This is a genomic window from Massilia sp. Soil_C_3, from assembly GCF_057657035.1.
Window position 1 is genome coordinate 1 of record NZ_JBDGJG010000006.1, and the last position, 227,983, is coordinate 227,983.

The 227,983-nt window shown below is 65.1% G+C and carries 204 protein-coding genes, 1 tRNA gene, 2 pseudogenes and 1 riboswitch (1 of these 208 cut by a window edge); of the genes and pseudogenes, 125 read left to right on the plus strand and 82 right to left on the minus strand.

Annotated features, from left to right (window positions below):
* Positions 1–163: 163 nt before the first annotated feature.
* The gene (locus AC3A6F_RS12950) at positions 164–448 is read left to right on the plus strand and encodes a hypothetical protein (RefSeq protein ID WP_487681311.1); all 285 of its coding nucleotides are present in this window, start codon (positions 164–166) and stop codon (positions 446–448) included.
* Between the two features lies 1 nt (position 449).
* On the opposite strand, the gene AC3A6F_RS12955 is transcribed toward AC3A6F_RS12950, so the two are convergent.
* Positions 450–1,892, minus strand: a complete 1,443-nt coding sequence (locus AC3A6F_RS12955) for a DHA2 family efflux MFS transporter permease subunit (RefSeq protein WP_487681313.1) — start codon at positions 1,890–1,892, stop codon at positions 450–452.
* A 117-nt stretch (positions 1,893–2,009) separates the two neighbouring features.
* Complete coding sequence (locus AC3A6F_RS12960) at positions 2,010–2,573, minus strand: acyloxyacyl hydrolase (RefSeq protein ID WP_123069894.1); 564 nt, start codon at positions 2,571–2,573, stop codon at positions 2,010–2,012.
* A 139-nt stretch (positions 2,574–2,712) separates the two neighbouring features.
* On the opposite strand from AC3A6F_RS12960, the gene AC3A6F_RS12965 reads away from it, so the two are divergent.
* On the plus strand, positions 2,713–3,423 hold the full coding sequence (locus AC3A6F_RS12965) for a suppressor of fused domain protein (protein ID WP_487681315.1): 711 nt from the start codon (positions 2,713–2,715) through the stop codon (positions 3,421–3,423).
* A 3-nt stretch (positions 3,424–3,426) separates the two neighbouring features.
* On the opposite strand, the gene AC3A6F_RS12970 is transcribed toward AC3A6F_RS12965, so the two are convergent.
* Complete coding sequence (locus tag AC3A6F_RS12970; RefSeq protein WP_487681317.1) at positions 3,427–4,620, minus strand: M20 aminoacylase family protein; 1,194 nt, start codon at positions 4,618–4,620, stop codon at positions 3,427–3,429.
* 173 nt (positions 4,621–4,793) lie between these two features.
* Between AC3A6F_RS12970 and AC3A6F_RS12975 the strand changes: the two genes are divergently transcribed.
* The 4 genes from AC3A6F_RS12975 to AC3A6F_RS12990 all read left to right on the plus strand — a co-directional run bounded on the left by AC3A6F_RS12975 (position 4,794) and on the right by AC3A6F_RS12990 (position 11,618).
* Entirely contained in the window at positions 4,794–6,896 is a 2,103-nt protein-coding gene (locus tag AC3A6F_RS12975; RefSeq protein ID WP_487681319.1) for a molybdopterin-containing oxidoreductase family protein, read from the plus strand.
* A gap of 25 nt (positions 6,897–6,921) precedes the next feature.
* Positions 6,922–7,998 (plus strand): aminopeptidase, encoded by a 1,077-nt coding sequence (locus AC3A6F_RS12980; protein ID WP_487682083.1) that lies wholly within the window; start codon positions 6,922–6,924, stop codon positions 7,996–7,998.
* 160 nt (positions 7,999–8,158) lie between these two features.
* The gene (locus AC3A6F_RS12985) at positions 8,159–9,850 is read left to right on the plus strand and encodes a long-chain-fatty-acid--CoA ligase (protein ID WP_487681321.1); all 1,692 of its coding nucleotides are present in this window, start codon (positions 8,159–8,161) and stop codon (positions 9,848–9,850) included.
* An 85-nt stretch (positions 9,851–9,935) separates the two neighbouring features.
* Positions 9,936–11,618, plus strand: coding sequence for a long-chain-fatty-acid--CoA ligase (locus tag AC3A6F_RS12990; RefSeq protein WP_487681323.1), 1,683 nt, complete (start codon positions 9,936–9,938; stop codon positions 11,616–11,618).
* A 188-nt stretch (positions 11,619–11,806) separates the two neighbouring features.
* Here the strand turns inward: AC3A6F_RS12990 and AC3A6F_RS12995 are convergent, their stop codons facing one another.
* Positions 11,807–12,262, minus strand: a complete 456-nt coding sequence (locus AC3A6F_RS12995; protein WP_487681325.1) for an acyl-CoA thioesterase — start codon at positions 12,260–12,262, stop codon at positions 11,807–11,809.
* Positions 12,263–12,324: 62 nt separating this feature from the next.
* Here AC3A6F_RS12995 and AC3A6F_RS13000 point away from each other — a divergent pair, with 62 nt between their 5' ends.
* The gene (locus AC3A6F_RS13000; RefSeq protein WP_487681327.1) at positions 12,325–14,172 is read left to right on the plus strand and encodes an ABCB family ABC transporter ATP-binding protein/permease; all 1,848 of its coding nucleotides are present in this window, start codon (positions 12,325–12,327) and stop codon (positions 14,170–14,172) included.
* 142 nt (positions 14,173–14,314) lie between these two features.
* Here the strand turns inward: AC3A6F_RS13000 and AC3A6F_RS13005 are convergent, their stop codons facing one another.
* The 3 genes from AC3A6F_RS13005 to AC3A6F_RS13015 all read right to left on the minus strand — a co-directional run bounded on the left by AC3A6F_RS13005 (position 14,315) and on the right by AC3A6F_RS13015 (position 18,084).
* On the minus strand, positions 14,315–15,349 hold the full coding sequence (locus AC3A6F_RS13005) for a type II asparaginase (protein WP_487682084.1): 1,035 nt from the start codon (positions 15,347–15,349) through the stop codon (positions 14,315–14,317).
* A gap of 89 nt (positions 15,350–15,438) precedes the next feature.
* Positions 15,439–16,722 carry a metal-dependent hydrolase family protein gene (locus AC3A6F_RS13010; protein WP_487681329.1) on the minus strand — a complete coding sequence of 428 codons (1,284 nt, stop codon included), beginning with the start codon at positions 16,720–16,722 and terminating at the stop codon, positions 15,439–15,441.
* A gap of 93 nt (positions 16,723–16,815) precedes the next feature.
* Positions 16,816–18,084 (minus strand): dicarboxylate/amino acid:cation symporter, encoded by a 1,269-nt coding sequence (locus AC3A6F_RS13015; RefSeq protein ID WP_487681331.1) that lies wholly within the window; start codon positions 18,082–18,084, stop codon positions 16,816–16,818.
* Between the two features lie 290 nt (positions 18,085–18,374).
* Here AC3A6F_RS13015 and pyrC point away from each other — a divergent pair, with 290 nt between their 5' ends.
* From pyrC to AC3A6F_RS13035, 4 genes are read left to right on the plus strand one after another with little or no spacing between them, the layout of a single operon-like run.
* On the plus strand, positions 18,375–19,424 hold the full coding sequence (gene pyrC, locus AC3A6F_RS13020) for a dihydroorotase (RefSeq protein ID WP_487681333.1): 1,050 nt from the start codon (positions 18,375–18,377) through the stop codon (positions 19,422–19,424).
* An 8-nt stretch (positions 19,425–19,432) separates the two neighbouring features.
* Positions 19,433–20,224, plus strand: coding sequence for a DUF3025 domain-containing protein (locus tag AC3A6F_RS13025; RefSeq protein ID WP_487681335.1), 792 nt, complete (start codon positions 19,433–19,435; stop codon positions 20,222–20,224).
* A gap of 13 nt (positions 20,225–20,237) precedes the next feature.
* Positions 20,238–21,227 (plus strand): Gfo/Idh/MocA family protein, encoded by a 990-nt coding sequence (locus tag AC3A6F_RS13030; protein ID WP_487681337.1) that lies wholly within the window; start codon positions 20,238–20,240, stop codon positions 21,225–21,227.
* 10 nt (positions 21,228–21,237) lie between these two features.
* Positions 21,238–21,594: a glyoxalase superfamily protein gene (locus AC3A6F_RS13035; protein WP_487681339.1), complete on the plus strand. Its 357-nt coding sequence runs from the start codon at positions 21,238–21,240 to the stop codon at positions 21,592–21,594.
* A gap of 12 nt (positions 21,595–21,606) precedes the next feature.
* Here the strand turns inward: AC3A6F_RS13035 and AC3A6F_RS13040 are convergent, their stop codons facing one another.
* From AC3A6F_RS13040 to recG, 3 genes are all read right to left on the minus strand, one after another.
* The gene (locus tag AC3A6F_RS13040; protein WP_487681341.1) at positions 21,607–22,353 is read right to left on the minus strand and encodes a hypothetical protein; all 747 of its coding nucleotides are present in this window, start codon (positions 22,351–22,353) and stop codon (positions 21,607–21,609) included.
* Between the two features lie 114 nt (positions 22,354–22,467).
* Positions 22,468–22,869, minus strand: a complete 402-nt coding sequence (locus AC3A6F_RS13045; protein ID WP_487681343.1) for a hypothetical protein — start codon at positions 22,867–22,869, stop codon at positions 22,468–22,470.
* 14 nt (positions 22,870–22,883) lie between these two features.
* Positions 22,884–24,944, minus strand: a complete 2,061-nt coding sequence (gene recG, locus AC3A6F_RS13050) for an ATP-dependent DNA helicase RecG (RefSeq protein ID WP_487681345.1) — start codon at positions 24,942–24,944, stop codon at positions 22,884–22,886.
* A 105-nt stretch (positions 24,945–25,049) separates the two neighbouring features.
* Between recG and queA the strand changes: the two genes are divergently transcribed.
* The 5 genes from queA to secF all read left to right on the plus strand — a co-directional run bounded on the left by queA (position 25,050) and on the right by secF (position 30,701).
* On the plus strand, positions 25,050–26,072 hold the full coding sequence (gene queA, locus AC3A6F_RS13055; protein WP_487681347.1) for a tRNA preQ1(34) S-adenosylmethionine ribosyltransferase-isomerase QueA: 1,023 nt from the start codon (positions 25,050–25,052) through the stop codon (positions 26,070–26,072).
* A gap of 9 nt (positions 26,073–26,081) precedes the next feature.
* Positions 26,082–27,221: a tRNA guanosine(34) transglycosylase Tgt gene (gene tgt, locus AC3A6F_RS13060; protein WP_487681349.1), complete on the plus strand. Its 1,140-nt coding sequence runs from the start codon at positions 26,082–26,084 to the stop codon at positions 27,219–27,221.
* A gap of 179 nt (positions 27,222–27,400) precedes the next feature.
* Positions 27,401–27,730 (plus strand): preprotein translocase subunit YajC, encoded by a 330-nt coding sequence (yajC, locus tag AC3A6F_RS13065; RefSeq protein ID WP_487681351.1) that lies wholly within the window; start codon positions 27,401–27,403, stop codon positions 27,728–27,730.
* 58 nt (positions 27,731–27,788) lie between these two features.
* Complete coding sequence (secD, locus tag AC3A6F_RS13070) at positions 27,789–29,663, plus strand: protein translocase subunit SecD (RefSeq protein ID WP_487681353.1); 1,875 nt, start codon at positions 27,789–27,791, stop codon at positions 29,661–29,663.
* Positions 29,664–29,678: 15 nt separating this feature from the next.
* Positions 29,679–30,701 (plus strand): protein translocase subunit SecF, encoded by a 1,023-nt coding sequence (secF, locus tag AC3A6F_RS13075; protein WP_487681355.1) that lies wholly within the window; start codon positions 29,679–29,681, stop codon positions 30,699–30,701.
* A 230-nt stretch (positions 30,702–30,931) separates the two neighbouring features.
* Here the strand turns inward: secF and AC3A6F_RS13080 are convergent, their stop codons facing one another.
* The 7 genes from AC3A6F_RS13080 to AC3A6F_RS13110 form a co-directional block, all read right to left on the minus strand.
* Positions 30,932–33,007: a 2Fe-2S iron-sulfur cluster-binding protein gene (locus tag AC3A6F_RS13080; protein ID WP_487681357.1), complete on the minus strand. Its 2,076-nt coding sequence runs from the start codon at positions 33,005–33,007 to the stop codon at positions 30,932–30,934.
* A gap of 29 nt (positions 33,008–33,036) precedes the next feature.
* Positions 33,037–33,654, minus strand: coding sequence for a glutathione S-transferase family protein (locus tag AC3A6F_RS13085; RefSeq protein ID WP_487681359.1), 618 nt, complete (start codon positions 33,652–33,654; stop codon positions 33,037–33,039).
* Positions 33,655–33,929: 275 nt separating this feature from the next.
* Positions 33,930–35,759, minus strand: a complete 1,830-nt coding sequence (locus tag AC3A6F_RS13090; RefSeq protein ID WP_487681361.1) for a glycoside hydrolase family 15 protein — start codon at positions 35,757–35,759, stop codon at positions 33,930–33,932.
* Complete coding sequence (gene fabG / locus AC3A6F_RS13095) at positions 35,752–36,549, minus strand: 3-oxoacyl-ACP reductase FabG (protein WP_487681363.1); 798 nt, start codon at positions 36,547–36,549, stop codon at positions 35,752–35,754. The genes AC3A6F_RS13090 and fabG overlap by 8 nt, the downstream gene beginning before the upstream one ends.
* Positions 36,550–36,817: 268 nt before the next feature.
* Entirely contained in the window at positions 36,818–37,651 is an 834-nt protein-coding gene (locus AC3A6F_RS13100; protein ID WP_487681365.1) for an HDOD domain-containing protein, read from the minus strand.
* Between the two features lie 87 nt (positions 37,652–37,738).
* Entirely contained in the window at positions 37,739–38,020 is a 282-nt protein-coding gene (locus AC3A6F_RS13105) for a hypothetical protein (RefSeq protein WP_487681367.1), read from the minus strand.
* Positions 38,017–38,523, minus strand: a complete 507-nt coding sequence (locus AC3A6F_RS13110) for a MarR family winged helix-turn-helix transcriptional regulator (protein WP_487681369.1) — start codon at positions 38,521–38,523, stop codon at positions 38,017–38,019. The genes AC3A6F_RS13105 and AC3A6F_RS13110 overlap by 4 nt, the downstream gene beginning before the upstream one ends.
* A gap of 176 nt (positions 38,524–38,699) precedes the next feature.
* Between AC3A6F_RS13110 and AC3A6F_RS13115 the strand changes: the two genes are divergently transcribed.
* The 10 genes from AC3A6F_RS13115 to AC3A6F_RS13160 all read left to right on the plus strand — a co-directional run bounded on the left by AC3A6F_RS13115 (position 38,700) and on the right by AC3A6F_RS13160 (position 54,155).
* The gene (locus tag AC3A6F_RS13115; RefSeq protein ID WP_487681371.1) at positions 38,700–39,638 is read left to right on the plus strand and encodes a GlxA family transcriptional regulator; all 939 of its coding nucleotides are present in this window, start codon (positions 38,700–38,702) and stop codon (positions 39,636–39,638) included.
* A 299-nt stretch (positions 39,639–39,937) separates the two neighbouring features.
* Positions 39,938–41,179, plus strand: a complete 1,242-nt coding sequence (locus tag AC3A6F_RS13120; RefSeq protein ID WP_487681373.1) for an acetylornithine/succinyldiaminopimelate transaminase — start codon at positions 39,938–39,940, stop codon at positions 41,177–41,179.
* A gap of 88 nt (positions 41,180–41,267) precedes the next feature.
* Positions 41,268–42,329: an arginine N-succinyltransferase gene (locus AC3A6F_RS13125; RefSeq protein WP_487681375.1), complete on the plus strand. Its 1,062-nt coding sequence runs from the start codon at positions 41,268–41,270 to the stop codon at positions 42,327–42,329.
* On the plus strand, positions 42,320–43,366 hold the full coding sequence (gene astA, locus AC3A6F_RS13130) for an arginine N-succinyltransferase (protein ID WP_487681377.1): 1,047 nt from the start codon (positions 42,320–42,322) through the stop codon (positions 43,364–43,366). The genes AC3A6F_RS13125 and astA overlap by 10 nt, the downstream gene beginning before the upstream one ends.
* A complete protein-coding gene (gene astD, locus AC3A6F_RS13135; protein WP_487681379.1) occupies positions 43,359–44,843 on the plus strand; it encodes a succinylglutamate-semialdehyde dehydrogenase in 1,485 nt (494 codons plus the stop codon). The genes astA and astD overlap by 8 nt, the downstream gene beginning before the upstream one ends.
* Before the next feature lie 2 nt (positions 44,844–44,845).
* Positions 44,846–46,186, plus strand: a complete 1,341-nt coding sequence (gene astB, locus AC3A6F_RS13140; RefSeq protein ID WP_487681381.1) for an N-succinylarginine dihydrolase — start codon at positions 44,846–44,848, stop codon at positions 46,184–46,186.
* A 100-nt stretch (positions 46,187–46,286) separates the two neighbouring features.
* Positions 46,287–50,978 (plus strand): NAD-glutamate dehydrogenase domain-containing protein, encoded by a 4,692-nt coding sequence (locus AC3A6F_RS13145; protein WP_487681383.1) that lies wholly within the window; start codon positions 46,287–46,289, stop codon positions 50,976–50,978.
* Between the two features lie 3 nt (positions 50,979–50,981).
* Entirely contained in the window at positions 50,982–51,968 is a 987-nt protein-coding gene (locus AC3A6F_RS13150) for a succinylglutamate desuccinylase (RefSeq protein WP_487681385.1), read from the plus strand.
* Between the two features lie 90 nt (positions 51,969–52,058).
* Positions 52,059–53,171, plus strand: a complete 1,113-nt coding sequence (locus AC3A6F_RS13155) for an NADH:flavin oxidoreductase/NADH oxidase (RefSeq protein ID WP_487681387.1) — start codon at positions 52,059–52,061, stop codon at positions 53,169–53,171.
* A 123-nt stretch (positions 53,172–53,294) separates the two neighbouring features.
* On the plus strand, positions 53,295–54,155 hold the full coding sequence (locus AC3A6F_RS13160; RefSeq protein WP_487681389.1) for a head GIN domain-containing protein: 861 nt from the start codon (positions 53,295–53,297) through the stop codon (positions 54,153–54,155).
* Here the strand turns inward: AC3A6F_RS13160 and AC3A6F_RS13165 are convergent.
* Positions 54,152–55,342, minus strand: coding sequence for a globin domain-containing protein (locus tag AC3A6F_RS13165; RefSeq protein ID WP_487681391.1), 1,191 nt, complete (start codon positions 55,340–55,342; stop codon positions 54,152–54,154). The two genes, AC3A6F_RS13160 and AC3A6F_RS13165, sit on opposite strands and share 4 nt — an antisense overlap.
* Before the next feature lie 248 nt (positions 55,343–55,590).
* Here AC3A6F_RS13165 and AC3A6F_RS13170 point away from each other — a divergent pair, with 248 nt between their 5' ends.
* Together AC3A6F_RS13170 and AC3A6F_RS13175 are read left to right on the plus strand one after the other, a co-directional pair.
* Entirely contained in the window at positions 55,591–57,072 is a 1,482-nt protein-coding gene (locus AC3A6F_RS13170) for an APC family permease (RefSeq protein ID WP_487681393.1), read from the plus strand.
* Position 57,073: 1 nt separating this feature from the next.
* On the plus strand, positions 57,074–57,748 hold the full coding sequence (locus AC3A6F_RS13175) for a CatA-like O-acetyltransferase (protein WP_487681395.1): 675 nt from the start codon (positions 57,074–57,076) through the stop codon (positions 57,746–57,748).
* Here the strand turns inward: AC3A6F_RS13175 and AC3A6F_RS13180 are convergent.
* The 4 genes from AC3A6F_RS13180 to AC3A6F_RS13195 form a co-directional block, all read right to left on the minus strand.
* Complete coding sequence (locus AC3A6F_RS13180) at positions 57,711–58,805, minus strand: alpha/beta fold hydrolase (RefSeq protein WP_487681397.1); 1,095 nt, start codon at positions 58,803–58,805, stop codon at positions 57,711–57,713. The genes AC3A6F_RS13175 and AC3A6F_RS13180 overlap by 38 nt on opposite strands.
* Positions 58,806–58,966: 161 nt before the next feature.
* On the minus strand, positions 58,967–61,126 hold the full coding sequence (locus AC3A6F_RS13185; protein WP_487681399.1) for a S46 family peptidase: 2,160 nt from the start codon (positions 61,124–61,126) through the stop codon (positions 58,967–58,969).
* Between the two features lie 132 nt (positions 61,127–61,258).
* The gene (gene cls / locus AC3A6F_RS13190) at positions 61,259–62,524 is read right to left on the minus strand and encodes a cardiolipin synthase (protein WP_487681402.1); all 1,266 of its coding nucleotides are present in this window, start codon (positions 62,522–62,524) and stop codon (positions 61,259–61,261) included.
* 82 nt (positions 62,525–62,606) lie between these two features.
* Positions 62,607–62,876, minus strand: coding sequence for a GlsB/YeaQ/YmgE family stress response membrane protein (locus AC3A6F_RS13195; RefSeq protein ID WP_123067791.1), 270 nt, complete (start codon positions 62,874–62,876; stop codon positions 62,607–62,609).
* A gap of 302 nt (positions 62,877–63,178) precedes the next feature.
* Here AC3A6F_RS13195 and AC3A6F_RS13200 point away from each other — a divergent pair, with 302 nt between their 5' ends.
* Positions 63,179–64,501, plus strand: coding sequence for a hypothetical protein (locus AC3A6F_RS13200; protein ID WP_487681405.1), 1,323 nt, complete (start codon positions 63,179–63,181; stop codon positions 64,499–64,501).
* Positions 64,502–64,661: 160 nt separating this feature from the next.
* Here AC3A6F_RS13200 and AC3A6F_RS13205 read toward each other — a convergent pair whose 3' ends face one another.
* The 3 genes from AC3A6F_RS13205 to AC3A6F_RS13215 are packed head-to-tail and all read right to left on the minus strand — an operon-like array spanning position 64,662 to position 66,368.
* On the minus strand, positions 64,662–65,231 hold the full coding sequence (locus AC3A6F_RS13205) for a YceI family protein (protein ID WP_487681407.1): 570 nt from the start codon (positions 65,229–65,231) through the stop codon (positions 64,662–64,664).
* Positions 65,232–65,268: 37 nt separating this feature from the next.
* Positions 65,269–65,823, minus strand: coding sequence for a YceI family protein (locus AC3A6F_RS13210; protein ID WP_487681409.1), 555 nt, complete (start codon positions 65,821–65,823; stop codon positions 65,269–65,271).
* Entirely contained in the window at positions 65,820–66,368 is a 549-nt protein-coding gene (locus AC3A6F_RS13215; protein ID WP_487681411.1) for a cytochrome b, read from the minus strand. Before AC3A6F_RS13215 ends, AC3A6F_RS13210 begins: the two co-directional genes overlap by 4 nt.
* A 186-nt stretch (positions 66,369–66,554) precedes the next feature.
* Between AC3A6F_RS13215 and AC3A6F_RS13220 the strand changes: the two genes are divergently transcribed.
* The gene (locus AC3A6F_RS13220) at positions 66,555–68,474 is read left to right on the plus strand and encodes a TOL_0244 family TonB-dependent receptor (protein WP_487681413.1); all 1,920 of its coding nucleotides are present in this window, start codon (positions 66,555–66,557) and stop codon (positions 68,472–68,474) included.
* A gap of 180 nt (positions 68,475–68,654) precedes the next feature.
* Here AC3A6F_RS13220 and purB read toward each other — a convergent pair whose 3' ends face one another.
* Positions 68,655–70,034 carry an adenylosuccinate lyase gene (purB, locus tag AC3A6F_RS13225; RefSeq protein ID WP_487681415.1) on the minus strand — a complete coding sequence of 460 codons (1,380 nt, stop codon included), beginning with the start codon at positions 70,032–70,034 and terminating at the stop codon, positions 68,655–68,657.
* Between the two features lie 157 nt (positions 70,035–70,191).
* Here purB and AC3A6F_RS13230 point away from each other — a divergent pair, with 157 nt between their 5' ends.
* The gene (locus AC3A6F_RS13230; RefSeq protein ID WP_487681417.1) at positions 70,192–70,806 is read left to right on the plus strand and encodes a glutathione S-transferase C-terminal domain-containing protein; all 615 of its coding nucleotides are present in this window, start codon (positions 70,192–70,194) and stop codon (positions 70,804–70,806) included.
* A 14-nt stretch (positions 70,807–70,820) separates the two neighbouring features.
* Complete coding sequence (locus AC3A6F_RS13235; protein WP_487681419.1) at positions 70,821–71,747, plus strand: PfkB family carbohydrate kinase; 927 nt, start codon at positions 70,821–70,823, stop codon at positions 71,745–71,747.
* Positions 71,748–71,816: 69 nt separating this feature from the next.
* Here the strand turns inward: AC3A6F_RS13235 and bfr are convergent, their stop codons facing one another.
* A complete protein-coding gene (bfr, locus tag AC3A6F_RS13240) occupies positions 71,817–72,287 on the minus strand; it encodes a bacterioferritin (protein ID WP_320473850.1) in 471 nt (156 codons plus the stop codon).
* A 371-nt stretch (positions 72,288–72,658) separates the two neighbouring features.
* Between bfr and AC3A6F_RS13245 the strand changes: the two genes are divergently transcribed.
* From AC3A6F_RS13245 to AC3A6F_RS13255, 3 genes are read left to right on the plus strand one after another with little or no spacing between them, the layout of a single operon-like run.
* Positions 72,659–73,801 (plus strand): efflux RND transporter periplasmic adaptor subunit, encoded by a 1,143-nt coding sequence (locus tag AC3A6F_RS13245; RefSeq protein ID WP_487681421.1) that lies wholly within the window; start codon positions 72,659–72,661, stop codon positions 73,799–73,801.
* A complete protein-coding gene (locus AC3A6F_RS13250) occupies positions 73,798–76,857 on the plus strand; it encodes an efflux RND transporter permease subunit (RefSeq protein WP_487681423.1) in 3,060 nt (1,019 codons plus the stop codon). The genes AC3A6F_RS13245 and AC3A6F_RS13250 overlap by 4 nt, the downstream gene beginning before the upstream one ends.
* Before the next feature lie 30 nt (positions 76,858–76,887).
* Positions 76,888–77,685: a MipA/OmpV family protein gene (locus AC3A6F_RS13255; RefSeq protein ID WP_487681425.1), complete on the plus strand. Its 798-nt coding sequence runs from the start codon at positions 76,888–76,890 to the stop codon at positions 77,683–77,685.
* Here the strand turns inward: AC3A6F_RS13255 and AC3A6F_RS13260 are convergent.
* From AC3A6F_RS13260 to AC3A6F_RS13270, 3 genes are all read right to left on the minus strand, one after another.
* Positions 77,657–79,027 (minus strand): ATP-binding protein, encoded by a 1,371-nt coding sequence (locus tag AC3A6F_RS13260; protein WP_487681427.1) that lies wholly within the window; start codon positions 79,025–79,027, stop codon positions 77,657–77,659. The genes AC3A6F_RS13255 and AC3A6F_RS13260 overlap by 29 nt on opposite strands.
* On the minus strand, positions 79,024–79,689 hold the full coding sequence (locus AC3A6F_RS13265; protein WP_487681429.1) for a response regulator: 666 nt from the start codon (positions 79,687–79,689) through the stop codon (positions 79,024–79,026). The genes AC3A6F_RS13260 and AC3A6F_RS13265 overlap by 4 nt, the downstream gene beginning before the upstream one ends.
* A 122-nt stretch (positions 79,690–79,811) precedes the next feature.
* The gene (locus AC3A6F_RS13270) at positions 79,812–80,021 is read right to left on the minus strand and encodes a (2Fe-2S)-binding protein (protein ID WP_123071745.1); all 210 of its coding nucleotides are present in this window, start codon (positions 80,019–80,021) and stop codon (positions 79,812–79,814) included.
* Positions 80,022–80,256: 235 nt separating this feature from the next.
* Between AC3A6F_RS13270 and AC3A6F_RS13275 the strand changes: the two genes are divergently transcribed.
* The 6 genes from AC3A6F_RS13275 to AC3A6F_RS13300 all read left to right on the plus strand — a co-directional run bounded on the left by AC3A6F_RS13275 (position 80,257) and on the right by AC3A6F_RS13300 (position 84,621).
* Complete coding sequence (locus AC3A6F_RS13275; protein WP_487681432.1) at positions 80,257–80,511, plus strand: FeoA family protein; 255 nt, start codon at positions 80,257–80,259, stop codon at positions 80,509–80,511.
* A gap of 4 nt (positions 80,512–80,515) precedes the next feature.
* The gene (gene feoB / locus AC3A6F_RS13280) at positions 80,516–82,396 is read left to right on the plus strand and encodes a ferrous iron transporter B (protein ID WP_487681434.1); all 1,881 of its coding nucleotides are present in this window, start codon (positions 80,516–80,518) and stop codon (positions 82,394–82,396) included.
* 3 nt (positions 82,397–82,399) lie between these two features.
* Complete coding sequence (locus tag AC3A6F_RS13285) at positions 82,400–82,651, plus strand: hypothetical protein (protein WP_487681436.1); 252 nt, start codon at positions 82,400–82,402, stop codon at positions 82,649–82,651.
* Between the two features lie 92 nt (positions 82,652–82,743).
* A complete protein-coding gene (locus AC3A6F_RS13290) occupies positions 82,744–83,418 on the plus strand; it encodes a glutathione S-transferase (RefSeq protein ID WP_487681438.1) in 675 nt (224 codons plus the stop codon).
* A 15-nt stretch (positions 83,419–83,433) separates the two neighbouring features.
* Complete coding sequence (locus tag AC3A6F_RS13295) at positions 83,434–84,210, plus strand: 5'-3' exonuclease (protein ID WP_487681440.1); 777 nt, start codon at positions 83,434–83,436, stop codon at positions 84,208–84,210.
* Between the two features lie 15 nt (positions 84,211–84,225).
* Positions 84,226–84,621 (plus strand): response regulator, encoded by a 396-nt coding sequence (locus AC3A6F_RS13300; RefSeq protein ID WP_487681442.1) that lies wholly within the window; start codon positions 84,226–84,228, stop codon positions 84,619–84,621.
* Between the two features lie 4 nt (positions 84,622–84,625).
* Here the strand turns inward: AC3A6F_RS13300 and AC3A6F_RS13305 are convergent, their stop codons facing one another.
* Positions 84,626–85,354, minus strand: coding sequence for a GAF domain-containing protein (locus AC3A6F_RS13305; protein WP_487681444.1), 729 nt, complete (start codon positions 85,352–85,354; stop codon positions 84,626–84,628).
* Positions 85,355–85,525: 171 nt separating this feature from the next.
* Here AC3A6F_RS13305 and AC3A6F_RS13310 point away from each other — a divergent pair, with 171 nt between their 5' ends.
* Positions 85,526–87,304, plus strand: a complete 1,779-nt coding sequence (locus tag AC3A6F_RS13310; RefSeq protein WP_487681446.1) for a sensor domain-containing phosphodiesterase — start codon at positions 85,526–85,528, stop codon at positions 87,302–87,304.
* An 8-nt stretch (positions 87,305–87,312) separates the two neighbouring features.
* On the opposite strand, the gene mnmA is transcribed toward AC3A6F_RS13310, so the two are convergent.
* The gene (mnmA, locus tag AC3A6F_RS13315) at positions 87,313–88,425 is read right to left on the minus strand and encodes a tRNA 2-thiouridine(34) synthase MnmA (RefSeq protein WP_487681449.1); all 1,113 of its coding nucleotides are present in this window, start codon (positions 88,423–88,425) and stop codon (positions 87,313–87,315) included.
* 18 nt (positions 88,426–88,443) lie between these two features.
* Positions 88,444–88,926 carry an NUDIX hydrolase gene (locus tag AC3A6F_RS13320; protein WP_109346027.1) on the minus strand — a complete coding sequence of 161 codons (483 nt, stop codon included), beginning with the start codon at positions 88,924–88,926 and terminating at the stop codon, positions 88,444–88,446.
* A gap of 241 nt (positions 88,927–89,167) precedes the next feature.
* Between AC3A6F_RS13320 and AC3A6F_RS13325 the strand changes: the two genes are divergently transcribed.
* From AC3A6F_RS13325 to AC3A6F_RS13355, 7 genes and pseudogenes are all read left to right on the plus strand, one after another.
* Positions 89,168–90,280, plus strand: coding sequence for a Re/Si-specific NAD(P)(+) transhydrogenase subunit alpha (locus AC3A6F_RS13325; RefSeq protein WP_487681452.1), 1,113 nt, complete (start codon positions 89,168–89,170; stop codon positions 90,278–90,280).
* A gap of 40 nt (positions 90,281–90,320) precedes the next feature.
* Positions 90,321–90,659 (plus strand): proton-translocating transhydrogenase family protein, encoded by a 339-nt coding sequence (locus AC3A6F_RS13330; protein WP_487681454.1) that lies wholly within the window; start codon positions 90,321–90,323, stop codon positions 90,657–90,659.
* Positions 90,656–92,113 carry an NAD(P)(+) transhydrogenase (Re/Si-specific) subunit beta gene (locus AC3A6F_RS13335; RefSeq protein WP_487681456.1) on the plus strand — a complete coding sequence of 486 codons (1,458 nt, stop codon included), beginning with the start codon at positions 90,656–90,658 and terminating at the stop codon, positions 92,111–92,113. Before AC3A6F_RS13330 ends, AC3A6F_RS13335 begins: the two co-directional genes overlap by 4 nt.
* Positions 92,114–92,316: 203 nt before the next feature.
* A complete protein-coding gene (locus AC3A6F_RS13340; protein WP_487681458.1) occupies positions 92,317–92,922 on the plus strand; it encodes a TetR/AcrR family transcriptional regulator in 606 nt (201 codons plus the stop codon).
* 106 nt (positions 92,923–93,028) lie between these two features.
* Positions 93,029–93,718 carry a type 1 glutamine amidotransferase domain-containing protein gene (locus AC3A6F_RS13345; RefSeq protein ID WP_487681460.1) on the plus strand — a complete coding sequence of 230 codons (690 nt, stop codon included), beginning with the start codon at positions 93,029–93,031 and terminating at the stop codon, positions 93,716–93,718.
* 37 nt (positions 93,719–93,755) lie between these two features.
* Complete coding sequence (locus AC3A6F_RS13350; protein WP_487681462.1) at positions 93,756–94,907, plus strand: alkene reductase; 1,152 nt, start codon at positions 93,756–93,758, stop codon at positions 94,905–94,907.
* Between the two features lie 62 nt (positions 94,908–94,969).
* Positions 94,970–95,068: pseudogene (locus AC3A6F_RS13355) on the plus strand (oxidoreductase); the annotation flags it as partial.
* A 199-nt stretch (positions 95,069–95,267) separates the two neighbouring features.
* Here the strand turns inward: AC3A6F_RS13355 and AC3A6F_RS13360 are convergent.
* Genes AC3A6F_RS13360 through AC3A6F_RS13375 form a run of 4 tightly spaced genes read right to left on the minus strand, consistent with a single transcriptional unit; the run spans position 95,268 to position 99,557 of the window.
* A complete protein-coding gene (locus AC3A6F_RS13360) occupies positions 95,268–96,416 on the minus strand; it encodes a UbiH/UbiF/VisC/COQ6 family ubiquinone biosynthesis hydroxylase (protein ID WP_487681464.1) in 1,149 nt (382 codons plus the stop codon).
* The gene (gene pepP / locus AC3A6F_RS13365; protein WP_487681466.1) at positions 96,413–97,759 is read right to left on the minus strand and encodes a Xaa-Pro aminopeptidase; all 1,347 of its coding nucleotides are present in this window, start codon (positions 97,757–97,759) and stop codon (positions 96,413–96,415) included. Before pepP ends, AC3A6F_RS13360 begins: the two co-directional genes overlap by 4 nt.
* On the minus strand, positions 97,756–98,478 hold the full coding sequence (gene murU, locus AC3A6F_RS13370) for an N-acetylmuramate alpha-1-phosphate uridylyltransferase MurU (protein WP_487681468.1): 723 nt from the start codon (positions 98,476–98,478) through the stop codon (positions 97,756–97,758). Before murU ends, pepP begins: the two co-directional genes overlap by 4 nt.
* An 8-nt stretch (positions 98,479–98,486) precedes the next feature.
* Positions 98,487–99,557, minus strand: coding sequence for an aminoglycoside phosphotransferase family protein (locus AC3A6F_RS13375; protein WP_487681470.1), 1,071 nt, complete (start codon positions 99,555–99,557; stop codon positions 98,487–98,489).
* A 114-nt stretch (positions 99,558–99,671) separates the two neighbouring features.
* Between AC3A6F_RS13375 and AC3A6F_RS13380 the strand changes: the two genes are divergently transcribed.
* The 5 genes from AC3A6F_RS13380 (at position 99,672) to AC3A6F_RS13400 (ending at position 105,692) form a co-directional block, all read left to right on the plus strand.
* On the plus strand, positions 99,672–101,930 hold the full coding sequence (locus tag AC3A6F_RS13380; RefSeq protein WP_487681472.1) for an LPS-assembly protein LptD: 2,259 nt from the start codon (positions 99,672–99,674) through the stop codon (positions 101,928–101,930).
* Between the two features lie 68 nt (positions 101,931–101,998).
* Entirely contained in the window at positions 101,999–103,369 is a 1,371-nt protein-coding gene (locus AC3A6F_RS13385) for a peptidylprolyl isomerase (protein ID WP_487681474.1), read from the plus strand.
* Between the two features lie 4 nt (positions 103,370–103,373).
* Positions 103,374–104,492, plus strand: a complete 1,119-nt coding sequence (gene pdxA / locus AC3A6F_RS13390; protein ID WP_487681476.1) for a 4-hydroxythreonine-4-phosphate dehydrogenase PdxA — start codon at positions 103,374–103,376, stop codon at positions 104,490–104,492.
* 10 nt (positions 104,493–104,502) lie between these two features.
* Entirely contained in the window at positions 104,503–105,276 is a 774-nt protein-coding gene (gene rsmA / locus AC3A6F_RS13395; protein ID WP_487681478.1) for a 16S rRNA (adenine(1518)-N(6)/adenine(1519)-N(6))-dimethyltransferase RsmA, read from the plus strand.
* Positions 105,277–105,524: 248 nt separating this feature from the next.
* Complete coding sequence (locus AC3A6F_RS13400) at positions 105,525–105,692, plus strand: hypothetical protein (RefSeq protein WP_487681480.1); 168 nt, start codon at positions 105,525–105,527, stop codon at positions 105,690–105,692.
* 180 nt (positions 105,693–105,872) lie between these two features.
* Here the strand turns inward: AC3A6F_RS13400 and AC3A6F_RS13405 are convergent, their stop codons facing one another.
* Together AC3A6F_RS13405 and AC3A6F_RS13410 are read right to left on the minus strand one after the other, a co-directional pair.
* Positions 105,873–106,514, minus strand: a complete 642-nt coding sequence (locus AC3A6F_RS13405) for a hypothetical protein (RefSeq protein ID WP_487681482.1) — start codon at positions 106,512–106,514, stop codon at positions 105,873–105,875.
* 20 nt (positions 106,515–106,534) lie between these two features.
* Complete coding sequence (locus AC3A6F_RS13410) at positions 106,535–107,119, minus strand: hypothetical protein (RefSeq protein ID WP_487681484.1); 585 nt, start codon at positions 107,117–107,119, stop codon at positions 106,535–106,537.
* A 240-nt stretch (positions 107,120–107,359) separates the two neighbouring features.
* On the opposite strand from AC3A6F_RS13410, the gene AC3A6F_RS13415 reads away from it, so the two are divergent.
* The 3 genes from AC3A6F_RS13415 to AC3A6F_RS13425 all read left to right on the plus strand — a co-directional run bounded on the left by AC3A6F_RS13415 (position 107,360) and on the right by AC3A6F_RS13425 (position 111,562).
* Complete coding sequence (locus tag AC3A6F_RS13415; RefSeq protein ID WP_487681486.1) at positions 107,360–108,061, plus strand: HAD family hydrolase; 702 nt, start codon at positions 107,360–107,362, stop codon at positions 108,059–108,061.
* A gap of 116 nt (positions 108,062–108,177) precedes the next feature.
* A complete protein-coding gene (gene hrcA / locus AC3A6F_RS13420) occupies positions 108,178–109,206 on the plus strand; it encodes a heat-inducible transcriptional repressor HrcA (protein ID WP_487681488.1) in 1,029 nt (342 codons plus the stop codon).
* A gap of 151 nt (positions 109,207–109,357) precedes the next feature.
* A complete protein-coding gene (locus AC3A6F_RS13425) occupies positions 109,358–111,562 on the plus strand; it encodes a TonB-dependent siderophore receptor (protein ID WP_487681490.1) in 2,205 nt (734 codons plus the stop codon).
* 87 nt (positions 111,563–111,649) lie between these two features.
* Here AC3A6F_RS13425 and fur read toward each other — a convergent pair whose 3' ends face one another.
* Positions 111,650–112,081, minus strand: coding sequence for a ferric iron uptake transcriptional regulator (fur, locus tag AC3A6F_RS13430; RefSeq protein ID WP_123071719.1), 432 nt, complete (start codon positions 112,079–112,081; stop codon positions 111,650–111,652).
* A gap of 79 nt (positions 112,082–112,160) precedes the next feature.
* Here fur and AC3A6F_RS13435 point away from each other — a divergent pair, with 79 nt between their 5' ends.
* The 19 genes from AC3A6F_RS13435 to AC3A6F_RS13525 all read left to right on the plus strand — a co-directional run bounded on the left by AC3A6F_RS13435 (position 112,161) and on the right by AC3A6F_RS13525 (position 134,992).
* A complete protein-coding gene (locus AC3A6F_RS13435; protein WP_487681493.1) occupies positions 112,161–112,766 on the plus strand; it encodes an outer membrane protein assembly factor BamE in 606 nt (201 codons plus the stop codon).
* A 10-nt stretch (positions 112,767–112,776) separates the two neighbouring features.
* Positions 112,777–113,586, plus strand: a complete 810-nt coding sequence (gene dapB / locus AC3A6F_RS13440; RefSeq protein WP_487681494.1) for a 4-hydroxy-tetrahydrodipicolinate reductase — start codon at positions 112,777–112,779, stop codon at positions 113,584–113,586.
* Between the two features lie 2 nt (positions 113,587–113,588).
* Positions 113,589–113,915 (plus strand): barstar family protein, encoded by a 327-nt coding sequence (locus AC3A6F_RS13445; protein ID WP_487681496.1) that lies wholly within the window; start codon positions 113,589–113,591, stop codon positions 113,913–113,915.
* 132 nt (positions 113,916–114,047) lie between these two features.
* Positions 114,048–116,690 (plus strand): leucine--tRNA ligase, encoded by a 2,643-nt coding sequence (gene leuS, locus AC3A6F_RS13450; RefSeq protein ID WP_487681498.1) that lies wholly within the window; start codon positions 114,048–114,050, stop codon positions 116,688–116,690.
* A gap of 9 nt (positions 116,691–116,699) precedes the next feature.
* Positions 116,700–117,221 (plus strand): LPS-assembly lipoprotein LptE, encoded by a 522-nt coding sequence (locus AC3A6F_RS13455; RefSeq protein WP_487681499.1) that lies wholly within the window; start codon positions 116,700–116,702, stop codon positions 117,219–117,221.
* A 14-nt stretch (positions 117,222–117,235) separates the two neighbouring features.
* Entirely contained in the window at positions 117,236–118,249 is a 1,014-nt protein-coding gene (holA, locus tag AC3A6F_RS13460) for a DNA polymerase III subunit delta (RefSeq protein WP_487681501.1), read from the plus strand.
* A gap of 136 nt (positions 118,250–118,385) precedes the next feature.
* On the plus strand, positions 118,386–119,651 hold the full coding sequence (locus AC3A6F_RS13465; protein ID WP_487681503.1) for a glutamate-5-semialdehyde dehydrogenase: 1,266 nt from the start codon (positions 118,386–118,388) through the stop codon (positions 119,649–119,651).
* An 18-nt stretch (positions 119,652–119,669) separates the two neighbouring features.
* Positions 119,670–120,083 (plus strand): CopD family protein, encoded by a 414-nt coding sequence (locus AC3A6F_RS13470; RefSeq protein ID WP_123069768.1) that lies wholly within the window; start codon positions 119,670–119,672, stop codon positions 120,081–120,083.
* Between the two features lie 270 nt (positions 120,084–120,353).
* Positions 120,354–121,556, plus strand: a complete 1,203-nt coding sequence (locus tag AC3A6F_RS13475; protein ID WP_487681505.1) for a THUMP domain-containing class I SAM-dependent RNA methyltransferase — start codon at positions 120,354–120,356, stop codon at positions 121,554–121,556.
* Positions 121,557–121,568: 12 nt separating this feature from the next.
* Positions 121,569–122,858, plus strand: coding sequence for a multidrug effflux MFS transporter (locus tag AC3A6F_RS13480; RefSeq protein WP_487681507.1), 1,290 nt, complete (start codon positions 121,569–121,571; stop codon positions 122,856–122,858).
* Positions 122,859–123,174: 316 nt separating this feature from the next.
* Positions 123,175–125,340, plus strand: coding sequence for an HDOD domain-containing protein (locus AC3A6F_RS13485; RefSeq protein ID WP_487681509.1), 2,166 nt, complete (start codon positions 123,175–123,177; stop codon positions 125,338–125,340).
* A gap of 8 nt (positions 125,341–125,348) precedes the next feature.
* The gene (locus tag AC3A6F_RS13490) at positions 125,349–127,562 is read left to right on the plus strand and encodes a putative bifunctional diguanylate cyclase/phosphodiesterase (protein WP_487681511.1); all 2,214 of its coding nucleotides are present in this window, start codon (positions 125,349–125,351) and stop codon (positions 127,560–127,562) included.
* Positions 127,563–127,568: 6 nt separating this feature from the next.
* Complete coding sequence (locus AC3A6F_RS13495) at positions 127,569–129,140, plus strand: tetratricopeptide repeat protein (protein ID WP_487681513.1); 1,572 nt, start codon at positions 127,569–127,571, stop codon at positions 129,138–129,140.
* Between the two features lie 104 nt (positions 129,141–129,244).
* On the plus strand, positions 129,245–130,474 hold the full coding sequence (locus AC3A6F_RS13500) for a putative DNA modification/repair radical SAM protein (protein WP_109346055.1): 1,230 nt from the start codon (positions 129,245–129,247) through the stop codon (positions 130,472–130,474).
* Entirely contained in the window at positions 130,471–132,021 is a 1,551-nt protein-coding gene (locus AC3A6F_RS13505) for a UdgX family uracil-DNA binding protein (RefSeq protein ID WP_487682086.1), read from the plus strand. Before AC3A6F_RS13500 ends, AC3A6F_RS13505 begins: the two co-directional genes overlap by 4 nt.
* A 147-nt stretch (positions 132,022–132,168) precedes the next feature.
* Positions 132,169–133,164, plus strand: coding sequence for a TraB/GumN family protein (locus tag AC3A6F_RS13510; RefSeq protein WP_487681515.1), 996 nt, complete (start codon positions 132,169–132,171; stop codon positions 133,162–133,164).
* 68 nt (positions 133,165–133,232) lie between these two features.
* Positions 133,233–133,306, plus strand: a tRNA-Gly gene (locus AC3A6F_RS13515).
* 91 nt (positions 133,307–133,397) lie between these two features.
* Positions 133,398–134,327 carry an aldo/keto reductase gene (locus AC3A6F_RS13520; RefSeq protein ID WP_487681517.1) on the plus strand — a complete coding sequence of 310 codons (930 nt, stop codon included), beginning with the start codon at positions 133,398–133,400 and terminating at the stop codon, positions 134,325–134,327.
* Positions 134,324–134,992 carry a DUF6064 family protein gene (locus tag AC3A6F_RS13525; RefSeq protein WP_487681519.1) on the plus strand — a complete coding sequence of 223 codons (669 nt, stop codon included), beginning with the start codon at positions 134,324–134,326 and terminating at the stop codon, positions 134,990–134,992. The genes AC3A6F_RS13520 and AC3A6F_RS13525 overlap by 4 nt, the downstream gene beginning before the upstream one ends.
* 8 nt (positions 134,993–135,000) lie before the next feature.
* Here the strand turns inward: AC3A6F_RS13525 and AC3A6F_RS13530 are convergent, their stop codons facing one another.
* A complete protein-coding gene (locus tag AC3A6F_RS13530) occupies positions 135,001–135,597 on the minus strand; it encodes a YqhG/Tai3 family protein (protein ID WP_487681521.1) in 597 nt (198 codons plus the stop codon).
* 302 nt (positions 135,598–135,899) lie between these two features.
* Here AC3A6F_RS13530 and AC3A6F_RS13535 point away from each other — a divergent pair, with 302 nt between their 5' ends.
* Genes AC3A6F_RS13535 through AC3A6F_RS13545 form a run of 3 tightly spaced genes read left to right on the plus strand, consistent with a single transcriptional unit; the run spans position 135,900 to position 138,230 of the window.
* Positions 135,900–136,961, plus strand: coding sequence for an aldo/keto reductase (locus tag AC3A6F_RS13535; protein ID WP_487681523.1), 1,062 nt, complete (start codon positions 135,900–135,902; stop codon positions 136,959–136,961).
* 37 nt (positions 136,962–136,998) lie between these two features.
* The gene (locus AC3A6F_RS13540) at positions 136,999–137,748 is read left to right on the plus strand and encodes an SDR family NAD(P)-dependent oxidoreductase (protein WP_487681524.1); all 750 of its coding nucleotides are present in this window, start codon (positions 136,999–137,001) and stop codon (positions 137,746–137,748) included.
* A gap of 47 nt (positions 137,749–137,795) precedes the next feature.
* The gene (locus AC3A6F_RS13545; RefSeq protein WP_487681526.1) at positions 137,796–138,230 is read left to right on the plus strand and encodes a nuclear transport factor 2 family protein; all 435 of its coding nucleotides are present in this window, start codon (positions 137,796–137,798) and stop codon (positions 138,228–138,230) included.
* Here AC3A6F_RS13545 and AC3A6F_RS13550 read toward each other — a convergent pair.
* Positions 138,207–139,322, minus strand: a complete 1,116-nt coding sequence (locus AC3A6F_RS13550) for a succinylglutamate desuccinylase/aspartoacylase family protein (RefSeq protein ID WP_487681528.1) — start codon at positions 139,320–139,322, stop codon at positions 138,207–138,209. The genes AC3A6F_RS13545 and AC3A6F_RS13550 overlap by 24 nt on opposite strands.
* Positions 139,323–139,493: 171 nt before the next feature.
* Between AC3A6F_RS13550 and trmB the strand changes: the two genes are divergently transcribed.
* From trmB to AC3A6F_RS13565, 3 genes are all read left to right on the plus strand, one after another.
* The gene (gene trmB / locus AC3A6F_RS13555) at positions 139,494–140,174 is read left to right on the plus strand and encodes a tRNA (guanosine(46)-N7)-methyltransferase TrmB (RefSeq protein WP_487681530.1); all 681 of its coding nucleotides are present in this window, start codon (positions 139,494–139,496) and stop codon (positions 140,172–140,174) included.
* A gap of 131 nt (positions 140,175–140,305) precedes the next feature.
* Positions 140,306–141,520, plus strand: coding sequence for a sensor histidine kinase (locus tag AC3A6F_RS13560; protein WP_487681532.1), 1,215 nt, complete (start codon positions 140,306–140,308; stop codon positions 141,518–141,520).
* On the plus strand, positions 141,517–142,266 hold the full coding sequence (locus AC3A6F_RS13565) for a LytR/AlgR family response regulator transcription factor (RefSeq protein ID WP_487681534.1): 750 nt from the start codon (positions 141,517–141,519) through the stop codon (positions 142,264–142,266). The genes AC3A6F_RS13560 and AC3A6F_RS13565 overlap by 4 nt, the downstream gene beginning before the upstream one ends.
* 5 nt (positions 142,267–142,271) lie before the next feature.
* Here AC3A6F_RS13565 and recQ read toward each other — a convergent pair whose 3' ends face one another.
* Positions 142,272–144,104: a DNA helicase RecQ gene (gene recQ / locus AC3A6F_RS13570; protein WP_320473905.1), complete on the minus strand. Its 1,833-nt coding sequence runs from the start codon at positions 144,102–144,104 to the stop codon at positions 142,272–142,274.
* A 42-nt stretch (positions 144,105–144,146) separates the two neighbouring features.
* Complete coding sequence (locus AC3A6F_RS13575) at positions 144,147–144,980, minus strand: undecaprenyl-diphosphate phosphatase (RefSeq protein WP_487681536.1); 834 nt, start codon at positions 144,978–144,980, stop codon at positions 144,147–144,149.
* 239 nt (positions 144,981–145,219) lie between these two features.
* On the opposite strand from AC3A6F_RS13575, the gene AC3A6F_RS13580 reads away from it, so the two are divergent.
* Positions 145,220–145,627, plus strand: a complete 408-nt coding sequence (locus tag AC3A6F_RS13580; protein WP_487681538.1) for a hypothetical protein — start codon at positions 145,220–145,222, stop codon at positions 145,625–145,627.
* 105 nt (positions 145,628–145,732) lie between these two features.
* Here AC3A6F_RS13580 and AC3A6F_RS13585 read toward each other — a convergent pair whose 3' ends face one another.
* Complete coding sequence (locus AC3A6F_RS13585; protein WP_487681540.1) at positions 145,733–145,999, minus strand: YkgJ family cysteine cluster protein; 267 nt, start codon at positions 145,997–145,999, stop codon at positions 145,733–145,735.
* A gap of 204 nt (positions 146,000–146,203) precedes the next feature.
* Here AC3A6F_RS13585 and AC3A6F_RS13590 point away from each other — a divergent pair, with 204 nt between their 5' ends.
* From AC3A6F_RS13590 to AC3A6F_RS13605, 4 genes are all read left to right on the plus strand, one after another.
* Complete coding sequence (locus AC3A6F_RS13590) at positions 146,204–146,845, plus strand: TetR/AcrR family transcriptional regulator (RefSeq protein WP_487681542.1); 642 nt, start codon at positions 146,204–146,206, stop codon at positions 146,843–146,845.
* A 161-nt stretch (positions 146,846–147,006) separates the two neighbouring features.
* A complete protein-coding gene (locus AC3A6F_RS13595) occupies positions 147,007–147,660 on the plus strand; it encodes a protein-L-isoaspartate O-methyltransferase family protein (protein WP_320473909.1) in 654 nt (217 codons plus the stop codon).
* Positions 147,661–147,668: 8 nt separating this feature from the next.
* Positions 147,669–147,992, plus strand: a complete 324-nt coding sequence (locus AC3A6F_RS13600) for a rhodanese-like domain-containing protein (RefSeq protein ID WP_109346086.1) — start codon at positions 147,669–147,671, stop codon at positions 147,990–147,992.
* A gap of 37 nt (positions 147,993–148,029) precedes the next feature.
* Positions 148,030–149,388 (plus strand): TolC family outer membrane protein, encoded by a 1,359-nt coding sequence (locus AC3A6F_RS13605; RefSeq protein ID WP_487681545.1) that lies wholly within the window; start codon positions 148,030–148,032, stop codon positions 149,386–149,388.
* Between the two features lie 91 nt (positions 149,389–149,479).
* Here AC3A6F_RS13605 and ribB read toward each other — a convergent pair whose 3' ends face one another.
* From ribB to AC3A6F_RS13630, 5 genes are all read right to left on the minus strand, one after another.
* The gene (gene ribB / locus AC3A6F_RS13610; RefSeq protein ID WP_487681547.1) at positions 149,480–150,127 is read right to left on the minus strand and encodes a 3,4-dihydroxy-2-butanone-4-phosphate synthase; all 648 of its coding nucleotides are present in this window, start codon (positions 150,125–150,127) and stop codon (positions 149,480–149,482) included.
* Positions 150,128–150,229: 102 nt separating this feature from the next.
* Positions 150,230–150,381: riboswitch (FMN riboswitch) on the minus strand.
* A 215-nt stretch (positions 150,382–150,596) separates the two neighbouring features.
* Entirely contained in the window at positions 150,597–150,947 is a 351-nt protein-coding gene (locus tag AC3A6F_RS13615; protein WP_487681549.1) for a hypothetical protein, read from the minus strand.
* A gap of 204 nt (positions 150,948–151,151) precedes the next feature.
* Positions 151,152–151,565, minus strand: coding sequence for a lactoylglutathione lyase (gene gloA / locus AC3A6F_RS13620; protein ID WP_487681551.1), 414 nt, complete (start codon positions 151,563–151,565; stop codon positions 151,152–151,154).
* A gap of 99 nt (positions 151,566–151,664) precedes the next feature.
* On the minus strand, positions 151,665–152,096 hold the full coding sequence (locus tag AC3A6F_RS13625; RefSeq protein WP_487681553.1) for an OsmC family protein: 432 nt from the start codon (positions 152,094–152,096) through the stop codon (positions 151,665–151,667).
* A 3-nt stretch (positions 152,097–152,099) separates the two neighbouring features.
* Positions 152,100–152,426, minus strand: coding sequence for a hypothetical protein (locus AC3A6F_RS13630; RefSeq protein ID WP_487681555.1), 327 nt, complete (start codon positions 152,424–152,426; stop codon positions 152,100–152,102).
* 143 nt (positions 152,427–152,569) lie between these two features.
* On the opposite strand from AC3A6F_RS13630, the gene AC3A6F_RS13635 reads away from it, so the two are divergent.
* The 10 genes from AC3A6F_RS13635 to AC3A6F_RS13680 all read left to right on the plus strand — a co-directional run bounded on the left by AC3A6F_RS13635 (position 152,570) and on the right by AC3A6F_RS13680 (position 163,797).
* Entirely contained in the window at positions 152,570–153,478 is a 909-nt protein-coding gene (locus AC3A6F_RS13635; protein WP_487681557.1) for a DUF3667 domain-containing protein, read from the plus strand.
* A 289-nt stretch (positions 153,479–153,767) separates the two neighbouring features.
* On the plus strand, positions 153,768–154,670 hold the full coding sequence (locus AC3A6F_RS13640; protein ID WP_487681558.1) for an NAD kinase: 903 nt from the start codon (positions 153,768–153,770) through the stop codon (positions 154,668–154,670).
* Between the two features lie 66 nt (positions 154,671–154,736).
* Positions 154,737–156,401, plus strand: a complete 1,665-nt coding sequence (gene recN / locus AC3A6F_RS13645) for a DNA repair protein RecN (RefSeq protein WP_487681560.1) — start codon at positions 154,737–154,739, stop codon at positions 156,399–156,401.
* A 343-nt stretch (positions 156,402–156,744) separates the two neighbouring features.
* Positions 156,745–157,173 carry an organic hydroperoxide resistance protein gene (locus AC3A6F_RS13650; RefSeq protein ID WP_147935640.1) on the plus strand — a complete coding sequence of 143 codons (429 nt, stop codon included), beginning with the start codon at positions 156,745–156,747 and terminating at the stop codon, positions 157,171–157,173.
* Positions 157,174–157,310: 137 nt separating this feature from the next.
* The gene (hemH, locus tag AC3A6F_RS13655) at positions 157,311–158,414 is read left to right on the plus strand and encodes a ferrochelatase (RefSeq protein ID WP_487681563.1); all 1,104 of its coding nucleotides are present in this window, start codon (positions 157,311–157,313) and stop codon (positions 158,412–158,414) included.
* A 236-nt stretch (positions 158,415–158,650) separates the two neighbouring features.
* Positions 158,651–159,226, plus strand: a complete 576-nt coding sequence (grpE, locus tag AC3A6F_RS13660) for a nucleotide exchange factor GrpE (protein ID WP_123069020.1) — start codon at positions 158,651–158,653, stop codon at positions 159,224–159,226.
* 121 nt (positions 159,227–159,347) lie between these two features.
* Positions 159,348–161,300 (plus strand): molecular chaperone DnaK, encoded by a 1,953-nt coding sequence (gene dnaK / locus AC3A6F_RS13665; RefSeq protein ID WP_487681565.1) that lies wholly within the window; start codon positions 159,348–159,350, stop codon positions 161,298–161,300.
* A 120-nt stretch (positions 161,301–161,420) separates the two neighbouring features.
* On the plus strand, positions 161,421–162,551 hold the full coding sequence (gene dnaJ / locus AC3A6F_RS13670; protein ID WP_487681567.1) for a molecular chaperone DnaJ: 1,131 nt from the start codon (positions 161,421–161,423) through the stop codon (positions 162,549–162,551).
* A gap of 201 nt (positions 162,552–162,752) precedes the next feature.
* Positions 162,753–163,451: a carbonate dehydratase gene (can, locus tag AC3A6F_RS13675; RefSeq protein WP_487681569.1), complete on the plus strand. Its 699-nt coding sequence runs from the start codon at positions 162,753–162,755 to the stop codon at positions 163,449–163,451.
* Complete coding sequence (locus AC3A6F_RS13680) at positions 163,429–163,797, plus strand: nucleotide pyrophosphohydrolase (protein ID WP_487681571.1); 369 nt, start codon at positions 163,429–163,431, stop codon at positions 163,795–163,797. The genes can and AC3A6F_RS13680 overlap by 23 nt, the downstream gene beginning before the upstream one ends.
* 126 nt (positions 163,798–163,923) lie before the next feature.
* On the opposite strand, the gene AC3A6F_RS13685 is transcribed toward AC3A6F_RS13680, so the two are convergent.
* Positions 163,924–164,478: a PEP-CTERM sorting domain-containing protein gene (locus AC3A6F_RS13685; protein ID WP_487681573.1), complete on the minus strand. Its 555-nt coding sequence runs from the start codon at positions 164,476–164,478 to the stop codon at positions 163,924–163,926.
* Between the two features lie 412 nt (positions 164,479–164,890).
* On the opposite strand from AC3A6F_RS13685, the gene AC3A6F_RS13690 reads away from it, so the two are divergent.
* Together AC3A6F_RS13690 and AC3A6F_RS13695 are read left to right on the plus strand one after the other, a co-directional pair.
* A complete protein-coding gene (locus tag AC3A6F_RS13690) occupies positions 164,891–165,670 on the plus strand; it encodes a gamma-glutamyl-gamma-aminobutyrate hydrolase family protein (RefSeq protein ID WP_487681575.1) in 780 nt (259 codons plus the stop codon).
* 80 nt (positions 165,671–165,750) lie between these two features.
* A complete protein-coding gene (locus AC3A6F_RS13695; RefSeq protein ID WP_487681577.1) occupies positions 165,751–167,121 on the plus strand; it encodes a glutamine synthetase family protein in 1,371 nt (456 codons plus the stop codon).
* A 149-nt stretch (positions 167,122–167,270) separates the two neighbouring features.
* On the opposite strand, the gene AC3A6F_RS13700 is transcribed toward AC3A6F_RS13695, so the two are convergent.
* The 3 genes from AC3A6F_RS13700 to AC3A6F_RS13710 form a co-directional block, all read right to left on the minus strand.
* Positions 167,271–168,731: a high affinity choline transporter 1 gene (locus tag AC3A6F_RS13700; RefSeq protein ID WP_487681579.1), complete on the minus strand. Its 1,461-nt coding sequence runs from the start codon at positions 168,729–168,731 to the stop codon at positions 167,271–167,273.
* A gap of 126 nt (positions 168,732–168,857) precedes the next feature.
* Complete coding sequence (locus AC3A6F_RS13705) at positions 168,858–169,610, minus strand: LytR/AlgR family response regulator transcription factor (RefSeq protein ID WP_487681580.1); 753 nt, start codon at positions 169,608–169,610, stop codon at positions 168,858–168,860.
* 3 nt (positions 169,611–169,613) lie between these two features.
* On the minus strand, positions 169,614–170,672 hold the full coding sequence (locus AC3A6F_RS13710; RefSeq protein ID WP_487681582.1) for a sensor histidine kinase: 1,059 nt from the start codon (positions 170,670–170,672) through the stop codon (positions 169,614–169,616).
* Between the two features lie 176 nt (positions 170,673–170,848).
* On the opposite strand from AC3A6F_RS13710, the gene AC3A6F_RS13715 reads away from it, so the two are divergent.
* Together AC3A6F_RS13715 and AC3A6F_RS13720 are read left to right on the plus strand one after the other, a co-directional pair.
* On the plus strand, positions 170,849–171,625 hold the full coding sequence (locus AC3A6F_RS13715) for a DeoR/GlpR family DNA-binding transcription regulator (protein WP_487681583.1): 777 nt from the start codon (positions 170,849–170,851) through the stop codon (positions 171,623–171,625).
* Entirely contained in the window at positions 171,622–172,770 is a 1,149-nt protein-coding gene (locus AC3A6F_RS13720; RefSeq protein ID WP_487681584.1) for an MFS transporter, read from the plus strand. Before AC3A6F_RS13715 ends, AC3A6F_RS13720 begins: the two co-directional genes overlap by 4 nt.
* 317 nt (positions 172,771–173,087) lie before the next feature.
* Here the strand turns inward: AC3A6F_RS13720 and panB are convergent, their stop codons facing one another.
* From panB to hda, 6 genes are all read right to left on the minus strand, one after another.
* Positions 173,088–173,954 carry a 3-methyl-2-oxobutanoate hydroxymethyltransferase gene (gene panB / locus AC3A6F_RS13725; protein WP_487681585.1) on the minus strand — a complete coding sequence of 289 codons (867 nt, stop codon included), beginning with the start codon at positions 173,952–173,954 and terminating at the stop codon, positions 173,088–173,090.
* A 76-nt stretch (positions 173,955–174,030) separates the two neighbouring features.
* Positions 174,031–174,378: a DMT family protein gene (locus AC3A6F_RS13730; RefSeq protein WP_005664942.1), complete on the minus strand. Its 348-nt coding sequence runs from the start codon at positions 174,376–174,378 to the stop codon at positions 174,031–174,033.
* A gap of 13 nt (positions 174,379–174,391) precedes the next feature.
* Positions 174,392–174,865, minus strand: coding sequence for a 2-amino-4-hydroxy-6-hydroxymethyldihydropteridine diphosphokinase (folK, locus tag AC3A6F_RS13735; protein WP_487681587.1), 474 nt, complete (start codon positions 174,863–174,865; stop codon positions 174,392–174,394).
* On the minus strand, positions 174,862–176,247 hold the full coding sequence (gene pcnB, locus AC3A6F_RS13740; protein ID WP_487681589.1) for a polynucleotide adenylyltransferase PcnB: 1,386 nt from the start codon (positions 176,245–176,247) through the stop codon (positions 174,862–174,864). Before pcnB ends, folK begins: the two co-directional genes overlap by 4 nt.
* On the minus strand, positions 176,240–176,914 hold the full coding sequence (locus AC3A6F_RS13745) for an HAD family hydrolase (protein ID WP_487681591.1): 675 nt from the start codon (positions 176,912–176,914) through the stop codon (positions 176,240–176,242). The genes pcnB and AC3A6F_RS13745 overlap by 8 nt, the downstream gene beginning before the upstream one ends.
* Complete coding sequence (gene hda, locus AC3A6F_RS13750) at positions 176,911–177,594, minus strand: DnaA regulatory inactivator Hda (protein ID WP_487681593.1); 684 nt, start codon at positions 177,592–177,594, stop codon at positions 176,911–176,913. Before hda ends, AC3A6F_RS13745 begins: the two co-directional genes overlap by 4 nt.
* A gap of 168 nt (positions 177,595–177,762) precedes the next feature.
* Between hda and purM the strand changes: the two genes are divergently transcribed.
* Both purM and cysC read left to right on the plus strand, forming a co-directional pair.
* Complete coding sequence (gene purM / locus AC3A6F_RS13755; protein WP_487681595.1) at positions 177,763–178,806, plus strand: phosphoribosylformylglycinamidine cyclo-ligase; 1,044 nt, start codon at positions 177,763–177,765, stop codon at positions 178,804–178,806.
* Positions 178,807–178,810: 4 nt separating this feature from the next.
* Positions 178,811–179,407 (plus strand): adenylyl-sulfate kinase, encoded by a 597-nt coding sequence (gene cysC / locus AC3A6F_RS13760; RefSeq protein WP_487681597.1) that lies wholly within the window; start codon positions 178,811–178,813, stop codon positions 179,405–179,407.
* A 12-nt stretch (positions 179,408–179,419) separates the two neighbouring features.
* Here cysC and AC3A6F_RS13765 read toward each other — a convergent pair whose 3' ends face one another.
* Positions 179,420–181,444, minus strand: a complete 2,025-nt coding sequence (locus AC3A6F_RS13765) for a S9 family peptidase (protein ID WP_487681599.1) — start codon at positions 181,442–181,444, stop codon at positions 179,420–179,422.
* A gap of 267 nt (positions 181,445–181,711) precedes the next feature.
* Between AC3A6F_RS13765 and AC3A6F_RS13770 the strand changes: the two genes are divergently transcribed.
* Positions 181,712–182,575 (plus strand): sulfotransferase, encoded by an 864-nt coding sequence (locus tag AC3A6F_RS13770; protein WP_487681601.1) that lies wholly within the window; start codon positions 181,712–181,714, stop codon positions 182,573–182,575.
* Entirely contained in the window at positions 182,572–189,735 is a 7,164-nt protein-coding gene (locus AC3A6F_RS13775; protein WP_487681603.1) for an Ig-like domain-containing protein, read from the plus strand. Before AC3A6F_RS13770 ends, AC3A6F_RS13775 begins: the two co-directional genes overlap by 4 nt.
* Positions 189,736–189,755: 20 nt before the next feature.
* Here the strand turns inward: AC3A6F_RS13775 and AC3A6F_RS13780 are convergent, their stop codons facing one another.
* From AC3A6F_RS13780 to AC3A6F_RS13795, 4 genes are all read right to left on the minus strand, one after another.
* Positions 189,756–190,733 (minus strand): hypothetical protein, encoded by a 978-nt coding sequence (locus AC3A6F_RS13780; protein WP_487681605.1) that lies wholly within the window; start codon positions 190,731–190,733, stop codon positions 189,756–189,758.
* A 3-nt stretch (positions 190,734–190,736) separates the two neighbouring features.
* Positions 190,737–191,408: a phage tail protein gene (locus AC3A6F_RS13785; protein ID WP_487681607.1), complete on the minus strand. Its 672-nt coding sequence runs from the start codon at positions 191,406–191,408 to the stop codon at positions 190,737–190,739.
* Positions 191,409–191,533: 125 nt separating this feature from the next.
* The gene (locus tag AC3A6F_RS13790; RefSeq protein ID WP_487681609.1) at positions 191,534–192,253 is read right to left on the minus strand and encodes an aspartyl/asparaginyl beta-hydroxylase domain-containing protein; all 720 of its coding nucleotides are present in this window, start codon (positions 192,251–192,253) and stop codon (positions 191,534–191,536) included.
* A complete protein-coding gene (locus AC3A6F_RS13795; RefSeq protein ID WP_487681611.1) occupies positions 192,250–192,732 on the minus strand; it encodes a GNAT family N-acetyltransferase in 483 nt (160 codons plus the stop codon). The genes AC3A6F_RS13790 and AC3A6F_RS13795 overlap by 4 nt, the downstream gene beginning before the upstream one ends.
* A gap of 74 nt (positions 192,733–192,806) precedes the next feature.
* Here AC3A6F_RS13795 and AC3A6F_RS13800 point away from each other — a divergent pair, with 74 nt between their 5' ends.
* Entirely contained in the window at positions 192,807–193,109 is a 303-nt protein-coding gene (locus AC3A6F_RS13800) for a DUF6916 family protein (protein WP_487681613.1), read from the plus strand.
* 30 nt (positions 193,110–193,139) lie between these two features.
* Here AC3A6F_RS13800 and AC3A6F_RS13805 read toward each other — a convergent pair whose 3' ends face one another.
* The 4 genes from AC3A6F_RS13805 to AC3A6F_RS13820 are packed head-to-tail and all read right to left on the minus strand — an operon-like array spanning position 193,140 to position 197,776.
* Positions 193,140–195,188, minus strand: a complete 2,049-nt coding sequence (locus tag AC3A6F_RS13805; RefSeq protein ID WP_487681615.1) for a sodium:solute symporter family protein — start codon at positions 195,186–195,188, stop codon at positions 193,140–193,142.
* Positions 195,185–195,502 carry a DUF4212 domain-containing protein gene (locus AC3A6F_RS13810; protein ID WP_487681617.1) on the minus strand — a complete coding sequence of 106 codons (318 nt, stop codon included), beginning with the start codon at positions 195,500–195,502 and terminating at the stop codon, positions 195,185–195,187. The genes AC3A6F_RS13805 and AC3A6F_RS13810 overlap by 4 nt, the downstream gene beginning before the upstream one ends.
* Complete coding sequence (locus tag AC3A6F_RS13815; RefSeq protein ID WP_487681619.1) at positions 195,480–197,045, minus strand: sensor histidine kinase N-terminal domain-containing protein; 1,566 nt, start codon at positions 197,043–197,045, stop codon at positions 195,480–195,482. The genes AC3A6F_RS13810 and AC3A6F_RS13815 overlap by 23 nt, the downstream gene beginning before the upstream one ends.
* Positions 197,042–197,776 (minus strand): response regulator, encoded by a 735-nt coding sequence (locus tag AC3A6F_RS13820; protein ID WP_487681621.1) that lies wholly within the window; start codon positions 197,774–197,776, stop codon positions 197,042–197,044. The genes AC3A6F_RS13815 and AC3A6F_RS13820 overlap by 4 nt, the downstream gene beginning before the upstream one ends.
* 341 nt (positions 197,777–198,117) lie before the next feature.
* Here AC3A6F_RS13820 and recA point away from each other — a divergent pair, with 341 nt between their 5' ends.
* The 6 genes from recA (at position 198,118) to AC3A6F_RS13850 (ending at position 203,818) form a co-directional block, all read left to right on the plus strand.
* Positions 198,118–199,194 (plus strand): recombinase RecA, encoded by a 1,077-nt coding sequence (recA, locus tag AC3A6F_RS13825; protein WP_123069054.1) that lies wholly within the window; start codon positions 198,118–198,120, stop codon positions 199,192–199,194.
* Between the two features lie 87 nt (positions 199,195–199,281).
* Positions 199,282–199,746, plus strand: a complete 465-nt coding sequence (gene recX / locus AC3A6F_RS13830) for a recombination regulator RecX (RefSeq protein ID WP_320473949.1) — start codon at positions 199,282–199,284, stop codon at positions 199,744–199,746.
* A gap of 538 nt (positions 199,747–200,284) precedes the next feature.
* The gene (locus tag AC3A6F_RS13835) at positions 200,285–200,848 is read left to right on the plus strand and encodes a DUF2889 domain-containing protein (RefSeq protein ID WP_005664964.1); all 564 of its coding nucleotides are present in this window, start codon (positions 200,285–200,287) and stop codon (positions 200,846–200,848) included.
* Between the two features lie 68 nt (positions 200,849–200,916).
* The gene (gene sucC / locus AC3A6F_RS13840; RefSeq protein WP_487681623.1) at positions 200,917–202,086 is read left to right on the plus strand and encodes an ADP-forming succinate--CoA ligase subunit beta; all 1,170 of its coding nucleotides are present in this window, start codon (positions 200,917–200,919) and stop codon (positions 202,084–202,086) included.
* 18 nt (positions 202,087–202,104) lie between these two features.
* A complete protein-coding gene (gene sucD, locus AC3A6F_RS13845; protein ID WP_147935614.1) occupies positions 202,105–202,986 on the plus strand; it encodes a succinate--CoA ligase subunit alpha in 882 nt (293 codons plus the stop codon).
* Between the two features lie 307 nt (positions 202,987–203,293).
* On the plus strand, positions 203,294–203,818 hold the full coding sequence (locus tag AC3A6F_RS13850) for a pilin (protein ID WP_487681626.1): 525 nt from the start codon (positions 203,294–203,296) through the stop codon (positions 203,816–203,818).
* A 76-nt stretch (positions 203,819–203,894) separates the two neighbouring features.
* On the opposite strand, the gene AC3A6F_RS13855 is transcribed toward AC3A6F_RS13850, so the two are convergent.
* Both AC3A6F_RS13855 and AC3A6F_RS13860 read right to left on the minus strand, forming a co-directional pair.
* Entirely contained in the window at positions 203,895–205,973 is a 2,079-nt protein-coding gene (locus AC3A6F_RS13855) for a S9 family peptidase (protein ID WP_487681628.1), read from the minus strand.
* A gap of 140 nt (positions 205,974–206,113) precedes the next feature.
* Positions 206,114–206,569, minus strand: a complete 456-nt coding sequence (locus AC3A6F_RS13860; RefSeq protein ID WP_487681630.1) for a fasciclin domain-containing protein — start codon at positions 206,567–206,569, stop codon at positions 206,114–206,116.
* A gap of 304 nt (positions 206,570–206,873) precedes the next feature.
* Here AC3A6F_RS13860 and AC3A6F_RS13865 point away from each other — a divergent pair, with 304 nt between their 5' ends.
* Complete coding sequence (locus AC3A6F_RS13865; protein ID WP_487682089.1) at positions 206,874–207,803, plus strand: MerR family transcriptional regulator; 930 nt, start codon at positions 206,874–206,876, stop codon at positions 207,801–207,803.
* Between the two features lie 83 nt (positions 207,804–207,886).
* Here the strand turns inward: AC3A6F_RS13865 and AC3A6F_RS13870 are convergent, their stop codons facing one another.
* The 7 genes and pseudogenes from AC3A6F_RS13870 to moaC all read right to left on the minus strand — a co-directional run bounded on the left by AC3A6F_RS13870 (position 207,887) and on the right by moaC (position 210,794).
* Entirely contained in the window at positions 207,887–208,282 is a 396-nt protein-coding gene (locus tag AC3A6F_RS13870) for a VOC family protein (RefSeq protein ID WP_487681632.1), read from the minus strand.
* Between the two features lie 37 nt (positions 208,283–208,319).
* Positions 208,320–208,655, minus strand: coding sequence for a hypothetical protein (locus AC3A6F_RS13875; RefSeq protein ID WP_487681634.1), 336 nt, complete (start codon positions 208,653–208,655; stop codon positions 208,320–208,322).
* Positions 208,656–208,779: 124 nt separating this feature from the next.
* A pseudogene (locus AC3A6F_RS13880) lies at positions 208,780–208,896 on the minus strand (cyclic pyranopterin monophosphate synthase MoaC); the annotation flags it as partial.
* A gap of 40 nt (positions 208,897–208,936) precedes the next feature.
* Positions 208,937–209,119, minus strand: a complete 183-nt coding sequence (locus AC3A6F_RS13885; RefSeq protein WP_487681636.1) for a hypothetical protein — start codon at positions 209,117–209,119, stop codon at positions 208,937–208,939.
* Positions 209,116–209,544, minus strand: coding sequence for a hypothetical protein (locus AC3A6F_RS13890; RefSeq protein ID WP_487681638.1), 429 nt, complete (start codon positions 209,542–209,544; stop codon positions 209,116–209,118). The genes AC3A6F_RS13885 and AC3A6F_RS13890 overlap by 4 nt, the downstream gene beginning before the upstream one ends.
* Positions 209,545–209,555: 11 nt before the next feature.
* A complete protein-coding gene (locus AC3A6F_RS13895) occupies positions 209,556–210,047 on the minus strand; it encodes an Hcp family type VI secretion system effector (RefSeq protein ID WP_487681640.1) in 492 nt (163 codons plus the stop codon).
* Between the two features lie 240 nt (positions 210,048–210,287).
* On the minus strand, positions 210,288–210,794 hold the full coding sequence (moaC, locus tag AC3A6F_RS13900; protein ID WP_487681642.1) for a cyclic pyranopterin monophosphate synthase MoaC: 507 nt from the start codon (positions 210,792–210,794) through the stop codon (positions 210,288–210,290).
* 101 nt (positions 210,795–210,895) lie between these two features.
* Here moaC and AC3A6F_RS13905 point away from each other — a divergent pair, with 101 nt between their 5' ends.
* Positions 210,896–212,467: a M48 family metallopeptidase gene (locus AC3A6F_RS13905; protein ID WP_487682091.1), complete on the plus strand. Its 1,572-nt coding sequence runs from the start codon at positions 210,896–210,898 to the stop codon at positions 212,465–212,467.
* Positions 212,468–212,473: 6 nt separating this feature from the next.
* Here the strand turns inward: AC3A6F_RS13905 and AC3A6F_RS13910 are convergent, their stop codons facing one another.
* The 3 genes from AC3A6F_RS13910 to AC3A6F_RS13920 form a co-directional block, all read right to left on the minus strand.
* Positions 212,474–213,061 (minus strand): DUF2946 family protein, encoded by a 588-nt coding sequence (locus AC3A6F_RS13910; protein ID WP_487681643.1) that lies wholly within the window; start codon positions 213,059–213,061, stop codon positions 212,474–212,476.
* Between the two features lie 4 nt (positions 213,062–213,065).
* Entirely contained in the window at positions 213,066–214,049 is a 984-nt protein-coding gene (locus AC3A6F_RS13915) for a YheT family hydrolase (RefSeq protein WP_487681645.1), read from the minus strand.
* 164 nt (positions 214,050–214,213) lie between these two features.
* Positions 214,214–214,408 (minus strand): zinc-finger domain-containing protein, encoded by a 195-nt coding sequence (locus AC3A6F_RS13920; RefSeq protein WP_109346137.1) that lies wholly within the window; start codon positions 214,406–214,408, stop codon positions 214,214–214,216.
* A 268-nt stretch (positions 214,409–214,676) separates the two neighbouring features.
* Between AC3A6F_RS13920 and AC3A6F_RS13925 the strand changes: the two genes are divergently transcribed.
* The 11 genes from AC3A6F_RS13925 (at position 214,677) to AC3A6F_RS13975 (ending at position 226,099) form a co-directional block, all read left to right on the plus strand.
* On the plus strand, positions 214,677–215,429 hold the full coding sequence (locus tag AC3A6F_RS13925; RefSeq protein ID WP_487681647.1) for an AzlC family ABC transporter permease: 753 nt from the start codon (positions 214,677–214,679) through the stop codon (positions 215,427–215,429).
* Positions 215,422–215,766 (plus strand): AzlD domain-containing protein, encoded by a 345-nt coding sequence (locus AC3A6F_RS13930; protein ID WP_487681649.1) that lies wholly within the window; start codon positions 215,422–215,424, stop codon positions 215,764–215,766. Before AC3A6F_RS13925 ends, AC3A6F_RS13930 begins: the two co-directional genes overlap by 8 nt.
* A gap of 161 nt (positions 215,767–215,927) precedes the next feature.
* Positions 215,928–217,127 (plus strand): phosphoglycerate kinase, encoded by a 1,200-nt coding sequence (locus AC3A6F_RS13935; RefSeq protein ID WP_487681651.1) that lies wholly within the window; start codon positions 215,928–215,930, stop codon positions 217,125–217,127.
* Between the two features lie 54 nt (positions 217,128–217,181).
* A complete protein-coding gene (gene pyk / locus AC3A6F_RS13940; protein WP_487681653.1) occupies positions 217,182–218,630 on the plus strand; it encodes a pyruvate kinase in 1,449 nt (482 codons plus the stop codon).
* A 124-nt stretch (positions 218,631–218,754) separates the two neighbouring features.
* Positions 218,755–219,819, plus strand: coding sequence for a class II fructose-bisphosphate aldolase (gene fba / locus AC3A6F_RS13945; protein ID WP_487681655.1), 1,065 nt, complete (start codon positions 218,755–218,757; stop codon positions 219,817–219,819).
* 279 nt (positions 219,820–220,098) lie between these two features.
* Entirely contained in the window at positions 220,099–220,995 is an 897-nt protein-coding gene (locus AC3A6F_RS13950; protein WP_487681657.1) for a phosphoribosylaminoimidazolesuccinocarboxamide synthase, read from the plus strand.
* A 4-nt stretch (positions 220,996–220,999) separates the two neighbouring features.
* Positions 221,000–221,497 carry a 5-(carboxyamino)imidazole ribonucleotide mutase gene (purE, locus tag AC3A6F_RS13955; RefSeq protein ID WP_487681659.1) on the plus strand — a complete coding sequence of 166 codons (498 nt, stop codon included), beginning with the start codon at positions 221,000–221,002 and terminating at the stop codon, positions 221,495–221,497.
* Positions 221,498–221,502: 5 nt separating this feature from the next.
* On the plus strand, positions 221,503–222,699 hold the full coding sequence (locus tag AC3A6F_RS13960) for a 5-(carboxyamino)imidazole ribonucleotide synthase (protein WP_487681661.1): 1,197 nt from the start codon (positions 221,503–221,505) through the stop codon (positions 222,697–222,699).
* A gap of 1 nt (position 222,700) precedes the next feature.
* Positions 222,701–223,732, plus strand: coding sequence for an L-threonylcarbamoyladenylate synthase (locus tag AC3A6F_RS13965; protein ID WP_487681663.1), 1,032 nt, complete (start codon positions 222,701–222,703; stop codon positions 223,730–223,732).
* Positions 223,733–223,991: 259 nt separating this feature from the next.
* Positions 223,992–225,353, plus strand: coding sequence for an SGNH/GDSL hydrolase family protein (locus tag AC3A6F_RS13970; protein ID WP_487681665.1), 1,362 nt, complete (start codon positions 223,992–223,994; stop codon positions 225,351–225,353).
* Positions 225,354–225,415: 62 nt separating this feature from the next.
* A complete protein-coding gene (locus AC3A6F_RS13975) occupies positions 225,416–226,099 on the plus strand; it encodes an OmpW/AlkL family protein (protein WP_487681667.1) in 684 nt (227 codons plus the stop codon).
* A gap of 156 nt (positions 226,100–226,255) precedes the next feature.
* Here AC3A6F_RS13975 and AC3A6F_RS13980 read toward each other — a convergent pair whose 3' ends face one another.
* Positions 226,256–227,983: the 3' portion of a putative bifunctional diguanylate cyclase/phosphodiesterase gene (locus AC3A6F_RS13980; RefSeq protein WP_487681669.1), read on the minus strand. Its footprint extends 372 nt past the window's final position; the window shows 1,728 of its 2,100 coding nt (coding positions 373–2,100); the start codon falls outside the window, past its right edge; it ends in the stop codon at positions 226,256–226,258.

Sequence of the window (227,983 nt, forward strand, 5' to 3'; positions counted from 1 at the left end):
CAGTGTGAAAGTAGGTTATCGTCAGGCTAGTTATATGAAAAACCCCACCAGGTGATCCTGGTGGGGTTTTTTGCTTTGGGAATCTCCACCGCTTGTCCAACATCAGCGTCCAGTTCGCTGCCTCGCGGCAACATGCTCTAGTTTTCACCACTGGAGAAACCCCATGGAACCATCAAGTGAACCAGCCGGCCTGAGCGATAAGCTGATGGGCCCGATCACGGCCATCATCGACAAGCGGCGCGCAGATCTGATGCCGATGCTGCAGGGCGGTCCGGGCCAGGCTGCCCAGGCGGCTCTGCGCGACGACGAATGCGTGCGCAGGGTCGCCACTTTTTGCTACCCCTTGCTGCCGGTGCTGATCCGCCTGGCGGTGAAAGAGCCGACCTTTATCAGCTTCGTCCTCAACAACCGCGAGAAAGTGCTCGGGCGCCTCGCTGCGCCCATCTGAATCACTGCGCCGTCACCGTCACCGGCTCGGCCGTCGGAGCCACGCTCTGCCCGCGGCTGATGCTGTCGCCATCGTTGCGGCGCAGGCGCCAGAACACGGCCGAGGAGAGCAGGGTCAGCACCGCCAGGACGGCGAAGCCATGGTGCAGGGCCTGCGTCACCTGGCCCTGGTTGGTCTGCGACACGCCGCCCAGGAACCAGGCGGTGACGATCGATCCGGCCGCCAGGCCAAAGCTCATCGACAATTGCTGGAACGAGCTGGAAATCGTGCTGGCCATGCTGGTATCGGCCGGCTCAACGTCGGCATAGGCCAGCGTATTCATGCTCGAGAACTGCAGCGAGTTGAAGAAGCCCTGCATCAGGCCGATGCCGACGATCACCGCCAGCGGCGTGCCGGCATCCACCAGCGTGAACATCGCAATGGTCACGCCAATCATGATCGTGTTCACCAGCAGCACCCGGCGATAGCCGAAGCGCGCCAGCAAGCCGGGCGCGAACACCTTCATGCCCATCGCGGCCAGCGCCGCAGGCATCATCAGCAAGCCGGACTGCCAGGCCGGCAGCCCCAGCCCCAGCTGGTACAGCAACGGCAGCAAAAAGGGCAGGCCGCCGACACCGAGACGGGTGACGAAGCCGCCCAGCACCGCGATGCGGAAGGTGCGCACCTTGAGCAAGGTCAGGCGCAGGAGCGGGAACTTGGTGCGGCAGGCATGCCAGGCATACGCGCCCAGCAGGCCGAGCGCCAGCAGGAACAGCAGGCCGGCCGTCATGCCGTCGAGCGTATGCTCGCCAAATACTTCGAGCACCCAGGACAGCAGGGCGGTGCCGCTGCTGAACAGGATCAGGCCGGGCACGTCGAGCGGACGCCGCTGCTCGGCGCGATAGTCAGGCATATGGCGCCAGACAAAATACAGCGCAGCCAGTCCAACCGGAATATTGACGAAGAAGATCACGCGCCACGAGGTCCAGTGGACGATCAGGCCTCCCACCGTCGGCCCCAGCAGCGGCCCGATCAGGGCCGGGATGATGACGAAGTTCATCGCCCCCAGCAGCTCGTTCTTGGGGAAGGTGCGCACGATCGACAGGCGCCCGATCGGGATCATCATGGCGCCTCCCAATCCCTGCAGCAGCCGCGCGCCGGTCATCATGTGGGCGCTCACTGACAGCCCGCACAGCACCGATGCGAAGGTGAACACGGCAATGGCCGTGAAGAACACGCGTCGGGTGCCGAAGCGGTCGGCCATCCAGCCGCTCAAGGGAATGCCGACCGCGAGGCCCAGGATGTAGCTGGTGACAACCGATTTCAGGCTCAGCGGGGTGACGCCGAGGCTGGCGGCAATGCTGGGGATGGCGGTATTGACGATGGTCGCATCGAGCTGCTCCATGAACAGGGCAGTCGCAACGAGCCAGGGAAGGTAGCGCTTGAGGGTGGGCGAAGGGGTCAATCGGGCCTCGGGAAAACGGCAGGCGGCAGTGGCCGCCAGAGGCCCGATTGTGTCACAAACTGCAAGATGGCCGCGCCATGGACCGGCCGTTGCCAGCCCATGCGCGCATCATGGACATCAGAAGCGGTATGCCGCCTTGGCGATGAACCAGTTGGCGCCCGCGTTCGGGCTCTTGATGCTGGCGTTCGAGTAGTGCTGGTACTTCAGGCCGAAATCCCACTTCTGGGTGGTATAGCCGATGCCGATGTGGTCGCCGAACTGGAAGGCGGTCGACAGTTCCTTGTCTTCGTTCTTGTACAGGGTCGAGAACAGGTTGACGCCAATACCGATCTCTCCGTACAGGCCGAGCTTGTTGTCATTCTGGTAGCGGAACACCGGCGTGAAGCCGATCGCCGCCATATTCTTGTTCTGGCCGCGGACGTTCTCATACGAATTCAGGCGCCACAGGGCCAGGTTGCCTTCCCAGTAGCCCGACAGGTGACGGCCGTTGCCGGCGAACCAGCGCTTGTCCCAGTCGGACTGGACCGCGATGCGGTACATGCGCTGCTGCGGGTTGGTGCCGACTTCGAACGAAGCCGAATCGATGTAGCCATTGCCGACGGTGGACTGGGCCGAGGCGAATGGAGCGAACAGCGCGGCGCAGCAAGCCGCCAGGGCGCCGATTTTCTTGGTAGTGAGCATTGTTATCCTTGGAAGGAAAAAGCGTAATTCTTGTTTGATGCGCTATTGTACTAGCGAGAACAATAGCGTGCTGGCGTCTACGCAACCATGTGGCGAAGGTATGATAGCTACCCGCCAAACCCGAACCACATCAATAACAATGGCCGAACCAATCGAACCAAGCGTCGCTCCTCTGTACCCACTCGCCGCCCCCATGGTGCGCCAGCCCGAACCCGCAGTGCTGCCGCACGACCCGGTGGGCGAGCACATCGCAGCCCATCTCGGCAAGCCCGCCCTGTATTTCCACGAGACGCAGACCGGCGGCGTCCAGGTCGACATCCACGTGATCGGGCCGACCGACTCCTATCCCTACGTGCGCCTGGTGACGTCAGGCATGAGCAAGCAGCCGATGAACGTGCCGGAAGGCGCGCCGGCTTATGCCGAGCTCATGATGGCCCTGCCGGCGAACTGGCAACTGGACGAGGCCGCGATGCAGGACGAGCGCTGGTACTGGCCGGTCGCCCTGCTGCGCCACCTGGCGCACTATCCGCATACAGAGCGTACCTGGATTGGCCTCGGCCACTCCCTGCCAAACGGGAACCCGGCCAAGCCGTACATCGCCAGCATCGGCTTTTGCGGCGCCATCGTGCTGCCGCCGGCATCGAGCCCGGAACCGTTCCACTCGGTCACGGTCGACGGCAAGGACGTCTATTTCCACTGCGTCGTGCCGCTGTACAAGGAAGAGCTGAACCTGGCGCGCCGCCGCGGCTTCGCGGCACTGATCGACAAGTTCAACCAGTTCAACGTCACCGACGTGGTCGACCCGGCGCGCAAGAACACGGCCCGGAAAAAATTCCTGGGCCTGTTCTAAGCCTCAGGCCACAGGCAGGCTCATCTCCGCCAGCCTCACCCAGTAGCTGGCGCCGATCGGCAGCAGGTTGTCGTTGAAATCATAGCTGGCATTGTGCAGCTGGCAAGGGCCGAGCCCATGGCCGCCGGCGCGGTGATCGCCTTCGCCATTGCCGAGGAAGACGTAGCAGCCCGGCTTGGCCTGCAGCATGAACGCGAAGTCCTCGGCGCCCATGGTCGGTTCGACATTGGCGTCGACCTGGGCCGGGCCCGCCACCGCGCGCATCGCTTCGATCGCGAACGCGGTCTGTTCCGGATGGTTCACCAGCGGCGGGTAATTGCGCTTGAAACCGAAGTCGATGCTGGCGCCAAAGCCGGCCGCGATGCCATTCGCCATCTCCTGCATGCGGCGCTCGATCAGGTCGAGCACCCCGGTGGTGAAGGTGCGCACCGTGCCCACCAGTTCGGCTTCATCGGGGATGATATTGGTGGCGCTGCCGGCGTGGATCTGCGTGATCGACAGCACCGCGGTGTGCAGCGGGTTCTTCTCGCGCGAGACGATGGTCTGCCAGGCTTGCGCGATCTGCACGGCCACCATCACCGGATCGATGCCGCGATGCGGCTGCGCGGCGTGGGCGCCCTTGCCGCGTACGGTCACGCGGAACTCATTACTCGAGGCCATCATCGGGCCGGAGACGACACCGAAATGCCCTTCAGGGATGCCTGGCCAATTGTGCATGCCATACACGGCGTCCATCGGGAAGCGCTCGAACAGGCCGTCCTCGATCATGCGCTTGGCGCCGCCGCCGCCTTCCTCGGCCGGCTGGAAGATCAGGTACACGGTGCCGTCGAAGTTGCGGTGTTGCGCCAGGTAGTGGGCGGCGCCCAGCAGCATCGCGGTGTGGCCGTCATGGCCGCAGGCGTGCATCTTGCCCGCGTGGGTCGAGGCGTGCGCGAAGCCGTTCAATTCTTGCATCGGCAACGCGTCCATGTCGGCGCGCAGGCCGATCGCGCGGTCCGACGTGCCGTTCTTGATGATGCCGACCACGCCGGTCACGCCCAGGCCGCGCACCACGGGGACGCCCCATGCGCCCAGGCGTTCGGCAACGATTTGGGCGGTGCGGTGTTCTTCGTAGCACAGCTCCGGGTGGGCATGCAGGTCACGTCGGATGGCCTGGATCTCTGCTTGAGACGCCAGGATAGGTTCCACTAGTTTCATCGTGTTCTCCTCGCTGTTTGCGAATGTGTCACCACGCTGTCCAGCCTTTGCATGGCATCGTTTTAACTATTGTAGCGTGCCTCAAACAGACTTGACAGAGGAGGGCGCGAAGCCCGCTGGAATCGTATAAAGTATTGGATTCACGCAGTTTTTCACCGTAGCCTCATAAGAAAATGACCATTACCCACGTCCGTGCGACCTGCCCCCACGATTGTCCCGACACCTGCGCCATCCTCGTCAAAGTCGAAGACGGCGTCGCGACGGAAGTAAAGGGCGATCCGGAGCATCCGACCACGGCCGGGGTGTTGTGCACCAAGGTGTCGCGCTATGTCGACCGCACCTATCACCCGGACCGCGTGCTGTATCCGATGCGCCGCGTGGGCCGCAAGGGAGAGGGAAAATTCAAACGCATCAGCTGGGACGAAGCGCTCGACACCATCGCAGGACGTCTGAAAGACATCGGCGCACGCGACCCGCAAGCCATCCTGCCCTATAGCTACTGCGGCACCATGGGCCTGGTGCAGGGCGAATCGATGTCGCTGCGCTTCTTTAACAAACTGGGCGCCTCGCTGCTCGATCGCACCATCTGCGCCACCGCCGGCGCGACCGGTTATCGCTATACCATCGGCAGTTCGATCGGCACCGACCTCGAGGAGTTCCAGGACGCCAAATTGATCCTGATCTGGGGCGGCAACCCGATCGCCTCCAACCTGCATTTCTGGATGCGCGCGCAGGAAGCCAAGCGCCGCGGAGCGACCCTGATCGCGATCGATCCCTATCGTTCGCTGACGGCCGAGAAGTGCCACCAGCACATCGCCCTGTTGCCAGGCACCGATGCGGCGCTGGCGCTGGGCATGATGCATGTCTTGATCAAGGAAGACCTGCTCGATCACGACTATATCGCGCAATACACGCTCGGCTTCGAACCCCTGAAGGCGCGCGCCCTGGAGTGGACGCCCGAGCGCACCGCGGAAACCTGCGGCATCACGGTCGACGAAGTGGTCAACCTGGCGCGCCTGTACGGACAGACCGCGAAGCGCGGCGAAGCGGCCGCGATCCGTGTCAACTATGGCATCCAGCGCGTGCGCGGCGGCGGTATGGCGGTGCGCAACATCACCTGCCTGCCGGCGCTGGTGGGCGCCTGGCGCTTGCCGGCCGGCGGCATCCAACTGTCGACCTCGGCGTCGTTCCCGGTCAACCGACCGGCCTTGCAGCGCCCGGACTTGCTGGCCGGCCGCGCGCCGCGCACGATCAATATGACCACCATCGGCGACGACCTGCTCAGGCAAGCGTCGCCCGAATTCGGCCCGAAGATCGAGGCCGTCATCGTCTACAACGCCAACCCGCTGGCGATCGCGCCCGACTCGCGCAAGGTGCAGCAGGGCTTCGAGCGCGAAGACCTGTTCACCGTGGTGCTCGAGCACTTTCATACCGATAGCGCCGACTATGCCGACATCCTGCTGCCAGCCACCACCCAGCTCGAGCACGTCGATGCGCACCTGGCCTATGGCCACTTGTACATGATGGCGAATAATGCCGCTATCGCACCCGTCGGCGAATCGAAGCCGAACACCGAATTCTTCCGCCTGCTGGCGGCGCGCATGGGTTACGACGACCCGTGCTTCCAGGAGAGCGACGACGAGATCGCGGCCCAGGCCTTCAACAAGAACGATGCGCGCGCGATCCACTTCGACTGGGATTCGCTCAAGCGCAGCGGCTGGAAAAAGCTGAACATGCCGGCCGCGCCGTTCGCCGAAGGCGGTTTCACGACCCCGTCGGGCAAGTGCGAGTTCTTTTCCGAGAGCATGCTGGCCGATGGGCTCGATCCGGTGCCCACCTATATTCCGCCTTACGAGTCTGTTGCTTCTAACCCTGTATTGGCCGAAAAGTACCCGCTGGCGATGATTTCTCCGCCGGCGCGGAACTTCCTCAACTCCACGTTTGTCAATGTAAAGAGCCTGCGCGCAACTGAGGGCGAACCGCACCTCGACATCCACCCGAACGATGCTGCCGTACGCGGCATCGCCCACGGTGACATGGCGCGCATTTTTAACGACCGCGGTTCGTTCATCGCCCGCGCACGCGTGACCGACAAGGCGCGTGCTGGATTGGTGGTGGGCTTGTCAGTCTGGTGGAAGAAACTCGCCAGCGACGGCAAGAACGCCAATGAAGTCACCAGCCAGCGTTTGACCGACATGGGCCGGGCGCCCACTTTCTACGACACCCTTGTGCAGGTCGAAAGAGCTGCACCCTTGACGCGAGATGAATCCATCTAGATTTTCCCAGGCCTTCAAGCCAGTCATGGTCGCAGCAGCCGCGGCCCTCATGTTGTCAAGCTGCTCATCCCTCTCTTACTACACCCAGGCCGCGCAAGGCCAGCTGCAATTGCTGACCAATGCGCGTCCGATCGACGACTGGATCGCCGATAGCAACACCAACGTCAAGCTGCGCCACCGCCTCGAATCGGCGCGCCAGATCCGCCGCTTCGCCATCCAGGAAATGAAGCTGCCCGACAACGGCAGCTATACCAACTACACCAATCTCGGCCGGCCCTACGTGTTGTGGAACGTGGTCGCCACGCCCGAGCTGTCGCTCAAGCCCATCCAGTGGTGCTTCCCGGTGGCCGGCTGCGTGAGCTATCGCGGCTACTACAGCAAGGCCGAGGCCCAGGCGTATGCCGGGCAACTGCGCGCGCAGGGCAACGACGTCGAGGTCGGAGGCGTGAGCGCCTACTCGACCCTGGGCTGGTTCAGCGATCCCCTGATGTCGACCTTCATCAATTATCCGGACGCCGAGCTGGCGCGCCTGATCTTCCATGAACTGGCGCACCAGGTGGTCTACGTGGCGGGCGACTCGCAGTTCAACGAATCCTTCGCCAGCGCGGTGGAGCAGGCCGGCGTGGAAGCCTGGCTCGAGCGCTTCGGCAATCTTCAGATGAGCGAAGCGTACGAGCGCTATAAAACCCGCAAGAGCGACTTCCTGGCGCTGCTGCTGCGCTATCGCGGCGAGCTGGAGCGTACGTACAAGAGCATGGAGCCCGACGGCGTCAAGCGCGCCGCCAAGGGGCGCCTGTTCCTGGCGCTGCAGGACGACTACCAGGTGCTCAAGGCGAACTGGGGCGGCTACGCGGGTTACGACCGCTTCTTCGCTGAGCCGCTGTCGAACGCCCACCTGGCCTCGGTGGCGACCTATAACGATTTCGTGCCGGCGTTTCGCGTTTTGCTGCGCCGCGAGAAGACGTGGCGCGGCTTCTACAAGGCCGTCAACCAGCTGGCCAGGCTCGACAAGGAAGAGCGTCATCGCGTGCTCAAGCGCCTCGGCGCGACAGCCACGCCGGGCACGCTGGTGGTGCAGCGCACCATGGGAGCGTCCCCGTAGAGGACCGGTTCCAATCGCGGTAAAACCGCTTGCGCACAGGGGCGCTGCCCGATAGCATCACATCAGCGATGGCAAACCTATAAGCCACGTGCGCAGGCGCGCCCGGCAAACACCTCCGGCCGCCCGAACAGAACGATAAAAATCGAGACAGAGGTGAGCGATGGACAAAATTTGGCTGCAGTCGTATCCCCCGGGCGTGCCTGCGGAGATTGATCCGGATCAATACCGCTCCTTGGTGCATTTGCTCGAAGAATCCTTCAGCAAGTTCGCGGACCGCAAAGCCTATGTGTGCATGGACAAGTTCCTCACCTACGGCGAACTCGATGCGTATTCGAAGCGGCTGGCCGCCTGGCTGCAGAGCCGCGGCCTGGCCCCCGGCGCGCGCGTGGCGATCATGATGCCGAACGTGCTGCAGTATCCGGTCGCACTGGCCGCCGTGCTGCGCGCCGGCTACACCGTCGTCAACGTCAATCCTCTGTACACCGCGCGCGAACTCGAACACCAGCTCACCGACTCGGGCAGCGAAGCGATCATCGTGCTGGAAAATTTCGCCCACACCGTGCAGAAGGTGAAGGGCAAGACGCCCGTGCGCCACGTGGTGGTGGCCAGCATGGGCGAGATGCTGGGCGGCGTGAAGGGCATGCTGGTCAATTTCGTGGTCCGCAACGTCAAGAAGATGGTGCCCGAGTTCTCGCTGCCGAACATGGTCACCTTCAAGGACGCGCTGGCCCAGGGCGAACGCATGCCGTTCAAGCCGGCCCAACTCACGATCGACGACGTCGCCTTCCTGCAGTACACCGGCGGCACCACCGGCGTGTCGAAGGGCGCCACGCTCAGTCACCGCAACGTGATCGCCAACGTGCTGCAAAGCGAGGCCTGGTCGCAGCCGGCGCTGGGCGAGGCCGGCGGCGAGCAGGTGACGATCGTGTGTGCGCTACCGCTGTACCACATCTTCGCGCTGACCGCGTGCGCGATGTGGGGCATGCGCATGGGCGCCCTGAACGTCCTGATCGTCAATCCGCGCGACATTCCGGCCTTCGTCAAGGAACTGGCAAAATACCGCTTCAACATGCTGCCGGCGGTGAACACGCTGTATAACGCGCTGGCCAACAATCCCGATTTCGCCCACCTCGATTTCTCGGCGCTGCGGGTGTGCAACGGCGGCGGCATGGCGGTGCAGAAGCCCGTGGCCGACAAGTGGCGCCAGATCACCGGCGTGGCCATCATCGAAGGCTATGGCCTGTCCGAGACTTCGCCGGTGGCCACCTGCAACCGCGCCGACGGCACCGAATTCACCGGCACCATCGGCCTGCCGGTGCCGTCGACCGACATCGCGATCATCGACGACGAAGGCCGCCACCTGGCGCCGGGCGAGATCGGCGAGATCGCCATCCGCGGCCCGCAGGTGATGACCGGCTACTGGAACCGTCCGGACGAAACCGCGAAGGTGATGACCGCCGACGGCTTCTTCCGCTCGGGCGACGTCGGCATCATGGACGCCGCCGGCTTCGTGAAGATCGTCGACCGCAAGAAGGACATGATCCTGGTCTCGGGCTTCAACGTCTATCCGAACGAGCTCGAAGGGGTAATCGCCGGCCATGCGGGCGTGCTCGAATGCGCCGTGGTCGGGGTGCCGGACGAGCATTCGGGCGAGGCGGTCAAGGTATTCGTGGTAAAGAAAGACCCTGGCCTCACGGCCGAACAGCTGATGGGCTACTGCAAGGAGCAGTTCACCGGCTACAAGCGACCGAAGTACATCGAATTCCGCGATGAGCTGCCGAAGACGAACGTCGGCAAGATCCTGAGGCGGGCGCTGAGGGACGAGAAAAAGCAGCCGGAGACGGTGGCATAAGCATTGTGACGGGACTTACCCGGCGAAAGCCGCCCCGTCGGGCGGCTTTCGCGTTTTATTGGAACCAACAAGGAAGGCAGGACAGATGGACAAATTTTGGCTCTCGTCGTACGAGAACGGCGTGGCGACGGAAATCGATCCGACCCAGTACCGCTCGCTGACGCATTTGCTGGAGGAGGCGTTTCGCAAGTACGCCGACCGCAAGGCCTATGCCTGCATGGGCAAGTCCATCACGTTCGCCGAACTCGATGCGATGTCGCAGCGGATGGCGGCCTGGCTGCAGGCGCGCGGCCTTCAAGCCGGCGCGCGCGTGGCGATCATGCTGCCCAACGTGCTGCAGTATCCGGTGGCGCTGGCCGCCGTGCTGCGCGCCGGCTACGTGGTCGTCAACGTCAATCCGCTGTACACCCCGCGCGAGCTGCAGCACCAGCTGGTCGACTCGGGCGCCGAGGCGATCGTGGTGCTCGAGAACTTCGCCCACACGCTTGAGCAGGTGGTGAGCCAAACGGCGGTGAAGCATATTGTCCTGGCCACCATGGGCGACCTCTTGGGCGGCCTGAAAGGCTCGCTGGTCAACCTGGTGGTGCGCAAGGTCAAGAAGATGGTGCCAGCCTATTCGCTGCCGGGCGCGATCGGTTTCAACAAGGTGCTCGCCGACGGCGCGCGCGAAACCCTCAAGGCGGTCACGATCGGCCACGACGACATCGCCTTCCTGCAGTACACGGGCGGCACCACCGGCGTGTCGAAGGGCGCGGTGCTGCTGCACCGCCACGTGATCGCCAACGTGCTGCAGAACGAAGCCTGGTTCGGCCCGACCCTCGGCAAGCTCAAGGCCGGCGAACAGCCGCAGTTCGCCTGCGCGCTGCCGCTGTACCACATCTATGCGCTCACGGTCTGCGCGCTGCTGGGCCTGCGCATCGGCGGCATGAACCTGTTGATCCCGAACCCGCGCGACATCAAGGGCTTCATCAAGGAGCTGGGCGGATACCGCATCAACATCTTCCCGGCCGTGAACACGCTCTATAACGGCCTGCTCAACAACGACGATTTCGCCAAACTCGACTTCTCGGGCCTGCTGGTGTGCCCGGGCGGCGGCATGGCGGTGCAAAAAGCCGTGGCCGACAAGTGGCTCAAGACCACCGGCATCCCGATCGTCGAGGGCTATGGCTTGTCGGAGACCTCGCCGGTGGTAACCGCCAACCGCTGCGACATCCTTGACTTCACCGGCACCATCGGCCTGCCGCTGCCGTCGACCGAGCTGCGCATCCTGGACGAGGCGGGCAACGAAGTCCCGTTCGGCACGGCCGGCGAGATCGCCGTGCGCGGCCCGCAGGTGATGGCCGGCTACTGGCAGCGCGACGACGAGACGGCCAAGGTCATGACCGCGGACGGCTTCTTCAAGACCGGCGACATCGGCATCATGGACGACAAGGGCTATACCCGCATCGTCGACCGCAAGAAGGACATGATCCTGGTCTCGGGTTTCAACGTCTATCCGAACGAAGTGGAGGGCGTGGTGGCCTCGCACCCGGGCGTGCTGGAAGTGGCGTGCGTGGGCGTGCCGGACCAGAACTCGGGCGAGGCCGTGAAGCTGTACGTGGTGAAGAAGGACGCCGATCTGACCACTGAACAGATCAAGGAATTCTGCAAGGAACAGCTGACCGGCTACAAGCGGCCCAAGTTCATCGAATTCCGCGAGACCCTGCCGAAGACGAACGTCGGCAAGATCCTGCGGCGCGAACTGCGCGACGAGAAGAAGACCGCGTGACCGGCTTGCGCGTCAATTTGATCGTTTAACTCAGTACGGCCACGTCGTTCCCGCGCAGGCGGGAACCTAAGTTTGTCAGCGTTATCGATACGCACGCAGTACTTGGGGGGGGACAGTGCCAGTGGCACTGTTCCCGCCTTCGCGGGAACGACGTTTTTACGTCAACAATAACGGAAGCGAGCGGGTTATCAGCGGTGCGCCACCAGCGACTCGAGCGGCGGCAGCTGGCGCGGCTTGCGGTCCGGGCCGGTGGCGACATAGGTCAGCGTCGCCTCGGTCACCTTGACCACCTCGGCCGCCAGGCGGTTGCGTTCTGCGTACACCTCGACGAAGACGGTGATCGAGGTATTGCCGACCTTGGTGATGTCGGCATAGAACGACAGCAGGTCGCCCACGAACACCGGGTTCTTGAACAGGAAGGAGTTGACGGCGATGGTCGCCACGCGGCCATTGGCGCGGCGGGTGGCCGGCAGCGAGCCGGCCAGGTCGACCTGGGCCATGATCCAGCCGCCGAACACGTCGCCGTACACATTGGCGTCGGACGGGGCGGGCATGACGCGCAATTCGGGCATTTTTCCTGCCGGCAGACGTACCGTGGTCGGGACGGTGGCAGGAGCGGTCGGGGTGTTTTCGGGCGTGGTCATCGTGAATTCTCGGTAAAAGCTACAATCGACCCGAATTGAACCATAAATCCAGAAGCCCCGTCATGCGCCGCAACTCAGCTCCACTCCCTCCCGACACCACCGGTGTGCCCCGCAACGACTGGGGCACCCTCAAAACCCTGTTTCCCTACCTGTGGGTCTACAAGTGGCGGGTGATGGCCGCCATGGCTGCGCTGGTCGGCGCCAAGATGGCCAACGTCGGCGTGCCGCTGGTGCTCAAGAAGATCATCGACGGCCTGGCGATCGACCCGGCGCACCCGCATGCGCTGCTGGTGCTGCCGCTCGGCCTACTGGTCGGCTATGGCCTGCTGCGGCTGTCGATGACGGTCTTCACCGAGCTGCGCGAGTTCCTGTTCGCGCGCGTGACCCAGCGCGCGGTGCGCACCATCGCGCTCAAGGTGTTCCGCCACCTGCACGCGCTGTCGCTGCGCTTCCACCTGAACCGCCAGACCGGCGGCATGACGCGCGACATCGAGCGCGGCACGCGCGGCGTCAATTCGCTCATTTCGTATTCGCTGTTTAACATCCTGCCGACCCTGGTCGAGATCACGCTGGTGCTGGTCTACCTGGTGTTCAACTACGATATCTGGTTCACCATCATCACGGCGGTTGCGCTGGCGTCCTACATCACCTTCACGGTGATCGTGACCGAGTGGCGCACCCACTTCCGGCGCACGATGAACGAGCTGGAGTCAAAAGCGTCGACCAAGGCGATCGACTCGCTGCTCAACTACGAGACCGTCAAGTACTTCGGCAACGAAGACTACGAGGCGCGGCGCTACGACGAAGGCCTCAAGAACTACGAGAATGCCGGGGTGCGTTCGCAGACCTCGCTGTCCTTCCTCAACACCGGACAATCGCTGATCATCGCGACCGCTGTCACCTTGATCCTGTGGCGCGCAACCGAGGGCGTCATTGCCGGCACCATGAGTCTGGGCGACCTGGTGCTGGTCAATACCTTCATGATCCAGCTCTACCTGCCGCTCAACTTCCTGGGCGTGATCTACCGCGAGATCAAGCAAAGCCTGGCCGATATGGAACGCCTGTTTGGCCTCTTGGACCAGAACCGCGAAGTGGCCGACAGTCCCAAGGCGCAGCCGCTGGCGACGAAAGGCGCCGAGGTGGCGTTCTCGCACGTCGAGTTCAGTTACGAGACCAAGCGGCAGATCCTGTTCGACGTCGACTTCACGATTCCCGCCGGGACCACCACTGCCGTGGTGGGGCATAGCGGCTCGGGCAAATCGACCCTGTCACGGCTGCTGTTCCGCTTCTACGACGTCAACGGCGGCGCGATCCGCATCGATGGCCAGGACCTGCGCGACATCACCCAGGAATCGCTGCGCGCCGCGATCGGCATCGTGCCGCAGGACACGGTGCTGTTCAACGACACGATCGAATACAACATCGCCTACGGCCGGCCCGGCGCCAGCCGTGAAGACATCGTGGCAGCCGCGCGTGCGGCCTCGATCCACGACTTCATCGAGAGCCTGCCGGACGGTTACGGGAGCATGGTGGGCGAGCGCGGCCTGAAACTGTCGGGTGGCGAAAAGCAGCGGGTGGCAATCGCGCGCACCTTGTTGAAAGATCCGGCGATCCTGATCTTCGACGAGGCCACGTCGGCGCTCGATTCGCGTGCGGAGCAGGCGATCCAGGCCGAGCTGAAGGAGATCGCCAAGAACCGCACGACGCTGGTGATCGCACACCGCCTGTCGACGATCGCCGATGCGCAGCAGATCATCGTGCTCGACCACGGCAGGATCGTCGAACGCGGCACGCACTATTCGCTGCTGGCGGCGCAGGGCCTGTATGCGCAGATGTGGGAACGGCAGCTGGCGCGGCCGGATGAGGATGTGGCGTCGCCGCCGCTGCAGTTGAATGCGCAGCAGGTTTAGCGCGCTGCGTTAGCACGTCGTTCCCGCGCAGGCGGGAACCCAAGTCCGTCGCTTATCGCAACAGCATGCAGTAGTGGTTCACACGCAAACTTGGGTTCCCGCCTCCGCGGGAACGACGTGCCAGATGACCTGTCCGACTCGATCAGTAGGTATAAAACATCCGCTGGATCTCCCTGGTGCCGGTCGTCTTGGTCAACGCCAGCATCAGCAGAATGCGCGCCTTTTGCGGGCTCAGCGTATCGGCCACCACGAAGTCCAGCTCGTCGTCATTGGCTTCGCCATTGCGCGCCACGATGCCCTGGCCGACGCGGCTCGCGCGCACGATCACGACGCCGTCCTTGCGCGCCTTGACCAGCGCCGGCTTCGTCTTTGCCGGCAGGCTGCCGTTGCCCACGCCCGCATGCACCAGCCCCCTGGCGCCGGCCGCGACTAGGGCATTGACGGCGACGTCGCCCACGTTCGCATACGCATAGGCCACGTCGACCTGCGGCAGCGCATCGAGTTTGCTCACGTCGAACTCGGTGTCCAGCGTATGGTTGCGCACCACGTTACGGTAGAAGAACGGCTTGCCGCCCTGGATATAGCCGATCACGCCCAGTTCCGACGTACGGAAGGTGTCGGTCGTGGTGGTGTTGGCCTTGGTGACGTCGCGCGCCGAATGGATCTGGTCGTTCATCGCCACCAGCACGCCGCGGCCGGCCGCCTCGGGCGTGCCGGCCAGGCGCACCGCGTTGTACAGGTTGATCGGGCCGTCGGCCGACAACGCGGTCGACGGCCGCATCGAACCGACCACCACCACCGGCTTTTTGCTCTTGACCGTCAGGTGCAGGAAATACGCCGTCTCTTCCAGCGTGTCGGTGCCGTGGGTGATCACGATGCCGTCCACGTTCGGCTGCGCCAGCAGCACGTTGACGCGCTTGGCCAGTTGCAGCCATTGCGCGTCGCTGATGTTTTCGCTGGCGATCTGGAACACCTGCTCGCCGGTGACGTTGGCTATCCTTGAGATCTCGGGCACCGCAGCGATCAGCGATTGCACGCCCACGGTGGCGGCGGTGTAGCCGACCGTGGTGGTGCTGGTGGCGCCGGTGCCGGCGATGGTGCCGCCGGTGGCGAGGATGGTCACGTTCGGCAGCTTGGCCGTCTGGGCTTGCACGGCGGCGGCCGCGAACATGAACATGAAGCCGCACAGCATGGTGCGTACGGCTTGGGGGAACTGCTTGGACATCGTGTTACTACCTTTCTAAAACTGGCGGGACGCCCTGGAAATCAGGGCTTCTTGTAGACCACGCCATCCTTCATTACAAACTTGACCTCCTCGAGCACTTTCACGTCCTGCAAGGGATCGCCCTCGACCGCGATGATGTCGGCCGCGAAGCCCGCGTCGATCGCGCCCAGGCGCTTCGGCTGGTCGAGCAGGATGGCAGCGTTGACCGTGGCCGAGCGGATCGCATCAAGCGGCGTCATGCCCGCTTCGACCATATAGCCGAATTCCTTGGCATTGTCGCCATGCGGGAACACGCCGGCATCGGTGCCGAAGGCGATCTTCACACCGGCCTTATAGGCGCGGCCGAAGGTGGCTTGCAGCTGAGGACCGATCGCGGCCGCTTTCGGACGCACCAGGGCGGAATAATAATTCGGTTCCTTGGCCTTGTCCGCCACATAGCGGCCGGCCGAGATGGTCGGCACATACCAGCCGCCGCCCTTCTTGAACAGCGCGATGACTTCGTCGTCCATCAGGGTGCCGTGCTCGATCGAATCGACGCCGACGCGCAGCGCGCGCTTCATGCCTTCGGCGCCGTGGGCGTGGGCCGCGACGCGGAAACCGTAGTCCTTCGCGGTGCTCACCACGGCGCGCAGCTCGTCCTCGGTGTACTGCGAATTGTGGCCGCTGGCGGCCTGGCTCAGCACGCCACCGGTGGCGGTGACCTTGATCAGGTCGGCGCCGTCCTTGTAGCGGGTGCGCACCGCCTGGCGCGCCTCCTCGGGGCTGTTGAGCACACCCTCGGTGGGGCCGGGCGTGCCGATCTTCTCGGACAGGAAGTGCGACAGGTTGTTGGTCGGGTCGGCGTGGCCGCCGGTGGTGGCCAGCGATTTGCCGGCGGTGAACATGCGCGGACCCGGCACTTCGCCGGCGGCAATCGCCCGCTTGAGCGAGATGTTCAGGTTGTCGGCGGCGCCCAGGTCGCGCACCGTGGTGAAGCCGGCCATCAGGGTGCGCTCGGCGTACTTCACCGAACGATAGGCCATGTCGGCAGGATTGGCGGCCAGGCGGTCGCGGTAGGCGTCGACCGCCGGCTGGGTTTCGCTGGTCAGGTGCACGTGCATGTCGATCAGGCCCGGCAGGCAGCTGTGGCGCGACAGGTCGATGTTGCCAGGGGCTTGCGTCATGGGGCCGACCGAGACGATGCTGCCGTTTTCGATCACGATGCTGACGCGCTCGCGCCATGCGCCTTTCTGGACGTCCAGCAGCCGGCCGCAGTCGACCGTCTGGGTGGCGGCGTGCGCACTGTTCAGGGCCAGCAGCATGCCGGCGGCAACCATCTGTTTCATCTCTTTCCCCTTGTTGTGATTATCGATGTTGAAAAAACAAAGGCCCTCCATTGCTGGAAGGCCTCGGGTGCTACGGGCAGCCGCTCACCACACCTACTTCAGCGGTGAGATGGCGGGTTCTTTGTTGGGTTCTCCCAGGTCGCCCTCCCACTTGGCGACGACGGCGGTGGCGATGCCATTGCCGATCACGTTGGTGGCCGAGCGCGCCATGTCCAGGAAGTGGTCGATCGCCAGCAGCAGCAAGAGGCCCGCTTCCGGGATGTCGAACTGGTTCAGGGTGGCGGCGATCACGACCAGCGAGGCGCGCGGCACGCCGGCCATGCCTTTCGAGGTCAGCATCAGCACCAGCATCATGGTGATCTGGGTGCCGATCGACAGGTCGATGCCGTAGGCCTGGGCAATGAAGACGGCCGCGAATGTGCAGTACATCATCGAGCCATCCAGGTTGAACGAATAGCCGATCGGCAGCACGAACGAGGCCAGGCGGTTCTTGACGCCGAAGCGCTCCAGGCTTTCCAGGGTTTTCGGGAACGCCGCTTCGGACGAGGCGGTCGAGAAGGCCAGCACGGTCGGGCCGCGCAGCTCCGAGATCAGGCGCAAGATGCGCGGGCCGATCACGGCCATGCCGATGCCGATCAGGACGATCCACAGCAGCGCGATGCCGAAGTAGAACTGGGCCATGAAGATGCCATAGGTCGACAGCACGCCCAGGCCACTCTTGGCGATGATGCCGGCGACTGCCGCGAACACCGCGATCGGGGCGAAGTTCATCACGTAGCCGGTCAGCTTGAGCATGACGTGGGCGACGCCGTCGATGGCATCGATCAGCGGCGTGGCGCGCGCGCCGACGGCGGCGGCGGCGGTGCCGAAGAACAGCGAGAACACCACGATCTGCAGGATCTCGTTCTTGGCCATGCCGTCGACGATCGAGGTCGGGATCAGGTGGGTGATGAAGTCCTTCATCGTCAGGCTGCCGGTGGTGATGCCCGACTGCGCGTCGACCGGCGGCATCATGCCTGCCGCGAACAGCGCGTCGCCCGGACGGAAGATGTTCACCAGGACCAGGCCCAGCGACAGCGAGATGACCGAGGCGATCATGAACCAGCCCAGCGCCTTGACGCCGATGCGGCCGACTTCCTTGGCGTCGCCCATCTTGGCGATGCCGACCACCAGGGTCGCGAACACCAGCGGCGCGATGATCATCTTGATCAGGCGGAGGAACATCGTGGTAATCAGCGACATCGTGTCGGAGAAGCTCGTCGCGCCCGCCGTATCCGTATTGGCGTTGACCAGGTAGCCGACGACGATGCCGACCACCAGGGCGATCATGATGAAGGTAGTCAGGCGATTTCGATTGTTCATAAAGCTTCCTGTCGTGTGGACCTGTGCAGGGCCGGCGGCGGCGGATCGCGCTGTCGCTGGCAGGTTGTTCGGGCAATGACCGGTTTTCGAGGACCGAAGGCCGGTTGGTACTGAAGATTATGGCAAGTTCCGCAGTATCCTAGGCACAGTTAGTGCTGTCAAGCACGCTTACACCGTTGTCGTTACGGTAATCCGACACGCTTTTCCGGCCCGCCGAACGTACCCCGCGCCGCGCGGCGCAGCGCAGGTAAAATACGCCTTTCATACGCCATTCGTTTCCGAGAGCCGCCATGTCCACCATCGAGACCCCAGACACCATCACCATCACCCGCCCAGACGACTGGCACCTGCACCTACGCGACGGCGCGGCGATGGCCAGCGTGCTGCCGCACACCGCCCGCCAGTTCGGCCGCGCGATCGTGATGCCAAACCTGCGCCCGCCCGTGACCACGGCCGCCGCCGCTCTTGAATACCGCGCCCGCATCCTGGCCGCGCTGCCGGAGGGTATGGTCTTCGAGCCCTTGATGACGCTGTACTTGACCGACGCTACCTCCCCGGACGAGATCCGCCGCGCCCAGGACACCGGTTTCATCCACGCGGTCAAGCTGTACCCGGCCGGCGCCACCACCAACTCGGACGCCGGCGTCACCGACCTGAAAAAGTGCTACAAGACGCTGGAAGTGATGCAGGAAGTCGGCATGCCGCTGCTGGTGCATGGCGAAGTGACCGACAACGAGATCGACCTGTTCGATCGCGAAGCCGTGTTCATCGAGCGCGTGATGCGCCCGCTGCGTAAAGACATGCCGGCGCTGAACGTGGTGTTCGAGCACATCACCACCAAGGACGCGGCACAGTACGTGGCCGAGGCCGAAGGCCCGATCGCGGCCACCATCACGGCCCACCACCTGCTGTACAACCGCAACGAGATCTTCCGCGGCGGCATCCGCCCGCACTTCTACTGCCTGCCGGTGTTGAAGCGCGAAGAACACCGCCTGGCGCTGGTCACCGCCGCCACCAGCGGCGACGAACGCTTCTTCCTGGGCACCGACTCGGCCCCGCACGCGGTGCACACCAAGTACGCCGCCTGCGGCTGCGCCGGCTGCTACACCGCGCTGCACGCGATGGAGATGTATACCGAAGCCTTCGCCCAGGCCGGTGCGCTCGACAAACTGGAAGCCTTCGCCAGCTTCAACGGCCCGGCCTTCTACAACCTGCCGAGGAACGTTGGTACGATCACGCTCAAGCGCGAAAGCTGGACCCTGCCGGAATCGGTGCCGATGGGCGAACACCAGCTGGTGCCGCTGAACGCGGGCGAGAGCATCAACTGGAAGATGGTATAAGCGGCACCGTGCTGCCGCCGATCGACTGGGCGCAGCCCTGGTACGACACGGTGCGCCCGGCTTTCGAGCGCGCCGCGCCGCCGCCGGAAGGCTTCATCGACGCCTTCAACGTGGCGGCGCGCGCGCTCGACCTGCGTAATGGTGGCGGCATGCCGCTGTCCTTCGTGCCGCAAGCCGCGCTGCCGGAAGGGACGGCCTATGAAGAATTCATCGGCGCCACCGGCCAGGTGCCGACCCGCGACAACCTGCACGATTTCTTCAATGCGTTGGTGTGGCAGACCTTCCCGGGTATCAAGCGCGCGCTGAACGCGCTGCAGGCGGCGCAGATCGCCGAGGCTGGCGTCGGCAAGTCGCGCGGGCCGGCGCGCGACGCCGCCACCATCTTCGACGAGAACGCGGCCTTGCTGGTGGTGCGCGACGATGACGCCGGGCGTGCGCTGGTCGACGACTTGCGTGCGCACCGCTGGTTAGAGGCCCTGTACGATAAGCGTGACTTGTTCGGCAAGGACGTCGAGGTCTGGCTGTTCGGCCACGCGCTGATGGAAAAGCTGGTGGCGCCGCGCAAGGCGATCACCGCGCATACGCGGGTGGTGTTTGCCGGCGACGATTACTTTGCGCTGGGATTGGACGCGCGTCGTGCATGGCTCGACCGCGAAGTGGCGGCGAGCCTGGCGAACGAAGAACTGACGCCGGGCGGCTTCACGCCCCTGCAAGTGCTGGGCATTCCAGGCTGGTGGCCTGGGCAAGACCCTGATTTTTATCTCGATACGACTGTGTTCCGTCCCAAGCGGACGGCTTGAATGGGAGAAGCCGATGGCTGAAACGGTACGCTGGGGAATTCTCGGCACAGGCAAGATTTCGCGTGCCTTTGCCAATGCATTGAAGGACGTGCCGGGCGCCGTGCTGGCCGCCGTGGGTTCGCGCAGCCAGGACAAGGCGGCGGCCTTCGCCGAGGAATTCGGCGCGCTGGCCAGCTATGGCTCGTGCGAGCTGCTGGCCCAGGCCGAGGGCGTCGACCTGATCTACATCGGCACGCCGCATCCGGAGCATGCCGGCAACGCCCTGATGGCGCTGCGCGCCGGCAAGGGCGTGCTGTGCGAGAAGCCGTTCACTATGAACCTGCGCGAGGCCGAGCAGGTGGTGACGCTGGCGCGTTCGAAACGCCTGTTCCTGATGGAGGCGATGTGGACGCGCTACCTGCCGGCTTACCTGGAAGTGAAACGCATCCTCGCCTCGGGCGAGATCGGTACCCCGCGCCAGATCGTCGCCGACTTCGGCTTCGCTGCCGCCTTCGGTCCCGAGCACCGCGTGTTCAATCCCGAGCTGGGCGGCGGCGCGCTGCTCGACCTGGGCATCTATCCGCTGTCGGTCGCTGCGGGTCTGCTGGGGCCAGTGATCGAAGTCCGTGCGCAAGCCGAGATGGGCCCGACTGGCGTCGACGTGCAGACCGGCTTCACGCTCAAGCATGAAGGCGGCGGCATGTCGGTGTGCAGCTGCTCCTTCCTGGCGCGCACGCCGGCCGAGCTGACCGTGTCGGGCGAGCGCGGCCAGGTGCGGATGAACACCATGTTCCACCGCGCGACCTCGGTCACGGTCAAGCTGGACGACGGCAGCGAGCGCACGATCGAGACCCCGTACCTCGGCAACGGCTATGTGCACGAGGCGATCGAGGCCCAGCGCTGCTGGCAGCAGGGGCTGCTGGAAAGCCCGTCGATGACGCAGGGCGAAACGCTGGCGCTGATGGGGGTGATGGACGAGATCCGGCGCCAGATCGGCCTGCGTTACGCGGCCGACCGCGCATAGGGCCGATGCCATGAAGCTCGGGAGCGTCACGCCGATCCTGCGCATCTTCGACGAGGCCAAGGCCAGGGAGTTCTATGTCGACTACCTCGGCTTCACGGTCGACTGGGACCACCGCTTCGGCCCCGGCATGCCGCTGTACCTGCAGGTCTCGCGCGGCGACTGCGTGCTGCACCTGAGCGAGCATCACGGCGATTGCTGCCCGGGCGCGGCGCTGCGGATCGAGGTCGACGACGTCGATGGCCTGCATGCCGAACTCACCGCCAAGCAATATGGTTACGCACGGCCCGGGATCGAGGACACGCCGTGGGAGACGCGCGAGCTGAGCGTCAAGGATCCGTTCGGGAACAGGCTGACGTTCGCCGGCTAGCGGGCTGGCCTCCTACTTCGGCGCGGTGGCGGCATCGAGCCGCTTGAACAACTCCCGGTGCAGATCTCGCGTATGCTTCTCCATATGCGTGCGCGCATGCCCGATTTCCTTCAGCTCGCGCTGCGCCACTGCCTCCTTGCCGTTGGCGAGCGCCCACAGCGCCAGCTCGACGTGCGCCTCGATGCTGCCGAAGCGTTCGACGACAGCCTCGAACTCAGCGCCTGCGTCGTCTTGCCGGCCGACGGCGGCATAGGCGCGGCCCAGTTCCAGTCCGACTTCGTCGGCGCGAAATTTCGGATGCTTCGACTGCAGCGGCGCCAGCAGCGCAATCGCCGCTGCCGGCTGTCCATGCGCGGCATTGGCGCGCGCGGCGCCCAGGATGACCTCAGGGTCGCCGGCGAACGGCCCATTCAGGCAGGCGTCGAAGTGCCGCACCGCTTCCTCGGATTCGCCGGCTGCGAGCAGGGCGGCGGCCAGGCGCATCTGGTTGTGGGCGGTCGGCGTCAGGTCGAACGCGCACCTGGCCTCGCGCACGTCGCGGCCCGGGTCGAGGCTCTTCTGGAGCGCGCGCCCGGCCATGCGGCCACGTCGCTCGAGACGCGAGGCTGGCAGGTATTCCACGACGAAGTAGGCGAGGCTGCCGAGTAAGGGGAAGGAGAACAGGATCAGCAGCCAGTACATCTGGCGGCGGTTGCGCAGGGCGTGGATCGCGAAGAAGAGGGCGATCAGGAAATGCAGTCCGAGTCCGATGAAGGGCATGGGCGGTTCCGTGTCTGGTGATGAACGAAGGACGCGACATGCCGGGCCGGATATCGCGCTGCAGCAAAGATATCCGTAATCGGGGGGGGACTTTCTAACCGATTGTCACAGTCGCTATTCGACCATAGGCGCATCCACGATATGCCGCACATCGAGCGCGCGAATGCGCGGCTCGACGTAATAGCCGCCCGCTTCCACATAGCTGAGGCAGTAGCGCATGCATACAGTGCATTGCTGGACCGCGCAGCGGTTGTAGGGAAAATAGTGGATGGCGATCGGCGCATCCGGCGACCAGTAATTGGTCCCGTGCGGATGGTATTCGGCGAAGGTCGGTTCGGCATAGGGATCGCCGGCCAGCGTGCCGGCCGGGCGCATCTGCGCCTGCGGGAACGATACCGGCGTACGCGTCCACCCGGGGTAACTCGCGATCTCGCATGCGCAGCTGTTCTTCACCTGGGCCGAGGTCAGGGCGAGGGCACGCAGTTCATCGATATTCAATGCCTGTTCCGTATTCATCGTTCGTCTTTCTATCAGACCTTCAGGAATTCCTCGCGCCCGCCCAGCCAGCGCGCCAGGTGCGCATCGACCACCGCGATCTTCTCGGGCTTTTCGCCATCGAGCAGATACTGCGCCACGTCGCGCGCGCGGTCGACCAGCCAGCCATCGAGCTCCAGGTCGGCGAAGCGCAGCATCGCCTGGCCCGACTGGCGCGCGCCCAAAAACTCTCCCGGCCCGCGGATCTCCAGGTCACGTCGCGCGATCTCGAAGCCATCGGTGGTCTCGCGCATCGTCATCAAACGCTGCTTGGCCACCTGACCTAGCGGCGATTGGTACAGCAGCAGGCACACCGAGGCCGCCGATCCGCGCCCGACGCGCCCGCGCAGCTGGTGCAGCTGCGACAGGCCGAAGCGCTCGGCATGCTCGATCACCATCAGCGAGGCGTTCGGCACGTCGACCCCGACCTCGATCACGGTGGTCGCCACCAGCACGTGCACCTGGCCGGCCGTGAAGGCGTCCATCACTTCCTGTTTTTCGGCCGGCTTCATGCGGCCATGCACCAGCCCCACCTGCAGCTCGGGCAGCGATTCTGCCAGGGTCTCGTAGGTCTCGGTCGCGGTCTGCAATTGCAGGGCCTCGGATTCCTCGATCAGCGGGCAGACCCAGTACGCTTGCCGGCCTTCGAGCGCCGCCGCGTACACGCGCTCGATCACTTCGTCGCGCCGCATCTGGTCGATCGCGCGCGTGACGATCGGACTGCGGCCCGGCGGCAGCTCGTCGATCACCGATACCTCGAGGTCGGCGTAATACGTCATCGCCAGGGTGCGCGGGATCGGCGTTGCCGACATCATGAGTTGGTGCGGCACCAGGCCGTCGCTGCCCTTGTTGCGCAGGGTAAGGCGCTGGCCGACGCCGAAGCGGTGCTGCTCGTCGACGATCACCAGGCCCAGTTTCGCGAACTGCACCGTGTCCTGGATCAGCGCATGGGTGCCGATCACCAGATTCGCCTCGCCCGACTCGATCAACTCGTTCGACGCGGCCTTCTCTTTTTTCTTGAGGCTGCCGGTGAGCCAGGCGACCTTCACGCCGAGCGGCTCCATCCAGGCCGCGATCTTCCTGAAGTGCTGTTCGGCCAGGATCTCGGTCGGCGCCATCAGCGCCGCCTGGTAGCCGCTGTCGATCGCCTGCGCCGCGGCCAGCGCCGAAACCACGGTCTTGCCGCTGCCGACGTCGCCCTGCAGCAGGCGCTGCATCGGATAGCCTTCGCGCAGGTCGGCACGGATCTCTTCGACCACGCGCTGCTGGGCGCCGGTGAGCGCAAACGGCAATCCTTTCAGGAATGCGTCGGACAGCGCACCCACCGCGCGCAAATGCGGCGCGCCTTTTTCGCGCCGCGCACGCTGCGCGCGTTTGAGCGACAGCTGCTGCGCCAGCAGCTCGTCGAACTTCATGCGCTCCCAGGCCGGATGCGATTTTTCGCCCAGCGCGTGTTCGTCGACGTCGGCCGGCGGATAGTGCAGCAGTTTCACGGCCGGCTCGAAGTCGATCAAGCCCATCTTGGCACGGATGCCTGCGGGGACGGTATCGCTCCAGTCGATCCGCTTCATCGCATCGGCGATCGCGCGCCGCAGCACCGTCTGCGACAGGCCTTCGCCGGACGGATACACGGGCGTGAGCGAGGAAGGCAGCGGCGCGCCTTCGTTGACGACCTTGTATTGCGGATGCACCATCTCGGCCCCGAAGAAGCCGTGTTTCAGTTCGCCGCGAGCACGGATGCGCACGCCTTCGGCCATCTGCTTGACCTGGCTGCCGTAGAAATTCATGAAGCGCAGCAGCAAATCGCCCGATTCGTCGGCGATCGTCACCAGGAGCTGGCGCCGCGGCTTGAACGAGATTTCGTTCTTGGTCACCACGCCCTCGACCTGCGAAACGTGGCCGCCGCGCAGGCAGGCCTCGCGAATCGACACGATCTGGGTCTCGTCCTCGTAGCGCATCGGCAGGTGCAATACCAGGTCCATGTCGCTGCGCAGTCCGAGGCGGGCGAGCTTGCTTTCGAGGGTTTTGGGAGGATTTGTGGTCTTGGAGGCGGGCATATCGCGGCAAAATGGCGCTCGCTGGCGTAAAATAGAAGGTTCGCCATCAGCGCTGGAGCCTGTATTGTAAAGCTGGCAGCGCTTATTTTCCCAGAATTGAGAATAATGTACTCGCTTTCCGATTTCGACTTCGAGCTGCCACCCGAGCGCATCGCGCAGCTGCCGCTGCCCGACCGCAGCGCCTCGCGCCTGTTGCAGCTCGACGGTGACCAGATCACCGACCGCCACTTCGCCGACATCGTCGACCAGCTCCAGCCGGGCGACCTGCTGGTGATGAACAATACCCGCGTGCTCAAGGCGCGCTTCTTCGGCGTCAAGGAAACCGGCGGCCAGGTCGAGGTGCTGGTCGAGCGCGTGCTCGACGACCGCACCGTGCTGGCCCAGGTGCGCGCCTCCAAGTCGCCCAAGCCCGGCAACCGCATCCGCCTGGCCGACGCCTTCGACGTCACCACCGGCGAACGCGCCGGCGAATTCTTCACCTTGCACTTCGAAGGTGACGTGTTCGAGCTGATCGAAGCCCACGGCCGCCTGCCGCTGCCGCCCTATATCGAGCACACCGCCGACGAATTCGACGAGCAGCGCTACCAGACCGTGTACTCGAAAGAGCCGGGCGCCGTGGCCGCGCCGACGGCCGGCCTTCACTTCGACCAGCCCCTGCTCGACAAGTTGGCGCAAAAAGGCGTCAAGTTCGCCTACGTCACCCTGCACGTGGGCGCCGGCACCTTCCAGCCGGTGCGGGTCGAGGATTTGAGCGAGCACAAGATGCACACCGAGTGGTACACCATTGCGCAAGAGACGGTGGACGCGGTGCGCGCCGCGAAGGCGGCGGGCCGCGACGTGGTTGCCGTCGGCACCACCAGTTTGCGCGCGCTGGAATCGGCCTCGCAAAGCGGCGCGCTGGTCGCCGGCAGCGCCGACACCGCGCTGTTCATCACGCCCGGCTACACCTTCAAGACGGTCTCGCGCCTGGTCACCAACTTCCACCTGCCCAAGTCGACGCTGCTGATGCTGGTGTCGGCCTTCGCCGGCTATGCCCCGATCCGCAAGGCCTATGCCCACGCGATCGCCAATGAATACCGCTTCTTCAGCTATGGCGACGCCATGCTGCTGACGACTACTTCACGTTAAAGACACACGATGCTCGAATTTACCCTGCTTAAAAAAGACACCAGCGGCCTGTCGCACGCCCGCCGCGGCCGCCTGAAACTGAACCACGGCACTATCGAAACCCCGATCTTCATGCCGGTCGGCACCTATGGTTCGGTCAAGGCGATGGACCCGGTCGAACTCAAGGAAGTCGGCTCGCAAATCATCCTCGGCAACACCTTCCACCTGTGGCTGCGTCCCGGCGTGGACGTGATGAACAAGTTCGGCGGCCTGCACCAGTTCATGGGCTGGGACAAACCGATCCTGACCGACTCCGGCGGCTTCCAGGTGTTTTCGCTGGGCGCCATGCGCAAGATCACGGAAGAGGGCGTCAAGTTCGCCTCGCCGATCGACGGCTCGAAACTATTCCTGTCGCCCGAGATCTCGATGCAGATCCAGCGCGCGCTGAACTCGGACATCGTGATGCAGTTCGACGAATGCACGCCCTACGAGATCGACGGCCGCCCGGCCACCTTTGATGAAGCCGCCAAGTCGATGCGCATGTCGCTGCGCTGGGCCCAGCGCTCGATGAACGAGTTCACCGGCGGCGAAAACCCGAATGCGCTGTTCGGCATCGTCCAGGGCGGCATGTATGAGCACCTGCGCGACGAGTCGCTGGCCGGCCTCGAGGATATTAATTTCCCGGGCCTGGCGATCGGCGGCCTGTCGGTGGGCGAGCCGAAGGAAGACATGAAGCGCATCCTGGCCCACGTCGGCCCGCGCCTGCCCGAGAACAAGCCGCACTACCTGATGGGCGTCGGCACGCCGGAAGACCTGGTCGACGGCGTGGCCAATGGCGTCGATATGTTCGACTGCGTGATGCCGACCCGGAATGCACGCAATGGCTGGCTGTTCACCCGCTTCGGCGACGTCAAGATCAAGAACGCGCGTTACAAGGACGACCAGGCGCCGCTGGACGAGAGCTGCGATTGCTATTGCTGCAAGAATTTCTCGCGCGCCTACCTGCATCACCTGCACCGCTCGAACGAGATCCTGGGCGCCCGCCTGAACACCATCCACAACCTGCATTACTACCTCAAGCTGATGCAGGAAATGCGCGACGCCATCGACGCCGACCGTTTCAACGCGTTCCGCATCGAGTTCAATGCGGGCCGTGCACGAGGCGTGTAAGCGCTTGCTTACTCGCTGAGCGGGGCAGAATCGTATTGACGCTGCTGCCCCGTGCTAAATTTCTAGTTGGCTCTTGCAATACTGAAAAGCAAGATTACCTATTGCCAGATTTGGTTTTCGGTGTCTAGCCGATGCTAGAATACACCGCTTATTTTTTTAACTTCACAATCGGAGTTCTTGTGTTCATTTCCAACGCTTACGCGCAAACCGCCGCCGCTGACCCAGGCATCATGGGCAGCCTGACGACCTTCCTGCCGCTGATCCTGATGTTCGTGGTCATGTATTTCCTGATGATCCGTCCTCAGCAGAAACGCCAGCGCGAGCTGAAAGCGATGATGGAAGCACTGACCAAGGGCGATGAAGTCGTGACCGCTGGCGGCATCGTGGGCCGCGTCTCGAAAGTGACCGACGCCTACGTGTCCCTGGAAATCGCGACCGGCACCGAAATCACCGTGCAGAAGAACGCAGTGACCACCCTGCTGCCGAAGGGCACCCTGAAAGCCCTGTAAGTGCAAGCCTGTGCGGCTCCACCCGGGCCGCACTGCCCAACCTGAACGCCGGAACACTATGAATCGCTATCCCGTCTGGAAATACCTACTGATCGTCTTCGCGCTGTTGCTCGGCGCGTTGTACACGGCGCCTAACTACTTCGGCGAAACGCCGGCGTTGCAGGTGACATCGGGCCGTTCGACCCTGAACATCACCAGCGCCTCGGTTGGCCTGGTCGAGGATGCGCTCAAGCGTGTCGGCGTTCCCTCCACTGGCATCACCCTCGAAGGCACGGGCCACAGCACGTCAGTGCGCGCTCGCTTTGCCGGTACCGAAGAGCAGTTCAAGGCCAAGTTGGCCCTCGAAAAAGAGCTCAACCGCGACCCGGCCAATCCCGATTACATCGTCACCGTCAACCTGGTCAAGAATACGCCTGCCTGGATGGAAAAGATCGGCGCCGGTCCGATGAGCCTGGGCCTCGACTTGCGTGGCGGCGTGCACTTCCTGCTGCAGGTCGACACCAAGGCCGTGATCGACAATAAAGTCAAGGCGCTTCAGTCGAGCGTGCGCAGCAATCTGCGCGACAAGAACGTGCGCCACGCCGGCATCGAACGCGTGGGCAACAACATCGAAGTGCGCTTCCGCGACGCCGCCACCCGCACCGCTGCCCGCGGCGTGCTGAGCGCGCAGTCGAACGAGATCAACTTCGCCGACGCCGCCGACGGCGCCGACCAGAAACTGGTCGTCAGCCTGAAGCCGGACGCAATCAAGCGTTCCATCGAAGACGGTGTCAAGCAGAACATCGTGACCCTGTCCAAGCGTATCAATGAACTGGGCACCACCGAGCCGATCATCCAGCAGCAGGGCGCCGACCGCATCGTGGTCCAGTTGCCGGGCGTGCAGGACGTGGCGCGCGCCAAGGACATCATTGGCCGTACTGCGACTCTCGAACTGCGCATGGTCGATTCGACCGTGACCCCGGGCACCGAGCTGTCGGCCGCCATCCCAATCAATTCCGAACTGTTTACCGAAGGCCGCGGCGCCCCGGTCGTGTTGTCACGCGACATCATCCTGACCGGTGAGTACATCTCGAGCGCCACCGCCAGCTTCGATTCGAACCAGCAGCCGGCTGTCTCTCTTGACCTGAACGGCGACGGCGGCCGCCGCATCCGCCAGGCTACCCGCGATAACGTGGGCAAGCGCATGGCGATCCTGCTCAAGGAGAAGGGCGTGTACAACGTCCTGTCGGCCCCGACCATCCAGAGCGAGCTGGGTTCGTCGTTCCAGATCACCAATATGGGCACCTCGCAGGACGCCAACGAACTGGCCCTGCTGCTGCGTTCGGGCGCGCTGTCGGCGCCGATGGAATTCGTCGAGGAACGCGTGATCGGCCCGCAACTGGGCCAGGAAAACATCGATCGCGGCCTGCACTCCACCGTGTGGGGCTTCGTGGCGATCGCGGTCTTCATGATCGTCTACTACCACCTGTTCGGCGTGTTCTCGGCGCTGGCGCTGGCGGCCAACGTGCTGTTCCTGCTGGCCCTGCTGTCGATTCTGGGTATTACGCTTACCCTGCCGGGCATTGCCGCAATCGCGCTGGCGCTGGGCGTCGCGATCGACTCCAACGTGCTGGTCAACGAGCGCATCCGGGAAGAGCTGCGCGCCGGCGCGCCGCCGCAGGCGGCCATCGCGGCCGGTTCCAAGCACGCCTGGGACACCATCGTCGACTCCAACGTGACCACCCTGATCGTCGGCCTGGCGCTGCTGATCTTCGGTTCCGGTCCGGTGCGCGGCTTCGCCGTGGTGCACTGCCTGGGCATCCTGACCTCGATGTTCTCGGCCGTTGTCGTGGCCCGCGGTTTCGCCAACCTGTGGTACGGCCGCAAGAAGAAGCTGACCAAGATTTCGATCGGCACGGTCTGGCAGCCGGGCATGTCGCCCACCAAGAAGTAAGGACTCGAGACTGACATGGAATTTTTCAAGATCAAACGGGACATCCCGTTCATGCGCCACGCCCTGATCCTCAATGCGATCTCGGTGCTGACCTTCGTGCTCGCGGTGTTCTTCCTGTTCAGCAAAGGGCTGAACTTCTCGGTGGAGTTCACCGGCGGCACCGTGATGGAGCTGCGCTATCCGCATGCGGCCAACCAGGAAAAGATCCGCGACACGTTACGCGGCATGGGCTATTCGCATCCTGAAGTGGCCAGCTTCGGCACTGCCCAGGACATCATGCTGCGCCTGCCAATCCTGGAAGGCGCGGAAGCGGCCGGCACCTCGGCCCGCGTCTTCAATGCCATCTGCGCCGCCGACGGCGGTGCGCCGAAGCAGAGCCAGGTCACGACCGACAAGGGCGAGGTGATCAACCACACCAGCTGCGCCAAGGCGTCCGGCGAGGAACTGATCAGCCTGCAGCGGGTCGAATTCGTCGGCCCGTCGGTCGGCGACGAGCTGGCCCAGAACGGCCTGAACGCGCTGATCATGGTCATCGTCGGCATCATGATCTACCTGGCCATCCGCTTCGAATGGAAATTCGCCGTCGCCGCCGTGGTCGCCAACCTGCACGACGTGGTCATCATCCTGGGCTTCTTCGCCTTCTTCCAGTGGGAATTCTCGCTGACGGTGCTGGCGGCAACGCTGGCGGTGCTGGGCTACTCGGTCAACGAGTCGGTCGTCATCTTCGACCGGATCCGCGAGATGTTCCGCAAGCAGCGCAAGATGTCGACGTCGGAAGTCATCGACCACGCGATCACCAGCACCATCTCGCGTACCATCATCACTCACGGCTCGACCCTGATGATGGTGATGTCGATGCTGTTCTTCGGCGGCTACGCGCTGCACTACTTCGCGATCGCGCTGGCCATCGGCATCCTGTTCGGCGTGTACTCGTCGGTGTTCGTGGCGGCGGCGGTGGCCATGTGGCTGGGCGTCAAGCGCGAAGACCTGATTAAGCCGATCAAGGAGAAGGACGAGACCGACGGCGCGGTGGTCTAAGCTATCCGCCTCGCATGAACAATGCCGCCCCGGCTTGCCGCGGCGGCATTTTGTTTGATGTGACGCTGTTGCGCGACGAATTTCACAGTGTTGTGTGTGGCAGCGCACGGAGTCGCCACCATGGCCCGCCTATAGTGAACCTGTCTCTTTCAGGACATCCCTAGTTTTGGACTTCACCCGCTTCCGCAACGAAGCGGGTTTTTTTTGTCCGGCCATCCCGCGACCGCTCTTTACAGGCCCAGCTGCAGTCCGCCGTCGCCATCAGCCTGCGCCGCCGGGACCGCACAGCAGACCAGCACCTCGTCGTCCGCCACGCTCGCGCCCGGCTCCTTGATATAGGTCACCGCTCCCTTGAGCAGCTTGGTTCGGCAGGTTCCGCACGTGCCTTCGCGGCAGCTGAATTCCGGTTCCAGCCCGCGCGCCTCGGCCAGCTCGAGCAGGGTGCCGCTGCCGGGCGTCCAGCGCGCTTCCTTGAGCGAATCCATGAACATGACCGGCACGGTTGTCGTCGCCGGCGGCAGCCGCGCGGGGGCCGCCACGGCGGCGCAGTCGGGCGTGCGCGCCAGCGAGGCCGGCCCGAAGGCTTCGGCATGGATCCGGCTGTCGGCGATGCCGTAGCCGCGCAGCCCGTCATAGATCGCCTGGCTGAAGGCCGGCGGGCCGCACAGGTAGAATTCGTAGTCGCCAAAGGAGAGATATTGGCCGAGCAGCGCCATGTCGATGCGTCCGGCGGCCTCGTAGTCCTGGCCCTCGCCGGCCTCGCCAGGCTCGCTCAGCACGCGCACCAGCTTGACGGAGCCCTTCGCGGCGGCGACCAGTTCGGCCAGCTCGCCGTCGAAGGCGCGCTCGGCCTGCGAGCGGGCGGCATAGAACAGGGTCGTGGGGCGAACCTTTTGTTTGCGCAATCCTTCGTAGACGATATGGCGCAGCATCGCCAGCATCGGCGTGATGCCGACGCCGCCGGCCAGCAGCACCACCGGCCGGCTGGTCGCCATGTCCAGCGTGAAGTCGCCGGCCGGCGCGCGGGTCTCGAGCACGTCGCCTTCGCGCAGCTGCTCATGCAGGTAGCGCGACACCAGGCTCTCGCGCTTGACGCTGATCCGGTAGCCGCCATCGGAAGGCGCATGCGACAGGGTATAGGTACGGATGAGCGGCTTGTCGGCGCCGGGCAAGGTGACCCGGATCGGCAGGTGCTGCCCCGGCAGGTGAGGCAGCAGCCCGGCGCCGTCGTCCGGCTCCAGGTAGAAGGAGCGGATCGCCGTGCTTTCCTCGACAATGCGCGCCACCTTCAGGCTGCGCCAGCGGTTGGCGAAGTCAAGCGCGCGCAGGCGCTCGCCAGCCTGCTGCCAGTCGCCGGTCATCAGCGAGTTGGCCGACCAGCCGCCGTCCTGGAAGGTCCAGCGCAAGGCCAGGCCGGCGCGCCGGCGCACGATGCGGCGCGCCTTGAACGTCCATAGCCGCTCGGCGCCCTGGAAGGCGGCGATCTCGGGCGAGTCGAACACGACTTCGGCATCGCCGCTCATCTGCAGCATATCGCCACTGGCGAAATCGACGAACAGCAGCCCGGCCTTGCCGTTGACGACGATATTGCCCAGCGTATTGAAGAACAGGTTGCCGTCGAAATCGGGAATCGTGAGCGTGCCGTCGTCGGCGATGCGCACGAAGCCGGCCTTGCCGCCGCGGTGCGAGACGTCGACCTGGCGCCGTTCCGTACGATCGCTCCGGTCGGCATAGGAGGCGACGAAGAAGGCGTCGGCCCTTGCGATCAGCGCGCGCGCTTCCGGGTCGAGCGCGGCCAGGTGTTCGGCCTGGCCGGTGAACGGGGCGCCTGGCTCGCGCTCGAAAGCGAACTCGCGCAGCTGGATGTAGCGCGGACAGTTGCCGAAGCTCTGGTCGACGTCGATATGCAATCCAGCATCCGTGTGCGCTAGGCGTCCGTTCATGCGGTTGCGGCGCCGGGTGTGCATCTCCATGCCCAACAGCCCCACCGGCGCGCCATCGCGCATGCCTTCAGCGGCCGGATCGGCGGGGTGCACACGGGTGGCGAGGTCGAGCGAGGTGCGCGTTGCCGAGGACATGAAGCCAGGCCGGCCTTCAAGAAAAGTTGCCCATGCATCGCCGCTGGCATCCACGCTGCCCAGCACGATGAAGGGCAGCTGGGCATAGAAGTCGCGGTGCTGGTCGGGCATGAAATCCCGCACCACGCGCCGGCCGACGATGTCCATGCGCTCGACCACCCCCAATTTCGCCTGGATGAATTTTTCGCCTTCGTGCCAGGTGGACAGCTTTTCCAGTTGTTCGGCCATGTCGTCTCCTCTCAATGCGTGGGCCGTCGTTACGCTGCCGCAGCCAGGCCGACCGGCGTCTGGACAAACGGCACGAAGCCGGGCAAGGCCTCGATACGGCGCAGGAAGGCCTGCACGGCGGGATAGGCGGACAGGTCGACATTGCCTTCGGGCGCGCGGGCGAGGTAGCTGTACAGCGCGACGTCGGCGATGGTGGGGTGGTCGGCGGCCAGCCAGTCGCCGCCGGCCAGGTGGCTTTCGAGCCGGGCGAGCAGGGCGTGGGCGCGGGCGATGACTTCGTCGGCATGGTATTTGGCGCCGAACACGGTGATCAGGCGCGCCGCCGCCGGACCGTAGGCGACGTCGCCGGCAGCCACCGACAGCCAGCGCTGGACGGCCGCGGCGCCGGCCGCGTCCACGGGGAGCCAGTCGTGACGGCCAGCCTTGGTGGCGAGATAGACCAGGATGGCGTTCGAATCGGCGATGACCGTACCATCGTCTTCCAGCACCGGCACCTGGCCAAACGGGTTCAGCGCGAGAAAGGCGGGCTTCTTGTGGGCGCCGGCCTTGAGATCGACTTCGACCAGTTCGTGCGGCACGCCAAGGAGCGATGCGAACAATACGACGCGGTGGGAATGGCCGGACAGCGGGTGGTGATGGATTTTCATGTTGTTGATCCCTGGTTGGTTGATGGAGCGCGTCGATCGCGAGCCATGGGAGCAGTGTGGGATCAAATGAATGTGATGGGAATGACTCTGTTGGCACATGATTATTTCGCATATCGAAATAATCGTCGATGGCGGACATGTTAAAAAATCATGTCAAAGTGTGAATCAGCGCACCGAGCGTCTGCCTTGCCAACAGTAAGATGAACTCGTCTCTTTCAGGACATCCCTAGTTTTGGACTTCAACCCGCCCCGGCAACGGAGCGGGTTTTTTTTATCTACAGCTGCCACGGGTGCTCGATCTTGCCATCGAGCGCAGCATCGAGATAGGTCGCGGCGCTGATCAGGGCCAGGTGCGTAAAGGCTTGCGGGAAGTTCCCGAGCAGCTCGGCCTTATTGGTGAATTCTTCTGCATACAGGTGGACGTGGTTGCCGTAGGCGAGCAGCTTTTCCATATTGTTGCGGGCCTGGTCGATGCGGCCGGCGCGCGCCAGGCATTCGACGTACCAGAAGGAGCAGGCCGCGAACGCGCCTTCCTGGCCCTCGAGGCCATCGTCGCGGTCGTAGCGCAGCACCAGCGCATCGTCGCCGAGCTGCTCGCCGATCGCGTCCAGCGTGGCCAGCCATTGCGGGTCGGTCGAGCCGACGAAGCGCACCAGCGGCATCATCAGGAGCGCGCCGTCCAGGTCGCGCGAACCCTTGCTGCGCACGAAGTGGCCGAGCTCTTCGTTCCAGAACGTGTCCCAGATATACCGGGAGATTTCGTTGCGCGTCGCGATCCAGCGCTGGAACGGCGCCCGCAGCGAACGCTTGCTGGCCAGGCGCACCGCGCGGTCGACCGCCACCCAGCACATGAGCTGCGAATGCAGGTGTTCACGCGGCTCCTCGCGGCCCTCCCAGATGCCGATGTCGGGCCGCTGCCAGTTGTCGCAGACATAGTTGACCACCTCGCACACGCCCACCCAGTCGGCATGCGAGATCGCCTCGCCATACTTGTTGCTCAGGTAGATGGCGTCGAGCAGGGCGCCGAAAATGTCGAGCTGGAGCTGGGTCGCGGCGGCATTGCCGATGCGTACTGGCCTGGAACCGGCATACCCGGCCAGGTGGTCGAGTTCGATTTCCTCGCCAATCTGGCTGCCGTCGAGCGCATACATGATGCGCAGGTGGCTGTCGGTCGAGTCATGCTTCGGCCGCTCGGCCGCCCAGCGGGTAAATGCCTTGGCCTCGTCGGTGTAGCCGAGCCGCATCAGCGCATACACGGTGAACGAGGCATCGCGGATCCAGGTCGCGCGGTAGTCCCAGTTGCGCGAACCGCCCAATACCTCGGGCAGGCCGAAGGTCGCGGCCGCGACCATCGAGCCGTGGCGGCACGAGGTCATCAGCTTGAGCACCAGCGCCGAACGGTTGACCGCCTCGCGCCAGCGGCCCTTGTAGGTCGAGCGCCTGGTCCAGTCCTGCCAGCGCCGCACGACTTCGGCCAGCAGGGCGTCGCGCGCGCCGGCGTCGAGGCTCGAGTCGCCATCCTCGTCGAGCACGAAATCCATCACGTCGCCATCGTGCAGCACGATGGAGGCGCATGCGCCGCCGTCGGTCGCCACGAATTCCACCGGCGCCGACAGGCGCAGGCGCGGGATGGTGTGGTCGGCGGGGGCCGCGAACAGCGCGTGGTCTTGCCCCACCGTCACTTGGGGCCGCTGGCGCGCATAGTCGAAGCGCGGCTGGCAGTCGACCCGGATGCGGGCCTCGCCGCTGCTGACCCGCACCCTGCGTACCAGGCGCGCCGGGCCGTGGCCGAGTTCCTCGGGGCCGACCATGAAGTCGATGATCTCGACGTTGGCCGTTTCGCCCATCCACTGCGTCAGCAGCACATTGGTGTCGGGCACATAGGTCTGCACCACGCGCATGTCCCCGTCCTCGGGCGCGATGGTGAAGTGGCCGCCCTGTTCGGGGTCGAGCAGGGCGGCGAAGATGCTGGGGCTGTCGAAGTCGGGCCAGCACAAGAAGTCGATGGCGCCATCGAGCGCCACCAGGGCGATCGTGGCCATATTGCCGATGGCGCCGTGCTCGCCAATCGGGCGGGGCGGGCGGGTTACGTTTGGTTCAGCCATTGTCTTCAAATCCTGGGTAGAGCGACATGCCGCCGTCGACATAGACCGTGGTGCCGGTCATGTAGTCGGCCAGGTCGGACGCCATGAACAGCGCCAGGTTGGCCACGTCGTCGGCGTCGCCGATGCGTCCATACGGAATCAGCTCGAGCAGCTTCTTGCCTGCCTCGCCTTCGGTGGCGTCTTCGTTGATCGGGGTGCGGATGGCGCCGGGGGCGATGCCGTTGACGCGGATGCGTTCTTGCGCGACTTCCTGGGCAAGCGAGCGCATGAACATGCCGATGCCGCCCTTGGACGCGGCATAGTTGACGTGGCCGGCCCAGGGGATCGTTTCGTGGACCGAGCTCATGCACAGGATGACGCCGTTGGCGCGCATGCGGCCGCGGTTGCCCTGTTGGCGAAAGCACTTCACTGCGGCGCGGGCGCACAGGAACTGGCCGGTCAGGTTGACGTCGAGCACGGCTTTCCAGTCCTCCAGCGACATCTCGGCGATGCCGGCATCCTTTTGCATGCCGGCATTGGCGACCAGGATGTCGAGGCCGCCGAAGACCTTGTCGATTTGCGCGAACAGGCGCTCGACGTCGGCTTCGCTGGACACGTCGCACTGGACCGCGAGCGCGTGGCCGCCGGCCTGCTCGATCGCTGCCACGACCTCGTCCGCCTTCTCTTTGCTGCTGTTGTAGTTGACCACCACCTTGGCGCCGGCCGCGGCGAAGGCGATGCTGATGGCGCGGCCGATGCCGGAGTCGCCGCCGGTGACGAGCGCCACCTGGTCGTTCAGGCTGATTTTCATGGGAATGTCCTCCAGAGCGTGATTGCACCGGACGCGCTCTGCTGTCGCGTCCTGGCAGAACGACCTTAGCAGAAAGCGCGGAGCGGAAATGCACGGCTGGGCCGGCAATGGCCCGGAGCTGGTGAAGCGAAAAGAGTGGTGGCCAGTGTGCGTGAACGTACGGAGTGCGCTACGCGGCAGGCATAAGATGAAGCTGTCTCTTTCAGGACATCCCTAGTTTTGGACTTGGCCCGCTCCTTACCGAGCGGGCGTTTTTTTTGTGCGTCGCTTACATCAGCGCCGACGTCAGGCTCTTGACTTCCTCGCCCGATTCTTCCAGCACGCCCTTGAGCGTGCCTTCGCCGAACACGAAGTCGATGGTGGCCGCTGCGGCATGGGTGGTGGCGCCGGGCGGCGCGAACAGGGGAGAAGGCAGGGGCGACAGGTCATTGGCCAGCAGCAGGGTGTCGCCCAGGGTTTCCGGCGGCAGCGCGCGCATGCCGACCCACAGCGCTTCGATCGCACTCATGACCGGCGCCGGGACGCCCAGCTTGTGCAGCACGCCGCGGCCGATGGCCGCTTCGCCATGGTCGAGCCAGGCATCGAGGTTGTCGTCCAGCAGGCCGGGCAGGGCTTCGGCGCGCGACAGCAGGTAGAAGCCGCCCACCTCGTGCACGATGCCGGCGAACAGCGCCGTTTCGGGATCGACGAAGGATACGCGGCGCGCGATCACCTGGGCCAGCGCGGCCACATGGGCCGAATGGGCCCACAGCTGGTCGGCCTTGTGGCGCAGGCCCGGATCGCGGATCTCGCTGGCCAGCTGGCGCACGATGACCGAGGTCGCCAGGGCGCCCAGGGTGCGAAAGCCCACCCGCTGGACCGCCGCGCGCACATTGGTGACGTCGTTGCCGCTGCGGTTATAGGCCACCGAGTTGGCGATCGCGACCGTGCGCGCCGCCAGCAGCGGCTCGGCCTGCACCAGGCGGGCGGCGGCGTCGATATGGCAATCGGGTTCGCCCAGCGCCCGTTGCAGGGTCAGCGAGGCGTTGACGCTGGTGGGGAAGGCAAGTTCGCCGCGGCTGGCTTCGGCGGCGATGCTGTCGAGTGCGGAGACTTGGTCCATAGAAAAATTATACCCCTAACACAACACCTTGCTTGCAAAAATATTGCCCCATGGTATCGATTTCAGCGGGCAGTTGCCTCCAAGCTCTTACTCTTCGCTGAAGATGGCGTCGCAGCCTTCCCTCTGTTCTTCGAGGTTTTCCAGCTCGTCGACCAGACCGAGGTCGAGCAGTTCCTCGACCGCGTTCATGTAGCTGTTGAGTTTGGCAGCACCGATGAGGCGATAGATCTCGCCGGCTTCGTTGCGCACGCCGATCAGCATCGGTTCCTCGCGCACTTCTTCCAGTGGAGCGACGTCGAGCAGGATGTTGCCGATGATGTGCTTGTCGAAATGGGGTGGCTTCTTGCCGTCGATGAGAGAGGTTTTCAAGGCGTTTCCTTCAGGTGGAATAGGGAGGGAGTGGGGCAGTCGCCGTCGTCGCTGCCGTCATGCTGGACACCGGCGCCATTGGCGCGGATGCGCTCGCGCAGCAGGCCGAGCGCATCTTCGAGCACTGCGAAGTCGGCATCGCTGTAGGCGGTGAATAATTCTTTTCCACGTGCAATCACTTTCGGGAACACATCGCAGAACACCTGATCGCCGGCAGGCGTCAGGCGCACGAAGAACGATCGCTTGTCGTCGCAGCTGCGCTCGCGCAGCACCAGGCCTTTTTGTTCCAGGCGTTCGATGACACCGGTCAGGGTTCCCTTGGTGATCAGGGTGCGTTCGCCCAGTTCCTTGTAGCTCATGCCGGTGGTATTGCCCAGCGTGGCGATGATATCGAACTGCGCATGCGTCAACCCGTTCTGGCGCACCGCATCGCCCGAGACGCGCTCGAAGCCCTGCATGCACTCGGCCAGCAGCCGGACGCTTTTTAGATATCGTTCCCCCATGGGCGGGGATTATAGCCGTCCGCCGCACCTTACGTTGCCCGCCACGCAAGATTCTGCCAGAGGCATGGTCGGCGCGAAACGCGCCGATTGAACTCCGGTATGATAGACGACCATGTCCTTTCATCACGTCCGTCGCGCGTCCCCTTCTGCAGCCATCGCATCCCTCACCCGCCGCGATGCAGCCTGACCTGTCCCTGCTGGCGCAGGAGCGGCCGCTGCGCATCCTGCTGGTGAACGCCGGCGAGCCCGATGCGCTGACCTGGTCCGGGCTGTACCAGCCGCTTCGCCTGGCGGCCAAGGTGCTGGGGCCGGACCGCCTGCACGTCGACGTGCGCGGTCCCGACAAATTCATGAGCGATCCTGGGCGCCACTGGCACCTGGTGCTGCTGGTGGCCGACGAGGCCGAGGCGGCCTTGCGCCCGGCCAACTTGCGCGCGCTGATCGAGCGTTGCCGCGCCGCGCCGTATTGGGGTGGCGTCGGCGCCGGCGTGCTGTGGCTGGCCGACGCCGGCGTCCTGCATGGCGTGCGCACCGCCTTGCCCTGGGCCCTGTATCCGGACGTGAACGCCCAGGCCGAGCAGGCCCTGCTCACACCCCATTTATACGAGGTCGACGCCAACCGCCTCACCTGCTGCGGCGGCGCGGCCAGCATCGACTTCGCCCTGCGGCTGGTCGAACTGCTGTTCGGCGCCACGGTCCAGGCGCAAGTGAAGGAAACCCTGTGCATCGACCGCGTGCGCGGCCCGGACGAGCGCCAGCGGGTGGCGCTGCAGGCCCGTTTCGGCGCCCTGCAGCCCAAGCTGTCCGAGGCGGTGGCGCTGATGGAGGCGAACATCGAAGAGCCGCTCTCGACCGACGAGATCGCCCAGCTGGCCGGCGTTTCGCGGCGCCAGCTGGAACGCCTGTTCAAGCAATACCTGGGCAGCCTGCCGTCGCGCTACTATCTCGAACTGCGCCTGCGCCGCGCGCGCCAGCTGCTGCTCGATACCAATCATTCGATCGTGCAGGTGGGGTTGATGTGCGGGTTTTCCTCAGGATCGCATTTCTCGACAGCATTTGGGGCGCTGTTCGGTAATACACCAAGGGAAGAGCGTCAGCGAAAGTTAGCGCAGTAACTGCTCACATCCTCGGCCCGCGGCCCAGTCACGTCGTTTCCGCGAAGGCGGGAACCCGAGTGTGCTCGCCCAGAGCCTAAGTTTGCATGTTCTGGCTACGCAAGAAAACTGGGTTCCCGCCTACGCGGGAATGACGTGCTTGGGGCGCGGGCCAAAGACCTGGTTTTCCCCTCCCGTCCAAAAATGAAAATGCCTGTCGCACTTCTAAAAGAAGTTGTCGGGAAGCGTTTCTATAATGGCCCGATCATGCGGTGATTCCATCCCGCGCCACCCACACTGATTGGATGAGGAAAGAAGCCATGAACGCAAAGCTTGATTCGGGTATCGCCACGCTGCCGGTTAGCCGTCAGACTTTTGACGAGGTCCTGGTCCCCACCTACGCCCCGGCCGCGATGGTGCCGGTGCGCGCGTCGGGCCTGGACCTGTGGGACCAGGAAGGCAAGCATTACCTCGACTTCACCTCGGGCATCGCCGTCACCGCCCTGGGCCACGCCAATCCGGAAGTGAACGAAGCGCTGACCAAACAGCTCAACACCCTGTGGCACATCGGCAATGGCTACACCAACGAGCCGGTGCTGCGCCTGGCCTCGGCACTGATAGCCGCCACCTTCGCCGAACGCGCTTTCTTCTGCAACTCGGGCGCCGAAGCCAACGAAGCGGCCCTCAAATTGGCGCGTAAGTACGCGCACGGCAAGTTCGGCCCGCACAAGTCGCGCATCGTGTCCTGCCTGTCGTCGTTCCACGGCCGCACCCTGTTCACCGTCTCGGTCGGCGGCCAGCCGAAGTACACCGAAGGCTTCGAGCCGCTGCCGCAAGACCTCTCCCACATCCCGTACAACGACATCGAAGCGGCGCGCGCCGCCATCACCGACGACGTCGCCGCCGTGATCGTCGAACCGATCCAGGGCGAGGGCGGCGTCATCCCGGGCAATCCCGACTACCTGAAGGCGCTGCGCGAGTTCTGCGACCAGACCGGCGCGCTGCTGGTGTTCGACGAAGTGCAGTCGGGCATGGGCCGCTGCGGCACCCTGTTCGCCTACGAGCAGATGGGCGTGGTGCCGGACGTGCTGACCTCGGCCAAGGCGCTGGGCAACGGCTATCCGATCGGCGCCATGCTGACCACCACCGAGATCGCCCAGTACCTGGCGGTCGGCACCCACGGCACCACCTACGGCGGCAACCCGCTGGCCTCGAGCGTCGGCCTCAAGGTCCTCGAGCTGATCAACCAGCCGGCCTTCCTGGGCCGCGTCAAGGAAGCCAGCGCAAAAGTCATGGCCAATCTGCAGCAACTGGCGGCGGATTATCCGCAGGTGTTCGGCCAGCCGCGCGGCATGGGCCTGCTCATCGGCCTGCCGATGGCCGAAGGCGTCAAGGGCCGTTCGAAGGACTACACCAAGCTGTGCGAGAAGCTGGGTCTGATGCTCCTGATCGCCGGCCCGGACGTCGTGCGCCTGGCGCCGGCACTGGTGGTGTCGGACGAGCAGATCGCCGAAGCCGACCGCCTGATGCGCGCGGCGGTGACGGAATTCACCGGCGCCTGATCGCCCAAATCCGGTCGCGGCCGGCCTGCCCGGGAGGGTGGGCCGGCCGTGGGCATTGTCTCCACTTACGTTTCACCAGGGAGTACACATGTATGTTGTCCGTCCGGTAGATCGCGCGGATATCGGCGCGCTGGAAGCGATGGCGGCCATCTCGATGCCGGGCGTGCACACGCTCCCGCGCACGCGTGAAGGCATTGTCGCCGCGGTCGAGCGCTCGCTCGCCTCGTTCGCGGCCCAGGTCGATATCCCGAGCGAAGAGTCGTATCTGTTCGTGCTGGAAGACCTGCGCTCGCGCGAAGTGGTCGGCACCGCCATCATCCACGCCTCGGCCGGCTCGAACGGCACCTATTTTGCCTTCCGCAACGACGTGATCCAGCAGGTCTCGCGCGACCTGAACATCAGCCACAGCGTGCACGCGCTGACCCTGTGCTCCGAGCTCACCGCCTATTCGCAGCTGTCCGGCTTCTTCCTGCGTCACCGCGACAGCGCCGGCATCGAGGCCGCGCTGCTGTCGCGCGCGCGCCTGCTGTACGCCATGCTGGCGCCGCACCGCTTCGGTGACCGCTTCTTCGTGCCGCTGGCCGGGCGCCTGGACGGCGACGGCCAGTCGCCGTTCTGGAATGCGCTTGGCCGCAAATTCTTCAAGATGGACTTCCTCGAGGCCGAGCGCCTGATCGAGGGCGCCCGCAACCGCACCTTGATCGTCGAGCTGATGCCGCATTATCCGGTCTACGTGCCGCTGCTGCCGGGCGACGCCCAGGCCGCGCTGGGCCAGATCCATCCGGGCGGCCAGATGGCCTTCGACCTGCTGGCGCAAGAAGGTTTTGAAGCCGACGAATACATCGACATCTTCGATGGCGGCCCGATCCTGCAGGCGCACAAGAACGCGCTGCGCTCGTTCTGCGCCTCGCACCGGCTGCGCGTGGGCGCCGGTCCTGCTCATGCACCCGCTCACGCGCCGGACGTGGCGCCCGTCGACTACGCCGTCGCCAGCGTCGACAACGGTTTCCGCGCCGTGACCGTGCGCTGTGCACCGATCGAACATGCGCACAGCATCGACTTGCCGCGCGAGGTCCAGCAGGCGCTGGGCGTCTCGGCCGGCGACGAAGTGGTGTGCGTGCGCATCCAGGGAGAACCAGCATGCTCGTGATCCGTTCTTCCAGACTGTCCGACCTCGACGCCCTGATGGAAATGGCGCGCCAGGCCGGCAGCGGCATGACCACCCTGAAACCCGACACCGAGATGCTGGGCCAGCGCCTGGCGACCTCCGAGGCCTCGTTCGCCCAAACCATCCCGCCCGAGCAGCGCGACTACATGTTCGTGCTGGAGCATACCGAAGACCGCCGCATCGCCGGCGTGTGCGCGATCAAGGGCGCGGTCGGCCTGACCGAGCCGTTCTACAACTACCGCATCGGCACCCTGGTGCACTGCAGCCGCGAGCTGAACGTGTTCACCCGGATGGAGACGCTGTACCTGTCGAACGATCTCACCGGCTCGACCGAACTGTGCTCGCTGTTCCTGCTGCCGCAGTACCGCGCCGGCTTCAACGGCAAGTGGCTGTCCAAGAGCCGCTTCCTGTTCATCGCCCAGTTCCAGCACGTGTTCACCGAAAAAATCATCGCCGAGATGCGCGGCTACCAGGACGAGGCGGGCGATTCTCCGTTCTACGAAGGCCTGGGCCGCCACTTCTTCAAGATGGACTTCAACCACGTCGACGGCCTGACCGCGATCGGCAAGAAATCCTTTATCGCAGAGCTGATGCCGCGCCAGCCGCTGTATGTCGACTACCTGCCCCAGTCGGCGGTCGACGTGATCGGCAAGGTGCACACCTCGACCCAGCCGGCGCGCCGCCTGCTGGAGCAGGAAGGCATGCATTACGAGGGCTACGTCGACATCTTCGATGCCGGTCCGGTGCTGCAGGGCCGCGTGTCCGAACTGCGCGCGGTGCGCGACAGCGTGCTGGCGGTGGCGGCCGAAGGGCTGGCGGACGAGGAAGCGGCGCCGGACACCGAGCATATGCTGGTGTCGAACACGCGCCTCGACGATTTCAGGATGATCCTGACCCGCGCCGTGCCGGGCGCCACCAGCGTGGTCCTGAACCCCGCCGAGCTGGCGCAGCTGCGCTGTCAGGCGGGCGACAACGTGCGTACCCTGACACTCAATACCAGGAAGACTTCCCATGGCTAATCTTTCGAACTACATCAACGGCGAGTGGCTCGCCGGCAGCGGCCGCGAACTGGCGACCATCGATCCGTCGACCGGCAGCCAGACCTGGACCAGCAATGAATCGACGGCCGACGACGTGGCGCGCGCCGCTTCCGCCGCGCATGCCGGCTTCGAAGCCTGGGCCCTGACGTCGCTCGACGAACGCATCGCCATCGCGACGCGCTTTCGCGACCTGCTGAAAACCCACGCCGAGGAACTGGCGGCGACCATCGCCGAGGAAGTCGGCAAACCGCTGTGGGAAGCGCGCACGGAAGTAGCCACCATGGCCAACAAGATCGACATCTCTGTCCTTTCTTACGGCGCGCGCACCGGAGAAAGCCAGGCCAAGGTCGCCGACGGCAATGCCGTGCTGCGCCATCGTCCGCACGGCGTGTTCGCCGTCTACGGCCCCTATAATTTCCCCGGCCACCTCCCGAACGGCCACATCGTGCCGGCGCTGATCGCCGGGAATACCGTCGTGTTCAAGCCGAGCGAATATGCGCCGCGCACGGCGGTGAAAACCGTCGAGCTGTGGGAGAAGGCCGGCCTGCCGAAGGGTGTGCTGAACCTCGTCAACGGCGGCCGCGAGACCGGCATCGCGCTGGGCCAGGAGCCGCTGATCGATGGCGTGCTGTTCACCGGCAGCAGCCAGACCGGCGCGGCCCTGCACAAGCAGTTCGGCGGCCAGCCGGGCAAGATGCTGGCGCTGGAAATGGGCGGCAACAATCCCCTGGTGGTCTGGGACGTGGAAGACATCGACGCCGCCGTTCATCACACCGTGATGTCGGCCTTCATTTCGGCCGGCCAGCGCTGCACCTGCGCGCGCCGCCTGGTCATCCAGGACAACGAGGCGGGGCAGGCCTTCCTGGCACGCCTGGTCGAAGTAGCCGCGCAGTTGCAGGTCGGCCCGTCGAACGCCGAGCCGCAGCCGTTCATGGGACCGGTGGTCTCGAGCGCCGTTGCCGCGCGCCTGGTGCAGGCGCAGGCCGATATGGCGACCAAGGGCGGCAAGATCCTGCTGCAGATGCGCCAGCTCGACACCAATGCCGGCTTCGTCACCGCCGGCATCGTCGACACCACCGATGCGCAAGGCATCCCCGACGAAGAGTGGTTCGGCCCGCTGCTGCAGGTAATCCGCGTGAAAGACTTCGACGACGCCCTGCGTGTAGCCAACGCCACCGAATTCGGCCTGGCTGCCGCGCTGCTGTCGCCGTCGGAAGAACTGTGGAAGCGGTTTGCCGTGCGCGCCCGCGCCGGCATCGTCAACTGGAACCGTCCGACCACGGGCGCGGCCAGCTCGGCGCCGTTCGGCGGCGTCGGCAAGTCGGGCAACCACCGTCCGAGCGCCTATTACGCGGCCGACTACTGCGCCTATCCGGTGGCCTCGATCGAGACAGCGGCACTGGAAATGCCGGCCAAGCTGTCGCCCGGCCTGGCCTTCCCGGCGCAAGGAACCTGACCATGCGCGACGCCCGTGAATTCAACTTCGACGGCCTGGTCGGCCCGTCGCACAACTATGCCGGCCTCTCGTTCGGCAACGTCGCCTCGTTCAACAACGTGCGCTCGGCTTCGAATCCGCGCCAGGCCGCGCTGCAGGGCCTGGCCAAGATGCGCGAGCTGGCCGCGCGCGGCTTCGCCCAGGCGGTGATGCCGCCGCAAGGCCGTCCGAACTTTCGCCTGCTGCGCAGCCTGGGTTTCTCGGGCACCGATGCCGACGTGCTGGGGCGCGCCTGGCGCGAAGCGCCGGTGATCCTGGCCTGCGCCTGGTCGGCCGCGCCGATGTGGACTGCCAACGCCGGCACCGTGAGCCCGTCGGCCGACTCGCTCGACGGCCGCGTGCACTTTACTGCCGCGAACCTGAACAACAAGCTGCACCGCTCCGAAGAGCATCTGCAGGCGACCCGCACCCTGCGCGCGATCTTCGCCGACAGCAATCGCTTCGTGGTGCACGACACCTTGCCGTCGGTGCCGGCCTTCGCCGACGAGGGCGCCGCCAACCACACGCGCTTCGCCGCCAGCCATGGGGCGGCCGGCGTCGAGTTCTTCGTCTATGGCCGGGTGGAGTTCGACCCATCCGCCCCGGCGCCGAAGAAATACCCGGCGCGCCAGACGCTCGAGGCCTCGCAGGCGATCGCGCGCCTGCACGGCCTGGACCCGGCGCGCACCGTATTCGCCGCCCAGAATCCTGACGTGATCGACCAGGGCGTGTTCCACAACGACGTGATCTCGGTCGGCAACGGCAACGTGCTGTTCCATCACGAGCAGGCCTTCGCCGACGAAGCGGGCACCCTGGACGCGCTGCGGCGCGCCCTGGCCGGCGTCGACACCGAGCTGCAATCGGTGCGCGTGGCGAGCAGCCAGGTGCCGGTGGCCGACGCCGTGGCCAGCTACCTGTTCAACAGCCAGCTGCTGTCCAAGCCGGATGGCCGCATGGCGCTGGTGGTGCCGCACGAGTGCCGCGAGAACGCGGCCGTGTCCAACTACCTGGCCGGCCTGGTCGCCAGCGGCGGCCCGATCGACGAACTGGTCGAATTCGACCTGCGCCAGAGCATGCGCAATGGCGGCGGACCGGCCTGCCTGCGCCTGCGCGTGGTGCTGACCGACGAGGAAGCCGCCGCCATGCACCAGGGCGTGATCATGACCGAGGCGCTGTATGCGCGGCTGGTCGCCTGGGTCGAACAATATTACCGCGATCGCGTCGAACCTCAGGATCTGGCCGACCCGCAGCTGGCGCTCGAATGCGCGGCCGCACTGGAAGAACTCACCCGCATCCTCGGACTGCCGGGGCTGTACGACTTGTAACGATGTAGTATTCGGGCGGGAGATCCCTGTCCTGTATAAGCAGGGCCGCGTCGGGCCACGAGCTGTCGACGCACCAGGCACACAACTTTGGAGAAGCAAGATGAAAGACATGCCCAACGATCTGCGCAACCAGACGCTCGCGCTGGTCAACGCCAACCAGTCCGCCGACAGCGCGCAGGTCAATGCCCTGACCGCCGCCTGGATCGGATCGCTCGACGACGAAGACCTGGCCGGCACCGCGCCGCAAAGCCTCGCGCCGGTGCTGGTGGAAGGGTTCTCGCAACTGGCCCAGCGCAGCGGCCCCGGCGCCCAGATCGCCACCATGCGCTACCTGGATGGCCGCGGCGGCACCGCCACCGCACTCTTGATTCTGAACGACGACCGTCCCTACCTGGTCGACTCCTTCGTCATGGCCCTGCGCCGCGAACGCATCACCGCCGCCGGCGTGATGAACGCCGTGCTGCCGGTGCGCCGCGACGCCAATGGCGCCTTCGTCGCCGTCGGCGAAGCCGGCAGCCCGCTCGAATCGGTCGTCCTGTGCCTGCTGAACGATGAACTGCAGTTCGAAGAACTGGACAAGCTGACCGCGCGCCTGCGCATGGTCGCCAACGACGCCGCCACGGTGCAGCGCGACGCCGTCGCCATGGGCGACCGCATGACGGCAGTCGCCGCCGCCGCCGCTGCCGCCGGCACCCCGGAAGGCCAGGAAGTCGCGGCCTTCCTCGAGTGGGCCAAGAACGAGGGCTATGAGCCTTTCGGCTACGCCTACTACGTCGTCAAGCCGGGCGCGCGCGAACTCGAACGCGACATCCCGAGCCGCATCGGCGTGCTGAAGGACACCGCGCACCCGGTCTACGGCACCTGCCTGGCCAGCATTCCGGGCGACTTCGAAACCCTGTCGCTGCGTGCCGAGAACCTGTCGATCGTCAAGGCCGACGTGGCCGGCACCCTGCACCGCGACGCGCCGCTGGACTTCATCGGCGTGCGCGACCTGGATGCGCAAGGCAAGATCCTGGGCGAGCACTGCTTCATCGGCCTGTTCACCCGCGCCGCCACCTCGACCCCGCTGGCGCGCCTGCCGTTCGCGCGCGGCCGCGTGGCGCGCGTGCTGTCCATCGCCGGCGTGCGCCAGGAAGGCTTCCGCGCCGAGAAATTCATCGAGATCCTCGAATCGCTGCCGCGCACCGAAGCGCTGGAAGCCGAGCCGGAATGGCTGGCCGAAGTTTGCGGCGCCGTGGTCTCGCTGTACAAGCAGCCGCGCGCGAAGGTGTTCGCGCGCCGCGACGTCTACCAGCGCCACCTGAACGTGCTGGTCTACCTGCCGCGCGAGCGTTTCAGCGCCGCGGTGGCATCCAGCCTGGCCGCCGCCCTGAAGGAAAGCTCGGGCGCGCGCGACGTCGACGTCCAGACCCTGGTGGCCGATGGCCCGCTGGCGCGCGTCTACCTGACCGCCCACGCCGCGCGCTACCCGCTCGACCTGGAAAGCGATATCCAGCGTCCGCTGCTGGGCGTGCTCGATGGCTGGCATGACCGCTTCGCCGAGTTGATCAACTCGGTCGACGAGAGCCGCCAGCGCAGCCTGATGCGCAAGATCGTGCCGACCCTGCCGGTCAACTTCGTCGCCGCGACCACGCCCGAGACCGCGTTCCGCGACGTGCACGCGCTGTTGACCAAATGCCGTCCGGACCGCGTGACCGCGCGCATCGAGCACGATGACGCCGCCGGCGCCTCGATACGCCTGTATTCGAGCGAGACCGTGCCCTCGCTGTCGCGCATCCTGCCGGCGCTGCAGAACGCCGGCATCGCGGTCGACCGCGAGCAGACCTACCGCCACACCGGTCTGGATGGCGTGCGCCGCTACGTGACGGCGCTGACGGTCGATGCCGAGAGCGCGGCCAAGCTGGCCAAGCCGGGCATCGCCCAGGTGGCCGAAGAACTGTTTTCCGCCCTGTTCAACGACGAGGCCGAAGACGGCCGCATGAACGGCCTGACCATCGAAGGCGGCCTGGCGCTGCGCGAAGTGCAGCTGGTGCGCGCCTACATCAGCTACTGGCGCCAGCTGGGCTCGAAGTTCTCGGTGCGCTATATGGCCGAGACCCTGCGCACCCAGCCGGCCCTGGTGAAGGAATTCGTCGCCGGCTTCATCGGGCGCTTCGACCCGAGCCTGAGCGAGGAGCAGCGCAAGGAAGGCAGCAGCAAGCTGACCACCCTCAAGACCGGCCTGCCGAGCGTGAACCACGCCGACACCGAAGAGATCATGGGCGCGCTGGTCGACCTGGCCTTGGCCACCGTGCGCACCAACTACTTCCAGAACAGCGGCGAGAAGATCATCTTCAAGGTCGACACCAGCAACCTGGCGCTGGCGCCGGAGCCGCGTCCTTACCGCGAGATCTATGTGTTCTCGCGCCGCTTCGAAGGCGTGCACCTGCGTGGCGGCCCGGTCGCCCGTGGCGGCCTGCGCTGGTCGGACCGCATGGAAGACTACCGCACCGAGGTGCTGGGCCTGGTGAAGGCGCAGATGGTCAAGAACGCCGTCATCGTTCCGGCTGGCTCGAAGGGCGGCTTCGTGTGCAAGCAGATGCCGACCGGCGCCCCGCGCGAAGTGGTGGCGGCCGAAGGCGAAGCAGTCTATCGCCTGTTCATCGCCAGCCTGCTGGAAGTGACCGACAACCGCGTGCAGGGCGAGATCGTGCCGCCAGCGGCCACCGCGCGCCATGACGGCGACGACCCTTACCTGGTGGTGGCGGCCGACAAGGGCACCGCGACCTTCTCCGACATCGCCAACAGCATCGCCGTCGAACGCGGCTTCTGGCTGGGCGATGCCTTCGCCTCGGGCGGCTCGAACGGCTACGACCACAAGAAGATGGGCATCACCGCCAAGGGCGCGTTCGAAGCGGTCAAGCGCCACTTCTATGAACTGGGCCACGACCTGGCCAACAACCCGATCACCATGACCGGCGTCGGCGATATGTCGGGCGACGTGTTCGGCAACGGCGTGCTGCTGTCGCGCCAGCTGAAACTGGTGGCGGCCTTCGACCACCGCCACATCTTCCTGGATCCGACCCCGGATGTCGAAGTCTCGTTCAAGGAGCGTGAGCGCATGTTCGCGCTGCCACGCTCGTCGTGGGAAGACTATGACAAGAACCTGATCTCGGCTGGCGGCGGCGTGTATCCGCGCAACGCCCGCTCGATCGAATTGTCGCCGCAGATCCGTGAAGTGCTGGGCATCGAGGAAACCTCGCTGCCACCGCAGGAACTGATGCACCGCATCGTCAAGGCGCCGGTCGACCTGTTCTACAACGGCGGCATCGGCACCTATATCAAGGCCTCGACCGAGACCCACGCCCAGGTCAAGGACCGCGCCAACGATGCGATCCGCGTCAACGGCAGTGAACTGCGCTGCAAGGTCGTGGCCGAGGGCGGCAACCTGGGCGCGACCCAGGCCGGCCGCATCGAGTTCGCGCTGGCCGGCGGCCGCATCTTCACCGATGCGATCGACAACTCGGCCGGCGTGGATTGCTCGGACCATGAAGTCAACGTCAAGATCTGGCTCGACACCGAAGTCAACGCCGGCAAGCTGCCTGAAGCCGACCGTAACCGCATCCTGAACGAGATGACGGGCGAGATCGAGCGCCTGGTCCTGCGCGACAATACGCTGCAGACCCATTTGCTGACGCGCGAGGTGCAGGCGCAGGCCAATGGCGCGGTGGTCGACGGCTACATCACCCTGATCGGCAACCTGGAAGCCGAAGGCGCTGTCTCGCGCGAGCTGGAACAGCTGCCGACGGACGTCGAGCTGCAGCGCCGCAAGTCGCTGGGCCTGGGCCTGACGGCGCCGGAGCTGGCGGTGGTGATCGCCAACGTCAAGAACCGCTTCAAGCGCACCCTGGCCGCGCTCGAGCTGACGGGCGAAGCGTGGGCCGACGCGCTGCTGCGTCCTTACTTCCCGGCCCAGCTGGTGGCGACCCGCGACCCGCTGGACCATCCGCTGGCCAACACCATCCTGGCCACCGTGCTGGCCAACGAAGCGGTCAACCGCTGCGGCCCGCTGATGCTGCGCGACCTGGCGCTGGAGCACCGCATCGACGAGACCGAAGTGGTCAAGGCCTGGGCTCGCGCCTGGGCGGCCCTGCACCTGGCGCCGGTATTCGAGGCGCTCGACCATGACGCGCTGGTGGTGCCGCGCGACGTGTCGGTCTCGGTCGACAACCGCAGCCGCGCCATGCTGCGCGCCACGGTCGAAGGCGTGCTGTCGCTGCCGGCCAATTCGGAAGGCCTGAAGGAACTGTCGACGCTGTTCGCCGAGGCCGACGGGAGCCAGGCGCCGCAGATCCGTTCGGAAGCCGACGGCCACACCGGCCTGCCGGTGCCGTTCGCTGCGGCCTGGAAGGCGGTCGAGATCATCGAATCGCAGGCTTCGTTCCTGTTCGCCGCCGTGTCGGTGCAGCGTCCAGGCGGCATGACCCTGCTGCAGTTCCTGCAGATCGGCACCGTGCTGCGCCAGAAAGTCGGTATCGATACGCTGGAACTGGGCCTGAAGCTGCCGGCGCAGAGCAAGTCGCAGGAACAGCTGCGCAACTACGCGCTGCAGTCGCTGCGCCGCGCCCAGCAGCGCCTGCTGCTGCAGGTGATCGAGCGTGCGGGAAGCAATGGCGATATGGAAGCGGCGGTGGAAGAAGTGATGGCCGCGCGCGGCCTGACCGGCTTTGCCCAGCCGTCCGACCTGGAGCAGGCGATGCTGGACGTGTGGGCCTTGTCCGAAGGCCTGAACCCAGAGCGTTTGGCGGCTTGAGTCGTGAGCGCATTGCCTGAAGCAGTGCGCGCGCTGGCCGAGGCGGATTTCGCCTCGGTCGCGCAGCGCTTCGAAAGCGCCGGCTTTGCCGTCACGCAGCCGGCCTGCGGCGTGCTGACCGTCAAGGCAGCCACGCCGGATGCCGGCCGACCCAGCGTGCTGGTGTCGGTGGGCGTGCATGGCGACGAGACCGGACCGATCGAGATGGTCGCTTACCTGGTCGAGGCCTTGTCGCGCACGCCGGATGCGCTGGCGGTGGACCTGATGCTGTGTGTCGGGAACATCGATGCGATCCGTTCGGCCAAGCGCTTCATCGATGCGGACCTGAACCGGATGTTCCGTCTGGAGCGTGGTTCGCTGGCCGGGACTTTCGAGGCCGGCCGCGCCGACGTGCTGATCGACGTCACCCGCGCCTTCTTCGAAGGCAGCGGACCGCAGCGCTGGCACCTCGACCTGCACACGGCGATCCGGCCTTCGCACTATCCGATGTTCGCGATCGTGCCGGAGCTGATCGAGGACCGGGCCCGCGACACCCTCATCGCATGGATGGGCGAGGCCGGGATCCAGGCCATCATCATGAATCCGGCATCGGCCGGTACCTACAGCTATTTCACGTCCGAGCATCTCGGCGCGGCCGGCACCACGGTCGAGCTGGGGCGGGTCGGCACGCTGGGGCAGAACGACCTGTCGCAGTTCGCCGATGCGTCGAAGGCACTCGATCGGTTGCTGCGCGGCCAGCCGGCCGGGCAAGCGAAAGTGGCGCCGCACGTGTTCGCGACGGCACGCTCGATCATGAAGCTGTCCGATGCGTTCAGCATGCGCGTGGGCCGCGAGACCTGGAACTTCACGCCGATGAAAAGGGGAGAAGTGATCGCATCCGACGGCGACACCGTCTATACGGTCGAGCACGACGAGGAGCTGGTCGTGTTCCCCAACCCCGACGTGCGGGTAGGATTGCGCGCCGGGATCATGGTGGTGCGCATCGATTGACCATAACGGGCTGTGGCCCGTTTTTTTTCGCGCCCTGCACGAATCGGTGGACAGGACTAGACTTGTCCTCCTCGACACGCAGGAGTCACCATGAGCAAGCTGTTTTCCCCGTATTCCCTCGGTGCGCTGGAGCTGTCCAACCGCATCGCCATCGCCCCAATGTGCCAGTACTCGGCCGTCGATGGCCTGGCCACCGACTGGCACATGATCCACCTCGGGAACCTGGCCCTGTCCGGCGCCGCGCTCCTGATCATCGAAGCCACCGCCGTCACCCCCGAAGGCCGCATCTCGCCGGACGACCTGGGCCTGTGGTCCGACGATCACGCCAAGGCCCTCGAACCGGTGATCGCCGCGATCCGCCGTCATTCCCCGATCAAGGTCGCGGTGCAGCTGGCCCATGCCGGCCGCAAGGCGTCGAGCGAAGTGCCATGGCAGGGTGGGGCCAACATCCCGCCCGGCGAGCCGCGCGGCTGGCAGACCGAAGCCCCGTCGGCCGTGCCGCATGCCGACGGCGAGACCGTACCGCTGGCGCTGGATGCCGCGGGTCTCGTGCGCGTGAAGGATGCCTTCGTGGCCGCCGCCCGCCGCGCCCAGGCGCTGGGCCTGGACGCGATCGAGCTGCACGGCGCCCACGGCTACCTGCTGCACCAGTTCCTGTCGCCGCTGGCCAACCGCCGCGACGACGCATATGGCGGTTCGCTCGAGAACCGCATGCGCTATCCGCTCGAAGTACTGGCAGCCGTGCGCGCGGCCGTGCCGGGCATGACGGTGGGGATGCGCATCTCGGCCACCGACTGGGTCGAGGGCGGCTGGGACCTGGAGCAAAGCGTGCGCTTCGCCCACGCGCTCAAGGCCCAGGGCTGCGACTTCATCCACGTCTCGACTGGCGGCGTCTCGCCCTTGCAGCAGATCCCGCTGGGGCCGGGCTACCAGATCGAGTTCGCCGAGCGCATCAAGCGCGAGACGGGCTTGCCGACCATCGGCGTGGGCCTGATCACCGAGGCGAGGCAAGCGGAAGAGATTCTCCAGAACGGGCAGGCCGACGTCATCGGCCTGGCGCGCGCCATGCTGTACGACCCGCGCTGGCCCTGGCATGCGGCGGCCGAGCTGGGCGACCAGGTGATCGCGCCGCCGCAGTACTGGCGTTCGCAGCCGCGCGAGCACAAGGAACTGTTCGGCGATACGCGGCTGGGCCAGCGCTGATCCGTTCGCGCCGGATTTCTGCAGTCCAGCGCGCCGTTACTGCACTTTGTCGCATGCAGATGGTGGCGCAACAGGGCCCTTGCTAGAGTGGCATCACTCGAACAACAACCTGATTGGACTGTCATGCGTACCCTCATCGCCCTCGCTTCCGTTGCCGTTCTTTCCGGCTGCGCCATCATCGTCGCTCCTGGCGATGGCGACACCCGCGTGCACACTGCGTGGAGCAGCGACTCGAAGGAGGGCGACGGCGTGGCCGCGCGCGACCAGCGCGCCATTGGCGCTCTGCCGGCGCTGGATGTGAGCGGTTCGCTGCCGGTCGAGGTGCGCGTCGGCCCGGCGCCGTCGCTGGTGGTAGAGGCGGACAGCAATCTGCTGTCGCTGATCCGCACCGAGACCCAGGGCGACACCCTGCGCATCTATTCCGAGAAGAGCCTGCGCAGCAAGACGCCGCTGCGCATCGTGTACACCACGCCGCGCTTGAGTGAAGTGCGCGCTTCCGGCGCCACCCGCGTCGAGGTGAGCGACTTGAATGGCGCGCCGCTCGACGTGCGCCGGAGCGGTTCGTCCGAAGTGCGCCTCGCGGGCAAGGTGGGTAACCTGAATGCGCGTTCCAGCGGCTCGGGCCTGCTGGACGCTAGCCGCCTGCAGCTAGAGGGCATCGACGCGACCCTGTCGGGATCGAGCCGCATGCGCCTGGGGCAGGTGAAAGGGGATCATGCGCGGATGGAGCTGAGCGGATCGAGCTCGCTCGATGCCAGCGGCGCGGTGCGCTCGCTGAGCGCCCGCGTGAGCGGCTCGGCCAACGTCGACCTGGCCGACCTGAAAACGCAAGACGCCGACCTCGGCGCCAGCGGCGCGGGCGGCATCCGCGCCACCGTGAAGCAGTCGCTGTTCGCCCGCACCTCGGGCTCGGGCGGCATCCGTGTGTACGGCCACCCGGCCCAGCGCAGCATCACTGGCGACCGGGTGCACCTCCTCGATTAAAGCAGGTTGTCCAGCAGGTCCGGACCGAACACCTCGCGGTGCAGGCGCTCGGCCGGGGCGCCGTCTTCCAGCAGCGCATTCCATTGCGCCTGCATGAACGGCAGCGGGCCGCACATATAGACGTTGGTCTCGCTGCGCGGCCACTTCGGCAGGCGCGCCAGGTCCATGAAGCCGGGCAGGGCATCGGGAGCGCTGTCTTGTTCATGGAAGGTCACCACCTGCAGGTTCGGCATGCGCGCCTTAGCGGCGGCGATATCGCGCTGGTGCGGATGATGCTCCGGGCAGCGCGCGGCGTGCGCGAAGATCACGCGGCGCTGCGGATTGACCAGGGCGATGCGGTTCAGCGCGCCGATCATCGGCGTGATGCCCACGCCGGCCGACAGCAGCACCACCGGCTCGTCGGACTCGGTATCCGGCAAGAAGTCGCCGAATGGGTAGCTCACCTGCAGGATGTCGCCCGCTTCCACGTTTCGGTGCAGCCAGTTGGACACTGCGCCGGCCGGGATGTTGTCGTTGCCTTCCTCGCGCTTGACCGAGATGCGCATCGAATCGACGCCGTGCGCATCCGACAGGCTGTACTGGCGCAGCTGGCGGAACCCATCGTCGAAGATCGCTTCCACGCTCACGTACTGGCCGGCCCTGAACGGCGGCAGCGGTTCGCCATCCTGCGGCACGAAGCGGATCGACAGCACGTTCTCGCTTTCCTGCACGACCTCCGTCACGCGCATCGGACGCAGGTAGCCCGCTTCGATGCCGGCATCGGCATACATCTTCGTTTCGGCGTCGATGAAGACCTTGGCCAGCGAGCCATAAGCTTCTTCCCATGCCTTCATCAGCGGGTCGACGGCGGCATCGCCCAGGGTCGACTTGATCGCGCCCAGCAGGTGGAAGCCGACGATCGGGTAGTGGGCGGCGGTCAGGCCAACCGAAACGTGCTTGTGCACGATGCGGCTGACCACCGGGCCGAGGGCGGCGGCGTTGTCGATGTTGGCGGCGTAGGCGAACAGCGCCGAGGCGAGCGACTGCTGCTGCACGCCGCTGGCCTGGTTACCCATATTGAACAGGTTCCGCAGCTCCGGGTGGGCCCTGAACATATTGGCGTAGAAGGTGGTCGTGATGGCCCGACCGTGCTGGCGCAGGACGGGAACCGAGGCGTCGATATAGGGGCGGGAAGCGGCAGAAATCATGGAAGGTCCTTATTAGATGCAATTTAAAAGCATGTTTTAGTGCTGAAAAAAGCCCGCCTGATGGTCTTCGCGTGCGGGCAACGGTAAGTCGACGGAAGAAATTCTATCAAAGATGCCCTGCAAATGCACCTTATTTAAACTATTTATTGCGGGGGAGGCGGACTCCCCTATAATCGCATCTTCGTTTTTGAGACTGTCGAGCTGCGGCCGCCGAGCCGCGATCGCCAAAGTGCATTGAAGGACACGCCGTGAACCAGACCCTGGGCCAGAAGCTGTTACGTACCAAATCGGCAGCACCGCATCATGAGGAAACCGCCAGCGTCGGCGTCGCCGGCGCCTTGCCCGGCCTGCACCGTTCGCTCGGCCTGTTCCCCCTGACCATGATCGGCGTCGGCGCCACCATCGGCACGGGCATCTTCTTCACGATGGTCGAGGCGGTGCCGAAGGCCGGTCCGGCGGTCGTGCTGTCCTTCCTGCTGGCGGCGCTGACCGCCGGCCTGACGGCATTGTGCTACGCCGAACTGGCGGGCCGGGTGCCGGCCTCGGGTTCCTCGTACTCCTTCGCCTACGCCACCGTCGGCGAATTCGCGGCCTTCATCGTCGCCGCCTGCCTGCTGCTCGAGTACGGGCTGGCGGCCAGCGCGACCTCGATCGGCTGGTCCGACTACCTGAACAACTTCCTGCTCAACGCCTTCAACTGGCAGATACCGGAGCAGCTGCGCTCGCCGATGTTCGTCTCGGACCACCATAACGTGACCTTCCATCCGGGGAACATCAACCTGCCGCCGATCATCCTGGTGATCCTGTGCGGTTTCCTGCTGGTGCGTGGGGCCAAGGAGTCGGCCACCACCAACGCCATCATGGTGATCATCAAGCTGGCGATCCTGGTGTTCTTCTCGGCTATCGCCTTCACCGGCTTCAACGCCGACAACTTCCAGCCGTTCTTCAATATGAACGAGGCCTCGGGCTATGCCGGCATGGCCGGCGTGACCGCCGCCGCCGGCACCGTGTTCTTCTCCTTCATCGGCCTGGACACCATCGCCACCGCCGGCGAAGAAGTGAAGGACCCGCGCCGCAACGTGCCGATCGGGATCCTCGCCGCCCTGATCATCGTGACCGTGTTCTACATGCTGGTCGCGGTGGCCGCCATGGGCGCCCAGCCGGCCCATATGTTCGAAGGCCAGCAGGCCGGCCTGTCGGTGATCCTGCAGAACGTGACCGGCCAGGCCTGGCCGGCGCTGGTGCTGTCGGCCGGCGCCGTGGTGTCGGTGTTCTCGGTGACCCTGGTGACGATCTACGGCCAGACCCGCATCCTGTACGCGATCAGCCGCGACGGCCTGATCCCGCAAGTGTTCCAGAAGGTGAGCGCGCGCACCAAGGCGCCGGTGAAGAACACCATGATCGTGTGCGTGGTGGTCGGCCTGGTGGCCGGCAGCGTCGACTCCACCTTCCTGTGGGATATGGTGAGCATGGGCACGCTGACCGCCTTCATGGTGGTCTCGATCGCGGTGCCGGTGATCCGCAAGCGCCAGGGCGCGGACGCGCCGCCGGGCTTCCGCGTGCCGTTCGGACCGTATGCGATCCCGGGCCTGTCGGTGCTGGCCTGCCTGTACATCATGAAGGACCTGTCGCCGGCGACCTTCCGCGTGTTCTTCATCTGGATGGCGGTGGCGGTCGTGGCCTACTTCGGCTACGGCATGCGCAACAGCCGCCTGAACAAGGCAAAGTAAGATGGACAAGTTCGAACAGCGGCGCGACCGTTTCGCACTGTTCGACGGCATGGACAGCCCGTCGGTCAACCTGTGCTTCCCGCTCGAGCTGCCGGACTTCCGGCCCTGGTGCAAGGAACAGGGCTTGGCGCCCTTCCACGTGCTGCTGTGCGCGGTGCTGCGCTCGGTCCTCAAGATCGAGAACTTCCGCTATCGCATCCACGACGACGAAGTGATCCGCATCGAGCGCCTGATCCCGTCGTTCACCGTCAAGAACCAGAACGACGACCTCAATTTCGCGACCTTCGACTGGTCCGACGACCTGCGTGAATTCGTTGCGCGCGGCCGGGCAGCCGGCGTCGAGGCGATGGGCATGACGGGGCTGAACCAGCGTTATGCGACCCTGTCGCCGCGCGACGCCAAGGACCAGGTGTTCGTCACCTGCATTCCCTGGCTCGAGTTCACCTCGATCCAGCATCCGACCACCCGCGTCGGCCGCTCGGATATTCCTTCGCTGGCCTGGGGGCGGTTCCGTGATGGTCCGGACGGCAAGCTCGTGCTGCCGTTCTCGGTGCAGGCCCACCACGGCTTTGTCGATGGCTTCCATATCTACTCGCTGGGCCAGCAGGTCGCGGCCGAACTGGCGGCGCTGATGCGTTCTACTTCGCCAGCGGCCGCACATACTCCAGCAGGCTGACCAGGGTCTTGCCCGGCTCTTCCCACGGCGCCATGTGCGCCGAACGCTCGAACCACACCGCCCGCTTCGACGGCGCCTTCACTTGCGCCAGCCAGGCCTCGGTCGGTGCGGTCGGCGTCGTGTAGTCGTGGCGGCCCAGGAACATCACGACCGGGATCGGGAATTCCTTCACCTTCGAATAGTCGACCTCGACGAATTCCGGCAGCAGCCGGCCCAGCGTGAGCAGGCTGCCGGCGTCGATGGCCTTGACCTGGTCCATCGTGTAGTCGGGCGAGAGCAGCGGGCCCTTGAAGAAATAAGTCGATTCGCTGCGATAGGCTGACAGGCCGCCGTAATGCTGGGGCCACTTGCGCGCAGCCACGATGCGCTCGCGCGTGATCGGCAGGTCACCGGGATAGGGCGCGATCGCCTGCAGCTCCTTCAGCGCGTCCCTGTCGTCATGGATGCGTGCCTGTTCCAGCGCATATTCGAAACTGATGCGCTCGTTCTCGCGCACGCTGATTACCTGGCCGATGCCGACGTAGGCGTCGAACAGGTCGGGACGTTTCAGCGATGCCGCCATCGAGATCACGGTGCCCCAGCTGTGCGCCATCAGCACCAGCTTCTGCTGGCCGTAGCGCCCGCGCAGGTGTTCGGCCACCTCGATCAGGTCGTCGACGTAGCGCCCGATGCGGATCGTCTCGCCCACGACGGCCGGATCGGTCTCGCCAAAAGTCTTGCCGGCGCCGCGCTGGTCGTAGTTGGCGACCGTGAAGAATTCCTCGATCGGGCGCTGGAACTGCCACATGGTCGGCGTGATGGGCGACGCCGGGCCGCCGTGCACGAACAGGATCATCGGGTTGGCGCGGTCCTGGCCGCGCACATTGATCCATTGGTCGATGCCGCCGATGCGGGTTTTATAGGAATCCTGCACGCCATGCGGCGCCACGATGCGCTGCAGGTCTTCGACCGCGGCGCGGGCGCCGGCGAGCCGCTTGGCATCGATACTGTCCTGTGCACAGGCGTCCGCGCACAGCATGCCCAGCGCGGCCAGGCAGCAGATCAGGGTGTTTTTCATTTCGCTCTCCCGACATGATGTGAATCGAGTGTAGCGAGCGACCCGCGACGCGTCACGGCGTACCCGACAGGCGGGCGAAACGACGGAATAAACTGCGCAAAACCCCATGAAAAAAGCCGCGCCCCTTGCGGTGACGCGGCCTTTGAAGGAAGAAAGAACGATTACAGCGCGTTCATCTCTTTCAGCAGATTATCCGCCTTGTCGACTTCCTTCATATTCCACAGCATGTAGCGGGTGTCGACCTGGATCGAGCGGGTCATCTTGTTATTGAAGTCCCAGTCCGAGATGATCGAATCCAGGGTGCCGTCGAAGGCCAGGCCGATCAGCTCTCCCTTGGCGTTCAGCGCGGCCGAACCCGAGTTGCCGCCGGTGATGTCGAGCGTCGCCAGGAAGTTGACCGGCAGGGTCTTCTGCTTCGGATCGGCATACTTGCCGAAGTTCTTCGCCTGGATCGCAGCCAGCTGGTTGTCCGGCGCATCGAACTCGCCTTCGCCGGTGTGCTTGGCGGTTACGCCGCTGACCGTGGTGAAGGCGGTCCAGCCGGTGGTGCCGTCGGCGCCCACGTCGCGGCCGGCGATCTTGCCGAAGGTGACGCGCAGGGTGCTGTTGGCGTCCGGGTAGACGGCCTGGCCCTTGCTGTTCATGTAGGCGATCTTGGCCTTCATGTAGTTGCCATAGGCTTGCTGGATCTTGCCGGCCGATTCCTCGCCTTTTTCCTCGTCCTTGATGTCGGCGTCGTACATCGCGACCGCGGCCTTGATGAAGCTGTCGTTCGAGGCCTTGAAGTCGGCTGGCGACTTCTTGAGCCAGGCGGTGCGCTCTTGTTTGCTGGCCAGCTTGGAGCCGGCATAGATGCGGTCCAGCGCCGACTTCAGTTCGGCTTCGCTCATGCCCGGCTTGATGCCGAGGGCAGCGTCGAACGATGCGTCATGCTCGGCGGCCGGCTGCGCGTTGTATTGCTTGAGGAAGTTCAGCACCAGTGCCTTGTCGACTTTTTCGTCGTAGGTGCGGTCCTGGCCTTCGATGACCGAGGTCAGGCGCGGCAGGTCGCGCTCCTGGTAGCCGGTCTTGCGTTCGGTGTCCGGCTTGGCGCGTTCGTTGGCCAGGCGCACCAGGGTGCGCGCCGAGGTCAGGAACTTCGGCTGGGCGTAGGTCAGGAAGAAGCCCTTCTTGGTGCCGGCGTCGCGCTCGGCGATCAGCTTTTCGGCCGCGTCGATGTCGGCGCCATACTGCGCCTTGCGCGAGGCATCGGCATTCACCCAGGCCTTGAGCGCATTGTGCTCGGCGGTCTTGCGCTGCAAGAAGTCGCTGCTCTGGTAGGAGACCAGCATGCCCTTGCGGTTCTTGTAGTAGTTGTTCACACCGGCGATCTGGCCGGCGTACTTCAGGCGCGCAGCCGGGTCGTTCTTGGTCTCGCGGTCGATGATGGCCAGGGTCTCGCCCGAGGCCTGCACGAAGGCGGGGTAGTTCCAGTCGAAGGTGAAGGCCACTTCGGACGGCAGGCGGTGGCGGTTGGTGCGGCCAGGATAGCCCAGCACCATCACGAAGTCGCCCTCCTTGGCGTGGTCTTGCGCGAGCTTGATAATGTGCTTCGGCTTGTACGGCACGTTGTCCTTCGAGAACTCGGCCGATTTGCCGTCGCGGCTTACGTAGGCGCGGTAGAAGCCGTAGTCGCCGGTGTGGCGCGGCCACATCCAGTTGTCGGTGTCGCCGCCGAACTTGCCGATGCCGTCGGCCGGCGCGTGCACCAGGCGCACGTCGCGGATCTCGAGCTGCTTCAGGCGGTAGAACTCCAGGCCGCCGTAGTAGCTGGCCACGGTGCAGCGGTAGCCGGCATCCTGTTCGCAGGCCGCCACCAGGGTCTTCTGGTTCTTTTCGATGGCGTCGATGCGGGCCTTGCCGGTCAGCTTGGCGACTTCTGGCGTGATGACCTGGTTGCTGACGTTGGTGACCTCGTCGGTCACGAAGATGCGGCTGCCTGGCGAGGCCGGTAGTTCCTCGGCCATGGTCTTGGCCAGGAAGCCGTTCTTGAGCAGGTCGCGCTCCGGGGTCGAGTTGACGGCGATGCTGTTGTAGACGCAGTGGTGGTTGGTGACCACCAGGCCTTGCGGCGACACGAAGGAAGCCGAGCAGCCGCCAAGGCTGACGATGGCGCCCATCGGGAACTCGGTCAGGCGGGTCAGATTGGCCGGATCCAGCTTGAGGCCGGCGGCTTTCAGTTGCTTGGCTACTTGTGGCAGCTGTTGCGGCATCCACATGCCTTCGTCCGCGTGGGCGGCGAAGCTGCTCAGGATGGCGAGCGAGAGAAGGGTCTTTTTCATGCGCGTTTGATCTGGTTGGGAAGGGATACTCATGAACTCTTGGAGCGTTCATGAGTATCGTTATCCGGTATCGGATCGTCAACCTGTATTTCAAACGAGTAAAGCCAACCGTTTGTGCTGCAACAATCGTGCTTATAACTGCTTGTCGATCAACGACACCGCCCAGGTGCTGAAGCGCTGCCACCACGGGCGCTGCGCAAATTTGTGCTCGGTCACCGGCGTGGCGCGTGCCCAGTCCTGTTCGTAGATCTCGCTCATCTGTGCCGCGAAGTCTTCGTCCAGCACGTTCAGGTTGGCCTCGTCGTTGATGCTGAACGAGCGGTTGTCGAAGTTGGTCGAACCGACAGATACCAGGAGTTTGTCGACGATCAGCGTCTTGACGTGGTACATGGTCGGCTTGTATTCCGAGATCTGCACGCCGGCGTCGAGCAGCTCGGGCCAGCGGTCGCGCGAGGCGGCCTTGACCAGGTCGGAATCGATGATCGGACCCGGCGTGATCAGGCGCACCCGCACGCCCCGTTTCGCGGCCGCGATCAGGGTGCGGATGGTCAGCTCGTCCGGCACGAAATAGGCGGCCGACAGGTCGATCGTCTCGCGCGCGGCGGTGATCGACATCAGGTACATCAGGTGCATGCTCTCGCTGCCGCCGGTCGGCGAGCTCGAGAACATCTGGGCCGGCATCGTGCCTTTCGGCTCCAGTGCCGGGAAGTAGTCGGGACCGTCGAGTACTGCGCCGGTGGCCTTGGTCCAATTGTCGTTGAACACCGCCTGGATCTGGCCGACCACCGGGCCTTCGATCCTGAAGTGGCTGTCGCGCCAGTGATTTTCGTCTTCGGCATTGCCGCGCCACTGGTCGGCAATGCCGACCCCGCCGGTAAAGCCGATCTTGCCGTCGATGACCAAGAGCTTGCGGTGGGTGCGGTTGTTCATGCGCGCCAGCTTCCACCAGACCGGCTTGTGATAGCGCTGCACGCGCACGCCGGCCTTCTTCATCTCGTCCACCAGCGCATTGTCCATCTTCATGCTGCCCATGAAATCGAGCATGACGTGGACCTTCACCCCAGCGCGGGCGCGCTCGGACAGCGCTTCGGAAAATTCCTTGCCGATCGATTCCGACCAGTAGATATAGGTTTCCAGGTTGATCGACTTTTCCGCCTGGCGAATCGCGGCCAGCATGGCGGGGAAGATCTGGTCGCCATTGATCAAGGCGTCGACCTTGTTTCCTTCAAGAATAGGGGGACCCAGCAGCACACCCATCGAGCGGCGGAATTGCGGATCGTGGGTGTCGTACTGCCGTGTCAGTTGCCGTTCGATCTGCTTTTCGCTCGGCATGAAATTCAGCGCCAGCACGCCAAGCACCAGCGTCGCGGCGACCGTGATCAACACTGTCCAGAACATTTTTGGGCTCATCAATAAAACCACAGAGGAAAAAAAACCAACGCACATGGCGTTGGTTTTTACAGATTGCGAGTCGTACTCATTAACGAACGCGACCGCGACGCAGCAGATTCACGATGGCCAGCAGGATGACCGCGCCCAGGAACGAGACCAGGAGCGAAGCGACACTGAAGTCGTCCGAGTTGATGGTGCCGGTGCCGAACAGCGGCGACAGCAGCCAGCCGCCCAGGAAGGCGCCAATGATACCTACGACGACATTAAGAATGATGCCTTGCTCTGCGTCGGTTTTCATGACCATGCTGGCAAGCCAGCCCAGAATGCCGCCGACGACGATCCAGATGATGAATAACATAGTTGCTTCCTCCTCAAGTAAAAAGACATACCCCCAGGCCCAACAATTGCCGTGACCATGGGAAAAAGTCTAGAGATACGTCCCAATCAGGTCGGTGCGGCAACTCACGTTAGATAGCGTTTTTGCATCGCTGTTCATGCACCGGTCCGGTCGATCGTGGCCGCGTTGGCCGCATCTCAGCGGGACTGTGTCAACCGTGCGTCATCGAACAGAGCCATGCAGCTCATGGGCATAAGGTGGACGTCCCTGGCAGTGCCGCTTCAACAGCGCCTGGCCACCCCAACTACCAGAAAGGATTTGACATGAGCAGCTACGACACCAATCGTCAGGACCAGAACCAGCGCATGGTCACCGGCTTGTTCCCCGACCGCGCCAGCGCCGAGCGCGCCTATGGCACCGTGTCCGATCGCGGCTATACCCGCGACGACGTCAACCTGATGATGTCCGACACCACCCGCACGACCCACTTCGCCGATAAAGATACGGAACTGGGCAGCAAGGCGGCCGAAGGCGCGGGCATCGGCGCCGGCATCGGCGGCACCATCGGCGCCGTGCTGGCCGGTATCGCGGCGGTCGGCACCACGCTGGTGCTGCCGGGCCTGGGCGTGGTCGTCGCCGGCCCATTGGCGGCGGCCCTGGCCGGCGCCGGCGCGGGCGGCATCACGGGCGGCCTGATCGGCGCGCTGATCGGCGCCGGCATTCCCGAAGAACGCGCCAAGCACTATGAAGAAGGCATCAAGAACGGCGGCATCGTGATGGGCGTGCATACCCGCTCCGACGAAGACGCGGCCCATATCCAGGAATCCTGGACCAAGCAGGGCGGCTCGCACGTAATCGGCGCCGGCCTGGGCATCGCGGGCGGCGCGGCGCTGGGCGCTACCGTCGGCACCGTTGCCGGTCCGATCGGCACCGTGGCCGGCGCCGTGGTCGGCGGCGTGGCGGGCGGCATCGCCGGCAAGGGCGTGGGCGAAGTGGTCAATCCGAAGGCCGGCGACGACCTGGCCGAACACCACCTGGCCAAGGGCGTGGGCGCCGGCACCGGCGCAGCCGCGGGTGCTGCGATCGGCGCCGTCGGTGGTCCGATCGGGATGGCGGCGGGCGCCGTGGTCGGCGGCCTGGCCGGCGGCGCGGCCGGCCGTGGCGCGGGTGAGGTCGTCAATCCGAAGGTCGGCGACGAACTGCATGACCACAACCTGGCGCAGGGCGTGGGCGCCGGCGGCGGCGCGACCGCGGGCGCGATCATCGGCGCTGCGGCCGGCCCACTGGGCGTGGCGGCGGGCGCGGCGATCGGCGGCCTGGCGGGCGGCGCGGCCGGCAAGGGCGTCGGCCACATGGTCAATCCGCACGAGGAAAACGAGTACTGGCGCACCCAGTACCAGACCCAGCCGTACTACACCCCGGGCTACACCTACGACGACTACGCGCCGGCCTATGCGCTGGGCTACAACAGCTATGGCAAGTACGATGGCGGCTATGACGCCAACGAAGGCCACCTGGCCGGCGAGTGGGAACGCTCGAAGGGCAACTCGCGCCTGAAGTGGGACCAGGCCAAGTCGGCGACCCGCGCCGGCTGGCACCGCGTCGAGCGCGCGATTCCGGGTGATTTCGATCGTGACGGGCGTTGATCGGCACCGATAAAAGCTGATCGACCGCGGTACTAAAAACGTCGTCCCCGCGCAGGCGGGGACCCAAGTGTTCCAGCACAGTGCCTGCGTTAAACGCAGTGGGCTGGCAAAGAAACTTGGGTCCCCGCCTTCGCGGGGACGACGTGTTTTGCGCTAACGCTTAACGCTTGACGGCTTCGACCTGGATCGCCAGCTTCACTTCCGGCGAGAAGTTCGGCAGGCCGAAGCTGATGCCGAAGTCGTCGCGCTTGAAGGTGCCGACGACGTCGGCGCCGCAGGCTTCTTTCTTGAGCATCGGGTGCATGATGCACTTGAACTTGTTGATCTGCAGCGTCAGCGGCTTGGTCACGCCGTGCAGGGTCAGTTCACCCTCGACCGAGGTCGGCACGTCGCCGGTGTACTTGATCGACTTCGACTTGAAGGTCGCGGTCGGGTACTTGGCAGCATCAAAAATGTCCGGCTTCTTGGCGTGCTCGTTCATCTTTTCGTGGCCGAAGTCGATGCTGTTGATGTCGACAGTGATGTCCAGCGAGCCGGTCTTGGCCTCGCGGTCCAGGGTCACGCTGCCGCTCGACTTGTTGAACTTGCCGCGCCATACCGACAGGCCCATGTGGTCGGCCTCGAAGCTCGGGTAGGTGTGGTTCGGCTCGATGTCATAGGTGACCGGCGCGGCGAAGGCGGTGCTGGCGGCGAGGGCGGCGGCGGCCGCGATCAGGTGCTTGATCTTCATGTAGTGATGTCCCTTGTGAGTGTGGTGGTGGTAAAACTTACGGCGCTGCGGTGACGCGGAACTTGATGACGACTTCATCGGCGACCATGCTCGTGTCCTTCCACTCGCCTTCGCCAATGTTGAAGGCCAGCCGCTTGATCGGCAGCTGCCCCTCGAATACCTGTTTGCCGCCTTCGGCCTTGACCGCCAGCGGGAAGGTCACGTCAGCGGTTTTCCCCTTCAGGGTCAGCTTGCCCGACACGTTCAGCTTGCCGGCGCCGCTTGGCGCGATGCTGGTGGACACGAAGCTGGCCTTCGGGAATTGCGCCGAATTGAACCATTCCTTCTTGGCGACTTCCTTGTTGTACATCGGGTCGCCGATGTCGAAGCTGGCGGTATTGATCTGGACGTTCGCTTTCGAAGCGGCCGGCTTGGCCGCGTCGTAGTCGATGGCGGCGCTGAAGCTGCGGAACGGCGCTTCCACCGGCACGTTCATCTGCTTGAACACGGCCGAGACGCTGCTCTTGGCCGGATCGGTCTTGAGCGGGACGGCGATGGCAATGGCGCTGGCGCCGACCAGGGTCGCAACCAGCAGAGCCTTGAATGGTTTCATCGTTTTTCCTTCGGGGTAGGGATGGGGAGCATGCGCTGCATCACGCCGTCGCGGTCGACCAGCAGGTGCTTGAACGCGGCCAGCACGTGCAGGGCCACCAGGGCGGCCAGCAGCATATTGAGCCAGTAGTGCACGCCGCGCAGCAGGGCGCGCAGCTCGGGATCGGGCCCGATCAGCACCGGCAGCGGGATCTCGCCGAAATACACGACCGGGAAGCCGGCCGCCAGGCTGAAGAAATACCCCGACAGCGGCACCGCGAACATCAGCACGTACAGCAGCACGTGCAGGCCGTGCGCGGCGCCGCGCTGCCAGGCCGGCATGGCGTCGGCATATTGCGGCGGGTGGTTGAACAGGCGCCACAGGAGGCGCAGCGCGGCCAGGGCGAGCACGGTGACGCCGGCCCATTTGTGCCAGTTGGTGTAGCGCAGCTTGGCCATGGTGATGCCCTGGATATCGGTCATGACCAGACCGAGCGTGAACGTGCCGATGATGGCGATGGCGATCAGCCAGTGCAGCACGATTGCGGGCAGCGTATAGCGGCGCATGTTTGTATTCAGGTAACTAGTACGAGTTAGAACTAACCAACTATAGCAAAAAAGTGGTCACCGTGCTGCAGAGTGTGATTTCTGTTGCAGACACTAGCACGGACTTGTAAAACATGCACCATTCGGCCCGGCTGAATGTAAAATCGGCTCATGAATGTGTTTATCACTTATTGCTGTCGCGACCTTGTGTTGGTCACGGGCGTCGCCGCCTGGCTGGCGCTGCCCGCCATTGCCGCCCCCGTTGGGCAGGCCGACCTGGCCGACCTCTCGATCGAGGAACTGGCCAATATCCAGGTGACCTCGGTCTCGAAGCGGCCCGAGCGCCTGCAGGATGCGCCGGCGGCGGTGTTCGTGATCACGGCCGACGACATCCGCCGCTCCGGGGCCGACACCCTGCCCGAGGCGCTGCGCCTGGCGCCCAATCTGCACGTGGCGCGCGTCAACGGCTACGCCTATTCGATCAGCGCGCGCGGCCAGAACAGCGGCGGCAGCGTGCTGTCGAATAAGCTGCTGGTATTGATCGATGGCCGTTCGGTGTACACGCCGCTGTTCGCGGGCGTGTTCTGGGACGCCCAGGACGTGCTGCTCGAAGACATCGAACGCATTGAAGTGGTGAGCGGGCCGGGCGGTGTCATGTGGGGCCTGAACGCGGTCAACGGCGTCATCAACATCACGACCCGCTCGGCGCGCGACACCCAGGGCGGCATGCTGGCGCTGCAGGGCGTGAATGACGGCAGCGGCGGCGCCGCCTTCCGCCAGGGCGGCACCAGCACGGGCGGCCTGGCCTGGCGCGCCTATGGCAAGTTCACGCGTCGCAGCGACAGCGACCGGGTCGGCGGCGGACGCATCGACGACGCCTACCGCCGCACCCATGCCGGCGTGCGCGCCGAATGGGAGCAGGGCGGCGACCGTTATTCGGTGACCGGCAACGTCTACCAGGGGCGGCTCGACCAGCCGCAACCCGGAGAAATCGCGGTGCCGGGCGGCCCCACCGATCTCGATCGCGTGCGCTCCGACGGCGCCAACCTGACCGCCCGCTGGCAGCGTCAGCTCGCGGATGGCGGCGACGTCGCCGTCCAGGCCTACCTGGATCACACGGTGCGCGAATCGCCGCCCTTGTTCAGCGAGCGCCTGACCACGGCCGACCTGCAATTCCAGCACACACTGCCGGTCGCCGGCCGCCATGGGCTGATGTGGGGCGCCAACTACCGCCAGACGCGCGACCGCGTCGGCAACAGCCAGTACGTCGCCTTCCTGCCGGCCGACATCAACCAACGCTGGGGCAGCCTGTTCGTGCAGGACGAGATCGCGCTTGGCGACGCCTGGCGCCTGACGCTGGGTGGCCGTGCCGAATACAACCATTACACCGGCGTCGAATGGTTGCCGAGCGCGCGCCTGTCGTGGCGCATGTCGCCACAGCACGCCTTCTGGGCCTCGGCGGCGCGCACCGTGCGTGCGCCGGCGCGGCTGGACGCCGATGCCTGGGTGCCGGGGCAGCCGCCGTACATCCTGCGTGGCGGGCCCAGGGTGCGCAGCGAGGTGGCGCGCGTGATCGAGCTGGGATACCGCGGCCAACCGACGGCGGCCTTCTCGTATTCGGTCACGCTGTTCCATAACGACTACGACCACCTGCGCACGCAAGAACTCGACCCCAGTCGCAGTTATCTGCTGTTTGACAACCTGATGGAAGGCCGCGCCAGCGGCATCGAAGCCTGGGGCGGCTGGCAGCCGATGCCGCGCTGGCGGCTGTCGGCCGGCTGGACCGCGCTGCACCAGCGCCTGCAGCTCAAGCCCGGTGGCAACGACGTGGCGGGCCTGCAGGCGACGCGGCGCGACCCATCGCATACGGCGCAGCTACGATCGAGCTACAACATCGACGACGCACGCGAGATCGACGTCACCGTGCGCCGGGTGGGCGAGATGCCGGCGTCACGGGTGGCGTCGTACACGGCGCTCGATGCGCGCTTCGGTTGGCGTGTGCGGCCGGGCGTGGCCCTGTCGGTATATGGCGAGAACCTGAACGGCGGGCATGCGGAGTTTGGCTCCAGCACGTATTGGGTGGAGTTCGAGCGCCGGGTGGGCGTCAGGGTGAGGTGGGATTATTGAGAGCAGCGTAGATCGTAGATGCTGTTCTTTTGTCGGCCCCTGCACGTCGTTCCCGCGGAGGCGGGAACCTTAGTCCTTAGCGCTGCCACAGGGCTTGGCCGTAGTGGCTACGCTAAAGACTTGGGTTCCCGCCTTCGCGGGAACGACGGTTTTCAAGCTAACTTATGCTGCTGTGTCAGTTCAGATCTCGGCAGCCAGTTTCGCCGCCAGGCCCGTATAGTTCGCCGGCGTCATCGCCAGCATCAGGTCCTTGGCTTCCTGCGGCACGGCCAGCGTCTCGATGAACTCGCGCAGCGCTTCGCGGGTGATGCCCTTGCCGCGGGTGAGTTCCTTGAGCTGCTCGTACGGGTTGGCGATGCCGTAGCGGCGCATCACGGTCTGCACCGGTTCGGCCAGCACTTCCCAGTTCGCGTCCAGGTCTTGCTCCAGGCGGGCGGCGTTCACTTCCAGCTTGTTCAGGCCGCGCAGGCAGCTGTCGTAGGCCAGCAGGGCGTAGCCGAAGCCGACGCCGATATTGCGCAGCACCGTCGAATCGGTCAGGTCGCGCTGCATGCGCGAGACCGGCAGCTTGTCGGCCATGTGGCGCAGCACCGAATTGGCCAGACCCAGGTTGCCTTCCGAGTTCTCGAAGTCGATCGGGTTGACCTTGTGCGGCATGGTCGACGAACCGATCTCGCCGGCCTTCAGCTTCTGCTTGAAGTAGCCCAGCGAGACATAGGTCCAGATGTCGCGGTTCAGGTCGAGCAGGATGGTGTTGGTGCGCGCGATGGCGTCGAACATCTCGGCCATGTAGTCGTGCGGCTCGATCTGGATCGTGTACGGATTGAAGGTCAGGCCCAGGCGCTGTTCGATCACGTTCTTCGAGAACGCCGGCCAGTCGAATTCCGGATACGCCGACAGGTGGGCGTTGTAGTTGCCGACCGCGCCATTCATCTTGCCCAGGATCTCGACGTCGGCGATGCGGCGGGCGGCGCGCTGCAGGCGCGCGACCACGTTGGCCATTTCCTTGCCGAGCGTCGTCGGGCTGGCGGTCTGGCCGTGGGTACGCGACAGCATCGGCAGCGCCGCGTTGGTGTGGGCGATCTCGGTCAGCTTGGCGATGATGGCTTGCAGCGCCGGCAGCAGCACGCCGTCGCGCGCGCTTTTCAGCATCATGCCGTGCGAGGTATTGTTGATGTCTTCCGAGGTGCAGGCGAAGTGGATGAATTCGCTGGCCGCGACCAGTTCGGGCACATCCTTGACCTGTTCCTTGAGCCAGTATTCGACCGCCTTGACGTCATGGTTTGTGACCGCCTCGATTTCCTTGATGCGGGCGGCATCCTTTTCACCGAATTCGGCGGCCATCTTGTCGAGGTGAGCGATCGCCTGCGCGGAGAACGGCTGGATCTCGGCAAAGCCGGCCTGCGACAGCGCCTGCAGCCACGCGATCTCGACCTTCACGCGGTGGTGCATGAAACCCGTTTCCGACAGGATCGGGCGCAGCTTGTCGGTTTTCGAAGCGTAACGGCCGTCGAGCGGGGACAGGGCCGACAAGGTAGGGGACAGGGCGGTAGAGGTCATGGCAGCAGTGGCGGTCAAAAACGCGGATTTTACCACCGGACGGGCGGCGAACCCTTGCGCATGCCGCAGTCCTGGGGTGTGTTGGGACGGCGACAGCGCAGGTTTTACGGCAGGGGCCGATGCTATACTGGGTTTCGATTCCCAACTGCGACCTCCCATGAAACTCATCGGTTCTGTTACCAGCCCCTACGTCCGCAAGGTCCGTGTCGTGCTGGCGGATAAAAAGCTCGACTATTCCTTTATCCAGGAGAATGTCTGGGCCGCCGATACGACCATCCAGCAGACGAATCCGCTGGGCAAGGTTCCATGCCTGGTGATGGAAGACGGCAGCACCCTGTACGACTCGCGCGTGATCGCCGAATACCTCGACACGCTCACCCCGGTCTGCAAGCTGCTGCCGCCGAACGGCCGCGACCGGGCCGAGGTCAAGGTATGGGAAGCCCTGGCCGACGGCGTGCTCGACGCCGCCGTGCTGGTGCGCCTTGAAACCACCTTGCGCCCCGAAGCGCAGCAAAGCCCCGAGTGGATAGCCCGCCAGTGGGGCAAGGTCCATGCCGGCCTGCGCGTGATGTCCGAGCGCCTCGGCGATTCAAGCTTCTGCGCCGGCAACCACTATTCGCTGGCCGACGTTGCCGTCGGCTGCGCCCTGGGCTGGATCGCCTTCCGCTTCCCCGACATCGACTGGCGCGGCGACTATCCGAACCTGGCCCGCCTGTTCGACAAGCTGTCCGAACGCCAGTCGTTCAAGGACACCGTTCCCTTCCTCGCATGAACGGCGCGCCGGGCATGTCCACCGCCGTGGTGTTCGGCGAAGCGCTGGTCGACGACTTTCAGTCCGAGCAGGTGGCCGGCGGGGCGCCGTTCAACGTGGCGCGCCACCTGGCCGCCTTCATGGCGCCGGTCCTGGCCATCACCCGCATCGGCGACGACAAGAGCGGCCAGCTGGTGCACGCCGAGTTCGAGCGCTTCGCCATGAGCGAGGCCGGGCTGCAGCGCGACCCGCTGGAAGAAACCGGCCGCGTGCTGGTCGAGCGCGGCGCGCGCGGCCATCGCTTCACGATCCTGCCCAACCAGGCCTATGACTTCATCGACAGCGCCGCGGCCGTGGCAAGCGTGGACGGAGTCACGCCGGGCATCGTCTATTTCGGCATGCTGGCCCAGCGCCACGAGGTGTCGCGCGGCGCGCTCGACGCCATCCTGGATGGCGCCGCCAGCACGGCTGCGCGCTTCCTCGACCTGAACCTGCGCGACGGCCAGTACGACGAGCGCGGCGTCACCCGCTCGCTGCAGGCGGCGAACATCGTCAAGGTCAACGAAGAAGAATTGCAGGCGCTGTTCGGCTGGTACTTCCAGATCAAGCCCGACGATCCGCCGCTGGCGGCCGACGAGGTGCACGCCTCGTGCCAGGCCTTGCTCAAGATGTTCTCGCTCGACGCCCTGATCGTCACCCTGGGCCACCGCGGCTCGGTGTACTTCGACAGCGAGGGCCGGGTCCTGACCCAGCGCGATCATCCGGCCCCGCCGTTCGTGATCGATACGGTGGGGGCGGGCGACGCCTTCGCGGCGATCTTCTTGCTGGGGCGGATGCGTGGCTGGCCGCTGGAAACGGCTTTGTCGCGCGCGAACGAATTCGCCGGCGCGATCTGCGCGATTCCCGGCGCGGTGCCGGCGGATATGGGGTTCTACGACAAGTGGATGACGCGCTGGCGCTGAAGGCCAGGCCGGGTGGCACGCAATGCAAAAGGGCCGGCGCAAGCCGGCCCTCGTTCGATTACTCCGCGATCACGAAGCGATCTGGCTCTGCAGGTAATTCTGGATGCCGACCTTGACGATCAGGTCGAGCTGGGTTTCCAGCCACTCGATGTGCTCTTCGGTGTCTTCCAGGATCATCAGGAACAGGTCGCGCGACACGTAGTCGGCGGCCGCTTCCGAGGCGGCGATGCCTTCCTTGACGGTCACTTGCGCGCCGCGTTCGAGTTTCAGGTCGCATTCCAGCATTTCCTGCGTCGACTCGCCGATCATCAGCTTGTGCAGCGCCTGCAGGTTCGGCAGGCCGTCGAGCATCAGGATGCGGTCAATCAGCTTATCGGCGTGCTTCATTTCGCCGATCGATTCTTCGTATTCCTTTTTACCCAGCTTTTCCAGGCCCCAATGGCGGTACATGCGCGCATGCAGGAAATACTGGTTGATCGCGGTGAGTTCGTTGGTCAGCTGTGCGTTCAGCAGACGCAGAACGTTTTGATCGCCTTTCATTGGAGTGCCCCTGATGATTTTGAATGGCCTCAATGATAGCAAACAAGCCGGCGAAATATGCCCTCAAAAGGGAGAAAATTGGCGAAAAAAGCGCATTAAATCGAAGAAAAAGCCACAAAATGCGGCGTAATAAAAACCGTTCTCACTCCACGTTGATAACGCTTCTCGCTACGGCGAAAATGGAATGAAATGCTTCTTATCTCGGCTTTCATTTCAGCCTTATTTTCAATTGCGCACTGCCATTTTTCGGCATGCATTAAAACCGTTGCATTAAAACCAGATTAATCGCAGCTTGGCATTGTTCGCTTCGCCGTGGTCCGCCGCGGTACGCCCGCCACCCCTGGCCGGCGTCATCCGCCACCGAAGTGTCCATGTCGCCGTTGCCACCCCGCCCCAGCCGCTTCTTCCACACGCCGTCCCGGCGCATCCTCGTCATCGGCGCCGGCGCATCTTGTGCGGCCATCGCCGGCCTGGCCGGCCTCATGCAGCCGGCGCAGGAGCAGCCGCCATCCGCCAGCCGTCCGGCCCTGACCGTCACGCTCGAAACACCGCGGCTGCTGCGCTGGGAACAGGCCATCGTGGCCCACGGCGCGATCGAGCCCTGGCAGGAACTGGTGATCGGCGCGCGCACCGACGGCCTGCCGCTGGCCGAGGTGCGCGTCGAGGTCGGCGACACGGTGCGCCGCGGCGCGCTGCTGGCGCGCTTCGATGCGGCGCTGCCGCGTGCCGAGGCGGCCCAGCTGGCGGCGGCGCTGGCGCAGGCGCAGGCCAATGCGCGCCATGCGGCCGCGGTGCGCGAGCGCATGCGCACGCTCGCGACCAGCGGCGCCGTCAGCCGCCAGGATGTCCAGCAGGCCGAAGCGAATGCCGATACCACCGGGGCGCAGGTGGCGATGGTCCGGGCCCAGCTCGACGCCAAGCGCCTCATACTGGCGTATGCCGACGTGCGCGCGGCCGACGATGGCGTGGTCAGCGCGCGCACGGCCACGCCCGGCGCCGTCGCCAACGCCGGCGATGAACTGTTTCGCATCATCCGCCAGCACCGTCTCGAATGGCGCGGCGAGCTGACCGCGGCGCAGCTGCGCCAGGTGCGCGCCGGCCAGCGGGTGCAGCTTGCGCTGCCGGACGGCGGCGTCGCCCCCGCCGTCGTGCGCCAGGAAGCGCCGCGCCTCGATCCGCGCACGCGCCTGGCGACAGTGTATGCGGACATCCAGCCGCGCAGCGCGTCGCGCGCCGGCATGTATGCCAGCGGACGCATCGCGCTGGGGGCCAGCGAGGCGCTCACGGTCGGGGCCCACAGCGTGGTCGTGCGCGACGGCCGCAGCTGGATCTTCGTCGCCGACGCCAGCGTGGCCCGTGCGCTGCCGGTCACGGTCGGCAGGCGGCAGGATGACCGCAGCGAGATCCTGTCCCCGCTGCCGCAAGGCGTGCGGGTGGTTGGCCAGGGCGCCGCCTTCCTGAAGGATGGCGACCAGCTGCGGGTGATGCCGGCCGAGGGAGGGACGCGCTCATGAACCTCGCCACCTGGTCCCTGCACCGGCCGATTCCGGCGCTGCTGCTGTTCGTGCTGCTGTCGCTCGCCGGCCTGCAGAGCTTCGAGCGGCTGCCGATCCAGAACATGCCGGACATCGAGCAGCCCGAGATCAACATCCTGCTGGTGCAGCCGGGCGCCGCGCCGGCCCAGCTGGAAACCGAGGTCGCGCGCAAGGTCGAGGATGCGCTGGCCAGCCTGGCGGGCCTGAAGCACAGCACCACCACCATCGGCGACGGCATGGTGCATATCCGCGCCGAGTTCGTGCTCGAGAAGCCGGTGTCGGAAGCGCTGATCGAGACCAAGGACGCGGTCGACCGCGTGCGCGCCGACTTGCCGTCCGACCTCGAGCCGCCGTCGGTGAGCGCGGCCAGCGCCAGCAGCGACCCCACCGTCACCTATGCGCTGGCGTCGACCCGCATGGACGACGAAGCCCTGTCCTGGTACGTCGACGACGTCGTCACGCGCGCGCTGCTGGCGGTGCCCGCCGTGGCGCGCGTGGTGCGCCAGGGCGGCGTGGAGCGCGAAGTGCGGGTGGAAGCCGATCCGGTGGCGATGGCCTCGCTCGGCGTGACCGTGACCGACCTGTCGCGCGCGCTCGCCGCCGCCTCCGGCGAAGCGTCCGGCGGCATGAGCCGCCTGGGCGCGGGCGAGCAGGCGGTGCGCACGGTGGCCACCGTGCGCCAGGCGCACGAGCTGGCGGCGCTGGCCATCCCGCTCGGCGACGGCCGGCGCGTGCGCCTCGACCAGGTGGCAACCGTGAGCGACGGCGTGGCCGAGCAGCGCTCCGCCGCGCTGCAGGGTGGCCGCCCGGTGACCGGCTTCGCCGTGTACCGCGCCCGCGGCGCCGACGAGGTCCGCATGGCCGAAGGCGTGACGGCGGCGCTGCATGCCCTCGCCCAGGACGGCATGTCGTTCGACCTGGTCGCGGGCAGCGTCGACTACACGATGGAGCAGTACCGCGGTTCGATGCAGATGCTGGTCGAAGGCGCGCTGCTGGCAGTGCTGGTGGTGTGGTGGTTCCTGCGCGACTGGCGCGCCACGCTGGTGGCCGCCGCGGCCCTGCCGCTGTCGATCCTGCCGACCTTCCTGCTGATGGACTTGCTGGGCTACACGCTCAACACATTGACCCTCCTGGCGATGGCGGTGGTGGTCGGGATCCTGGTCGACGACGCGATCGTCGAAGTCGAGAACATCGCGCGCCACCGCCAGATGGGCAAAACGGTGGAGCGCGCCACCCGGGACGCGGTCGAGGAGATCGCGCTGGCGGTGACCGCCACCACGGCGACGCTGGTGGTGGTGTTCATCCCGACCGCGATGATGAGCGGCGTGCCTGGCCTGTTCTTCCGCCAGTTCGGCTGGAGCACGGTGGTCGCGGTGCTGGCTTCGCTGCTGGTGGCGCGCCTGCTGACGCCGGTGATGGCGGCCCGCTTCATGCGTGGCGCGCCGCGCCACGAGGCCGCCGGCGGCCGCCTGATGGACGCCTACCTGGGCGCGGTGCGCTGGTGCCTGGCGCGCCGCAGCGCCACGGTCACGGCGGCGCTGCTGCTGTTTGCCGGCTCGATCGCGCTGATCCCCTTCATCGATACCGGCCTGATGCCCGCCGCCGATCGCGGCCAGATCGGCGTCGATGTCGAGCTGGCTCCCGGCAGCACCCTGATGGATACCCGCCTGGCCGCCGAGCACGCACGCCTGGCAGTGGCCGGCATCGGTGGCGTGAAATCGGTATTCGCCAGCATCGGTGGCGCCGGCAGCGACCTCGACGCGCCGGTGGGCGGCGGCGTGCGCAATGCGACGCTCACCCTGGGCCTGGAGCCGCGCGGCGAACGGCCGTCGCAACAGGCGATCGAGGAGGCGGTGCGGCGCGCGCTGCAGGACGTGCCCGGCGCCCGCTACGGCGTGGGCGGCGCGATGGGCGAGCAGATCGAACTGATCCTGGCCAGCGCCGACGTGGCGGCGCTGCAAGCCACCGCCGCCGAGCTGGAACGCCAGCTGCGCGGCGTGCCCGGCCTGTCGAACGTGCGCTCCAGCGCCAGCGTCGAACGTCCCGAACTGGTGCTGCGGCCCGATGCCGCCCGCGCCGCCGAGCGCGGCGTGAGCACGCCCGCCATCCACGAGACCATCCGGATCGCCACCGCCGGCGACACCCGGGCGCGGCTGCCGAAGCTGAACCTGGATGCGCGCCAGGTGCCGGTGCGGGTGCAGATGCCGCGCGCTCAGAGCCAGGACCTGGAAGCACTCGGCAACCTGCGGGTGCCGGCCGATGCCGGCCTGGTGCCGCTGGCCAGCGTCGCCGCTCTGGCGTTAGAGAATGGCCCGGTCAGGATCGACCGCTACGACCGCCAGCGCCACGTCACCCTGCGCGCCGACCTGGGCAGCGTATCGCTGGGCCAGGCCCAGGCCGCGGCCATGGCGTTGCCGGCTGCCCAGGCGCTGCCGGCCCGCGTGCAGCTGCTCGAAGGGGGCGACGCCGAGATCGCGGGCGAGTTGATGACGGGCTTCGGCGGCGCCCTGGTCACGGGTGTGCTCTGCATGTACTGCGTGCTGGTGCTGCTGTTCGGCGACTTCCTGCAGCCCTTCACCATCCTGTCCGCCCTGCCGCTGTCGCTGTGCGGGGCCTTCGCCATGCTGCTCGCCACCGGCAGCGAACTCGACGTGCCGTCGATGATCGGCCTGGTGATGCTGATGGGGATCGTCGCCAAGAATTCGATCCTGCTGGTCGAGTACGCGGTGCGCGGCATGCGCGGGCAGGGCCTGGCGCTCGAGGCGGCGGTGCTGGCCGCCTGCCGCCAGCGCGCGCGTCCGATCCTGATGACCAGCCTGGCCATGGTCGCCGGCATGCTGCCGATCGCGCTCGGCCTGGGCGCCGACGCGAGCTTCCGCCAGCCGATGGCGATCGCCGTGATCGGCGGCCTGTTGTCTTCCACCCTACTCAGCCTGCTGGTGGTGCCGGCGGTATTCGTGACCGTGGGCCGCCTGCGCCGGCGCCCGCCGGTCGCGAACACCGCCGTGGCCACCCTCGGCCCCGAGACGTTTTGACCACCCCGCTTTCAACCACAGAGGAAACCGATGAAACAAGCACTTCACCCTACCCGCATCCTGGCCGCGACGGCCGTAATGGCTGCGCTGGCCTGCGCCGCGTCCGCATCCGCCCAGGTCGTGGCGCCCGAGCAGCTCGCCGCCGAAACCTCTCCCAAGACTTCCCAGTGGGGCCTCGGCTTCGGCGTCGGCTTCGATAAAAGCCCGTTGCGCGACTTCGACGACGAAGTCGACCCGCTGCCGCTGGTGCTGTACGAGAGCAAGCATCTGAGCGTGTTCGGCGCGCGCATCGACTACAAGCTGCCCTCGTATGGCCCGCTGCAGTTCCGCCTGCGCGCGCGCTACGCCAACGACGGCTACGAGGCCAAGGATTCGCCCTATCTCGCCGGCATGGAAGAGCGCAAGGGCGGCCTGTGGCTGGGCGGCGCCGCGATCTGGCGCAGCGGGGCCACGAGCGTGGCGGGCGAATTCACCGCCGCCACCGGCGACGCCGAGGGCAAGCGCTTCAAGCTGGAACTGAACCGCGAATTCCGCAGCGGCGCCGTCACCGTCACCCCACGCATTGGAGCCGAGTGGTACGACAAGGACTACGTCGATTACTACTATGGCGTGCGCGCCGGCGAGGCGCGTCTGGACCGTCGCGCCTACAGTGGCGACTCGTCGCAGGCGATCGAGGCCGGCGTGCGCTTCGGCTACGCCTTCCAGCGCCGCCACAACTTCTTCGTCGACGTCAGCGCCAAGTCGCTGGGGAGCGAGATCAAGGACAGCCCGCTGGTAGAGCGCTCCACCGAGAGCAGCATCAAGCTGGGCTATCTGTACGCGTTTTAAAGGAGACCCGCACCGCGAAGCCCCGGCCGGCCAGGCCGCCGCCGGTCTTGACGCGCGCATCGTGCAGGCGAGCGATGGCGGCCACCAGCGACAGGCCGATGCCGCTGCCGCGGCCCTGGTTGCCGGGCAGGCGGTAGAAGCGCTGGAAGATGGCGCCGTGCTCGGCCTCCGGCACGCCGGGGCCATCGTCGGCGACGCTCAGCCACGGTCCATCGGGCCCGACACCGCAGGCCACCTCCACCCGTCCGCCGTCGCGCGCGAAGCGCACCGCATTGTCCAGCAGGTTGCGCAGCAGGGTAGCCAGATCGTCTAGGTTGCCGTCGATCCGGGCCGGCGCCGTCGTGGCGACGAGCGTGCAGCCAAGGCTTTGCGCGTGATAGGCGTATTCGTGCATCACGTGCTCGACCAGCAGGGGCAGGTCGAGCGCTTCAGTGCGCAGTGAGGACGATATCGCGGACGACATCGCGTCGAGCCGCGCCATGTCGAGCAGCTGCTCGGCCATGCGCGCGCTGCGCCGTACGCCTTGCTGCAGCATCGCCAGCGCCTGCTGGCGCTCGGCATCGGTGCGCGCATGCAGGGCGACGTCGGCGTGGGCCTGCAGCACCGACAGCGGCGTGCGCAGTTCATGGGCGGCGTCGCCCAGGAAGCGGCGCTCGTTGGCGACTGCCTTGTCCAGTTGTTCCAGCAGGTGGTTGAACGAGGTCACCAGTGGGCGCAGCTCGACCGGCAGCGCATCCACCGGCAACGGCGTCAGGTCGAAGTCGGCGCGCCGCAGCAGCGCGCGTTCGATGACGGACAGGGGGCGCAGCGAGCGGTCCAGCGCATGCAGCAGCAACAGCGCCACCAGCACCAGCACCGCCGTCATGGCGGCCAGCGCGGCCAGGGTCTCGCCATACATCTCGCGGTCGATCGCGCTTTGCAGGTTGGCGACCTGCACCGAGACCAGGCTGTGGCGGTCCGAGATCGTGTACACGCGCCAGGCTTGGCCCCCCGCCTCCAGCGTGGCGAAGCCGTTGCGAAAGGTCGGCTGGAACGGCGCCGCCGGCGCTGCCGGCGAGCGGATCACCAGCCGGCGATCATTGCTCCAGACCTGGATCGCGAAATTTCCGGGATCGCGCTGCATGTCGGGCGGCAGCTCGAGGCCGGGACCGAACGGGCCGTCGTTGATTTCCTCGGCCGGCAGCGACAGCAGCAGGCGAGTGCCGAAGGCCTGCAGCTTGCCGTCCCACAGACTGTGCTCATTGCTGGCGGTATAGGCGGCGACCACGCTGACGCCGCAGATCCAGCAAAAGGCGAGCGCCAGGGCAAACACCCGGCGCACGCGGGCGCGGATCGAATTCATGCCGGCGCCGATCCCAGGCGGTAGCCCTGGCCGTGCACGGTCTCGATGATCTCGTCGCCGAGCTTGCGCCGCAGCTGGTGGATGAAGACGGCGATCGTATTGCTCTCGACGTCGCCGTCGGCGCCATAGATCAGCGTTTGCAGGTGACTGCGCGCGATGATGTGGCCGGGCCGTTCCATGAAGGCGAGCAGGGTGCGGTATTCATAGGCGCTCAGGGTCACCGGCTGGCTGTCGCAGGTGACCGCCTGGCGCGCCACGTCCAGCACCACGTTGCGGCAGGTGAGCGTCGGCACCGTCTTGCCTTCGCTGCGCCGGGTCACGGCGCGCATGCGCGCCCACAGCTCGCTGAATTCGAAAGGCTTGACGAGGTAGTCGTCGGCGCCGGCGTCCAGGCCGGCGATGCGCTCGGACATCTGGGCGCGCGCGGTCAGGATGATGACCGGCGTCGCGTTGTACGCCGCGCGCAGGCCGCGCAGCAGGGACAGGCCCGATTCGCACGGCAGGCCGAGGTCGAGCAGGATCACCGAATAGACGTTGTCGAGCAAAGCCAGGCGCGCGCTTTCGGCGTCGCCCGCGTGGTCGAGGACCAGGCCTTCTTGGCGCGCGCGCTCGCGGATGGCGGCAGCGAGCATGGCGTCGTCTTCGACGAGCAGGATGTTCATGGGAAGAGGTGGCGAATCCGGGAGCGGGAAGTATAACGCCGCCGGATTAATGACCTTTTAAGACGCACCCGGACAAAAAAAAGCCTCGCGGCTTGGCGAGGCGGGGGAGGCAGTGTCTGGCTTCAGGCCGCTTGCGGGAGGCGGCGCACTTCGGTAATCGTGGTCTTGCTGTCGAGATGGGTATGCAGGACTTCGCGCGCATAGCTGACGCAGGTGCCGCACATGGTGCCGACACCGAGTTCCTTGCGCAATTCGGCGATCGACGAGATGCCCAGATCGACGGCCTGGCGGATTTCACGGTCGGAGATATTGTTGCAGACGCAGACGATCATCGGAGCTACCCTTGCTAATTACACTATAAAAATGCGAATCATTCTCATTTGCGTTGCTATTTTCTGTAAACTCGGCGGCAAACGCAAGCGGATTTTGCGTATCGTGTGCACTTTTTTTGTGCTTTTCGTCCAGGCAATGACAAGCTGCAAATAGTAATAGTTCGCATTTAGGTTTATGATGTCGGCATCATTCCTGTCGCTGTCTCATAAGCGCAACAACCATTTGGAAGCTGCCATGACCCTAGCCCCCACCCTGTCCACTCTCGACTCGCTGAAAGCGGGCCAGAGTGCCACCGTAGTCCAGCTGGCGCCGCATGCGCAGGGCGGCGTCGATGTGCAGCGCCGCCTGATGGAGCTGGGCTTCGTGCCGGGCGAGCGCATCCGCGTGCTCAAGCGCGTGATGAAAGGCCCACTGGCGGTCAAGGTCGGCGAGTCGACGTTCGCCCTGCGCCCGTTCGAAGCGGCGCTGGTCTCGATCAAGGCGGATTGAACGAATGGGAGTCATGGATCGACAAGTCGCGGCCCGTACGCCGCTGGTGGCACTGCTGGGCAACCCGAATTGCGGCAAGACCGCACTCTTCAACCGTCTCACCGGCTCGCGCCAGAAGGTCGCGAACTATGCCGGCGTCACCATCGAACGCAAGGAAGGCAGCTTCAAGTCGCCGGCCGGCCGCGCTTTCCGCGTGCTCGACCTGCCGGGCGCCTACAGCCTGAATGCGCAGACGCCGGACGAAGGCATCACGCGTGACGTGGTGGCCGGCCTGCGCCCGGGCGAAGCCGCGCCGGATGCGGTGCTGTGCGTGGTCAACGCGACCAACCTGCGCCTGAACCTGCGCCTGGTGCTGGAACTGAAGCGCCTCGGCCTGCCGATGGTGCTGACCCTGAACATGGTCGATGTCGCCAAGAAGCGCGGCATCGAGATCGACACCGTGAAGCTGGCGCAGGAACTGGGCATGCCGGTGGTGGAAACCGTCGCCATCCAGTCGGGCGGCGAACAGGCGCTGCTGGCCGAACTCGATCGCATGACGTTCGACGCGCCGGTCAAGGCCAATCCGCTGTCGGCGATCGACGCGGTGCCGGTCGAAGAGACCCAGCGCGAGGTGCGCCGGATCCTGGCCGCCGCCGTCTCCACCGCGAAGGACACCGGCAACCTGACCGAAAAGGTCGACAACGTGGTGCTGCATCCGGTCGCGGGCCCGATCATCCTGGCCGCGCTGATGTTCCTGATCTTCCAGGCCGTGTTCAGCTGGGCCGGCACGCCGATGGACCTGATCGAAGCCGGTGTCGGCGCGCTGGGCAAATTCGTCGGCGACCTGCTCGGCGAAGGCCTGCTGCACAGCCTGATCGTGGACGGCATCATCGCCGGCGTCGGCAGCGTGCTGGTGTTCCTGCCGCAGATCCTGATCCTGTTCTTCTTCATCCTGCTGCTCGAAGACGTGGGCTACCTGCCGCGCGCGGCCTTCCTGCTGGACCGCATCATGGGCAGCGTCGGCCTGTCGGGCCGCGCCTTCCTGCCGCTGCTGTCCTCGTTCGCCTGCGCGATCCCCGGCGTGATGGCGGCGCGCACGATCCAGAACCCGCGCGACCGCCTGGTGACGATCATGATCGCGCCCTTGATGACGTGTTCCGCGCGCCTGCCGGTGTACGCGCTGCTGATCGCGGCCTTCATCCCCGACCAGACCGTGGCGGGCTTGCTCAACCTCAAGGGCGTGGTGCTGTTCATCCTGTACATGGCCGGCATCCTGTCGGCGATGGCGGTGGCCTGGTTCATGCGGCGCCGCAGCGAATTCAAGCAGCAGGCGCTGATGCTCGAACTGCCGGCCTATCACTGGCCGCAAGCGGGCGCACTGGTCTCGGGCCTGTGGGAACGCGCCAAGATCTTCCTGATGCGGGTCGGTACCCTGATCCTGACCATGATGATCCTGCTCTGGCTGCTGTCGAGCTTCCCGGGCGCGCCGGAAGGCGCCACCGAACCGCCGATCTACTACAGCGTGGCCGGCATGATCGGCCGTGCGCTGGAAGTGATCCTGGCGCCGATCGGCTTCAACTGGCAGATCGCGATCGCCCTGGTGCCGGGCATGGCCGCACGCGAAGTGGCCGTCGGCGCGCTGGGCACCGTGTACGCGCTGTCGGGCGGCGACGAAGTCGGCGACCTGCTGGCGCCGATGATCGCCGAATCGTGGTCGCTGGCCACCGGCCTGGCGCTGCTGGCCTGGTACGTCTACGCGCCGCACTGCCTGCCGACCCTGGCCACCGTGGCGCGCGAGACCGGCAGCCGCAAGTACGCCTGGATCATGGCCGGCTACATGTTCGGCCTGGCCTACGTGGCGGCCTTCATCGTCTACCGCGTCACCCTCGCCATCACAGGAGCGTAAATCATGCAGGAACTGGCCGTCGTCATCATCGTCTCGCTGGCCGCGCTGTACCTCGGCGCGAAGTACATGTCGGCCGGCCTGCGTGCGCGCATCGTGCTGCGCCTGACCCGCGGCGGGCGCAGCTCGGCCATCGCGCGCTGGCTCGACAAGACCGGCGGCGGCGGTTGCGGCGGCGGCAGCTGCGGCAGCGGCTGCGCACCCAAGCAACCCGACCCGCCAGGCAAGCACCGCGTGATCAAGCTGCACCAGCGCTGATCCGTCTCCACGGCCCGCGCTCTCGGCGCGGGCTTGTTGGCGCATGCGCAACAGTGCTAAGCTGGCGCCCATCGCCACTTCCCGTATCCGCCATGATCGTCGTCCACCACCTGAACAACTCGCGCTCGCAGCGCATCCTGTGGCTGCTGGAGGAGCTGGGCCTGGACTACGAGATCAAGCGCTACCAGCGCGACCCCAGGACCATGCTGGCGCCGCCCGAACTCAAGGCCGTGCACCCGCTGGGCAAGTCGCCCGTCATCAGCGACGGCGAGCTGGTGGTGGCCGAGTCCGGCGCCATCGTCGACTACCTGGTCGAGCAGTACGGCCAGGGACGCCTGAAACCGGCGGCCGGCACCCCGGCGCGCCTGCGCTATACCCACTTCCTGCACTACGCCGAAGGCTCGGCGATGCCGCCGCTGCTGCTCAAGCTGGTGTTCGACAAGGTCGAGAACAGCCCGATGCCGTTCTTCGTCAAGCCGATCGCGCGCGGCATCGCGCAAAAGGTCAAGGGCAGCTTCGTGCTGCCACAGATCGCGCTGCACCTGGCCTACCTGGAAGGAGAGCTGGGCAAGCACCCCTGGTTCACCGGCGAAGAGTTCACGGCGGCCGACATCCAGCTGAGCTTCCCGCTGGAGGCGGCGGCTTCGCGCGGCGGGCTCGATGGCAAATACCCGAACCTGTCCGATTTCCTCAAGCGCATCCACGCGCGGCCGGCCTATGGGCGCGCGCTCGAGCGTGGCGGCAAGTACGAGATCGGCAAGGCGTAAGAGGATCCATCAAGCATGGCCAAGCTGCTCGCCATCGACGGCCTGAACATCGTACGCCGGGTGTACGAGGCCAGTCCCGAACCGGATTCTGACCTGAAGGCCAGCATCGCGCTGCGCCACGCCTTCTCGTCGTTTCGCAACGTGCTCGAGACGCATGCGCCGACCCACGTGCTGGCGGCGTTCGACCACGGCGGCGATAACTGGCGCCACGCCCTGTACCCGCGCTACCGCGAGGGCCGGGCGGCGATGCCCCGTGAACTGCGCGCTGCGCTGCCCGAGTTCCACGAGCGCCTGCGCGCGGCGGGCCTGCACGTGGTGTCGATCCCCGAGGTCGAGGCCGACGACGTGATCGCCACCGGCGTGATGCGCTGGCTGTCGGAAGGACGCGGGGAGGCCATCGTCGCCACCACCGACAAGGACTTGCATCCGCTGATCGCGCACGGCGCGCTGGTGTGGGACCATTTCAAGAACGAATGGCATGACGACGCCTGGGTGCGACAGCGCTTCGGCGTCGCGCCCGAGCGGCTGCACGACCTGCTGGCGCTGATGGGCGACCCGACCGACGGCGTGCCGGGCGTGTCCAAGATCGGCATGAAGACGGCCGCGCGCCTGCTCAATGCCTACGGCAGCCTCGACGCCGTGGTCCAGGGCGCCGGCATCCTCAAGACGCCGCTCGGCGAACGGCTGCGCGCCGAGCATGAGATACTCGAGATCTCGCGTTGCCTGGTCTCGCTCAAGCTCGACGTGCGCCTGGGCGTGACCTGGAATATGCTGGCTTATGACTCTCACTAAACGGAAAGCGACGCGATGCTCAAGGCGGTAATCGTGGATGGAAACGCGGTCTCGCGGTCGATGCTGGGCACCGTGCTGGCCGACGGCAGCTACGAGGTGGTGGGGGCGACCCACACCAGCGCGCTCGGCTACGGCCTGGCGATCAAGCACCGTCCGCACGTGCTCTGTATCGCGCGCGAGCAGGTCGAGGACGGCAACAACGTGGTCGAACAGCTGCGCGCCGAGCTGCCCAAGACGCTGATCTTCCTGGTCTCGGGCACGCTCGATGCGCAGGCGGTGCAGTCGGCGGCGGCGCGCGGCGTGCACGGCTTCATCGTCAAGCCGTTCAAGGCCGACACCGTGCTCAAGACCATCCGCAATACCGTGATCGCCTTCGTCAAGAAGCAGCAGGCGGCCCCCAAGCCGGAGTGAGCCGCTAGCCGCGGCGCCTGACTTCGTCGGACGCGATGGCGGCCAGTTCGCGCAGCGCGCGCAATTCGCGTTCGCGCAGGCGGCGCGGTTCGCGGTCCAGCACGCACAGCGAACCGAGCGCCAGTCCGTTGGCATCGAGCACCGGATAGCCCGCATAGAAGCGGATGTGCGGCGCGCCTGTTACCAGGGGATTGGCGGCGAAGCGCGGGTCGGCGCCGGCATCTTCCACCACGAATGCCCCGTCCTGCATGATCGTGTGGCTGCAGAAGGCCACCTCGCGCGCCGTCTCGCGCCGCTCGATGCCGATGCGCGACTTGAACCACTGGCGTTGCCCGGACAATAAGGTCAGCAGGGCCATCGGGCATTCGGTCACGTGGCTGGCCAGCCACGTCACGCGGTCGAACACTTCTTCCTCGGCCGAGTCCATCAGCTTCGTCGCGGCCAGCGCCGCCAGGCGCTGCGCTTCGTTGGACGCCACCGGATACGCAGGAGACTGCGTCGGGACGAACTCGCCGGAGAGCCGCTCGGCCTGCGCCATGGGCAGGCTGGCCTCGCGTTGCCGCATCAGCTGGGTCACCGCGCTCAGGCGCACCCGGCGATGGCCGCCGGGGGTCTTCCAGGTCGGCAGCGCGCCGCCTTCCATCCAGACCTGGGCGGTGCTCACCGCCACCCCCAGCAGGCGCGCCGCTTCGCGCGTGGTCAGGATCGGATCGTCGTCGAGTCTCGTCATCATCGTGTGCCGTATTGCTGCAATACATGGATTTTACACCAAGCAACAAAAAATGACGAATATGACGATAGAATTGGCGATAATTGTTGACTGTGGGAATTTTTATTGCAACAATGAATCATAATTCGTCAATTCCGTCATTTCTAGCGCATGTGCGCCAGCCAGGGGCCAACCATGAACTCACCGATCGAACCAGCACTATTGGCCCCGTCCCGCCATGAAGCGGCGCGTCTCGAAGCACTGCACCGCCTCGAATTGCTGGACACCCCGCCGAGCGAGGCCTTCGACCGCATCACGCGAATGGCTGCCCAGCTGTTCAATCTGCCGATCGCGGCGGTGTCGCTGACCGACAGCGACCGCCAGTGGTTCAAATCGAAGGTCGGCGTCGGGCACGATTCGATCCCGCGCCTGCGCGCGCCGTGCGCGGAGGTGGCCGATACCGCCCACGTGCTGGTCGTGCCTGACCTGCTTGAAAACGCCTGCTTTCGCGAAAGCAAGCTGGCGGCGGACGGCATCCGCTTCTACGCCGGTGCACCGCTCATGACCAGCGACGGTTTTGCGCTGGGCGCGATGTGCGTGCTGGGCACCGAACCGCGCCAGGTGACAGAAGCCGAGCGCCAGGTGCTGCAGGACCTGGCGACCATGGTGATGACGCAGATCGAGCTGCAGCATGCACTGGGGCGGATCGACCCGGTCAGCGGCCTGCCTAACCGCAACCAGTTCATCGTCGACTTCAACGACATGGAGCTGGCCGAGCCGGCCGGCGACATGCGCCTGGCTGCCCTGGTCAGCCTGGCCAGCCCGCAAGAGCTGAGCGACGCCCAGCGCGTGATGGGGGCCGGCTACCTGGACGAGATGGTGCGTGACGTGGTGCCGCAGCTGCGCCTGGCCGGCGCCGGCAAGATCTACCACGTCGGCAGCACCCAGTTCGCCTTCTTCGCGCCGCGCGGCGTCACGCTCGAGACCTTCCGCACCCAGATGCAGTCGTGGCTCGACGCGCGCGCCAGCCACGGCCAGGCGCGCTTCATCACCACCGTCACGGTCGGCATCGCGCCGTTCACGGTCGGCCAGGCCGAGGGCCTGGACCTGCTGCGCAATATGCACAGCGCGGCCCAGGACGGCCTGGCCGCCGAGCGCTGCGTGCGCGTGTTTTCGTCCGAGCACGACGCCATCCTGCAGCGCCGCTTCTGGCTGGTGAGCGCCTTCGGCGCTGCGCTCGAGAGCCGCAACCAGCTGCACCTGGTGTACCAGCCCAAGGTCGCCCTGCACGACGGCGCCTGCACCAGCGTCGAGGCGCTGCTGCGCTGGAGCCATCCCGAGATGGGCGCGATCTCGCCGGGTGAATTCATCCCGGTGATCGAAGGCACCTCGCTGGCGCGCGCCACCACCGAATGGGTGCTGGCGGCCGCGATGCGCCAGATGGCCGCATGGCGCCACGAGGGCCTCACCTTGCAGGTGGCGGTGAACGTGTCGGCGGTGAACCTGGAAGAGCCGGACTTCTGCGATCGCGTATTGAAACTCCTGGTGCGCCATGGCCTGCCGGCGTCAAACCTGGCGATCGAGCTCACCGAGAGCGCGCTGATGCGCAACCCGAAGGTGGCGCAGGCCACGCTGGAACGCCTGGCGCACGCCGGCGTGCAGCTGGCGATCGACGATTTCGGCACCGGCTACAGCAGCCTGTCTTACCTGCAAAGCCTGCCGGCCAACGTGGTCAAGATCGACCAGAGCTTCATGTGCAACCTGGTGCACGACGAACGCCGGCGCGCGCTGGTGGGGACGATGATCAAGCTGTCGCACGACTTGGGCCACAAGGTGGTGGCCGAAGGCGTGGAAACGATGGAAGTGGAAGATTTCTTGCGTGCTGCGGGTTGCGACGAGGTGCAGGGCTACCTGCACGCGCGCCCGCTGGCCCCGAACGCGCTGGTCGAGTGGCTGGCCGGGCGCGTTCGCTGAAGGACTGCTCAGGCGGGGCCGGAGCGGGCGTCGATGATGCCGCCGCCCAGGCAGACGTCGCCGTCGTACAGCACGGCCGACTGGCCGGGCGTGACCGCCCATTGCGGGTCGGTGAAATCGAGGGTGAACCTGCCATCGCTCGCAGCCTGCACCTTGCATGCCACGTCGGCCTGGCGATAGCGGGTCTTGGCAGCCAGCTCGCGCGGATTGGGCGCTTCGCCCGCGATCCAGCTGGCCTGGCCGGCTTCCAGGCGGTTCGACAGCAGCCATGGGTGGTCATGGCCCTGCACGATATACAGCTCGTTCTTTTCGATGTCCTTGCGCGCCACGAACCACGGTTCGCTGATGCCGTCGGCGGTCTTGCGGGATTTGAGGCCGCCGATGCCGATGCCCTTGCGCTGGCCCAGCGTGTAGAACGACAGGCCGACGTGTTCGCCGACCTTGCTGCCGTCGTCCAGCCTGATCGGGCCCGGCTTATAGGACAGGTAGCGGTTCAGGAAGTCGCGGAACGGGCGCTCGCCGATGAAGCAGATGCCGGTCGAATCCTTCTTGGCGGCGTTCGGCAGTTTCAGCTTTTCGGCGATCTTGCGCACCTCGGTCTTCGGGATCTCGCCCAGCGGGAACAGCGACTTCGAGAGCTGCGCCTGGTTCAGGCGATGCAGGAAGTAGCTCTGGTCCTTGGTGGCATCGAAGGCCTTGAGCAGCTCGAACTTGCCGCTACCGACGTTTTCGCGCACGCGCGCGTAATGGCCGGTGGCGATCAGGTCGGCGCCCAGCTTCATCGCATGGTCGAGGAAGGCCTTGAACTTGATCTCGGCGTTGCACAGCACGTCCGGGTTGGGCGTGCGGCCGGCCTGGTACTCGCGCAGGAACTCGGCGAACACGCGGTCCTTGTATTCGGAGGCGAAGTTGACCGCCTCGATGTCGACCCCGACCACGTCGGCCACGCTGGCCGCGTCGATCCAGTCCTGGCGCGTCGAGCAGTATTCGGAGTCGTCGTCGTCTTCCCAGTTCTTCATGAACAGGCCGACCACGTCGTAGCCTTGTTCTTTCAGCATCCACGCCGCGACCGAGGAGTCGACTCCGCCCGACATCCCGATCACGACTTTTTTCTTGCTCATGTTACGTCCGTATTGAATTCAGATCCCGCCCTCGAACACCGAGGGATGGGTGTGCAGCAGGGACAGGGGCGTGCTCTGGCCGGCCAGGTAGTCGTCCACGCACTTGAGCACGATCGGGCTGCGGTGGCGGTCGGCGGTGGCGGCGATCTCGTCGCGCGTCATCCACAGGGTGCGCAGGATGCCCTCGTCGAGCGGCTGGTCGAACTTGCGGCCGACGGCCCCGGCGAAGGTGAAGCGCAGGTAGGTGACGTCGGCATTGCGCGACTTGGAGTGGTAGCGCGACATATACATTCCCACCAGCGTGCGCGGTATGAACTCGTGGGCGGTTTCCTCGAGCGCTTCGCGCACGACCGCTTGTTCCAGCGATTCGTGCGGGTCGAGATGACCGGCGGGCTGGTTCAGCTTGACGCCCTCGCTCGTCTCTTCTTCGATCAGCAGGAAACGGCCCTCGTGCTCGATGATCGCAGCCACGGTAACCGATGGTTTGAAGATGTCGCTCATGCCTGTCCTTGAAAATGAGCCGGTATTCTACCTCGGGCGGGGGCTGCTCTGCTCAGCCTTGCCCTTCTTGCGCCGCTTGCCTGTCGTTAATTCGGCTTGATCTGTCGCAAAAATGCCGGCAAATCGCCCGGGCGGCATGAGTTTTGTCACAAGCATTGCAAATTCATTAAAAGAAGGTATATTGGAACACTTGCCGTAAAGACAGGTTGTGCACTCGAGTATTCCAACGTACGGAGGTGTCATGAGGATAGGCATACCGGCCGAGACAAGGCCGGGCGAGACGCGTGTTGCAGCAACACCCGAAACTGTCAAAAAACTGGCCGCCAAACACCAGGTCCTGGTGCAGTCCGGCGCCGGCCTGCATGCCGCGGCGCCCGACAGCGCCTATGAAGCGGCCGGCGCCAGCATCGTCGATGCCGCCGCCGCTTTGGGCGCCGACATGGTCCTCAAGGTGCGCAGCCCGGACGCCGCCGAGCGCGGCCTGATGCGGCGCGACGCGGTGCTGGTCGGGATGCTCGATCCCTTCGACGCCGACAATCTCGCCGCGCTGGCCGCGAGCGGCGTCACCGCCTTCGCGCTGGAAGCGGCGCCGCGCATCACGCGCGCGCAGTCGCTCGACGTGCTCTCGTCGCAAGCCAATATCGCCGGCTACAAGGCCATCCTCCTGGCCGCCAATACCTACGGGCGCTTCATGCCGATGCTGATGACGGCGGCCGGCACGGTCAAGGCGGCGCGCGTGCTGATCATGGGCGTGGGCGTGGCCGGGCTGCAGGCGATCGCCACCGCCAAGCGCCTGGGCGCCGTGATCGAAGCGTCCGACGTGCGTCCGCCGGTGAAGGAACAGGTGGAGTCGCTCGGCGCCAAATTCATCGACGTGCCGTATGTGACCGACGAGGAGCGCGAGATCGCCCAGGGCAGCGGCGGCTATGCGCGGCCGATGCCGGCCGACTGGATGCGGCGCCAGGGAGAACTGGTGCACGAGCGCGCGAAACTGGCCGACATCGTCGTCACCACCGCCCTGATCCCGGGCCGCAAGGCGCCCATCCTGATCGGCGAAGAAACGGTGCGCGCGATGAAGCCGGGCTCCGTGATCGTCGACATGGCCATCGCCCAGGGCGGCAACTGTCCGCTGACGGAACTGGGCAAGACCGTAATCAGGCACGGGGTGCATATCATCGGCGAGCCGAACCTGGCGGCGCTGGTGCCGGCCGATGCGTCGGCCCTGTATGCGCGCAACGTGCTGGACTTCCTCAAGCTAGTGATCGACAAGGACGAGCGCTTCTTCATCGACCGCGAGGACGAGATCGTGACCGCGACGCTGGTGTGCGCCGGTGGTGAAGTGCTGCGCAAATAGATTGCTTCAGGCAGGACCAGAACCAGACAGGAGACTAGGCATGGACATCAGCCACACCATCATCAACCTGATCATCTTCGTGCTGGCGATCTACGTCGGCTACCACGTGGTCTGGACCGTCACCCCCGCGCTGCACACGCCCCTGATGGCGGTCACCAATGCCATCTCGGCGATCGTGATCGTCGGCGCCATGCTGGCCGCAGGCCTGACCGAAGGCCTGACCGGACGCGTGGCCGGCACGGTGGCGGTGGCGCTGGCGGCGGTGAACGTTTTCGGCGGCTTCCTGGTCACCCAGCGCATGCTGGAGATGTTCAAGAAGAAGGAGCCGAAAGCGGCAAAGGCGGCGGTCGAGGCCAAGATCGAGGAGAAGCAGGCATGAACGCGATCAGCATGAACCTCGTCACCCTGTTCTACCTGGTCGCCTCGGTATGCTTCATCCAGGCGCTCAAGGGCTTGTCCTCGCCCTCGACCGCGCGCATCGGCAACGCCTTCGGCATGGCCGGGATGGGGATCGCCGTGGTGACCACGGTGGCGCTGATGCTCAAGCTGCAGGATAGCCTGGGGCAGGGCGGCGGCTCGGGCTTCGTCCTGGTGCTGCTGGGCGTGGTGGTCGGCGGCGCGATCGGCGCCTACGCCGCGAAGAAGGTCGAGATGACCAAGATGCCCGAGCTGGTGGCGGCCATGCACTCGCTGATCGGCCTGGCGGCGGTGTGCATCGCGATTGCCGCCGTGTCCGAACCCTGGGCCTTCAATATCGCCACCCGTGAGACGCCGCTCCCGTTCGGCAACCGGCTGGAGCTGTTCATCGGCACCTTCGTCGGCGCGGTGACCTTCTCGGGTTCGGTGATCGCCTTCGGCAAGCTGTCGGGCAAGTACAAATTTCGCCTGTTCCAGGGGGCGCCGGTGCGCTTTGGCGGGCAGCATATCCTGAACCTGGTGCTGGCGATCGCGATCGTCGTGCTGGGGTTGATGTTCTGCTTCGCCGACGGCGTGGCGCCAGCCTGGACGCCGTTCATCGTGATGGCGGCGCTGGCCTTCGTGCTGGGCGTGTTGATCATCATCCCGATCGGCGGCGCCGACATGCCGGTGGTGGTGTCGATGCTGAACTCCTATTCCGGCTGGGCGGCGGCCGGCATCGGCTTCTCGCTGAACAACTCGATGCTGATCATCGCCGGCTCGCTGGTCGGCTCGAGCGGCGCGATCCTTTCGTACATCATGTGCAAGGCGATGAACCGCTCGTTCTTCAACGTGATCCTGGGCGGCTTCGGCGGCGAGGCTGTCGCGGACGACGGCGGCGCCAAGGAGCAGCGCCCGGTGAAATCGGGCTCCGCCGAAGACGCCGCCTTCATCCTGCAGAACGCCGAGTCGGTGATCATCGTCCCCGGCTACGGCCTGGCGGTGGCGCGCGCCCAGCACACGGTAAAGGAGCTGGTCGACAAGCTGACGGAGCACGGCGTGACGGTGCGCTACGCGATCCACCCGGTGGCCGGCCGCATGCCGGGCCACATGAACGTGCTGCTGGCCGAGGCCGAAGTCCCCTACGACCAGGTCGCCGAAATGGAAGACATCAACGGCGATTTCGGCCAGACCGACGTGGTCCTGATCCTGGGCGCCAACGACGTGGTGAACCCGGCCGCGAAGGACCCCAAATCCCCGATCGCCGGCATGCCGATCCTGGAGGCCTACCGCGCGAAAAGCATCATCGTCAACAAACGCTCGATGGCCTCCGGCTACGCCGGCCTGGACAACGACCTGTTCTACCAGCCCAACACGATGATGGTCTTTGGCGACGCCAAGAAAGTCATCGAATCGATGGTCAAAGCCGTCGAATAATCAATAGCCCGACAATTAGGGTCGGAGTAGATTTATTGGCCAATTGCCACCCAGACAATTAGGGTCGGAGTCGAATTAAGTGACAACATCGAGCCAGGAAATTGCTCAATAATTCGACTCTGACCCTAATTGATCCTTTAGGGCGTAAAAAATGATGCAAAAAAGTTCTAGACGACCGGTCTAATCTGATTTATAGTGCAGTCATGGCTAAGACAACGACACATGACTCTTCCGACGTTCGCGACAATATCGTCGCGGTGGGGCAGCGCATCATGGCCGGCAAGGGCTTCTCGGCGGTGGGACTGAACGAGATCCTGGCCACGGCGGGCGTTCCGAAGGGTTCCTTCTATCATTACTTCGGGTCGAAGGACGCTTTCGGCGAAGCGCTGCTGGCGAAGTATTTCGAGGATTACCTGGCCGATATGGACCGCATGTTCCAGCAAGCCGACAAGACCATGGCCGAACGCCTGGTCGATTACTTCGAGTTCTGGCGCGCCAACCAGTCGTTCTACGATTGCCAGGGCAAGTGCCTTGCAGTCAAGCTGGGCGCCGAAGTCGCAGACCTGTCGGAGCCGATGCGGCTGACCCTGAAGCAGGGCACCGCCGGCATCGTGGCCCGCCTGGCGTATGCGATCGAAAGCGGCGCGGCCGATGGTTCGCTCACGGCGCAGGGGGATCCCGCGCAGTTGGCCGAAAGCCTGTACCAGCTCTGGCTTGGCGCCAGCGTCATGGTCAAGATCGTCCGCGATGCATCGCCGTTCGATGCCGCGATGGAAACAACGCAACACCTGCTGCACCTGGCCCGCTGAGCGCGGGTCGAACCGGACGCTTCCCGCGAAGCGTCTTTTTTTGAAACATGATCTAGACGACTGGTCTACTAATCTGGTCTACTAATTAAGCTGAAGGAGCAATACCATGAATATCCTGATCGTTCTCACCTCGCACGACACCCTGGGCGCCACCGGCCGCAAGACCGGCTTCTGGCTGGAAGAACTGGCCGCTCCCTACTATGCGCTGAAGGAAGCGGGCGCTCGCCTGGTGCTGGCGTCGCCCGCCGGCGGCCAGCCGCCGCTCGACCCGAAAAGCAACGAACCCGCTTTTCAGACCGCCGAGACCCGCCGCTTCGAAGCCGACCCCGCCGCGATCGCCCAGCTCGCCAATACCGTGCGCCTGGACAGCGTGTCCCACGACGGCTTCGACGCGGTGTTCTACCCCGGCGGCCACGGCCCGCTGTGGGACCTGGCCGAAGATGCGCGCTCGATCGCGCTGATCGAATCCTTCGTCGCGGCCAGCAAGCCGGTCGCGCTGGTCTGCCATGCGCCGGGCGTCCTGCGCCATGTCAGGAACGCGGACGGCACCCCACTGGTGCGTAGCCGTCAGGTGACCGGCTTCACCAATAGCGAGGAAGCCGCCGTCGAACTCACCGACATCGTGCCTTTCCTGGTGGAAGACGAGCTCAAGGCCAAAGGGGCGATCTTCAGCCGCGGCGAGGACTGGGCCTCCTATGTAGTGACCGACGGCCTCCTGATCACCGGCCAGAACCCCGCTTCGTCAGCCGCGGCCGCTGAAACCCTGATCGGGCAATTGTCCCGCAACGCAGGCTGAGCCGATCGCGCCTGCCACCGACCCGAAAGAGTCCGCCATGTCCCACTATCCCTCCCTGTTCGCGCCGGTGCGCCTGGGCCGCCACACGCTGAAGAACCGCATCGTACTGCCGCCCCTGACCCGCCAGCGCGCCGGCCAGCCCGGCGACGTCGCCACCGACCTGATGGCGAGCTATTACCGCCAGCGCGCCAGCGCCGGACTGATCATCACCGAAGGCACGCAGATCGAGCCGCGCGGCAAAGGCTACGCCTGGACGCCGGGCATCCATGACGCCGCGCAGATCGCCGGCTGGCGCAAGGTGACCGAGGCCGTGCACGCCGAGGGCGGCATCATCTTCGCCCAGCTGTGGCACGTCGGCCGGGTCTCGCATGCCGCGCTGCAGCCCGATGGCGGCGCGCCGGTGGCGCCGTCCGCCATCCAGGCCGCGAAGGTCAAGGCCTTCATCGAGACCGGCCCCGGCGCCGGGACGCTGGTGGAGCCGTCGCTGCCGCGCGCGCTGAGCGTGGACGAGATCGGCGAGCTGGTCGCCCTGTATGCCCAGGCGGCGCGCAACGCGCTCGCCGCCGGCTTCGATGGCGTCGAGATCCATGCCGCCAACGGCTACCTGGTCAACCAGTTCATCTCGGCCCACGCCAACCACCGCTCCGACAAATACGGCGGCTCGCTGCAGAACCGCCTGCGCTTCCTGCGCGAGATCGTGCAGGCGGTGGGCGAGGTGGTCGGACCCGAGCGGCTCGGGGTGCGTTTCACGCCGCTGTTTTCCAGCACCGACGAAGACCGCGTGTATATCGGCCTGGTCGAGGACGATCCGCACCAGACCTATCTGGAAGCCATCGCGGTGCTCGAGCACGCCGGCGTCGGCTACCTGTCGATCGCCGAGGCCGATTGGGACAAGGCGCCCGAACTGCCGCTCGCGTTCCGGCAAGCGGTGCGCGCCGCCTTCAGCGGCAAGATCCTGTACGCCGGCCGCTATACCGCCGAGAAGGGCGCGCGCCTGGTCGATGCAGGCCTGGCCGACCTGATCGCCTTCGGCCGCCCCTTCATCGCCAACCCGGACCTGCCCGAGCGCATCGCCCGGGGCTGGCCGCTCAATCCGCTCGATGCCGCGACCCTGTACGGCGGCGCCGAGGCCGGCTTTACCGATTACCCGCGCCACGCGCACACCATCACCCAAGGAGAACCAGCATGAACCAGCAGATCGAAGGCAAGGTGGTCCTGATCACCGGCGGCGGCACCGGCATCGGCGCGGAGGCTGCTTCGGTGGCGCGGGCGATCGCCTTCGCGATCGAGCAGCCGGCCGACGTCGACATCAACGAAATCGTCCTGCGCCCGACCGCGCAGCAATTCTGAACCGGCAGCGAATCCGCTCAGGCGCCTTGCCGTCAATCGACAACAGCAATCCGGCCGCGCCCTTCGGCGGCCCCAACACCTGCGCATCGCCGGCACCCACCCAATTAGGGTCAGAGTCGAATTAATTTCCAATTGATTTACTGAAGTTGTCAAACAATTCGACTCTGACCCTAATTATTGGGTTGGCGCCTGCGGACGGTTAGCGGCGGCCGAACATCATCAGGTCGGCGAGGAGGGTGCGGGCGGGGCGGGCCAGGTCGAGGGCGGCGAGGCCCAGGCCCAGCAGGGGTTGCAGTGGCTTGCTGGCGGTGAAGGCGCGGGCCATGGTGTCGGTCAGGCCGATCGTCAGCTTGCGGTCTTGCGCGCGTTCTTCCAGGAAGCGGCCGATCGCGGCCGGGGTGGCGCCGCGCGCCAGCTGGCGCGCCAGGACGGCGGCGTCGCGCAGGCCCAGGTTCAGGCCCTGGCCGGCGACCGGGTGCAGGGTTTGTGCGGCATTGCCGATGGCGACCGTGCGCGCGGTGACGCGCGCTTCGGCGTTCAGGCCGAGGGGGAAGGCGACGCGGGGGGAGACTTTCGTGAAGGTGCCCAGGCGGGTGCCGAAGGCGTCGCCGAGTTGTTGCAGGAATCGGGTGTCATCCAGGTCGAGGACCGCGCCGGCGCGTTCGGGACGCACGCACCACACCAGCGCATATTGATGGCCATCGGGGCCGTCTTCCGGCAGCAGAGCCAGCGGGCCTTCGTCGGTGAAACGCTCGAAGGCGCGGTGCGCGATCGGCATGTCGCTCGTCACGCGCGCGATCACGGCGGTCTGTTCGTAGTCGCGGCTCCTGGCGCGGTGGTCTTGCTGGCCGAAGATGCCGCCTTCCGCTTGCACCGCCACCTGCGCGCGCAGCGTGCGGCCGTCGTCCAGCGCCAGCAATGCACCGTCGGGCCCCTCTTCCAGCGACTGCACGCGCGCCGGGCGCAGCACGGCGACGCCGGCCGCCTCGCAGCGCCGCGCCAGGGCATCGACCACGGCGCCGTAGCGCGTGACGTAGCCCAGCGCGTCAACGTCGTGATCGCGGCGGTCCATCAGGCTGCGGCCCAGCTGGCCGCGGCGCGAGACGTGGATCTGGTGGATCGCCGTGGCCGGCAATGGCCACGCCCCGACTTCGTCCAGCAGCTGCACGCTGCCCCAGGACAGCGCGATCGAACGCGGGTCCGAGATCGCCTGGCCCAGCGACTTGCCGTCGATCAGGGCGATGCGCGCACCCGGCACCCCGCGCCGCGCCAGGAAGGCGGCCAGCGCCAGTCCCACCGGACCGGCGCCGCAGATCGCCACATCGAAGTCCAGCTCTTGTTCGGTCATCGTGTTTCCCGCATCAGTGCTTCGATATCAGTCACGCTCTTCGGCGCGTCGGCGCTCAGGATGCGGCAGCCGGCGTCGGTCACGAGCACATCGTCCTCGATCCGGATGCCGATGTTCCAGAATCGTTCCGGCACGCCCTCGCCGGGCCGTACGTAGATGCCTGGCTCCACCGTCAGCGTCATCCCCGGCAGCAGGGGACGCGATGGCTTGTCGGGCAAGGCGACGTCGCGGTAGGCGCCGACGTCGTGCACGTCCATGCCCAGCCAGTGGCCGGTGCCATGCATGTAGAACTGGACATAGGCGCGTGACGCGATCGCCTCGTCGAGCGGGCCCACCTTGTTCCGATCCAGCAGGCCGAGGTCGAGCATGCCTTCGGTGAGCACGCGCACCGCCGCATCGTGGATCGCGCTGTACGGCCGGCCCGGCGCGATGGCGGCGATGGCCGCCGACTGCGCGCGCAGCACCAGTTCGTACAGGATGCGCTGGGCATCGCTGAAGCGGCCATTGGCCGGATACGTGCGCGTGATGTCGCTGGCGTAGCCGTCCAACTCGCAGCCGGCGTCGATCAGCACCAGGTCGCCGTCGTCGATGCGGCGGTTGTTGGCGTTGTAGTGCAGCACGCAGGCTTGCGGTCCGGAGGCGACGATCGAGGGATAGGCCGGGAATTGCGCCCCGTTGCGGCGAAATTCGTGCAGCAGTTCGGCTTCGATCTCGTACTCGAACATGCCGGGCCGGGTGGCGCGCATCGCGCGCGCATGGGCCTGGGCCGAGATCGCGCCGGCGCGCGTCATCAGGGCGATTTCGTGCTCGTCCTTCAAGAGCCGCATCTCGTCGAGCATGGCCAGCAGGTGGTGCGTCGTCTGCGGCGCGGTGACGCCGGTGCGGCCGCGTGCGCGCACTGCCTTGAGCCAGCCGGCCACCCGCGCGTCGAGCGGCGCGCCGGAGCCGAGCACGTAATACAGCGCCGGCGCATCGGCCAGGATATCGGCCATGCGCGCGTCGAGTTCATCGATCGGATACGCCTCGTCGAAGCCGAACGCATCGCGCGCCGCTTCGGGGCCAAAGCGAAAGCCTTCCCAGATCTCGCGCTCGACGTTCTTCTCGCGGCAGAACAGGATGGAACGCCCCGCATGCTCTCCCTGCGCCGCCACCAGCACCACGCAGCTCTCGGGTTCGGCGAAGCCGCTCAGGTAATAGAAATGGCTGTCGTGGCGGTAGGGATAGTCGCTGTCGCCGTTGCGCGGCACCTCCGGTGCGGTGCCCAGCACGGCCACCGCGCCCGGCTGCATCCGCCCCAGCAGCTGCGCACGCCGGGCGGCATGCGCCGCGCAATGCGGCATCATGAAGCCGTCTTGGCCGCCCGCAGCGGCGCGTTCAGTTCTTCCAGCTGGCCCACGGTGCCGACATTGACCCACTGGCCCTGGTAGATCTCGCCGCCGACGCGCCCCTGCTCGATAAACTTGCGCATCAGTGGACCGAACTTGAGGAATTCGCCAGCCTCGATCCCGTCGAACATCTCGGCGCGGTAGACGCCGATGCCGGCGAAGTTCCACTTAGGTGGACCGTCGTTCTTGAGCGTATACATGTCGAGCGCGAAGTCGCCGTGCGGGTTGTGCCACGGGTTCGGCGTCAGCCACAGCCAGGCGATGTCGCGCTTGTCGACCGGGTAGGGAACGCCGACCGCATCGATATCCTTGAGCGCGTCGAGCGCCAGCGAGAAATCGAAGTAGGGCGCGTAGATGTCGCCCGACACGGCCAGGAACGGTTCGTCGCCCAAGAGGTGCAGCGCATTGGCGATGCCGCCCGCCGTCTCGAGCGGCGTCGGCTCGTGCGAGTACACGATGCGCGCGCCGTAGCGGCTGCCGTCGCCCAGTTCTTCCTCGATCATGTGGCCGAGGTGGGAGTGGTTGATCACGATCTCCGTGATCCCGGCGCGCACCAGGTTCAGCACGTGCCAGGTGATCAGGGGCCGCCCGCGCACTTTCAATAAAGGCTTGGGGCAGCTGTCGGTCAGGGGCCGCATGCGCTCGCCGCGGCCAGCGGCAAAAATCATCGCTTTCATGCTGGACCTCAGAAGGTGTAGCCGACCTGCGGCGCCTTGTCTTCGAGCGCGTCGAGCAGGCGCAGCAGCGGCTTGAGTTCGGTGTAGCGGTTCGCGGTCTTGCGCACGTAGTCGATCACCGTCGGCAGGTCGCCCATGTAGTGCGACTTGTTGTCGCGGTAGTTCAGGCGGCAGAAGATGCCGAGGATCTTCAGGTGGCGCTGCATGGCCATGAACTCGAAGTCGCGGTAGAAGGCGTCGATGTCCGGGTTGACCGGCAGGCCGGCCTGCTTGGCGCTCTGCCAGTAGCGCACCACCCAGTCCAGCACGATTTCTTCGTCCCACTGGATGTAGGCGTCGCGCAGCAGCGACGCCAGGTCGTAGGTCACCGGGCCGTAGACGGCGTCCTGGAAATCGAGCACGCCGGGGTTGCCATGGTCGAGGAACATCAGGTTACGCGAATGGAAATCGCGGTGCATGAACACCTGCTGCTGCGCCAGCACGTTCGAGGCGATCGCCTCGAACACCTTGTCGAGTTGCGCCTGCTGCTTGTCGTCCAGCGTCACGCCCAGGTGGCGGTTCAGGTACCACTCCGGGAAGATGTTCAGCTCGCGCAAAATAAAGGCGCGGTCGAACTCGGGCAGCACGCCGGGCTGGCTGGCCATCTGGAACTTGAGCAGGGCGTCGACCGCGTCCGAATACATGAAGGCGGCGTTGTCGCTATCCAGGCGCGCCAGGTAGGTGGTGGTGCCCAGGTCGCCCAGCAGCAGGAAGCCCTGTTCGACGTTGCGCGCGGCGATCGCCGGCACCGTCACGCCGGCGTCGAACAGCAGGCCCTGCACATGGATGAAGGCCGGCACGTTCTCGCGTTCCGGCGGCGCATCCATGGCGACCAGGGTCGCGCCCAGCTTGTCCTGCATGGCGGGGACGACGTCGTAGCGGAAGTAGCGGCGAAAGCTCGCATCGACGGAGGCAGGGCGGCCGGTGTCGACTTCCACCAGGCCGGTCGAAGCCAGCCAATCGTTCAGTTGCGCCAGGCGTAGATCGGTATCATGTGCTGCACCGGAGGAAGTGGAAGAATTTTGATACGAAGATGACATGAAGCGGCCTGACGAATCCGGTTGGTTGAGCTAATTCCCATATAATAAGGGATTCATTCTAAAAAAACCGCCCTTTATGGTGCATGTCCGATTTTCCATGAGCTGCGATTTTCCATGAGCTGGTCGTCACGCCAACCTTTCCCTCCGCGGCAGGTCCTCGCGCTCTATGCACTGGTTTCCGCAACCGCGGTCCCGGCATTCGCCCAGAGTGTCCCCCCAGCGCCCCAAGCTGAAGACCAACTTCCCGTCGTAATCCAGGCCGAGGAGATCGGCGGCCGTCCCGACCGGCGGCTGGACCTCGACCGCAACGTCGAGATCACGCGCGGCCAGAGCGGCATCACCGCCGATACCGCCTGCTACCTGCGGGTCGAGGACGAAGTCACGGCCACCGGCAACGTGAACATGTGGCGCTTCGGCGACCGCTACAAGGGTGACGAACTGCAGCTGAACCTCGAGACCGGCAAGGGCTACCTGCTCAACCCGACCTACTTCCTGGCCGACAGCAATGGCCAGGGCGAGGCCGACCGCATCGACTTCCTGGGCGAACAGCAGGCCATCGTGCGCAACGGCACGTACAGCACCTGCGAAGGCCCCGATCCCGACTGGTACATCAAGTCGAGCACCCTGCGCCTGGACAGCGGCCGCGACGTCGGCACGGCCGGCAAGACCATCATCTATTTCAAGGACGTGCCGATCCTGGGCACCCCGGCGATGTCGTTCTCGCTGTCTGGCCAGCGCCGCTCCGGCTGGCTGCCGCCCACGGTGGGCTTCGGCTCCCAGGGCAAGGCCGAAGTGATGGTGCCGTACTACGTCAACATCGCCCCCAACCGCGACCTGACGCTGTATCCACGCATGATGTTCGACCGCGGCTTCCAGATGGGCGCCACCGGCCGCTACCTGGGCAGCACCTACCAGGGCGAGACCCATGTCGAGGTCTTGCCGGACGACCGCAAGACGGAGACCACGCGCTGGCGCGTCGACTCGCTGCACAGCCAGTCGATCAGGCCGAACTGGTCGTACGGCTGGAACCTGCATGGCGCCTCGGATGACGAATACCCGTCCGACTTCTCGCGCAACGTCTCGGCCAGCGCCGAGCGCCAGCTGCTGCGCGAAGTGCGCACCGATCTGCATGGCCAGTTCTGGACCCTCTCCGCGCGCGCCCAGAACTACCAGGTGCTGCAGGATCCGGCCGCCGACACCGACCCCAACCTGAGGGTGCCCCGCCCCTACGACCGCCTGCCGCAGATTAACTTCCGCGCCGCGCGCTACGACGTGGCCGGTTTCGACTGGGCGATCGACGCCGAGGCGACCCGCTTCGACCACCCTACCGATATCGGCGGCAACCGTGCCGTGGTGCAGGGCCAGGTCAGCTATCCGATCGTGCGTCCGGGCTGGTTCGTCACGCCCAAGCTGATGTACAACGCGGCCAAGTACGATCTCGAAAGGCATGAGAGCCGGGTCGGCAAGCCCACCAGTATCTCGCGCACGATCCCGACCTTCTCGCTCGACAGCGGGCTGGTGTTCGAGCGCAAGGCTTCGCTGTTCGGCAGCGGCTCCACCCAGACCCTCGAGCCGCGCCTGTTCTACGTCTACACGCCGTACGAGAACCAGGACGACGTTCCGCTGTTCGACACCGGCCGCTCCGGTTTCAACTACGCCCAGCTGTTCTCCGAAAACCGCTACGTGGGCCTGGACCGGGTGTCCGACGCCAACCAGGTCACGGCCGCCCTGGTGTCGCGCTTCATCCAGGAAGATGGCTCCGAGCGCCTGCGGCTGGCCTTTGGCCAGCGCCAGTACCTCAAGCAGCCGCGCGTGGGCCTTTACCAGAACGAACCGCCACACCAGAGCCGTTCCGACATGCTGCTGGCGGCCTCCGGCACCATTTCCGAATCCTGGAGCTTCGATAGCGGCGTACAATACGATGCCAGCGGAAGCAGTTTGTACAGCTCGAATGTGGGTGTACAGTGGCGTCCGGGGCAGATGAAGGTGCTGAACGCCGAATACCGTTATCAACGTGACAGCTTCCGCAACATCGACGTGTCGGCGCAGTGGCCGATCGGCCGCCGCTGGTATGGCGTGGGCCGGGTCAGTTACGCGCTGCGGTCGTACGGCGTGGGGCTGCCAGCCAATTCACCGGCTGGCGGCGGCAAGCTGATCGAAAGCCTGATCGGTCTCGAATACAAGGCCGATTGCTGGGTGTTCCGGATGGGCGCGCAGCGCTTCGTGACCGCCGCGCGCGAGGCGTCGACGCCGATCTTCTTCCAGCTCGAGCTCAATGGCTTGTCGCGCCTGGGCCTGGGTAATCCGCTCGATTCGTTCAACAAGAGCATCCCGGGCTATACGCGACTGAATACCGGAATTGGACGTCCATAAGCAAGCGTTCAGACTAGCCGTCCATAATTGTCCATGATGTGAACTATCCTGAAATGAGTGCTTTCCAGATGATGCGTACTACCCGTTTGCAGTCCCTCCAGATGGCGGCAGCATTGCTGTGCGCGCTAACCGCGGGCCAGGCGCTGGCCCAGGCCGACACTTCAGCCGCTACCGGCGGCGGCTTCCTGCCGCCCGCCTCGGCCAACGCCAAGGTGGTCGATTCGATCCAGGTCGTTGTCAATGACGAAGTGATCACCCGCAACGAAGTGATCGGTCGCGTGGCCCAGGTCAGCCAGAACATGAAGTCGCGTAACGCCCAGTTGCCCGACCCGGCGACCATGGAGCGCCAGGTGCTCGAGGCGATGATCGTCGAACGCGCCCAGTTGCAGCTGGCGAAAGAGATGGGCGTCAAAGTCGACGACCGCACCCTGGACGCCACCATCGGCCGCATCGCCGAGAATCAAAAGATGTCGGTGCAGGACATGCGCAACCAGATGGAAAAAGAGGGCATGCCGTTCGCCCAGTTCCGCGAAGACATCCGCAACGAGATCATGATGCAGCGCCTGCGCGAGCACGAGGTCGACAGCAAGATCCAGGTCTCCGAGGCCGAGATCGACACCTATATGGCGGCCGCCAAGGCTGCCGAGGCCGATCGCATCGAGGTCGACATCTCCCAGATCCTGGTGCGTGTGCCAGAGAACGCCTCGCCCGAGCAGATCGCCGCGCGCGGCGCGCGCGCCGAGGAAGTGATGCGCCAGCTGCGCACCGGCGCCGACTTTGCGCGCATGGCCTCGACCTATTCCGACGCCCCTGACGCGCTCAAGGGCGGCGAGATCGGCTGGCGCGACGCCGACCGCCTGCCGCCGATGTTCTCGACCGAGCTGCGCAAGCTCGAAGCAGGCCAGGTCACGCCGATCCTCAAGACCAACGTCGGCTTCCACATCCTCAAACTGGCCGGCAAGCGCCCGCTGGGCGGCGAGACCGAGAAGTCGGTGGTCGAACAGACCCACGCGCGCCACATCCTGATCAAGGTCACCCCGACCATGACCGAGGGCGAGGTCAAGCGCAAGCTGCTCGAGCTGAAGGAAAAGATGGACAACAACGCCGGCACCTTCGAGGACCTGGCGCGCCTGCACTCGCAGGATGGTTCGGCCGCCAAGGGAGGCGACCTGGGCTGGCTGTACCCGGGCGACACCGTGCCGGAATTCGAGACCGCGATGAACGAACTGAAGCCGGGCCAGGTGTCCGACGTCATCCAGTCGCCGTTCGGCTTCCACCTGATCCAGGTCATCGGCCGCAAGAGCGAAGACGTGACCCAGCAGAAGGAACGCAATGTGGCGCGCCAGGTCCTGCGCGACCGCAAGATGCAGGAAGCGATGGAAGACTGGATGCGCCAGGTGCGCGACCGCGCCTACGTCGAGTTCCGCGAGGAGCAGTAACACCATGGCGGCGCCACAGGCGCTTGGGCGCCCGTTGGCGCCGCAGTCGGCGGCATCGGGGCCCGCATCTCGCCCCGTATTTCGCCCAACCTTGGCGATCACCGTCGGCGAGCCCGCCGGCATCGGCCCCGAGATCGCGATCCGCGCCGCCTGGGCCCTGCGCGAGCAGGCCAATTGCGTCCTGATCGGCGACGCCGCCTTCCTGGCGCTCACCGCCAGCCTGATCGATCCCGCCATCCGCCTGTCGGCGCTGTCGACCCAGGCGCTGCGCAATGGCGGCCTGCCGCATTTCGGCGCCCTGCGCCTGGCGGTGGTCGACGTGCCGCTGGCCGCGCACGTGGTGCCGGGCCAGCTCGATCCCGACAATGGTCTTGCCGTGCTGGCCACGCTGGACCTGGCGATCGAAGGTTGTGGCTGCGGTTGGTTCGACGCCATCGTCACCGCGCCGCTGCAGAAAAGCACGATCAACGACGCCGGCATCGCCTTCTCCGGTCATACCGAATACCTGGCCGAGAAGACCGGCACGCCCAAGGTAGTGATGATGCTGGCCGGATCGCCAGGCGGCGACCAGCCCTGGCTGCGCGTCGCCCTGGCCACGACCCATCTGCCCTTGAAGGATGTGCCGGGCGCGCTCACGCGCGACAACCTGACCCGGGTGCTGGACATCCTGCACGCCGACCTGCGCGATAAATTCGGCATCACGGCGCCCGTGATCCTGGTCACCGGCCTGAATCCGCACGCCGGCGAGAACGGTTACCTGGGCCGCGAAGAGATCGATGTCATCACGCCGGTGCTCATTGATGCGAAAAGCCGCGGCATCGATGCGCGCGGCCCATATCCGGCCGACACCCTGTTCCAGCCCAAATACCTGAAGGATGCCGATTGCGTGCTGGCGATGTACCACGATCAGGGCTTGCCGGTGCTCAAGCACGCGACCTTCGGACGCGGCATCAACGTCACCCTGGGCCTGCCCCTGATCCGTACCTCGGTCGATCACGGCACCGCCCTCGATCTGGCGGCCCAAGGCCTGGGCCTGGCCGATTGCGGCAGCATGGAAGAGGCGATCCGCGCCGCCATGCACATGGTGGCCGCGCGCCGCGCAGCCGCCACCACGAATAATTAAGAAAGCAAGCATGAAACACGTCGCACGCAAGCGCTTCGGCCAGAACTTCCTGACCGACAAGCAGGTCCTTACCGATATTATCGACGCCATCGGGCCGCAACGCGGCCAGGCAATGGTCGAGATCGGCCCGGGCCTGGCGGCGATGACGGCGCTGCTGCTCAAGTCGCTTGACCACATGCACGTCGTCGAGCTGGACCGCGACCTGGTGGCGCGCCTCGAAAAAGCCTATCCGCGCGAGCGCCTCACCGTGCATTCGGGCGATGCGCTCAAATTCGACTTCGGGTCGATTCCGGTGCCGGAAGGGCAGAAGCTGCGCGTGGTCGGCAACCTGCCGTACAACATTTCCAGCCCGCTGCTGTTCCACCTGGCCGAATTCACCGAGCTGGTCGAAGACCAGCATTTCATGTTGCAGAAGGAAGTGGTCGAGCGCATGGTGGCCGAGCCGGGTACCAAGGCCTACAGCCGCCTGTCGGTGATGTTGCAATGGCGCTACGACATGGCCATGCTGTTCATCGTGCCGCCGACCGCCTTCGATCCGCCGCCGCAAGTCGAGTCGGCCATCGTGCGCATGGTGCCTACCCGCCGCCGGCTGGCATGCGACGGCAAGCGCCTGGAGGCGGTGGTGGCCAAGGCCTTCTCGCAGCGGCGCAAGGTGATCCGCAACTGCGTGGCCGGCATGTTCACCGAGGCGCAATTGGTCGAGGCCGGCATCGATCCGGGCGTGCGTCCGGAAGCGGTCAGCCTGGAGCAATACGTGGCGCTAGCCAATTTACCCGTTTCTTGAGCGTAGGGTGTACGGCTTCGCCGTACACGCGTTCAATACCATTTGCCATCAGCGCCGTCCGCCGGCGCTTTTTTACGTCCGAACAGGCCCTGCTGCGCCGCAGCATACGGGTTATCACGTATTTTGGGGCCCCCGGTCGCCCATTTGCGCAGTCTGTCGCATGCCGCTGGAGGGCCGAGGACCAATTTCTTATAGTGCCCATATGGACAGCCGATCCGGCGCCTCAACCGACCAATAGGGAGCACATCATGAACGTCCTCAAGCACATGGAAGCCATCTTCATCGCCGCCGCCATCCTCGCCGGCTTCAGCAGCTACGCCGTCGCCGCCAATGCGCGATCAAACGAGGCTTACGCGGCCCAGGTGTCGGTCGGCATGGAAAAGATCGCCGTCGTGAAGGTCAGCGCCGCCCGCTGATCGTCGTCAGGCCGACGTTGTCGGCCACGCGGGCAAAAAAAAGCCCACTCCAGAGGAGCGGGCTGAAATCCAATTCTTTTCTGAGGAGAGTTGGAGGAGACAGGAGTTATTATGCTGCGTGACAGCATATAAGTCCAATTTCCCTTTCAAATACTCGACATAAGAATTGTGTATATCTGATCAGCTTGGTGCCGCGACGCAGGTCACGTTGATATTGGTGACGTTTGCAGCTTGCATGGTGCCGGTGGCATTCGCGACGGTGCAAATCTGACCGGTCGGCTGGGTAATAACGGTCACACCGTAGGTTTGCCCGAATTCAACCGGTCCGGCGAAGGTATAAGTAGGTGGCGTCGTGACGCCCGCTGCCGGCTTGGCGACCGTAAAAGTACCCCCGGTGCTGCCATTGGCCAGCACCAGGCCGTCCGCCGTCAGGCCGTTCACCGTACCGCCGATCGTATAGACATCGACCGCGCATGCGAAGGTGATGGCGATCTCCGCCAGGCGACCGGCAGTATCCCTGGAATTGTCGATGGTCTGAGGAGGTGTGCCGCACTTCTGATTGGCCGGGAGGCTCTTGAACTGGACGAAATACTCGTCACCATATTCGAGCTTGTTCGGAAATTCGAAACTGACTGTGGCGCGAGGGGTGGCTGGCGCCGGAACGGCGATTTCCATGCCATTGGTCGTCAGGACCATGCCCGGATAAACGATGCCGGTGATCGTGCCTTTGACGACGAACTCGGCTTTGTCGCTGCCGCCACAGCCGGCCAGGCCCGCGGTCAGGGCCAGCGCGAGCGCCGGACGGATCAGGGAAGACTTCATGCGTAACGCTCCAGGGAAAATTAAGGGGTGCAGGTAACGGCCACGTTGGTGACGGCGGCCGGGCCCACGCTGCCGCTGCCATTGGCGACGGTGCACGTCTGGCCGGCTGGTTGTTCCAGGACCGCGACGCCGTACGGCGAATCTTCGGCAATATCGGCCATCTTGAACTCGGTGGCGCCGGCCTGCACGGTCACCCGGTCGGAGCCGTTGACCAGGATCAGATTGCCCTTCAGGTTACTCACGGTGCCGGACAGGGCATGGCGGTTGAGCTCACACGTGATGTAGATGGTCCAGACGTGGTATCCGGCACGGCCGCTTGGGTTCTCGATCGTGCAATCCTTGACGTTCGATGGCTTGGATTTGACGACGACGCTATAGCGGTCGTCGGTCGAGATCAGGCTGTTGAACGCCCAGCGACCCGCGCCGGAACCATCGGCCGGCGGCGTGATTTCCTTCTCCTGGCCGCCGTTGGTCACGACCAGGCCAGCCTTGGTCACACCCTCGAACGTGCCGCCCAGCTCAAGCTGGCCATCGCTGCCGCCGCAGGCAGACAGTGCGGCCGCGCAGGCCAGCGCCGCGCCGGCACGCAGGTAGGAACTCTTCATAACATCTCCAAAAAATCTAGCGGGAAAGCGCAGCTGCGCGGTGAGAATAGAAAAATCGCTCAACATTTTAGTCCATTTGGCAAGCGGCTGGTCCATTTCGGGCGTATTTGGTTTTGTATCTTGGTGTAACCATCATTCAACAAAGGCAATATTCCAGGGCGCAGGCGGCGTGCGCATTGCATTCGGACTGGCGCATCGCTATGCTTGGGACGCACCTTTTCCCCCCTAGTCTGGAAGCCGATGACCCGCCAACCCTGGCCGAAAGCCGTCCTGTTCGACCTCGACGATACACTGTGGCCGATCGCGCCCGTGATCCTGGAAGCCGAAAAACTGTTGTATGCCTGGCTCGGCGAGCATGCGCCGCGGGTGGCCGAACGCTTCACGATCGACAGCCTGCGGGCGGCGCGCCTGGAACTCCTGGCCGCACGCCCCGAATTCGGGATCGACCTGGGCGCGCTGCGCCATGCCGGCCTGGTCGCCGCCTTCGAACAGGTGGGCGAGGATCCCGGCAAGGCCGAGCTGGCGATGACGGTGTTCTTTGCCGCCCGCAATGCCGTGACGCCCTACGAGGATGTCGTGCGTGGCCTGCAGCGCCTGAAGCGCCATGCGCTGGTCGGCTCGGTCACCAATGGCGTGGCCGACCTGCAGACCATCGGCCTGGCCCACCACTTCCAGGCTTCGGTGGCGGCGCGCGAGTTCGGCCGCGCCAAACCCGACCCCGGCATCTTCCTTGCCGGCTGCGCCGCGCTCGGCGCCCTGCCCGGCGAGACCCTGTACGTGGGCGACGACCTGTTGCTGGACGTGCAGGGCGCCCAGCGCGCCGGCCTGCGTGCGGCCTGGATGAACCGCACCGGCAAGGTCAACGAACTGGCCCATGAAGTCCGGCCCGACGTCGAGGTGGCCAGCCTCGACGCGCTGCTCGACTGGCTCAAGTTCCAGTAAATACGCACGCAAGAGCGTTGGACATGCGTCACAGCAAGCCTTGCGCTGCCCGTGCCACGTCCCAACCTGCCTATAATGCACACACTAAATACGAGCATCGAACGTTTCCTGGAATCATGCAACTCGACCAACGCGCCCACACCCTGCTCAAAGCCCTCGTCGAACGGTATATCGCCGACGGCCAGCCGGTAGGCTCGCGCGCGCTGTCCAAGCTCCCGGGCCTGGAGTTGTCGCCAGCCACCATCCGCAACGTCATGGCCGACCTCGAGGAGATGGGCTTCGTCGCCAGCCCGCACACCTCGGCCGGCCGCATCCCGACCCCGCGCGGCTACCGCGTGTTCGTCGACACCCTGCTGACGGTGGGGCCGATCGACGACAAGGCGGTCGATGCCGAGCGCATGCGCTTGCCGCAGCCCTTGTCCAACCCGCAACCGCAGAAACTGATCGCCAATGCGGCGCAGATGTTGTCCTCGCTGTCGCAATTCGCCGGCGTGGTGCAGAGTCCGCGCCGCGAGTCGGTATTCCAGCAGATCGAATTCCTGCGCCTGGGCGAAAAGCGTATCCTGCTCGTGATCGTCGACCCGCGCGGCGACGTCCAGAACCGGCTGCTGCTGCTCGATCAGGATTATTCTCCGTCGCAACTGACCCAGTCGGCCAATTACCTGAACCAGAACTTCGCCGGCCTGTCCTTCGACGCGGTGCGCAAGCGCCTGAGCGGCGAGCTGCAGCAATTACGCGACGATATGGGCCGCCTGATGCAGGCGGCGGTCGAGGCCGGCAGCGAAGCGATGGCCGAGGGCGACGATATGGTCATTTCCGGCGAGCGCAACCTGCTGTCGGTGTCCGACCTGTCGTCCAACATGAGCTCGCTGCGTCAGATGTTCGAGATGTTCGAGCAAAAGACTGGCTTGATGCAATTGCTCGACGTTTCGAGCAAGGCCGGCGGCGTGCAGATCTTCATCGGCGGCGAATCGAAACTGGTGCCGATGGACGAGATGAGCGTGGTGACGGCGCCGTATGCGGTCGACGGCCGCATCGTCGGCACCCTGGGCGTGATCGGCCCGACGCGGATGGCGTATGAAAGAGTGATCCCGATCGTCGACATCACGGCCAAGCTGCTGTCGAACGCGCTCAGCCACTCCTGAATCGCGAAATCTTAAGCCAGTGCAAGGCTGGCAACCCTCTTGCCACAATTTGACATAGTTTTGGAAATGCAAATGAGTATGATTCTCAATTGCATTGAGCCGGAGCGTTCCGGCTTGTCCACAGAACAGTCAAATAACAGGAACACGAGGGATGAAACTGACCGCAATACGCATGACGCCGCTTGCCGCGGCAATCGGACTGGCGCTCGTCGGGCTGCCGGCCATGGCCCAGCAGGCCGGCACCCAGCCGATGCACCAGGTGCACATCGTCGGCACCGCCGAACAGGAACTGAAGCAGGCGATCGGCGTCTCGGTCATCACCTCGGAAGACATCGAAGCGCGTCCGCCAGCCAATGACCTGGCCGAGCTGATCCGCACCATGCCGGGCGTCAACCTGACCGGCAACAGCGCCAGCGGCCAATACGGCAACAATCGCCAGATCGACCTGCGCGGCATGGGCCCGGAAAACACCCTGATCCTGGTCGACGGCAAGCCGGTCAGCTCGCGCAACTCGGTGCGCATGGGCCGTAGCGGCGAGCGCAATACGCGCGGCGACACCAACTGGGTGCCGGCCGAAGCGGTCGAGCGCATCGAGGTGCTGCGCGGCCCGGCGGCGGCGCGCTACGGTTCCGGCGCCGCCGGCGGCGTGATCAACATCATCACCAAGGCGCCTGGCGACTATCTCACCGGTTCGGTCACCGCCTATGCGCTGGCGCCCGAGCACAGCGAGGAGGGCGACAGCAAGCGGCTCGGCTTCAACCTGTCCGGTCCGCTGGCCGGCAAGGTGTCGTTCCGCGTGTTCGGCAACGTCAACAAGACCGACGCCGACGCGCTGGCGCTGAATGCCACGCCGGACAACAGCGCCAATGGCGCGATCCCGCCGGCCGGCCGCGAGGGCGTGCGCAACCGCGACATCGGCGGGCTGCTGCGCTGGGACTTCATGCCCGACCAGGTGCTCGAGTTCGAATCGAACTTCAGCCGCCAGGGCAATATCTATGCTGGCGACCGGGCCGTGAATGCGGCCGGCTTCCCGATCCTGGGCGAGCTGGCCAATGCCGCTGCCGAGACCAACGTCATGCTGCGCCGCAGCGCCGCGCTGACCCACCGCGGCAAATGGGGCGCCACCACCTCGCGCCTGTGGCTGACCTATGAAGGCACCGACAATACGCGCATGAACGAAGGCCTGGCGGGCGGACCGGAAGGCAGCATCAGCGATCCGACCAAGCGCTCGACGTCGGAACTGGAAACCTATGGCGCCAACGGCGAGATCCATACGCCGCTCAACTTCGGCGGGGTGGCGCAAATGCTCACCGCCGGATTCGAGGCGCGCAAGGAAAAGCTCAACGATCCGTATTCGATGACGCAGGCCGGCACGGCGATTCCCGGCATGCCGGTCGGCGAGCGCGATGGCCGGTCGAGCGCCGAAACCTATGCCGTCTATGTCGAGGACAATATCGGCGTGAATACCGCATTCACCCTGACCCCGGGCCTGCGCTTCGACAAGCACAGCCAGTTCGGCACCAACTGGAGCCCGAGCCTGAATGCCTCATATGCCTTGAGTCCCACCTTGACACTGCGCGGCGGCGTGGCGCGCGCCTTCAAGGCGCCGAACCTGTACCAGTCGAATCCGAACTACCTGTACTACACGCGCGGCAACGGCTGCCCGATCAACAACCCGAACCTGGGCGGCGGCTGCTATGTGCGCGGCAACGACAACCTGGCGCCGGAGACCTCGGTCAACAAGGAAATCGGCATCGCCTGGAAGGACCGGGGCCACGAGGCCAGCCTGGCCTACTTCCACAACGACTACAAGAACAAGATCACGGGCGGCATGGATCACCTGCTCGGCAACACCTCGGCCAATGGCCGCCTGTTCCAGTGGGAGAATTCGCCGAAGGCGGTGGTGCAGGGCGTCGAGGGCAACCTGACGATCCCGTTCGGTCCGCGCCTGAAGCTGACCAACAACCTGACCTATATGATCGAGAACGAGAACAAGACCAATGGCGAGCCGCTGTCGGTCATTCCCGAATACACGCTGAACTCGACCCTGGACTGGAAGGTCAATGCCAGGCTGACGACGCTGCTGACGGTGTCGTATTACGGCAAGCAGGAACCGCGGCGCCTGACCGGCACCGGTGGCCAGGCCAGCGGCGAGGCGCTCAACACGCTGGCGCCGTATGCCGTGGTGGGCGCCAACGTCGGCTATGCCTTCACGCCGAAGCTGTACCTGCGCACCGGCATCAACAACCTGTTCGACGAACGCCTGTTCCGGCGCAGCACCAATGGCAGCACGGGCGCGGAGTCGTACAACGAACCGGGCCGCGCGCTGTTCGTGAACCTGACCGCCTCGTTCTGACGACCCTCAGAAAGTAAAAAGGGCGCATGGGATGAGTCCCATGCGCCCTTTTTACCTGGATTTACAGCGGCCAGGCCGCCCGTGCAGTTACTCCGGCTTGCCGATGCCCCGGCACTGCGGGCAACTGCCATAGATCGCCAGCGCATGCTCGACGATCGTGAAGCCGTGTTGTTCGGCAATCATCTGCTGGCGCTTCTCGATCTCGTCGTCATAGAACTCTTCGACGCGGCCGCAGGTGACGCACACCAGGTGGTCGTGGTGGGAACCGGCGTTGAGCTCATAGATGGCCTTGCCGGTCTCGAAATGGTTACGGTTGAGCAGGCCAGCCTGCTCGAACTGGGTCAATACGCGGTAGACGGTCGCGAGGCCCACGTCCATATTGTCAGCAAGAAGGATCTTGTAAACGTCTTCCGCCGTCAGATGCCGTACGGAGCTGTTCTGGAAGATTTCCAGGATTTTCAGTCGTGGCAGCGTGGCCTTGAGGCCGCTCGCCTTCAGGTCAGTCGGGTTGTTACTCATGTTTGTCACTCGAATATTGGCGGAGTGCTTTATGATATAGCGTTTTGGAAGCTCCCGCTCGAACGTATTGAGGTTAACTATGCCTGTCAAACAAGCCGTATTCCATCGATTCTCCGCCAAAGCGGCTCTGGCGGCGGGTCTCGCCTGCACCTTGACGCTGTCCGGCTGCGCATCCTGGCGCAACCAGACGCGTCCGGCGCCGCCGGTGGCAACGGATGCGGCCGCCAGTGCGTCCGACGCGGAAAAGTCGGCCGCCATCGCCAATGCCGGCGCCCAGACCGTCCAGGCCTCGCGCCTGCAGCGCTTCCTGTGGATCTTCTCGCCTTACCGTCCAGATATCCAGCAGGGCAACTTCGTCTCGCAAGAGATGCTCAACCAGCTCAAGGCCGGCCAGACCCGCGACCAGGTGCGCTTCCTGCTCGGTTCGCCGCTGCTGATGGATGCCTTCCACGGCGACCGCTGGGATTACCCGTTCTACCTGGCGCGCGGCAATGGCGAGCTGACCACCAGCCGCGTGACCGTGTTCTTCAAGGACGACGTGGTCGAGCGTTTCGAAGGCGGCAACCTGCCGAGCGAGCGCGAATACATCGACCGCATCGCCGGTCCGTCGAAGGGCAGCAAGGCCCATCCCGAACGACGCCCGGTGGAGCCGGCCAAGGTCAATGCGCCTGCAACGCAGCAATAAGGAGGCGAGCATGACGATGTTGAATATCGCCGTCGCCGGCGCCAGCGGCCGCATGGGCCGCATGCTGATCGAAGCCATCCAGTACGCACCCGATGCGCGCCTGGCCGGCGCGCTCGACTTGCCGGGTTCGCCTTTCATCGGCCAGGACGCGGGCGCCTTCGCCGGCTTCCTGACCGGCGTGATGATCGAGGATAGCCTCAAGCACGGGCTGCACAATGCCGACGTGCTGATCGACTTCACCCGCCCCGAAGGCACCCTGCAGCACCTGGAATACTGCGCCGCCAACGGCAAGCAGATGGTGATCGGCACCACCGGCTTCGACGAGGCCGGCAAGGCCGCGATCCGCGCCGCCGGTGAGAAGGTCGGCATCGTGTTCGCCCCGAACATGAGCGTGGGCGTGAACGTGACGCTCAAGCTGCTCGAAATGGCCGCCAGGAGTTTTTCGGAAGGCTATGACATCGAGATCGTCGAGGCGCATCACCGCCACAAGGTCGATGCGCCGTCCGGCACCGCGCTCCGGATGGGCGAAGTGATTGCCGACGCCATCGGCCGCGACCTGAAGGAATGCGCCGTCTACGGCCGCGAAGGCGTCACCGGCGAGCGCGATCCGTCGACCATCGGTTTCGCCACCGTGCGCGGCGGCGACGTGGTGGGCGACCATACCGTGATGTTCCTCGGCACCGGCGAGCGCATCGAGATCAGCCACAAGTCGAGCAGCCGCGTGACCTATGCCCACGGCTCGCTGCGCGCGGCGCGCTTCCTGGCGGACAAGGCCACCGGCCTGTTCGACATGCAGGACGTGCTGGGCCTAAAGGGGTGATCATGGCGGTGGCAGAACTGAACGGCGCCGTCATTGTCGATGAGGCATCGTTTCACCAGCAGAGCCGCGAGGCCTTCGGTTTCCCGGCCTCGTATGCGGACAGCATCGACGCCTGGGTCGACTGCATGAGCTATCTGCGCGACGACGAGAACATGACCAAGTTCCGCCTGAAAGCGGATGAGGTGCTGGAAATCGTCGTCCTCGAGGCCGACAAGATGAAGGCGGCGGCGCCCGAGCTGCTCGAAGAGCTGAGCTATTGCGTCGGCGGCATCAACGAGCGCTATGAGGATTACGGCGAAAAGCCGGCGCTGGAGCTGATCCTGCGTTGATTTCCCTGAGGCAGCGTGCATCGAGACGCTGCCTTTTTTCATATTTTTCCCGCCTGCATCGCGCCACGCCGCAGTGCAAAATGAACCAGTTATAATGACCGGTTCCACATCCCACATTACGTCTGCAGAATCATGCAAGAAAAATATAGTCCAGCCGAAGTAGAACAAGCCGCCCAGGCCTACTGGAAATCGATCGACGCCTACAAGGCCGTCGAAAACGACCCGCGTTTCCCAAAAGGCAAGTATTACGCCTGCTCGATGCTGCCTTACCCATCGGGCAAGCTGCACATGGGTCACGTGCGCAACTATACGATCAACGACGTGATGTACCGCTACCTGCGGATGAACGGCTATAACGTCCTGATGCCGATGGGCTGGGACGCGTTCGGCATGCCGGCCGAAAACGCGGCGATGGCCAACAACGTGCCGCCGGCCGAATGGACGTATTCGAACATCGCCCACATGCGTGGCCAGATGGAATCGATGGGCCTGGCGATCGACTGGTCGCGCGAGATGACCGCCTGCAAGCCGGACTACTACAAGTGGAACCAGTGGATGTTCCTCAAGATGCTCGAGAAAGGCATCATCTACCAGAAGACCGGCACCGTGAACTGGGACCCGGTCGACCAGACCGTGCTGGCCAACGAGCAGGTCGTGGACGGCCGCGGCTGGCGTTCGGGCGCGCTGATCGAGAAGCGCGAGATCCCGATGTACTACGTGCGCATCACCGACTACGCCGACGAACTGCTCGACCACGTCGACAACAAGCTGCCGGGCTGGCCGGAGCGCGTGCGCACCATGCAGGCCAACTGGATCGGCAAGTCGACCGGCGTGCGCTTCGCCTTCCCGCACAGCGTGAAAGACGACAGCGGCGACGCGATCGGCGACGGCAAGCTGTACGTGTTCACCACCCGCGCCGACACCATCATGGGCGTGACCTTCTGCGCCGTGGCGCCGGAACACGCGCTGGCCCAGCACGCGGCCCGCAACAACCCGGCCCTGCAGGAATTCATCGCCGAGTGCAAGATGGGTTCCGTGATCGAAGCCGATATGGCGACCATGGAGAAGAAGGGCATGCCGACGGGCCTCTTCGTCACCCATCCGGTCACGCAAGAACAGATTCCGGTCTGGGTCGGCAACTACGTCCTGATCACCTATGGCGACGGCGCCGTGATGGGCGTGCCGGCGCACGACGAGCGCGACTTCGGCTTCGCGAAAAAATACAATCTGCCGATCAAGCAGGTGGTGGCGGTCGAAGGCCAGGAATTCTCGCTCGACGCCTGGCAGGAGTGGTACGGCGACAAGGAGGCCGGTCGCACCATCAACTCGGGCAAGTACGACGGCCTCGATTACACCTCGGCCGTGAACGCGGTCGCCGGTGAACTGGCCGAACAGGGCCTGGGCGAGAAGAAGACCACCTTCCGCCTGCGCGACTGGGGCATCTCGCGCCAGCGCTACTGGGGCACCCCGGTGCCGATGATCCACTGCGGCGAATGCGGCATCGTGCCGGTGCCCGAGAGCGACCTGCCGGTCGTGCTGCCCGAGCACCTGGTCCCGGACGGCACCGGCAACCCGCTCAACAAGGACGAAGCGTTCTTGAAATGCGACTGCCCGCAATGCGGCAAGCCGGCGCGCCGCGAGACCGACACGATGGACACCTTCATCGATTCGTCGTGGTACTACATGCGCTATACCTCGCCGGGTTCGAACGAGGCGATGGTCGACGCCCGCAACGATTACTGGATGCCGATGGACCAGTACATCGGCGGCATCGAGCACGCCGTCATGCACCTGCTGTACGCGCGCTTCTGGACCAAGGTGATGCGCGACTTCGGCCTGGTGAAGTTCGACGAGCCCTTCGTCAACCTGCTCACCCAGGGCATGGTGCTCAACGAGACCTACTACCGCGAAGACGCGTCGAGCAAGAAGACCTGGTTCAACCCTGCCGACGTCGATCTGACCTTCGACGACAAGGGCCGTCCTCAGAGCGCAATCCTGCGCGCCGACGGCCAGCCGGTGGAAATCGGCGGCACCGAGAAGATGTCGAAGTCGAAGAACAACGGCATCGACCCGCAAGCCCAGATCGAGCAGTACGGCGCCGACACCGCGCGCCTGTTCACGATGTTCGCCTCGCCGCCCGAGCAGACCCTGGAATGGTCGAACAGCGGCGTCGAAGGCGCCAGCCGCTTCCTGCGCCGCGTGTGGGCTTTCGGCTACGCCCAGCGCGAACGCATTGCAGCGAGCTTCAATGGTGAAGCGCAAGGCACGCTGAACGACGACCAGAAGACCCTGCGCCGCGAAGTGCACAAGGTGCTGCAACAGGCCGACTACGACCTCAAGCGCATCCAGTACAACACCGTGGTCTCGGCCTGCATGAAGATGCTCAACACGCTGGAGTCGGCCAAGCTGGACGACTCGGCGGCCTCGAACGCGATCGTTGCCGAAGGCTTCTCGATCTTCCTGCGCCTCTTGAACCCGGTCGCGCCGCACATCACCCACGCGCTGTGGCAGGAGCTGGGCTTTGCCGGCGCCCATGGCGACATCCTGAACGCCGCCTGGCCGCAGGTCGACCCGGCCGCACTGGAGCAGTCCGAGATCGAGATGATGATCCAGGTGAACGGCAAGCTGCGCGGTTCGGTCAAGGTGGCGAAGGAGGCCGACAAGGCCGCCATCGAAGCCGCCGCGCTGGCTTCCGAGGCGGTGCAGAAGTTCATCGAAGGCACGCCGAAGAAGGTCATCGTGGTGCCGGGCAAACTCGTCAACATCGTCGTGTAAAGGATCCGCATGATCAAATTCGTGTCGAACAAGACCCTGGTGCGTGCGCTGGCCGCATGCATGATGGCGGCGGTGCTGGCCGGCTGCGGCTTCCAGCTGCGCGGCAGCGACGGCCAGTACAATCTGCCGTTCCAGAGCATCTGGTTGTCGTTCAACGAAGCCTCGCCGCTGGGCACGGAGCTCAAGCGCAATCTGCGCGCGGGCGACACCGTGCGCATCGAGACCGACGCCTCGAAGGCCCAGGCCCTGTTCGACGTGATCAGCGAAACGCGCGGCAAGTCTATCCTGTCGCTCAACAGCCTGGGCCGGGTGCGCGAGTATTCGCTCAGCTACACCCTGGTGTTCCAGGTGCGCGACGCCAACAACCGCCAGTTGCTGGCGCCGACCGAGATCACCCTGCGCCGCAACATCGCCTTCGACGAATCGCAGGTGCTGGCCAAGGAATCGGAAGAAGCGCTGCTGTACCGCGACATGCAGTCCGACCTGGTGCAGCAGATCCTGCGTCGCCTGGCCGCGATCAAGCCGGCGTGAGGAAGTAAGCGACGATGCAGTTGCGGCTCGAGGCACTCGACGGTCATCTGGGCAAGGGACTGGCTCCCTTGTACGTGATCACCAGCGACGAACACCTGCTCGCGCTGGAAGCGGCCGACCGGATCCGCAAGACGGCGCGCGCGCAAGGGTACACCGAGCGCGACGTGCTCACGGTCGAGCGCAGTTTCAAGTGGGGCGAGCTGCTGGCCGCCAACCAGGCGCTGTCGCTGTTCGGCGACAAGAAGCTGATCGAGCTGCGCATCCCGACCGGCAAACCGGGCAAGGACGGCAGCGCGGCGCTACAGAGCTATGCGAAAGACCTCAGCCCCGACAACCTCACCCTGATCACGCTGCCGAAGCTGGACTGGCAGACCGCCAAGTCGTCGTGGGTGACGGCGCTGCAACAAGCCGCCGTCTACATCGACATCCCGAACGTCGAGCGCGCCCACCTGCCGGGCTGGATCGGCCAGCGGCTGTCGAGCCAGGGCCAGAGCGTCGAGCGCCAGAGCCTGGACTTCATCGCCGACCGGGTCGAGGGCAACCTGCTGGCGGCGCACCAGGAAATCCAGAAACTGGGGCTGCTGTACGAACCGGGCAAGCTCGGTTTCGAACAGGTGCACGACGCGGTGCTGAACGTGGCGCGCTACGACGTGTTCAAGCTGTCCGAGGCGATGCTGGGCGGCGACCCGGCGCGCCTGGCGCGCATGCTCGAGGGTTTGAAAGGCGAGGGCGAGGCGCTGCCGCTGGTGCTGTGGGCGGTGTCCGAAGAAATCCGCACGCTGCTAAAATTAAAGACCGGCATGTCGCAGGGCCGCCCGCTGGGCGCGTTGCTGAAGGAATACCGGATCTGGGGACCGCGCGAGCGGATGATGGAACCGGCGCTGCGCCGCGTGTCGCTTGGCACGCTCGAGGCGGCGCTGCAGGACGCGGCGCAGGTCGACCGCATGGTCAAGGGCTTGCGCGCGAAAAGGTTCGCGGGCGATGCGTGGGATGCGATGTTGCAGCTGGCGTTGAAGGTGGCGCGGTAACGTGTCAGGCGGCGCTGGTTGAACGCGTCGGCGGGGGACCCGCCAACCCTACGTAGGGTTGGCGGCTTTGCCGCCGACGCGTTCAACGCACACATGCATACCCGTTCCGACCACATACAACGCAACGGGAATCACGATGGACATCACCGCACACATGCACCAACTGGGCCGCCAGGCCCGCGCCGCTTCGCGCGCCATGGCGCGCGCCAATACGGCCACCCGCAACCGCGCACTCGAACTGATCGCCGCCGCCATCGAGCGCAATGCCGATAGCCTGCGCGCCGCCAACCAGAAGGACCTGGACGCCGCGCAGGCCGCCGGCCTGGCCCCGGCCCTGATGGACCGCCTGGCGCTGTCGGATTCCGCGATCGCCACCATGGTCGCCGGCCTGCGCCAGATCGCCACCTTGCCCGATCCGGTCGGCGAGATCTCGAACATGAAGGTGCGTCCGAGCGGTATCCAGGTCGGCCAGATGCGCGTGCCGCTGGGCGTAATCGGCATCATCTATGAAGCGCGCCCGAACGTGACGGTCGACGCGGCGGGCCTGTGCATCAAGAGCGGCAACGCCGCCATCCTGCGCGGCGGTTCGGAAGCGATCCACTGCAACCGTGCGCTGGCGACGCTCGTGGCCGAGGGCCTGGCGGGCGCCGGCCTGCCGCAGGACGCCGTGCAGGTGGTCGACACCGTCGACCGCGCCGCCGTCGGCGCCATGATCACGATGCCGGAGTATGTGGACGTGATCGTCCCGCGCGGCGGCAAGGGCCTGATCGCGCGCCTCATGAAGGAAAGCACGGTGCCGATGATCAAGCACCTGGACGGCATCTGCCATGTCTACATCGACGACAAGGCCGATATCGAGAAGGCGCTGGCGGTCGCGTTCAACGCCAAATGCCACCGCTACGGCACCTGCAACACGATGGAAACCCTGCTGGTCGCGCGCGGGATCGCCCCGGTCGTGCTGCCGCGCCTGGCCGCGCTGTATTCGACGCAAGAGGTCGAGCTGCGCGCCGACCCGGAAGCGCGCGAGATCCTGGCCGGCTATCCGCATCTTGCCGCCGCCACCGAAGAAGACTGGGCGACCGAATACCTGGCCCCGATCCTGGCGGTCAGGGTGGTGGCCGACATGGATGAAGCGATCGACCATATCACCGCCTATTCGTCGAAGCACACCGAGGCCATCATCACCGAGGACTACACGAGCGCCATGCGCTTCCTGCGCGAAGTAGACTCGGCCTCGGTGATGGTGAACGCCTCGACCCGCTTCGCCGACGGCTTCGAATACGGCCTGGGCGCCGAGATCGGCATCTCGAACGACAAGCTGCATGCGCGCGGTCCGGTCGGGCTGGAAGGACTCACCTCGCTCAAGTACGTCGTGTTCGGGCACGGCGAAGTTCGTCAATAATCAACAACAAGGAACCGCATGTACCTCTGGATCAAAGCCCTGCACATCGTCTTCATCGCCTCGTGGTTCGCCGGCCTGTTCTACCTGCCGCGCATCTTCGTGAACCTGGCCCAGGAAACCAATCCGGCCGCGACCGAACGCCTGCTGGGCATGGCGCGCCGCCTGTACCGCTTCACCACGATCCTGATGGTCCCGGCGCTGCTGCTCGGCCTGTACCTGGCGATGATGATCGGCATGAAGCACGGCTGGCTGCACGCCAAGCTGGTGCTGGTGATCCTCGCGATCGGCTACCATCACGCCTGCGGTTCGATCCTGAAAAAATTCGAGCGCGGCGTGAACACGCGCAGCCACAAGTGGTTCCGCTGGTTCAATGAAGTGCCGGTGATCCTGCTGCTGGTGATCGTGATCCTGGCGACGGTCAAGCCGTTTTAAATCGGCCTCGCATTGCGCGCGGGTCTTGTGGCCCGCACCATGTAAACGTCGTTACTGCCACTGCCAGTAACGACTCCCCGCGAAGGCGGGGACCCAAGGTGCTTGCTCAGTCACTTAAATAAGCGCTTGTGGCTGAGTATCAGCCTTGGGTTCCCGCCTTCGCGGGAACGACGTGCCGGAGCAGGTAGCAATAACTAATCCAACGGTCATCCGCCACTACGGGTGACGCGTTATCTTCAAAGCTTCATCAACGGACAAAGGGTACCCCTCATGGCCTCATATTTTTGCCCATGCCCGCGCGGCATGGAAGCGGCGCTGGCCGAAGAACTGGGCGAGATCGCCCAACTCTCCACCACCTTCAAGGTGCACAACCAGGTGCCGGGCGGCGTGCACTGCTCTGGTTCGATGCAGGACGCCTGGCTGGTCAACCTGCATTCGCGTATCGCCTCGCGCGTGCTGATGCGCATGGGACAGCGCAGCTACTCCAACGAGAACGACATCTACGACCTGGTGCTCGAGCAGCCCTGGGAAGACTGGTTCGGCCCCGACCACACGATCCGCGTGGACGTCACCGCCGTCAAGTCGCCGCTCAAGAGCCTCGAATTCACCACGCTCAAGATCAAGGACGCGATCTGCGACCGCTTCCGCGACCAGTACGACAAGCGTCCGTCGGTCAACACCCGCGAGCCGGACATGCGCATCGTCGGCTTCCTCGACCAGCGCAACTTCATCATCTACCTCGACACCTCGGGCGAAGCGCTGTTCAAGCGCGGCTGGCGCGAAGAGACGGGCGACGCGCCGCTGCGCGAAAACCTGGCCGCGGGCCTGCTGCGCGTCTCGGGCTGGAAGCCGGGCGTGCCGCTGTTCGACCCGATGTGCGGCTCGGGCACGATCCTGGTCGAGGCGGCCCAGATGGTGCAGGGCATCCCGCCCGGCGCACGCCGCCGCTTCGCCTTCGAACAATTCGCCGACCACGACCGCCAGGCCTGGGCCGACATGAAGGCCGCGATCAAGCCGAACCCGCTGCCGACCGAGCCGACCATCTTCGGCTCGGACATCTCGGGCGACATGGTCGCCATGACGCGCCATAACCTGAAGGTGGCCGGCATCCTGTTCGACGTGCCGCTCAAGCAGATCGAGGCCCAGCACGTGGTGGCGCCGACCGAACAGGCCGGCGTCCTGCTCACCAACCCGCCGTACGGCGAACGGATCGGCGTGCGCGGCGACAGCACCGTGCCGCAGGACGAGATGGCAATGGGCTTCTACTCGGCCTTCTCCACCACGCTCAAGCAGCGCTTCGCCGGCTGGACCGCCTACCTGTTCACTGCCGACCTGGGATTGCCCAAGATGCTGCGCCTGAAGGAATCGCGCAAGACGCCGTTCTTCAACGGCGCGCTCGAATGCCGCCTGTTCCGCTTCGACATGGTGGCGGGCTTCAACCGTCGCGAAGAAGCAAAACCAAAGCAGGACTGACCTGGACTGACGATGCTGCCGCCAACCGACCCGCCCGATCTTCCGAAGGACCCCGTCACCCCGGTTCCACTTCCTCCCCCCCACAAGATCGTGATGCTGTCGGCCGGCGGCCTGGCGACCCTGCTGGCGGCCATGGCGATGCTGGGGCCGTTCTCGATCGACGCCTACCTGCCGGCCTTCCCGCAGATCCAGGCCGAGCTGGCGGCGACTCCGCTCGAGGTGCAGCAGACCCTGACCGCCTATATGCTGGCCTTCGCCGGCATGGTGCTGTGGCATGGCGCGCTGTCGGACGCCTTCGGGCGCCGCAACGTGATCCTGGTGGCGCTGGTGGTGTTCGCGATCGGCACCTTCGGCTGCGCTTCGGCGTCCTCGGTGCACTACCTGTGGGTGTTCCGCATCATGCAGGGCGTGTCGGCGGGGGCCGGCGTGGTGGTGGGACGCGCCATCATCCGCGACCTGTATTCCGACACCGCGGCGGCGCGCCTGCTGTCGATGGTGACGATGATCTTCTCGATCGCGCCGGCCATCGCACCGGTGGTGGGTGGCTGGATCGTGCTGTGGTTCGACTGGCGCGCGATCTTCCTGGCGCTGTGCCTGTACACCGTGCTGCTCGGCTGGTTCTGCTGGAAGCACCTGCCTGAGACCATCCCCGCACCGAAGCGCCAGCCGTTCAATCCGCGCTTCCTGGCCAAGAGCTATGGCGCCATCTTCAGTTCCTTCCTGTTCCACATGAAGGCCGGCGTGACCGCCCTGAACTTCGGCGGCCTGTTCCTGTACATCGCGGCGGCGCCGGTCATGCTGCCCGAGAGCCTGGGCCTGGGACCGTCGCAATTCGCCTGGCTGTTCGTGCCGACCGTGAGCGGAATCTTCCTCGGTTCGCTGATGGCCAACCGCCTGGCCGGCAGGATGGACTTCGCGCGCCAGATCCGCATCGGCTTTTTCTTCATGCTCGCCGCGGTGACCTTCAACGTGACCTACCACGCCTTCCTGCCGCCGGCGCTGCCGTGGACGGTGGCGCCGATGTTCTTCTTCACCTTCGGCAGCTCGCTGATCGCGCCCGGCGCGACCTTGCTGGCGCTCGACCTGTTCCCGCACATCCGCGGCACCGTGGCCTCGTGCCAGTCCTTCGTCTCGACCCTGCTGGGCGCGATCGTGGCCGGCGTCGTCGCGCCGATGCTGTCGCACTCGGTGCTGGCGCTGGCCGTCGGCCAGATGTTCTTCGTGCTGGTCTCGCTGGCGTTCTGGGACACGGCGCGGCGTCACCGGCGAAAATTACGGGCCAGGGGCGAACACGTTCCATGAATTCGAAACCCGGCAGCGCCGGGTTTTTTTGGATAAATATTCACGATTTTTTGTGCAACAGTCGTATCGATGCAACAAGCATATGTCACATTCCCCACGGTTTAGCTCTAGAGCATCCCCTCGACAAGAGTTATTAGCGTAACTATTGTTCCTGATCAGAAATGTATATATGCTACGATACGTTTTTCACATCTGGAGCAGGGGGCATTCGACGCGCCTGTTCCATGGACTGAAGTGCTAGATGTTGTGGCAGGCCTCCACGAGCGGCAGGGCCACCAACCCAACCCTTCGACGAACGGCGGCCGTGTTTGATAACATGCACCAATCCGACCAGGACATCCGCAATCGCTTGCTGATTGCCCGTCTGCCGGCCATGCCGCAGATCCTGGTCAAGCTGATCGAACACCTGCAGGCCGATGACCTCGGCATGCCGGAACTCGCCGCCCTGATCGCGAAGGATGCCGGCATGACCGGCAAGCTGCTGGCGGTCGCCAACAGCTCCGCCTACCACCGCCACACGCGCAGCGCCGACCTCGAACAATCGCTGGTGGCGCTCGGCACCGACATGATCAAGACCCTGGTCATCAGCGATTCGGTGTTCCAGACCTTTAACAGCTTCCCCCATTCGAACAGCATCGACCTGCGCGCGTTCTGGAAGCATTCGCTCAGCGCTGCGGTGCTGGCGCGTGACGCGGCGCGCGCGCTCGACTACGCGCATCCCGAAGAAGCCTACCTGGCCGGCCTGCTGCACAACGTCGGCCGGCTGGCGCTGCTGGCCGCGGCGCCCAAGGAATACGGCTTCAACTTCACCGCGCGCGACGACGACGACCTGTGCGCGGTCGAGCAGCGCACCCTGCAGATCACCCATACCGAGGCCGGCGCCTGGCTGATCGAGCGTTGGCAGCTCGATTCCTTCCTGGCCGACGCGGTGCTGTACCACCACGAACCGAGCGAGCGGCTCGAGTCCAGCCATCCCCTGATCCGCATCGTGCGCCTGGCGCACGTGCTGTCCCATCATGCGGACGATGCGACGATGGTGCGCGAAGCCGGCGCGCTGTGCGGCATCGACGCCGGGCAGGCGGCGCAGCTCGTCGGACACGCCGCGCGCCAGGTCGAGCAGGCGGCCGCCCACCTGGGCATCGACCTGGCGGGCGCCGACGACGTCCCGAGTCCGCCGGCCTATGCGCCGCCGCCGCCCGTCGATCCGGTGCAGCAGCGCCTGAACGAGGAAGTGCGCAATATGGTGCTGGTGTCCGAAGTCGGCCAGAGCCTGGCGCGCCAGCAGGGCGAGTCGGGCCTGCTGGACGCGATGACGCGCACCGCGCGCATCCTGTTCGATTTCGACAGCGCCGTGGTGCTGCTCGAGAACCCGACCGGCCAGCTGCTTGCCGGCGCGCCGACCTTCGGCGCGCAGCGCATCGCCGAGTTCACGCTGCCGCTGGCGAAAGGCGGCCCGGTCGCGCGCAGCGCGCTGGAGCGCCGTCCGGCCTTCGTGCAGCGCGCGCGCCACCAGGGCCAGTTGGGCCTGGCCGAGGAACAGCTGCTGCGCATGCTGGGCACCGACAGCCTGGTGGTGGTGCCGCTGGTCGCCGGGCCGCGCTGCCTGGGCGTGCTGGTCGGCGGCGTGCCGGGCTGGCAGCTGCCGCATTGCCGGCGCCGCGAGCGCTTCATGCAGGCCTTCGGCGCGCAGGCCGCGAGTGCGCTGGAAAACCTGCTGCTCGAGCGCGGCCACGCACGGCGCCAGCTGGCCAGCGTGGCCGAGGAATTCCGCGACGCCTCGCGCCGCGTGATCCACGAAGTGAACAATCCGCTGGCGATCATCAAGAACTACCTCAGCGTCCTGGACGGCAAGCTGGCGCGCCAGGAGCCGGTGGGCGGCGAGCTGTCGATCCTGAACGAAGAGATCGACCGCGTCGGCCAGCTGATCGGCAGCCTGGCCGACCAGAGGACGCCCGACGCCGCTGAGCGTCCGGTCGATGCGGCCAAGGTGGTGGACGATGTGCTGCGCCTGTTCCGCGGCAGCGGCTACGTGCCGGCCACGACCCAGGTCGTGGCGCGCATGGAAGGCGATGGCGCGATCGAAGGCGATCCCGACGTGCTCAAGCAGATCCTGGTCAACCTGGTCAAGAACGCGGTCGAGGCCCTGGGCTCGCGCCCGGCTGGGCGGATCGAGATCGTCAACCGCGGCCATGTGAACCGCGAGCGCCAGGTCTACCTGGAACTCGTCGTCAGCGACAACGGCCCGGGCCTGTCGCGCGAGGTGCTGGCCAACCTGTTCGCTCCGGTCAGGAGCAGCAAGGACGGCGCCGAGGGCAGTCGCGGCCTCGGCCTGTCGATCGTCCACGGCCTGGTGCGGCAACTGGGCGGCCACATCGCCTGCCGCAGCGGCAGCGCCGGCACTTCCTTTGAAATCCTCCTGCCGGCGTGGTCCGGCGCCGGCGCGGCCCCCGCGCTGCCGGCGCGCGCCCTCGGTTCCGCTTAACCCTCACCATGAACGCGCATCCCGCCACCATGCTTCCCGGCGACCCCGCTCCTTTCTCCCAGACCCTCGAGACCGACAGCCAGCCACGCCTGCTGCTGGTCGACGACGAGCCACGCCTGCTGTCTTCGCTGTACGAACTGCTGCAGGGCCGCGGCTACCGCCTGGTCACCGCGCCGTCGGGGACCGAAGCCCTGGCCCAGCTGTCCCGCCAGCACTTCGACCTCGTCCTGCTCGACCTGCGCCTGCCCGACATCGGCGGCCACGAGATCATGGACTTCATCAACGTAAGGGGCATCGACGCCGACGTCATCGTGATGAGCGGCGAGATCGGCATCGACGCCGCGATCGGCGCGCTCAAGCGCGGCGCCTACAGCTACCTGCGCAAGCCCTACAGCCGCGAGGAGCTGCTCTCCACCGTGAGCAATGCGCTGCAGCGCCGTCGCCTGACCCTCGACAATGCGCGCATCGCGAACCAGCTCGAGAACTCCGAGAAGATGTACCGCTATCTGGTGGACTCGTCGCCGGACATCATCTATACGCTGAACCACGAGGGCCGCTTCACCTTCGTCAACGACCGCGCCTACCAGCTGCTGGGCTACACCCGCGAAGAGCTGATCGGCCAGCATTACTCGATCCTGGTGCACGAGGAAGACCTGGAGCGCGCGCGCTACGTGTTCAACGAACGCCGCGTCGACGAGCGCGCCTCGCGCAACGTCGAACTGCGCCTGAAGTGCCGTGGCGGCAATGGCCATGACCGCACCTTCAACACCACCCTGATGACGATCTCGCTCAACGCGATCGGCATGCACGTGCCGGACCAGGAAGTCAAGAAGCTCGAATTCTTCGGCACCTATGGCGTGGCGCGCGACATCACCGACCGCAAGCGCGCCGAAGAAGTCATCTCCTACCAGGCCTACCACGACATCCTGACCGACCTGCCGAACCGCATCCTGTTCAAGGATCGCCTCGGCCTGGCCGTGATCCAGGCCAAGCGCAAGCAGACCGAGCTCGCTGTGATGTTCATCGACCTCGATCGCTTCAAGCTGGTGAACGACACGCTGGGCCACGTGAAGGGCGACGAATTGCTGCAGCAGGCGGCCGGCCGCCTGAAGGAATGCCTGCGCAAGGGCGACACGCTGGCGCGCCAGGGCGGCGACGAATTCACCATCGTGCTGCCCGAGCTGCGCGACCGCGACGACGCGCGCATGGTGGCGGATAAATTCCTGGAGGTGCTGCAGGAACCGTTCGACCTGGACGGCCACGAGGTGCACATCTCGGCCTCGATCGGCATCGCGATCTATCCGAAGGACGGCGAATCGATCGACGAACTGCTGCGCCACGCCGACATTGCGATGTACCAGGTCAAGGCGCTGGGCAAGAACGGCCACAGCTTCTACCACGACTCGATGCTCGAGGTATCGCACCAGAAGATCGCGCTCGAGCAGGCGCTGCGCCGCGCGCTCGAGCACGACGAGCTGGAGATGTTCTATCAGCCGCAGATCGACGCCATGACCGGCCGCATCACCGGCGCCGAAGCCCTGATGCGCTGGAACCATCCGACGCGCGGGCGCCTGTCGGCCGGCGAGTTCCTGCCGTTCGCCGAAGAGAACGGCCTGATGCTGCCGATCTCGGACTGGATGATCGGCGCGCTGTGCCGCGACATGCTGCAGTGGAATGCGATTGGCGGCAGCGACATTCGTCTTTCGCTCAATCTGTCGCCGCAATACCTGGACCGTGGCGATTTCTTCGAGAAGATGCGCGGCGCGCTGGCGCGCTACGGCATCTCGCCGCAGCAGATCGAGGTGGAGATCACCGAGAACATCTGCATCCGCAATCCGCAGTATGCGATCGAACAGCTCAACAAGCTGTGCCAGTTGGGCGTGTCGATCGCGATCGACGACTTCGGCACCGGCTACTCGTCCTTGTCCTACCTGCACCGCTTCCCGATCCACACTGTCAAGATCGACCAGTCCTTCGTCAAGGAGATCCACCAGGAAGACGGCCACTATCCGGTGATCCTGGCGATCATCTCGATCGCGCGCGGCCTGGGCCTGAACCTGATCGCCGAAGGCGTCGAGACCGAGGAGCAGGCGCGCTACCTGCGCGCCAACGGCTGCCTGACGATGCAGGGCTATCTGTTCTATCGCCCGATCTCGCTGCAGGACTTCATGGCCGCGCTGCGCACCCAGTCGGGCGGCGCCCTGCGCGCGGTGCAGGCCTGACCGACCATGCTCGACGCCACGCTGCAATCGAGCGCCACGCCGACGTATAGCGCTGAATTTCTCCGAGTGAAAGGGCAGGCCGAGCGCGGCCTGGCCCAGGCCCAGCACCGCCTGGGCTTCATGTATGTGAGCGGCCAGGGCGTGCCCAGGAGCGACGAGTTGGCGGTGGCCTGGTACCGGATGGCGGCGGCATCGAACCTGGCCCAGGCCCAGTACAACCTCGGCGTGATGCTCCAGAAGGGCCAGGGCGTCGAGCAGGACTTCGGCCAGGCGGCCCACTGGTATGGGCGCGCGGCCGAGCAGGGTTACGCGCCGGCCCAGTACAACCTGGGCTGGCTGTATGCGAAGGGCCTCGGCGTGGCCAGCGATGTGGGCCAGGCGCTGCACTGGTTCAGCCAGGCGGCCGACCAGGGCGAGCCTGGCGCGCAGCACAACCTGGGCATGATGTTCGAGACCGGCAAGGGCGTGGCCCAGGACCAGGAAGCGGCGCTGCACTGGTACCGGCGTGCCGCCGAGCAGGGCTATATGCGCTCGCAGTACAACCTGGGCCTGCGCTACGACGCCGGCCAGGGCGTGGCGCGCGACACGCGCGAAGCGCTGGCCTGGATGCGCAAGGCGGCGGAGCAGGGCCATGCGCCGGCCCAGTTCAATCTCGGCCTGCGCTACGACAAGGGCCAGGACGTCGAGCAGGACAGCCGGCAGGCGATCCTGTGGTACACCCGCGCCGGCGAGCAGGGGCATGCCAGCTCGCAGTTCAATCTCGCGCTTATCTATGACACGGGCCACGGCGTGGCGCGCGACGAGGCGCTGGCCCTGGCGTGGTACCGGCGCGCCGGAAACCAGGGCCATGCCGGCGCCCAGAACAGCCTCGGCATGCGTTATGAGCACGGGCAGGGCGTGGCGGTTGACGCGGCGCAGGCGGCCGCCTGGTACCGGCGCGCGGCCGAGCAGGGACTGCCGGCGGCCCAGTACCAGCTGGGACAGCTGCTCGATGCCGGCAACGGGGTCGAGCAGGATCCGGCCCAGGCGACCGAGTGGTATCGCAAGGCGGCCGAGCAGGGACACCTGCGGGCCCAGTTCGACCTGGGCCTGCGCTATGAGAGCGGCAACGGCGTCGAACAGGACAGCGCGCAGGCGCTGGCCTGGTACCGGCGCGCGGCCGGTCAGGATTACGCGCCGGCCCAGTACATGGTCGGCGCGCTGCTCGACCGGCTGGAGACTGGAGACCCGTTCGAGGCGACCGACTGGTTCCACAAGGCGGCCGACCACAAGCACGCGCTGGCGCAGTTCGAGCTGGGGCTGCGCTACGACTGCGGCAAGGGCGTGGAGCGCGACTACGAGGCGGCCCATTTCTGGTACCTGTGCGCCGCGCGCCAGGGCCATGCGCGGGCCCAGTTCAACCTCGGCGTGATGTATGCGGCGGGGCAGGGCGCCCAGCGCGACCTGGTCGAGGCCTATGCCTGGCTGCACCGGGCCGGCGGCGCCGGCGTGGCGCCGGCCAGCGCCTACCTGGCGAAGGTCGCGAGCAGGATGGAAGCGCAACAGTTGTCCCAGGCGGAACGCTTGATTTCGGTTTGACGCACCGCATTTGAACCGCCGGCAGGTTCGCACGGCTGCGCCAGCGCACCGTGTGCGTATGCACGCCGCGTTATACTGTATGCCCATACAGTCACGCCTGCGCGATGGAACTCAACGACAAGCTCGAAATCCTGGCCGACGCGGCCAAGTACGACGCATCCTGCGCCAGCAGCGGTGCGCCCAAGCGCGGCTCCGAGGGCAAGGACGGCCTGGGCGCCACCACCGGCATGGGCATCTGCCACAGCTATACGCCGGACGGCCGCTGCGTCTCGCTGCTCAAGATCCTGCTCACCAATTTCTGCATCTACGACTGCCAGTACTGCATCAACCGGCGCACCTCGAACGTGCCGCGGGCGCGCTTCGCAGTCGACGAAGTGGTCAAGCTGACCCAGGATTTTTACCTGCGCAACTACATCGACGGCTTGTTCCTCAGCTCGGGCATCATCCAGTCGGCCGACTACACGATGGAGCAGCTGGTCGCGGTGGCGCGCCAGTTGCGCGAGGTGCACCAGTTCCGCGGCTACATCCATCTCAAGACGATCCCCGACGCCGATCCATTGCTGATCCAGGAAGCGGGTCGCTGGGCCGACCGCCTGTCGGTGAACATCGAGCTGCCGACCCACGACAGCGTGACCCGCCTCGCGCCCGAAAAAAGCGTCCACACGATCAAGCTGGCGATGGGTTCCATTCGCCGCAAGCTGGACGAAAAAGCCGAGGAGCCGAAGGCGCCGGCCTTCGCGCCGGCCGGCCAGAGCACGCAGATGATCGTCGGCGCCGACGCCAGCGACGACCACACCATCCTGAACACGGCCGAGACGCTGTACGGCAGCTATAAACTCAAGCGCGTGTACTACTCGGCCTTCAGCCCGATCCCGCAAAGCCCCGGCAGCGTGCCGCTGGCGCCGCCGCCGCTGCTGCGCGAGCACCGCCTGTACCAGGCGGACTTTCTGTTGCGCGGCTACGGCTTCACGGCCGGCGAACTGATGCCGCAGACGGGCAACCTGGCGCTGGACGTCGACCCCAAGCTGGCCTGGGCCCTGAGCAATCGCGAGCACTTCCCGATGGACCTGAACCGGGTGGATGCATCGCTGATCCCGCGCATTCCCGGCATCGGCCTGCGCAACGCCAAGCGCATCGTCGAGCTGCGCCGCCTGCGCCGCATCCGCTGGGAAGATCTGTCTCGCCTGCGCTGCAGCCTCAAGAAGCTCGCCCCCTTCGTCGTCACCGCCGACTACAAGCCGGCACAGGGCGCGACCAGTTCCGACCTGCTGCGCAAGCATATGGCCGATGCGCCGCAGCAGATGAATCTGTGGCCCGAATTGCAGGCGGCATGAACCTGGACGCCAGCGCCGCCGCCCTGGCCGCGACCGCGGTAGCGAGCGTGCGCGCGGGCCAGCCGCTGCTGGTGGACGGCTTTACCGCATGGCGCGCGGTGGCGCGCGAACTGCTGCGCGCCGGTGTGCCGCCCCAGGCCATCACCTGGGGCGCACCGGGCGCCGACCTGTTCTCGGGTGCGCCGGCGCCGGGCGAAGCCGCGCATCATGGAGGCGATCTCCTGTCGTCTCAGGCACAAGCAGATGTGCAGGAGCCTTCGAACGCAACAACGCCGAGGCCACAAGTCCCGCGCTCCCTGATGGAGACGCTGCAGACCGCCGCCTGCTTTCGCGACCATGACCGCTGGGCCTTCCTGTACCGGGTAATCTGGCGCTGGCAGCAGGGCGAGCACGACGTGCAGTCGCCCGCCGATCCGGACGGGCAGCGGCTGCACACGATGGTCAAGGCGGTGCGGCGCGAGGTACACGATATGCACGCTTACATCCGATTCCGCGAACGGCCGATGGAGGCCGGCGCGCCCCATTTCGTGGCCTGGTTCGAACCCGCCCACGACGTCTTGCCGCAGGTGGCCGAACACTTCGTCGCACGCATGGGCAAGGTGACCTGGATGATCGCCACGCCCGACGCCAGCGTGCTGTGGGATGGCGCCACCCTGCACCATACCGGCCCCCTGATGTCGAGCGCGGCCGACCTGGATGACGCCGGCGAGGCGCTTTGGCTGACCTATTACCGCAGCATCTTCAACCCGGCGCGCCTGAACACGCAGGTGATGAACAGCCATATTCCTTCGCGCTTCTGGAAGAACCTGCCGGAAGGCGCGCTGGTGCCGTCCCTGGTGAGCCAGGCCGGCCTTGGCGCGCGCCGCATCGGCCAGGTCGAGGCGGTAGGGAAGCGCAGCGGCCGCACGATCCCGATCGAGGCCGAAAAGGCGCAGCCCGAGCGCCAACAGCCGTCGAAGCTGGACGAGTGCCGGCGCTGCGAGCTGTGGGAACACGCGACCCAGGCGGTTGGCGGCGAAGGGCCGAAACATTCAAGAATCATGCTCGTCGGCGAACAGCCGGGCGACCAGGAAGACCTGGCCGGCCAGCCCTTTGTCGGCCCGGCCGGCAAGCTGCTCGACCGCGTGTTCGAGCAGGCCGGCGTGGAGCGTCAGGGCGTCTACATCACCAACGCCGTCAAGCATTTCAAGTGGGAGCCGCGCGGCAAGCGGCGCCTGCACAAGACGCCAGCGCAGAAGGAGATCGAGGCCTGCCACTACTGGCTCGAGAAAGAGATCGCCACGCGCAAGCCCAAGGTCATCGTGGCGATGGGCGCGACCGCGCTCAAGTCGGTGCTGCAGACCGGGAGCGTGACGCTGAAGGACAAGCTGGGCCGGCCGGTGCGCCATGGCGACAGCTGGGTGGTGACGATCTACCACCCGTCGTACGTGCTGCGCGTGCCGGACGAAGCGTCCAAGCACGAGGCGTTTTCGGTGATGGTCGAAGGCTTGAAGCTGGCGCAGGAATTGCTGGACCGGCCCGATGTGCCGGAGCCGCCGGAAGGCTGACATATATGCACGATATGCGCCGCTCATGTAATTGAAACAGCCGTGTTACAGCGGGTTCGCCAACGATGCCATTGGCGTAAGATCTGGCGATTCTCGTCACCGGAAGATTTCATGAACAAGCTCGCCGTACCTGCTTTCTGCATATGCATGCTGACCGCTCCCGCCTGGGCGCAATCGGAAGATGTGGCTGCCCCGGCGCAGGCCGCCGTCGATGCGCTTGAGACCGCCGCCGAGCCGGCGCCGGAGCAGATCCATGTCGTGGCCCAGCGACCCGGCCCGGGCATGTGGAAAGTGTCGAAGGGCGAGCACGTCTTGTGGGTATTCGGCATGTACGGGCCGGTGCCGAAGGACATGCAGTGGCGCTCGCATGAGGTCGAGAACGTCATCCGGAATTCGCAGGAATACCTGTCGGCGCCAAGCGCCTCGGCGAAACCAGGCTTCTTCAAGTCGATCACGCTCCTGCCGAGCATGATCGGGGTGCGCAAGAATCCGGATGGCGCAACCTTGCGCGACGTGATGCCGGCCGAAGACTACGCGCGCTGGACCGCGCTCAAAGCCAAGTACCTGCCCGAGAACGACGACGTCGAGCGCGAGCGCCCGATCTTCGCGGCGGAGGTGTTGTCGAACGCCGCGCGCAAGCAGGCGGGCCTGGTCGACAGCTACACGGTACGCAAGCCGCTGCTGGACCTGGTCAAGAAGGCAAAGCTGAAGGAGACCTCGTCGACCTTCCAGCTGCCGACGGACAATGCGCGCACGGTGCTCAAGAACTTCAAGAAGTCGACCCTGGGCGATGCTGCCTGCCTGGCGCGCACGATGGCCACGCTGGAGCAGGACATCGAGGCCGCCAGCCGGCGCGCCAATGCATGGGCCAAGGGCGATGTGGATGAAATGCGCAAGCTGGACTTCGCCACGCGTGAAGAGGCCTGCTTCGGCGCCCTGATGAACAGCGCGGCATTCGATGCCGAGCCCGAATTCAAGAACATGAAGGTACGTGCGGAGGCGATGTGGATTGCTTCGGCCGAGAAGGCGCTCGCGGCCAATGCCTCGACCTTCGCCGTGCTGAAGATCGAGGATATCTTCAATCCGAAAGGGGTGATCGCGGCGCTGGCGGCGAAAGGGTATACGGTCGAGCAGCCGGATTGATCCTGGGCAGGCGCGGGAGGGACGGGAAATTGTCAAACTGTCCCAAACGCGCGTAGAATGCTGGCAACGCGGGTGTAGTTCAATGGTAGAACGGCAGCTTCCCAAGCTTCATACGAGGGTTCGATTCCCTTCACCCGCTCCAGTCGCTGTTCCCGTAGCTGAACAGCGCCATCCCGTCTCCAATCGCGATATCCTCCGAGTTCCCTCGTCTCGCCGAGCAAGGAACCCTTCGCATGATTCCCGATTCGCCTTCACGCCGCCACCTGCTGCAATCGTTGCTTGCCGTATCCGGCAGCCTGGCCCTGCCAGCGCTGCACGCCGCGCCAGCCCCGGCGACACTGCTCACCCGCCCGATCCCCTCGTCCGGTGAACAGATCCCCGTCATCGGCCTGGGCAGCTGGATCACCTTCAACGTCGGCCGCGATCCGCAGGCCCGCAAGGAATGCCAGGAGGTGATGCGCCAGTTCCTCGCCGGCGGCGGCCGGATGATCGACTCGTCTCCGATGTACGGCTCGGCCCAGGATGTGATCGGCGAAGCCGTGCAAGCCATCAAGCCGCCGGCCTTGTTCTCGGCCGACAAGGTCTGGATCAGCGGCGGCGCCCGCGGCGTGCAGCAGATCGAGACTTCCCGAAAACTGTGGCGCGTGCCACGCTTCGACCTGCTGCAGGTGCATAATCTGCTGTCGTGGGAAGAGCACCTCAAGACCCTGCTGGCGATGAAGAAGGAAGGGCGGCTGCGCTATGTCGGCATCACGACGTCCGAAGGCCGGCGTCATGGCGAGATCGAGAAGATCATGGCGTCATACCCCATTGACTTCGTACAAATCTCGTACAACGCCCTTGATCGCGAGGTCGAACAGCGCATCCTGCCGCTGGCGCGCGAGCGCCGCATCGGCGTGATCGTCAACCGACCGTTCCGCCAGGGAGATTTGACGCAGGCGCTGGCCGGCAAGCCCTTGCCCGGCTGGGCTGCGGACATCGGCTGCACCACCTGGGCCCAGGCGCTGTTGAAGTTCATCGTGTCCCACCCTGCCGTCACCTGCGCGATCCCAGCCACCTCGAGCGTGGCCCACGTGCGCGAGAACCTGCTGGCCGGCGCCGGCCGGATGCCCGACGAGGCCCTGCGCAAGCGCATCGCCCAGGATGCCGAAAGGCTGGCATGAGCGAGTGGTGGACGTATACGCTGTCGGACTTTTTGATGTTCTCGCAACGCAGCTACTACCGGCTTATCGCCCTGTACAACGAGGCGGTCTGGCCTGCGCACCTGCTGGCGCTGGCGGCCGGCCTGATCGTCATTGGCTGCATCGCGCGCCCTGGCGCCCACACCTCCCGCATCGCGCTGCTGGTGCTGGCCATGGCCTGGGGCTGGGTGGGTTGGGCGTATCACCTGGAACGCTATGCGGACATCAATACCGCCGGCCCTTGGTTCGCGCTCGCCTTCGGCGTGCAGTCCGTGATGTTGTGCTTCATGGCGCTGCGGTCGCACGGCGCGGCGCCGGCAGGTACGCAAAAGCAGGTGGCGCTGGGCCTCTCCGGCCTGGCAGTGCTCGGGTATCCGCTGCTGGCGCTGGGTAGTGGACGTGGTTGGAACCACGCTGAAGTGTTCGGCATTGCGCCCGACCCAACCGCCGTCGCCACGCTGGGCGCGCTGCTGGCATGCCGCGCCCACCCGCTCCATTGGCTGATTCCGCTGGCCTGGTGCGCGGTGAGCGGGGCGACCCTGATGGAGCTGCGCGTCGGTTATGCCTGGCTGTTGCCGACATTCGCCATCCTGGCTGTCGCAGCCGGCTTGCTCTTCAGACATTCCAGGCATTCGCCAACACATTGAGCCTGATGTTAGTCGTCGCCGGCGGGTAGTTTGCGCTTGAGCAGCTGCTTGAGAGAGCCATTGGACATTCCCGAATAATGAATGTCATCGATCCGCCAGCCATTTTCTCTTCTAGCCATGCGGTACTCTAGCCGCACTTTCTCACCGCTGGAGGGATAGATAAATTCAACAGTCACGATGTCTTTTGGCATGGGACGTATCGTCAAGTCGACGGCAGCCGGGTCCTGTGACGCGAAGATGGGGTCGAAGTCCAGATTGCATATTTCGCCGGTTTTTTCGGCGCAGTGACCGTCTTTGACCAGTAGAGAAGCCAGTTCCTGATCAAAGTAACGACGAAGGACCGAACTTGCCTGCTGCGCTAGCGGCTTGCCAAAAACGTTAATCGAACTCGACAGCACCTGCCATGCGAAGGTCTTGTACAGGCTGCCCACAATAGCGACTTGTTCATCTGATTCACGTGGCGCCGCGGTGGATGGAGCAAGGAAGATGAGAGCGAAAGATATCGCGCAGAGGGCGCGGCTAAGGACGGTGAACAGCATACTCGGACCTTTCTCTGCGATAGGTTGGACCAGTCCAGAAGTCGAATTTTCCACATCAATCGACATGACATTGACGTGTTATTGAAGACACGACCAATTATTGTTGTTTCCCAGATGTGAAAATTGGGCATGCGCAATCACCCTGCCGCAGTCACATATCGCTCAGCTCGACAATAGATTGCTCGGCTGATTTTAGCCCGTGGTGCATGGTGAGCGAGTTGACCTGATGGATCCAAAATTGGGCATCGTTCGAGCAAGAATGTGTATTCCTTGGCATCCCGGAAGAAGCCAGACTGTCGTCATCCGGGGCCGAACGGCTGACGTCAACGCGCCCTGGTATTGATTCGAAGTCTTCCAAGGAGAACACGATGAAATACAAGACCTTAGGTAACACCGGATTGCTCGTATCGCAGCTATGCCTGGGAACGATGACCTTCAGCGGCGGTAGCGGCGTGTACAAGCATATCGGCAATGTCGACCAGGCTGGCGCCGATGAACTCGTCAAGGCCAGCATCGAGGCGGGCATCAATTTCTTCGATACCGCCGATGTGTATTCCGGTGGCGAGAGCGAAAGCACCCTCGGCCAGTCGTTCAAGAACCTGGGCATCGCCCGCAAGGACTATGTGCTGGCCACCAAGGTATACAGCCGCATGGGGCCAGGCCGCAACGATGTCGGCGCTTCACGCGGCCACATCATGGATGCCGTCGACGCGAGCCTGCAACGGCTGCAGACGGATCACATCGACCTGTACCAGATCCACGCGACCGATATCCTGACGCCCACCGAGGAGACGTTGCGCGCGCTGGACGATCTGGTCCGCCAGGGCAAGGTCCGCTATATCGGTGTCTCGAACTGGCCTGCATGGCGCGTTGCGACCGCGCTCGGGATTTCCGCCCGCCTGAACCTGGCGCGTTTCAATACGCTGCAGGCCCACTACTCGATAGCGAGCCGCGATCTCGAACGCGAAATCGGACCATTGCTCGAAGCGGAAAAGATGGGCTTGCTCGTCTGGAGTCCGCTGGCCGGTGGGCTGTTGTCGGGAAAATTCAGCCGCGAAAACCAGTCGCCGGAAGGGTCGCGCCGTTCCGATTTCGATTTCCCGATCATCGACAAGGAGCGCGCCTGGAACGTCATCGACGTGATGCGCCCCATCGCCGAAGCGCACGCGTGCAGCCCGGCCCGGATTGCACTGGCCTGGCTGCTGTCCAAGCCGGTCGTCACGTCCGTGCTGGTCGGGGCCAAGCGCCTGAGCCAGCTCGAGGACAACATCGCTGCGGTCGACATCACTCTCAGCGAAGACGAGATCCGCCGGCTCGACGAAGTCAGCGAGCTGCCGCCGGAATATCCAGGCTGGATGCTCGCGACCCAGGGCGTGGATCGCCTCGGCCCGGTCGACCTGTGGGCCGACAAGATGTCGGCCACTTCCTGACAGCCGTCCTGCGGCGCTTACCGAAAGGATTTCAGTCATGAGTTATCGATTGCAAGAAAAAGTCGCCGTGATCACCGGCGCGTCGAAGGGCCTGGGTGCGGCCATCGCAAAACACTTCGCGGCCGAGGGGGCATCGGTTGTGGTCAATTATTCAAGCAGCAAGGAAGCGGCCGACGAGATCGTGGACGAGATCGTCGAAGCCGGCGGCAAGGCAATCGCCATCAGGGCGGATATGCGCGACCCGGATGCCGTCAGGCAGCTGTTCGCCCAGGCGAACGAAGCCTACGGACGCATCGACGTGCTCGTCAACAATGCGGGGGTATATCATTTCCAGCCCCTGGAGAACCTCTCGCTCGAGCTATTCCGCAAGCATTTCGAGCTGAATGTCTTCGGCTACCTGCTCGCCATCCGGGAAGCGGCCACCTACATGCTTGGCGGCGGCAGCATCATCAATATGAGTTCCACCGTGACGCTGTTCGGACCGGAGAATGCGTCGGTCTATTCCGCCACCAAGGGCGCGATCGATGGCCTTACCCGCGCCCTGTCGAACGAGCTCGCGCCACGCAGGATCCGCGTGAATGCGATCAAGCCGGGCGTGGTTGCGACCGAGGGCGTGCACGCGGGCGGCTTCCTGGAGTCCGACTACGGCCCGGCCATCACGGCCCGGACGCCGCTGGGCCGGCTGGGTGTGCCCGACGATGTCGCGCCCGCGGCCGTCTACCTGGCGTCCGACGAATCGGCCTGGACCACGGGAGAATTCATGGTGCTCGCTGGTGGACACCGTTGATGTGATCGTTCGCGCCCGCCCGCAGGCGGGCTGAAAGGAGAAAGGATATGGCAACGACAAGCGGTATGACGCCCGGACAGGTCGTCCAGCACTACCTCGATACCTTCTTCAAGAAGGATGTCGAGCGCACCCTCGACTGCCTGAGCGATGACGTCGTGTGGAAGGTACAAGGGGCGCCCGACGTGCCGACGATCGGCGTCCAGCTTGGCAAGGAAGAGGTGCGCGCCTGGATGACGCTGTTCCCCGCCAACTTCGAGCCGCTCGCATTTCACATCGAGCGCATCTTCGAAAGCGGCGACCAGGCAGTCATCACGGGACACTTCAAGCACCGCATCCTGAGCACCGGCAAGGAGTTCGAGAGCGACTTCGCGGCAATCTGTTCGGTAAGAGACGGCAAGGTCAGCACGTACAACTTCATCGAGGATTCATATGGCCTGTGGCGCGCGTTCCAGCCCGGATCAGTTCGACAGCAGATTGCCTGACCTGAACGAATCCGCCCCCGCCACTTTGCAAATGTGCATCCCGCGCAGCAGGTGGCGGTGCGCCGTGCTGGCGAACAGCAGTCCCGGACGGCTGGCCGCTACCGGCGTGACCTGGCCGTTGACTGGGTTGACGACATCCGCGATCGGCTCGCCCGCCGCCACCTGATCGCCCAGCTTCTTGCGGAACACCAGCACGCCCGCATGCGCCGCCACCAATGGCTCGACCGCATCGAGCGGCGTCGGGCCGCAGTGGGCCGCGGGCAGGGCGACCGTCGGGATGTCGATCACGCCCTGGTGTGCCAGGTACTGCAGGATGGCGTCGGCATCCCGCTGCGCATAGTCGTAGTTCACGTCGTTCTCGCCGCGCAGCTCGACGGTGACGGCGGCGCAGGCGGGCGGGATGACGGCGTCCGTAAAATGGTCGGCCAGGTCCCACCACACCCGGCTGCAGGCCTCGTCGAAGGCTTCGCCGCCCGACTCCTTCGCCACCAGCAGCACGCGCGCGCCCATCAGGTCGGCCAGCGGCTGGATCACGTCGACCAGCGGCGTGCCGGTGTACATGTGCAGCACCGCCTCGTTGTCGCAGTGCAGGTCGAGCACGATGTCGGCGTCGATCGCCATCGTCAGCAGGAGTTTCTTGAGCGTGGCGGCATTGTCCGCCGGTTCCCAGGCCGCCACCTCGTCGCGGGCCAGCTCGCGGATCAGCGCGACGTTGGCTGCTGCATCCTGGCCCAGCCGGCCTTCGAGCGCGCTTTTGAGGGCGGCGGCCACGTGGCGATAGGAGCGGTTGAAGTTCAGGCCGGTGGACAGGTCGTAGCGGCCGAAGGGCGCGCCATGCAGCACCTGGGACAGCCCGAGCGGGTTGGCTGCCGGGACCAGGATGATCTCGCCCTTGATCCGTCCTTCGGCATCGAGCTTCTCGAGCTGCCCGCGCAGCAGGTGCGCCACCAGCATCGCCGGCACTTCGTCGGCGTGGATCGCGGCCTGGATGTACACCTTCTTGCCGCTGCCGGCTACGCCGTAGTGGAACGACGTCAGGTTCAGGGTGGCGACACTGTCTTCGATGGCGATCGGGTGTTTCGTCGAGTGCATGGCAAGGGGCTCCGGCGTTGCTGGGGGAAGACAATGATTATGCTCGATTCCGCCTTGCCGCCACGCACGGTCGATGGTGGGGGCGGCTGCGCTATAATGACAGCCGTTTTTTCCGCATACTCAACGCTCCCCATGTCTTCTGAAAAGCCTACCAGTGGTCCGGCACGGTCCATGCTGTACGATCCCACCGAACACCGCATCCGCAGTTTCGTCACGCGCGCAGGGCGGCTGTCGACCGCGCAGGCGCGGGCTTTCGAGGAGCATGGCCCCAAATTCCTGATCGAATACAAGAAGGAAGCGCTCGACCTCGCACAGGCCTTCGGCCGCAAGGCCCCCGTGATCCTGGAAATCGGCTTCGGCATGGGCGACACCACGGCCCACATCGCGAAGCTGATGCCAGAGAAGGACTTCCTGGGCGTCGAGGTGCACACGCCGGGCGTGGGCAGCCTGCTCAAGCAGATCGGCGAGCAGGGCATCGATAACCTGCGCCTGGTCCAGCACGACGTGTTCGAAGTGCTGAACCACACGATCGCTGACGGCTCGCTGCACGGCGTGCACGTGTTCTTCCCCGATCCATGGCACAAGGCGCGCCACAACAAGCGCCGCCTGATCCAGCCGGCTTTCGTGAAGCTGCTGTGCCAGAAGATCGCGCCGGGCGGCTACCTGCACCTGGCGACCGACTGGGAAGACTATGCGGTGCAGATGCTCGAAGTCTTGAGCGCCGAGCCGGAGCTGGTCAACACCGCCGAGGGCTATGCGCCGCAGCCAGCATACCGTCCGCTGACCAAGTTCGAGAACCGCGGCATCAAGCTGGGTCACGGCGTCTGGGACCTGGTCTTCACGCGCAAGTAAGTGTCAATCCGGGGGCGGATCGTCGTTCGTTCCCCCGTCTTCGTCGTTCGTCGCCACCTGCTGTCCCGGGCCACCGGAAGTTCCTAGACTGGACTCGTTGATATACATTAACGAGCACAGAGGAGAACGGCATGTGGAAACGCATCGAACAATGGAACCGCGAGGTGGAAGCGGAGCAGCTCGCGGTCCTGCGCGACCCTGCGCTGGTGGAGCAGGTGCCGGCCGGTTGCCGCCGCTTCTTCGCCCGCAAGCTGGCGGAAATGTCGCCCGCCGAGCGCGAATCCCTGTACAAGTTTTCCAGTACCGTCAGCACCTCGGCAGCCCTGCTGGCGGTGCTCAAGCTGTGCGTCGTACTGTCGGTGCTCGGTTTCCTGATCAATCTTGCCTTCCTGCCGTCGACACCATGGTGGCAAACAGTCGTCGCCGCCAATGCGATCGGCATCGCGGTGGCCATGTCGCTGATCGGCGTCTGGTTCAACTATGGGAAGGTCGTGCGCGCCAAGGGCAGGGCGCTGGTCACGATCGTCGGCCTCGGCCTGGTGGGCGGGCTGTTCGGCGGATTGACCGCGATGTTCGAGACGGGCAGCCACTGGTCCATCCTGATCGACAAGCTGCCCAGGATCGTCGTGACCGTGACACTCTTCGTGACCGCGCTGGTGGCGATACCGGTCATCGTGGTTGCCGTGCTGCGCAATCGCCACTACCAGAACCTGGCCGAACAGCTCAAACGCGACGCCGAACAGGAACGCCTGGCGCGCGAACTAAGCGAGACCCAGCTGCGCCTGCTGCGCGCCCAGATCGAGCCGCACTTCCTGTTCAACACCCTGGGCGCGGTGCAGCAGCTGGCCGAGCAGGGTGCGCCGCGCGCTGCCGAACTCACGTCCCACCTGATCGATTTCCTGCGCGGCAGCATGAGCGATATGCGTTGCGAGCAGGTGGCGCTGGCCACCGAATTCGGCCTGGTCGACTCCTACCTGCGGGTGATGCAGATCCGCATGGGCGAACGGCTGCGCTACACCGTCGACGTGCCGGAAGCGCTGGCAGCCACCCAGGTGCCCAGCATGCTCGTGCTGACCCTGGCCGAAAACGCGATCAAGCACGGCATCGAGCCGTCCCTGCACGGCGGCGAGATCGTCGTCACGGCCCACGACGACGAAGGGACGATCCGCATCCGGGTGCGCGACAGCGGCGTCGGCATGAGCGACACGCCGGGCGCCGGCACCGGCCTGGAAAACGTGCGCCACCGCCTGCGCCTGGCCTACGGCGAAGGAGCCTGCCTGCTGCTCTCCGAAGCCGAACCTGGCCTGCTGGCCGAAATCGCCATCCCCTGCAAGGAGCAAGCATGAGCGTGACAGTGCTGGTCGCCGAAGACGAACCCCTGATGCGCGAGCGCCTGCTCGGCATGCTGGCCACGGCCTGGCCCGAAGCGCAGGTGGTGGCGGCGCCCGAGAACGGCATCGATGCCTGGGACGCCTGGCTCGAACACGAGCCGCAGGTGGTCTTTCTCGACATCCGCATGCCCGGCATGTCGGGCCTGGAAGTCGCGGAGCGGATCGGTCGCCGTTCGCACGTGGTGTTCGTCACCGCCTACGACCAGTATGCGGTCGATGCCTTCGATACCGGTGCGGTCGACTACCTGCTCAAACCCATCCAGCCGGGTCGGCTCGACAAGGCCCTGGCGCGCCTGCGCGAGAAGCTGGACGCCTGTCCGGACGATGTCAGTGAGGTGGTGCAGCAGGTGAAGGCGGCGGCGCCGCAAGCGAAGCGGGAAAAGCTCAAATGGCTCAAGGCCAGCGTCGGCAAGCAGATCCGCCTGATCGACGTCGAGGAGGTGCTGTTCTTCCAGGCCGACACCAAGTACACGCGGGTGGTGCTGGCCGATTCGGAGGCGCTGGTGCGCATTCCGCTCAAGGACCTGGTGGGCGGGCTCGATGCGGGCCTGTTCTGGCAGATCCACCGCGGCACGCTGGTGAACGTGAATGCGATCCGGGCGGCGGAGCGGGTCGATGCCGAACGCATGCAGGTGCTGCTGCGCGGGAGCGACGAGGTGCTCCCGGTCAGCCGCAGTTTCACCCACCTGTTCCGGGAGTAAGCCGGTCAGCTCATCTCGTTGATGATGGCGACGATCTCGTCGCCGTAAGAGACGAGCTTCTTCTCGCCGACGCCCGACACGCCGCGCAGCTGGTCGATCGAGCCCGGCTTGACCTTGGCGATCTCGCGCAGGGTCGCATCCTGGAACACGACATAGGCCGGTACGCCGTGCTCGCGCGCGGTGCCCATGCGCCACGAGCGCAGGCGGTCGAAGATCGCCTGTTCGTCGCGCGACAGTTCGGTTTCTTCGTAGCTCGAGCGCGAGGTGGACGGGCGCTTGGCCTTGACCGGCTTCTGGTACTGGCGCAGCTGCACCTTCTGTTCGCCCTTGAGCACCGGCCGCGCGGCGTCGGTGAGCTTGAGCGAACTGAAGGCGTCGTGGTCGACCGTCACCAGGCCGAGGGCGATCGCCTGCCGCAAGATGGCGCGCCATTCCTGTTCGGAGCGGTCGGCGCCGACGCCATACACGGTGAGCTTGTCGTGGTGCCACTGGCTGATGCGCTCGGTCTGAGCGCCGCGCAGCACGTCGATCACGTGGCCGCCGGCAAAGCGCTGGTCGACCCGGTAGATGGCCGACAGCAGCTTCTGCACCGGCACCGAGCCGTCGAAGCTGACCGGCGGCACCAGGCAGGTATCGCAGTTGCCGCAGGGGCCGGAGCGCTCGCCGAAGTAGTCGAGCAGGCGCATGCGCCGGCAACTGAGCGTTTCGCACAGCCCCAGCATGGCGTCGAGCTTCATCGACAGCACGCGCTTGAAGGTTTCGTCGGCCTCGGATTCGTCGATCATGCGCCGCTGCAGGACCACGTCTTGCAGGCCATAGGCCATCCAGGCGCTGGCGGGAGCGCCGTCGCGGCCGGCGCGGCCCGTCTCCTGGTAATAGCCCTCGATGCTCTTGGGCAGGTCGAGGTGGCAGACGAAACGCACGTCGGGTTTGTCGATGCCCATGCCGAAGGCGATGGTGGCGACCATGACGATATTCTCTTCGCGCAGGAAGCGGGCCTGGTTGGCGGCGCGCACCGTGTGCTCCATGCCGGCGTGATAGGCCATGGCGCGAATGCCGTGCTCGTTCAAGAAGTCCGCCGTTTCCTCGACCTTCTTGCGCGACAGGCAGTAGACGATGCCGGAGTCCTGCGCGTGCTCGCTGCTGATGAAATCGATCAGCTGCTTGCGGCCGGTGGTCTTCTCGACGATCGAGTAGCGAATATTGGGGCGGTCGAACGACGAGACGAACTGGCGCGCGTCTTCCAGCTGCAGGCGGTGCGCGATCTCGGCGCGGGTCTGCTGGTCGGCGGTCGCGGTGAGCGCGATGCGCGGCACATTGGGGAAGCGCTCGTGCAGGATCGACAGCCGGATGTATTCGGGCCGGAAGTCATGGCCCCATTGCGAGACGCAGTGGGCCTCGTCGATGGCGAACAGCGAGATACGGCTGCTTTCGAACAGCTCGAGGCAGCGCGGCGTCATCAGGCGCTCGGGCGCCACGTAGACGAGGTCGATCTCGCCGGTACGCACCAGGCGCTCGATGCGCATGGCTTCCTCGAAGCTCTGGGTCGAGTTGAGGAAGGCCGCGCGCACGCCGACTTCTTCCAGCGCATCGACCTGGTCTTGCATCAGCGCGATCAGCGGGGAGACGACGACGCCGACGCCGTCGCGCAACAGGGCGGGGATCTGGTAGCACAGCGACTTGCCGCCGCCGGTCGGCATCAGGACCAGCGCGTCACCGCCGCTGGCCACGTGCTCGACGATCTCTCCCTGCTGCCCGCGGAAGGCGGGATAGCCGAAGACCGTCTCCAGCACATGGAGAGCGCGCGCGCCGAGGTCGGCGCCGATATCGGGATTCATACTGTCTGTTTCAGTGTTTTGGACTAGGGTAAGGCTGGTAGTTTACTCCGACCAGTTGACCAAGCCAAAGTGAGCGGTCACCAGCACCAGGATACCGAATACGATACGGTACCAGGCGAAGATCGTGAAGTCGTGCGTGCTGATGTAGCGCAGCAACCAGCGCACGCACAGGAAGGCGGCGATGAAGGCCGAGACGAAGCCGAGGCCGAACAGCGGGAAGTCGGCCATCGACAGTGCCTCGCGTTCCTTGACCACAGAATACACCGTAGCGCCAAGCATCGTCGGCATGGCAAGGAAGAACGAGAATTCGGTGGCCGCCTTGCGTGACAGGCCGAACAGCATGCCGCCGATAATGGTCGAGCCCGAACGGCTGGTGCCGGGAATCAGGGCGAAGGACTGGGCGAAGCCGACCTTGAGCGCGTCGAGCGCCGTCATCTGGTCGACCGTTTCGACCCGCGGCGGCGTCGCGCGCTGGCGCTGGCGGTGTTCCACCCACAGGATGATGACGCCGCCCACGACCAGGGCGATCGCCACCGGCACCGGGTGGAACAGGAGTTCGGTGATCGTGGCGCTGAACAGCACGCCGGCGATGGCGGCCGGCATGAAGGCGATCGCGACGTTGCGCGCGAAGCGCTGCTGGAGCGGATCCGATCCCAGCCCGGAAAACAGGCGCATGACACGCTCGCGGTACTCCCAGACGACGGCCAGCACGGCGCCAAGCTGGATCACGATCTTGAATACCGTTTCTCTGACGCCTGTGAAGTTGAGCAACTCGCCCGCAAGAATCAGGTGACCGGTGGAAGAAATCGGAAGAAATTCGGTGAAGCCCTCGACCAGGCCCATGATGATCGCCTTGATGGCGAGCGCAATATCCATGAATTGTATTGGTGTGGAAGTGATCTGGGAACGAGCCGGGAAAGGCACGCCGGCTTGGGCTCGCAGCTTACCATGAGCCGGGCCGCCACCGTTGTGCTAACTGAACCGTACGGACGATTTTTGCGGGGCTGATGTGCGGCTGGCCGGCGCCTGGACCTGCACGCGAATGAAAAAAGCGCTTGCATCGAATGTGAAATCGCGTGCTAAACTAAATCCATGAGTAATCCTGCACTCACCCAATGAGTCTATTATTGGTCATCATCCTTGCCGCGCTGTCCTGGCTGGCATTTCATGACTGGCAGTTGCCTAATGCATTACGCTACCGACCCTTCCAGGGCCGGGTCTGGCGCAGTTCCTTCCCATCCGCATCCCGTAAAGACATCCGCGAATTCCTGTCGGTGTTCGGCGCCGCCTTCTCGTTCGGCGACAGCGAGAAGCTGCACCTGCGTCCCGACGACCAGGTGCTGGGCGTGGTGCGCGCCGCCAGGTCTACACGCTGGATGCCCGACGCGTCCGACATCGAGCCGCTGGCGCGCGCCCTGCGCGAGCGCTACGGCCTGCGCCTGGACGAGGTCTGGCATGACGGCTTGACCCTCGGCGGGTTGTTCCAGCGCGTGCAACAGGCGCGCGGCAAATCGGCGATGTAGGGTCGGCGGCTTGCCGCCGACGCGGTGATTGTTATCGGTACCGATTTTTGCGCCGGATGATCTTGCTGGCAACTATCACCGCGTTGGCGGCGTAAGCCGCCAACCCTACGGCGCAGTCGCCTTTTCCAGCTCGCTCAGCCAGCGGATCGCCTGCTGGCGATCGTCGCCGCACATTTCATGCGATGGCTGCAGGCCGCCGCAGAAGGCCGGCCGTTCCGGTTGCCCAAAGATGCGGCAGCGCTCATCCTCTCCCAATTGCACGCAACGCACCCCGGCCGGCTTGCCGTTCGGCATGCCTGGAATCGGGCTGGTGATCGAGGGCGCGGTGCAGCAGGCGCCGCACTGCGGCCGGCACTGGAAAGAGGCGGACATGGACATCGAGGAATGCGTGAAACAGAGCCCGCCAGTATAGCCCGGTCGCCTGTAATCGACCTGCAACATATTCGTGAAAACGGTTGAATCTACGGCTACTACCACATTTCAACTAATATAGTTTCGGCTATACAACGGTTGCTTGACTGTACCGACGAGCGCGGTCTATATTAATTGTTCCTTAGATAATTTCTGGGCGGGAATATGGACTGCCAACTTGACAGCAAGCCGCGCTGGGAACGTCGCAAGGATGCGCGTCCCAAGGAACTCCTGGCATCTGCGATGGAGCTGTTCGTCGAACGTGGTTTCGCCTCCACGCGCCTGGAAGACGTGGCCCGCCGCGCCGGGGTGTCGAAGGGAACGCTCTACCTGTATTACGCCAACAAGGAAGACCTGTTCAAGGCCGTCGTACGGCAGACCATCCTGCCGATGATCGACGATGCCGAGACATCGGTGGCGGAGTTCGATGGCCATAGCGCCGAATTGCTGCGTCACGTGATCCTGTCCTGGTGGGTGCGCATCGGCGCGACCAAGGCTTCCGGCATCAGCAAGCTGATCCTCGCCGAAGCCGATAATTTTCCCGAGCTGGCGCGCTTTTACCAGGAAGAAGTCATGACGCGCCGCATGCGCATGATTTCGAACATGCTCGAACGCGGCATCCGGCGCGGCGAATTCCGCGCGATCGACGTGCCGCAGACGGCCCAGGTGCTGATCGCGCCGCTATTGATGCTCTCGACCTGGAAGCATACGATCGCCCCCTGTGAGCGCAGCGACCTGCAGCCTGAAGCCTTCCTGGAAGCCTTCCTCGACATCACCCTGCACGGCCTGCTTCCCCCATCCCAGTAAGTTGCCAATCACGCCAGGGACGGATTTCTGGCGTTCATCCCCCTCAAACTGCAGACTGTCGCAATTTTCCGCTGGCTCGGCCGTGCATCGTTAAGATGTGCGTCCAGAGGCCATTGAGCGATTAGAATATCGGATTATTTATTTTTCCACCGAGAACTGAAATGAATATCGAACAAGCCCGCTTCAACATGATCGAACAGCAAATCCGTCCGTGGAACGTTCTGGACGAGGACGTGCTGGCGCTGCTGCACGTGGTCAAGCGCGAACAATTCGTGCCGAAGGCCTACGAGAACCTGGCATTTGCGGATGTCGAGATCCCGCTGGCGGGTGGCGAAACGATGTTCAATCCGAAGGTCGAAGCGCGCATCGTGCAAGAGATCGCGGTGAAGAAACATGAGAACGTGCTGGAGATCGGCACCGGTTCCGGCTACATGACCGCGCTGCTGGCGCACACCGCGCGTCACGTGACCACGGTCGAGATCCAGCCAGAAAGCGTCACCCTGGCCAAGGAAAACCTGGCCAAGGCCGGCGTCATCAACGTCAGCGTCGAAGAAGGCAACGGCGCCCAGGGCTGGTCGACGGGCACCGAATACGACGTGATCGTGGTCTCGGGCGGCCTGCCGGTGCTGCCGGAAGCGCTGGTCAAGCAACTGAAAGTGGGCGGCCGCATGATTGCCATCCTGGGCGAGGCGCCGGCGATGACTTGCCAGCTGATCACCCGCACCTCGGAAACGGCGCACGACGCGGTCAAGGTGTTCGAGACCGTGGCCAAGCCGCTGACCGGCGCCGAAGCGCCGTCGCGCTTCACCTTCTGAGGACGACGATGCGACAGATTACCGCACCCGAGTTGGCTGCTTGGCTGGCCGACCCGGCGCGCGAGCAGCCGCTGCTGCTCGACGTGCGCGAGGACTGGGAATTCGAGACCTGCAAGATCGCAGGCTCGGTCCAGATCCCGATGCACCTGATTCCGGTCCGCGTGGGCGAGATCGACGACGACCGGGAAGTGGTGTGCATCTGCCACCACGGGGCGCGCAGCATGAACGTGGCCGCCTTCCTCGAACGTAATGGATTCAGTAACGTAACGAACTTAACAGGCGGGGTACACGCCTGGGCCGTACAGGTCGATCCGTCGATGCCGAAGTATTGACCTGATCCTCAACTAGATGACTCCTGTGGAGATAGCAATGCAGAAACCCCTACTTGCCGTGCTGCTTGCCAGCGCGTGCTTCTCGCTCAACGCCCATGCTGCCGACCTGATCCAGGTGTACCAGCAGGCGCTGGCCAACGATGCGACGTATGCGAGCGCGCGCGCCTCGCTGGCCGCCGGCCGCGAGCGGATCACACAGGGGCGTGCAGGCTTGCTGCCGACCGTGGGTCTCAGTGGTGGAATCAGCAAGAACGACAACGACTTCGATCCATGGAATATCGGCCAGGTGGGTACCTTGCCGAACGGCCAGCCGGGCATCATCGATTCGAGCGGTTCGAACCTGCGCACCAACGAATACACGCTGTCGCTGCAGCAGCCGCTGTACCGCTGGGATCGCTGGCAGACGTACCAGCAGAGCAAGCTGCAGCAGGCGATCGCCGAGGCGCAGTTCGCCCAGGCCCAGCAAGACCTGATCACGCGCGTGGCCACGGCCTATTTCGACGTGCTGGCGGCGCAAGATAAACTGGAATCGACCCGCGCCCAGAAGGAAGCGACCACCGAACAGCTGGCGTCGGCCAAGCGCAACTTCGAGGTCGGCACCCAGACCATCACCGACACCCACGAGGCACAGGCCGCGTACGACCTGGTGCTGGCGCAGGAATTCGCCGCCGTCAACGACCTGGACAACAAGCGCAACACGCTGCAGACGATCATCGGCACCGCGCCGGGCAACCTGGCTGCGCTCAAGCCGGGCGTGACGCTGGCGGTGCCGCAGCCGGCTTCGGTCGACCCCTGGGTGTCGTCGGCCGAGAACCAGAACTATGGCGTGACCGTCGGCCAGTTGCAGGTCGAGATCGCCATGCGCGACATCTCGCGCAACCGCGCCGGCCACCTGCCGACCGTCGACCTGGTGGCGAGCTCGACCCGCCGCGACGTCAACGGCCGCACCGGCAGCTCGGGCGACACGAAGAACAACGCGATCGGCGTGCAGTGGAGCGTGCCGATCTTCAGCGGCTTCGCCGTCACCAGCCGGGTGCGCGAATCGATCGCGCTGGAAGACCGCGCACGCAACGACCTGGAAGCGACCCGCCGCAACGCGGCGCTGCAGGCGCGCCAATCGTTCCTGGGCGTGAACAGCGGCCTGGCCCAGGTCAAGGCGCTGGAAGCGGCGGAAGTGTCGAGCCAGTCGGCGCTGGAGTCGAACAAGCTGGGTTACCAGGTCGGCGTGCGTATCAATATCGACGTGCTGAACGCCCAGCGCCAGCTGTACCAGACCCGCACCGACCTGTCGCGCGCGCGCTATGACGTGATCATCAACGGCCTGCGCCTGAAGGCGGCGGCAGGTTCGCTGCGCGAGGCGGATCTGGTGCCGGTGAACAGCCTGCTGGGAGAGTGATCCAACCTGCCTGCGCCTTGGGTGCGCAGGCAGATTGAAAAAAGCCCGGGTGGCCAGCGTGCTGGCAATCCGGGCTTTTTCGTTTTTTACATTACAGCGCCCGTGCGCGGCGCCACTGGATCAGTTCGGCGATGGTGAGGATCGGGAAGGCGCGCTCTTCGGCGAACTGTTCGATCTGCTCGCCGCGCATCATGGTGCCGTCCGGGTTCATCAGTTCGCACAGCACGGCGGCCGGCTGCAGCCCGGCCAGCTTGGCCAGGTCGACCGAGCCTTCGGTATGGCCGGCGCGCGCCAGCACGCCGCCTGGCGTGGCGCGCAGCGGGAATACGTGGCCGGGACGCACCAGGTCGTCCGGCTGCGCATTGCGCGCGATTGCGGCCTGGATGGTGGAGACGCGGTCCGCGGCCGAGACGCCGGTGGTCACGCCATGGCGGGCTTCGATCGAGACCGTGAACGGGGTGCCGTAGCGGCTGCCGTTCTCGGGCGCCATCGGCGGCAGCTCGAGCGCGCGCACCTTCTCGTCGGACAGGCACAGGCAGACAATGCCGCTGCATTCACGGATCATCAGCGCCATGGATGCGACGCTCAGTTTTTCGGCGGCGACGATCAGGTCGGCCTCGTTCTCGCGGTCGAAGTCGTCGAGCAGGATGACGGGGATACCGGCGCGCATGGCGGCCAGGGCGGCGGCGATACGACCTTCGAGATCATTGCTTTGAAGGGTGTAGGTAGGGACTAACATGTGAAACGCTCCTCGCATAGGTTGGCGAAAAACGCATCAGGGCAAAGCGAAACCGCGCACCTGTTCAACCGCGAAGGCGCGGGTGATCAGGCGCATGACAGCGCACATCTTCTTTCATCCGGACTATACCGTCGGCCCTGGCTTCTCACCAGGTCTGCTGACCCTGCTCAATGGGAGTTGAGCAAGCGCTCGCGGGCTCGACCCGTGAAGGTCATACCGCCGGTGGGGAATCGCACCCCGCCCCGAAGACGTAATTAAGTTGTTGCCTGCTGAGCAGCAGGCGGGAGGATTGTAGCAGCGGTGTGCGGAGTTTGCCGGAGGGCGGTCAAATCCTGGCTGCCGCTCCGTCTGTCAGTCTTGCTGGGTGTCCCATTGCCAGATAGTTTTTCCATACGATGACTCTACATCTGGAAATGCCTCGCCATGCGCGAGTCGACGCCTTGACGCTAGGCGCGCGGGGGTAAAGTAGTTACCCGGACGCGCCGTGAATGCATAGCGTGCGACCAAACTCGGAGCGAATGCGGGATTTAGTGAACTGTTCGCGCGGCCATACCAGGCGCCGGCCGCCATCCGGCTGCAGCAGGCCGACGCTCAATTCTTCGCCGATGAAGGATGACAGGTCGAGGTCGGTCGAGGTGCTGAGCGCTTCGACCTCGAAGCGGAACAACGCATTGACGGCCTCGCGTCCCGAAAAACGCTCCGCCACGAGCGATTGCGGCAGCCCGCCTTGCTGGCTGCTGGCCAGGGTGAGGAGCCGCGCATGCTGGCTCAGACCCGTGCCGAACAGGCCGAGCGAAGCGGGGGCGGGAAAGGCTCTCATGGGCGCGGGCAGGCCTGGATGGACATCGTGCACTCCGTCTCGTTGGCTGCAGTGTCGATCTTGAGAGAGCAGGTCTCCAGGTGATGCCTGCAGGCATGACGGTCGTCAAGCCGCACGTGAGATATGCGTGGTGGGTGGCTCGAAATAAAAAATGGCGCGGTGCCTGGAGGCGCCGCGCCATTTTGCTGAAAATTCAGTCGGTGCTCAGGTGCTCAGCCCACCGCCGCCGGCATGGTCGGCGCGCTCGATCAGCTCGACCTTGTAGCCGTCCGGATCGGTGATGAAGGCGATCACGGTGGTGCCGCCCTTGACCGGGCCCGGTTCGCGTGTGATGTTGCCGCCGGCGCCGCGCACTTGGTCGCAGGTGGCGTAGATGTCTTCGGCCGAGATCGCGATGTGGCCGTAGGCGCTGCCCATGTCGTAGCTGTCGGTGCCCCAGTTATAGGTCAGCTCGAGCTCGGCGTGGTCCGGATTGCTGCCGTAGCCGAGGAAGGCCAGGCTGTACTTGTATTCCGGATTGTCGCTGGTGCGCAGCAGTTTCATGCCCAGCACCTTGGTGTAGAAGTCGATGGAGCGTTGCAGGTCGCCGACCCTCAACATGGTATGCAGGATGCGCATTTTGGCTTGCCCTATGTGTTTCGAAGAACCGCCATTCTATGCGTTCGACGGCATCCTTGCCGGATGCGCCGCAGGCCGGACGGCCCGCGGCGCGCCGGATCAGTTCTCGAGCTTGGCGTCGAGCGTGATCGTCGCGTTCAGCAGCTTCGACACCGGGCAGTTTTCCTTGGCCGTGTTGGCCGCCTTGTCGAAGGCTTCCTGGCTCGCGCCCGGGATCTTGGCCACCAGCTCGAGGTGCACGGCCGTGATCGAGAAGCCGCCCTCGACCTTTTCCATCGACACCGTCGCCTTGGTGCGCAGCTCGTCGGCGGTCAGGCCGGCCTGGCCCAGCTGGCCCGACAGCGCCATCGTGAAGCAGCCCGCGTGCGCCGCGCCGATCAGCTCTTCGGGATTGGTGCCCGGCGCGTCTTCGAAGCGGGTGTTGAAGCCGTAGGGCTGGTCCTTGAGGGCGCCGCTGCCGGTCGATACCTGGCCCTTGCCATCCTTGATGCCGCCACTCCAGACTGCGCTGCCATCGCGTTTGATCGTCATGTGTTATTTCCTTTCAGTGTCGTTGTCGTTGTCTTCGGGCGCAGGCTCGGCGTCGTGGTCGCGCATATCGCGATGACGGTCCGGCTGCGGCTGGGCCTGGCCGGTGGCGCCAGGGGCGGGATCGACCGCCTCCGAAATACCGGGCGTGTTGCGCGAATCGGTGTCGACCAGGCCCTGCTCGAGGTCCTTGGCCGCCTGCTTCATGACGCCGCGCGGCGCCTGGTCTTGCCCGTCCGGCGTCTCGTCGCGTTCATGCGGCTGGCGTTTGGCGCCATCGTTGCTCATCGGTTCCTTCGTATTGACGAACCGGTCCTTGGATTCAGTCACCATGGTGCTCTCCTTTGTCATTTCGTCATTCCCATCGTAACTGTGTCGCATCGAAACAGTCGCGCAATTGAAAGCCGTAATTTGATGATGCTTTTTTGCAATTAGATGGCTAACATGGGAGCTTGACCGTATTGACGGAAAGCGCCGTGAGCTCCCACACCCTGACCGACCACGCCAGCATGCCCTGCAAGAACTGCGGCACGACCACGCACGGCAATTACTGCCAGCAGTGCGGGCAGGCCACCCACCTGCACGTGCCGAGCGCACGCGAATTCCTGCACGAGTTCATTGCCCACTACGTGGCGCTGGAGGGCAAGCTGTGGAAGTCGCTGGCCCTGCTGATCGCCCGGCCGGGTTTGCTGACCTGCGAATACATCCAGGGCCGCCGTGTGCGTTATCTCGAGCCGCTGCGCCTGTACCTCACCTTCAGCATCATTTTCTTTGCGCTGTTCAAGCTCAGTGGCGTCGAGGTGGCGCGCTTCGACGAGCCGACGCCGGCCCTGGCCGCCGCGGTGGCCGAAGGGCGCGCCAAGGAGACGGTGCTGGGCCCGGCCATGGGGGCGGACGCCGCCGAGTATGAAAGAGTCCTGGCCGTGCTCGACAAGAAGGCCAGCAATGTGCATCCGGTATTGCGCGACCGCGTGGCGCGCTTCCTGTCCCTGACCCCGGCAGCGCAGAGGGCAACGCTCAAGCAAGCCTTCTTCAGTTATACGCCGTATGCGATCTTCGCCATGATGCCGTTGTTCGCGCTGTACCTGAAGATACTGTACCTGGGCACCGGGCGCCGCTATGGCGAGCATTTCCTGTTCGCCCTGCATGTGAATGCCTTCGCCTTCCTGATGCTGTCGGTAATGATCCTGCTGCCGGAAAGCTGGAAATTCATCACTTTCGCGCTGTTGCTGTGGCTGGTGTTCTACCTGCCGGTGGCGATGCGCCGCGTCTACGAGCGCAGCTGGGTGGGCACCGTCGTCCGCTGGGTCATGCTGATCTTCGCGCACGTCGTGACCCTGGTCTCGGCCGTATTGACCGTGATGGTCATGGCAATGATGGGATGAACTTGCAGTGCAGGGGGAGCGCCCGCTATACTGTTCATCTATACAGTAGGAGCCTGTCCCGGTGGGTGGGAGTCGCTCCTGCCGCGCCTGGCAAGCGTGCGCTGCGTTGCTTGTCGTTGCATGGCTCGCCATGCGGCCTCCTCGCGCCTTGCTCACGCTTGCCATGCATCGGCATGAGCTTCCCCCCACCCACCGGGACAGGCTCCCATTACCGAGCGCCGTATGGCAGCCGCAGGGATTATCGGTTAATCTCCAGCGTGTCGTTTAACCCTATACTGCAGAGACCGTCATGCCCGCTTCGCCCCAACCGCAACAGATCATCGCGCTCGTTGTGCGGCATAACACGGCAGGCGTTGAAGAGCCGGTCGGCCGCATCCGCGATTTCCTGCAAGAGGCGGGCTACCGCGTGGTGTTCGAGGCCGATACCGCGGCCAACCTGCAACTGGACGATATCGACTCGATGACCGTGGCCGAGATCGGCGCGCAGGCGAAGATCGGGATCGTGGTCGGCGGCGACGGCACCATGCTTGGCATCGCGCGCCAGCTGGCCGCATACGACATCGCCCTGATCGGCATCAACCTGGGCCGGCTCGGTTTCATCACCGACATCCCGCTCGACGACATGCTGCCGGCGCTCAGCGAGATCCTGGAGGGCCGTTCGCGTCTGGAGGAACGCACCCTGCTCGAAGCGCGCGTGATGCGCGACGGCGAACAGATCTTCTGCAGCGTGGCCGTCAACGACGTGGTCGTGGCGCGCGGCACCGGCGCCGGCATGGTCGAACTCAAGCTGACCGTCGACGGTCAATTCATGTACAACCAGCGCTCGGACGGCCTGATCGTGTCCACGCCCACCGGCTCGACGGCCTATGCGCTGTCGGCCGGCGGTCCGCTGCTGCACCCGAGAATGAAGGGCACGGTGCTGGTGCCGATTGCGCCGCACGCGCTGTCGAACCGGCCGATCGTGGTGCCCGACGATAGCGAGATCGTGGTCGAGCTGGTCAGCGGACGCGACATCAGCGTGAACTTCGACATGCAGACCTTCACCAGCCTGCAACTGGGGGACCAGATCGTCATCTCGCGTTCGCCGCACACGATCACCTTCCTGCATCCGCTCGACTGGAGCTACTACCACACGCTGCGCCAGAAGCTGCACTGGAACGAATACCCCACCAACGACGGCAAGCTCAAGTAAGTCGCCACGATCCAGCGCCTGACCTGATCGCCACAGAATCGCCAATCACCGGAGACCCGATTTTTCATGCTGCGCACACTGACCATCCGCGACTTCGTCATCGTCGACGCCATCGAACTGGAGTTCTCGAACGGCTTTTCGGTGTTCACCGGTGAGACCGGCGCCGGCAAGTCGATCCTGATCGATGCGCTGCAACTGGCGCTGGGCGGACGCGGCGACGCCAGCATGGTGCGCGAAGGCGCGGCCAAAGCCGACATCACGGCCGATTTTTCGCCGACCGAGGCAGCCAGTGCCTGGCTCGAGCAGCATGAATTTGGCGTCGAGGAGGGCGGGGCGCTGCTGCGCCGCGTGATCGACAACGCCGGCCGCTCCAAGGCCTATATCAATGGCGTGGCCGCGACCGCAGCCCAGTTGCGCGAACTGGGAGAACTGCTGGTCGACATCCACGGCCAGCACGCCCACCAGTCGCTGCTCAAGCCGGATGCCCAGCGCGCGTTGCTCGACAACCAGATCGCGGTGCGCGATCCGCAGGCGCGCACCGAGGCGCAAGCCGTGTCGCAAGCCTGGCGCGCCTGGCGCGCGCTGGTGCGTCAGCGCGAAGAATACGAGACCAATGCCAAGAACGTGCTGATCGAGCGCGAGCGCCTCGAGTGGCAGGTCAGCGAGCTCGACAAACTGGCGCCAAAGGCCGGCGAATGGGTCGAGATCAGCAACGAACACAGCCGCCTGTCGCATGCCGCCAGCCTGCTCGAAGGCGCCCAGGAAGCCCTGGCCGCGATCTCGGAATCGGAGCATCCGATCCTGTCGCAGCTGTCCTCGCTCAACGCCAAGCTCGGCAAGCTGGTCGACGTCGACGCCCAGCTGCAGTCGGTGCTCGACTGCATGGAGCCGGCCCGCATCCAGCTGCAAGAGGCGGTGTCCGAGCTGAACAACTACATCGACAAGATCGAGCTCGACCCTGGGCGCCTGCGCGAAGTCGACGCCCGCATGGAGGCGCTGCACAGCGCCGCGCGCAAGTACCGCGTCACGCCCGAAGAACTGCCGGATGAACACGCACAATTGGCCACCAAGCTGCGCCAGCTGGCCGACGCCACCGATATCGAGGGCCTGCGCAAGCAGGAAGAAAAAGCCGCAGCCGCCTATATGGACGTGGCGGGGCGCCTGTCGGCGCGCCGCGTCAAGGCCGCCGCCGAACTGGGCACGCAAGTGACGGCCGCGATGCAAGAACTGAGCATGAGCGGCGGCAGCTTCGCCATCGGTCTCAACAGCGGCGAGCCGGGCGCGCATGGCCTCGAACAGGTTGAATTTTTGGTCGCCGGCCATGCCGGCGTGGCGCCGCGTCCGCTGGCCAAGGTGGCCTCGGGCGGCGAACTGGCGCGCATCTCGCTGGCGATCTCGGTGATCACCTCGAACGCGACCACGGTGCCGACCCTGATCTTCGACGAGGTCGACACCGGCATCGGCGGCGGCGTGGCGGAGGTGGTGGGGCGCCTGTTGAAGCGCCTGGGCCGGCAGCGCCAGGTGCTGTGCGTGACCCACTTGCCGCAGGTGGCGAGCCAGGCCAACCAGCATTTCCAGGTGGCCAAGGGCACGACGGGCGAAGGCCGCACCGTGTCGCGCATCGACGTGCTCGACAGCCGCGCGCGGGTCGAGGAGGTGGCGCGCATGCTGGGCGGGATCGAGATCACCGAGACCACGCGCAAGCATGCGCGGGAGCTGCTCGCTTCCTGACATTGGCCAACAGCCTCCACACGTCGTTCCCGCGAAGGCGGGAACCCAAGGTTGCTGGCGTTGACGCTCCGCTTGACGGTATTGGCGGCGCGGAGGACTTGGGTTCCCGCCTGCGCGGGAACGACGTGTTTAAGGCGCGGGAACGACGTGTTTAAGGCGCGGGAACGACGTGTTTAAGGCGCGGGAACGACGTGCGTGCGGCGCGGACAACAACGAAGTGCCCGGTCTGCACCTATCCAATTAGTTGTCATGCCGCTTTCTTCATTCTGTGGCAGAGTGACGTTCGACCTGCGGCCCTCACGCCGCAGCATCGTTCGCCAACCCAACCATGGAAGGAATTCGCATGAGCATCGAAAAAGTCCTGTACCGCGCCCAAGCCACCTCGCAAGGCGGCCGTGAAGGCACCTCGAAAAGTTCCGATGGTGTTCTTGACCTGAAGCTGAGCACGCCGAAGGAACTCGGCGGCGGCGGCGGCTCGGGCACGAATCCTGAGCAGCTGTTCGCGGCCGGCTACTCGGCCTGCTTCCTGGGCGCCCTGAAGTTCGTGGCCGGCCAGGCCAAGGTCGCGCTGCCGCAAGACCTGACCATCACCGGCGACGTCGGCATCGGCCAGATCCCGACCGGCTTCGGCATCGAAGTCGACCTCACCATCAAGGCCCCGGGCATGGACCAGGCCCAGCTGCAAGAGCTGGTCGACAAGGCCCACATCGTGTGCCCGTACTCGAACGCCACCCGTGGCAACATCGACGTGCGCCTGCACGTGAACACCTGATTCCCGGCGGTTAGAACAATTTCCGTGGCGGCAGCGCCACGGAAGGTGGTGGCGCCACTCCGGCAAAAGGGGGCGTCATCCGCTTTGCAGATACCCCCCCACTTATAATAGACAGGTCCTGTCCTACTTTCCTGTCTATGCCATTTCGTAAAGAACCGCCTCACATTCACGGTACCGTGTCGCCCAGCGCGATCGTCCTGGTCAACCTCGGCACCCCGGACGAGCCGACCCGCTCGAGCGTGCGCCGCTACCTGAAGCAGTTCCTGTCCGATCCGCGCGTGGTCGAGATCCCCAGCCGCATCTGGTGGTTCATCCTGAACCTGTTCATCCTGCCGTTCCGTTCCGGCCAGTCGGCCGCCAAGTACCGCACCATCTGGACCCGCGAAGGCTCGCCCCTGCGCATCCACACCGCCCAGCAGGCGGCAAAACTGCAGGCCGTGCTGGCCGAACGTGGCCACGAAGACGTCAAGGTGGCGATGGCCATGCGCTACGGCACGCCGTCCCTGCCCGACGTGCTCGACCAGCTGAAGGCCGACGGTTGCGACCGCATCGTCGTGCTGCCCGCCTACCCGCAGTATTCCGGCACCACCACCGCCTCGATTTGGGACTCGGTGTTTCAACATTACGCACGCGTGCGCAACGTGCCCGAGCTGCGCCTGGTGAAGCACTACCACGACCACGAAGGCTATATCAACGCGCTGCGTGACAGCGTGCAGGCCCACTGGGACGCCCACGGCCGCGGCCAGAAACTGGTGATGAGCTTCCACGGCACGCCCAAGCGCACCCTGGAGCTGGGCGACCCGTATTTCTGCGAGTGCCAGAAGACCGGGCGCCTGCTGGCCGACGCGCTCGAGCTCGCGCCGGACGACTACCTCGTCACCTTCCAGTCGCGCTTCGGCAAGGCCGAATGGCTGCAGCCGTACACCGCGCCGACCGTGCAGCAGCTGGCGCGTGATGGCGTCGAGCGCATCGACGTCATCTGTCCGGGCTTTACCAGCGACTGCCTCGAGACGCTGGAAGAGATCTCGATGGAAGTGCGGCACGATTTCATCTCGAACGGCGGCAAGGAATTCAACTACATTCCCTGCCTGAACGCCTCGCCGTCCTGGATCCGCGGCATGGCCGAGATCGCCGAGCAGCACCTGATCGGCTGGCCCACGATCCAGACCCCGGCCCAGCGCGAAGCACGCCGCCTCGACGCCGAGCGCGGCGCGCAGAACGCGGCCCGCCTGGGCGCTTGAGCCACATGTCGGCGCCAGGCCGGCATCGATTCCACGGCCACCGCATAAGCGCTTGCTTATTGACAACCTGCTAAAATGCCAGGTTGTTGGTGCTGGGCGCCGTATTTATCCCTTTTTCAAATGCCATCTCTGCAATTCCCCTTGAAATTGTAGGAGATCGCCCCATCTGGGGCGCTGTGTATCGATCCGGATACGTTTCTAACTCAGCCAAGTCCTTGATTCTAGGAGTTTTTCCGATGCAAGACCAAGAAAACAAAGAGGTGCTCGACCAGCAAGCTGGCGAAGCGCCTGCCGCTGACGCCACTGAGGGTGCGACCGCACAAGCCGCCGCGCCGGCCACTCCATCGGCCGAGCCGGGCCTCGAAGAACAACTGAGCGCTACCGAAGCCAAGCTGGCCGAGATGCATGACGCCTTCATGCGCGCCAAGGCCGAAGCGGACAATATCCGCCGCCGCGCCCAGGAAGACGTGAGCAAGGCCCATAAATTCGCCATCGAAAGCTTCGCCGAGGCCATGGTGCCGGTGCGCGACAGCCTGGAAATGGCCATCAAGGTCGAAGCCCCGACGGTCGAATCGATCCGTGAAGGCGTGGAAATGACCCTCAAGCAGCTCACCGCCGCCTTCGAGAAGAACCGCCTGGTCGAAGTGATGCCGCAGGCGGGCGACAAGCTGGACCCGAACAAGCACCAGGCCGTGGCCGTCGTGCCGTCGGAACAGGAAGCTAACACCGTGGTCACCGTGCTGCAAAAGGGCTATATGATCGCCGACCGCCTGCTGCGTCCGGCCATCGTGACCGCCGCGGCGCCGAAATAAGGAGCGGCAGCGGCATCTGTGTGTGTTCTGACTGACGCTGTCAACTGAGCCACTTGAAAGCACGCTGCTCCTTCCCAATATTGAATCCATCAGAAATTCACAAATACTAAAGGAACACATCATGGGCAAAATCATCGGTATCGACCTGGGCACCACCAACTCCTGCGTTGCCATCATGGAAAACGGTACCCCGAAGGTGATCGAGAACGCCGAAGGTGCGCGCACCACGCCGTCGATCATCGCCTACCAGGAAGACGGCGAGATCCTCGTCGGCGCGCCGGCCAAGCGCCAGGCAGTGACCAATCCAAAGAACACCCTGTTCGCCGTCAAGCGCCTCATCGGCCGCAAGTTCGACGAGAAGGAAGTGCAGAAAGACATCTCGCTGATGCCGTACCAGATCGTCAAGGCCGACAATGGCGACGCCTGGGTCGGTGTGCGCGACAAGAAACTGGCAGCCCAGCAGATCTCGGCTGAAGTCCTGCGCAAGATGAAGAAGACCGCCGAGGATTACCTGGGCGAAGAAGTCACCGAAGCCGTCATCACCGTGCCGGCCTATTTCAACGACTCGCAGCGCCAGGCAACGAAAGACGCCGGCCGCATCGCCGGCCTGGACGTCAAGCGCATCATCAACGAGCCGACCGCGGCTGCGCTGGCATTCGGCCTGGACAAGACCGACAAGGGCGACCGCAAGATCGCCGTGTATGACCTGGGCGGCGGCACCTTCGACGTCTCGATCATCGAGATCGCGGACGTGGACGGCGAGAAGCAGTTCGAAGTGCTGTCGACCAACGGCGACACCTTCCTGGGCGGCGAAGACTTCGACCAGCGCGTGATCGACTACATCATCGACGAATTCAAGAAGATCAACGGCCTCGACCTGTCGAAAGACCCGATCGCCCTGCAGCGCATCAAGGCCTCGGCCGAGCGCGCCAAGATCGAACTGTCGTCGTCGCAGCAGACCGAGATCAACGAGCCGTACATCGCCATGGCGAACGGCGCGCCGGTCCACCTGAACCTGAAAATCACCCGCGCCAAGCTGGAGTCGCTGGTCGAGGAACTGATTGCCAAGACCATCGAGCCATGCCGCATCGCCATCAAGGATGCCGGCGTCAAGGTCTCGGACATCGACGACATCATCCTGGTCGGCGGCATGACCCGCATGCCGAAGGTGCAAGAGAAGGTGAAAGAGTTCTTCGGCAAGGACGCACGCAAGGACGTGAACCCGGACGAAGCCGTCGCCGTCGGCGCCGCGATTCAAGGTTCGGTCCTGTCGGGCGAGCGCAAGGATCTGCTGCTGCTGGACGTGACCCCGCTGTCGCTGGGCATCGAGACCCTGGGCGGCGTGATGACCAAGATGATCCACAAGAACACCACGATCCCGACCAAGTTCTCGCAGGTGTTCTCGACCGCCGACGACAACCAGCCGGCCGTGACCATCAAGGTCTACCAGGGCGAGCGTGAAATCGCGCAAGGCAACAAGAGCTTGGGCGAATTCAACCTGGAAGGCATCCCGCCGGCAGCACGCGGTACGCCACAGATTGAAGTGACCTTCGACATCGACGCCAATGGCATCCTGCACGTCGGCGCGAAAGACAAGGCCACCGGCAAGGAAAACAAGATCACCATCAAGGCCAACTCGGGCCTGTCGGAAGAAGAAATCCAGAAGATGGTGAAGGACGCCGAGCTGAACGCGGAAGAAGACAAGAAGGTCAAGGAAATGGCCGAAGCCCGTAACCAGGGCGACGCGCTGGTTCACTCGACCCGCAAGTCGCTGACCGAATACGGCGACAAGCTGGACGCGGCAGAGAAAGAGAAGATCGAAGCGGCGATCACCGACCTGGAAGGCGCGATCAAGAGCGGCGACAAGGCGGACATCGATGCCAAGACCGCGGCCCTGTCGAGCGCAGCGCAATCGCTGGGCGAGAAGATGTATGCCGACATGCAGGCGCAGCAGGCAGGCGGCGCGGGCGCTGCTGGTGCAGGTGCAGCCGGTGCGGCCGGTGGCGAACAGTCGGCCAAGCAGGACGACGATGTGGTCGACGCCGACTTCAAGGAAGTGAAGGACGCCAAGTAAGCGTCTTTGGCGCGGGAACGAACAGCTTCCCGCGCACAGGCCGAGCCGATACCTTCACTGGTTCATCGGCTCGGTTTTTTTGGTTTAGAGAATTGAAGCAGACTACTTTAGGTGCCGACCATGGCGAAGCGTGATTTTTACGAGATCCTCGGGGTCGCAAAGGGTGCGTCGGAAGACGAGATCAAGAAGTCGTATCGCAAGCTTGCGATGAAGTACCACCCTGACCGCAACCCGGACAACAAGGAAGCGGAAGAGAAGTTCAAGGAGGTCAAAGAGGCCTACGAGATGCTGACCAATCCGGAGAAGCGCGAAGCGTATGACCGCTACGGTCACGCCGGCGTCGATCCGAACAGCGGCATGGGCGGCGGCTTCGGCGGCGGCGCGGGCGGTTTCGGCGATGCCTTCGGCGACATCTTCGGCGACATCTTCGGCGGCGGCCGCGGCGGCCGCGGTGGCGGTCCGCAGGTGTACCGCGGCGCCGACCTGCGCTACAACCTCGAGATCACGCTGGAACAGGCGGCCCACGGCTTCGACACCACGATCCGCGTGCCGAGCTGGGACAAGTGCGACACCTGCCACGGCAGCGGCGCCAAGCCGGGCACCCAGCCCGTCACCTGCACCACCTGCGCCGGCCACGGCCAGGTGCGCATGCAGCAGGGCTTCTTCAGCATCCAGCAGACCTGCCCGAAATGCCATGGCAGCGGCAAGATCATCCCCGAGCCGTGCGCGGCCTGCGGCGGCGCCGGACGCATCAAGCGTAACAAGACGCTGGAAGTGAAGATCCCGGCCGGCATCGACAATGGCATGCGCATCCGCTCGTCGGGCAATGGCGAGCCGGGCACCAACGGCGGGCCGCCGGGCGACCTGTATGTGGAGATCCACATCAAGCAGCACGCGGTGTTCCAGCGCGAAGGCGACGACCTGCATTGCGAAATGCCGATCTCGTTTTCCAAGGCAGCCCTGGGCGGCGAAATCGAGGTGCCGACGCTTACCGGCAAGGTGTCGTTCACGGTGCCCGAAGGCACCCAGACCGGCAAGACCTTCCGCCTGAAGGGCAAGGGCATCAAGAACGTGCGCTCGGGCTATACCGGCGATTTGTTCTGCCACGTGGTGGTCGAGACCCCGGTCAAGCTCACCGACAAGCAGAAGGAACTGCTGCGCGAGTTCGACCGCCTGACGTCCGAAGGCGGCGCCAAGCACAGCCCGCAAAGCAAGGGCTGGATGGACAAGGTCAAGGACTTCTTCGAATAAGCTGTTGTACTCAACCGCCGGCGGGCACATGCCCCCGGCGGTTTTTTTTCGCCTGGTCCGGCCGCAGCCAGCCGCCACGCAACGCTGTTACACTTCACGTATTTTGAGGAGCACCGCCGAAACGTCCGCACAAGATGGGCCCGGCAACGTCGAACGGGAAGCCTCCCGCCCGACGGCAACACGACAATATAAGGAATCACGATGGACAAGTACAAGACCAAGGGACTGACCGCGGCGGAGCTGTTTGAGCGGAATCGCACCTGGGCCGCCTCGATGGTGGCCGAAGACCCGAACTTCTTCAAGGCGCTGCAAGACCAGCAGGCGCCCGAATACCTGTGGATTGGCTGCTCGGACAGCCGCGTGCCGGCCAACGAGCTGCTGGGCATGGCGCCGGGCGAGCTGTTCGTGCACCGGAACATCGCCAATGTGGTCGTGCACTCCGACCTGAACTGCCTGTCGGTGCTGCAGTTCGCGATCGACGTACTCAAGGTCAAGCACATCATCATCTGCGGCCACTACGGCTGCTCGGGCGTGCATGCGGCGCTGACAGACATCCGCGTCGGCCTGGCCGACAACTGGCTCGGCCACGTGCGCGACGTGCGCGAGAAGCACGGAAAATACCTGGGCAACGTGGCCGGCCGCGCCGCCACCAACCGCCTGGTCGAACTGAACGTGGCCGAACAGGTCATGAACACCGCCCACACCACCATCGTGCGCGACGCCTGGGAACGCGGCCAGCCGCTGACCATCCACAGCTGGGTGTATGGCGTGCACGACGGCCTGCTGCGTGACCTGGGCATCACGGTCAGCAGCTTCGACGAGATCGCGCCGAAGCTCGAGCGCGTACTCAACGGCTACCTGGACGGCGGAGACGTGCGTGACGAACGCCGCGGACAGTGATCTCGCGCGCCTGCGCGCCATCGTCCGTACCTTCGTCGACGAGCGCGACTGGGACCAGTTCCACACACCCAAGAACCTCGCCTCGGCCCTCTCCGTCGAGGCGGCCGAGTTGCTGGAGCATTTCCAGTGGCTGCAGTCGGGCCGCGCCGACGAACTCGGCGCCGGCAAGCTGAACGAGGTGCGCCACGAGATGGCCGACGTGCTGGTGTACCTGGTGCGGCTGGCCGACAAGCTGGACGTCGACCTGTTCCAGGCGGTGGAAGAGAAGATGGTGCTCAACCGCGCCAAGTATCCTGCCGAACTTGTGCGCGGCGATATGCGCAAGTACGACGAATACAAGAAGTAGCGTGAAGGCTTGCCTTCCACGCGCTCGACCTGCGCCTGCAGGCGAGCAGGACCTGCCGCGGCGCCGCCCGCGGCAGGTCCTTCAAGCCAGGTTGGCGACGTCGTCGCCGACCATGGCAGGGGCTGGTCAATCCTTGCGCTGCCTGCGACGGCGGGTGGCAGCCACACCCAGCATGCCGGCGCCGAGCGTGAGCAGGGTAGCCGGTTCAGGCACTTCGCTGACCACCGGCCTGGTGATGTCGGCCGTCAGCCGCGAGTCGTCGAACCAGACGTCCTGCTGGAGACAGGTAAAGATGAAGGGGGTGCAGCCCACGCTGATCGACACGTCCACGACGCCCGTGGCCTGCAACAAGGTCGCGACATCGAAGACGTAGTTCTGCCCGAAGAACGAAACGTTGTGAATCGTGTGCGACGTGAGATTGTTGAACGACAGCGTCACCGATTCGCGCACGATGGAGAACGGATCGGTCAGGTCGTACAGGTCGACGACCAGCGAGGCCCAATTGACCGTCGGACCTGGCAGGCCGAAGCCTGTCATGTCGTGGGTGTACGAAAATGGATTGTTGGTCGTAATTCGTACGTCGATCGGGTTGTAATAATCGGAAATCATTTCCGCGTTGGCGCTACCAGCTGCGCACATCCCCAAGGTTGCAACAGCAAGCATTTTTTTCAGGACTTTCATGATTACCCTCCGTTTTGGTTTGATTTCGAGTAACACGTCGCTTCGATATGAAGCATGGGGCACTATGCAAGTCGCGTGCCACTGTTGAGCGTTTGATTAAAATCAAAGGCTTACCCAAAACGCATGGAATTTTTACCAACTGTATGTAACTTTGCCCGACACCACCAAATGGTGTAGGGACTTTGTCTGCCTGTTTTTTTCCCGTTCACATTGATCTAAGAACGTTTCGTGACGGCCCGTAACGTGTGGGCAGGGCTCGCCGATGTCCGTTAAGCTTTTGACATGGAATCGCATTTTTATTAGCAGATCGGCAGGAGAAACGCCCCGCTGGCGTTGTGTTTGATCTGGATTAAAGGCCCCCGCGCTGGATCCGGTTGTTTCGGTCTCGTGCGCTTAACACAAGGTAGAACCCATGCGCCCCATCGTCATCGTTCCCGCATGCACGCGAGATTTCGGCGAGCACCCGTATCACGCGGCCCAGCACAAGTATGTCGACGCCGTCACCCTCGGCGCCGATTGCGCGTCCCTGATCCTGCCGTCGCTCGGCGCGTCGCTGGACCTGGACACCATGTTCGGCACCATCGACGGCATCATGCTGACCGGTTCGGCATCGAATGTGCATCCCAGTTATTACTCTGAGGAAGTGCTCGATCCCTCGCTGCCCCAGGATCCGGCGCGCGACCAGACCACCTTGCCGCTGATCCGTGAGGCGGTGCGGCGCGGTGTGCCGATCATCGCGATCTGCCGCGGCTTCCAGGAGATGAACGTGGCGCTGGGCGGCAGCCTGCACCAGGCGGTGCAGACCGTCGCCGGCAAGTTCGACCACCGCGAGAAAGCCGAGTTGGGCATGGATGAGCAGTACGGCGACGCCCACAACGTCAGCCTGTGCCCCGGCGGCTTGCTGGAGCGCATCCTGGGCGTGCCCGAGATCCCCGTCAATTCGCTGCACGGGCAGGGCGTGAACGAACTGGCGCCCGGCCTGACGGTCGAAGCTCTGGCGGAAGACGGTCTGGTGGAGGCGTTTACCGTGTCGAACGCGCCCGGTTTCACCTTGGCCGTGCAGTGGCATCCCGAGTGGCGCATCCAGCACAATCCGTATTCGATGAAGATGTTCGGGGCCTTCGGCCAGGCGTGCCGCGAGTATCACGAACGACGCTGCGAGAATTACGAACGGCGCCGGAGCGCCGTATGAGCGCCTCTGCCAAGGGGGCGAGACCGAGGCTCTCCGACTCTCCTGCCTTCTGCACCCTTCAACGACAGTGAGGCAACTACATGGCAATTCGCGATAACTTCAGCTATACCGATATGGAAGAGTGGCTCGACGCCAAGCGGGTCACCGAGATCGAATGTCTGGTCCCCGACCTGACCGGGGTGGCTCGTGGCAAGATCCTCCCGCGCGTGAAATTCACCGATGACCGCGGCATGCGCCTGCCCGAAGTCGTGCTGGGCATGACCGTCACCGGCAACACGCCCGAACGTGACGCTGCCTACGAGCGCGCCATCTCGAGCATCGACCGCGACATGATTCTCAAGGCCGACCCGACCACCATCACCATGGTGCCGTGGGCTGCCGATCCCACCGCGCAAGTGATTCACGACTGTTACTACGCCGATGGCAAGCTGGTCGACTTCGCCCCGCGCAGCGTGCTGCGGCGCGTGCTCAAGCTGTATGAGCAGCGTGGCTGGAAGCCGGTGGTGGCGCCCGAACTCGAGTTCTATCTCACTGCCAAGAACATCGACCCCGACCTGCCGCTGGCGGCGCCTATCGGCCGCAGCGGCCGCGCCGAGACCAGCCGCCAGGTGTACAGCATCGACGCCGTCAACGAATTCGATCCGCTGTTCGAGGACATCTACGATTACTGCGAGATGATGAATCTCGACGTCGACACCCTGATCCACGAGATCGGCGCCGGCCAGATGGAGATCAACTTCCAGCACGGCGAGCCGCTGGGCCTGGCCGACAAGGTCTTCTATTTCAAGCGAACCCTGCGCGAGGCGGCGCTCAAGCACGATATGTACGCCACCTTCATGGCCAAGCCGATGGCGGGAGAGCCGGGTTCGGCGATGCATGTGCACCAGAGCGTGGTCGATGCCGAGAGCGGCAAGAACATCTTCAGCAACGACGACGGCTCTCCCTCGGCGCTGTTCCAGCAGTACATCGGCGGCCTGCAGCGCTATATGCCGTCGGCAATGGCGATCGTCGCGCCGTATGTGAATTCCTACCGACGCATCGTGCGCGAGACGGCGGCGCCGATCAACCTGCAGTGGGGCATCGACAACCGCACGGTGGGCTTCCGGGTGCCGGTGTCGGGCTCGCAAGACCGCCGCATCGAGAACCGCGTGATCGGCGCCGATGCCAATCCCTACCTGGCGCTGGCGATCACGCTGGCCTGTGGCTACCTGGGCATGACGGAAGCGATCGAACCGTCACCGATGGTGGAAGGCAATGCCTATGACATGCCGGTTGAGTTGCCGCAGGGCCTGTCCGAGGCGATCACCCTGCTGCGGCGCGAGGACCGGCTGCGCGACGTGCTGGGGGAGCGCTTTATCGACGTCTACACGGCGGTGAAGGAGCTGGAGCACCGCGAGTTCATGCAGGTGATCAGTCCGTGGGAGCGGGAGCATTTGTTGCTGCATGTTTGATTAGCCAAGCGTTATCGCTGTTCATGCGAGATTAGGTTCCCGCCTTCACGGGAACGACGTATATATGACTCGGGCCACGATCGTCGACCGTGGCCCGCACCTATCGCACGTCGTTCCCGCGGAGGCGGGAACCTAAGTATCCAACCAGCTTACGCCCGCGCCTCCAGCACATCCTGCGTCTCCCCACGATTCTTCAACACCTGCGGCGCCAGCGACCCCACCACCATGCCGATAAAGGCCGCGATCAGCCCCGCCAGCTGGCCCGGGAAGTGCTCGCCCAGCGACGTGATCTGCTCGAAGAACAGGATCCAGGTGAACAGTCCCGCGCCGATCGAGAAGATGGCGCCCTGGGTCGTCGCGCGCTTCCAGTACAGCCCCATCACCAGCGGGATGAAGGCGCCGACCAGCGGCACCTGGTAGGCGCCCGAGACCAGTTCATAGATCGAGGTGCCTTCCATCGCGATCGCGTACAGCAGCACCAGGGCCGCGAACACGACGATCGAGATGCGCATCGCGAACAGCTGTTCGCGGTCGCTCATGCCGGGCCGCAGGTTCTTGAGGATGTTCTCCACGAAGCTGGTCGACGGCGCCAGCAGGGTGGCCGACGAGGTGCTCTTGATCGCCGACAGCAGGGCGCCGAAGAACAGGATCTGCATGAACAGCGGCATCTGCGTCATCACGAAGGTCGGCAGCAGGCGCTGGTAGTCGTTCTGGGCCAGGTCGAGCGCGGTGCTGCCCATCACGACCACGGCGGCGGCCACGATGAACATCGGCACGAAGGCGAACACGATGTAGCTGGCGCCGCCAATGATGGCGCCGGTGCGCGCGGTGGGCGCGTCCTTGGCCGACATCACGCGCTGGAACACGTCCTGCTGCGGGATCGAGCCGAACATCATCGTGACCGCGGCGGCGATGAAGAACATCACGTCCTTGAGGCTCGGCTCCGGCAGGAAGCGCCACAGGTCGGCCTGCTGGGCCATCGCCAGCACGTTGCCGGCGCCGCCGGCCAGGTCGGCGGCGAACCAGGCGATCACGCTCATGCCCACCACCAGCACGATCATCTGGATGAAGTCGGTCACGGCCACGGCCAGGAAGCCGCCCACCACCACATAGATCAGCACCGTCAGGGTGCCGACGATCATGCCCACGGCCGGCGACATGGCGCCGGCGGTCAGCACCGAGAACACCAGGCCCAGCGCCGTGATCTGGGCTGCGACCCAGCCCAGGTAGCTCAGGATGATGGCCACCGAGCAGAACACCTCGATGCCCTTGCCGTAGCGCTGGCGGTAGTAGTCGCCGATCGTCAGCAGGTTCAGTTTATAGAGCCGGGCGGCGAAGAACACGCCGACCAGGATCAGGCACATGCCGGCCCCGAACGGATCCTCGACCACCGCGTTCAGCCCGCCCTGCACGAACTTGGCCGGGATGCCCATGACGGTCTCGGCGCCGAACCAGGTGGCGAAGGTGGTCGTGATCACCATGATCAGCGGCAGGCTGCGGCCGGCGACGGCGAAGTCGCTGGTGTTCTTGATCCGCGTGCCCGCCCACATGCCCAGGGCAAGCGTACCCAACAGGTAGAGCACGACGAAAGAGATCAGGGTGATATTCATGCTGGTGAATGCTCCGAAGGCCAGGAATTATTATCGGGCGGAAAATCCGCGATTATAAATGCAGAAGCCGGCGGCAGGACCAACTTTGCCGTTTTGCCGGTCGATGTTGTTTTGATGGTAAGGCGCCTAGATCGACATATCGCGCAGCAGTTTCGAAGCTTCGCGGTTGGCGCCGATGCAGGCGCCGTCGCGCATGAAGATCTGCAGTTGCGACTGCTCGTCGGCGCGCATCGATTCGACGAAATCGAGATTGACCAGCGCCGAGCGGTGCACGCGGATGAAGCGCTGCGGGTCGAGCTGCGTCTCCAGTTCCGAGATCCCGATGCGCACCAGGAAGTGCTGGCCGCGCGCCACGATCACCGTGTACTTCGAATCGGCCTTCATGTATTCGATCTCGCCCACGGCGAGCGGGAAGATGCGGCCGCGGTCGCGCACCAGGATGCGGTCCAGCCGCGCCGGCCCGCTTTCCGCGCGCGCCAGCGCATCCTCGATGCCGGCGCGATCCTGTTGCTGTTCGGCGCCTTCCAGCAGGCGCGCCACGCTGGCCGCGAACCGCGCACGGGTAAACGGCTTGAGCAGGTAGTCGACCGCGTGCAGCTCGAAAGCGGTCACCGCGTACTGGTCGTAGGCGGTGGTGAATACGATTTGCGGCAGGTAGTCGAGCCGGCGCAGCACCTCGAGGCCGGTCATCTCGGGCATCTGGATGTCCATGAACACGACGTCGGGCCGCAGCTGCCCGATGCGTTCGAGCGCGCTGGCGCCGTCGGCGGCTTCGCCCACCAGGCGCAGGCCAGGGTGGGCATAGATGGCGTCGCGCAGCACGTCGCGCGCGAGCGGTTCGTCTTCGGCGAAGAATACGGTCTTTGCGGTCTTGGTCATGTCTCAGGCGATGGGCAGGGTGACGCGGGCGGCGAAGCCGGCGCCGGGACGGGAATCGATGCTCAGGGAGGCGCGTCCGGCGTAATCGAGTTCGAGGCGGCGGCCGATGGTGCGGATGCCCAGGCCGGGCGAGGCGGCGATCGTCTCTTGCGCGGCGCCCGGGCCGTCGTCGCTTACGGTCAGGCGCAGCGTGCCGGCCTGCGGGTCGCGCCGGCTTTCGATGCGCAGCAGGCCGGGGCGGGTGTAGGGATTGAACGCGTGCTTGATGCTGTTCTCGATCAGCGGTTGCAGGGTCAGGGCCGGCAGCACGAAGTCCCCCAGGTCGGGATCGAGGTCCCATTGCACCTGCAGGCGCGGCCCGAGGCGCAGCTGCTCCAGCTCCAGGTAGTCGCGCACGAACTGCAGTTCGGCGTCGAGCGTGACGCGGTCGGCGCCGGCGCGCTCGGTGTCCAGCACATAGCGCAGCATGTCGGAGAACTGGAATAGCGCCGTCTCGGCGGCGGCCGGATTGCGCTGGGTGAGGGCGATGATCGAGTGCAGGGTGTTGAACAGGAAGTGGGGATTGAGCTTGCTGCGCAGGGCGCCCAGTTCGGCGGCAACCAGCAAGGTTTGCGCCTGCTGGGCGGCCAGGGCCTGGCGCTGGGCGGCGGCGTTGGCGCGCACGGTCTGGAAGATGCCGGCCGTCAGGGCGTAGCTCATCAGGCTGTACATCAGCGGCCAGGCATGCCAGGACAACGATTGTCCGTCTCCCTTCTGCAGCGACAGGATGATCAGGTGCGCGAAGGTGGCGAAGGCAATGGCGGCGGCCAGGTGGATGGCAAAGCGCGTCCGGGCCCTTATCCCGCGCCGGTCCATCCACCCGGTGAGCGGCCACGCCAGCGCCAGCAGCACGCCGCCTGACCCGGTGGTGACGAAGGCGTAGGCGATCATTGTTGGGTCGAACTGCCCGGCCTCGATCTCGTCGGCCTGCACGATCAGCCCCACCAGGATGACATAGGCGATCCACGCGCCGATATAGATGCGCCACATGGGGGAAAGGAAAGCAGGCTTGATCCGGTTCATCTGCAAAGTATCGTCGAGATTGCGTCGCTTGCGCCATGCCATGCGCTCAGTTGCAGGAAATACGGCGCCAGTTGCGGCCTGGATGCGACGACGCGCGTGTTTGCGTTTTTCTGCATGTTGTTGCGCGAAGGTGCCTGTTTGTGTACAGTGAGGTATCAAACGAACTGGAGCCAACCATGCAATTGCCGGAAGAACGGCGCCAGGCGATCGTCGATGCGGTCGAGCGTGAAGGGCGGGTGCTGGCAGCGGAGCTGGCGGGGCGGCTGGCGACGTCCGAGGACACCATCCGGCGCGACCTGCGCGATCTCGACGCGGCCGGCCTGCTGCGGCGCGTGCACGGCGGTGCGATCCGCCTGCGCCCGCCGGAGAATTTCGAGCAGCGCGCCGCCAGCGACCTCCCGCGCAAGACGCAGCTGGCGCAGGGCCTGCGCGCATGCATCCGCCCAGGTGACACGGTCCTCATCGACGCCGGCTCGACCCACCTGGCGCTGGCGCGCACTTTGGCGGACGGCTGCTGCGCCACCATCGTCACCAACAGCCCCCAGATCGCGCTGGCGCTGGGCGGCTTCCAGCGCACCCGCATCGTGCTGCTGGGCGGAACCTATCATCCGAACGATGGCGCCGTGATCGGCGCCGCCACCCTGGCCGAAGTGCAGCGCCTGCGGCCCGACCTGGCCCTGGTGGGCGTGTGTGCGATCGATCCCGCGCGCGGCCTGGCCGCTTCGAATCCCGAGGAGGCGGCGCTCAAGGCGGCCATGCTGGCCGCGAGCGTGCGGCGCGCGGTCGCCGTCCTCAATGAACGCTTCGACGACAGCGCCCCCTTCCTGTTCGGTGGGCTGGACGAGATCGACCACCTGGTGCTGGAGGCCGATGCGCCGTCGACCGCCATCGCCTCGCTGCGCGAACGCCACCCCGCACTTGACATCAAACTCACCGACAAGGCCCTGGCATGACCCACGTCTCCACCATCGAACCCCGCAGCGTCGAAGCCGGCCGCTGGGCCATCTCGACCGTCTTTTTACTCAACGGCGCCGGCATCGGCCTGTGGGCGGCCCACGTGCCGACCGTGCAGGCGCGCATGGGCATCGATACCGGCATGCTGAGCCTGGTGCTGCTGACGATTGCCGGCGGCGCCCTGATGGCGATGCCGCTGATGGGCGGCCTGACCGGGCGCTTCGGCACGCGCCGCATGGTGTTGTTGTCGGGCTTTGCATTCGCGCTGATGACGGCCGTGATCATGGGCGTGCCGAGCCTGCCGCTGCTGTTCGTGGCGGCCTTCCTGTTCGGGGTGTCCAACGGCGCGCTGGACGTGGCCATGAACGCCAACGCCAGCGAGGTCGAGACCGCGCGCGGCCTGCCCACCATGTCGTCGTTCCACGGCTTCTTCAGCCTGGGCGGCCTGTTCGGCGCGAGCCTGGGCGGCGTGCTGGTCGGCCAGGGCCTGGGGCATGGCGAAGGCGCGCTGATGGTAGCGGTGGCGACCGCCGTGGTGCTGGCCTTGACGGCGCCGCGCGTGCTGGGCTTCGCCGCGCATGCGAGCGGCAGCCACTTCATGCTGCCGCGCGGCGCCGCCCTTGGCCTCGGCCTGCTGGCGCTGCTGTGCTTCGCGGTCGAAGGCGCGCTGGTCGACTGGAGCGCGCTGCTGCTGGAGGAGCGCACCGGCGCATCGCCGGCGTCGGCGGCGCTGGGCTACTCGGCGTTCTCGATCGCGATGGCGGCCTGCCGCTTCGCCGGCGACCGCATCATCCTGCGCGTCGGCGCGATGCGGGTGATGGTGAGCGGCGGCCTGGCCATGTTCGCCGGCCTGGCGTTGGCGGTCCTCAGCACCAATTTCGTGATGTCCAGTTGCGGCTTCGCCCTGGTCGGCCTGGGCGCGGCGAACGTGGTGCCGCTGCTGTTCGGCGCCGCCGCGCGCATCCCCGGCATGCATCCCGGCGCGGGCGTGGCGGCGGTGGCCACGCTGGGCTATGGCGGCCTGCTGCTGGCGCCGCCGGTGCTGGGCTGGGTGGCGGTGCACTCGAGCGTGATGGTGGCGCTCGGCGCGCTGGCGCTGTCGGGGATCGTGATCGCGCTGAGCGCGGGAGCGCTCAAGCGGTAGGGTTGGCGGCTCTGCCGCCGACGCGGTGATTGTGATCGGTGCCCATCTCGCGCCGGATGATCTCGCCGCCAACCATCACCGCGTCGGCGGCGAAGCCGCCGAATCTACGTATTCGCGCAGCACGGTATAGACGCCGCCCAGGACGTGGGGTCACCCAGGACGTGGGGTCAGGTCTGACATTCAGACACGGGCTCAACGGTGGTTTCTTTATAAGGATGAGATCGTGTCCGAATGTCAGACCTGACCCCAGCTTTGTGGACCCCAGCTTTGAGGGCCAGGAACAGACGCGAAGTCGATTGCTGGCCCATGATCTTCTCTTAGAAGCAGTGCTCCGGCGCCGGGAAGCTGCCGTCCTTCACGGCCGCGACATAGGCCATGACGGCCGCGTCGATGCTGGTCTGGCCATCCATGAAGTTCCTGACGAAGCGCGCCTTGCGGCCCGGGAATACGCCCAGCAGGTCGTGCATCACCAGTACCTGGCCCGAGCAATCGGGACCGGCGCCGATGCCGATGGTCGGCACCGACAGCATCTCGGTGACTTCGCGGCCCAAGACCGCGGGCACCGCCTCGAGCAGCACCACGGCCGCGCCGGCAGCCTGCAGCGCCAGCGCGTCGTTCTTGAGGCGCTCGGCGCCTTCGCCGGTCTTGCCCTGCACCTTGAAACCACCCAGCTGGTGCACGAACTGCGGGGTCAGGCCGATGTGCGCGCACACCGGAATGCCGCGTTCGACCAGCAGGCGCACGGTGTCGGCCAGCCAGGCGCCGCCCTCGATCTTGACCATGTGGGCGCCGGCGCGCATCAGCTGCACCGCGCTGTCGTAGGCCTGCTGCGGGTTGCCGTAGCTGCCGAAGGGCATGTCGGCCAGCACCAGCGCGTTCTTGTTGCCGCGCGCGACCGAGGCCGTGTGATAGACCATGTCGGCCACCGTCACCGGCAGGGTCGAGTCGTGGCCGGCGCAGACCATGCCCAGCGAGTCGCCGATCAGGAGGATCTCGACGCCGCAACGGTCCATCAGCGATGCGAAACTGGCGTCGTAGCAGGTCAGCATCGCGATCTTGTCGCCGGCTGCGCGCTTGGCGAGCAGCGCGGGAACGGTCACGGCCTTCGGCAACGCTGGCACCGGCGTCGGCACCGTGGCGGCGCCGGTCGTGGCCATATCGTTACCCTGCAAATAAGAGCTCATACAAATCCTTTGGTAAAACTGGAACGTCCAGATCCGCGTAGTGTAATGCGGCGCCCGCGAAGCTGCAGGCAAATGGTCATGAACGGAAGATGAAGTAGACGGCGCCGACCAGGCACAGGCCCGCCCAGACGTAGTCCAGCTTGAACGGTTCGTTCATGTAGAACATCGCGAACGGCACGAACACGGTCAGGGTGATCGCCTCTTGCATGATCTTGAGCTGGGCCAGCGAGAACTGGGTGTGGCCGATGCGGTTGGCCGGCACCTGCAGCAGGTATTCGAACAGTGCGATGCCCCAGCTGATCAGGGCCGCCACGTACCAGGCGCGGTGCTGCAGGCCTTTCAGGTGGCCGTACCATGCGAAGGTCATGAAGACGTTCGACAGGATCAGGAGGCCCGTGGTCTGGGCCCAGACGGGCAGGTTCATGGCATGCGCTTTCCTACGCGAGCTTGGCGATGGTCTGGCCGGCCACCAGCGCGGCGAAATTGCGCGCCGGGCCGTGGCCGGGAATGTCGATGTCGGGGGCGATTTCGAGCAGCGGCTGCAGCACGAAGGCGCGTTCATGCATGCGCGGATGCGGCACGCTCAGGGTCGGGCTGGCGATGACCTCGTCGCCGTACAGCAGCAGGTCGAGGTCGAGCGTGCGCGGCGCGTTATGGTAGGGCCGCTCGCGGCCATGGGCCTTCTCGATGGCTTGCAGCGCGGCGAGCAGGTCGTGCGGGGCCAGGCTGGTGTCGATGCAGGCCACGGCATTGATGTAGTCGTCGCCGCTGGAATCGATCGGGGCGGTGCGGTACAGGCTCGAGGTGTGCAGCAGCGTGCTGCCATCGAGCCGCGCCAGGCGCGCCAGCGCGTCGAGCACGTTCGCCTGCGCATCGCCCAGGTTGGCGCCGATCCCGACCCAGGCGATCATTCCTCGCCGCCGCCCGCTGCCGGCGCCGGGCTGCCTTCGCCACCGGATTTGCGCGGACCACGGCGCGGACGGCGTTTCTTCGGCGCGCCATTGGCGCCACCTTCGCGCTCGCGCGTGCTGGCTTCGACCACCAGGCGCTCGCGGTCGCCGCCTTCGGCCGCATAGAACTCGGTCCACCATTCGCCGACTTCGGCCGGCAGTTCTCCCGACTGGCAGCGCAGCAGCAGGAAGTCGTAGCCGGCGCGGAAGCGCGGGTGTTCCAGCAGCTTGTACGGCGCGCGGCCGGCGCGGCGTTCGAAGCGCGGCTGCATGGCCCAGATGTCGCGCATATCGGTGGCGATGCGGCGCTGCAGGGCCAGGTTCTCGGTTTGCGTCTCGAGCACGGCGTCGGCCGCCAGGTGCAGCGCGGGGATCGGCGCCTCGCCGGCGGCGCGGTAGGCGGTCCATTTTTCCAGCACCTGGTGCCACAGCAGCGACGCGAACAGGAAGCCGGGCGAGACACCCTTGCCGGCCTTGACGCGCGCATCGGTGGAGTCGAGCGCCAGGGTCACGAACTTCATGCCGATCGGCTGCTCAAGTACCACGTCCAGCAGCGGCAGCAGGCCATGGTGCAGGCCGGCCGAGCGCAGCTCCTTGAGGCAGGCCAGGGCGTGGCCCGACAGCAGCAGCTTGAGCATCTCGTCGAACACGCGCGCCGCCGGCACATTGTCGATCAGCGGGGCCATGACGGGGATCGGCGCACGCGTGGTCGGCTCGATCGTGAATCCCAGCTTGGCCGCGAAGCGCACCACGCGCAGCATGCGCACCGGGTCTTCGCGGTAGCGCGCTTCCGGCATGCCGATGATGCGCAGCAGCTTGGCGCGGATGTCTTCCATGCCGCCGTGGTAGTCCAGCACCGATTGGCTGGCCGGGTCGTAGTACATGGCGTTGATGGTGAAGTCGCGGCGCGCCGCGTCTTCGTGCTGCGGGCCGAAGCTGTTGTCGCGCAGGACGCGGCCGTGTTCGTCCTTCGGTGCGTTGTCGCTGCCGTTGCCGCGGAAGGTGGTCACCTCCAGCAGGTCCTGGCCGAACATCACGTGCACGATCTGGAACCGGCGGCCGATGATGAAGGCGCGCCGGAACAGCTTCTTGACCTGCTCGGGCGTGGCGTCGGTGGCGATGTCGAAGTCCTTGGGCTTCACGCCCAGCAGCAGGTCGCGCACGGCGCCGCCGACGACGAAGGCCTTGAAGCCGGCTTCCTGCAGGGTTTGCGTGACCCGGATCGCGTTGGACGAGACGTTCTTGGGGTCGATGCCATGTTCTTCCGGGCCGAGGATGGTCGGTTCGGTTGCGTCGCGCTGGTCTTTCACACCCAGGATTTTACGGATGAATTTTTTAATCATTGAATAGTTGGATGGTTGGCCAGCCCTGTTGCTGCGCGTGGCTCGCGAGGGCGGCGCTCGGATTGGTCGCGACCGGATGGGAGACGATGGACAGCAGCGGAATGTCGTTGTGCGAATCGCTGTAGAAATGGCTGCGGCCGAAGCTGCCGAACGGCTGCCCCAGGCGCTCCAGCCAGGCGTGCATATGCGTGATCTTGCCTGGGCCCGAGGTCGGGGTGCCCGCCAGGCGGCCGGTGAGCTTGCCGGCGGCGTCGCGCTCGGGCATGGCCGCGATGTGGTGCTCGACGCCGAAGGCGGCCGCGATCGGCGCCGTGATGTAGTGGTTGGTGGCGGTGATGATCGCCACCAGGTCGCCGGCGTCCTGGTGCTCGCGCACCAGCTTCAGGGCTTGCGGCTTGATCGCGGGCTCGATCACTTCGCGCATGTAACGTGCATGGAGGGATTCGAGCTCGTGGGGCGGAAAGCTCGCCAGGGTGCCGAGCGCGAACTCGAGGTATTCGACCGGATCGAGCACGCCGGCGTTGTACTGGGCGAAGAAGGCGTCGTTGCGGGCGCGGTAGGCAGCGCCGTCGACCGCGCCGACCCGCGCCAGGAATTCGCCCCATTCGTGGTCCGAATCGAGCGGCAGCAGGGTGTGGTCGAGGTCAAACAGGGCAAGGTTTTTCATTCTTTGGGTTCAAGCGGCAGGTTCTCTTGCAACAGCAGGTCGCGCAGCAGGGGCAGCGTGACCGGGCGCTGGGTTTCGAGCGAATACTGGTCCAGCGCGTCCAGCATGGTCGACAGGGAACGCATGTCGCGTTTGAAATGAGACAACAAATAGGGTAACACGCTGGCCGACAAGGTCAAACCGCGCGCCTCGGCGGCGTGCGTCAGCGCCGCGATCTTCTGGTCGTCCGACAGGCCGTGGATCTGGTACACCAGGCCCCAGCCCATGCGCGTGCGCAGGTCTTCGCGCACCCCCAGCACCGCCGGCGGCACCGGACCGGTGCTGACCATGTAGGCGCCGTGCTCGCGGATCTGGTTGAACAGGGCGAAGGCGTCGATCTGGCGCTGCGGGCTCAGGCGGTCGCAATCGTCGAGCAGGTAGAGCGTGACGTCCGGCGCGTGCAAAAAGGAGGCGGCGGGCGCGTCGGCCGCGATATAGCGCGCGCCGGGGCTGGCCGCCAGCCCGTGCAGCAGGTGGGTCTTGCCGGCGCCGGTGTCGCCCCACAGATAGGCGAAGTGTTCACGCGAGCTGCGCTCGGCGAACAGGTGCATCAGGTGCGCCATCTCGGCGTTCGCCCCCACCTGGAAGGTGTCGAGGCTCTGGGCCGGCTCGGCGCCTAAATCGAGCACCAGCTGTTTCATGGCGTGGGCCGTTTCATGCCTGACGTGGGGAAAAATGGCATGCCAGTAAGGTCAAGTTTCGATGTTATATTCGTTAAACGGGATCTTGCATGAGCCGTTTTGCTAAAATAGTGGATTGACCAGTTTTGCCGGTCGCCTCCTATTTTACCGCCTCCGCTGCCAAATACCATGAGCCAACCATCTAATGTTTCTCTCTCCTACCGCGACGCGGGTGTCGACATCGATGCCGGTGACGCCCTGGTCGAAGCCATCAAGCCGCTCGCCAAGCGCACCATGCGCGAAGGCGTGCTGGGCGGGATCGGCGGCTTCGGCGGTCTGTTTGAGATCAGCAAGAAGTTCAAGGAACCGGTCCTGGTCTCGGGTACTGACGGCGTGGGCACCAAGCTCAAGCTGGCGTTCGAGCTGAACCGCCACGACACGGTCGGCATCGACCTGGTCGCAATGAGCGTCAACGACATCCTGGTGCAGGGCGCCGAGCCGCTGTTCTTCCTCGATTACTTTGCTTGCGGCAAGCTGGACGTGGCCACCGCCACCGCCGTGGTCTCGGGCATCGCCAAGGGCTGCGAAGAGTCGGGCTGCGCCCTGCTGGGCGGCGAAACCGCCGAAATGCCGGGCATGTACCCTGACGGCGAATACGACCTGGCCGGCTTCGCCGTCGGCGCAGTCGAAAAATCGCAGATCATCGACGGCAGCAAGATCATCCCGGGCGACGTGGTGCTGGGCCTGGCCTCGTCGGGCATCCACTCCAACGGCTACTCGCTGGTACGCAAGATTATTCAAGTGGCCAAGCCCGACCTCGAGGCAGACTTCCACGGCCGCAAGCTGTCCGACGTGCTGATGGCGCCAACCCGCCTCTACGTCAAGCCGCTGCTGGCGCTGATGGCTTCGATGGAGGTGAAGGGCCTGGTGCACATCACCGGCGGCGGCCTGGTCGAGAACATCCCGCGCGTGCTGCAGGACAACCTCACCGCGGTGCTGGACGCGTCGTCGTGGACCATGCCGCCGCTGTTCCAATGGCTGCAGCAGCACGGCGGCGTGGCCGACGCCGAGATGCACCGCGTGTTCAACTGCGGCATCGGCATGACCGTGATCGTCTCGAAAGAGAACGCCGATGCGGCGTTCGCCCAGCTGGAAGCGGCCGGCGAGACCGTCTACCGCATCGGCGAGATCCGCGCCCGCGAAGAAGGCCAGGCGCAGACCGTCGTCCTGTAAGCGCATGACGCTCCCCGCAACGCCGGCCGCCGTCACCGACGATGAGCGGCGCTTGCGGACCGGCCATCGCGGCGCGGTGGTCTGGATCACGGGTCTTTCCGGCGCCGGCAAGACCACCCTGGCCGACGCCCTCGAGCGCGCCCTGTTCGACCGCGGCTGCAGTGTGTTCGTGCTCGACGGCGACAAGGTGCGGGGCGGCCTGTGCGCCGACCTCGGCTTCTCTCTCCCCGAACGTTCCGAAAACATCCGCCGCATCGGCGAGGTCGCGCGCCTGTTCTGCCACAGCGGCCAGATCGTGCTGGTGTCGGCCATTTCTCCGCTGCGTGCCGACCGGCAGCGCGCCCGCGCGCTGGTGCCGGCGCCGCACTTCATCGAAGTGTATTGCCGCTGCCCGCTCGCCGTATGCGAACAGCGCGACCCCAAAGGGCTGTATCGCAAGGCGCGCGCCGGGCAGTTGCCGGAATTTACCGGCATATCCTCTCCCTACGAGGCGCCGGAAGCGCCCGAGGTGCTGGTCGACAGCGCCGCCTCGACGGTGGGCGAGGAAGTCGCCAAACTCCTGGAAGAACTCGCGCGGCGCGGAATCATCGGCGCCGCCTGAACGCGTGCCCGGTCAGCGCGCGGCGCCGCTGCCGATGTGCTTGTCGAGGAATTTCTCGACCCGCGTATAGAAATCGATGCGGTTCTTTTCCAGCGCCCAGCCGTGGCCTTCTTCCGGATACTGGACCCATTCGACCTGCTGGTTGGTGCGCATGACCGCGTCGCGCAACTGCGTGCCGTGGTTGAGCGGCACCCGTTCGTCGACCCCGCCGTAGGCCAGCAGCAGCGGCCGGGTGATGCGCGCCGCCTGCTGGATCGGCGAGGTCGCCTTGAAGCGCTCCGCGTCCTTGACCGGGTCGCCCAGCATCTGCGGCAGCGTATAGGCCTTCAACTCGTCGGTCGCATCCGAGCTGTACACCCAGCCGTTGTCGAACAGCAGTCCCAGGTCGGTGACGCCGACCCAGTTGATGCCACACTTGTACAGATCGGGATCGTTGACCAGGCCCATCAGCGTGGCATAGCCGCCGTAGCTGGGGCCGGCGATGCAGATGCGCTGCGGATCGACGATGCCCTTGGCTATCGCCCAGCGCGCGCCGTCGGCGAGATCGTCCTGCATCCTGAGTCCCCATTGCTTCAGGCCGGCCTGGAAGTGGTGGGCGCCGAAGCCTGTGCTGCCGCGAAATTCTGGCTCGAGCACCGCGTAGCCGCGCGAGGCCAGGAACTGCGATTCCGGGTCCCAGCCCCAGGATTTGCCGCGCACATAAGGGCCGCCGTGCACCAGTACCACCAGCGGCAAGCCGCCGGGCTTGGCGCCGGCGGGCAGGGTCAGCAGGGCGGGAATCTCGAGGCCGTCGCGCGCCTTGTAGCGCACGAATTCCTGGCGGCCCATCTGCGCGGGAACGATGCCGGGGCGGGTGTCGGCGACCTTGTTCACTTGCCCGGTCTGGCGGTTGTACAGGTGGTAGACAGCCGGAATCCGGTCCGAATACGAGGCCACCAGCGCCCACGGCGAATCGGCCTGGGCCGGCACGGACAGCACGTTGACGGTGGCCGGCAGCGCCTTGTCGACGGCTGCCTGCAGGGTTTTCATGCCCGCATCGAACCATTCGGTCGAGGCCGCATCGGTGCGGAGCAGCATGCCCAGGATCTTGTCGCGGTTGACCACCAGGCTGCCGTCGATGTCGTAGCCGGCCGCGCTCAGCAGCGGCTCGGCGCCGAGCTTGCGGGTGGCCACATCGTAGGCGTACAGCGAGGTGAACTTGCTGCCACCGCGCGCTACCACGTACAGCGTGCCGTCCGGGCCGAAGCCGACCGGCTGGACCATGTTCTGGCCATCGCCGAAACTCGCGTAGCTGGCCAGTTCGCGCCAGCTGCCGTCGCCGGGCTCGCGGTAATGCAGGGTGATGCGGCCGTCCTCGCTGGTGCTGGCCAGGCGCGGCTCACCCTTGTGGTCGAGCAGCCAGCCTTTGGCATTGCCCGGACGCGGCACGGCCTGGGTCGAGCCGGTGCGGGTATTCAGGCGCAACAGATTCACGTAACGGACTTCGCGCTTCATGTCCAGCACCGGGCTGGCGACGTAGACGTGGTCCGAATCCTGGGCGCCGCGCTGGCCCAGCATGTAGGTATGCCAGGGCAGCAGCCGCCGGCCCTTGGGACCGGCGGTGACGAGGCCGCCGCCGGTGCGCTCGGCCAGTTGCACGAATTGCGCGCCGTCGCGGTCCACCGCGTACAGGCCGGGAGCCTTGGTGGTGTCGCCCAGGCCGACGCTGCGGTCGCGGGTATTGAAGATCAGGCGCTCGTTGTTGACCCACTCGAAATCGCCGACGTCGGCATCGTTGTACGAGGCGACGATCTTGCCGCTGTTGTTCTGCAGGTCGACCACGACCAGGAAGTCGCGCTGGCCCTTGGTGGAAGAGCGCGCCGCCAGGTGGCGGGCGTCGGGCGACAGCTTGGCGCCGCCGAAGGCGGCATTGGCGAAGAAGGCGGAGATCGGTGGCGGCGGGGTGGCAGCCGGCGCCTGGGCCAGGGTTGCAGGCGCAGCGCACAGGGCAGAGGCGGCCAGGGAGAATGCGCATGCGGCGCGGGACAATACAGACATGTTTTTCCGTGAAAAGATTGTTTTTATAGGCCGGTGATGGCATGGCCTAGCCTAGCATTTGCTATCAGGGCAAAATCTCATCAATCCTCACGCCTTAATACTTTGTCACCTGACGAAATTGATAGGTCGGTACAAAAACCAACAAAATCGTACCGAACTTGCAAAAAACGACTTCTGAATATGCACAATTCGTTGCTGCCCAGCTATTTTTCTAGGATCATCAAGGATATTTCGGTCACAGGACGCCTGCCGCCCGCCTGTCTCTTCATGACTTCAAGTATCGCTGTTCAGGAGCGCAAGTTCCACTTCATCTCCGGCCTGCCGCGCTCCGGCTCGACCTTGTTGTCGGGCATCCTGCTGCAGAATCCGCGCTTTCATGCCGGCATGAGCAGTCCTGTCTCATCGCTCTGCAATGCGGTGCTGGGCCAGGTCAGCGCCGGCAGCGAATTCGCGTCCGTCGTCAGCCGCGACAAGCGCCGCGCACTGCTGCGCGGCCTGTTCGATTCTTATTACCAGGACGCTGGCCGCGAGGTCGTGTTCGACACCAGCCGCTCCTGGTGCGCGCGCATGCCGCTGGTGCGCGACCTGTTCCCGGAAGCGAAAGTGATCGCCTGCGTGCGCAGCGTGGCCTGGATCATGGACAGCTTCGAACGCCTGTACCGCGCCAATCCGTATGAACACACGCGCCTGTTCGGCAGCGCCGGCGCGCGCGGCACCGTGACCAGCCGCCTGGAAGGCCTGGGCCAGCACGACGGCACCGTCGGCCATCCCTGGGCCGCCCTGCGCGAAGCCTTCTATGGCGAGCATGCGTCGTCGCTGCTGCTGGTCGACTACGAATTGCTGGCGCGCGCGCCGGCCAAGGTCATGCCGCTGATTTACGACTTCCTGGGCGAACCGCATTTCGCGCATGATTTCGACAACGTCGAGTATGACGCCGAGGAATTCGATACGCGGCTTGGCGCGCCGGGGCTGCACAAGGTGCGCTCGCGGGTGGAGTACAAGCCGCGCCAGACCATCATCCCGCCCGATTTGTTTGACCGATTCAACAAGATGTCCTTCTGGACCGATACGGCCGGCAGCGCCGCCAACGTGATCGCACCGCAGAGCGCACAACAAGGAAAACAAGCATGACGTCCAAATACCAGCAAGCCACCCTTGGCGAATTGTTCATCGCATCTGGCGCCGCGGCGCGCGACGGCCAGGTGACCGCGGGGGCCGTGCCGGAACTGGCGATTGCCGGCGCGCGCAAGGAAATCGTCTTCATCGAAAGCGATGTGCCGGATATCGACACGCTGATCCGCGGCTTTGGCGACGGCAAGGAAATCGTCATTCTCGATACCGGCCGCGATGGCCTGCGCCAGATCGCCGAGGCCCTGCAAGGACAGAGCGGCATCAATGCCCTGCACGTGATCTCGCATGGACAGCAAGGCAGTGTCAGCCTCGGTTCGCTGATGCTTGGCGCTGGCGACGTGCCCGAACACGCTGCCGACTTGCAGGCGATCGGCCGCAGCATGGCCGAGGGTGGCGACATCCTGCTGTATGGCTGCGACGTCGGCGCCGGCGACGCTGGTCTGGCGCTGGTCAGCCGCCTGGCGGCGGCCACCGGGGCCGACTTGGCGGCGTCGAACAATCTGACCGGTGACGCCGCGCAGGGCGGCGATTGGGTGCTGGAAATCATGAGTGGCGACATCGACACGCCAGCCGTGGTCGATTCGGCGCTGGCTTCTGTTTACCAACGGACGCTGGCTGGTGACTGGCTCGCGCCGGTGACCTTGAACTTCAATACGTTTGATAATTTTTCCAGCGCAGGTAGCGGCGCTCCGAATTACGATCCGGCGATCGATGTCCTGTACAAAATCCGCGGCAACGACGCCTATGTATTAAAGATTGATGGTACAAGCAGCAATGTATATGCATACCAAGGGGAGCCGTTCATCGCTTCAGACACTGGCAATGGGGGTATTGGCGAAAGCGAAATCACTTTCTCCTTTGAGACCGGCCAGGTATTCACGCCCATATCGATCAGTGTGGCCAACTTCGAAGTCGGGCTGAGCGGACCGCAGAAACTATTTTTCGTCGGCTACAATGCATCGGGTGACCGCGTCGGCGTCCCGAAGCCGATCACTACTTCTGCAGACTCGGACGGGGCCTATCTCCCAGTGGATCTGGATGGACTGACCGGTATTACTAAGTTAAAAGTATTCGCCGATCCCTCGTCGAACAACGGAAGAATGATATACCTGGTATTCGACGACTTCGAGATTAAGGATATCAAACCGCCAGGTCCGCCGGAGCCGGTAGTGACGTCGGTCTCGTCCACCAACGCGAACGGCGCCTACGGAGTTGGCCAGGACATCTTCGTGACCGTTACCTTCGACCAGGCGGTGACCGTGGCCGGCGGCATTCCGACCCTGCAGCTCGAGACTGGTGCTACCGACCGCCTTGCGCTGTACGACAGCGGCAGCGGCAGCAATACCCTGACCTTCAAATACACGATCCAGTCCGGCGATAGCAGCACCGACCTCAATTACTTCAGCACCGGTTCGCTCAGCCTTGCCGGCGCCACCATCAAGGGAAGCAACGGCGGCGCCGACGCGTCGCTGGTCCTGCCTGCCCTGAATACTGCGGACTCACTTGGTGGCGGCAAGGCCATCGTCATCGATACCCTGGCGCCGACGCTGGCCATCTCCAGCAACGTCTCCGGTCCGCTCAAGATTGGCCAGACCGCAGTGATCACCTTCACGTTCAGCGAACAGGTCAACGGCTTCGAGCGCAGCGACGTCCAGGTCAGTGGGGGCACGCTCGGCAACCTGACCGATAGTGGTAATGGCAGGTCCTGGACCGCCACCTTCACACCGACCGACGGCGTGAATAACGGCGTGGCCAGCATCACCGTGGAATCCGGCAGATACACGGACGCAGCCGGTAACAACGGCGGCGCCGGCTCCTCGCCGTCGATCACCTTCGACACACTGGCGCCAGGCAAGCCGGCACAGCCGGTCCTGCAAGCAGCCAGCGACACCGGCGTCGTGGGCGACAACATCACCAGCGACAGCACCCCGACATTCTCTGGCGGCGCCGGCAGCGTCGAAGGACTCGCCACGGTGCGTGTGTACGCCGGGGCCACCCTGATCGGCCAGACCACCGCGAATGCCGACGGCAGCTGGGACGTCACCAGCAGCGCGCTGGCCAGCGCCAGCTACCAGGTCACCGTCGTGGCCAGCGACGAGGCCGGCAACGCCAGCATCGCCTCCAACCCGCTCTCCCTGGTCATCGACACCTTCGCGCCGGGCGCGCCGACGCTGCCAGTGTTGGCGACCGGCAGCGATAGCGGCGTCAAGAACGACAATATCACCAATGCCGTCACCCAGACCATCGGCGGCGCAGCCAACAGCGCCGAAGGCGGCAGCGTGATCACGCTGTACAGCGGCGGCGTCGCGATCCCGGGCGCAAGCACGACCGCCAACCTCGACGGCAGCTGGTCGATCGACCTGCCGCTGGCCCATGGATCGCACGCGATCACCGCCCGCGCCACCGACAAGGCGGGCAACACGGGCGGTGCTTCTCCAGTGCTGACGCTCACGGTCGACCGCGTGGCGCCCGACCAGCCGCAGGCGCCGCTGCTGCACGCCGACAGCAATAGCGGATCGAAGGCCGATACGATCACCAACGACCGCACCCCGACCTTCTACGGCGTGGCTGGCAGCGTCGAAGGCGGCGCCACGGTCAACCTGTACGCCGACGGCGGATTCATCGGCAGCACGGTTGCCGCGGCCAACGGCAGCTGGTCGCTCGAGGTCAACCAGCTTGGCGGCGCTACCCATGCCATCACCGCCGAGGCGGTCGACGTCGCGGGCAACGTCAGTGTCGCTTCCAGCGGCACGTCGGTCACGATCGACTTTACCCCGCCGACGGCGCAGGTCGATAAAGTGAAGTTCTCGGACGACACCGGTGCGCGGGCCGACGATTTCGTGACCAACAAAGCGGACCAGGTGGTGTCCGGCGTACTGACGGCGCCGCTCGCACAGCGCGAATGGGTCGGCGTCTCGATCGATAACGGTGCGAGCTTTACCCAGGCCGGCATCGATGCGGAAGGCGTCGCGTGGTCGCTCGCCGGCGTACAGATCACGGGCACGGGAACGCTGGTGGTGCGCGTATTCGACGCCGCCGGCAATGCCGGCGACGCGGTCAGCCATGCCTACGAATACGATGCGGCTGCGCCCGGCAAGCCATCCGCGCCGGACCTGGCCGCGGCATCGGACAGCGGCGACGACGACCAGGACGATATCACCGGCGTCACCAGGCCCACCTTCACCGGCACCGCCGAGAAAGACGCGACCATCACCCTGTACGCCGATGGGAACGTGGTCGGCAGCGGCAAGGCCGACACCGACGGCAACTGGAGCGTCACCGTCGACGATGCGCTGGAGGGAGGGAACTACGACTTCACGGTCAGGGCGACCGATCTCGCCGGTAACCAGGGCGTTGCCTCGGACGCGCTCGCCGTCACGATCATCACCGCGGCGCCGGACACGGAAAACCTGACGTTCACCCTCAGCGCCGACAGCGGCATCGGCGGCGACCGCATCACGAACGTCGCCAGCCAGACGCTGGAAGGCACGCTTTCCGCCGCGCTCGCCAGTGGCGAGAAGGTCGAGGTCTACCTCGACGGAAAATGGCGGGACGCCGAGGCCGTGGCCGGCGATACGACATGGTCCCTGGACGCGACCCTGAAAGAAGGTGAGCACGAGGTGGAAGTACGCGTCATCAATGCGATCGGTAATGCCGGTCCGGTGGGGAAATACGCATACACGCTCGACACCGAAGCCCCGACCGTCGAGATCACGAGCGACAAGCCCAAGCTCAAGGCCGGTGACACCGCCACCATCACCTTCACCTTCAGCGAAGATCCGGGAGTGGCATTGTCCAGCGAGGTCATCACGGTGACTGGCGGCACCCTGTCGGCAGTCAGCGGCAGCGGCCTCGAGCGCACTGCTGTCTTCACCCCGAACGTCAACCAGAACGGCGGCAGCGCCAGCATCTCCATCGATGCGGGCCTGTTTACCGACCTGGCCGGCAATGACAGCGCGTCCGCGTCGCTGACCTCGCTGACCTTCGACACCCTGGCGCCGGCTGCGCCGTCGGCGCCGGTGCTCGCCGTCGTCAGCGACACCGGCGTCGCGGGAGACGGCATCACGGCCAACGACCGTCCAACCTTCACCGGCACCGCTGAATCGGGCGCCACGGTGGTCCTGTATGACGCACGGGACAATGTGATCGGCACTGGTACGGCCGTCGATGGCGCATGGTCGATCGCGCCGGTGGCGGCACTGGGCGAAGGGAAGCATACGATCAGCGCGCGCGCGGTCGATGCGGCCGGCAACGAGAGCGCGGCAGCAACCGGTGCCGAGATCACGATCGACTTCACGCCACCGACCTTGTCCATCACCAGCGATGTCGCCAAGCTCAGGATCGGCGAAACCGCGACCATCACCTTCACCTTCAGCGAGGATCCGGGCAACAGCTTTACCAAGGCCGACATCCAGCTTTCGGGCGGCACGCTGGGCGACCTGACACGGGATGGCCTGACGTTCAGCGCCACCTTCACGCCGGACGATAACGTCGACACGACCACGGCCAGCATCACGGTCGGCGCGGGCGCCTACGTCGACGCTGCCGGCAACAACGGCGGCCCGGGCCTGTCGCCGACGCTGGTGCTCGACACCAGGGCGCCGGCGGCGCCGTCCATCCCCGACCTGGTGGCCGAGTCGGACACCGGCAGCGAGGACGACGACGACATCACCGGCGACACCACCCCGACCTTCAGCGGCACGGCCGAAGCCGGCTCCACGGTCACGCTGTTCGCGGGAGAACGGGAGATCGGATCGGTCGTCGCGACCGACGGCACCTGGCGCATTGCCAGCGATGTCGCGCTGGTCCAGGGCAAATACGACATCACCGCGGTCGCGACCGATGCCGCGGGTAATGCCGGTCCGGCGTCGGCCCCGCTGAAACTCGAGATCGTGACCGACGCGCCGACCACCAAGGCAACCAGCCTCAAGTTCTCTGCCGATACCGGCACCTTCCAGACCGACCTGGTCACCAGGACCGCAGCGCAGATCATCAGCGGCGAGCTCGATGCGCAACTGAAGGCCGGCGAATACGTCGAAGTATCGGTCGACGGCGGCAAGCACTGGAGCCGCGCGAACATCGATGCCGAGAATTGGTCGATCGGCACCACGCTGCTCGCGGGCGAGGATTCCGTGGCGGTGCGGGTGGTCAACGCCATCGGCAACGCCGGCGAGGAGTACTCCAGGGACTACCGTCTCGACACCCTGGCGCCGAGCGTGACGATCACCAGCAATGTGAGCGCAGTCAAGCGCGGCGAGAGCGCGACCATCACCTTCACGTTCAGCGAAGATCCAGGCGCAACCTTCACCTGGAACGGCGCGGCGGGCGATGTGGTGGTGAGCGGCGGCGTCCTGTCGGCGATCAGCGGCAGCGGTGCCACGCGCACGGCCACTTTCACGCCGGCCGATGGTTTCGAAGGCAACGCCAGCATCACGGTCGCCGCCAGCAGCTATGCCGACCTGGCCGGCAACCTGGGCACGAACGGCGTGACGCCGGCGCTGGCGATCGATACCAAGGCGCCGGATAAGCCGGGCGTGCCGAAGCTGGCCGCCGGCAGCGATACCGGCGAGAAAGGCGACGGCCGCACCGAAAGCACCACCCAGGTCATCGAGGGTGGCGGCGCGGATCCGGGCGCCATGGTCTACCTGTACAACGGCGACCTGCGGATCGGTTCCGGCCAGGCCAACGCCGATGGTCTATGGAGCATCGACGTCGCGCTGCGCGGCGGCACCCATACCCTGAGCGTGACCCAGGATGACAAGGCCGGCAATGAATCGGTGAAGAGCGATCCATTCCAGCTGACGGTCACGGTATCGAATCCGGACCCGGAGCCGAATCCAAACCCCAACCCCAACCCGAATCCGCAACCGAATCCGCCGGCCGTGATCGACGGCATGCCGGTCACGACCACGCCGGTGACCCTGCCGGGCGGCGTGAGCGGCACCACGGTCGCCGTACCGATCGTCACCGGTGGCCGCAACGAAACGGATGGCCAGGCCAGCCTGGCCGACATCCCGCTGGCTTCCAGCGGCGGCCAGACCCAGTTGCTGGCGCAGCTGCCGACAGGTTTCGGTTTGTCGTCGAGCGGCGCCAGCGTCGGCGCCGCAAGCGGGCTGGAATTCCTGATCGCCTCGATCAGGGCGGCCACCCCAACCCACGCGCCGGATGACCAGGGCCACCTGGTCCAGAACGGCACCTCGTTCCTGCAGGGCCTGAGCTACAGCTCGCTGCTGGTGCATACCGTCAAACCGGTCAGCAATCCGGGTACGACCGACGCGCTGGTCCTGACCGGTTTCAATCCGTCCGGGGCCCAGGGCACCGCGCTGGTGATCGAAACCGCGGGCCTGGCAAACGGCGCGTCCATCGAACTGGTCGATGTCGACTTCGCCGCCCTGGTCGGCGCGGCGACGGTGTACACCGGCAGCGTTGGCGCCATCCTGGCCGGCGATGGCGCCAGCCAGCACTTCACGGTCCTGGCGGGCAACAACAACGGCGTGTTCGCCGGCGGCGGCAGCGACCTGCTCACCTTCGCTGCGGGCGCGCCCGTGGATGCGGGTTCGGCCAGCGGACGCGCCAGCGCACAGCAGGCCGCGGCCAGCGGAGTCTCCACGCTGCACGGCGGCCAGGGCGGCGACGCGGCCAGCTTCGCGGGCGTGCGCGGCGATTACGACATCGAGGCGCACAACGGCTACCTGGTCGTGACCAGCAAGGCGGCGTCGGATGCCAAGGCGCTGGTGGTCAACGTCGAGGAACTGCGCTTCAGCGACGGCAATGTCGCGGTCGAGAACGGCGCGGGCCTGAACACGCTGGCCGGCATGTACCAGACCGTGTTCGGGCGCCAGGCCGACCTGTACGGTTTCGAGTACTGGGCCGACCACCGCGAGAATGGCATGGGCTGGGGTACGATCGCGCTGGAATTGATCGCGTCGAGCGAACGCGTGGTGCAGCATGGCGACTTCAATGGCGACGCCGCCAACGACATCGGCTTGCTGTACCAGGCGCTGTTCAACCGTGAAGCCGAGGCCGAAGGACTGGCCTTCTGGAAGGCGGCAATGGAGGAGCGCGGAATGACCCTGGAGCAGGTCGCCACCAGTTTCGTCGAGTCGGCCGAGATGGTGGGTCACCAGCGCGGTGTGCTGGACTGGGACTTCCTGGTGTAGGGCGGGTGGATGGCGGCGCCTCAGGCGCCGCGCTCACGACTCCGGCGCAGCGCTTCCAGCTGCGCGTACAGCGGCGTCAGCATCGCGAGCAGATGCCGCGCCGTTGTCGTTGATGCGGGCGGATCGCCGGCGAACGGCGCGCCGGCCGACTTGGCGTGAAAGCCCGCGCGCCCGCGCATGGCAGCGAGCTGCTCCGGCGTGCAGTCGATGCCGAGTTCTCCCAGCAGCGCGTCCCAGACGATCGACGGCAACTGCCGGTAGTCGAGCAGACGCAGTTCGCCGGCATGGGCCAGGGCGTGCTCGTAGAGGTGCGCGATCACGCGCGCGCACCAGCCATCGAGGTCGCCCGGCGCCAGGCCGGCGCCGAATTCGGCCGGCAACACCAGGCCGGGCACCATCTGCGGCCCGCGCTGGCGCCGGTGCGATTCGAGGATGGCATGCGGCTCGCGGTACAGGAACCAGAATGGCGTCGCTGGAAAGGCGGCGCGCAGCAGCGGCAGGTACGGCAAGTGCCAGCTGTCGAGCTTGATAATGAAGTGGGTTTCGCCATGACGCTGCTGGCCAAGCGCGCACAGCAGGCGGCGCAGGCCGGGCACGGCGATCTCGGGCGGCGCAGCGCCGTAGCGGATCAGGAAATCGTCGATGACGGGCGGTTCGGACAGCACCACGCATTGCGGCAGGCCGGCCAGCATCTGGGACAGCAGGGTCGAGCCGCAGCGCGATGCATGAAAGACGAAGGCGCTGGGAGGGATGGCCGGACCGGTGCGCTCGAGCCAGTCGTGCGGTGTGCGGCAGACGCGCCGTTCGGCGCGCTCTTGCGCGGTCAGGGTATCGGCGAAAAAGGGCGCCGTGAAGCGGCCGGGAAGGTACCGCCAGCCGACCTCAGCGCCGTCCAGTGCGATCGGAAACCAGTCGCGCAGCGAATCGAGCGTGCCGGGATCGACCATGGGCCAGCGCAGCCAGCTGTCATGCCTTAGTACCGATCCAGGCTGCGTCATCGCTCAGTTGCGCGCTGGGTAAATGCCCGAGACGCAGATAATGAAATTCATGCCGAGCGAGGGCTGCAGCACGCTGAGCGTGGTCTGGGTGGCGTAGGGGACCTGGACCGGAGTCGGGGCGACGCCGGAATTGTTCGTAGTGGCGGTGACGCTGCCGGTGACCTTGGTGGTCACACTGGTCGGGTCCATCTCCACGTCAAGGGTCTTGCCGGTGACATAAATGTTACCGGCACCGCTACCACCTCCGGAACCGCCCAGTGCGCAGTTTGGAAGCGGTGCGCCGACGCCTGGTCCGGTCGAACTGGCATGCAGGGTCGACGTGGCGCCGAACTGGTCACCGGCGATCGTCACCGTGTGATTGTGCGGGGGCAGATTTGCCGCAGTGAGCGTCACGCTGGCCGTGCCGCTCGAAAGCGCCGTCGCATTGGGGGTGCCAAATTGCTGCGCCTGGAGCACGGTCATACCGATCGGCGACGCGCCCATGCCCACCAGGGTGCGGGCGCGCAGGTCGGGCAGGGCGAAGGTTGAGACGCCATCGCCACCATACTGGACGCCGAGCAGCGCGAACAGCGCCGAGTTCTGCTGGATGGAGATAAGCTGGCCCTGGCACAGCATCCAGCCACGCGGTGCAAACGTGAACGCCACCGGCATGATCGTTCCCATAAAAGCTTCCATAGACATCCCCTTTTTCAGATTTGTACATCATGTAGAGTAGTGCGGTTCGATCGCCGCTTCGTAGCGCGCATCGCCCGATGCCCAAATGCGCGTTGGAGCATCCTAGCATCGAAGTTTCCTTGAAGTCACGACTTTAAAGCCAGGTATGTTAGCCGGGTTGCCATGGCCTCGGCCACCGGCGTGCCAAGCGCGCGCAACTGGCTGATCACATCATCGACATTGGCATCGGTGATGGCGGGGTCGACATACTTCGGCGTTGGCGGAGCCCGCCATCCCGCATCCTCGAACAGCGTGCGCAGCCAGGGATTGGGCACGCAGTCGAGCACCAGATGGACGCGCACATGCCCACTGTCGTTGCGCACCGCATGCAGGCAACCGGCGTTCATGTACCAGGTGGCGCCGGCGCCGAAATGCACGTCTTCGCCATCGAGCGTGAACAGCACGGCCGGATCGGTGGCGATCGGGACGTGCAGCCGCGCGAGGCCATCTTCGAAGGCGCCGCCCGGATCGCGATGCGGCTTGATGCGCGCCCCCGCGTCCAGCGCCATCAGGCGCACCGACTGCTTGTCGCAGGCGAAGCTGTCGATCACCTGGCGCAGATAGGGACAGCGCAGCAGCAACGGCGTGTCGTTGAATCCGGGTCCGTCGCCTGCATGGATGTCGTCCGGGCGCCCGCTGCTCGAGCGCAATGCGATGCTGGTCCAGCTGCCCTGATGGGCCTGGTCGTTGTAATGGGCTTGCCAGTGCAGGGCCAGTGCGGTGTCCAGGTCGGCGCGCAGGCGCTCGACGTCGAATGCGGGCGCCAGCCGCAGCCAGCGCGTGACGTCGTCCGGCGCGCCGCTCATGCCGGTTGCCAGCGCATTTCGTGGCGCAGTTCGTCGCTGTCCACGATCGCGAAACCGGTACGCTGGTACAGGGCCAGGGCAATGGCGTTGGTGCGCATCACGGAAAGACCGATGCTGGCGCCGCGCAGTTCGGCGTGCTGCTGCAAGGCGAGCAGGGCGGCGTGCGCCAGGCCGCGCCCGCGCTGCGCCGGCAACAGGGCCAGGTCGACCAGGCGCCAGTGCGCGCCGACGGTGTCGAACACGATACGGCCCGCGGGCTCGCCAGCGTGCTCCAGGATCAGCACCTCGGCATCGGGGAATGCGCTTCGGCGGCCCAGTTCGTGCGCATTCTGCTGCATCGCGATCAGGTCGTTGATCATCGCAGGCGGCAGCGGCAGGGCGCGCAGGTCGTCGCGCGCGGATGCGTACAGGGCGCATGTGAAGGCGGCATCGTTCTCATCGGCATTGCGCAGGCGCAGGGGGTGAGGTAGCGTATACATGCGACATTCTGAAACGAGACAGCGTCATCATGCCTGCATGGTCGCGTTGCCACAACCATCAAGGCACTCAAACCATGGAATTTTTACTTGCACAGTTCGAGCCCCTGGTCGGCACGGACTTCACGGTCCAGACTTCGCAGGGCCCTTTCATGCTGAAGCTGGTCGAAGCCATCGAGCATCCGCGCCGCGGCCTGCCCGAGCACCTGCGCACACCGTTGTCGCTGATCTTCGACGGCCCTCCAGGTGTCGTGCTGGCGCACGACACCTACCAGATCGCCCATCCCGAGTTGGGCCAGCACTTGCTGAACATGGCGCCGGTGCTGTCTGGCGCCGGCGTGCCGGGAGCCGGACCGCAGTATCAGATCCTGTTTTCCTGAAGGCAGGCGGCCGCGCGGCCGCACGATCGCTTATTCCGGCGCCCGGATATAGTCCACCATGCCCTCACTGCCGCGGCTGGGCCGGGGTGTGAGCAGGCTGACCACGACGACCGTGAGCATCCCCGCCGGCACCCCGAACACGCCCGCCGCCATCGGCAGGATGCCGAACCAGGCGGCATCCAGGCTGCCGCCCAGCGCCGGACTGGCGCGCAGCATGTAATACAGGCAGACCGCGAAGCCGGCCAGCATGCCGGCGATCGCGCCCTGGTGGTTGGCGCGCTTCCAGAACACGCCCAGCACCAGCACCGGGAATAAAGTAGAACCAGCCAACGAGAACGCCGCCGCTACCAGCGAGAGGATGTCGGCCGGCTTCTGCGAGGCCACATAGGCGGCGATGAAGGCCACCCCCAGCAGCAGCAGCTTGGAAATCGTGACCCGCTTCTGGGTTGACGCGCTCGGGTTGACCATCTTGTAGTAGACGTCGTGCGACAGCGCATTGGAGATCGCCAGCAGCAGGCCGTCGGCGGTCGACAGCGCCGCCGCCAGGCCGCCGGCCGCGACCAGGCCCGCGATCACGTAGGGCAGGCCGCCGATCTCCGGCGTGGCCAGCACCAGCACGTCGGCGTCGATCGCGAATTCGGCCAGTTGCACGATGCCGTCGCCGTTGATGTCGGCCACGCTCACCAGGGGATTGGCCTTGTCCACATTGGCCCAGTACGAGATCCAGGTGGGCAGCGCCGAGAAGTCGCTCCCCACCAGCGAGGTATAGATGTCGTACTTGGCCAGCACCGCCAGCGCCGGAATGGTCAGGTACACCAGCAGGATGAAGAACAGGGTCCAGAATACCGAGACCCGGGTGTCGTTCACCGACGGCGTGGTGTAGGCCCGCATCAGGATGTGGGGTAGCGCCGCGGTGCCGAACATCAGGCAGAACACCACCGCCAAAAAGTTGTTGCGGCGGTTGTCCGATTCCTCTTTGGTGGCGCCGGGGAAGGGTTCGGCATGCGGTTCGGGCGGCCGGGCCCGCGCCAGGTTGGCGTCGCGCCGCTCGCTCCACTGCGAGCGCGCCTCGTCCACCGAGTTGGGGTAGGTGGCCAGCGCGCGCTCGGCCTGGCGCACCTCGGTGAGCGAGGCATTGCGCGCGCGCGCCGCCGCCAGCTGGCGCTGGGCTTCCAGCTTGCCGGTCTCCAGCGATTCGGGCAGGGCGTCCAGCCGCGCCGCGTATTGCTCGGCGCGACGGCGGAACTCGGCGCGCACCTGTTCTTCGCGCGGGTCCCTGGCCAGTTCGGCTTCGCGTGCGGTCAGCTTGGGCATCAGCGAGCCATAGGCCACCGCGGGGATCGGGTTGTCGGCGTGCTTGGCCGACAGCCACATGGTTGGAATCAGGAAGGCGACCAAGAGGATGATGTACTGCGCCACCTGGGTCCACGTGATAGCCCGCATACCGCCCAGGAACGAGCACACCAGGATGCTCGCCAGGCCCAGGAAGATCCCGATCGAGAAATCGACGCCGGTGAAGCGCGAAGCGATCAGGCCGACCGCGTAGATCTGCGCCACCACATACGTGAACGAGACCAGGATGGTGGCCCCGACCGCCAGCGCGCGCACCGGCGCGCCGCGTCCGCCGGCGCCGCCGCCGTAGCGCGCCGCCAAAAAGTCCGGCACGGTGTATTGCGCGAACCTGCGTAGATAAGGCGCGATCAGCAGTGCGACCAGCACGAAGCCGCCGGTCCAGCCCATGATGAAGGCCAGGCCGTCGAAGCCCTGCAGATAAAGGCCGCCGGCCAGGCTGATGAAGCTGGCCGCCGAGATCCAGTCGGCGGCGGTGGCCATGCCGTTGAACATGGCCGGCACGCGCCGCCCGGCGACGTAGTATTCGGTGACGCTCGAGGTGCGGCAGATCACGCCGATGATCGCGTACAGGGCGATGGTGGCGAACATGAACAGGTGGCCGATCCACAGGCGCGGCATGCCTTCTTGCTCGAGCAGGGCGACGGCGACCAGGAACAGCGCGAAGCAGCCGGTGTACCAGAGATAGTAGCGCGCCAGCTTGCTGAAATAGGGTGGCTTGGCGCTCATCGTGGCTCCGCCCCGGCCGCGGCTTGCGCGGCGGCGTCGCGATCAAGCCGGCGCATGCGCCAGGCATAGAAGCCGATGATGGCCAGCGACACCAGCGAGGCGCCTTGCGCCGCCATATAGAACGACAGGGGCCAGCCGAACACCTCGAAGCGCGCCAGCTCGCGCGCGAAGAACACGGTGCCGAACCCGGTCGCCAGCCACAGCGCCAACAGCAGCAGGGTCATCCTGCGGGTGCGTTCCCAGTGCGTGGCGTTGGCGGCGCGGCGGCGCGCCGCGTCGTCATGGTGGGGGTCAAGGGGCGGCGTCGGGTTCATGGAGCGGGGGCGGGAAAGTCAGGCGGAACAGGCAGCCCGGGAAGCGCTTGGACTGGCAGCGCGGGTTGTTGAAGATGTCGATCTCGGCGCCGTGCTGCTGCGCGATCTCGCGCACGATCGCAAGGCCCAGGCCGCTGCCCTGGGTATTGCTGCCCAGGATGCGGTAGAAGCGCTCGAACACGCGTTCGCGCTCGTTGGGGGCGATGCCGGGGCCGGTGTCCTCGACCTCGAGCAGGGCGCGCTCGCCGTCGCGGCGCACGCGCACCGTCACGCTGCCGCCGGGCGGGGTATAGCGCAGCGCATTGTCGATCAGGTTCGACAGCATTTCGCGCAGCATCAGCGGCTGGCCTGCGATGACGACCGCGCCTTCGTCGGCGGCCGGCGGCTCGAAGCCCAGGTCGATCTCGCCCGCGAACGAGGCAGGCACCCAATCGAGCACCGTATCGCGCGCGAGCACCGGCAGGTCGATCTCGGCGAAGGCCAGGCCGGCCTGCGGTTGATTTTCGGCGCGCGCCAGCGCCAGCAGCTGGTTCACCAGGCGCGTGGCCGATTCCGAACTCTTGGCCAGCTGTTCCAGCGAGCGGTGGATCTCGGCCGGGTCGAGCTGGCGCAGGGCCAGTTCGGACTGCATGCGCATGCCGGCCAGCGGGGTCTTCATCTGGTGCGCGGCGTCGGCGATGAAGCGCTTCTGCATCGCCATCGATTCGCCCAGGCGCTCGAGCATGTCGTTGAAGGAGCCGACCAGCGGCGAGATCTCTTCCGGCACCTGGCGCGGATCGATCGGCGACAGGTCGTCCTGGGGCCGCGCGCGGATGCGCTGCTGCAGCTCGGCCAGCGGGGTCAGGCCGCGCGACAGCGCGAACCACACCAGGGCCAGGATCACCGGCAGGATGATGAACTGGGGCAGGATCACGCCCTTGATGATCTCGCCCGCCAGGTGCGCCCGCTTATCGAGCGTCTCGGCCACCTGCACCAAGGCCAGCGGCGGTTCGAGCGGCGGCTGCGGGGAGCGTTCGTGCAGCGGGTCGAGGTTGATATAGGTGTAGGCGACCCGGATCGGCGTGCCGTGGATGCTGTCGTTGCGGAACTCGACCGCGCCGCTGCGCGCGTGCTCGTCGGCCGCGTTCAGGCGCGGACGCGGCAGGTCGCGGTCGCCGTCCAGCAGCTCGCCATCGGGCCCGGCCAGCAGGTAATAGACGCTGTCGACGTCGTCGGCGCGCAGGATGTCGCGGCCGGACGGATGCAGCTGGCCGGCGGCCTTGCCGCCCACGTTGCGGATCTGCTGGCCCAGCACCGTGACCCGGTCTTCGAGCGCGTCGTCGAAGGGCTGGTTGGCGATCGACTTGGCCACGAGATAGGTGATGGCGATGCTCATCGGCCACAGCAGCAGCAGCGGGGCCAGCATCCAGTCGAGGATCTCGCCGAACAGCGAGTGCCGGATATTTTCGTCCGGCTCGGGATTCGGCGGGACGTAGGTCGGCTCGGTCGTCGTGGCCGGAGTGTACTCAGTCCCGGCCGTGAAGCCGGCGTCGCGTTCGTTCACCTGTCGGCGACGGTTGCCGTTGCCGTTGCTGCTGCGCGTTCAGCGGAGGCGCTCGCCGCGGCCTCGGAGTATTTCTCGAGGCAATAGCCCAGGCCGCGCACGGTGGCGATGCGCACGCCGCCGACTTCGATCTTCTTGCGCAGGCGGTGCACGTAGACCTCGATCGCGTTGTTGGAGACTTCTTCGCCCCATTCGCACAGATGGTCGACCAATTGTTCCTTGGATACCAGGCGGCCGGTGCGCGCCAGCAGCACCTCGAGCAGGCCGAGTTCGCGCGCCGACAGGTCGAGCATCTGGTCGTTGATGTAGGCGCTGCGGCCGACCTGGTCGTAGACCAGCGGGCCGTGGCGCACCACGGCCGGGCCGCCGCCGGCGCCGCGGCGGGTGAGGGCGCGCACCCGCGCCTCGAGTTCGGACAGGGCGAACGGCTTGGCCATATAGTCGTCGGCGCCCAGGTCGAGGCCTTCCACGCGCTGCTCGACGGAATCGGCGGCGGTGAGGATCAGGACCGGCAGCAGCGAGGCGCGGGCGCGCAGGCGGCGCAGCACTTCGAGCCCCGACATCTTCGGCAGGCCGAGGTCGAGGATGAGCAGGTCGAACTCCTGGGTGGAGAGGGCGGTGTCGGCATCCTGGCCGTTCTTGACGTAATCGATGGCGTAGCCGGACTGGCGCAGGGAGCGCGTCAGGCCGTCGGCAAGTACGCTATCATCTTCGGCGAGCAGAATTCGCATGGTGGCACCTCGTTATTTGCTTGTTGACTCTCGCTCGTCGTCCCCGCGCAGGCGGGGACCCAGGTTTGCATGCGCGCCGCTGCCTTATAACGTGAGTGGCACTGCGGCGACCTGGGGTTCCCGCCTTCGCGGGAACGACGTGCATGGGACAGTGGACACGTAGTCTCGTTTCCAGGTTCTATTGTGTTTGATTTGTCGCAACAATGCGAGCCTCGCCCCATTTATTGACAAAATGGTCACGCATTAGTGCTTGCAAAAACCACTGGATTTTTATACAGTAGTGGCTATTGAAGTGCGCGTGCGCGCCCTCACCTTGCCTACTCCACGATTGAAAGTACACCATGGACGACAAAAAATCCGCATTGAACGCCGCTGAAAAGGGCAAGGCGCTGGCAGCCGCCCTGGCGCAAATCGAAAAGCAGTTTGGCAAGGGCTCGGTCATGCGCATGGATGCCAATGCGCCGGTCGAAGAAGTGCAGACTGTTTCCACCGGCTCGCTGGGCCTCGACATCGCCTTGGGCGTCGGCGGCCTGCCGCGCGGCCGTATCGTCGAGATCTACGGCCCTGAATCGTCGGGTAAAACCACCCTGACGCTGCAGACCATCGCCCAGATGCAAAAACTGGGTGGCACCTGCGCCTTCATCGACGCCGAGCACGCGCTCGACGTCACTTATGCCCAAAAGCTGGGCATCAACCTGAGCGACCTGCTGATCTCGCAGCCAGACACTGGCGAACAGGCGCTCGAGATCACCGACGCACTGGTGCGTTCGGGCAGTGTCGACCTGGTGGTCATCGACTCGGTGGCGGCACTGACCCCGCGCGCCGAGATCGAAGGCGATATGGGCGACTCGCTGCCGGGCCTGCAGGCGCGCCTGATGTCGCAAGCGCTGCGCAAGCTCACCGGTTCGATCAACCGCACCAATACGCTGGTGATCTTCATTAACCAGATCCGCATGAAGATCGGCGTCATGTTCGGCAGCCCCGAGACCACCACCGGCGGTAACGCACTGAAGTTCTACGCCTCCGTGCGCCTGGACATCCGCCGTACCGGCTCGATCAAGTCGGGCGACGAAGTGATCGGTAACGAAACCAAGGTCAAGGTCGTCAAGAACAAGATCGCGCCACCGTTCAAAGAGGCCCACTTCGACATCCTGTACGGAGCAGGCACCTCGCGCGAAGGCGAAATCCTGGATCTGGGCGCGGACAACAAGATCGTCGAGAAGTCGGGCTCATGGTACAGCTATAACGGCGAGCGTATCGGCCAGGGCAAGGACAATGCCCGTCAGTTCCTGGTGGATCGCCCAGCCCTGGCGCGTGAGATCGAGAACAAGGTCCGCGCCGCCCTGGGCGTGCGCGAACTGCCGCCGGCGGCAGCCGGTGGCGACGACAAGCCGAAGCTGCAGGCTGTTGGTGAATAATCGTCTGGCGAGGACGGCGCGGCAGGGTAGCGCCTTGGGTGTCTACTACCCGTCCGTCCGCGCCATGTTGTCGACGATGGTGTCCCCATGCCAGCACCCGCACTAAGCCTCAAGGCGCGCGCGCTGCGCTACCTGTCGCAGCGCGAGCACAGCCGGTTCGAGTTGCGGCGCAAGCTGGCCAAGTATGCCCAGGAAGACGACGACGTCGACGCCCTCCTGGATTTCCTTGAAAAGAATAACTGGCTGTCGCAGGAACGTTTCGCCGAATCCCTGATCAACCGTAAGGCCAGCCGCTACGGCAATAGCCGTGTGGTGGCCGAGCTGCAAAGCCATGGCGTCACCGGCGATGCGCTGGTCGAGATCAAGGCTGGGCTGTCCGACAGCGAGACCGCGCGCGCCGTCGAAGTCTGGCAGCGCAAGTTCGGCACCGTCGCCACCGACGCAGCGATGCGCGCCAAGCAGATGCGCTTTCTGTTGCAGCGCGGCTTTTCCCAGCGTGCAGCGCGCGTGGCGATGCAGGGTAGCCCGGCGGACGACGAGCTGCCAGAGTAAGGTCTGCCCTGACGTAGGGTGGACGGGTTTCCGTCCACGCGTTCGACTACAATGTGCGTCATCAATGTGCGTCATTACACCGTGCCTCCAAGGGCACCATGTCCTCGACATTGATCAGTGGACATATACTCTCCAGGCGCCAGCGTGGAGCGCCATTCCCGATATGCCCAAGGCATATTCCTCAACGGGTGATGGCGCTGCACGCTGGCGCTTTTTCTCGTCTGGCCATCCCGTTTATTGACTGATCCTATCCCAAATACATATCTTATATTCATGCTGTGAATGGGGTGGCGGCCTTCATTAAAGACAGGTGAATAATATAAGCGGCAAACGCGCCGTCATATTGTCTCGAAGTCCCTTCATCTCCTCGTACTATCCCTTACCGACCTTTCTTTCCCATGCGCCGCTGTGGGCGCTGTGCTAAACTTTGCGGGTTTAAGCAGCGCCGCATGAGCGGTTGTTGTCGCAGAAGCTGCGTCAACGTGCAAGAAGCACACCGGCTGCATCACTAACCGCCGTCTCGACGGTACTGGTATTTATGCCTTTGTCACCTCCCGTATCGCGCTCGCTCCGGCATACGCGCGCCATCACAGTCGAAGCGTTCGCGCGCGACGATGGCTTGTGGGACCTCGATGCCAGCATCCGCGATGTGAAGACGCGTACTGTTGCGCTTGCTTCCGGCGAACGGCCCGGCGGCACGCCGGTGCACGACCTCAAGCTGCGCGTGACCATTGACCGCGACCTCAACATCGTCGATGCCGAAGCCGCATCCGATGCCGTCCCGTATCCGGGCTATTGCGATACCATCGGCCCTGCCTACAAAAAGTTGATCGGGCTCTCGCTCGTGAACCATTTCCGGTTGCATCTGAAAGACCGCCTATCCGGCGTGCTCGGCTGCACCCATTTGACCGAATTGGCCCAGGTGCTGCCGACCGCAGCCTTGCAAGCCTTTGCTGACGACAACGTCGATGCCCCAGGTGGGCTCGGCGGCTCGTCAACCGACCGTCCATTTGAGCTCGACCGTTGCCATGCCCTGCGCAGCGACGGCCCTGCCGTGGCCAAATACTACCCACGCTGGTCGATCAAGGCCGTCTCGGGTTAGCGTTCGTCGTTTTTATCTTTGTAGTTCAACCGTATTTCTAATTCAGTAATAGAAGAAGGGAAGCCAGCATGAAGATCCATGAGTACCAGGGCAAAGAGATCCTCCGAAAATTCGGAGTGACCGTTCCGCGCGGCATTCCGTGCATGTCGGTCGAAGACGCTGTCAAAGCCGCCCAAGAGCTGGGCGGTCCAGTCTGGGTCGTCAAGGCACAGATCCACGCTGGTGGCCGTGGCAAGGGCGGTGGCGTCAAGGTCGCCAAGTCGATCGAGCAGGTCAAGGAATACTCCGAGCAGATCATGGGCATGCAGCTGATCACCCATCAGACCAGCCCTGAAGGCCAGAAAGTGCGTCGCCTGATGATCGAAGAAGGCGCCGACATCAAACAAGAGCTCTACGTGTCGCTGGTCACCGACCGCGTCACCCAGAAAGTCGTGCTGATGGCCTCGTCGGAAGGCGGCATGGACATCGAAGAAGTCGCGCACAGCAACCCAGAAAAAATCCACAATGTCGTGATCGATCCTAAAGTCGGCCTGACCGATGCGCAGGCTGACGATGTCGCCGCCAAGATCGGCGTGCCTGCTGGCTCGATCGCCGATGCCCGCGCCAACCTGCAAGGCCTGTACAAAGCCTACTGGGAAACCGACGCATCGCTGGCCGAGATCAACCCACTGATCGTCACCGGCAGCGGCAAGATCATCGCCCTGGACGCGAAGTTCAACTTCGACGCCAACGCCCTGTATCGCCGCCCAGAAATCGTCGCCTACCGCGACCTGGACGAAGAAGATCCAGCTGAAGTCGAAGCATCGAAATTCGACCTGGCCTACATCTCGCTCGACGGCAATATCGGCTGCCTGGTGAACGGCGCCGGCCTGGCCATGGCGACCATGGACACCATCAAGCTGTTCGGCGGCGAGCCTGCCAACTTCCTGGACGTGGGCGGTGGCGCTACGGCCGAGAAAGTGACCGAAGCCTTCAAGATCATGCTGAAAAACCCTGACCTGAAAGCTATCCTGGTCAACATCTTCGGCGGCATCATGCGTTGCGACGTCATCGCCGAAGGCGTGATCGCTGCTTCGAAAGCCGTGTCGCTGCAAGTGCCACTGGTTGTGCGCATGAAGGGCACCAACGAAGATCTGGGCAAGAAGATGCTGGCTGAATCGGGCCTGCCGATCATCGCCGCAGACACGATGGAAGACGCAGCGAAGTCGGTCGTCGCCGCCGCCGCTGGTAAAGCCTAATTCGCTAAGGAAATAAAAATGTCGATTCTGATCAACAAAGATACCAAAGTAGTCACCCAGGGCATCACCGGCAAGACCGGCCAGTTCCACACCCGTATGTGCCGCGACTACGCGAACGGCAAGGAAGCCTTCGTTGCTGGCGTGAACCCGAAGAAAGCCGGCGAAGATTTCGAAGGCATTCCAATTTTCGCTAACGTTGCTGAAGCCAAGAAAGAAACCGGCGCCAACGTGTCGGTGATCTACGTCCCACCAGCAGGCGCAGCAGCTGCCATCTGGGAAGCCGTCGAAGCCGAGCTGGATCTGGCAATTTGCATCACCGAAGGCATCCCTGTCCGCGACATGATGGAAATCAAGGACCGCATGGCCAAAGCCGGTTCCAAGACCCTGCTGCTGGGACCGAACTGCCCAGGCCTGATCACCCCTGACGAAATCAAGATCGGTATCATGCCAGGTCACATCCACAAGAAGGGCCGTATCGGCGTCGTGTCGCGTTCGGGCACCCTGACCTATGAAGCAGTCGGCCAGCTGACCGCACTGGGCCTGGGCCAATCGTCGGCAGTCGGCATTGGCGGCGACCCAATCAATGGTCTGAAGCACATCGACGTCATGAAGATGTTCAATGACGATCCTGACACCGACGCGGTCATCATGATCGGCGAAATCGGCGGCCCGGACGAAGCCAACGCGGCTTACTGGATCAAGGACAACATGAAGAAGCCAGTCGTCGGCTTCATCGCTGGCGTCACCGCGCCTCCAGGCAAGCGCATGGGCCACGCCGGCGCGCTGATCTCGGGCGGCGCAGACACCGCGCAAGCCAAGCTGGAAATCATGGAAGCCTGCGGCATCACCGTCACCAAGAACCCGTCGGAAATGGCGCGTCTGCTGAAGGCAATGCTGTAATCCTGACGATCTCTTGATCGGCAGCTAAGACGGGGAGCTTCGGCTCCCCGTTTGTATCTGCGGTTCCATTTTTTGCCGCCAATCTTCGTCGCATGACAAAAATTGCCGTACGGCACTGACAAATTTTGTCATTCAAGGCGCCAAATTTTGTCGGGGCACAGGGTTTTGTTATCCCGGGATTCATAAAATCGACTGATTCTTGCTGTTTTCGGGCTGGCACGCCGCTTGCATATAGGAAAGCGTAGTAGCTGAGCAGTACAAGATACCTAGTCCCAACTTTTTTGAAATACCACCCCTGGAGAGAAAAATGAACTTCAAGCAAATGCAAACCAAGAAAGCCCAAGGCGGCTTTACCCTGATCGAACTGATGATCGTCGTTGCAATCATTGGCATCCTGGCTGCCGTGGCAATCCCCGCATATCAGGATTACATCGCCAAAGCCAAGGCAACTGCTGCCTACGCTGACATCTCGGGCGGCAAAACCGGCTACGAAATGGCTGTGGTCGAAGGCATCGATGCACCAACCACTCCTACCACCCCTACTGAACCAGGCGCTCCTGATGCGCCTTCGCCATACTTGGCCAAGGCTGGCTTGAAATCGTCGACTGGCAACTGCTCGAGCATCACTGCGGAAGAGCCAAGCGAAGACGGTACTGGTGCACTGATTTGCGTCATCGCTTCCCCAGGTCGTCTGGGTACGGGTGCAACCATCGCACTGAACCGTGCTACTGACGGCACCTATTCCTGCGTTGCCACCAGTTTCGCAAACGATGAATACCTGCCAACCGGTTGCACCTCGACCACCCCACCAGGCGGCGGTAGCGGCGACTAATAGTTAAAGAAAACTGTCGCGAACGAAATCCGTCGCAAAAAAAGAGACCGCCTCGGCGGTCTCTTTTTTCGTCTGCTTACTGCTGCTTCCCCTGCGCCCCCTGCGGCTTCAGATACTGATCCAACCACCCCACCACAGTGCGATGCCACTGCACCGAGTTCGCCGGTTTGAGCACCCAATGATTCTCATCCGGGAACACCAGCAGCTTGCTCTCTACACCCATGCGCTGCAGCGCAGTGAAGGTCCCCAGCGCCTGCGCGGTAGGAATCCGGAAGTCCAGATCACCCTGAATCACCAGCATCGGCGTCTTCCACTTGTTCACGTGATGAACCGGATTGAAGCGCTCATGGTTCTCCGGCACCTTGAAGTAGGGCCCGCCGCTTTCCCAGTCGGTAAACCACTGTTCCTCGGTCGAGTACGCCATGCCGCGCGTATCGAACACGCCATCGTGATTCACGATGCACTTGAACTCATCCGACCAGTTACCCGCGATCCAGTTCATCATGTAGCCGCCGTACGACGCCCCCAGCGCGCAGTCGCGTGAGCGATCGAGCCACGAGAATTTCTGCACCGCCGCGTCATACCCCTTCTGCAGGTCGACCAGCGGCTTGCCGCCCCAGTCGTTGCTGATGGAATCGGTGAACTTCTGGCCATAGCCGGTCGAACCGTGGAAGTCGATGAAGACGGCCGCATAACCCGCGCCCGCATACACTTGCGGATTCCAGCGATAGCTCCAGCTGTTGCCGAAGCTGCCCTGCGGACCGCCGTGGACGATGAAGGCGACCGGATACTTCTGGCCCGGCTGCGCATTCCACGGCTTCATCACGTAGCCGTACACGGTCTCGCCATTGGCGCCGGCAAACGAGAACTGCTCCGACTCGCCGAAGCGCACGTCCTTCAAGCGTTCCGTGTTCACATCGGTCAGCTGCTTCGGCTTGCCGCCCAGCTTCATCGAGAACAGTTGCGCGCCCGACTGCAGGTTGGCGTGGGTGTAGACCAGCGTATCGCGCCGTAGGTCATAGGCGCCGACCGCACCCTTGTCGGTCAGCGGCGTCACCTTGCCGTTGGCGACGTCGATCGAGAACAGGCGGTGCTGGCCGATGTCTTCGGCGTCGACGATCAGCGCCTTGCCATCCGCACGCCACACCAGGCTACCGGCCGAGCGATCCCAGTCGGCCGCCAGCCTGCGCTTCTGGCCAGTGGCCACGTCCATCAGCATGACCTGGTAGCGGTCGGCCTCGAAGCCGGGACGGGCCATCGCCAGGTAGGCCAGGGTGCGGCCGTCCGGCGAGAAGGTGCCTTTCGTATCCCAGGCCGGATTGTCCTCGGTCAGGTTGCGCGGCGCCGCGCCGCCCGCGGCCGGCACGCTATACAGGTCGAAATTGGTCGACCAGGCTTCGGTCTTGCCGGCGATTCTGCTTGAAAACACGATGGTCTTGCCATCCGGGCTGAAGCGGTATTCCTCGCGGTCGCCGAAAGGTTTCGAGGGCACGTCGCCGTCGAGCGCGCCGGACAGGCTGACCGGCTCGCTGCCGACCTTGCCATCCGCACCCAGCGGCGCCGAGAACAGCACCGCATTGCGGTGGTCGCCCCAGGTATCCCAGTGGCGCACGAACAGGCGGTCGTAGACCTTGCCGGTGGCCTTGTCCTTTTCCTTGGCATCCAGGCGCGATTTGGTGCAGGCCAAGTCGGTGCAGTCGCGGAACACGGCCAGGCTGAAGGCCAGGCGGTCGCCCGTTGGCGCGAGGCGGAAGTTGTCGACGTCCAGCGGCAGGTTCGTCACCTGGACCGGTTCGCCGCCGGCGACCGGCTGGCGCCATACCTGCGACGAGCCCGAGCGCGCCGACAGGAAGTAGACGGCGTCGCCCGACGGCGACCATTCCGGATCGCTGCTGCTGGACGCATCCTGGGTCAGGCGTTGCGGCGCCGGCTTGGCGGCGCGCAGGTCGATCATCCACAGTTGGGTATTGCCGCGGTTCTTTTCCATGTCCGTACTGCGCACGGTATAGATCACGCGCGTGGCGTCCGGCGATACGGCCGGGCTGCCCACCCGCTCCATATTGACCAGGTCTTCCACGGTAAAGCCGCGCGGCGCGGCGGTCGCGGTGGTGGCGGCCAGCAGGGCCGCTGCCATCGTCAGCAAGCGAAATGTCATTCCATCCTCGTCGATCAGTGCCGCAGCCGGGTGCCGCAGGCAAGCCGGCAATTTACCACGATGTCATCAGGCATGAAGCCGACAAATCCCCATCGCCGGGAATGAACGGGATGGGAACTATCTCGACGAGGAGGCCAGGTTTACTTCGGCATGATGACCGTATCGATCACATGGATCACACCATTATCGGCTGCGATGTCGGTCTTGGTGACAGTGGCCTTGTCGACCATGACCTTGCCGCCCGCAACTTTTACTGCGAATGCGCTACCCTCGACGGTCTTGACGTCGCCAGGCTTGACGTCGGCAGCCATGACTTTTCCCGGCACCACGTGATAGGTCAGTACCTTGGACAGTGCTGCCTTGTCTTTCAGCAGGGCGTCCAGCTTGGTTTTCGGGATTTTTGCAAAGGCGGCGTCAGTCGGGGCAAAAACAGTGAATGGACCCGGACCCTTCAGGGTATCGGTCAGGCCGGCAGCTTGTACCGCAGTGACCAGGGTATTGAAGGTGCCGGCCGATTTCGCGGTATCCACGATGTCCGCCGCCTGGACGGATGCGAAGGCGAACGCGAGGGGCAAAGCAATCAAGATCTTTTTCATGTTGGCTCCAGAAGTTGGGTTGAATAGGTTCGCAACGAACCGACCTGAAGCCAATTTACGTGGATTTAGTATCGTAGTCTAATGTGTGAATCGAATCTGTCCTATAAAATGGGTTCAAACCTTGTTCATTTGATGTGATCTCAAGACAGGGGAGCACTCGTGCGCGAGCAACTGGTCAGACTGCCGGGTATTGTTGAACACGTAACCGTCATTTTCTTCAGTGTATGACAGCATTCGTCGTCAATATCTGGTCAATTTGGGACACTTAATCATGGATTCATTCAAAACGGGACAAGAGCGGATCATGTACCGCACTGGCGCAGCGGCACGGTTAGCCGGCTTGCCAGTTGAAACACTGCGCGTATGGGAGCGCCGCTACAGTCTGTCGGATGCCCAGCGCTCCGAGCGTGGCCAGCGCCTCTACTCGGCCGAACAGGTCGCGCGCCTCGGCCTGCTCAAGCAGCTGGTCGACCAGGGGCACTCGATCGGTGTCCTTGCAGGCCTGAGCCGCGATCAGTTGCAATCGATGCTGGGCCTGGATGGACAGGCCCGGGCCCTCCAGGCAGCGCCGGTGCGTGTGCTGCTGGTGGGCGCCATGCTGGCGCGGCGCGTCGCCGCCATGGGGCAGAGCGCCCTCGGCCTGGATGTACGCGGCAACGCCGCGGGCCTTGCAATGGCGGAAGAGTTACCACGTGACGCAGGCGCCGACGTACTGGTGATCGAGCAGTCCGAACTCGATGAACGCGTGATGCCGGCCATTGCCGCCGCGCGCGAGGCGAGCGGCGTTGCAGCGGTCGTCGTGCTGTACCGCTTCTGCTCGAGCGCCACGATCCGCACCCTGCGTGCGCAAGGCTGCCTGGTCGCGCGTATTCCGGCCGACCTGAACGAACTGGCGCTGCTATGCCAGTCTGCCCTGACCGGCCATCGCCCGCCGCTACAGGAGCCGGTGGCCGCCGCCGTCGCCCCGCCGCGTTTTGCCGACGAAGACCTGGCCAATATCGCGGCCGCTGGTAACCGCCTGACCTGCGAATGCCCGCGTCACTTGACCGAATTGCTGATGATGGTGGGTAGCTTCGAGCGCTACAGCCAGCATTGCGCGTCGCGCAATCCGGAAGACGCCGCGCTGCACGCCGAACTGGCGCTGGCTTCGGGCCGCGCGCGGGTCGTGCTGGAAGCGGCGATGGAACGCCTGGCTCTCCAGGAAGGATTGCCGCTGCCGAAAGGCTGGGCCTGAAAGACCTCGGACGATCTTGCCGCGCTCGGCCGGTAGCGCCTCATCTGCCGTTTTCGATAGCCAGCGAGGTCGAGCGCGCCCGCTCAGCTCAGGTTGAGCTGCCAGGACACGCCAAAGCGGTCATTCAGCCAGCCGAACTTGCGGCTGAATCCATAATTATCCGGCGGCATCAAGAGCTTGCCGCCGTCCGCCAGTCGGGCGAAGGCGGTGTCGAACTCGGCTTCATCTTCGCACTCCACGAACAGCGATACCGACGGCGTGAAGGTAAACGCGTGTTTGGCCGGACTGTCGATGCAGATCACGGGCTGGCCGGCAAGAGTGAAATCGGCCCGTTTGACGGTGCCTTCGGGGCCCATCTGGCCGCTCTTGTAGTGCTCGATCTGCTGGACCTCGGAGCGGGCGAACAGCGAGACATAGAGGCGCATCGCTTCTTCGGCCGCACCTTCGAACATCAGGAATGGGGTGATGCTGCGTGCCATCGACGACTCCTTACGAAAGGATGATGAAGCGGGGCGCTCAGCGCGCCGGTTTCCAGCCGGCCGTCATGGCGTCGGCGAAACTCTGGCCCATGATCTCGACCGCCTTCTGATTCGCGCTGATGAGCCGGCCAAATGACTGTTGCTGGACCGACACGGCATTCCTGGTCAAGGCTTCGGCGCACGACTGCGAGGCGGCGATGAAGGCCTTCATCGTCTCTTCCATGATGATCTTGGACGAGCTGACCCAGAGCTGCTCCACGCTGGCGCGGGTCGAATCCGCGTAGACATTGGCGATTTTCAGGAATGCATCTTGATAGGGCACGGCGTTCAGCTGGACAGTCGCTGCGTTGAACTGCGGGTATGCGGTCGTCATGACACATCCTCTCGGGCAGATAGCAGATAGCAGGTTGGAGTGGGGGAAAACGCATTGCGCGTCGCCCATCAGTATAGGCCGAGTATTGACGTTGTCTACAGCATTGGGCAAGTTCTCGAACTGGTCATGCGTCGATATCGGCCGTCCAGTCCCCGCTCTTACCGCCATGCTTCTCCATGACCCGCACATTGGTCATCACCATCCCCCGATCGACCGCCTTGCACATATCGTACACAAGCCTCTCGGCGACTGGGATCGTAGAGGCCTTCAGGTGCTTTTAACTAGCGACGGCGTCCCCGTCGCATCAACACCAGTGCTGTAAGTACTGCCGAGCCGATGAACGACAGGACGATGATGTTATACGCCTTGTCGATATTCATGCCCGGATCGAGAAAAATGATAGAGGCCCAAGCGAGTACAGCTGTCAACAAGGCGATGCCGAGCGAAACGAATGCGGTTCTCATGCGAATGGCTCCGCAATAGGATAATTGAAATACTGCCCGGCTTTACTACCGCCTGCCCGCACAACTTCTTCTGCAAAGGAAGTGCAGTTATGAGCTACAGCACCCCATAGCCACGGTTTTTGTATCAGTTCATGCAGCTTTTGATGCGCCCCCTTAGGGTTTGGCAGCTTGACAATCCAGCGACGAATTTCACGCTTGCCGTTCTCTTTCAAGTAGCGCATATAGTTACTCTCAGGTATGAACTTGGGCAGCTTATATGGGCCGGCGATATGGACATACCAACTCCAGCCTTCACCGACATGTAGTAGCGTATGGCCGCATGCGTTGACCCCACTCCCTGTCACAATAACGGCACAAACGTGCTGGAAGTCAGATACTTCAAGCGGGCCGACAATCATTGCTGCGCCCTCGTAAGGCTTCGACATATAGCCTCCGGTTAGCACACTTTATGGGCCGAGCAGTCCCAGCTACCGCTAGTATTGCCCTGCGCTCCACCCCGGATGCTTTGGCGAGTGTAGTGCGATTTGATCCTGGCATACGCAAGCTGGACCCGTTCAGTGATGATCCCCCCGTCGCCACTATCCGGCGTGACGCTGGCAATCATTATGTTTTCCAGTTCAATCTTAAAGTAGGGGATTGGCTTTCCGTCACCGTCAGCCCGCATGAACTCGAAAGAGGCTTTAGGAATGGTCTTCCCTGTGGCGCAGGTTTGCAGCAAGACGGGGGAGGCCAAGTCAGCAAGCTTGTTGAAGCTAATCGGGTACAGGTCGGCTCGCCCTGTGGTATGCCCGCCTGCGGTTGAAACTACACCGGCTCTTGGCTGGTGGACCGCGTAGAGGACGTTATTCACTTCAATCCAACTGCGGTGCCGTTCATCCTCCGACTCCCCGTTGATGCCCTCAATCTTGAGATACGCGTCGCTAGCCATTCCTGTCTCCGATGTGGGTTGAGCAAGTGGTGATTCTTGCTTGGGCGTACCGGGCGGAACTTGGCTTGAGACAGGGGAACGGGCGAGGGAGATCAACCGGGATGTGTCCAGTGAAGCCATTGTATGGCATCACTGATATTCAATCGGGCGACGTTGGCTATGGGGGGAGCAGTCCGGCCATCAGGATCGAGCAACGCAATAGCCGGTGAGACGGTCAGGATGATTTTTCAAGCGGAGCAATTACTTATCCAAATCGGCCGTCCAGTCCCCGCTCTTGCCGCCATGCTTCTCCATGACCCGCACATTGGTCATCACCATCCCCCGATCAACCGCCTTGCACATATCGTACACAGTCAGCAGGCCCACCTGCACCGCAGTCAACGCTTCCATCTCGACGCCAGTCTTGCCGATGGTTTCCACCTGCGCACGGCAATGCACGCTATTGGCCGCCTCGTCGATCTCGAAATCCACCGCCACGCGCGTGATCGGCAGCGGATGGCACAGCGGCACCAGGTCGCTGGTGCGCTTGGACGCCATGATCGCCGCGATGCGCGCGATCCCGATCACGTCGCCCTTCTTGGCATTGCCCGACGTGATCAGGGCCAGCGTTTCCGGCTTCATGCGGATGGTCCCGGCCGCCACCGCGGTGCGGTGCGTGTCCTGTTTTGCGCCGACGTCGACCATATGGGCCTGGCCGGTGGCGTCGAAGTGGGTCAAGTGGTCTGCGGTCGGGATTGGATTCGTCATTACTCGGTCGGTGTGTTCGGATTACAAAAAGGTTCGCTGAGCAGCAACATGCACGCGGATGCAGGTATGATAGCACCGTGAAATCCGTCGTCCGTTCAGCAATGGCGCGCCGCTGGCGCTCTTCCTTGTCCGTCATGGCCTTGTGCATGGCGACCGCCTTCCCCGTTGCAGCGCAGTCCGATGTGTTCAGGCGGCCCGATTCGACCCGCCTGCCCACGCTTGGCGACACCGCGCGCGGCGACCTTTCTCCCGTCGTCGAGCGCAAGCTGGGCGAGGAGTTCATGCGCGACATCCGGCGCGATCGCGATTACCTCGACGATGAGCCGATCTCCGAATACCTGAACAATTTTGGCAATGGCCTGGTCGCCGCCGTGCCCGGCGCGCGCGGCGAGACCAATGCCGACTTCCACTTCTTCGCCGTGCGCGATCCGGCCCTGAACGCATTCGCGATGCCGGGCGGTTTCATCGGCGCCCACTCGGGCCTGATCATCGCGGCCCAGACCGAATCGGAACTGGCCGGCGTCATCGCGCACGAGATCGGCCACGTCACCCAGCGCCATATCGCGCGCAGGATCGGCCAGCAGCGCCAGGATATCTTGCTGCCGCTGGCGTCGATGATCCTGGCGGCGCTGGCGGCCCGGGCCAGCTCGGATGCGGCCATGGGCGTGCTGATGGGCGGCCAGGGCCTGGCCGTCCAGCGCCAGCTGAACTTCAGCCGCGACGCCGAGCGCGAGGCCGACCGCGTCGGCTTCCAGATCATGGAGGCGGGCGGCTACGATACCACCGGCATCGTCGCGTTCTTCCGGCGCCTGCAGGCCGCCTCCAGGCTGTATGGCGACCTGCCGCCCGGTCTGGCCAGCCTGAGCAGCCACCCGCTGACCCAGGAGCGGATCACCGATATGCAGGCGCGCATCCGCGAGATTCCCAAGAAGCAGCGTGTCGACAGCCTCGATTTTCATCTGGTGCGCGCCCGCGCGCGGGTGCTGCAGGACGGCAGCGAGCAGGGCCGGCGCGATACGCGCAATGCCTTCGAGGCGCAGCTCAGGGACCAGCCCCACCGCCAGCAGCAGGCCGGCGCCCAGTACGGGCTGGCATACCAGGCGCTCAAGCAGAATGACCTGGCCGGCGCGCAGCGCTGGCTCGACAAGGCGCGCGAGACGATGAAGCCGCGCGAGGACGTGCTGTCCGTGGCGGCGTCGAACGTGGGCGATGGCGCGACCATGTTTGCCGGGCTGGCGCTGGAGATCAAGATGGCGCCGGGCCAGCCAAGGGCCGTGCTGGAAGAAGCGGTCAAGGAAGCGGATGCGGCGCACCAGCGCTACCCGCTGTCGCGCTCGCTCGCGCACCAGTACGCGCAAGCCCTGATCGCAACCGACCGGTTCGACGAGGCGGCGCTGTTCCTGCGCGACCAGGCCCAGCAGTATCGGGAGGAACGCAAGCTGCACGATATGCTGGCCAGGACCTATGCCAAGCAGGGCAAGTTCGCCCTGCAGCATATGTCGCTGGCGGAGTCGTACGTGCTGGCCGGCGCCGTCCCGGCGGCGATGGCCCAGCTCGAACTGGCGCGCAAGGCCAGCGATGCGTCGTTCTACGACCAGGCCGTGATCGATGCGCGCGTGCGCGAACTGCAGGAGAAGCAGAAGAAGGCGAAGGAAGAAGCCGAAGAGCGGTGATCGCGCCTACGGCGCCGGCGTCCGCTTGAATCCGAACCTGGCCGGCATCTCCTCGTCCGCCACGCGCTCGACGGCAAGCGGCTTGCCGTTCCACGGTAGGGTCATCTGGCCATCACCATTCTCCAGCCAGCCCATGACCGCCTCGTCCGAGGCCGCGGCGCCATCGAGCTCGAGCATGCCCAATACCTGTGCCATGTCGCGGTCGTCCAGCTGCGCCACCGTTTCGCCCGCCACGAACACCAGCGCGCCGGCATCGCTCAGACAGACCCGCTCGACATCGGCCAGCGCCTGCCCGGTCTGCAATACCAGCACCTGCTGCGGATCGGTGCGCGCGATGAAAGGCGTTGCCTCGAGGTTTACGTACACCCGTTGCGGCCCGTTCTGGAAATACCAGTTACCGCGCTCGTCGTGCAGGTAGTTGCGGTTGATGAAACCCAACAGCTTTTCATTGTTCAGCCGGTCGCCCGGCGCATTGGCGCGCTGGGCCGCTTCGTCGCGCATGCGCCAGCCGCCGCGCGCATCGAGCGCGAGCCAGCCGTAGCAGTGGGGCACATTCGGCCACTTGGCCATTGCCTGTTTTACGATTTCATCCATAGTGTTATGCAGCATCGCACGGTTCGGCGAGCGCCAGCGCGCGCGTGCCATTGACGGAGTCAAAGTGGTGCAGGATACGCCGCGGCAGCCAGTCGATCCGTCCCGGGAACGGCCCGACGGCAAAGCCAACGTGCCCGCCCTGTTCGGGATACGCGAGCGTCACCGCGCCCGACGCCGACGCCGGCAGGTGAATGCCCGGCAGGAAGGGATCGTTGCGGGCATTGAGCACCAGGGTCGGCACCGTGATGTCGTCCAGCACGTGGCGGGCGCTGGCGCGGTGCCAGTAGTCGTCGGTGTCGCGGTAGCCATGCAGCGGCGCCGTGACGACGTTGTCGAAGGCATACAGATCGCGCGCGGCCAGCAGGGCGGCGCGGTCGAACAGGCCAGGAAATTGCTCCAGCTTGGCCAGGCACTTCGGCTTGAGCGTCTGCAGGAACATCCGGGTATACAGCAGGTTGAAGCCGGACGACAGCGCTTCTCCGCCGCGCGCCAGGTCGAGCGGGGCCGACACGGCGCAGGCGGCATCGACGATGTCCGCGCCGTGGCCCGATTCGCCCAGCCAGCGCAGCAGTGCATTGCCGCCCAGCGAGACGCCGGCCGCATACAGCGCACCTTCATGGACTGCGCGGAGCTTGCGGACGATCCAGTCGACTTCGCTCGCGTCGCCCGAGTGATAGAAGCGCGGCGCCAGGTTGGCTTCGCCGGAGCAGCCGCGAAAATGCGGCACCACGCCCGACCAGCCGCGCGCGGCGAGCGCCGCCATCAGGCCGCGGGCGTAATGGCTGTTCGAACTGCCTTCCAGGCCATGGAATAGCACTACCAGCGGCTGGCCGGGCTGGCCATCCACGAAGTCGAGGTCGACGAAGTCACCGTCCGCGCTGTGCCAGCGCTCGCGGCGGTAGGCGACTGGCGGCTTGGCGATGCAGGTCGCCGGATAGATGGTCTGCAGGTGGCCGCCAGGCAGCCACGAGGGGGCGGGGTAGTGCATGAATGAAAGGCAGCTCAGAGAAAACTCACCACCATTGTCAGCCCTAAAACGTCGTTCCCGCGAAGGCGGGAACCTAAGCTGCAGGCGTATCGATAGCGCTTGAAAAACTTAGGTTCCCGCCTGCGCGGGAACGACGTGCGTACGTGCGTACTGTAGCGAGAAAATCAGTGGTGCTTGAGCACGGTGCCCGGCGCCAGGCGATAGCCGGTGCCGCAGTAAGGGCACTTGGCCTCGCCGTGGTGGTCGAAGTCGAGGAAGACGCGCGGGTGCGAGGACCACAGCGGCATTGCCGGGTTGGGGCAATAGGCCGGCAGGTCCTTGGCCGTGAGCTCCACCACAGGCATCGTCTTTTGATTCATCTGTTTCTCCGTCAGGCAAGTTAGGCAAAGACTGGATTTTAACGGATTCGCTCTATTGCCGAAATGACCGTAAAATAATGCGCTCAGCATAAAGAGCAAGAGCGACGCCTGTTATATTGGGCATCCAGCCCGTACCACATCCATCCATGCGTTTCATGCCCGACCGTTTCAAGCCTGCCGCCTTCGCCGACATCTCTGTCCGCCGTTGCAAGAATGCCACACCTTTTGGTGAGATGCGTGTGGTGTTGCGCGCGCCGCGACCCGCTGCATGAGCGCGGCCGACGATCCAGGCCAGCTTTCCGCCGCCATCGGCGACGCGCCGAACCGCGACGCCTGGAACGAAGGTTTCAAGACCGGCCTGCCGACCCTGTTCGGCATCGCCGCCTGGGGCCTGGTGGTCGGCATCGCCATGGTCAAGAGCGGCCTGTCCGTGCCCCAGGCGATGGGCATGACCTTATTGGTGTTTGCCGGCTCGGCCCAGCTGGCCTCACTGCCGCTGATCGCCGCCCAGGCCCCGATCTGGGTCATCTTCGCCACCGCCCTGGTGGTCAACCTGCGCTTCGTGATCTTTTCGGCGCTGCTGGGGCCGCACTTCGCTCACTTGCCGTGGAAGCAACGCTTTTATCTTGGCTATATCTCGGGCGACCTGACCGTCGCGCTCTTCCTGCAGCGCTATCCGACCCTGGCGCCGGTGGCGGGCAAGCTCTCTTACCTGAAGGGCTTGATGTATCCGAACTGGTTTGCCTGGCAAATCGGTTCCCTTGTCGGTATTTTCCTCGGTAGCGCGGTGCCGGCCGAATGGGGGTTGGGCTTTGCCGGCACCCTGGCCATCCTGTGCATCATGGTGCCGCTGATGATCAATAACGCCGCCCTGTGCGGCGTGCTGGTGGCGGGGGCGATCTCGGTGCTGGCCTACGACTTGCCGTACAAGCTGGGGCTGCTGCTGGCGGTGCTGGTGGGGATGGTCACTGCCATGGTGATCGAAGAAACGTTGGCGAAAGTGAAGGTGCGCCGTGGCTGATTGGGAAATCTGGGTCGTGATCGGCGTGCTGTGCGTGGCCACCGCTGCCACCCGCAGCTCGTTCTGGATGATCGGCCACCGCGTGACGATTCCGCCACGGGTGCAGGAAATGCTGCGCTATGCCCCGGCCTGCGCGCTGGCAGCCATCATCGGGCCCGACTTTTTGATCGATACGCAGGGCGAGGTCCAGTTCACGCTGGCCAACCCGAAGCTGTTGGCCGGGGTCGCCGCCTTCGCTTTTTATATGTGGCGTCGTAACATGCTGCTAACGATTTTATTCGGCATGCTTGTCTTTACAGTGTTGCGCGTAATGCACGTTTTCGGCACCGCCGGCTAGCAGGCCTCGAAAAATCTGCTGCGCGTTGCGGTGCCGGTTTGCGATGCTCGCTGTACATCCGTACAGCTGCGCTTCTCAACCGCCACCGCTGCCGCTCGCGACGATTTTTCGAGGCCTGCTAATGTACAATGACGTTTTTTCACTATTGCCACGCCGACCAAATGGACGCTCTCCGTTTCACCCGCCTGCAAGACCTGATCGACCAACAAGCGCTGCAAGGCAAGCGCGTCTTTATTCGCGCTGACCTGAACGTCCCACAAGATGACGCTGGCAATATCACCGAAGACACGCGCATCCGCGCTTCGGTGCCGGCGATCCAGGCCGCTGTGAAGGCTGGCGCGGCGGTGATGGTGACGTCCCACCTGGGCCGTCCGACCGAGGGTGAATTCAAGCCGGAAGACAGCCTGGCGCCGGTCGCCAAGCGCCTGTCCGAGCTGCTGGGCCAATCCGTTGAACTGAAACAGGACTGGGTCGATGGCGTCGACGTCGCCCCTGGCTCGGTCGTGCTGCTGGAAAACTGCCGCGTCAACAAAGGCGAGAAGAAAAACAGCGACGAGCTGGCGCAGAAAATGGCCAAGCTGTGCGACGTGTATGTGAACGATGCCTTCGGCACCGCCCACCGCGCCGAAGCGACCACCCATGGCATCGCCAGGTTCGCCCCGGTCGTGGCCGCCGGCCCGCTGCTGGCTGCTGAACTGGACGCCCTGGGTAAAGCCCTGGGCCAGCCGCAGCGTCCGCTGCTGGCGATCGTCGCCGGCTCGAAGGTATCAAGCAAGCTGACCATCCTGCAAAGCCTGGCCGACAAAGTGGATAACCTGATCGTCGGCGGCGGCATCGCCAACACCTTCATGAAGGCCGTCGGCCTGAACATCGGCAAGTCGCTGGTCGAGAACGACCTGGTCGACGAAGCCCGTGCCATCATCGAGAAAATGTCCCAGCGCGGCGCGCAGGTGCCGATCCCCGTCGACGTCGTGTGCGCGAAGGAATTCGCCCCGACCGCGGCGGCCACCGTCAAGGACGTCGCTGACGTGCTTGATGACGACATGATCCTCGATATCGGCCCGAAAACCGCCGCCATGCTGGCCGAGCAGGTCGCCAAGGCCGGCACCATCGTCTGGAACGGTCCGGTCGGTGTCTTCGAATTCGACCAGTTCGCCGAGGGCACCAAGACCCTGGCGCTGGCCATCGCCCAGTCCCGGGGCTTCTCGATCGCCGGTGGCGGCGACACCCTGGCCGCGATTGCAAAATATAAGATTGCCGACCAGATCGGCTACATTTCGACGGGTGGCGGCGCCTTCCTGGAGTTCCTGGAAGGGAAGACGCTGCCTGCCGTCGACATCCTGCTGCAACGCAGCGTCTAAAAAAGAGACCCCAGCGCAGCCCTGCTGCGCTTTGTTTTTATACAAGGACAATCCATGTACCGTGGCACCAAGATCGTCGCAACCATCGGCCCTGCTTCGACCGACTTCGATATTCTCGTCAAAATGATCCGCGCCGGCGTCGACGTCGTGCGCCTGAACTTCTCGCACGGCAAGGCGCAGGACCATATCGATCGTGCTGCCCTGGTACGGCGCGCCGCCCAGGAGTGCGGCCGCGAAGTGGCCATCATGGCCGATATGCAGGGTCCGAAGATCCGCGTCGGCAAGTTTGAAGAAGGCAAGATCGTCCTGAACAATGGCGACCGCTTCATCCTGGATGCCAAATGGGGCGATGACGGCGAGCTGGGCAACCAGGAACGCGTCGGCCTGGACTACAAGGCGCTGCCGCGCGACGTCAAGCCGGGCGACAAGCTGCTGCTGAACGACGGCCTGATCGTCCTGATCGTCGACCGCGTCGTCGGCCACGAGATCTATACCACGGTTAAGGTTGGCGGCGAACTGTCGAACAACAAGGGCATCAACCGTCAGGGCGGCGGCCTAACCGCGCCGGCGCTGACCTCGAAGGACATGGAAGACATCAAGACCGCGATGAGCTTCCAGGCCGACTACCTCGCCATCTCGTTCCCGAAAAGCGCGACCGATATGGAAATGGCGCGCCAGCTGGCCAACATCGCCGGCGAGCCGTATGCCCACAAGCCGATGATGATCGCCAAGATCGAGCGCGCCGAAGCGATTCCGCTGCTGCAAGAGATCCTGGACGCGTCGGATGGCATCATGGTCGCGCGCGGCGACCTGGCGGTCGAAGTCGGCAACGCCGCCGTGCCGGCGCTGCAGAAGCGCATGATCCGCATGGCGCGCGATTCGAACAAGCTGGCCATTACCGCGACCCAGATGATGGAGTCGATGATCGTCAACGCCGTGCCGACCCGCGCCGAAGTGTCGGACGTGGCCAACGCCGTGCTGGACGGCACCGACGCCGTCATGACCTCGGCCGAGACAGCATCGGGCAAGTACCCGATCGAGACCGTCGAGATGATGGCCGCGATCTGCGTCGAAGCCGAGCAGTCCGAATACAACAAGATCGACGTCGATTTCCTGAACAAGCAGTTCACCCGCATCGACCAGACCATTGCCTATGGCACGCTGTTCACCGCCCACCACCTGGCCGTGAAGGCGATCGTGGCGCTGACCGAGTCGGGTTCGACCGCCCTGTGGATGAGCCGTCACAGCATCGACACCCCGATCTTCGCCCTGACGCCGCTGCAGGCGACGCAGCGCAAGGCATCGCTGTACCGCAACGTGCGAGCATTCAATCTGCCGCAGGAAGGCGGCAGCCACGCCGTGCTGCGCAAGGCTGAGGAACTCTTGATGAAAGAAGGGTTCGTACGCAAGGGCGACCTGATCGTCGTCACCTGGGGCTCGCCGATGGGCCAGGCCGGTGGCACCAATGCGCTCAAGATCGTACGCGTCGGCGAGTTTGATTAAAGGGAATCAACGAGTGGCCTGAGGCGCAGTAGCGGCATTTGCCCGGCGCTGTCCAGGACGGACGGCGCCGCGCTCGGCATTCGGGATTCCCGGACAAGTTTCTTTATTGTTTTGGAGTACAACCATGGCACTCGTATCATTGCGTCAATTGCTGGACCACGCCGCCGAAAACGGCTACGGTCTGCCGGCATTCAACGTCAACAACCTGGAGCAGGTGCAGGCCATCATGGCCGCCGCCGATGCTGCCAACAGCCCGGTCATCATGCAGGCCTCGGCCGGCGCGCGCAAGTACGCGGGCGAAGCCTTCCTGCGTCACCTGATCGACGCCGCCGTCGAAGCCTATCCGCACATCCCGGTCGTCATGCACCAGGACCACGGGCAGTCGCCGGCCGTCTGCATGGCCGCGATCCGCTCGGGCTTCAGTTCTGTGATGATGGACGGTTCGCTCGAGGCCGACGGCAAGAGCGTCGCCAGCTATGAATATAACGTTCAGGTGTCGCAAGAAGTCGTCAAGTTCGCGCACTCGATCGGCGTGACCGTCGAAGCCGAACTCGGCGTGCTGGGCTCGCTGGAAACGATGCAGGGCGACAAGGAAGACGGCCACGGCGCGGATGGCAAGATGACCCGCGAACAGCTGCTGACCGACGTCGACCAGGCGGCCGACTTCGTCAAGCGTACCCAGTGCGACGCACTGGCGATCGCGATCGGCACCTCGCACGGCGCCTACAAGTTTACGCGCAAGCCGACCGGCGACATCCTGGCGATCGACCGCATCAAGGAAATCCACGCCCGCATCCCCAACACCCACCTGGTGATGCACGGCTCGTCGTCGGTGCCGCAGGAACTGCTGGCCATCATCCGTGAATTCGGCGGCGACATGAAGGAAACCTATGGCGTGCCGGTCGAAGAGATCCAAGAGGGCATCAAGCACGGCGTCCGCAAGATCAATATCGACACCGATATCCGCCTGGCGATGACGGCCGCGATCCGCAAATACATGTTCCAGAACCCGTCGAAGTTCGACCCACGCGACTACCTGAAGCCGGCGCGTGAAGCGGCGATGGAAGTGTGCAAGGCGCGCTTCCTGGCGTTTGGCTGCGAAGGCCAGGCGAGCAAGATCAAGCCGATTCCGCTGGACAAGATGGCGGAGCGTTACAAGGCTGGTGAGCTGGCGCAGATCGTTCAGTAAGCATCACCCCGTCCTCAACCAACGTCGTTCCCGCGCAGGCGGGAACCCAATTTTCCCTGAGCAGTGGCAAGATTAAATATCACCACAATGCATGCAGGCTTGGGTTCCCGCCTGCGCGGGAACGACGTTCAGGGGGTGCGGGCCGGTAATTGTCGTCAGTGGTTTCGACCGACCGCAGCGCAAATTGACGTAAAATATCGCATTGCACAGGCCCACACGGCCTGACTTTCTCAACCGGCGGCCTTTGTCGCCGGTTTCCGCTTTCCTGATAGCCCATCTATGAACAGCCTCTACCAATCCTCCATCCAGTCCCTGCCACTGCTCGGTCACGGCAAGGTGCGCGATAACTACGCCGTCGGCGACGACAAGATCCTGATCGTCACCACCGACCGCCTGTCGGCCTTCGACGTGGTCATGAACGAGCCGATCCCGGGCAAGGGCATGGTGCTGAACCAGATGAGCGATTTCTGGTTCGAGAAGCTCGGTCACATCGTGCCGAACCACCTGACCGGTGTGGCGCCGGAAAGCGTGGTCGCCGAGAACGAGGTGGAACAGGTAGCAGGCCGCGCCGTCGTGGCCAAGCGCTTGAAGCCGATCATGGTCGAAGCCGTCGTGCGCGGCTACATCATCGGCTCGGGCTGGAAGGACTATCAACAAAGCGGCGCGATCTGCGGCATCCAGCTGCCGGCCGGCCTGCGCCAGGCCGACAAGCTGCCGGAACCGCTGTTCACCCCGGCCGCCAAGGCCGATATCGGCGAGCACGACGAGAACATCTCGTTCGCCCAGATGGAAGAAAAGATCGGCGCCGAGCTGGCCGCCAAGATGCGCGATATCAGCATCAAGCTGTACACCGCCGCTGCCGAATATGCCGCAACCCGCGGCATCATCATCGCCGACACCAAGTTCGAATTCGGCCTCGACGACAACGGTGTGATGCACCTGATGGACGAAGTCCTGACCGCCGACTCGTCGCGCTTCTGGCCGGCCGACTCGTACGCGCCGGGCATGTCGCCGCCGTCGTTCGACAAGCAGTTCGTGCGCGACTACCTGGAAACCCTGACCGACTGGGGCAAGACCGCACCGGCGCCAGCGCTGCCGGCGGACGTCATCGAAAAAACCCAGGCCAAGTATTTCGAAGCCATCGAACGCCTGACCGGCGAAAAGCTGAAGGCGTAAGCAGATGACGGATCAAGCAAAGCCGTTGGTTGGCGTGATCATGGGTTCCTCGTCCGACTGGGACGTGATGCAGAACGCGGTCGCCATCCTGAAGCAATTCGGCGTGCCGTTCGAAGCGCAAGTGATCTCGGCCCACCGCATGCCGGACGAGATGTTCACCTATGCCGAACAGGCGCGTAGCCGCGGCCTGCGCGCCATCATCGCCGGCGCCGGCGGCGCGGCCCATCTGCCTGGCATGGTGGCCGCCAAGACCATCGTGCCGGTGCTGGGCGTGCCGGTGCCGTCGAAATACCTGCGCGGCGAGGATTCGCTGCTGTCGATCGTGCAGATGCCGAAAGGCGTCCCGGTGGCGACCTTCGCCATCGGCGAAGCCGGCGCCGCCAACGCGGCCCTGACCGCAGTGGCGATCATCGCCGCCAATGACGACGCCCTGGCCGACAAGCTGGAGCAGTTCCGCCGCGACCAGACCGCCGCCGCCCAGGCCATGACCCTTCCCGTATAAGTAATATGACTCAACCGTTTCTCCCATCCGCCGATCCGTCGACCTGGCTTGGCGTGATGGGCGGCGGCCAGCTCGGCCGCATGTTCGCTCACGCCGCCCAGGCCATGGGCTACAAGGTCGCCGTGCTCGAGCCGAGCGCCGATTGCCCGGCTGGCCAGGTAGCCGACCGCACCATCGAAGGCGATTACACCGATGGCGGCGCCCTGGCCACGCTAAGCGCCCTGTGCGCGGCCGTCACCACCGAATTCGAGAACGTCCCTGCCGACAGCCTGGCGCAGCTCGCAGCAAGCAGCTTTGTCGCGCCATCGAGCCTGTGCGTGCAGATCGCGCAAGACCGCATCCTCGAGAAGAAGTTCTTCGTCGACTGCGCGCCGGCCTCGAAGGTGCTGCCGGCCCCGCACAAGACCATCGCCTCGCATGCCGATATCGACGCCATTGGCGACGATCTGCTGCCGGGCATCCTCAAGACCGTGCGCATGGGTTACGACGGCAAGGGCCAGGTCCGCGTGCGTTCGCGCGAGGACGTGCGCGCCGCCTTCGACTCCATGGATGGCGTGACCTGCCTGCTCGAAAAAATGCTGCCGCTGGCCTATGAAGTGTCGGTCCTGACCGCGCGCGGCCATGACGGCGAGTCGGTCGTGTACCCGATCGCCGAGAACGTGCACCGCGACGGCATCCTGTTCACCACCACCGTGCCGGGACCGAACGTGTCCGCGGCCTGCGCGCAGCAGGCCCAGGATGCGGCGCGCGCCATCGTCGCCCAGCTGGGTTACGTGGGTGTGCTGTGCATCGAGTTCTTCGTGCTCGAAGACGGCACGCTGGTCGTCAACGAGATGGCGCCACGGCCGCATAACAGCGGCCACTACACGATCGACGCCTGCATCACCAGCCAGTTCGCGCAGCAGGTGCGTGCGATGGCGCGCCTGCCGCTGGGCGACGTGCGCCAGCATTCGGCCAGCGTGATGCTCAACATCTTGGGCGATGTCTGGTTCGAAGGGGCGAGCGAAGGGGGGGCTGACAGCGCCCGTGAACCGGCCTGGCACCGGGTGCTGGCGCTGCCTGGCGCCAACCTGCACCTGTACGGCAAGAACGACCCGCGCCGCGGCCGCAAGATGGGCCACGTGACCTTCGTGGCGCCGACGCTGGCCGAGGCGCAGGGCAATCTGCGCGCCGCTTGCGCCATCCTGGGAATCGAGCCCTAGGATGGACACGCCGCAGTTCGACCCGGCGGCCATCGCCGCCGCCGCCCGCGCACTCGAATCGGGCGCGCTGGTCGCCTTCCCGACCGAGACCGTGTATGGCCTGGGCGCCGACGCCGAGAATCCGGCGGCGGTGGCCGCCATCTACGCCGCCAAGGGCCGCCCGCAAGACCATCCGGTGATCGTGCACCTGGCGCCGGACGCGCCGCTCGACTACTGGGCCCGCGACATCCCGCCGCAGGCGCAAGCGCTGGCCGCTGCCTTCTGGCCCGGCCCGCTCACCATGATCCTCAAGCGCGCCCCGAACATCCCGGACGCCGTCAGCGGCGGCCAGGACACGGTCGGCCTGCGCTGCCCGGCGCACCCGGTGGCGCTGGCGCTGCTGCGCGCCTTCAAGGGTGGCCGCGGCGGCGTCGCGGCGCCGTCGGCGAATAAATTCGGCCACGTCAGCCCGACCCTGGCCGAGCATGTGCAGCAAGAATTCGGGCCGGACGGCAGCGTGGCCATGATCCTGGATGGCGGCCCCTCGCAGGTCGGTATCGAATCGACCATCGTCGACCTGTCGCGGCTGGATACGCACGGCCCGGTGCTGCTGCGTCCCGGCCAGATTTCTGCCTCCGCGATCGCCGCCGTGATCGACCAACAGCCGGCCGCGCCGGACGCTGCGGCGCCGCGCGCCTCGGGCACGCTCGAATCGCATTACGCGCCGCACACGCCGGTGGCGATGCAGGAACGGGCGACCCTGCTCGCCACCCTGGCCGCGCTGCACGGCGCCGGCCGCAAGGTGGCCCTGATCCACATGAGCGACATGCCGGCCACCCACGCCGCGCTGCGCCTGCCGGCCGCGCCCGACGGCTTCGCCCACGCGCTGTACGCCGCGCTGCGCGCGATGGACGGGCAGGGGGGCGACGTGATCCTGGTCGAGGCGCCGCCGCAGGGCGGCGACTGGCTGGGCGTGAATGACCGCCTGCGCCGTGCGGCCCATGGTTCGACGGGCATCGTGCACGGTTTGCTCAACAGCCAAGCAAAAGTTTAATTTATATCAATAAAGCAAATGACGGAGCTCAAACGCTCCGCATTTCGCGCTTGTCTGTTACAAACCCGTCTCTTTCTGTTGGGAAAACGGTGGTTATAATCCCATCCCTCAGGCTTACCCATCTCTTTTGATAGGTGTGGTAGCCGAATGCCCACACGCAATGGAATTTGCTATACAAGCGGTTTGAACGCTGGCATAGTTACCATGATGCGAATAGCACGGGCGTTCGTTTCAAAATAATTTCAATCCAGGAGACACAATGCGTCATACCAAACTCGCGCTGGCCGTTCTGACGGCCGCGCTCCTGACCGCATGCGGCGGCGGCACCAGCCCAGCCGGCGGCGACCAGACCGTCAAGCTCACCTTCACTAACCTGGTGTCGTTCGGCGACAGCCTGTCGGACGTGGGCACCTACCGCGTCGGCGCCGTTGCGGCGGCCGGCGGCGGCAAGTTCACCATCAATGGCGACAGCACTGCCAAGAACGTTGACCTGACCGGCAAGATCTGGCTCGACTTCATGGCCGCCCAGCTCAACCTGCCCGCGCCGTGCGCCGCCCAGACCGGCCTGGTGGGCGATGCCTCGCTCGGCTTCAACGTGCCGATCGTGAACCACGCCAATTGCTTCAACTATGCGCAAGGCGGTTCGCGCGTGGTCAATCCGGTTGGTCCGGGTAATGTCGCCACCGGCTCGCCGATCGGCGAGATGACCACGCCGATGGTGACCCAGATCGCCAATCACCTGACCAAGACCGGCAACAAGTTCACCGGCACCGAGCTGGTGACCGTGCTGTCGGGCGGTAACGACGTGCTGATGCAGTTGGCCGCCGTGACCAATGCCGGCACCGCCGCCGGCGCGCAAGCCTTCGCCACCGCCCTGGCCACCCGCCTCGCGGCCGGCGCGACCAACCCGCAAGCCGCGGCGCAAGCCATCGGCGTGGCGATCGCCACCGAGAACGCACGTCCGGGCAAGACCGACCAAAGCGTCGTCACCGCCGCCGTGACCGCTGCCGCGATGCAGCCGGGTAACCAGGCCGTCGCCCAACCGGCCGTGTATGGCCCGATCGTGGCCGCCGCCCAGGCCGACGGCACTGCCGCCGGCAACACCGCGGCCGGCGCCTACGCCACCGCCAACGCGACCGCCATGGTCACCGCGGTCGGTACCGCCGGCGCGCAGATGGCCGGCCTGGTCAAGAGCGAACTGCTGGCCAAGGGCGCCAAGTACGTCATCGTCGCCAACCTGCCGGACGTCGCCAGCACCCCGACCGCCAGGTCGCGTCCTGTGGCGATCCAGCAACTGGTGACCGCCATGGTCAACGCCTTCAATACCCAGCTGAAAGCCGGCCTGGGCGCCGACGATGCGCGCGTGCTGTACACCGACCTGTACACCGTCAGCAACGACCAGGTGAAGAATCCCGGCCCATACGGCCTGACCAACACCAGCGCACCGGCCTGTGCCGTCAATGCGCTGGGCACCACCTCGCTGATCTGCACCGCGAACAACACGGTCGCAGGTGATGTGAGCCGCTACATGTTCGCCGACGGGATCCACCCGACCCCGTTCGAGAACGACCTCATCGCCCGCTACGTCTTCAAGGACATGGCAATCAAGGGCTGGCTGTAAGAGCAAGCAGCGGCGGGCCTGCTGCCTGGCGGCAGGCCCTCACACACATATCAGGAGATAGCATGAAAGTTCGTTTCAACAGCATGATCAAGGTGCTGGGTGTGGCTGCCGGGCTGGCATTCGCGTCCGGCGCATACGCGCAATCGGCCGGCCAGATCACGGCCAAGGTCGGTTTCAACCGCCTGATGCCGAAGGTCGAGAGCGGCGACATCAGCGCGCCGGCGCTGCCGGGCACCAAGGCCGACGTCGGCAACGACATGCAGCCGGTGCTGATCCTGTCGTACAGCCTGACCGACAATATCTCGGTCGAAGGCGCGCTCGGCACGCCGTACAAGCACAGCATCTACGGCGCCGGCGCGATCGATGGCACCGGCAAGCTGGGCGAAGTCGAGGCGCTGCCGCCGACCGCCTTCGTGCAATACCGCTTCGGCGCGCCGACCTCGACCTTCCGTCCGTTTATCGGCGTCGGCCCGACCTATGCCTACTTCATGAAGGAACGCGGTTCGAGCAAGATGACCGCGATCACCAACCCGGGCAGCGACGTGCCGACCACCTTCAAGATCGACAACAAGCTGACCTATAGCGCGCAAGTCGGCGTGGCGATGAACTTCGACGAGCGCTGGTTCGCCGACGCCACCGTCATCAAGACCCGCCTGCGCACCGACGTGCACTTCTCGACCGGCCAGACCCAGTTCATGAAACTGGATCCGGTGGCGATCGTGCTGGCGGTGGGTTACAAGTTCTAAGCGTTTTTCGTTAGCTTCAATACGTCGTCCCTGCGCAGGCGGGGACCCAAGTCCTTTGTGTAGCCACTACGTTTTATGTAGACACTGCGCTGGAAAACTTGGGTCCCCGCCTTCGCGGGGACGACGGCGTTTACAGGACAACTAAGCCTGCGAGGGCTAATGCACCCCGCGCGCATACTGCGTGAAATGCTCGGCGCTGAGGGCATGCTGGTACAGGAAACCCTGATAGAGATAGCAGCCGGCATCCGACAGGAACTGCCGCTGCCCCAGCGTCTCGACCCCTTCGGCAATCACCTGTAATCCCAGGCTGTCGCCCAGCGCGATGATGGAGCGCACGATCGAGGCGTCGTTCTGGTCGGTGAGCACGTCGCGCATGAAGGAGTGGTCGATCTTGAGCTGGTCGAGCGGCAGCTTGCGCAGGGTGGCCAGCGATGAGTATCCGGTGCCGAAGTCGTCCAGCGAAAAGCTCAGGCCGCGCCGCTTGAGCGTGGCCATGGTGTGCGCGGTCTGGACGAAGTCGGTGATGACCAGGCTTTCGGTCAGCTCGAGTTTCAGACCCGATGGCTGCACCCCGCTGTGTTCGAAGATCCCCTGCAGCATGGGCACGAAATCCGGCTGGTTGAACTGGCGCGCGCTGACGTTGACCGATAGGGTCAGGCCGGCCGTCTCGGGCACGCGCTGCCAGCGCGCCAGCTCGGCGCAGGCGGTGCGCAGCACCCATTTGCCGATCTCGACGATGATCCCGCTTTCCTCGGCGGCGCGGATGAACTCGGCCGGAAAGAGCACCCGGCCATTGGGCAGGCGCCAGCGCAGCAGCGCCTCGGCGCCGAGCACCCGGCCCGAGCGGTCGAGCTGGGGCTGGTAGTGCAGTATGAACTCGTCGTGCTGCAGCGCGCGCCGCAGGCTGCCTTCGAGGTCGGCGCGCGCCGACCACGCGGCCTGCACCGCCGGATCGTGGAAGCGGAAGGTGTTGCGGCCCGCGGCCTTGGCCTGGTACATCGCGCCGTCGGCCTGGCGCAAGGTCGATTCCACCGTGTCGTGGACGCCGCACAGCGTGACCACGCCGATGCTGACCGACACCGAGTAATTCAGCTCGCCCAGCTGGAACGGCGCGGCCAGGGCCGCCACGACCTTGGCGGCGACGATTTCGGCCTGGTTCGCGGCCAGTTCGCGTGCGTCCTCCGTTGGCTGGATCAGCACCACGAATTCGTCGCCGCCCAGGCGCGCCACCATGTCGGCCTCGCGCACACAGTGCTCCAGGCGGCGCGCCACCGCCTGCAGCAGCTGGTCGCCGGCCGCGTGGCCCTGGCTGTCGTTGAGGAACTTGAAGTTGTCGAGGTCGCAGAACATCAGCGCCCCCCACTTGCGCGTGCGTGTGCTGGTGAGCAGGGCGCGGCGCAGGTGGTCGAGCAGGTTGGCGCGGTTGGGCAGGTCGGTCAGGTGGTCGAAGAAGGCCAGGTGGAAGATCCTGGCCTCGTTGATCTTGCGTTCGCTGATGTCGGTGCCGATCACCAGGATCTTCTGGCAGGCGCCAAGGGTGTGGTCCGCGCCCAGCAGGGTCCAGCTGGTATCGGTGTCGACCGTCGAGCCGTCGCGCCGGATATGGGCCAGTTCGCCCGCCCACTCGCCCGACTCGAGCGTCTGCCTGAAGGCGGCCTCGTAGAGCGCGGGCTTGTCGCACAACAGGTCGCAAAAGCGCTTGCCCAGCGCTTCCTGGGCGCTCCAGCCATACAGGCGCTCGGCGCCATGGTTCCAGTAGCTGATGACGGAATGCATGTCCATCGCGATGATGGCGTCGCGCGCCCGTTGCAGGAACGAGGCCTGCTCCTGCATCTTGAGATCGGCCTTTTTCAGGCGCGTGAAGTCGGAGAGAAACCCTTCCAG

Coding starts and splice junctions, on each gene's coding strand:
- AC3A6F_RS13700 (WP_487681579.1), bottom strand. CDS start 168,731: ATGAATATCACCCTGATCTCTTTCGTCGTGCTCTACCTGTTGGGTACG.
- AC3A6F_RS12995 (WP_487681325.1), bottom strand. CDS start 12,262: ATGACCACGCCCGAAAACACCCCGACCGCTCCTGCCACCGTCCCGACC.
- AC3A6F_RS13505 (WP_487682086.1), top strand. CDS start 130,471: ATGAACCTGGACGCCAGCGCCGCCGCCCTGGCCGCGACCGCGGTAGCG.
- dnaK (WP_487681565.1), top strand. CDS start 159,348: ATGGGCAAAATCATCGGTATCGACCTGGGCACCACCAACTCCTGCGTT.
- AC3A6F_RS13405 (WP_487681482.1), bottom strand. CDS start 106,514: ATGAAGTCTTCCCTGATCCGTCCGGCGCTCGCGCTGGCCCTGACCGCG.
- AC3A6F_RS13780 (WP_487681605.1), bottom strand. CDS start 190,733: ATGACGCAGCCTGGATCGGTACTAAGGCATGACAGCTGGCTGCGCTGG.
- AC3A6F_RS13795 (WP_487681611.1), bottom strand. CDS start 192,732: ATGTATACGCTACCTCACCCCCTGCGCCTGCGCAATGCCGATGAGAAC.
- AC3A6F_RS13035 (WP_487681339.1), top strand. CDS start 21,238: ATGAAGCTCGGGAGCGTCACGCCGATCCTGCGCATCTTCGACGAGGCC.
- AC3A6F_RS13560 (WP_487681532.1), top strand. CDS start 140,306: ATGTGGAAACGCATCGAACAATGGAACCGCGAGGTGGAAGCGGAGCAG.
- cysC (WP_487681597.1), top strand. CDS start 178,811: ATGACGCTCCCCGCAACGCCGGCCGCCGTCACCGACGATGAGCGGCGC.
- AC3A6F_RS13905 (WP_487682091.1), top strand. CDS start 210,896: ATGGCGCGCCGCTGGCGCTCTTCCTTGTCCGTCATGGCCTTGTGCATG.
- hrcA (WP_487681488.1), top strand. CDS start 108,178: ATGCAACTCGACCAACGCGCCCACACCCTGCTCAAAGCCCTCGTCGAA.
- AC3A6F_RS13585 (WP_487681540.1), bottom strand. CDS start 145,999: ATGTCCGCCTCTTTCCAGTGCCGGCCGCAGTGCGGCGCCTGCTGCACC.
- AC3A6F_RS13185 (WP_487681399.1), bottom strand. CDS start 61,126: ATGAAAAAGACCCTTCTCTCGCTCGCCATCCTGAGCAGCTTCGCCGCC.
- AC3A6F_RS13870 (WP_487681632.1), bottom strand. CDS start 208,282: ATGGCACGCAGCATCACCCCATTCCTGATGTTCGAAGGTGCGGCCGAA.
- AC3A6F_RS13080 (WP_487681357.1), bottom strand. CDS start 33,007: ATGGCCGAACAACTGGAAAAGCTGTCCACCTGGCACGAAGGCGAAAAA.
- AC3A6F_RS13575 (WP_487681536.1), bottom strand. CDS start 144,980: ATGGATATTGCGCTCGCCATCAAGGCGATCATCATGGGCCTGGTCGAG.
- AC3A6F_RS13745 (WP_487681591.1), bottom strand. CDS start 176,914: ATGAAAAACCTTGCCCTGTTTGACCTCGACCACACCCTGCTGCCGCTC.
- AC3A6F_RS13400 (WP_487681480.1), top strand. CDS start 105,525: ATGAACGTCCTCAAGCACATGGAAGCCATCTTCATCGCCGCCGCCATC.
- AC3A6F_RS13910 (WP_487681643.1), bottom strand. CDS start 213,061: ATGGATGAAATCGTAAAACAGGCAATGGCCAAGTGGCCGAATGTGCCC.
- AC3A6F_RS13800 (WP_487681613.1), top strand. CDS start 192,807: ATGGAATTTTTACTTGCACAGTTCGAGCCCCTGGTCGGCACGGACTTC.
- AC3A6F_RS13615 (WP_487681549.1), bottom strand. CDS start 150,947: ATGAGAGCCTTTCCCGCCCCCGCTTCGCTCGGCCTGTTCGGCACGGGT.
- AC3A6F_RS12985 (WP_487681321.1), top strand. CDS start 8,159: ATGGACAAAATTTGGCTGCAGTCGTATCCCCCGGGCGTGCCTGCGGAG.
- purM (WP_487681595.1), top strand. CDS start 177,763: ATGAGCCAACCATCTAATGTTTCTCTCTCCTACCGCGACGCGGGTGTC.
- AC3A6F_RS13550 (WP_487681528.1), bottom strand. CDS start 139,322: ATGCACTCGACGAAACACCCGATCGCCATCGAAGACAGTGTCGCCACC.
- AC3A6F_RS13415 (WP_487681486.1), top strand. CDS start 107,360: ATGACCCGCCAACCCTGGCCGAAAGCCGTCCTGTTCGACCTCGACGAT.
- AC3A6F_RS13595 (WP_320473909.1), top strand. CDS start 147,007: ATGAATATCGAACAAGCCCGCTTCAACATGATCGAACAGCAAATCCGT.
- holA (WP_487681501.1), top strand. CDS start 117,236: ATGCAGTTGCGGCTCGAGGCACTCGACGGTCATCTGGGCAAGGGACTG.
- AC3A6F_RS12970 (WP_487681317.1), bottom strand. CDS start 4,620: ATGAAACTAGTGGAACCTATCCTGGCGTCTCAAGCAGAGATCCAGGCC.
- AC3A6F_RS13205 (WP_487681407.1), bottom strand. CDS start 65,231: ATGAAGATCAAGCACCTGATCGCGGCCGCCGCCGCCCTCGCCGCCAGC.
- AC3A6F_RS13250 (WP_487681423.1), top strand. CDS start 73,798: ATGAACCTCGCCACCTGGTCCCTGCACCGGCCGATTCCGGCGCTGCTG.
- AC3A6F_RS13920 (WP_109346137.1), bottom strand. CDS start 214,408: ATGAATCAAAAGACGATGCCTGTGGTGGAGCTCACGGCCAAGGACCTG.
- fba (WP_487681655.1), top strand. CDS start 218,755: ATGGCACTCGTATCATTGCGTCAATTGCTGGACCACGCCGCCGAAAAC.
- AC3A6F_RS13160 (WP_487681389.1), top strand. CDS start 53,295: ATGCGTACCCTCATCGCCCTCGCTTCCGTTGCCGTTCTTTCCGGCTGC.
- AC3A6F_RS13210 (WP_487681409.1), bottom strand. CDS start 65,823: ATGAAACCATTCAAGGCTCTGCTGGTTGCGACCCTGGTCGGCGCCAGC.
- AC3A6F_RS13640 (WP_487681558.1), top strand. CDS start 153,768: ATGCCCGCTTCGCCCCAACCGCAACAGATCATCGCGCTCGTTGTGCGG.
- AC3A6F_RS13235 (WP_487681419.1), top strand. CDS start 70,821: ATGTCCACCGCCGTGGTGTTCGGCGAAGCGCTGGTCGACGACTTTCAG.
- AC3A6F_RS13855 (WP_487681628.1), bottom strand. CDS start 205,973: ATGACATTTCGCTTGCTGACGATGGCAGCGGCCCTGCTGGCCGCCACC.
- AC3A6F_RS13935 (WP_487681651.1), top strand. CDS start 215,928: ATGGACGCTCTCCGTTTCACCCGCCTGCAAGACCTGATCGACCAACAA.
- AC3A6F_RS13490 (WP_487681511.1), top strand. CDS start 125,349: ATGAACGCGCATCCCGCCACCATGCTTCCCGGCGACCCCGCTCCTTTC.
- AC3A6F_RS13285 (WP_487681436.1), top strand. CDS start 82,400: ATGCAGGAACTGGCCGTCGTCATCATCGTCTCGCTGGCCGCGCTGTAC.
- pepP (WP_487681466.1), bottom strand. CDS start 97,759: ATGATGCCGCATTGCGCGGCGCATGCCGCCCGGCGTGCGCAGCTGCTG.
- AC3A6F_RS13435 (WP_487681493.1), top strand. CDS start 112,161: ATGCCTGTCAAACAAGCCGTATTCCATCGATTCTCCGCCAAAGCGGCT.
- pyrC (WP_487681333.1), top strand. CDS start 18,375: ATGTCCACCATCGAGACCCCAGACACCATCACCATCACCCGCCCAGAC.
- recA (WP_123069054.1), top strand. CDS start 198,118: ATGGACGACAAAAAATCCGCATTGAACGCCGCTGAAAAGGGCAAGGCG.
- AC3A6F_RS13600 (WP_109346086.1), top strand. CDS start 147,669: ATGCGACAGATTACCGCACCCGAGTTGGCTGCTTGGCTGGCCGACCCG.
- AC3A6F_RS13630 (WP_487681555.1), bottom strand. CDS start 152,426: ATGGTGACTGAATCCAAGGACCGGTTCGTCAATACGAAGGAACCGATG.
- AC3A6F_RS13030 (WP_487681337.1), top strand. CDS start 20,238: ATGGCTGAAACGGTACGCTGGGGAATTCTCGGCACAGGCAAGATTTCG.
- AC3A6F_RS13715 (WP_487681583.1), top strand. CDS start 170,849: ATGCAATTGCCGGAAGAACGGCGCCAGGCGATCGTCGATGCGGTCGAG.
- AC3A6F_RS13875 (WP_487681634.1), bottom strand. CDS start 208,655: ATGACGACCGCATACCCGCAGTTCAACGCAGCGACTGTCCAGCTGAAC.
- AC3A6F_RS13695 (WP_487681577.1), top strand. CDS start 165,751: ATGGCAATTCGCGATAACTTCAGCTATACCGATATGGAAGAGTGGCTC.
- recQ (WP_320473905.1), bottom strand. CDS start 144,104: ATGAATCCCGATATCGGCGCCGACCTCGGCGCGCGCGCTCTCCATGTG.
- can (WP_487681569.1), top strand. CDS start 162,753: ATGGACAAGTACAAGACCAAGGGACTGACCGCGGCGGAGCTGTTTGAG.
- AC3A6F_RS13195 (WP_123067791.1), bottom strand. CDS start 62,876: ATGTTATTCATCATCTGGATCGTCGTCGGCGGCATTCTGGGCTGGCTT.
- queA (WP_487681347.1), top strand. CDS start 25,050: ATGTACTCGCTTTCCGATTTCGACTTCGAGCTGCCACCCGAGCGCATC.
- astB (WP_487681381.1), top strand. CDS start 44,846: ATGCGCGACGCCCGTGAATTCAACTTCGACGGCCTGGTCGGCCCGTCG.
- AC3A6F_RS13215 (WP_487681411.1), bottom strand. CDS start 66,368: ATGCGCCGCTATACGCTGCCCGCAATCGTGCTGCACTGGCTGATCGCC.
- fabG (WP_487681363.1), bottom strand. CDS start 36,549: ATGAAAATCAGCCTGAACGACCAGGTGGCGCTCGTCACCGGCGGCGAC.
- AC3A6F_RS13805 (WP_487681615.1), bottom strand. CDS start 195,188: ATGAGCGCCAAGCCACCCTATTTCAGCAAGCTGGCGCGCTACTATCTC.
- astA (WP_487681377.1), top strand. CDS start 42,320: ATGCTCGTGATCCGTTCTTCCAGACTGTCCGACCTCGACGCCCTGATG.
- AC3A6F_RS13015 (WP_487681331.1), bottom strand. CDS start 18,084: ATGAACAATCGAAATCGCCTGACTACCTTCATCATGATCGCCCTGGTG.
- AC3A6F_RS13785 (WP_487681607.1), bottom strand. CDS start 191,408: ATGGAAGCTTTTATGGGAACGATCATGCCGGTGGCGTTCACGTTTGCA.
- AC3A6F_RS13650 (WP_147935640.1), top strand. CDS start 156,745: ATGAGCATCGAAAAAGTCCTGTACCGCGCCCAAGCCACCTCGCAAGGC.
- AC3A6F_RS13230 (WP_487681417.1), top strand. CDS start 70,192: ATGAAACTCATCGGTTCTGTTACCAGCCCCTACGTCCGCAAGGTCCGT.
- pcnB (WP_487681589.1), bottom strand. CDS start 176,247: ATGATTAAAAAATTCATCCGTAAAATCCTGGGTGTGAAAGACCAGCGC.
- AC3A6F_RS13275 (WP_487681432.1), top strand. CDS start 80,257: ATGACCCTAGCCCCCACCCTGTCCACTCTCGACTCGCTGAAAGCGGGC.
- feoB (WP_487681434.1), top strand. CDS start 80,516: ATGGGAGTCATGGATCGACAAGTCGCGGCCCGTACGCCGCTGGTGGCA.
- AC3A6F_RS13485 (WP_487681509.1), top strand. CDS start 123,175: ATGCACCAATCCGACCAGGACATCCGCAATCGCTTGCTGATTGCCCGT.
- AC3A6F_RS13705 (WP_487681580.1), bottom strand. CDS start 169,610: ATGACCAAGACCGCAAAGACCGTATTCTTCGCCGAAGACGAACCGCTC.
- AC3A6F_RS13310 (WP_487681446.1), top strand. CDS start 85,526: ATGAACTCACCGATCGAACCAGCACTATTGGCCCCGTCCCGCCATGAA.
- AC3A6F_RS12980 (WP_487682083.1), top strand. CDS start 6,922: ATGGTCGCAGCAGCCGCGGCCCTCATGTTGTCAAGCTGCTCATCCCTC.
- murU (WP_487681468.1), bottom strand. CDS start 98,478: ATGAAAGCGATGATTTTTGCCGCTGGCCGCGGCGAGCGCATGCGGCCC.
- AC3A6F_RS13255 (WP_487681425.1), top strand. CDS start 76,888: ATGAAACAAGCACTTCACCCTACCCGCATCCTGGCCGCGACGGCCGTA.
- bfr (WP_320473850.1), bottom strand. CDS start 72,287: ATGAAAGGCGATCAAAACGTTCTGCGTCTGCTGAACGCACAGCTGACC.
- AC3A6F_RS12975 (WP_487681319.1), top strand. CDS start 4,794: ATGACCATTACCCACGTCCGTGCGACCTGCCCCCACGATTGTCCCGAC.
- AC3A6F_RS13125 (WP_487681375.1), top strand. CDS start 41,268: ATGTATGTTGTCCGTCCGGTAGATCGCGCGGATATCGGCGCGCTGGAA.
- AC3A6F_RS13260 (WP_487681427.1), bottom strand. CDS start 79,027: ATGAATTCGATCCGCGCCCGCGTGCGCCGGGTGTTTGCCCTGGCGCTC.
- leuS (WP_487681498.1), top strand. CDS start 114,048: ATGCAAGAAAAATATAGTCCAGCCGAAGTAGAACAAGCCGCCCAGGCC.
- AC3A6F_RS13265 (WP_487681429.1), bottom strand. CDS start 79,689: ATGAACATCCTGCTCGTCGAAGACGACGCCATGCTCGCTGCCGCCATC.
- AC3A6F_RS13290 (WP_487681438.1), top strand. CDS start 82,744: ATGATCGTCGTCCACCACCTGAACAACTCGCGCTCGCAGCGCATCCTG.
- AC3A6F_RS13175 (WP_487681395.1), top strand. CDS start 57,074: ATGGACAAGTTCGAACAGCGGCGCGACCGTTTCGCACTGTTCGACGGC.
- AC3A6F_RS13690 (WP_487681575.1), top strand. CDS start 164,891: ATGCGCCCCATCGTCATCGTTCCCGCATGCACGCGAGATTTCGGCGAG.
- ribB (WP_487681547.1), bottom strand. CDS start 150,127: ATGTTAGTCCCTACCTACACCCTTCAAAGCAATGATCTCGAAGGTCGT.
- AC3A6F_RS13580 (WP_487681538.1), top strand. CDS start 145,220: ATGAGTCTATTATTGGTCATCATCCTTGCCGCGCTGTCCTGGCTGGCA.
- hemH (WP_487681563.1), top strand. CDS start 157,311: ATGCCATTTCGTAAAGAACCGCCTCACATTCACGGTACCGTGTCGCCC.
- cls (WP_487681402.1), bottom strand. CDS start 62,524: ATGTTCTGGACAGTGTTGATCACGGTCGCCGCGACGCTGGTGCTTGGC.
- AC3A6F_RS13120 (WP_487681373.1), top strand. CDS start 39,938: ATGAACGCAAAGCTTGATTCGGGTATCGCCACGCTGCCGGTTAGCCGT.
- AC3A6F_RS13470 (WP_123069768.1), top strand. CDS start 119,670: ATGTACCTCTGGATCAAAGCCCTGCACATCGTCTTCATCGCCTCGTGG.
- AC3A6F_RS13005 (WP_487682084.1), bottom strand. CDS start 15,349: ATGTTCATGTTCGCGGCCGCCGCCGTGCAAGCCCAGACGGCCAAGCTG.
- AC3A6F_RS13510 (WP_487681515.1), top strand. CDS start 132,169: ATGCTGACCGCTCCCGCCTGGGCGCAATCGGAAGATGTGGCTGCCCCG.
- dapB (WP_487681494.1), top strand. CDS start 112,777: ATGACGATGTTGAATATCGCCGTCGCCGGCGCCAGCGGCCGCATGGGC.
- AC3A6F_RS13335 (WP_487681456.1), top strand. CDS start 90,656: ATGAACGCGATCAGCATGAACCTCGTCACCCTGTTCTACCTGGTCGCC.
- AC3A6F_RS13500 (WP_109346055.1), top strand. CDS start 129,245: ATGGAACTCAACGACAAGCTCGAAATCCTGGCCGACGCGGCCAAGTAC.
- AC3A6F_RS13360 (WP_487681464.1), bottom strand. CDS start 96,416: ATGACCGAACAAGAGCTGGACTTCGATGTGGCGATCTGCGGCGCCGGT.
- AC3A6F_RS13950 (WP_487681657.1), top strand. CDS start 220,099: ATGAACAGCCTCTACCAATCCTCCATCCAGTCCCTGCCACTGCTCGGT.
- panB (WP_487681585.1), bottom strand. CDS start 173,954: ATGAGCTCTTATTTGCAGGGTAACGATATGGCCACGACCGGCGCCGCC.
- AC3A6F_RS13540 (WP_487681524.1), top strand. CDS start 136,999: ATGAGTTATCGATTGCAAGAAAAAGTCGCCGTGATCACCGGCGCGTCG.
- AC3A6F_RS13380 (WP_487681472.1), top strand. CDS start 99,672: ATGAGCTGGTCGTCACGCCAACCTTTCCCTCCGCGGCAGGTCCTCGCG.
- AC3A6F_RS13245 (WP_487681421.1), top strand. CDS start 72,659: ATGTCGCCGTTGCCACCCCGCCCCAGCCGCTTCTTCCACACGCCGTCC.
- AC3A6F_RS13305 (WP_487681444.1), bottom strand. CDS start 85,354: ATGATGACGAGACTCGACGACGATCCGATCCTGACCACGCGCGAAGCG.
- AC3A6F_RS13860 (WP_487681630.1), bottom strand. CDS start 206,569: ATGAAAAAGATCTTGATTGCTTTGCCCCTCGCGTTCGCCTTCGCATCC.
- AC3A6F_RS13625 (WP_487681553.1), bottom strand. CDS start 152,096: ATGACGATCAAACGCGATGGCAGCGCAGTCTGGAGTGGCGGCATCAAG.
- AC3A6F_RS13965 (WP_487681663.1), top strand. CDS start 222,701: ATGGACACGCCGCAGTTCGACCCGGCGGCCATCGCCGCCGCCGCCCGC.
- AC3A6F_RS13100 (WP_487681365.1), bottom strand. CDS start 37,651: ATGGACCAAGTCTCCGCACTCGACAGCATCGCCGCCGAAGCCAGCCGC.
- pdxA (WP_487681476.1), top strand. CDS start 103,374: ATGGCGGCGCCACAGGCGCTTGGGCGCCCGTTGGCGCCGCAGTCGGCG.
- AC3A6F_RS13565 (WP_487681534.1), top strand. CDS start 141,517: ATGAGCGTGACAGTGCTGGTCGCCGAAGACGAACCCCTGATGCGCGAG.
- grpE (WP_123069020.1), top strand. CDS start 158,651: ATGCAAGACCAAGAAAACAAAGAGGTGCTCGACCAGCAAGCTGGCGAA.
- AC3A6F_RS13970 (WP_487681665.1), top strand. CDS start 223,992: ATGCGTCATACCAAACTCGCGCTGGCCGTTCTGACGGCCGCGCTCCTG.
- AC3A6F_RS13885 (WP_487681636.1), bottom strand. CDS start 209,119: ATGAGAACCGCATTCGTTTCGCTCGGCATCGCCTTGTTGACAGCTGTA.
- AC3A6F_RS13475 (WP_487681505.1), top strand. CDS start 120,354: ATGGCCTCATATTTTTGCCCATGCCCGCGCGGCATGGAAGCGGCGCTG.
- AC3A6F_RS13385 (WP_487681474.1), top strand. CDS start 101,999: ATGATGCGTACTACCCGTTTGCAGTCCCTCCAGATGGCGGCAGCATTG.
- AC3A6F_RS13495 (WP_487681513.1), top strand. CDS start 127,569: ATGCTCGACGCCACGCTGCAATCGAGCGCCACGCCGACGTATAGCGCT.
- AC3A6F_RS13685 (WP_487681573.1), bottom strand. CDS start 164,478: ATGAAAGTCCTGAAAAAAATGCTTGCTGTTGCAACCTTGGGGATGTGC.
- AC3A6F_RS12950 (WP_487681311.1), top strand. CDS start 164: ATGGAACCATCAAGTGAACCAGCCGGCCTGAGCGATAAGCTGATGGGC.
- trmB (WP_487681530.1), top strand. CDS start 139,494: ATGCTGTACGATCCCACCGAACACCGCATCCGCAGTTTCGTCACGCGC.
- AC3A6F_RS13535 (WP_487681523.1), top strand. CDS start 135,900: ATGAAATACAAGACCTTAGGTAACACCGGATTGCTCGTATCGCAGCTA.
- AC3A6F_RS13925 (WP_487681647.1), top strand. CDS start 214,677: ATGAGCGCGGCCGACGATCCAGGCCAGCTTTCCGCCGCCATCGGCGAC.
- AC3A6F_RS13465 (WP_487681503.1), top strand. CDS start 118,386: ATGGACATCACCGCACACATGCACCAACTGGGCCGCCAGGCCCGCGCC.
- AC3A6F_RS13040 (WP_487681341.1), bottom strand. CDS start 22,353: ATGCCCTTCATCGGACTCGGACTGCATTTCCTGATCGCCCTCTTCTTC.
- AC3A6F_RS13410 (WP_487681484.1), bottom strand. CDS start 107,119: ATGAAGAGTTCCTACCTGCGTGCCGGCGCGGCGCTGGCCTGCGCGGCC.
- tgt (WP_487681349.1), top strand. CDS start 26,082: ATGCTCGAATTTACCCTGCTTAAAAAAGACACCAGCGGCCTGTCGCAC.
- folK (WP_487681587.1), bottom strand. CDS start 174,865: ATGATCGCCTGGGTCGGGATCGGCGCCAACCTGGGCGATGCGCAGGCG.
- gloA (WP_487681551.1), bottom strand. CDS start 151,565: ATGCGCATCCTGCATACCATGTTGAGGGTCGGCGACCTGCAACGCTCC.
- AC3A6F_RS13000 (WP_487681327.1), top strand. CDS start 12,325: ATGCGCCGCAACTCAGCTCCACTCCCTCCCGACACCACCGGTGTGCCC.
- AC3A6F_RS13010 (WP_487681329.1), bottom strand. CDS start 16,722: ATGAAACAGATGGTTGCCGCCGGCATGCTGCTGGCCCTGAACAGTGCG.
- AC3A6F_RS13770 (WP_487681601.1), top strand. CDS start 181,712: ATGACTTCAAGTATCGCTGTTCAGGAGCGCAAGTTCCACTTCATCTCC.
- moaC (WP_487681642.1), bottom strand. CDS start 210,794: ATGACGAATCCAATCCCGACCGCAGACCACTTGACCCACTTCGACGCC.
- AC3A6F_RS13765 (WP_487681599.1), bottom strand. CDS start 181,444: ATGTCTGTATTGTCCCGCGCCGCATGCGCATTCTCCCTGGCCGCCTCT.
- AC3A6F_RS13340 (WP_487681458.1), top strand. CDS start 92,317: ATGGCTAAGACAACGACACATGACTCTTCCGACGTTCGCGACAATATC.
- AC3A6F_RS13445 (WP_487681496.1), top strand. CDS start 113,589: ATGGCGGTGGCAGAACTGAACGGCGCCGTCATTGTCGATGAGGCATCG.
- AC3A6F_RS13045 (WP_487681343.1), bottom strand. CDS start 22,869: ATGAATACGGAACAGGCATTGAATATCGATGAACTGCGTGCCCTCGCC.
- AC3A6F_RS13710 (WP_487681582.1), bottom strand. CDS start 170,672: ATGAACCGGATCAAGCCTGCTTTCCTTTCCCCCATGTGGCGCATCTAT.
- AC3A6F_RS13850 (WP_487681626.1), top strand. CDS start 203,294: ATGAACTTCAAGCAAATGCAAACCAAGAAAGCCCAAGGCGGCTTTACC.
- AC3A6F_RS13820 (WP_487681621.1), bottom strand. CDS start 197,776: ATGCGAATTCTGCTCGCCGAAGATGATAGCGTACTTGCCGACGGCCTG.
- fur (WP_123071719.1), bottom strand. CDS start 112,081: ATGAGTAACAACCCGACTGACCTGAAGGCGAGCGGCCTCAAGGCCACG.
- AC3A6F_RS13975 (WP_487681667.1), top strand. CDS start 225,416: ATGAAAGTTCGTTTCAACAGCATGATCAAGGTGCTGGGTGTGGCTGCC.
- AC3A6F_RS13960 (WP_487681661.1), top strand. CDS start 221,503: ATGACTCAACCGTTTCTCCCATCCGCCGATCCGTCGACCTGGCTTGGC.
- secF (WP_487681355.1), top strand. CDS start 29,679: ATGGAATTTTTCAAGATCAAACGGGACATCCCGTTCATGCGCCACGCC.
- AC3A6F_RS13915 (WP_487681645.1), bottom strand. CDS start 214,049: ATGCACTACCCCGCCCCCTCGTGGCTGCCTGGCGGCCACCTGCAGACC.
- AC3A6F_RS13775 (WP_487681603.1), top strand. CDS start 182,572: ATGACGTCCAAATACCAGCAAGCCACCCTTGGCGAATTGTTCATCGCA.
- AC3A6F_RS13325 (WP_487681452.1), top strand. CDS start 89,168: ATGAGGATAGGCATACCGGCCGAGACAAGGCCGGGCGAGACGCGTGTT.
- AC3A6F_RS13480 (WP_487681507.1), top strand. CDS start 121,569: ATGCTGCCGCCAACCGACCCGCCCGATCTTCCGAAGGACCCCGTCACC.
- AC3A6F_RS13270 (WP_123071745.1), bottom strand. CDS start 80,021: ATGATCGTCTGCGTCTGCAACAATATCTCCGACCGTGAAATCCGCCAG.
- AC3A6F_RS13350 (WP_487681462.1), top strand. CDS start 93,756: ATGTCCCACTATCCCTCCCTGTTCGCGCCGGTGCGCCTGGGCCGCCAC.
- hda (WP_487681593.1), bottom strand. CDS start 177,594: ATGAAACAGCTGGTGCTCGATTTAGGCGCCGAGCCGGCCCAGAGCCTC.
- pyk (WP_487681653.1), top strand. CDS start 217,182: ATGTACCGTGGCACCAAGATCGTCGCAACCATCGGCCCTGCTTCGACC.
- AC3A6F_RS13810 (WP_487681617.1), bottom strand. CDS start 195,502: ATGAACCCGACGCCGCCCCTTGACCCCCACCATGACGACGCGGCGCGC.
- AC3A6F_RS13530 (WP_487681521.1), bottom strand. CDS start 135,597: ATGTCGATTGATGTGGAAAATTCGACTTCTGGACTGGTCCAACCTATC.
- recN (WP_487681560.1), top strand. CDS start 154,737: ATGCTGCGCACACTGACCATCCGCGACTTCGTCATCGTCGACGCCATC.
- AC3A6F_RS12965 (WP_487681315.1), top strand. CDS start 2,713: ATGGCCGAACCAATCGAACCAAGCGTCGCTCCTCTGTACCCACTCGCC.
- AC3A6F_RS13295 (WP_487681440.1), top strand. CDS start 83,434: ATGGCCAAGCTGCTCGCCATCGACGGCCTGAACATCGTACGCCGGGTG.
- AC3A6F_RS13520 (WP_487681517.1), top strand. CDS start 133,398: ATGATTCCCGATTCGCCTTCACGCCGCCACCTGCTGCAATCGTTGCTT.
- astD (WP_487681379.1), top strand. CDS start 43,359: ATGGCTAATCTTTCGAACTACATCAACGGCGAGTGGCTCGCCGGCAGC.
- AC3A6F_RS13345 (WP_487681460.1), top strand. CDS start 93,029: ATGAATATCCTGATCGTTCTCACCTCGCACGACACCCTGGGCGCCACC.
- AC3A6F_RS13455 (WP_487681499.1), top strand. CDS start 116,700: ATGATCAAATTCGTGTCGAACAAGACCCTGGTGCGTGCGCTGGCCGCA.
- AC3A6F_RS13890 (WP_487681638.1), bottom strand. CDS start 209,544: ATGTCGAAGCCTTACGAGGGCGCAGCAATGATTGTCGGCCCGCTTGAA.
- dnaJ (WP_487681567.1), top strand. CDS start 161,421: ATGGCGAAGCGTGATTTTTACGAGATCCTCGGGGTCGCAAAGGGTGCG.
- secD (WP_487681353.1), top strand. CDS start 27,789: ATGAATCGCTATCCCGTCTGGAAATACCTACTGATCGTCTTCGCGCTG.
- AC3A6F_RS13720 (WP_487681584.1), top strand. CDS start 171,622: ATGACCCACGTCTCCACCATCGAACCCCGCAGCGTCGAAGCCGGCCGC.
- recG (WP_487681345.1), bottom strand. CDS start 24,944: ATGCCCGCCTCCAAGACCACAAATCCTCCCAAAACCCTCGAAAGCAAG.
- AC3A6F_RS13375 (WP_487681470.1), bottom strand. CDS start 99,557: ATGTCATCTTCGTATCAAAATTCTTCCACTTCCTCCGGTGCAGCACAT.
- purE (WP_487681659.1), top strand. CDS start 221,000: ATGACGGATCAAGCAAAGCCGTTGGTTGGCGTGATCATGGGTTCCTCG.
- AC3A6F_RS13300 (WP_487681442.1), top strand. CDS start 84,226: ATGCTCAAGGCGGTAATCGTGGATGGAAACGCGGTCTCGCGGTCGATG.
- AC3A6F_RS13895 (WP_487681640.1), bottom strand. CDS start 210,047: ATGGCTAGCGACGCGTATCTCAAGATTGAGGGCATCAACGGGGAGTCG.
- AC3A6F_RS13865 (WP_487682089.1), top strand. CDS start 206,874: ATGTACCGCACTGGCGCAGCGGCACGGTTAGCCGGCTTGCCAGTTGAA.
- AC3A6F_RS13545 (WP_487681526.1), top strand. CDS start 137,796: ATGGCAACGACAAGCGGTATGACGCCCGGACAGGTCGTCCAGCACTAC.
- AC3A6F_RS13155 (WP_487681387.1), top strand. CDS start 52,059: ATGAGCAAGCTGTTTTCCCCGTATTCCCTCGGTGCGCTGGAGCTGTCC.
- AC3A6F_RS13835 (WP_005664964.1), top strand. CDS start 200,285: ATGCCTTTGTCACCTCCCGTATCGCGCTCGCTCCGGCATACGCGCGCC.
- sucD (WP_147935614.1), top strand. CDS start 202,105: ATGTCGATTCTGATCAACAAAGATACCAAAGTAGTCACCCAGGGCATC.
- AC3A6F_RS13425 (WP_487681490.1), top strand. CDS start 109,358: ATGAAACTGACCGCAATACGCATGACGCCGCTTGCCGCGGCAATCGGA.
- AC3A6F_RS13590 (WP_487681542.1), top strand. CDS start 146,204: ATGGACTGCCAACTTGACAGCAAGCCGCGCTGGGAACGTCGCAAGGAT.
- recX (WP_320473949.1), top strand. CDS start 199,282: ATGCCAGCACCCGCACTAAGCCTCAAGGCGCGCGCGCTGCGCTACCTG.
- AC3A6F_RS13165 (WP_487681391.1), bottom strand. CDS start 55,342: ATGATTTCTGCCGCTTCCCGCCCCTATATCGACGCCTCGGTTCCCGTC.
- purB (WP_487681415.1), bottom strand. CDS start 70,034: ATGACCTCTACCGCCCTGTCCCCTACCTTGTCGGCCCTGTCCCCGCTC.
- mnmA (WP_487681449.1), bottom strand. CDS start 88,425: ATGAGCAAGAAAAAAGTCGTGATCGGGATGTCGGGCGGAGTCGACTCC.
- AC3A6F_RS13090 (WP_487681361.1), bottom strand. CDS start 35,759: ATGGCTGAACCAAACGTAACCCGCCCGCCCCGCCCGATTGGCGAGCAC.
- AC3A6F_RS13115 (WP_487681371.1), top strand. CDS start 38,700: ATGCAGCCTGACCTGTCCCTGCTGGCGCAGGAGCGGCCGCTGCGCATC.
- AC3A6F_RS13200 (WP_487681405.1), top strand. CDS start 63,179: ATGAGCAGCTACGACACCAATCGTCAGGACCAGAACCAGCGCATGGTC.
- AC3A6F_RS13605 (WP_487681545.1), top strand. CDS start 148,030: ATGCAGAAACCCCTACTTGCCGTGCTGCTTGCCAGCGCGTGCTTCTCG.
- AC3A6F_RS13145 (WP_487681383.1), top strand. CDS start 46,287: ATGAAAGACATGCCCAACGATCTGCGCAACCAGACGCTCGCGCTGGTC.
- sucC (WP_487681623.1), top strand. CDS start 200,917: ATGAAGATCCATGAGTACCAGGGCAAAGAGATCCTCCGAAAATTCGGA.
- AC3A6F_RS13320 (WP_109346027.1), bottom strand. CDS start 88,926: ATGAGCGACATCTTCAAACCATCGGTTACCGTGGCTGCGATCATCGAG.
- AC3A6F_RS13085 (WP_487681359.1), bottom strand. CDS start 33,654: ATGAAAATCCATCACCACCCGCTGTCCGGCCATTCCCACCGCGTCGTA.
- AC3A6F_RS13110 (WP_487681369.1), bottom strand. CDS start 38,523: ATGGGGGAACGATATCTAAAAAGCGTCCGGCTGCTGGCCGAGTGCATG.
- AC3A6F_RS13330 (WP_487681454.1), top strand. CDS start 90,321: ATGGACATCAGCCACACCATCATCAACCTGATCATCTTCGTGCTGGCG.
- AC3A6F_RS12960 (WP_123069894.1), bottom strand. CDS start 2,573: ATGCTCACTACCAAGAAAATCGGCGCCCTGGCGGCTTGCTGCGCCGCG.
- AC3A6F_RS13790 (WP_487681609.1), bottom strand. CDS start 192,253: ATGAGCGGCGCGCCGGACGACGTCACGCGCTGGCTGCGGCTGGCGCCC.
- rsmA (WP_487681478.1), top strand. CDS start 104,503: ATGAAACACGTCGCACGCAAGCGCTTCGGCCAGAACTTCCTGACCGAC.
- AC3A6F_RS13525 (WP_487681519.1), top strand. CDS start 134,324: ATGAGCGAGTGGTGGACGTATACGCTGTCGGACTTTTTGATGTTCTCG.
- AC3A6F_RS12990 (WP_487681323.1), top strand. CDS start 9,936: ATGGACAAATTTTGGCTCTCGTCGTACGAGAACGGCGTGGCGACGGAA.
- AC3A6F_RS13180 (WP_487681397.1), bottom strand. CDS start 58,805: ATGAAAAACACCCTGATCTGCTGCCTGGCCGCGCTGGGCATGCTGTGC.
- AC3A6F_RS13730 (WP_005664942.1), bottom strand. CDS start 174,378: ATGAACCTGCCCGTCTGGGCCCAGACCACGGGCCTCCTGATCCTGTCG.